Here is a 229,069-nt window from a genome sequence, read left to right on the forward strand (position 1 = left end):
GGAGTTATTCATACAGCTTTTATAAGAAGAGTAGCGATGAGCTACGACCGTTGCAGAGAATGGCGATAGGAAGAAACAGGGCAACCCGCTTCCGCTTGAGTACAATATAGTTGTATTCAAAATTCGCTGTATGAAATGTTGATGAGTATCAGCGTCAAGAAATACAAATTATTTGTATATCTTGAATTTCTTCCCCCTTAGTGGGGGATCAAAATGTATCCAAGAAATCCCGTCAAGGGGTAACGCTGTTAAAGCTAATCAGTACCTAATAAACGTATCGCTAAAGCAAAACTTAATATCCAATGAATTGATATTCGACTTTAATTGAACGCAGTGAGATTAAATCGAATGAAATTCCTGGTTCGCTTGTAAAGCGAGACAGTCAATATTCAATGAAAGTATCAGTTCAATTGGATATCGTAAGGATTGATAATTTCAATTTTTCTTTGTGAGCACGCCTTGCTATGAACTCTTCATTAATTAATGCTTGTGTTTAATGCAGTTACAATGACTCAGGAAACATTAGTACATAATAATGACACTTGTATGATACTCATTTTATAAACTTGCCATAGGCGTTTACAGAGCGTTTAAGCATGATTATTAAAGTTGCTAATGGATCGAACTTATTGAGTCATGTACTATAGTTAGAACTTCCACCTTTCACTACCTCGGGTAGGTTTGTTAACGGTGATTGGTGGAAGTACTAATTGTGCTAATTAACTTTGTTAACAATCATCACTACAGTACCAATGACATTGATGCTTTTCATATCTTCAAAAGCGACCGTGATTGATGGGTAATTGTCATTATCACTCAGTAAGCGTACTCCATCCATGAGTACCTGTACTCTCTTAAACAAATAATTCCCGCTCTGTTTTAATACTACAAGTTTGTTATCAGTTAAATCTGTATCGTTAGTATCAATGAGTAGCACTGCACCCGTGAGAAAAGTAGGAGTCATTACATCGGTACTGACCCTGATGGCACGCAGAGAGTGTAAACCCTTCACCTCAACCAGTTGAGCATCAAGTTTCAACATTTCATCGGCATGATCAATAAAAGGTACACATATGACATCTGAATCAGTGATGCCCATGCTCGATTGTTGGCCTGTAGCCAGCCACTCAATAGAGACATTGCCTGCTTTTGCCAAGAGTACCAAGTTATCCAGTGTAGGGCTTGATGAACCGTGCATGTAGTTGTGAACAGTACTATAGCCAATACCCGCACGTTTTGAGAACTCTCTACCCGTTGTTCCAAGTTCTGCTATGACGTGCTTTAAGCGTTCACTGAACTCTTTAGTACTCTGCTTTTTATTGTTCATTCTATCGCCATTCAACTTAAGGAATTGTATTCCTAATTCGATTTGACTTGTTCATTTTATTGATCAATCATGTTCATGATTAAGTAATGAGTGATCATAATGAAGAATCATAAACAAGAAGGATCTCAAAAAAAGGAATCAAATGCCAGTACTCGAAACTGGCATCGGGCCGATGTACTTGCAGCTATACGCAAGAAAGGTAGTTCGTTGGCTAAGTTGTCCCGAGACAACGGCTTACATGAACGAACGCTATACAACGCCCTTGAGAGGCATTGGCCAAAAGGTGAGCAGATCATTGCCGATTATATTGGGGTCACCCGAGAAGAAATCTGGCCCGAACGTTACAGCAATAGTGAGGAATAAATTGTGGCATACGCAACATATACAGTGGTTTGTCCGCATTGTGGATGTACTACGACAGTTAACACCGGAATAAAAAGCAGTGGTACAGGTGTAGGTTCGTGCGGAGCATGTAGAAAACTTGTCAGAGTAGAAGTTGACTCCCTCGGTAATATAAAACGAGTATTAAAATAACAAGGGAAAATAAAAATGAAGAAAATACAGTTTTTTGTTTATATGGGATTCGGTTTAATCATGGCGTCCATGGTTTATAGTTATTTTAGTACATTCAATGAACCAGGGATGTCATTTGCTACAGTATTACTTGCATTAGTTACTTTAGCATTTTGGAGTATGGTTATGATCATCTCATTTTGGTGGTCAATTATAGCCATTCCATCTATACAAGAAAACCACCCCGCATTAACGCAAAAATTTCCAAAGTTTTTTAATAACTTTCTTCTGCCTATCATCATTGTCATTTTATTATTAATAGCTGGGCAAGCTAATGTATATATGATGAACCTACAAGGAAAGAATCTTGGTTTTATGATCGAAGATCAATTCTCTGAAGCGAAGAGTGCCGGGATCTTTAACAGAGAAAAGTGGATTGAGGTTAAAGCTAAGCAAGATGAGTCAATAAAATTAGCCGATAAACATGCTGCCGCTGTAGCATTAGAAAAAAAGAACAAAGACTACATCGAAAGTAAGATTAATAGTCTCGACAAGAGTAGTGGTAAGTACTTAGTAGCTGAAAATATCTACAAACAACATGGTGTTTGGGTCGATGATTACATTGCTGTTCAAAAGAAGTCATGCTCACGTGAATTCAATCGACTGTTAGCTGCTAATGCAGCGTCTGAGCAAGCCATTGAGTACTGGAATGAAACCTCTGATTCTTTAACCCAGTCGGGTATTTCGCCATTTGCAGGGGGGAGGAGTCCTACAACCGATCCTGACATCCAGAGAGCCAACAACGATATTAGATTTGCCCGTTCTCAATTAGAAAACTGTGGTATAGCTCATCTTAACGAGATAGAACATCGTGTTACAGTACAAACTGATAATTGAAATGGATTCAGGATTATGTATTTTAAAGCGGTTGTTATAAGTTTAAGTTTGCTATTGTGTTTATCGGCCTCTGCTGATGAACTTAAGCAAAATATTGATAGCACATTACAAAAATGCAAGATGGATGCTGTTAGTACCATTGACTCACAGAATTGCTATATTAAAGCTACTACAGCGTGGGATACTGAGCTTGGGAATCAATATAAACTGCTAATGAAAGATCAGCCTGAAAATGTGCGTGCTGCCCTAAGAGATTCACAAAGGCAATGGATAAAATACAGAGATTCGTATAATAAAGGAATTGAGGCTTTTTATCAAAAAGAAGAGGGTACTATCTGGAGTTTGATTGCGGCTGAAAGCAAAATGAATATCATCCGCGATAAAACATTAGATCTTTATCGACTCAGGAATAGTACAAATCTTGGTGGCTGATGTTAAAAGGTAGCGTAGGCTACCTTTTTTATTGCCATCGATGAGTCAGGGCTGGTGGATAACCGCTATTAATAATTCTTAAAGTACTTTCATCACTCCATTCACACAGCAAAACGCCAAACATCACGTAATCTTCTGTTCCAGTATCAAAGTATTTGTGCATTAGGTCATGCAAAGTCTTTTCTGTTTGTGTGAAAGAAATCATTTGCTTAACTTAAGATGCCGCACAGTTCATTTCTTTCTTGATTCGGCTAATAGTGTTGGTACTTACACCGAAGTCAGCAGCTACAGAGCGAACACTTCCGCCAGATGCCAATGCCGCGAGGATTTCAGTACGCGGGATATGCCTACCATTTCCACGTCCAGCAATACGACCAGCAGCCTTAGCTGCTTCGTAACCCTCTCTTTGCCTGAGCAGCATCATTTCACGTTCCATTTGGCAAATTCCCGAAAGTAAAGTTAGAACCAGTTTACCAGTAGGTGAGTTATCTCCCGTCTTAATGCCTTCATGATGAAACTGGATCGCGACACCCCGTTTAGTCAAAGTATCTACAGTTGAGAGAAGGTCGGTTGTATTACGGGCAAGGCGGCTGATGTCATGCACATGCAAAGTATCGCCTTCGCGTAAGTACTCCATCATCGCTAAGAATGCTTCACGATTGGTATCTTTCGCACTTACTTTCTCAGTGAATACTTTTTCAAAGGTGATCCCCGTATCTGCTAATTGTCGCTCGCTGTTTTGTTGCAAGCTGGATACGCGAATATAAGCGATGTGTGCCATGTCAAAATCTCTATACTGTATCGATTTGTATGTTGCGATTTATTATAGAGTGTAGCGATGAAAAATCAAGGCAGATCGCTACGCTTAATCAGGCTTTAGGAGGATATGCGGTATGTAGCGATTAAGGATGCTTAATCGCTACATATGAATTATTTAACCCTTCAAATCATTTTTAATTCAATAGGTTTTTCCTATTGTTTTTTAATTAAAGAGTGGGGGTTCCTGATATTACAAAAGAGTGAGATTTGGTATACAAATTGCTTGGCTTTGTGGGTGAAATAGACGTTTACTGTGATGTAAGAATTGTTTAAAGTCTATTAGTACATCTACAATTTCAGATGCTGGTGCATAAGGAATAAGAATGAATACTATAGCTTCTGTTTATATCAAAGGCCTGTGGGGGCATCAAGATATAAACATATATATTAATAGCAAAACAAATTTTATAATAGGTGTTAATGGTACAGGGAAAACTACACTTATTAATCTACTTGCCGCGGCACTCACCTTTGATTATGAGAAGCTTTTAAGGATTGAATTTGATAGTATTTTAATTCGGCTTAAAGAAATTGGTGGTTCCCGTCGACCAAGCATTCGTGTTAGAAAAGAGCCATTGGCATCAGAAGAAAGTCTAATATATGAAATCAAAATGGCGGCGAAAGAGGAGCCTATAGTAATCCCTTTTGACCCTCGATTCGATCGAGTTTATATAGAAACGAAGGATGGAAACAGGATCGTAAGCAGAAGAAGGGGGACTAATCAGGAATCTCATTCTTTAAGTGAGATAAGTCTTGCCTTAAAAGAATTGATTAAGGTTTCATGGTTATCCGTAAACCGCTCAGATAATTTGTACTTTAGAGATGCCGACAAAAGAGCTTTAACGACTATTGACCATAAGATTATTGAATTGAACAATAATCTTGTCCGTTATTTTTCGGTACTATCTCAAAATTTTTCTGATCATACGATTGAATTTCAGAAAAAAAGCTTCCTTGCTCTGATTAATAATGAGGGAGCAGACCCCATATTTCAATTCTCAAGTTCGATCGACATCGATCAAGAACGTAAAACATTAGTAGAAGTTTTTGATGTTCTTGGTGTTGATAATAAGTATTATCTCAAAAAACTAAATGAACACTTTTCTCGATTAGAAAAAATTAAACAAAGAGCAAATTCCAAAGCTATTTCCGTAGATGATTTTTCGGTGATGTATAATTCTTGGCGTGCTCATACATTAGTTGCCGATTATGAAATTTTACAGACTAAAAAAGCCAGTATATTTAAACCCAGAGATAACTTTATTTCTTTACTTAATTCAATGTTTAATGGTCGTAAAAAGTTCTCTGTTTCTGATAAAAGCGAACTTGTAGTTATGACTAAAGATGGTCGATTAATTGAGTTGGAAGAATTATCATCAGGGGAAAAACAGTTACTTATTATTCTTGGTGAAACATTACTACAACAATCTCAGCATGTTATATATATCGCAGATGAACCTGAGTTATCATTGCATGTCATTTGGCAAGAACAACTGATTGGGGCTATTACGAAGCTAAATCCAAATGCACAAATTATTTTTGCTACTCACTCTCCTGATATTGTAGGTGTTGAGCAAGATGCTGTCATTGATATGGAGGATTTGGTTTCATGACTTTTTCAAGAACAGCGAGTGGATTAAGAAATTATAATATATTTTATAAAGTCGAAGCTGTTGTTTATATTGAGGGGAGACTTTTAGAAAAATCAACTACACAACAGAGTACCGATGATTCGAAAGTGTTTGATGTTATTTTTTATACCTCTTTGTTTAAAGTGTTTACTCCTCACCATAATGTTAAAATAAAGATTGTTGGTTGCAAGGATAATGTATTAGATTATCATGATAAAATAGTTAATGAGAAAATATCTAATTCTTTTGCAATTATAGATCGTGATTATGATGGAGTGTATTTCACAAGGACCAATTCAGAGAAGCTGATTGTTACTCACGGCTATAGCTGGGAAAATGATTTTTGGTCTCCTAATCTTTATTTCGAACTGGCAAGATTGCTTAGTTTAGATAGTGATCTTGCGTGCGATATTGTACAACAAAAATTAGTGCGTTCTATCCGGAGATTATGCTTAATTAATAGGGCTAACTTGGTCTCGAAATTCTTTGGTAATGGTATTTTCCCCATAGGAAAAAAAGGTGGGGATAAAGGGTTTAGGTATGATGTTAATTTAAAATATCCATTGCAATTATGTGAGGTAAAAAGGCTTTTTAATAAAATATCAGAGGATGTAAAAACAGATCCTGAACTCCATGAGTTAATTGTTGCAACTAAGCTTGATTTTAATAACCTTATCCAAGGTCATTTTTATGAGTATATGATTTTGCAAATTTTGTCTTATGCATATAAAATAACTTCTGGTATAACTCATAATATTGCTGATTTTAATTTAATAAAAAATGTAGCATTCAATAATTTTAAAATGAAACCCGATTACTACTTAGAACCTTCTACGCTGAGTCATTATGAACAGCAGTTCTCGAGAGTACTTCAAGCTGCATACTGAAGTATAAAGCCAGTCATTTTGACTGGCTTTATTATTATCAGTGTATAGCGATTAATTAACAACTCCATCGCTGACAAGCCCCTATTGATTTTATGTAAAACAGCCTTTTCAATACCAATTAACATCATAATTAGTATGGTATTATTTAACCATGTTTGGACTTTAATCATCATGGTCAGTTCAGTCATATTAAAATAAATTACTTAAGCTAAATAAAACCTACCAACTTGATCCCTTCTGTTCTCTGTCATATGGTCCAATACTCATAATCACCATCAAACCCGCACCAACACTGACATACTGCCCCAGTAAAGTGGATTCAAAATGGCTGTTTAACATAGTTTATCCGGCTTCTCGCCAGATCCTCAGAAGGGGAGTTGATACCATTCGTGTGAAAACACATTGAAAATCAGCTCGTAGCGTTGAGCCGATTATTTCAGCGGGTAGTATAGCGTAAAGAGATGTAAATCTGCCAGAGGTCACATTTTGACGAAGGTGGCCGGAAGGGGCGGCTAATGTGTGGTTGTTATATGATGAGACAACGCTGTCGTTTGCTTAAGTGCCACGCGGCTCGCGTGGCACTGGATCGGCAATCAGGCCAGCTGTGGCGGCAGGCATACGCCGATGCCCCCGATACCGCAGTAGCCGTACGGGTTTTTATGCAGATACTGCTGGTGATCGTCCTCGGCATAGTAGAACGGTTTCGCGGTGGCGATTTCCGTCGTTACCTCGCGCGTATCGCCCGCTTCACGCATGGCCTGCTGAAAACGCTCAAGGCTGGCGCGCGCGGCGGCATCCTGCTCAGGCGTGAGCGGATAAATGGCCGAGCGGTACTGGGTGCCGTGGTCGTTGCCCTGACGCATGCCCTGCGCCGGGTCGTGGTTTTCCCAGAAGACCTGCAGGAGCTGCTCGTAGCTAATCACCTCAGGGTCATAGACCACGCGTACCGCTTCCGCATGCCCGGTTTCGCCAGAGCAAACTTCGCGATAGGTAGGATTCGGCGTGTAACCGCCCGTGTAGCCAGCCGCGGTGCTGTAAACGCCGGGCAGCTGCCAGAAGAGGCGCTCAACGCCCCAGAAACAGCCCATGGCGAACAGGGCGATTTCCATTCCCTCCGGTACGTTGGTCATGGAATGGTTATTGACGGCGTGTAAGGTCGCCACAGGCATAGGAGTGTTGCGTCCCGGTAATGCATCGGTTTGTGAAACCAGGTGCTTTTTGTCGAATAAACTCACGATGGGGCCTCCCGGGGTGCGATGTTTCAGTTAAGGTTGTCACGAAGCGTTTAATTGAACACAATAAATGCGCTGAATGAGTCTAGATTTAATCATAAGAAATATTTGGGTGTTACACCTATTTTCAACCCGCGATTTGGGTTTTTGGCCAATAGGCCGTATTTTGCCGCGGAGCGGCACTTCATTTGCTTCCAGGGTGGAAACAGGGATATTCAGGAGAAAACGTGACAAAAATCCGCCAGTTATGTTTGGTCAGTGTGTTGCTGACAAGCGGGATTGCCAGCGCGGCGAATGTCCGTTTGCAGGTTGAGGGGTTATCCGGGGCGCTGGAAAAAAACGTGCGTGCGCAGCTATCGACCATCCAGAGTGATGAGGTGACGCCGGACCGACGTTTTCGCGCGCGCGTCGATGACGCCATCCGTGAAGGACTGAAAGCGCTGGGGTATTACGAACCCACCATTGATTTCGATCTCCGTCCGCCGCCAAAGAAGGGGCGTCAGGTTCTTATTGCCCGCGTTTCGCCGGGTGAGCCGGTACTGATTGGCGGCACGAACGTCATCCTGCGCGGCGGGGCGCGTACCGACCGGGATTATCTGGACCTGCTCAGCACGCGGCCGAAAGTCGGTACCGTGCTTAACCACGGCGACTACGACCATTTCAAAAAAGAGCTGACGAGCGTTTCCCTGCGTAAGGGCTACTTTGACAGCCAGTTCAATAAAAGCCAGCTGGGCATTGCGCTGGATCGACGTCAGGCCTTCTGGGATATCGACTACGACAGCGGGGAACGCTACCGCTTTGGCGATGTGACGTTTGAAGGTTCGCAAATTCGTGAAGAGTATCTGCAAAACCTCGTGCCGTTCAAAAAAGGGGATTACTACCAGTCGAGGGACCTGGCGGAACTGAACCGCCGTCTTTCTGCTACCGGCTGGTTTAACTCCGTGGTTGTCGCACCGGAATTTGATAAGTCTCGCAAAACCAAGGTGTTGCCGCTGCATGGCGTTGTCTCGCCGCGCACCGAGAACACCATTGAGACCGGTGTTGGCTACTCGACGGATGTCGGACCACGCGTGAAAACCTCGTGGAAAAAACCGTGGATGAACTCGTATGGTCACAGCCTGACCACCAGCCTGAGCCTCTCTGCGCCCGAGCAGCAGCTGGATTTCAGCTACAAAATGCCGCTGCTGAAAAATCCGCTTGAGCAATATTATCTTCTGCAGGGCGGTTTTAAGCGCACCGATTTGAACGACACAAAGCAGGACTCTACGACGCTTGCCGTCTCCCGCTTCTGGGATCTCTCCAGCGGCTGGCAGCGCGCCATTAACCTGCGCTGGAGCCTGGACCACTTTACGCAGGCCAACGTCACCAATACCACCATGCTGCTTTATCCGGGCGTGATGATCAGCCGTACCCGCTCGCGTGGGGGCCTGATGCCGACCTGGGGCGACTCGCAGCGCTACTCCATCGATTATTCCAACTCCGCCTGGGGCTCCGACGTGGATTTCTCCGTCATGCAGGCGCAAAACGTCTGGATCCGCACGCTGTATGACAAACACCGCTTTGTGATGCGCGGCAATCTCGGCTGGATTGAAACGGGAGACTTCGAGCGCGTTCCGCCGGATCTGCGCTTCTTCGCGGGGGGCGACCGCAGCATTCGTGGGTATAAGTACAAATCGATCTCACCTGAGAACGAAAAAGGTCAGCTAACCGGTGCGTCAAAACTGGCGACGGGATCGCTGGAGTATCAGTACAACGTCAGCGGAAAGTGGTGGGGCGCCATGTTTGTTGACGGCGGTGAAGCGGTGAACGATATCCGCCGCAGCGACTTTAAAACCGGCGCGGGCGTGGGCGTACGCTGGCAGTCACCCGTCGGGCCCATCAAGCTCGATTTCGCCGTGCCTGTCGGCGACAAAGAAGAACACGGATTACAGTTTTACATCGGTCTGGGGCCTGAATTATGAGTTTATGGAAGAAAATAAGCCTCGGGGTGCTGATTTTTATCGTGCTGCTGCTCGGTACGGTGGCGTTTCTGGTGGGAACGACGACCGGGCTTCATCTGCTGTTTAACGCCGCGAACCGCTGGGTGCCGGGGCTGGAGATTGGCCAGGTAACGGGCGGCTGGCGCGATCTGCGTCTGAAGAACATCCGCTATGAGCAGCCGGGCGTGGCGGTGAACGCCGGGGAGTTTCACCTGGCGGTGAAGCTGGGCTGTCTGCGTGACAGCAAGCTTTGCGTCAACGATCTGTCGCTCAAAGACGTCAACGTGGCGATAGATTCGAAAAAAATGCCGAAGTCTGCTCCGGTCGAGGAAGAGGACAGCGGCCCGCTGAATCTCTCCACGCCGTACCCGATCGCGCTCTATCGGGTGGCGCTCGATAACGTCAATATCAAAATCGACGACACCACCGTATCGGTGATGGATTTCACCTCCGGCCTGCGCTGGCAGGAGAAAAACCTGACCCTGACGCCAACGTCCCTGCAGGGCCTGCTGATCGCGCTGCCGAAAGTGGCCGACGTGGCGCAGGAAGAGATCGTCGAGCCGAAGATCCAGAACCCGCAGCCGGAAGAAAAGCCGCTGGGCGAAACGCTGAAAGACCTCTTCTCGAAGCCTGTCCTGCCGGAAATGACCGACGTTCATCTGCCGCTGAACCTCAACATTGAGGAGTTCAAAGGCGAGCAGCTGCGCCTGACCGGCGATACCGATCTGACGGTCTACACCATGCTGCTGAAGGTCAGCAGCATTGACGGCAACATGAAGCTCGACGCGCTGGATATCGACACCAACCAGGGCTCGGTGAATGCGTCAGGCAACGCCCTGCTGCGCGACAACTGGCCGGTAGATATCACCCTCAACAGCGCGCTTAACATTGACCCGCTGAAAGGCGAAAAGGTGAAGGTCAAAGTGGGCGGGGCGCTGCGCGATAAGCTGGATGTCGGGGTGAATCTCTCTGGCCCGGTGGACATGGTCCTGCGCGCGCAAACGCAGCTGGCGGAAGTCGGGCTGCCGCTCAATCTGGAGGTTATCAGCAAGCAGCTTTACTGGCCGTTCACCGGCGAAAAGCAGTTCCAGGCCGATGACCTGAAGCTGAAGCTGAGCGGCAAGATGACCGACTACACGCTCTCGTTCCGCACCGCGGTGAAGGGGCAGGGCGTTCCGCCCGCGAACATCACGCTGGATGCGAAGGGCAACGAACAGCAGGTCAACCTCGACAAGCTGACCGTCGCGGCGCTGGAAGGCAAAACCGAGCTGACCGCGCTGCTCGACTGGCAGCAGGCGATCAGCTGGCGCGGCGAGCTGAAGCTGACGGGCATTAACACCGCCAAAGAGGTGCCGGACTGGCCGTCGAAGCTGGATGGCCTGATTAAGACCCGCGGCAGCCTGTACGGCGGTACGTGGCAGATGGACGTGCCGGAGATCAAGCTAGCCGGGAACGTGAAGCAGAACAAGGTAAAAATTGAAGGCTCGCTGAAAGGCAACAGCTATCTGCAGTGGATTATCCCGGGGCTGCACGTGGCGCTGGGCCGCAACACGGCGGATATCAAAGGCGAGCTGGGGGTGAAAGATCTCAACCTTGACGCCACCATCGACGCGCCGAATCTGGATAACGCCCTGCCGGGGCTTGGCGGCACGGCGAAAGGTCTCGTGAAGGTGCGCGGTACGGTAGACGCGCCGCAGCTGCTGGCGGATATCACCGCCAATAGCCTGCGCTGGCAGGAGCTGAGCGTTGCCCGCGTCCGCGTGGAAGGGGATGTGAAATCCGCCGATCAGATCGGCGGTAAACTGAACCTGCGCGTGGAGCGCATTGTTCAGCCGGACGTGAACATTAGCCTTGTTACCCTGGACGCCAAAGGGAACGAGAAGCAGCACGACCTCCAGCTGCGCGTGCAGGGCGAGCCGGTCTCCGGCCAGCTTCACTTGACCGGCAGCTTCGACCGCAAGGAAGAACGCTGGAAAGGTCTGCTTGATAACACGCGTTTCAATACGCCGGTCGGGCCGCTGGCGCTGTCGCGCTCCATTGCCCTGGACTATCGCAACACCGAGCAGAAGATCAGCATTGGGCCGCACTGCTGGACCAACCCGAATGCGGAGCTTTGCGTGCCTCAGACCATTGATGCGGGCGCGGAAGGGCGGGCGCAGATCAACCTCAACCGCTTCGACCTGGCGATGCTGAAGCCGTTTATGCCGGACACGACGCAGGCCAGCGGCGTCTTCAGCGGTAAAGCCGATGTAGCCTGGGACACCACCAAAGAGGGGCTACCGCAGGGCAGCGTCACGCTGTCAGGGCGTAACGTGAAGGTGACGCAGGAAGTCAACAACGCGCCGCTGCCTGTGGCGTTCGACACCCTGAACCTGAGTGCCGATCTGCATAACAATCGCGCACAGCTGGGGTGGACGATTCGCCTGACCAATAACGGTCAGCTGGACGGGCAGGTCCAGATTACCGATCCGCAGGGACGGCGTAATCTGGGCGGCAACGTCAACATCCGTAACTTCAACCTGGCGATGGTGAACCCGATTTTCGCGCGCGGGGAAAAAGCGGAGGGCATGCTGAACGCTAACCTGCGCCTGGCAGGTAACGCGCAAAGCCCGCAGCTGTTCGGTCAGATGCGGCTCAGCGGCGTGGATATCGACGGCAACTTCATGCCGTTTGACATGCAGCCCAGCCAGATCGCGATGAACTTCAACGGCATGAGCTCGACGCTGAGCGGCTCGGTATTGACGCAGCAGGGGCAAATCAACCTGAGTGGCGACGCGGACTGGAGCCAGCTCGACAACTGGCGCGCCCGTATTGCCGCGAAGGGCAGTAAGGTGCGCATCACCGTACCGCCGATGGTGCGCCTGGACGTATCGCCTGATGTGGTCTTTGAAGCCACGCCAAGCCTCTTCACGCTTGACGGACGCGTCGACGTCCCGTGGGCGCGCATTGTGGTTCACGACGTGCCGGAAAGCGCGGTCGGCGTCTCAAGTGATGAAGTTATGCTCAATGAAAATCTGAAACCTGTCGAACAGAAGAGCGCGGGCATACCGATTAATAGTAACCTTATCGTGCACGTGGGGAATAACGTGCGGTTGGATGCGTTTGGGCTGAAGGCGAGGCTCACGGGCGACCTGAAGGTGGCGCAGGATAAACAAGGTCTTGGCCTGAACGGGCAAATTAATATTCCTGAAGGACGATTCCACGCCTATGGTCAGGATCTGATTGTCCGTAAAGGCGAGCTGCTGTTCTCCGGTCCACCGGATCAACCCCTGTTGAACATCGAAGCGATTCGTAACCCGGAAGCGACGGAAAACGACGTCATTGCTGGCGTACGCGTTACCGGCTCTGCCGACGAACCGAAGGCGGAGATCTTCTCTGACCCGGCGATGTCGCAGCAGGAAGCCCTCTCTTATCTGCTGCGTGGACAAGGTCTGGACAGCGGACAAAACGACAGTGCGGCGATGACCTCGATGTTAGTCGGTCTGGGGGTTGCACAAAGTGGGCAGGTTGTGGGTAAAATCGGCGAGACGTTCGGCGTAAGCAATCTGGCGCTGGACACCCAGGGCGTGGGTGACTCCTCGCAGGTGGTGGTCAGCGGCTATGTGCTGCCGGGTCTGCAGGTAAAATATGGTGTGGGGATCTTTGACTCACTGGCAACACTCACGCTACGCTATCGCCTGATGCCTAAGCTATATCTGGAAGCAGTGTCCGGCGTAGACCAGGCACTTGATCTGCTCTATCAGTTTGAGTTTTAGCAATGCGAATATTTGTCTACGGCAGTTTACGAACCAAGCAAGGCAACAGTCACTGGATGACCAATGCCCTGCTGTTGGGTAATTACAATATCGAGAACTACCAGTTGTACAGCCTGGGCCACTATCCAGGCGCGGTTCCGGGCGAAGGAACAGTACAGGGTGAAGTGTATCGTATTGATAATGCGACACTTGCCGAACTTGATGCCTTGCGCACCAGGGGCGGTGAATACGCACGCCAGTTGATCCAGACGCCGTACGGAAGTGCGTGGATGTATGTCTACCAGCGTCCGGTCGAAGGGTTAACGCGGATTGTAAGCGGTAACTGGTTAGACAGAGACCAGTACTGAAAAACGACAACGCCACCGTGAGGTGGCGTTGTTTTTTTGTTCCTTCAACTCTCTTCTGTATCCCGGCGCCGGGTTAAAAAAAGAGGAACGAACAGCATGATATAGGGGGCAATAAGCCATAATAAACACAGGGCGCGAGAACGGCCATAGTGGTTTATGCACCGCGTATTGCTTGAAATGACGGGCAGGAAAAACAGTAAAAACAGCAGAATCGCATAATCGCTACGATAAGGGATCCATAAGTAAAACAAAAACCAGGCAAGCTGGAATGTCATGATGCAGAGATACTGCCATTTGCTGTCTTTGCCGTAACAGTCAAACGCCTTTATGTAGCCCATCTTTATGCTTTGAAGAAAGAAACTTAGCATGTATAACGCTCACGATCGCGACGGTCAGGAGTGTGCTCGTCAGCAACGCCCCTAAAAAATAGCTGTGGGTGATATCAGTAGCACCCGAGCCTAAAGTATGTAATTTACTATATCCTCTATCTACTGCAACAAAAAGCGTATATAGACCGATGTTAATACAGAACTGAAGCAGACAAGAAGTGATAATATTTACTGGGATTCTTTTTAATAGAGTAAGTGACGCATAAATAATACTTGCAGATAGAGCGAAGTAAAGCCCGTTAAATAAACTGGATAGTAATGAGCTATTTATTTGACTGAAAATTAAATTATCGCTTCCATAGTACCATGAAAGATATTCAACATACGTACTTCTTCCAAATATAAAGGAGGCAATAATAAGAACGAATAGGCTCACAATATGGCTTTTCTTACTCATAATTTTGCTCCCTTAGATAGTAGTTCCTTCATCGTTTTACTGGCTTCTAGCTGATCTTTGATTATGGCAAGGTCACGAGTATTGTGGTTATATTTTGCAATAGCGGTTGGCGTACCTTTACCACCATTGTCCATAAAGAAGAACTTGTGGTATGGGATCCCGCCCATAACTCACCGCCTGCGGCAGGGAGTGGATAGACTCTGTCGTGAGGAACCGAGGAATATTTTCATGCTCAATATTACCTAAAGGCGTTGTGGCAACAAGAGATCCAATAAAATCGGTCGTATACACTAACGCATCTGTATCTTTGGTCGTTACTTTCGAGCCCGTAATATATTTTATCTGTTGCCAAAGGGTAATATCTTTAGGGGAAACCTTAACGCCATCCATAAACATATCTTGCTTGCGTTTTAGCTGAATGACAGTACGGTGCAGCTGAGTCAAAGAGGGGCTGATTTCCCCAATAGAAGGCATAAGGCCATCGCGGGAATAGAGCCGTTCAATGATAAAATAAATCCCAGTTGGGCGGGCAACATCAATGTTAATGGATAATATATGAATCCTATAATGAAGAGGGATTAATGTTCATCATGACAGTATGTTGTGAACAGCCAGGCTATTCAACCACTCCCACCATAAATGATAGGACGTCTTTTCTGTTTTTAATGTCCAAATCAAAAAGAATGGAATTTTTCTTAAATAACCCGTTTTTGCCGATTTTAACCAAATAAATAAAAAAGCCCCGACCAGCGGGGCTTTATCGATCGGCAGTAAGAATTACTTCTTAGCAGCGCGTTCGAAAGAGGCGATGATTTCTGCTTTCGCCGCTTCTGCGTTGTCCCAGCCGTCAACCTTAACCCACTTGCCTTTTTCGAGGTCTTTGTAGTGCTCGAAGAAGTGGCTGATCTGCGCTTTCAGCAGCTCTGGCAGGTCGTTCACATCTTTAATGTGATCGTATTCTTTGCTCAGCTTGGTGTGCGGTACCGCAACCAGTTTCGCATCTTCACCGGCTTCGTCGGTCATTTTCAGCACGCCAACTGGACGGCAGCGAATGACTGAGCCTGGCTGCAGTGGGTATGGCGTTGGGACCAGCACGTCAACCGGATCTCCGTCCAGAGACAGGGTGTTGTTGATGTAACCGTAGTTGCACGGGTAGAACATCGCGGTAGACATAAAGCGGTCAACGAACAGCGCACCAGTGTCTTTGTCGATTTCGTATTTGATCGGATCTGCGTTAGCCGGGATTTCGATAACTACGTAGATGTCTTCTGGCAGTTCTTTACCCGCAGGGACGTTGAGTAAGCTCATGTCGGTGTCCTTTAAAATGGATGGTAAACAAGTGGCAGGTATTATAGCCAACTCGCGCTGAATGTCTCCGCCTGTTTTCGCTTTCTCTCCCCGCTTTCACCACTTTTCAGACCGATTCCATGACAGGAAAATCCATAAACTCAGCCGCATTTTTCATGGCGAAATGAAAGCGATTACAAACTTGTGATTAACGTTTTATTCACTTTTCTGAAGTGTGATGTAACGCAATTCGTTACATATTTCATGGGCTATAGTCATTCCGCAGAACATCTTTTAACCAACAATAACTCACCCTACGAGGACGTTCATATGTGGAAGCGCTTACTCCTGGTCACAGCAGTTTCGGCAGCCATGTCGTCTATGGCGATGGCCGCTCCCTTAACCGTAGGTTTTTCGCAAGTCGGCTCTGAATCTGGCTGGCGAGCGGCAGAAACCAACGTTGCGAAAAGCGAGGCTCAGAAACGCGGCATTACCCTGAAAATCGCCGATGGTCAGCAAAAACAAGAGAATCAGATCAAAGCCGTGCGCTCCTTTATCGCCCAGGGCGTGGATGCCATCTTTATTGCACCCGTCGTGGCGACCGGCTGGGAACCCGTCCTGAAGGAAGCAAAAGACGCTGAGATCCCGGTCTTCCTGCTCGACCGTTCCATCGACGTCAAAGACAAATCCCTCTATATGACCACCGTGACGGCCAATAACGTTCTTGAAGGACAGTTAATTGGTGACTGGCTGGTGAAACAGGTCGACGGCAAGCCGTGTAACGTCGTTGAGCTGCAGGGCACCGTCGGCGCGAGCGTGGCCATCGACCGTAAAAAAGGCTTTGCTGAGGCCATAGCTAAAGCGCCAAACATCAAGATCATCCGCTCTCAGTCCGGCGACTTTACGCGCAGTAAAGGTAAAGAGGTCATGGAGAGCTTCATTAAGGCTGAAAACAACGGCAAGAACATCTGCATGGTTTACGCCCACAACGATGACATGGTGATCGGTGCGATTCAGGCAATTAAAGAAGCGGGCCTGAAGCCGGGCAAAGATATCCTCACCGGTTCTATCGACGGCGTGCCGGACATCTACAAAGCGATGATCGATGGCGAAGCCAACGCCAGCGTGGAGCTGACGCCAAACATGGCGGGCCCGGCATTCGACGCGCTGGAGAAATTCAAGAAAGACGGCACGATGCCTGAGAAGGTGACGGTCACCAGGTCCACGCTCTACCTGCCTGACACGGCGAAAGAAGAGTTAGAGAAGAAGAAAAATATGGGCTACTGATCCAGTGAAATTGCCGGGTGGCTCTGCGCTTACCCGGCCTACGGGAATGTGCCGGGGGAGTAAATATGAAAACTGAACAACACCAGGAAATCCTCCGCACAGAGGGCCTGAGTAAATTCTTTCCCGGCGTAAAGGCGCTGGATAGCGTTGATTTCAGCCTGCGGCGCGGTGAGATTATGGCGCTGCTGGGCGAGAACGGCGCGGGAAAATCGACGCTGATTAAATCCCTCACCGGCGTGTATCACGCCGATCGCGGCACCATCTGGCTGGAAGGCAACGCCATTTCGCCGAAAAACACCGCCCATGCCCAGCAGCTGGGGATCGGGACGGTGTACCAGGAAGTGAACCTGCTGCCGAATATGTCGGTGGCGGATAACCTGTTTATTGGCCGTGAGCCACGCCGCTTTGGCCTGCTGCGCCGCAAAGAGATGGAGGCGCGGGCCACGAAGCTGATGGAATCGTACGGCTTCTCCCTCGACGTTCGCGAGCCACTGAACCGCTTTTCCGTGGCGATGCAGCAGATCGTCGCCATCTGTCGCGCGATCGATCTCTCCGCGAAGGTACTCATCCTCGATGAACCCACCGCCAGCCTCGATACCCAGGAAGTGGAGATGCTCTTTACCCTGATGCGCCAGCTGCGCGATCAGGGCGTCAGCCTGATCTTCGTTACCCATTTCCTCGATCAGGTATATGAGGTAAGCGATCGTATCACGGTGCTGCGCAACGGAAGCTTTGTCGGCTGCCGCGAAACCCGCGATCTGCCGCAGATCGAGCTGGTGAAAATGATGCTGGGCCGCGAGCTGGAAACCAACGCCCTGCAGCGTGCAGGGCGCACGCTGCTGAGTGAGAAACCGGTCGCCGCGTTCAGCGATTACGGTAAAAAAGGGACGATCTCGCCGTTTAACCTTGAGGTGCGGCCAGGCGAAATCGTCGGGCTGGCGGGCCTGCTGGGCTCCGGCCGGACCGAAACCGCCGAGGTGATCTTCGGGATCAAACCGGCGGACAGCGGCACCGCGCTGATCAAGGGCAAACCGCAAACTCTGCGATCGCCGCATCAGGCCTCCTGCCTGGGCGTCGGCTTCTGCCCGGAAGACAGGAAAACGGACGGCATTATTGCCGCGGCCTCGGTGCGGGAAAATATCATCCTGGCGCTGCAGGCCCAGCGCTGCTGGCTGCGCCCGATCCCTAAGCGTGAGCAAAACGCCATTGCCGAGCGCTTTATTCGCCAGCTCGGCATCCGCACGCCGAGCGCGGAACAGCCCATCGAGTTCCTCTCCGGCGGCAACCAGCAGAAGGTTCTCCTCTCGCGCTGGCTGCTGACCAAACCGCAATTCCTGATCCTCGACGAACCGACCCGGGGCATTGACGTGGGGGCGCACGCCGAAATTATCCGGCTTATCGAAACCCTGTGTGCAGACGGTCTGGCCCTGCTGGTCATTTCGTCCGAGCTGGAAGAGCTGGTGGGCTATGCCGATCGCGTCATCATCATGCGCGATCGCAAACAGGTGGCTGAGATCCCGCTGGATAAGCTGTCCGTTCCGGCGATCATGAATGCCATCGCGGCATAAGGAGTGAATCGTGATGCCCCGTTCGCTTTCGCAAACCGGTGAGACAAAGCGCCGCTTCAGCTGGCCGACCGGCACGCCGCAAATCGCGGCGCTGCTGGTGGTACTGCTGGTGGATAGCCTGGTCGCGCCGCATTTCTTCCAGATTATCGTGCAGGATGGCCGCCTGTTTGGTAGCCCGATAGACATCCTGAACCGTGCCGCGCCCGTGGCGCTGCTGGCCATCGGGATGACGCTGGTCATCGCCACCGGTGGAATTGACCTCTCCGTCGGCGCGGTGATGGCTATCGCCGGGGCCACGGCCGCCTCCATGACCGTGGCCGGACACAGCCTGCCGGTGGTACTGCTGGCGGCCTTAGGCACCGGCGTGCTGGCCGGATTATGGAACGGCATTCTGGTGGCGGTGCTGAAAATTCAGCCCTTTGTCGCCACCCTTATCTTAATGGTAGCCGGGCGCGGCGTGGCGCAGCTGATTACCTCCGGACAGATCGTCACCTTTAACTCCCCGAGCCTGGCGTGGCTCGGTAGCGGCAACCTTCTGTTCTTCCCGACGCCGGTGATTATTGCCCTCGTGACGCTGGTTATCTTTTGGCTCTTTACCCGCAAAACGGCGCTCGGCATGTTTATTGAAGCGGTGGGGATCAACATCCGCGCCGCGCGCAACGCCGGGGTCAACACCCGCTTGATGGTGATGCTGACCTACGTGCTGAGCGGCGTCTGCGCCGCCATTGCCGGGGTCATCGTCGCGGCGGATATTCGCGGGGCCGATGCCAACAATGCGGGGCTCTGGCTGGAGCTGGATGCGATCCTCGCGGTGGTGATCGGCGGCGGGTCGCTGATGGGCGGGCGCTTTAACCTGCTGCTCTCGGTGATTGGCGCGCTGATCATTCAGGGCATGAACACCGGGATCCTGCTCTCCGGTTTTCAGCCAGAACTCAACCAGGTGGTGAAAGCGGTGGTCGTGCTCTGCGTGCTGATCGTCCAGTCGCCGCGCTTTGTCAGCGTCATTAAGGGGATCCGTGGCCATGATAAAACGTAATTTACCGTTGATGATCACGCTGGGCGTGTTTGTGCTGGGGTATCTCTACTGCCTCACCCAGTTCCCCGGTTTTGCGTCGACGCGGGTGATTTGCAATATCCTGACCGATAACGCCTTTTTAGGCATCATCGCCGTCGGAATGACCTTTGTGATCCTCTCCGGCGGGATCGATCTCTCCGTCGGCTCGGTGATTGCGTTTACGGGCGTGTTCCTCGCGAAGGCGATCGGCTTCTGGGGGATCTCTCCGCTGGTGGCGTTCCCGCTGGTGCTGGCGATGGGCTGCGCGTTTGGCGCCTTTATGGGGCTGCTGATCGACGCGCTGAAAATTCCGGCCTTTATCATCACCCTCGCCGGGATGTTCTTCCTGCGCGGCGTGAGCTATCTGGTGTCGGAGGAGTCGATCCCGATTAACCACCCGATCTACGACACGCTCTCCAGCCTGGCGTGGAAAATTCCCGGCGGCGGCCGCCTTAGCGCGATGGGGCTGCTGATGCTGGGCGTGGTAGTGATTGGCATCTTCCTCGCCCATCGTACCCGTTTTGGCAATCAGGTTTACGCCATCGGCGGTAACGCCACGTCGGCAAACCTGATGGGGATCTCCACCCGTAGCACCACCATCCGCATTTATATGCTCTCTACGGGGCTGGCGACGCTGGCGGGTATCGTCTTCTCGGTGTATACCCAGGCGGGCTATGCCCTTGCAGGGGTGGGCGTTGAGCTGGATGCGATTGCTTCTGTGGTTATCGGCGGCACGTTGCTCAGCGGCGGGGTGGGTACGGTGCTGGGGACGCTGTTCGGCGTGGCTATCCAGGGGCTGATACAAACCTATATCAACTTTGACGGCACGCTCAGCTCATGGTGGACGAAGATCGCCATCGGCATTCTGCTGTTTATTTTTATCGCCCTGCAGCGTGGCCTGACGGTGCTCTGGGAGAACCGTCAAAGCTCGCCTGTTACCCGCGTAAACACATCGGTAACAGAGCGATAACACGCTGAATTTGCTTAAAGTCTAAACATTTTCCGGTAGCGGCCGATACTCTTTTTTTATGCCCAGAAATATCTCGCTACCGGAAATAATATCATGCTTAAAACGCTATCGATTCGTACCGGCTTGCTCTCTTTACTGGCCGTTATGACCCTTCTGCTGCTGATTGTCAGCGGCATTGGCATTTATGCCCTCACACAGAGTTCTTCTTCACTGCAGCGTATTAATCACCTTCAGGGTGAGCAGATGGTGCAGCTTAATTCAGGCTATACGCTGATCCTGCGCGCGCGCAATGAGGCGGGCCAGGCCGTCCGCCTGATGGAAATCGGCATGCTGGACGATGCGGCCAAAGCGGTAAAAAACATCAATCAGGAAGTGGCCCTGGCCCAGAAAACGCTGAAAAGCGTGATCGACGGCGGCGTGGCTGACGAGCATGGGCAACAGCTGCTCGACAAAGTGGCGGCCAGCCTGGCGATGTATAATCAGCAGGGGATCGACCCGATGCTGAAAACCCTGAATGACCAGAGCGCGGACGGGTATTACGATCTGCTGGAGAAGTCGCTGATTCCGGTGGCGAAGCAGTTTGATAACGATATGCAGGCGTTTCAGAAATGGAGCGAAGCGCGCGGTCAGGCGGAAGTCAGCGCCGTCCAGGCGAGTAAAACCCGCGTACTGATCCTGATTATCGTCGCCGCGCTGCTGACGGCGGGCATTATCGTACTCGCCTGGCTGGTGCTGCGCCATATGCTGCTCAAGCCGCTCTCGGCATCGATTGTTCAACTGGAGAGCGTGGCGGCGGGTGATTTAACCCATACGCTGAATGCGCCCGCGAGCCAGGAGTTTAACCGCCTCAACGCGGTGATAGAGGAGATGCGACAGTCGCTGATGAACTCGGTTCTGAGGGTACGCGATGCCAGCTCGCAAATTGACACCGGTAGCCGCGAGCTGACGCTGGGGAATCGGGATCTTGCCGAGCGTACGGAATCCACCGCCACGTCTCTCGAGCAGACGGCGGCCAGCATGGAACAGATCACTGCGACGGTGAAGCTCAACGCCGATAATGCCGAGCAGGCGCACCAGCTGGCGAAGTCGGTGTCCGACACGGCCGATCACGGCAGCGAGATGGTCTGCTACGTGATTGAAAAAATGCGCGATATCTCCGGCAGCTCGGCGCGCATCGCCGACATCCTGAGCGTGATCGACGGTATTGCCTTCCAGACCAATATTCTGGCGCTTAACGCCTCCGTGGAAGCGGCGCGCGCGGGCGAGCAGGGGCGCGGGTTTGCCGTCGTCGCGGGCGAGGTGCGCAACCTTGCCAGCCGCAGCGCCGACGCGGCGAAGGAGATCCGATCGCTCATCAGTGATTCGCAGACCCACGTTAACGAGGGCAGCGAGCTGGCCCAGCAGGCTGGCGAAACGATGGATGAGATTGCAACAGAAGTGCTGCGCATGACCAAACTGATGCGCGAGATTGCAACCGCGTCTCAGGAGCAGAGTCGCGGTATCGAGCAGGTGAATATTGCGGTGAACCAGATGGACGAAACTGCGCAGCAGAATGCGGCTCTGGTTCAGCAATCCTCCGCCGCGACCCGCTCCCTTGAGGAGCAGTCGCGTCAGCTGATGGACGCTATGTCATCATTCAAAGTGACGACTCAGACCGCTGCATAATATTACCCAGCCCCGGTATGCTCTGTGCCGGGGTTTTATTTATCCCGGAGTTAACTGCCCCAATATTATCGTGAATTTCACCCATTAATGTTTCCAGCGAGCTGGTTAAGGCTAACGCTTTTTCCGTCGGTTCAAGATATAAACCTTTACGGAAAAATAGGGGTTCATCAAAGAGTTGATTAAAGCGCTTTAATGCCAGGCTTACCGCGGGGCGGGACATCTCCAGACGCAAAGAGGCCTTTGCCATGCTGCCGCAGCGGACGATTTCAATAAATACAGGGATAAGATTTAAATCAATGCCGGTATTAGCACGGGAATAATTTTTCATTGCGATTTTGCTCCACGAAATATTTTTCAAACTGTTATGGAAATAATGCAGGAGCAATGGTGAATATTAAAGCATGTTTTTTATAAACACTTATACGGTAAAATATATAAATGACCAGGGGAGCCGTACTGGCTCCCCTGAAGAGAGGTATTATGCGTCCGGGTACTCACGGATAAAACGTTCAACGTCTTCAACCATGTGGTTGTTGCCGACGAAGAATGAACGGCGCTGGTGAAGGCTTTCCGGCACGATATCCAGAATACGCTCTTTACCGTCGCTCGCCTTGCCGCCCGCCTGTTCGGCCAGGAACGCCATCGGGTTGCATTCGTACAGCAGACGCAGTTTCCCGTCCGGGTGGCTGGCGGTGCTTGGGTAGAGGTAGATACCGCCTTTCAGCAGGTTACGGTGGAAATCCGCGACCAGAGAGCCAATATAGCGGGACGTGTACGGGCGTTGGGTCGCTTTATCTTCTTCCTGGCAGAATTTGATGTACTTCTTCACGCCGTTCGGGAATCGGATGTAGTTGCCTTCGTTGATGGAGTAGGTGTTGCCCTTCTCCGGGAAGCGCATGCGTTCCTGGCTCAGACAGAAAACGCCCAGTGAAGGATCGTACGTAAAGGCATGAACCCCGCACCCGGTGGTGTACACCAGCATGGTGGAGGAACCATAAACGACGTAACCGGCAGCCACCTGATTAATGCCCGGCTGCAGGAAATCTTCTTCGGTCACCGGCGTACCAACGGGCGTGACGCGGCGGTAGATGGAGAAAATGGTACCGACAGAAACGTTAACGTCGATGTTTGAGGAACCGTCAAGCGGATCCATCAGGACAACGTATTTCGCGTGTTCGCACCCTTCGAAAACAACAATCTCATCTTCTTCTTCGGAGGCGATACCCGCAACGATGTCGCGCGCGCGCAGTGCAGCTTTCAATTTTTCATTTGCGAACAGATCGAGTTTCTGCTGAACCTCGCCCTGAACGTTCTCGGCACCGCTGGCACCCAGGATATCGACCAGACCGGCCTTGTTGATATCACGGTGGATGATCTTAGCGCCCAGCTTTATTGCCGACAGCAAAGCAGTGAGTTCACCGGTAGCATGAGAGAACTCGTGCTGCTTTTCGACAATAAATTCACCTAACGTTTTCATAACACTTTCCCTGCATCTTTGTGAGTAGAGCGATTGTATGTTCACTAAAACGACTAAAGCCCAACAATCTTAACAAATATTCAAATAGTAGCGCAGAGGTGAATCGCGCCAGCAGGATACGGATTTTCCTGAAATGCGTTTCACACCCGCTGACATGTGGGTAAAATGTGCGCCACATTGAAGAAGGATAGTGACGTATGCGCATTCATATATTGGGGATTTGTGGCACTTTCATGGGCGGACTGGCAATGCTGGCGCGCTCGCTGGGCCATGAGGTGACAGGTTCGGACGCCAATGTGTATCCGCCAATGAGCACACTTCTGGAGAAACAGGGCATCTCTTTAATTCAGGGTTACGATGCCAGCCAGCTGGATCCCGAGCCGGACCTGGTGATCATTGGCAACGCCATGACCCGCGGCAACCCGTGCGTCGAGGCGGTGCTGGAACGCAATATTCCGTTCATGTCCGGTCCGCAGTGGCTGCATGACTTCGTCCTGCGCGACCGCTGGGTGGTTGCCGTTGCCGGTACCCATGGCAAAACCACTACCGCGGGCATGGCAACCTGGATCCTCGAAGCCTGCGGCTACAAGCCGGGCTTTGTGATCGGCGGCGTACCGGGCAACTTTGACGTTTCTGCGCGCCTGGGCGATAGCCCGTTCTTTGTGATCGAAGCCGATGAATACGACTGCGCGTTCTTCGACAAACGCTCCAAGTTCGTGCATTACTGCCCGCGCACGCTGATCCTCAACAACCTTGAGTTCGACCACGCGGATATTTTTGACGACCTGAAAGCCATTCAGAAACAGTTCCACCACCTGGTGCGCATTGTTCCGGGCCAGGGACGCATCATCCTGCCGGAGAACGACATCAACCTGAAGCAGACGATGGCGATGGGCTGCTGGAGCGAGCAGGAGCTAGTGGGCGAGCAGGGTCACTGGCAGGCGAAGAAACTCAACGCCGATGCCTCCGAGTGGGAAGTGCTGCTCGACGGTGAAAAAGTGGGCGAGGTGAAGTGGGGCCTGGTAGGCGAGCACAACATGCACAACGGCCTGATGGCCATTGCTGCGGCGCGTCATGTGGGCGTTCTGCCTGCGGATGCGGCCAATGCGCTGGGCTCGTTTATCAATGCCCGTCGACGTCTGGAACTGCGCGGTGAAGCCCACGGCGTCACCGTGTATGACGATTTCGCGCACCACCCAACGGCCATTCTGGCAACGCTTGCCGCTCTGCGCGGTAAGGTCGGCGGCACAGCCCGCATTCTGGCGGTGCTGGAACCGCGCTCTAACACCATGAAGATGGGCATCTGCAAAGATGACCTCGCGCCGTCGTTAGGACGTGCCGATGAGGTCTTCCTGCTGCAGCCGCAGCATATTCCGTGGCAGGTGGCCGAAGTGGCCGATGCCTGCATTCAGCCTGCGCACTGGAGTGCGGATGTGGATGTGCTCGCGGATATGGTGGTGAAAGCCGCTCAGCCTGGCGACCACATTCTGGTGATGAGCAACGGCGGTTTTGGTGGGATCCATCAGAAGCTGCTGGACGGTCTGGCGAAGAAAGCGCAAGCGGCAGAGTAAGCCCCTAACCCCAGCCCTCTCCCCTTTGAGGAGAGGGTCAGGGGTGAGGAACAGATTACTCTTCGTTCTCAGACAGCTCGCGCAGATACTGGAAAATCAGGCGCGCAGACTTCGGCGGCTTATTCCCTTCTTTCTCTTTCTGCGCGTTGCGGATCAATGAACGCAGCTGCTGGCGGTCGGCATCCGGCCACAGGTTCAGCACTTCCGGTACGGCATCATCACCCTGTTCAATCAGGCGATCGCGGATCTGCTCAAGCTTATGGAAAAACGCAACCTGCTGGTTGTGGCGGTTTTTCAGCTTGTCCAGCGCCTGGCGGATCGGATCGACGTCGCGCTGACGCAGCATTTTCCCGATAAGCTGAAGCTGGCGACGACGGCCTTCTTTTTTGATTTTCTGTGCCAGTTCAATGGCATCACGCAGATCCTGGTCGAGCGGGATCTTATCCAGCGCGTTTTTACCCAGTTCTACCATTTCTGCGCCAAGCTGTTTTAACTCTTCGGCGTCACGTTTAATTTCACTTTTACTGACCCAGATGATCTCATCATCTTCGTCTTCGATGTCATCACCGGGAACGTCGTCGAGCCAGTCTTCGGGCTGCTTAGTCATGTCAGGCTCCTTAAAAAAAGAGGCTAATGTTACCAGTTAAGACGCGCACTGAAAAACGGTTCTCTGTTAGACTTCAGATAACTCTCTCTTACAGTATGGCATTTGCGATGAAAGTAACCTCACAAGTTGAAGCGCAGCGTAAGATTCTTGAAGAAGCCGTCTCCACCGCGCTGATGCTTGCTTCAGAAAAATCAGATGGCGCCGAAGTGGCGGTCAGCAAAACCACCGGCATCAGCGTGAGTACCCGCTATGGTGAAGTGGAGAATGTAGAATTTAACAGCGATGGCGCGCTTGGGATCACGGTGTATCACCAGAATCGCAAAGGCAGCGCATCATCCACCGATCTCAGCCCGGATGCCATTGCCCGTACGGTACAGGCGGCGCTGGATATCGCCCGTTATACCTCTCCGGATCCTTACGCTGGCGTGGCGGATAAAGAACTGCTGGCGTTTGACGCGCCGGATCTCGATCTTTTCCACCCGGCGGAAGTGACCCCCGACGAAGCGATCGAGCTGGCCGCGCGCGCCGAGCAGGCTTCCCTGCAGGCTGATAAGCGCATCACCAATACCGAAGGCGGCAGCTTCAATAGCCATTACGGCATCAAAGTCTTCGGCAACAGCCACGGCATGCTGCAGGGATACTGCTCCACCCGTCATTCACTCTCCAGCTGCGTCATCGCCGAAGAGAACGGTGACATGGAGCGCGACTACGCCTACACCATTGGCCGCGCGTTGGGGGATTTGCAGTCTCCTGAGTGGGTGGGTAAAGAGTGTGCCGAACGCACGCTGTCTCGCCTGTCGCCGCGTAAACTCTCCACCATGAAGGCCCCGGTCATTTTTGCTAACGAAGTGGCAACCGGTCTGTTTGGCCATCTGGTGGGCGCTATCGCAGGCGGCTCGGTTTATCGTAAATCGACCTTCCTCCTCGACTCGCTGGGCAAGCAGATCCTGCCGGAATGGCTGACCATCGAAGAGCATCCGCACCTGCTGAAAGGGCTGGCCTCCACGCCGTTCGACAGCGAAGGTGTGCGTACCGAACGTCGCGATATCGTTAAAGACGGTATTCTGACCCAGTGGCTGCTGACCAACTACTCCGCGCGCAAGCTGGGGCTGAAAAGCACCGGACACGCTGGCGGCATCCACAACTGGCGCATTGCCGGGCAGGGCCTCAACTTTGAGCAGATGCTGAAAGAGATGGGCACTGGCCTGGTCGTAACGGAACTGATGGGTCAGGGCGTAAGCGGCATCACCGGAGACTACTCGCGCGGTGCGGCGGGCTTCTGGGTGGAAAACGGCGAAATCCAGTATCCGGTGAGCGAAATTACTATCGCCGGCAACCTGAAGGACATGTGGCGCAATATCGTTACGGTCGGTAACGATATTGAAACACGTAGCAATATACAGTGTGGTTCTGTACTTCTGCCGGAAATGAAAATCGCCGGTCAGTAATACCCGTAAAGGCGTTTTAATAATAAAAAAGGAAGTGAGCAATGCGTAAACATCTGTTAGCGATCGTCGCGGCTTCAACGCTGGTTCTTGGCTCTTCTGCGTTTGCTGCCGATCTTGAAGACGATATGGGCATCCTCGGTCAAAACCTGAAGGTGGTGCAGAAAACGGACAATGCGGCTGAAATGAAAGACGCGCTGACCAAAATGCGTGAAGCGGCGCTGGACGCACAAAAAGCGACGCCTCCGAAGCTGGAAAGCAAAGCGGCAGACAGCGCAGAGATGAAAGACTATCGCCACGGCTTTGACGTGCTGGTCGGCCAGATCGACGGCGCGCTGAAGCTGGCTAACGAAGGCAAAGTGAAGGAAGCCCAGGCGGCGGCAGAACAGTTTGTGACCACGCGCAACACGTATCATAAAAAGTATCGTTAATTGGGTGCCTGAGCTGTACGTCCTTCCCCGTATGCGGAGGCGCATTACGCGCCTCCGCATCCTTGCTCCCTACTGGCCGGAGCGACACTCCATCCGCGCGGTCACTTCAAGCGAGCCGTTTCGAAAACGGATCTCGCACAGTGTTTTCCTCGTCACCAGCGTTAAGATGATTATCGTCAAAGAAATAATCATCAAAATCCCGATACTTGGGTTTCTGCGTTTCATGGATGCCTCCTTGCTGTAAAGCGGGCGAGGTAGCAAACATCACGTGGCTAGACGTGTCGTTTACAGCCCCGTCCTGATTTAAATTCAGGTAGGGGCTTTCCACTTTCCGTCCCAGGCCTGAGACGGTCAGTCTCAAGCACCCGCCGCCACTCTACCCATTCCCCATAAGAAAACCTTATCCACGTCACATTTCTACGAGCTTGCTCGGAATCTTTTCCACTCTGCTTACCCGTTCGTTACCGCTTAATAGCGTGATAATCATCACACGAATGCATCGATTAATTCAGATTCACCGCATTTATGTGGCACAGATCACTGCTGCGGCTCGCCTTTCCACTTCGAAGTGGAAAACAACTCGCTACAAACAATTCCCCCCCAACGTTAGTTTTATTCCAGAGCCATTAACGGGGTAAGACCAGTGATTAACGGAGCGGTAATGAACGACGTTGGGGAACAGGCGGAGCAAACAGAACAGCTCGCGAATACCATGCTGCAGCAGGTTTATGCCCTGCTGGCCCGGAACAACATCATCCCCAATGCGGTACAGGAGCAGATGCTCACTTCCCACGTGCGCGCAATGGCGCACCGGTCCGTGACCGGCGAGCCGCTGCCGGAGGTTGAAGCAGAGCTGTTTGACGAAATTTCACCGGATTCAATGCGGCTCGCCCGTGAAGTGGTCGCGCAGTTTGGCAATCTTCCTGATGAAGAAGCCTGGCTGCTCTCCGTTCACTTTGAAGTCGCGAAAGACAACCTTTAAGGAGTAACACATGGAACAGATTACAGTCGTGATTGGCGATCGCCTCGGTAAAGGTCAGAAAGTGGCTGCCGGTGTGGAGAAAGCAGGTGGACGCGCGGTGGTCGTGCCGGGCATGGCAGCGGACATGAAGCTCGGCGACGTGATGAAAGCGGAAAACGCCACCTTCGGCATCTCCTTCTGCGGCAGCGGCGGCGCGGGTGCCATCACAGCCCAAACTAAATATGGCTACAAGGCCAAATACGGCATGCGTTCCGTGGAAGAGGGCGTGACCGCCATCAACGAAGGCTGCAACGTGCTGGGCTTCGGCTTTATGGATAAAGAAGAGCTGGGCGAGCGTCTGGTGCAGGCGTGGCAGAAGAAATACGGCGCATAAGCATGAAAGAACAGTTCACAACCACGGTGAGAGTGAAGGGGAAAGGCGACGCCAAAGCGCGCGCCTTTGCCGACGCGCTCAACCACGTTCAGGCCGCGGTGATGAAAGCCTCACCGCATATCTTACTGCGTATTGAGCCACAGGATGTGCAGGTTGTTCAGGCGCAAGAAGCGGTGCGTAAAGAAGCGTTTCTGTTCTTCTTTCTGCGCCGGGAAAGACGCACCTACAGCGTGGAGCTGGATGTGACCGTCAACGTGACCGCTATCAATCTCGACCAGGTGGATTTCGTCACGCAACGCTGATTATTCATAAAAGGGCAGACTGATGTTCTTAATTATATTAATAAAATCGCTCATCATTGGCGGCCTGGTTGGCGTCGGTGTCGGAGCCGGTGCTGCACGCATGTTTCATGCGCCTACCACTCAGGGGATGGGCGCGTTTCGTACGTTGGGGGAACTGAACTCCTGTGAAGGGGATCCGGCGTCCCACTTCTCCTTTGGGTTAGGTTTCTTCTTTAATGCCTGGGCCTCTTCCGTGGCCGCAGGTGCCTTCACACAGGACGTTGACCACCGCATCATCCCGAACTGGGGTGCTGCTGCACTGATGATCAAAAACCGTAACGTCGGCGAAACGCTGCACGACCCGCGCAAAATGGCGATTGCCTGCGGCCTGATCGGCATGATTGTCGTGACTTTCCTCAACCTGACCGCCTCCTCCGTTCCGGCTGCGCTTCAGGTCACCGCCGTGAAGGTGCTGGTGCCGGCGGCAAACCTGCTGGTCAATACCGTGATGCCGGTGATCTTTTGGCTGGCGGCCATCGACGCGGGTAAAAAATCGGGCTTCTGGGCCACCATCTTTGGCGGCGCGGCGCAGCTGATCATGGGGAACGCCGTACCGGGCCTGGTGCTGGGGATCCTAATCGGTAAAGGCGTGGAAGAGAGCGGCTGGAACCACGTTACCAAAGTGATGATGGCGGCTATCGTCCTGCTGTTCGTGCTGAGCGGCTTCTTCCGCGGCTTCGACATGAAGATGATCGAATCCTTCCATCTGACCGTGCCGAACTGGCTCGACATGATCCACAACTCGCTCAGCGGTAAATAACAGGAGCCTCTACATGGAACAGAATAAAGGTTTTTGGTATGCCGACTGGTCGTTCCCGATCTTTGTTGGCCTGCTCTCCTCCGGCGTGTTTGCCGGGACGCACATGTACTACCTCTACGGCATCGGCGCGTTTAACGAAGTGGCCTTCGTGGCGATGCTGAAAGCGGGGATTGATACCGGCGTTTACGGCGCGGTGGCGGCGTTCGGCGCGAGCTTCCTGTTCGCCCGCATTATCGAAGGGTCGCTGGTCGGTATTCTTGACATCGGCGGTGCGATCCAGACCGGCGTGGGCCTGGGGGTTCCGGCGCTGCTGCTGGGCGCGGGCATCATGTTCCCGGTGACCAACTTCATTGCTGCACTGATTACCGGTCTGGTGATTGGCCTGGCGATTGGCTACGTCATCATCCTGGCGCGTAAGTTCACCATCAACCAGAGCAACTCCACCTACGGCGCAGACGTGATGATGGGGGCGGGCAACGCCTCCGGCCGCTTCCTCGGGCCGTTGATTATCCTCAGCGCCATGACCGCCTCCATTCCTATCGGCGTCGGTTCCCTGCTGGGTGCGCTGGTGTTCTACATCTGGCAGAAGCCGATTACCGGTGGCGCCATTCTTGGTGCAATGCTGTTGGGCTGGCTGTTCCCGGTCGCCCTTTAATACCTGCGGGCGCTCAGGCGCCCGCCTTATCAGGAGATCCTCATGTTTGATTTACTCCTGCGCCGTGCGCGCCTTGCCGACGATACCCTGACCGATATCGCCATTCAGGACGGGAAGATCGCGGCGCTGGGCGAGATTAACGCCCCTGCGCATAAAACGGTTGAGCTGAACGGCGACGTGTTCGTCAGCGCAGGCTGGATTGACTCCCACGTACACTGCTACCCGAACTCCCCGATTTACCACGACGAGCCGGACAGCGTGGGCATTGCCACCGGCGTCACCACCGTGGTGGACGCGGGCAGCACCGGGGCCGACGACGTGGACGATTTCTATAACATTACCCGCAAAGCTTCTACCGAGGTGTTTGCCCTGCTGAACATCTCCCGCGTGGGGCTGATTGCCCAAAACGAACTGGCCAACATGGCGAATATCGACGCCGATGCGGTGAAAGAGGCGGTGAAGCGCCACCCTGATTTTATCGTCGGCCTGAAGGCGCGCATGAGCAGCAGCGTGGTCGGTGAAAACGGCATTACGCCGCTGGAGCGGGCGAAAGCCATTCAGAAAGAGAACGGCGATCTGCCGCTGATGGTGCACATCGGCAACAACCCGCCAAACCTCGACGACATTGCCGAGCTGCTGAGCTCGGGCGACATCATTACCCACTGCTACAACGGCAAACCCAACCGCATTCTGACGCCCTCCGGCGAGCTACGCGCCTCTATCACCTCTGCCCTGAAGCGCGGCGTGCGTCTGGACGTCGGCCACGGTACGGCGAGCTTCAGCTTCGAAGTGGCGAAACGCGCCATCGCGATGGGCATTCTGCCGCACACCATCAGCTCGGATATCTACTGCCGCAACCGCATCAACGGCCCGGTGGGCTCGCTGGCAAGCGTAATGTCGAAATTCCTCGCCATCGGCATGTCATTGCCGCAGGTGATTGACTGCGTGACCGCCAACGCCGCAGACGGCCTGCGCCTGACGCGCAAGGGCCGCATTCAGCCGGGCCTCGACGCCGACCTGACGCTGTTCACGATTAAACGCCAGCCGACGGTGCTGACGGACGCTGAAAACGACAGCCTGCAGGCTGAACACATTCTGGTGCCGCTTGCCGCGATCCGCGCGGGCAAGGGCTACATGACCGAACAAGGGAGCACGGAACATGCCTTCGATTTATGAGAAGTACAACTTAAAGCAGGTTATCAACACCTCTGGCCGCATGACGGCGCTGGGCGTCTCCACGCCGCGCCCGGAAGTGGTGCAGGCGGCGATGGACGGCATGAATCACTATTTCGAGATGAAGGATCTGGTCAATAAAACCGGGGAATACATCGCGAAGCTGTTGGATGTGGAAGGCGCGACGGTGGTCTCCTGCGCGTCGGCGGGCATTGCCCAGTCCGTGGCGGCGGTGCTGGTCAAAGACAGCGACTGGCTGCTGGAAAACCTGCACGTGACCCCGATTGAGAACAACGAAATCGTTCTGCCGAAAGGCCACAACGTCAACTTTGGCGCGCCGGTGGGCGCCATGGTGGCGCTGGGCGGCGGCAGGCTGGTGGAAGCGGGCTACGCCAACGAATGCTCCGCCGATCAGCTGGCGGCGGCGATCGGCCCACGCACCGCGGCGATCATGTACATCAAATCTCACCACTGCGTGCAGAAAAGCATGCTCAGCGTCGAGCAGGCGGCGGTCGTGGCGCGCAAGCACGATCTCCCGCTGATCGTCGATGCGGCGGCGGAAGAAGATCTTCACGTGTACTACCGCTCCGGCGCGGACCTGGTGATCTACAGCGGCGCGAAGGCGATTGAAGGACCAACCAGCGGGCTGGTGATCGGCAAAACCCGGTACGTTGAGTGGGTGAAGCGTCAGACGGCGGGCATTGGCCGCGCGATGAAGGTGGGCAAAGAGGGCATTCTCGGCCTGACCTGCGCCATTGAACACTACCTGACGGCCACCAAAGAGAGCGGGGCTGAGATGGTGGCGAAGATGACGCCGTTTATTGACGCGCTCAACACCCTCAACGGCGTGACCGCGCGCGTGGTCTGGGACAGCGCCGGTCGCGATATCGCCCGCACCGAGATTAAGTTCGACGAAGCCGCAACCGGCGTCGGCACGGGCGATCTGGTGGCGAAGCTCAAGCAGGGGGAATACGCCATTTACTTCCGTGGCTACAAGGCCAACGAAGGGATTATCGAGGCGGACGTGCGCAGCGTTAATGCTGACCAACTGAACATCGTGTACCGCCGCATTAGCGAAGTGTTAGGCCAGGAGAAAAACGCATGAAACTGACCCCAAACTTTTACCGTGACCGCGTCTGCCTGAACGTGCTGGCAGGATCGAAAGCCAACGCCAGCGCCATCTACGAGGCGGCGGAAGGCCATGTGCTGGTGGGCGTGCTCTCCAAAAATTACCCGGACGTGGCGAGCGCCGTTGCCGATATGCGTGAATATGCCGCGCTGATCGATAACGCGCTCTCCGTGGGCCTCGGCGCGGGGGATCCGAATCAGTCGGCGATGGTGAGCGAGATCTCCCGTCGGGTGCAGCCGCAGCACGTAAACCAGGTGTTCACCGGCGTGGCCACCAGCCGCGCGCTGCTGGGGCAGAATGAGTCCGTGGTCAACGGTCTGGTCTCTCCGACCGGCACCGTGGGCATGGTGAAAATCTCCACCGGACCGCTGAGCAGCAACGCGCCGGACGGTATCGTACCGGTTGAAACCGCGATTGCCCTGCTGAAAGATTTCGGCGGCAGCTCCATCAAATACTTCCCGATGGGCGGCCTGAAGTGCCGTGATGAGTATAAAGCGGTGGCGGAAGCCTGCGCCCGTCACGACTTCTGGCTGGAGCCAACGGGCGGTATCGATCTGGAAAACTATGAGGAGATCCTGCAGATCGCCTTCGACGCAGGCGTGAGCAAAATCATCCCGCATATCTACAGCTCGATTATCGACAAAGCCAGCGGCGATACGCGCCCGGAAGACGTGCGCACCCTGCTTGCGATGACGAAGAAGCTGGTTAAGTAATATCTGCCCTCACCCTAACCCTCTCCCTTTGGGAGAGGGCCGGGGTGAGGGAAAACAAACCGCACACACCCGAAGGAGCCACCATGCACACCCGTACCCTGCTTGTTGCTTCACTCTCAATGTTCGCCACCGCCGCTATCGCCCAGACGCAATACGCCTGGGTGGGCACCTATAATCCCAACGGCGAAGGGCTGTACCGCTTTACCGTTGACCCGCAAAGCGGCGCGCTGGGGAATAAAACGCTGGTGAGCAAACTGCCGAACGCCGCGCAGCTGGCCGTCTCACGCGACGGCAAAACGCTGTATCTGGCAAGCGAAGTTGAGCAGGGCGTGGTGCAGGCGCTGCGGGTGGGAGATAACGGCGAGCTGAGCGAGCTGAATCAGGTGGCCTCCGGCGGGGCGGGGCCGGTGTACCTGTCGCTGACGCCGAACGGTCGCTATCTTCTGGTGGCGAACTACGTCAGCGGATCTATCGCAGTGCTGCCCGTTAACGCAGACGGCAGCCTGGGTGAGGCCACAGACACACATCAGGATCAGGGCGAACCGGGTGCGGCGAAGCCGGAAGCGGCAGCGGAGGGCAGCTTTGCCATCAGCGATCATAACGGCCCCCACGCGCACATGATCGCCGCCGATCCCAGGGGGAAATACGTGTTTTCCACCGATCTTGGGCTGGATCGCCTCTACCAGTACCGTTTTGACGATCGAACAGGGAAGCTGACGCCGAACGATCCGCCGTTTATCAGCGCCTCCTCAAAAGGCGCCGGGCCGCGCCACTTCGTCTTTACGCCAAAAGGCGATGCCCTGTGGCTGATTAACGAGGAGGCGTCGACGCTCACCCATTATACCGTGAGCGCTAACGGCACCTTAAAAGAGGGCAAAACGCTTTCAGCCCTGCCGGAGGGTTACAAAGGCACCAGCTTTGCTGCCGGGCTCGCATTAAGCGCCGACGGTAAACAGCTGTATGTGGCTAACCGTTTGCATAACAGCATCGGGCACTTTACCGTAACAGCGGAGGGCACGCTGACGCATCAGGACGACGTGTGGACGCGCGGCGACTACCCGCGCACCCTGACGCTCGATAAACAGGGACGCTGGCTGTACGTCATGAACCAGCGCAGCGACAACATTACCCGTTTCCGCGTCGGTCAGGACGGCAAGCTCAGCTTCGAACCGGACTACACGCCGGTCGGCAGCCCATCCCAGATGGTCATTTCACCTTAAGCCGTAAGAGGACAACCCCGTGCGATTTCCGAACCAACGTTTAGCGCAACTTTTCGATCTGTTGCAAAACGAGACGCTGCCGCAGGACGAGCTGGCGCAGCGGCTGTCGGTCTCCACGCGAACCGTCCGTGCCGATATTACCGCCCTGAACGCGCTGCTGGCGAGCCACGGCGCGCAGTTTATATTGAGCCGGGGCAACGGCTATCAGCTCAAAATTAATGATGTCGTGCGCTACCAGCAGCTGCAGGCATCCCACCCGCGCGCGCTGCGTATTCCCCGGACCGGGCCGGAACGCGTGCATTATCTGGTGGTGCGTTTTCTGACTTCGGCATTTTCCCTCAAGCTCGAGGATCTGGCGGAAGAGTGGTTTGTCAGCCGCGCCACGCTGCAAAGCGACATGGCGGAAGTCCGCGAGTGGTTCCATCGCTATAACCTGACGCTGGAAACGCGTCCGCGCCACGGCATGAAGCTGTTTGGCAGCGAGATGTCGACCCGCGCCTGCCTGACCGATCTGCTCTGGGAGCTGGCGCAGCAGGATAGCCTGAACCCGCTGGTGACCGACGTGGCGCTGAATGCAGGCGTGGCGGAGCAGATGGTGCCCGTGCTGCACGAGGCGCTGACGCGTCATCACATCCGTCTGACCGATGAAGGCGAGCTGTTCCTGCGCCTGTACTGTGCGGTGTCGGTGCGCCGCATCAGCGAGGGCTATCCGCTGCCGGAATTCCACGCCGAAGACGTGGAGGAGAACGTGCGAGAGGCGGCGAAGGATATCGCCGTCACTATCCAGCAGCTGGCGGGCAAAGCGCTTTCGCCGTCGGAGGAGAGCTGGCTCTGCGTGCACATTGCGGCGCGGCAGATTCAGGAGATAGCGCCGAGCGCCATTAACGCCGACGACGACGAAGCGCTGGTCAACTACATCCTGCGCTACATCAACACCCACTATAACTACAACCTGCTCAGCGACGAGCAGCTGCACGCGGACCTGCTCACGCACATCAAAACCATGATCACCCGCGTGCGGTATCAAATCATGATCCCCAATCCGCTGCTGGACAACATCAAGCAGCACTACCCGATGGCGTGGGATATGACCCTCGCGGCGGTGTCTAGCTGGGGTAAATACACGCCGTATGCGATCAGCGAAAACGAGATTGGCTTCCTGGTGCTGCATATCGGCGTCGGGCTGGAGCGCCATTACAACATCGGCTACCAGCGCCAGCCGCGCGTGCTGCTGGTGTGCGACGCCGGGAATGCTATGGTCCGCATGATTGAGGCGGTGCTGCAGCGTAAATACCCACAGATTGAGGTCACGCGCACGCTCACCCTGCGCGAGTACGAGCTGGCGGAAACCATTAGCGAAGACTTCGTGATTTCCACCGCTCGCGTCAGCGAAAAATCCAAACCGGTGGTGACGATCGCCCCGTTCCCGACAGACTATCAGTTAGAGCAGATCGGCAAGCTGGTACTGGTGGACCGCACCCGCCCGTGGATGCTGGATAAATACTTCGACGCGGCCCATTTCCGCATTATCGACAAGCCCGTTGACCAGCAAACGCTGTTTCGCGAGCTGTGCGCGCAGCTTGAAGGCGAGGGGTTTGTCGGCGCGGAGTTCCTGGATTCGGTCGTCGAGCGTGAAGCCATCGTCAGCACCATGCTCGGCGACGGCATCGCGCTGCCGCACTCTCTCGGCCTTTTAGCGCAGAAAACCGTGGTCTATACCGTGCTCGCCCCGCACGGCGTTCAGTGGGGCGACGAAACCGCGCACGTTATCTTCCTGCTCGCCATCAGCAAAAGCGAATACGAAGAGGCGATGGCGATTTACGATATTTTCGTCACCTTCCTGCGTGAACGGGCGATGTCGCGGCTCTGTAGCTGCGGAGATTTTGCCGGGTTTAAGGCGGTGGCGATGGAGAGTTTGAGCCGGTTTTGAGGTAAGGGCGGACGGATAACATCCGCCTTTGTTCAACGCAGATGATGCACTACCTGATTACTGCTGCCGCGCCAGATCAGCGCCGGGTCTTTTAAATCCTGCACGAACTTGCCGTCGACCAGGACGTTAATCAGATCCACCACTTCCATTTGCTGCGCGTTCAGCTCTTCCAGCCTGTAGCCTGTCCAGACCCAGATGTCCTTTCCCGCGCACTCGCGGCGAATACGCTTCACCAGCTTCAGGATATCCGGCACGTTTTGCGGGTGCAGGGGGTCGCCGCCGGAGAGCGAAATCCCCTGGCGTTTGATGCGGGTGTCGTTCAGGTCGTTGACGATCTTGTCTTCCATCTCAGCGGTAAACGGCATGCCGGAGTTCAGACGCCAGGTGCTTTTGTTGTAGCAGCCGGGGCATTCGTGAATGCACCCTGAAACAAACAGGGTGCAGCGGGTGCCGGGGCCGTTGACGATGTCGACGGGGTAGTATTGATGATAATTCATAGCCTTAACCTGATGCCCTCACCCCTCCCCCTCCCCCTTGAGGGAGAGGGGGAGAAACCTGCGCAGAACTTACCCAATCTGCCCGTTACCCAAATGCTTCACGCGACGCTTCACCTCTTCCTGCTTCCCGGCGTTAAACGGACGCGCGTCCGGGCTGCCGAGATAGCCGCACACGCGACGGGTCACGGAGACGCGAGCCGCGTCGTGGTTGCCGCATTTCGGGCAGGTAAAGCCTTTGCTCGTACACTCGAACTCGCCGGTAAAGCCGCACTCGTAGCACTCGTCGATTGGCGTGTTGGTCCCGTAATACGGCACGTGCTGATAGCTGTAATCCCACACGTCTTCCAGCGCCTTCAGGTTGTGCTGAATGTTCGGGTACTCGCCGTAGCAGATGAACCCGCCGCTGGCGATCGGTGGATACGCCGCTTCAAAGTCGATCTTGTCGTACGGGTTCACCTTTTTCTCCACGTCGAGGTGGAAGCTGTTGGTGTAATACCCTTTGTCGGTCACGCCTTCCACAATCCCGAACTCGGCGGTGTCCAGACGGCAGAAGCGGTCGCACAGGTTCTCGCTCGGCGTGCTGTAGAGGCTAAACCCGTAGCCGGTTTCCTCTTTCCACTGGTCAACCGCGTTGCGCAGGCGCTGAACGATGGCAATGCCTTTTTCGCGCAGGAGCTCGCTGTCGTACATATGCGTGTCGCCAAAGAGCGCGTTGATGGTTTCGTGAATGCCGATATAGCCCAGCGAAATCGACGCGCGACCGTTTTTGAAAATCTCAGACACGTCATCGTCCGCCTTCAGGCGCACGCCGCAGGCGCCTTCCATATAGAGGATCGGCGCGACGCGGGCTTTGACCCCTTCAAGACGCGCGATGCGGGTCATCAGCGCCTTACGCGCCAGCTGCAGGCGCTCGTCCAGCAGCGTCCAGAATTCAGCTTCATTGCCTTTGGCTTCCAGCGCGATGCGCGGCAGGTTCAGGCTGATGACGCCCAGGTTATTGCGCCCGTCGTGGATCTGCTCGCCGTTTTCATCTTCGTACACGCCGAGGAAGCTGCGGCAGCCCATAGGCGTTTTAAACGAGCCGGTCACTTTGACGACCTGATCGTAGTTCAGGATGTCCGGGTACATGCGCTTGCTCGCGCACTCCAGCGCCAGCTGTTTGATGTCGTAGTTCGGATCGCCAAACTTGTGGTTCAGGCCGTCGCGGATGGCGAACACCAGTTTCGGGAACACCGCCGTTTTGCGGTTTTTGCCGAGGCCGGAAATACGGTTGCGCAGGATGGACTGCTGGATCAGACGCGATTCCCAGCTGGTGCCCAGACCAAACCCGAAGGTCACAAACGGCGTCTGGCCGTTGGCGGTGTGCAGCGTGTTTACCTCATACTCCAGCGACTGGAAGGCGTCGTAGCACTCTTTCTCGGTGCGGGAGTGCGCGTAGCCGTCAGCGTCCGGGATCTGCCACTCTTCGGCAGTTTTACGATGCTTGTTGAAGCTTGCCGTCACGAACGGGGCCAGCACTTCATCAATGCGGTTAATCGTGGTACCGCCATAAATATGGCTGGCGACCTGGGCGATAATCTGCGCCGTGACGGCGGTGGCCGTAGAGATAGACTTAGGCGGTTCAATCTCGGCGTTACCCATTTTAAAACCGTGGGTCAGCATGCCTTTCAGGTCGATCAGCATGCAGTTGAACATCGGGAAGAACGGCGAATAGTCAAGATCGTGGTAGTGGATCTCACCGCGCTCGTGCGCCGAGACCACGTCGCGCGGCAGCAGGTGCTGGCGGGCATAGTGTTTGGCGACGATACCGGCCAGCAGGTCGCGCTGGGTCGGGATCACTTTGCTGTCTTTGTTGGCGTTTTCATTGAGCAGGGCGGAGTTGGTCTGCTCCACCAGGCCACGGATCTCCTGGTTCAGACGACCGCGCTTCTCACGCTGAACGTCACGATCGTGACGGTACTCAATGTAGGCGCGCGCCAGCTGCTTGTAAGGCCCCGCCATCAGCTGGTTCTCAACCGCGGTCTGGATCTCGTTGATATCGACCTGGCTGCGTTCGTTCATCTGGCTGCTAACGACTTCTGCGACGGTGGCGCAGTAATCTGCGTCATCGACTCCCGCTGCTTTAGCTGCACGCAGAATGGCTTCCTGGATGCGCTCTGATTTAAACGGCACTTTACAGCCATCACGTTTCATCACATGCGGTGTCATGATCACTCCATTTTTGAAAACAGGTTATCCACAGAGGTGGGGAAGTCATAACCGGGCGTATTCCCCGTCGGGCCAAAGACTTCCCGCGTTCCCAGCTCGTGTTATCCACAATTCCGGCCAGCGTAAGCGCCGTCTTGTTGTTGGAATAGTAGACGATAAATACAAGATGTTGGGTCGGCGTGCATTTTAAGTGCTACATATAGTGATTTGCATCAAACATGTTTGCGATTTATTTGATGCAGAACAAAGTAAAAAGACGAGAGTACAAACGACGGGCGCTTCAGCGATTGTAAAGGCGCGCGAGAAAAATCTGATTAATTATTCAACAAAAACAGTAAAGTAAGCCGGGTGCTGAGCCGCACCCGGCAGGGAAGGTTACTGTTGCAACCACCAGACGGCTTCAAATGGACGCAGCGACGTCGTTTGCGGTGCCGGGTAGTTACTCATCAGCGCCTGCGACCTATCGCTGAGAGCGTCTGTCTGCCATTCCTGAGGCGTATTGCTCAGGTTCGCCACCACCATCAGCGTCTGCCCCTGCCACTGACGGCGATAGCACCAAAGGGAAGGATGCTCCGGCAGGAGATCCTCATAATCCCCCCACGTCAGCACCGGCAGGGTTTTGCGCAGGCTAATCAGCGACTGGTAGGCGTAGAACACCGAATCCGGGTCGTCGAGCGCGGCGCGGGCGTTCACCGTCTCGTAATTGTCGCAGACCCCAATCCACGGCTCGCCCCCGGTAAAGCCCGCATTGTGCGAAGCGTCCCACTGCATTGGGGTTCGCCCGTTATCGCGTGACTTACTCGCCAGAATCGCCAGCAATTCCTCCGGTTCGCGGCCGTTCGCCCTCAGTTCGGAGAACATGTTCAGGCTCTCCACGTCGCGGTAATCGGTGATGCGGCTGAAGTGCGGGTTAGTCATTCCCAGCTCCTCGCCCTGGTAGATATACGGCGTACCCTGCATGCCGTGCAGCACCATGCCGAGCATCTTCGCGGCCTGTACGCGGTATTCCCCTTCGTCACCAAAGCGCGACACGATGCGCGGCTGATCGTGGTTACACCAGAACAGCGCGTTCCAGGCCCTGTTGTGCATCCCCTGCTGCCAGTGGCGGAAGAGGCTTTTCAGCGCCACGAAGTCCGGCTTCGCCTTCGTCCACTTTTCGCCGCCGGGATAGTCCACCTTCAGGTGGTGGAAGTTAAAGGTCATCGACAGCTCGCGTCCGTCGAGCGAGGCGTACTGCTGGCAGTTCTCCAGCGAGGTCGAGGACATCTCGCCCACCGTCATCAGGCTGCGCGGGGTGAAGACGTCGCGGCTCATCTCCTGCAGATATTCGTGAACGCGCGGCCCGTCGGTGTAGAAGCGGCGGCCGTCTCCGGCGTTGTCGTCCGGGAAATCCTGGTCTTTTGAAATCAGGTTAATCACGTCGAGACGCAAGCCGTCCACGCCGCGATCGGCCCAGAACTCGCACACCTTTTTCAGCTCGGCGCGCACTTCAGGGTTTTCCCAGTTGAGGTCCGCCTGCTCCGGGGCGAAAAGGTGCAGGTAATACTGCTCGCTCTCGGCGTGCCAGCGCCAGGCGTTGCCGCCAAACTTGGAGCGCCAGTTGTTGGGAAGCTGCTCCGGCGTGCCGTCGCGCCAGATGTAGAACTGGCGGTACGGGCTCTCTTTATTTAGTGATTCGCGGAACCAGGCGTGCTGCGTGGAGGTGTGGTTAAACACCATGTCCAGGACAATGCGGATGCCGCGCTCGTGCGCCTCGGCAACCAGCTCGTCGAAATCATCCAGCGTGCCGTAGGCCGGGTCGATGGCGGTGTAATTCGCCACGTCGTAGCCGTTATCCACCTGCGGGGAGATATAAAACGGCGTCAGCCAGATGGCGTCGATGCCAAGGGTTTTCAGGTAGTCCAGGCGCTGCGTCACGCCGCGCAGATCGCCGGTGCCGCTGCCGGTGGTGTCCTGGAAACTCTTTGGATAAATCTGATAGATGACGCCGTTCTGCCACCAGTGAGGAAGGGTATTCATAATGCGTTCCTGCAAATGCGAAGGGGCGCAACTGCGCCCCGAAAGAAGAAGTTAAACAATCTGCAGCGAGCCCTGACGGAACTTACGCTGGTAAACCACGGTGGTGAGCGCCATTGGGACGATGATCGCGATGGCCATCGCCAGGGCAAACACCTGCCAGTAAGCGGGCTGGATGGAGAGGATGCCCGGCAGGCCGCCGACGCCAATCCCGTTCGCCATCACGCCGTTCAGACCACACACCAGGCCAGCCAGACCGGAACCGATCATCGCGCAGAGCATCGGGAAGCGGTATTTCAGATTGATACCGTACATCGCCGGTTCGGTGACGCCGAGGTAGGCGGAGATGGCTGCCGGAACGGAGATCTCACGCTCGTTGTGCTTGCGGCTGACGATGATGATGCCGGTAACCGCCGACGCCTGTGCAATGTTAGACAGGGCGATAATCGGCCAGACCGGCGTGCCGCCGAGGCTCTGGATCATCTGCATGTCGATAGCCAGCGTGGTCTGGTGCACGCCGGTGATCACCAGCGGGGCGTACAGGAAGCCAAACAGCGCGGCACCAATCGGCGCGAAGCTGCCGGTCATCAGGTGACGGACCGCGAAGGCCACGCCGTCGCCGATCATGCGGCCAAACGGACCGATAAAGGCGTGCGCCAGGAATACCGCCAGGATCAGCGAGCAGACCGGCACCACCACCAGATAGAGGTAATCCGGCACGATGCGCTTCAGGCGCGTTTCAATAAAGCCCAGCGCCAGACCCGCCAGCAGGGCCGGAATAACCTGCGCCTGATAGCCCACTTTGGCGATGGTAAACAGGCCGAAGTTCCACACCTCAGGCACCTGCTGGCCAAGTAAGTAAGCGTTCATTAACTGTGGAGAGACCAGCGTAACGCCCAGCACGATACCGAGGATCGGCGTGCCGCCCATTTTGCGCACCGCGGACCAGCAAATCCCGACCGGCAGATAGAAGAAGATGGCTTCGCCAATCAGCCACAGGAAGTCGTAAACGGTTTTCAGCGCCGGATACATCTGCGCCAGGGTTTTGCCGTCGCTCATCGGCACATCGCCGATGACGTTACGGAAGCCTAAGATTAAGCCCCCGCTGATCAGCGCGGGCAGCAGCGGGAAGAAAATTTCCGCGAAGTGGGAAATCAGCTGCTCGTGCCACTTCATATTCTGGCGCGCGGCCTTCTTCGCCTGCTCTTTATCGGCGGAAGAGTGCCCGGTTGTCGCCAGCAGAGCCTGATAGTAATCGCCCACTTCGGTACCAATAACGACCTGGAACTGCCCGGCGTTGGTGAAGCAGCCTTTGACCATGGAAAGTTCTTCAATGGCCTTCGGGTTGGCTTTGGCCGGATCGTTCAGCACGAAGCGCAGGCGGGTAATGCAATGGCTGACGGTGGCGATGTTCTCGCGTCCGCCGACCAGGACGATCAGCCGATCGATATCTGCTTGTTTGACTTTACTCATCATGAAACCTCATGACAGATGGTGAGGGGTGTAATGACCTGAGCGCAAGCCTACTCCTTCAGCGTGACGGCGAAAATGGGAACGTTCCCGAAATCGGGCAAAGATCACAATAATCTGTGTTAGGGGGTTACGAAAGGTGGGCCGGAATAACGATCTGACGCGGCTCAGCGCGCCCGTTGATCTGCTCGATCAGCTGCGCGGCGGCCTGTCTGCCGGACTCGGCGTAGCCCGGATCGACGGTGATGATCTCCGGGTGCAGGAACTTCATCAGCGGCGTGCTGCCGACGCTCGCCACCTGCAGGCTTTCGATGCGCTGCTCCTGCAGATATTTGCTGGCACCCAGCGCCAGGGTATCCGTGGCGCACACCAGCGCGGTGGTCTGCGGCGTCAGAACGCTGGCGACCTGCTCGTAGCCCTGCTTCATGCCCAGCCCGGGCAGGGAGGCCACGGCGGAAAGATTGTGCTTTTTGCAAAAGGCCAGGTACGCCTCATGACGACGCTTGCCGGTGGTGACGTCCGCGTGCGGGACACCGAGGAAGCTGATGTGGCGATGGCCTTCGTCATACAGGCGCTGCATCAGGGTGATAATTGCGCCCTCGTCGTCATAGCAGACGGAGGCAAAGCCGTGGGCATCGCGCGCCAGCAGCACCAGCGATGGCTGCCAGGGTTTTAGCATCTCGTCCTTAATGCCGGTAAAACCGAACAGCACCACGCCATCAATGTTGCGCCTCTGGAGCATACCCAGATGCTCTTCAACCAGTTGCGACGAGAACTGGCTTTCCATCATGATCGGATCATACCCCTGCTCATAGAAGGCGGGGAGCATGGTCTGCACGGCGAGGTTTTCAGACAGAGAGTCCAGACGCGAGACAATGATGGCGACGACTTTGTCACTCTGCCCGCGCATGGCGCGCGCGGAGCGGGAAGGGGAAAATCCGTGCTGATTCATGACCGCCTCAACGCGCTCGCGGGTGCGTTCGCTGACGCCGCTCTCGTTGTTCAGCACGCGTGAGACGGTCGATTTCCCCACGCCGCTTAAACGCGCGATGTCTTTAATCGTAAGGCGGTTCTGCATGCTGTATTCCCTGTAACAACGACGATGTAGTGAATTGAGCCTAATGCTATAGCGCGATTTCGCTATGGGCAAAGTCTGGTTTACGTTCGGTTTATTTGCAGGGGGGTATAATACCGCCCGAATCGTCATAAAGGGTATGCCTAAATCCCTGGACTGCGCGGCGACACCCTACTTTTTACTTACCGGAGGCTTCATGGATCCCGATCCCACACCTCTCCTGAACGGGAGAATGCGTTCTTTCCGGTAAGCCAGCCTGTTGCTGACTCACCGGTGATGTGAGGCAGCAACGTCTTAAACGTTCCTGCTTGAAAAATTGAGTGCCTCTCAGGTACGGCTTTGCCACGCCTGAAGGAATTGCTGCGTCCGCCCCGGCGGATGCGGAGGAATGACTATGTTTAAAAATATCACCCGGCAGCTGCAGGCCCTGATGAGCCGCCACCTGCCACACCGTCTTGTTCAGCGCGACCCGCTGCCCAATGCCAAAAGCATGGCGGGCACCGCGATCCCCGCGTCCCTGACCGAACGCTGCCTGAACGTGGCGGCGATGGATGAAAACGAAGTCTGGCGCGCGTTCGGCGGGCACCCGGAAGGGCTGAACGCGGCAGAAGTGGAAAAAATCCGCGCCGTGCATGGCGATAACCTCATTCCGGCGCAAAAGCCGTCTCCGTGGTGGGTACACCTGTGGCTCTGCTACCGCAACCCGTTCAACCTGCTGCTGACCGTGCTCGGCCTCATCTCCTACGCGACGGAAGATCTGTTTGCCGCAGGGGTGATTGCCCTGATGGTGGGCATCTCCACGCTGCTGAACTTTATTCAGGAAGCGCGCTCCACCAAAGCGGCGGACGCCCTGAAGGCGATGGTCAGCAACACTGCGACCGTCTCGCGCGTGATTAACGATCTCGGCGCAAACGCCTGGGTGGAGCTGCCTATCGACCAGCTGGTGCCGGGCGATCTGGTGAAGCTGGCCGCGGGAGACATGATCCCGGCGGATTTACGCATCATCCAGGCGCGCGATCTGTTCGTCGCGCAGGCCTCCCTGACCGGGGAATCCCTGCCCGTTGAAAAGGTGGCGCGCAGCCGCGACCCGCAGCAGATGAACCCGCTCGAGTGCGACACCCTGTGCTTTATGGGCACCACGGTCGTCAGCGGTACGGCGCAGGCGATTGTCACCGCCACCGGGGGCAATACCTGGTTCGGCCAGCTTGCCGGGCGCGTCAGCGAGCAGGAGAGCGAGCCGAACGCCTTCCAGAAAGGGATTGGCCGCGTCAGCATGCTGCTGATCCGCTTTATGATGGTGATGACGCCAATTGTGCTGCTGATCAACGGCTATACCAAAGGCGACTGGTGGGAGGCGGCGCTGTTTGCGCTCTCCGTGGCCGTCGGCTTAACGCCGGAAATGCTGCCGATGATTGTCACCTCCACGCTGGCGCGCGGGGCGGTGAAGCTCTCTAAACAGAAAGTGATCGTTAAACACCTCGACGCCATTCAGAACTTTGGCGCGATGGACATTCTCTGCACCGATAAAACCGGCACCCTGACGCAGGATAAAATCGTGCTGGAGAACCACACCGATATTTCCGGCAAAACCAGCGAGCGCGTGCTGCACAGCGCGTGGCTGAACAGCCATTACCAGACCGGGCTGAAAAACCTGCTCGACGTCGCGGTGCTGGAAGGGGTGGATGAAGAGTCAGCCCGCACGCTCTCCGGGCGCTGGCAGAAGGTGGATGAGATCCCGTTCGACTTCGAGCGCCGCCGCATGTCGGTGGTGGTGAGCGAGCAGACTGATGTTCACCAGCTGATCTGCAAAGGCGCGCTGCAGGAGATCCTCAACGTGTCGACGCAGGTGCGCTATAACGGCGACATCGTGCCGCTGGACGACACCATGCTGCGCCGCATCAGGCGCGTCACCGACAACCTGAACCGTCAGGGGCTGCGCGTGGTAGCCGTCGCAAGCAAGTTCCTGCCCGCACGCGAGGGTGACTATCAGCGTATCGACGAATCCGATCTGATCCTCGAAGGTTACATCGCCTTCCTCGATCCGCCGAAAGAGACTACCGCGCCGGCGCTGAAGGCGCTGAAGGCGAGCGGTATTACCGTCAAAATTCTGACCGGCGACAGCGAGCTGGTGGCGGCCAAAGTGTGCCATGAAGTGGGGCTGGACGCGGGCGACGTGGTGGTGGGGAGCGATATTGAACATCTCTCAGATGACGAGCTGGCGCAGCTTGCTCTGCGCACCACGCTGTTTGCCCGCCTGACGCCGATGCACAAAGAGCGCATCGTCACCCTGCTCAAGCGCGAAGGGCACGTGGTGGGCTTTATGGGCGACGGCATCAACGACGCGCCCGCGCTGCGCGCTGCGGACATCGGTATCTCTGTTGACGGCGCGGTGGATATCGCCCGCGAAGCGGCGGATATCATCCTGCTGGAAAAGAGCCTGATGGTGCTGGAGGAGGGCGTGATCGAAGGTCGACGTACCTTCGCCAATATGCTCAAGTACATCAAAATGACCGCCAGCTCCAACTTCGGTAACGTCTTCAGCGTGCTGGTGGCGAGCGCGTTTCTGCCGTTCCTGCCGATGCTGCCGCTGCACCTGCTGATCCAGAACCTGATGTACGACGTGTCTCAGGTGGCGATCCCGTTTGATAACGTCGACGACGAGCAGATCCAGAAGCCGCAGCACTGGAACCCGGCGGATCTGGGGCGCTTTATGCTGTTCTTCGGCCCGATTAGCTCCATCTTCGACATCCTGACCTTCTGCCTGATGTGGTTTGTGTTCCACGCCAACACCCCGGAACATCAGACGCTGTTCCAGTCCGGCTGGTTCGTGGTAGGCCTGCTGTCGCAGACGCTGATTGTGCATATGATCCGCACTCGCCGCATTCCGTTTATCCAGAGCCGCGCTGCGTGGCCGCTGATTGTGATGACGGGCATTGTGATGGCGCTCGGCATCGCGCTGCCGTTCTCGCCGCTGGCAGGCTACCTGCAGCTGCAGGCGCTGCCGCTGAGCTACTTCCCGTGGCTGGTGGCGATCCTTGCGGGCTATATGGTGCTGACCCAGATGGTGAAAGGGTTCTATGCGCGCCGGTATGGGTGGCAGTAAAAACATACCCTCACCCTCAATTCAACAACCTGTGATCTCCGTCGGCGCATTCGCTTGACGACAAATTGAGCGCATGTTAACAGAATGTTTTGCCTTTATTTGGCCCGTCAGATAAGGAACATTCATGTTACGGTACAGTCTCTTAACCGCCGGGCTGATGCTCGGCGCCTCTGCCTTTGCCGCCCCGGCAGGGGATCTCCCTTTGATGCCCTGGCCTGCCAAAGTCGAACGCCCGACGACTCAGGGCGCGCTGGTGCTTAACGATAAAATCTCTGTCAGCGTCAGCGGCGACGATCTCGGTGACGCCGTTAACCGCCTGCGCCAGCGCATTGCCCTGCAAACCGGCTGGACGCTGCAGCCGCAGGCCGACAAGCCTGAAAAGCCGACCATCCGTATCGCGATTGCCAAAAAGGTAAAACCGCAGCCGCTGCCGGACAGCGATGAAAGCTATAGGCTCACGGTGGACGCCAGCGGCGTCGATATCTCCGCCAATACCCGCTTCGGCGCGCTGCGCGCCATGGAAACGCTGCTCCAGCTGATGCAGAACGGCGCGGAAAACACCTCGCTGCCGTGGGTCACCGTTGAAGATTCGCCGCGCTTCCCGTGGCGCGGGCTTCTGCTCGACTCGGCGCGTCACTTTATTCCGCTGCCGGATATCAAGCGCCAGATCGACGGCATGGCCGCGGCAAAGCTCAACGTCCTGCACTGGCACTTAACCGACGATCAGGGCTGGCGCTTCAGCTCGAAGCGCTACCCTAAGCTGACGCAGCTCGCCAGCGACGGGCTGTTCTACACGCCGGAACAGATGCGCGAGGTCGTGCGTTACGCAACCGAGCGCGGCATTCGCGTGGTGCCGGAGATCGACATGCCCGGCCACGCCTCGGCAATTGCCGTGGCCTATCCGGAGCTGATGAGCGCCCCGGGGCCGTACGCCATGGAACGCCACTGGGGCGTGCTGAAGCCAGTGATGGATCCCACAAAAGAGGCAACCTACGCCTTTGCTGACGCGATGGTCAGCGAACTGGCGGCGATCTTCCCCGATCCTTATCTGCATATCGGCGGCGACGAGGTGGACGACAGCCAGTGGAAAGCGAACGCCGCGATCCAGAACTTCATGCGCGACAACAGGCTGGCGGACAGCCACGCGCTGCAGGCGTATTTCAACCGCAGGCTGGAAACGATCCTCGAGAAGCATCACCGTCAGATGGTCGGCTGGGACGAGATCTATCACCCTGACTTACCAAAAAGCATCCTGATCCAGTCCTGGCAAGGGCAGGACGCGCTGGGGCAGGTGGTGCAGAACGGCTACAAGGGCATTCTCTCTACCGGTTTCTATCTCGACCAGCCCCAGTCCACCGCCTATCACTACCGCAACGAAATCGTTCCGCAGGGGCTAAACGGTGTGGATGTGATTGCAGACACCGACAGCGCCCAGAGCTGGGCCTTTTCCATGCCGCGCCTGAAGGGCAAGCCGGTGGAGGGGAGCTTCACGCTGGTGAAAGGGGACGCCGGCTGGCGCGGGTTTATTGATTTTGCCGGGAAATCCCGCCGCGCGGTGCAGAATATCGAATGGCGCGATGACAGCCAGGTCACGTTTACCGTCGACACGTGGATGGGCGAAACGCGCCCGGTCGTCACCGTCGATAACGACAAGCTCACCGGCTATTTCCTGGTGGGGAATACGCGCTACCCAATCAGCGGCACGCGTCTGGACGCGGTGCCAAAAGGCATTCCGCCCGTCGTGCCAGACGTGGCGAATCAGGCCAACCTACTCGGCGGGGAAGCCGCGCTGTGGGCGGAAAACGTGGTGGCGCCGGTGCTGGATATTCGCCTGTGGCCGCGTACGTTTGCGGTGGCGGAGCGGCTGTGGTCCGCGCAGGACGTCAACGACGTCGATAACATGTACACCCGCCTTCAGGCGATGGACAGCTGGTCGACGGTGTCGGTCGGGCTGCAGCAGCATACCCAGCAGCAGGTGCAGTTCACGCGCCTCGCCGGTAATGCTGACGCTCTGCCGCTGCAGATCCTCGCTCAGGCGCTTGAACCGGCTCAGTATTACACCCGTCAGCACCTGAAGTTCCAGGCGGGAAATTATCATCAGTTCGAACCGCTCAACCGCTTCGCCGATGCGCTGAACGCCGAAAGCGCCACCGTGCGCCAGATGAACAAATGGGCGGACCGCCTGGTGAGCGATGCGGAAGACGCGGAAAGCGCTGAGGCGCTGCGCCACGTCTTTAATCGCTGGCAGAGCAACACCAGCGACGCTCTCGCGTTAAGCGAAAACAGCTATCAGCTAAAGGCGATGAAGCCGGTGATTCAGGAGGTGGATAAGCTAGCCTCGATTGGCCTGCGGCTAACCGATCTGGTGGCGCGTCAGGGCACGCTGGACGATAAAGAGATAGCGTCGATTCAGAGCGAGCTGGATAACGCGGCGAAGGTCCAGGACGAGGTGGTGATTGCGGCGGTGTACCCGCTGGAGACGCTGCTCAGGGCGACGCGGAATCAGTAGCAAGCAACAAAAAAGGCAGCCCGGGCTGCCTTTTTTTATCGCCAAAGCGAATTAGCGACGTACCGCAATCGCTTCGATTTCAATTTTCACGTCTTTTGGCAGACGGGCCACTTCCACGCAGGAGCGCGCCGGGAAGGTGGCGTTGTGCTCGGTGAAGAACGCTTCGTAGGTGGCGTTAACGGTGGCGAAATCGTTCAGATCTTTCACGAAAACGGTAGTTTTCACGATATCGCCCACTTTCAGGCCTGCGGATTCCACGATAGCCTGCACGTTTTCCAGCGACTGACGCGCCTGTGCCGCCACGTCTTCCGGCACCGCGCCGGTTTTTGGGTTCACCGGGATCTGACCTGAAGTGATGATCATGCTGCCCAGATCAACGCCCTGAACGTAGGGGCCGATAGCCGCGGGTGCATTTTCCGTCGCGAGTACTTTGCTCATGTTTTCTCCAGAATTACAGCGTTAAGAATGTTCCCGGCCATTATAACAGCCGGGATTTCATTACCAACCTCAATTAGTTGGCCAGCACCACATAATGAGAAAACTCTTTTTCGCAGTATTTGCATTTGAGCGCGATGTCATCGGCGCGTTTTTTCACTGCAAAGCTGGAAGAAACCGGCTCAGCGTGGCTGATGCAGTTGCTGTTCGGGCAGACCAGCACGCTTTCGATGCGATCCGGCAGGCTCGGACGGGATTTGCCGACCACTTCATACTCGTCAATGCGGTTGACGGTGGCGTCCGGCGCGTACAGCGACAGCTGGTTGACCTGCTCGTCGGTCAGGAAGGTATTCTCGATTTTAATCAGATCCTTGCGGCCCATCTCGCCCGACGGCAGGTTCAGACCGATGGTGATGCGCTGGTCGGTTTCGGTCAGTTTGAACAGCGTCAGCAGCTTAAAGCCCACCTGCGCAGGGATGTGGTCAATCACGGTGCCGCGCTTGATGGCTTCAACCTGGAGTTTGTTATCGTGTGTCATGGTCGTTTCCCCTTACAGTGCCAATTCGCGATTCAGAACCAGTGCCAGTAACGCCTGGCGAGCGAAGATGCCGTTCCCGGCCTGCTGGAAGTACCAGGCGTGCGGCGTCTTATCCACGTCTGTTGTGATCTCATCGATGCGCGGCAGCGGGTGCAGCACCTTCATGTTGTCGCGTGCGCCCTCAAGATCGCTGGCGCGCAGCACGAACTGCGCCTTCACGTTGGCGTATTCGGACGGGTCCAGACGCTCTTTCTGCACGCGGGTCATGTACAGAATATCCACGTGGCTCATCACCTCTTCGATGCTGGCATGCAGGCTCCACTGAATGCCTTTTTCGTCCAGCATGTCGAGAATGTACTGCGGCATCGCCAGCGCGTCCGGGGCGATAAAGAAGAAGCGGTTGCCGTTAAATTTCGCCAGCGCCTGGGTCAGGGAGTGGACGGTGCGGCCGTATTTCAGGTCGCCGACCATGGCGATATTCAGGTTCTCGAGCTTGCCCTGCGTCTCCTGAATGGTGAACAGATCCAGCAGGGTCTGCGTCGGGTGCTGGTTGGCACCGTCACCGGCGTTCAGCACCGGAATGCCGCCGGAAAACTCGGTCGCCAGGCGCGCCGCGCCCTCCTGCGGGTGGCGCATCACAATCGCGTCGACGTAGGTGCTGATGACTGAAATGGTATCCGCCAGGGTTTCGCCTTTTTTACCCAGCGACGTGTTGCTGCTGTCCGAGAAGCCCACCACGCTCGCGCCCAGGCGGTGCATGGAGGTTTCAAAGGAGAGGCGGGTGCGGGTTGACGCTTCGAAGAAGCAGCTCGCAATCACCTTGTGCTTCAGCAGCTCCGGTTGCGGATTAGCCTTCAGTTTTGCCGCGGTTTCCAGAACCAGTTCCAGCTCTTCGCGGCTGAGGTCGTTTATGGAAATGATGTGTTTTTGATAAAGCGGATTCATGTTTATCTCCTGACGCCGGGCAAAAAAAAGCCCCTCAAATGAGGGGCTCTGGGAATAGGTTTAGCAACGGGAAGAAAAACGGCAGGCCAGCGTCTGATTTCAGACGCGGTAAGACGTTATGTCGTACACGCTTGACCATGCTTCCTCCCGGCAAATTGTCGGGCATTATACGCAGCTCGCTTTTCGGATCAAGCGATTTAATGCACGCTTTACTCAATGCAAACGGTTCTTTATGAATATTAATGCGTTCTGAGTAAATAATTAATTTGCTTATGCACCAGAGCGGTGCGCTTCACGACCCGGGGAGCGACCCAGACGATACTGCTGCCGGCCACCACGCCTAAAATTTCCGGTAGCTGGTGATAATCCAGAATACGCGCCACCGCGCGGCCATATCCGGCGACGGTATGAACAAGGATAAACTCGCTATTATGCTCGACGCTGACCACCATTTCGGACACGGTACGCGCGGCGTCCGGGGCAGGGAGCAGCTGGGGATTCAGCGAATAAATCTTTAGCCCTTTGGCATTTCGAATTTTTATAACACCGAGCAATTTAAGCAGACGTGAAACGGTGGACTGGCTGATGGTCTCAAAACCACGCTCCTGCAAATCCCGGCGGATCTCCTCCTGAGAGAGATAGCTCTTTTCTGCGATCAGGCGCTGGCAGACCGTCAGCTGTAGTTGCTCTTTGGGAGAGTACTCTTCGTAATCCATCATAGTTCCCATATCAGTTCCCGAAATAACCGGTGGCACCGCACCGATCCGTAGGCCGGATAAGCGCAGCGCCATCCGGCAAATCACAACAAGGCACCCAGACTTAACGCCACCATAATCACCACCGTTAATATCCCCAGCAGCGGCGCCACCCATTTCAGATAACGTACGTAGGGCACGCGGGCGATAGCCAGCCCGCCCATCACGACGGCAGAGGTGGGCGTGACGAGGTTAACGATGCCGGAGGCCGACTGGTAAGCCGTCACCACGAGGTCGCGGTTGACGTTAGCGAAATCGGCAAGCGGCGCCATGATCGGCATCGTCAGAACGGCCAGGCCGGATGAAGAAGGCACAAGAAACGACAGCACGACCTCCAGCCAGTACATCACGTTGATAAACGCTACCGTGGACAACCCGCTGACCAGCCCTTCCGCGCTGTGCAAAATGGTGTGAGTAATCATGCCCTTATCCATGATGACTACGATACCGCGCGCGATGCCGATAATCAGCGCGACGCCCAGCAAATCTCGCGCGCCGTTGATAAACGTCGACGTCAGCTCCTCTTCGCTCATGCGGGCGATAAGCCCCACGATGATGGCGCTGGCGAGAAACACCGCTGAGATCTCCGCCATCCACCAGCCCAGCACCGCCACGCCGTAGATCATCACCGCGAAGGCGAGGGCGAAAATCACCAGGATGATTTTGCGCACCGGGGTGAATTCCAGCGACCGTGCGCCCTTGTCGCCGAGGAAATGGGCGCGGTTCTCTTCCTGCTTATCCGCAACGATCGACAGCGACGGATCCTGGCGCACCTTACGGGCGTAACGCATCACCCACGCCACGCAGATGACCCAGCCGATGACCAGCAGCGCCACGCGTAGGGCGATGCCGTTAGTGAAGGGGATCCCGGCAGCGTTGGCGGCGATCACCGTGGCAAACGGGTTAATGGTAGAGCCGAGCGTGCCGATCCCCGCCCCGAGCAGCACGGTGGAGGCGGCGACAACAGGATCGAACCGGGCGGCCAGCATCACCGGCACCAGCAGGGTGTAGAACGGCAGCGACTCTTCGGCCATGCCGTAAATCGTGCCGCCTGCGGCAAACAGCGCCATCAGGATCGGGATCATCCACTCCTCGCGTCCGCGCAGCCGGGTGGTGACGCGTTCGATCCCGGCGTCAATCGCCCCGGTTTTGGTGACGATCCCGAGAAAGCCGCCGATGATCAGAATAAACAGCGCCACGTCGATCGCCCCGGCCTGGCCGGAAACCGGATCGTACAGCCCGGCGATGGGCGCCATCAGGACGGAAACCAGCCCCTGCGGATGCGCCGCCACGTGCGCGTACGTTCCGGCAATCGGGACTTCTTTACCGAGGGTGTCGTTCATCGCCATCTGGTACTGACCGGCGGGGACGACCCAGCTCAGCGCCGCCACAACGGCAATCAGAAAAAAGAGAATGGTGTAAGCGGAGGGAAACTTAAACTTGCCCATGATGTTCTCCTGAAGCCCGGCGCACCCCGCGGCGCGCCGGGCGGTGATTAGTCGCCGAGTGTCGCCACCATGACCGCTTTAATGGTGTGCATGCGGTTTTCTGCTTCATCAAAGACGATAGAGTTCGGTGATTCGAAGACCTCTTCCGTCACCTCCAGCCCCTTCAGCCCGTATGCCATCTCGATCTCGCGGCCCACTTTGGTGTGCTCGTTGTGGAACGCCGGCAGGCAGTGCATGAACTTGACGTTCGGGTTGCCGGTGGCCTTCATCACGTCCGCGTTGATTTGATACGGCTTCATCAGGCTGACGCGCTCGGCCCAGGCCTCCTTCGGCTCGCCCATAGAGACCCACACGTCGGTGTAGAGGAAATCGGTCCCCCGCACGCCTTCTTCCACGTCGTCGGTGAGGGTGATGCGCGCGCCCGTCTCTTTCGCGATGGCACGACACTGCTCAACAAGACCGGCTTCCGGCCAGAAGGATTTCGGCGCGATGAGGCGGATATCCATCCCCATCTTGGCCGCGCCGACCATCAGCGAGTTGCCCATGTTGTTGCGCGCGTCGCCCAGGTAGGCAAAGCTCAGCTCCGGCAGGGTTTTGCCCGGCGCGTGCTCCAGCATGGTCATCAGGTCGGCGAGGATCTGCGTTGGATGGAACTCGTCGGTCAGGCCGTTCCACACCGGCACGCCCGCGTATTCGCCCAGCTCCTCGACGATGGCCTGGCCGTAGCCGCGGTACTCGATGCCGTCATACATGCGGCCCAGCACGCGGGCGGTATCTTTCATCGACTCTTTATGGCCGATCTGCGATCCGCTTGGGCCGAGATAGGTCACCTGCGCGCCCTGATCGAACGCGCCCACTTCGAAGGCGCAGCGGGTGCGGGTGGAGGTCTTTTCAAAAATCAGGGCGATGTTTTTCCCGACCAGGGTTTGCTTTTCGCGCCCGGCTTTTTTGGCAGCCTTCAGCTCGATGGCGAGGTCGATCAGGTACTGGATCTCCGCCGGGGTGTAGTCCAGCAGTTTCAGGAAGTTGCGGTTTTTCAGGTTGATGGTCATGTGGGAAATCCTTTTTAAATTGTTAGCTGTCTGATGCCCTCACCCCGGCCCTCCCCTTTCGGAAGAGGGTTAGGGTGAGGGGGTTTTAGTTGCGAATCAACGTGCCTTTCTCGCCCGCCAGGATCTCCGCGCCGTCATTTAGCGCGCCGATCCCGGCAATGCCGTTGCAGGCTTCAACAAACTCGCGGCAGGCGGCCACTTTCGGCCCCATCGAGCCGGCGTCGAACTGCATGCCCCTGAGCAGCTCCGGCGTCACCTGCGCCAGCGGACGCTGGGTCGGCTTGCCCCAGTCGAGGTACACCGCGTCGGCATCGGTCAGGATCAGCAGGGCGTCGGCCTCGATCTGCCTCGCCAGCAGGGCGGCGGAGAGGTCTTTGTCGATCACTGCCTCAATGCCGCGATAGCCGTTAGCGTTCTCCACGACCGGCACGCCGCCGCCGCCGTTGCAGATCACCAGGTGATCGCGCTGGATCAGCGCCGTGATGGCGTCGCTCTCGACGATGCGCTTCGGCTGCGGCGACGGCACCACGCGGCGGACGTAGCTCCCGTCAGCCTTGAACACCCAGCCTTTTTCCGCCGCCAGGCTTTTCGCCTGAGCTTCGCTGTACACGGGACCGATGTATTTGGTCGGGTTGCTGAATGCCGGATCGGCGGCGTCCACTTCCACCTGGGTGAGCAGGACGCTCACCTCGCGCTGCGGCAGATTGTTTTTCAGCGCCTGCTGGAGCATGTAGCCGATCATTCCCTGGCTTTCAGCGCCGAGAACGTCCAGCGGGTAGGGTGTGACTTTGTCGTAGGCGCTGTTCTGCAGCGCCAGCAGCCCGACCTGCGGGCCGTTGCCATGCACCAGCACCACGCGCCACTGCGCCGTCAGCCCGGCGATGATGCGGGCGGCCTGCTCGATGTTCTGGCGCTGGATTTCGGCTTCCAGCGGCTCGCCGCGCTTGAGCAGCGCGTTGCCGCCCAGGGCCACAACCAGAGTGGGTTTTCGTTCCATGATGGCTCCTTTAAATTCCGTCGCGTTCAAGCGGGCAGCTCATGCAGCGCGCGCCGCCGCGTCCGCGTCCGAGTTCGTCGCCCGGGATGGGCAGCACGGTGATGCCCGCTTTGTCGTACTTCTCGTTGGTCCAGACGTTGCGCTCGTAGCCGATCACCACGCCCGGGCGGATGGTCAGGACGTTGTTGGCGTCGTTCCACTGCTCGCGTTCGGCTTCAAAGGCGTCGCCGCCGGTGGTGATCAGGCGCACCTGGCTAATGCCGAGGGCTTTCTCGATGGCGTGCAGCAGATCGGTTTCCTGAGTGCGCATAAGGCCGCCGCGTCCGTCCGGAGTAAGCGTCCAGCACTGGGCGTCTTTGCGCACCACTTCCGGGTAGACGGAGAAGGTGTCCACGTCGATGTGGGTCATGACGGTGTCGAGGTGCATGCAGGAGCGGTGTTTTGGCAGCTCAACGGCGATCACTCGCTCGGCCTGGCGGTGTTTGAACAGGCTGTTGGCGAGGAACTCCACGCCCTGCGGCGTCGTGCGCTCGGACATGCCGATCAATACCGCCCCACGACCAATAACCAGTACGTCGCCGCCTTCTAAGGTGGCGTGGTCGTAATTAATATTCTCGTCGCCGAAATACTTAATAAAATCCCCGTTGGCAAACGCCGGGTGCCAGCGATATATTGCCCGCAGGTTATTGGTTTCACGCTGACGCGCCGGTTTGGCCATTGGGTTAATAGAGACGCCGTTATAGATCCAGCACGAAGTATCGCGAGTAAATAAATGGTTCGGCAGCGGCTCCATAATAAAATCATTCGCCGTGTGGGTATCCACCACCATATTTTTAATGGCCGCCGGAATTTCGCCGTAGGTTAATCCGCCGCTCAATCTGCGCGCCAGTTCGCGGTGCGGCATATCCGCCAGCCAGCCGCGCACGTCGCCAGCAAAGGCTGGGCCGAGGCGGTAGTCAGAGATTTGGGTATCCAGCAGCCAGGCTTTTGCTTCTGCAATATCAAGGGTTTGTGTCAGAAGGTCGGTCAACAGCAGGACTTCCACACCCTGCTCGCGCAGCGTGTTTGCGAAGATGTCATGCTCCTCACCCGCCCGTTCAACCGAGAGCACGTCATCGAAAAGCAGCTCCTGACAATTCGATGGCGTTAAACGTTTCAGACTTAAATTTGGGCGGTGCAGCATAACGCTACGCAATTGACCAATTTCAGAACCGACGTAATGCTTTTCCATAATTATTCCTTTAACTGTTTTTCAGAATAAAAAGGGCATGCGCCATGTGATGTGTTTAATTTCATGGCGGCTAAGCTCAATTGATTTCGTGATTCATACTAGGCAGTTAAATAATCCGTATTGTGATATTGCTCACGCGAAATTGGATATTGAGGAGTTTGTTTTAATTTGCATGATTCGCATCAGATAATGATTAATTTCATATTATTGAGGGGTGAATAGCTAAGCAGGATCCGGTGGCATTATTTGAGGTTGTTATTATTTTGTAGATTTTAATCTTTAGGGATATGTTTTTATGTGACTGATTTTAAATGATAAATATCATCTATAAGAATGGCTATGCAATTAACGTAATTAACTATTTTTGACTTAATAAAAATCAATAAATAATTATGGTTTTTTAGAGCAAATTATCAAAACAGTAAAGTGTGAGGCGACAACGGGTTTTGTTAATTAGACAGCATGATCAAGAGGTTAGAACAGTCGTGAGATAAGCGTTGATTAAGGTTATGCATAACCCCTGCATAATTGCCTGGACCGGATTAACAGTGGGTTAACACATTTTCCGATAAACATGCGCTCGCGCAAACCTCTTCCAAAAAGGGCTGGTATGGCAGCCTTAACTCTCGTATAAAAGAAAAAATGAAACGTTGTTTTACATAGAGGTATTTCACATGATTATCGGCAACATCCACCATCTGCAGCCCTGGCTACCTGACGCGCTGCGCCAGGCCATTGAGCACGTCAAAGCCCACGTCACCGACGCTACGCCGCTCGGCAAGCACGACGTTAACGGCAACAGCCTGTTTTATCTGGTCTCGGAAGATATGACCCAGCCGTTCGGCGAGCGCCGCGCCGAGTACCATGCGCGCTATCTGGATATTCAGATCGTGATGAAGGGTCAGGAGGGGATGACCTTCAGCACCCTGCCGCACGGCGCGCCGGACACCGACTGGCTGGAGGATAGAGACATCGCGTTCCTGCCGGAAGGCGAGCAGGAGAAAACCGTGGTGCTGAGCGAAGGGGATTTTGTGGTGTTCTGGCCGGGCGAGGTGCATAAGCCGCTGTGCGCGGTGGGAGCACCGGCGCAGGTGCGCAAGGTTGTGGTGAAAATGCTGATCGGCTAAACGGGTTTACTCCCTCTCCCTGTGGGAGAGGGTTAGGGTGAGGGCACCAGCGCGCAGAGGACCAAATCACTCCCCAAGCGTCGCCACCATCACCGCCTTAATGGTATGCATCCGGTTTTCTGCCTGGTCGAACACGATGCTCGCCGCCGACTCAAACACCTCGTCCGTCACCTCCATCCCGCCGTGCAGGTCGAACTCCTTCGCCATCTGCTTGCCGAGCGTTGTCTGGTCGTCATGGAATGCCGGCAGACAGTGCAGGAACTTCACGTTCGGGTTGCCGGTCAGCGCCATCATCTGCGCATTCACCTGATACCCGCGCAGCAGCGCAATCCGCTCCGCCCACTTCTCTTTGGCCTCGCCCATCGACACCCACACGTCGGTATAGATAAAGTCCGCGCCCTTCACGCCCGCCGCCACGTCTTCCGTGAGAGTGATCTTCCCGCCGTGTTTTTCCGCCAGCGCGCTGCACTCTGCCACCAGGCTCTCTTCCGGCCAGCAGGCCTTCGGAGCCACCAGGCGCAGATCCAGCCCGGTCAGCGCCGCCGCTTCCAGCATCGAGTTGCCCATGTTGTTGCGCGCGTCGCCCGCGTAGACCAGCGTCATCTCGTTAAACGCCTTGCCCGGCAGGTGCTCCTGCATGGTCAGCAGGTCCGCCAGCAGCTGGGTCGGGTGGAACTCGTTGGTCAGCCCGTTCCACACCGGCACGCCCGCATACTGCGCCAGCGTCTCGACCACTTCCTGGCCGTGACCGCGATACTGAATGCCGTCGTACATCCGCCCGAGAACCCTTGCGGTGTCCTTAATTGACTCTTTATGCCCAATCTGGCTGCCGCTCGGCCCTAAATAGGTAACGCGCGCGCCCTGGTCAAATGCGGCAACTTCGAAAGAGCAACGGGTACGGGTCGAGTCTTTTTCGAAGATGAGCGCGATGTTTTTACCGGTAAGCTTCTGTACTTCCTTGCCATTTTTTTTATCGGCCTTGAGCTGTGCCGCAAGGGTCAGCAAAGAAGTGAACTGTGCAGGGGTAAAGTCGAGCAATTTCAGAAAGTGTTTCTTGTATAAATCGGACATTTTATCCTCGCATGGCGAACGCCACTTATTGAATTAAAATTCACTTTATATTTGTAATTATTCATTTGCAACCCCGTTTCATAAATCTTTCTTACAAAGGTGGAGGCAAACCCGTCCGTGTGTGAAAATAGAAGTATCTGCCGCACTTTAAAGAGGATTGAGCCATGGCAAACCCGGAACACCTGGAAGAGCAACGCGAAGAGACGCGTCTGATTATTGAAGAACTGCTGGAAGACGGTAGCGATCCGGACGCGCTGTACACCATCGAGCACCATTTCTCTGCGGATGATTTCGACGCGCTGGAAAAACTGGCCGTGGAAGCCTTCAAGCTGGGTTACGAAGTGACCGAGCCGGAAGAGCTGGAAGTGGAAGAGGGCGATACCGTCATCTGCTGCGACATCCTGAGCGAAGGCGCGCTGAAGGCGGAGCTTATCGACGCGCAGGTAGAACAGCTGATGAACCTGGCCGAAAAGTTTGACGTGGAATACGACGGCTGGGGAACCTACTTCGAAGATCCGAACGGTGAAGACGGCGAAGAAGGCGACGACGAAGATTACGTCGACGAAGACGACGACGGCGTGCGTCACTAAGCGTTTCAGGCGGTGGCGCGCGCCACCGCTTTTTCAAGGCAGAACCATGGATTACCCGCAGATACTCGCCCCCGTACTCAACTTCCTCCAGTGCCCGACCCCGCAAGCATGGATTGATAAAGCCCGCGACCCTGCGAACCTGCCGCTGCTGCTCACCGACCACATGGTGTGCGAGCTCAAGGCCGCCCAGACCGCGCTGCTGCTGGTGCGTAAATACGTCGCCGACGAAAGCGGTGCCGACGCGCTGCTCGACTGGCTCAAACCCTACGAACAATTCACCTTCCGCGACGGCCCGGAGCCGAACTTCATCGACCTGCACAGGCAGATTGGCAAAAGCGTGATGCCCAAAACCGACGACCCGTGGGGCCAGGCGCTTATCGACAGCATGGTGCTGCTGATTAAAGAGGAGCTGCACCACTTCTGGCAGGTGCGCGAGGCGATGCTGGCCCGCGACATTCCGTACGTCAAAATCACCGCCAGCCGCTACGCCAAAGGGATGCTGAAGGAAGTGCGCACCCACGAGCCGCTGACGCTGATCGATAAGCTCATCTGCGGCGCCTACATCGAAGCCCGCTCCTGCGAACGCTTCGCCGCGCTGGCCCCGTTCCTCGACGACGACCTGCAGAAGTTCTATCTCTCGCTGCTGCGCTCGGAAGCGCGCCACTATCAGGACTACCTGACGCTTGCCCGGCAGGTAAGCGACGACGATATCTCACCGCGCATACAGCTTTTTGGCGAAATTGAAGCCACACTTATCTCGACACCGGACCACGAGTTTCGCTTCCACAGCGGCGTGCCGGTGTAAACCGGCACAACTCAAGGATAAGGATGCGAGATGAATAAGACGTGGACCCGTACCGTGATGGTTGTTGTGGTGGCCGCCGCCGTCGCGTTCTGGGTGTTCTTCGACAAAAAGCAGCAGAGCCCGGAGCAGCAGTTAAATACCGCGCTGAACGAAATGCCCGCCTGGCAGGTGATTAAGGAGCAGGAGCCCGCGCTGCATCAGCGCATCCTCGACCAGATGGCCGCCCTGCAAAAAGCGGGCGAGCCGGAGCAGCAGATTATCGACACCATCCAGCCGCAGATCCTGCATCTGCAGATGTCGCGTCTGCAAAACGCCCCGGACGCCAACGTGGTGAACTACATGACCATCAACATGGAGCAGACCGCCGCCATCCAGAAGGTGAGCGACGATGCCTGCTTCCGCTTCCTCTACCCGACGGTGAAGGGCGGCGTGAACCCGATGCGCATGCTGGATAAAGACCTGATGGCGCGGCGCATGCAGGCCGACGCCGACATGATGCGCGCGGCCTACGGCAAAAACCGCCACACCGTGACCCAGGACGAACGCGAGGCGGCTGTCGAGGACGTGCGACCGATTATGAAGGCTCTTGCCGATAAGTACGGCGAGGACATCCAGCTATTGCAGATGCCGGAGAAGGCGGCGGGCAAAGAGAAGCTCTCCTGCGATATGGTGCAGGAGATGTGGGCGAAGGTGCTGGCGCTGCCGGAGCAAAAGGCGGCAGGGGTGATTCGGCTGGCGGTGTCTGAGCTGGAGTGATGAAGGACGCTGGTTTTTTGGGCACTTAGCGCGGGTTTAGCGCGTCGTCGCTTGCATGGCGGCGCGCGACAGGTATAATCCACAACGTTTCCGCATCCCCTTCAGTGCCGAAGTGGCGAAATCGGTAGACGCAGTTGATTCAAAATCAACCGTAGAAATACGTGCCGGTTCGAGTCCGGCCTTCGGCACCATTAGTACTTCCAAGACCATCCGAGAAAGTCCAATTATCCCTTAAAAATCAATGCTTTCAGCGATTTTTACGTCCTGAGTCGTCCGAGGTTGTCCGTTGAAATCCGGATGTCATTGGGGGCATAATTGGGGGCATCTTAACTTCGATTAGAAATGTGCCCCCAAATGAAGCTCAACGCCAGACAGGTCGAGACCGCAAAGCCAAAAGACAAAACCTACAAAATGGCCGATGGCGGCGGTTTGTATCTCGAGGTTTCGGCCAAGGGTTCTAAATACTGGCGCATGAAATACAGACGCCCCTCAGACAAAAAAGAGGATCGACTCGCTTTTGGTGTTTGGCCTACTGTGACGCTTGCTCAGGCAAGAGCAAAGCGCGACGAAGCTAAAAAGCTGTTAGTGCAGGGCATTGACCCAAAAGCCGAACTGAAAGAAGCTCAGGCCGAGAATTCGGGGGCATATACTTTCGAAACCATTGGCCGTGAATGGCATGCTAGTAACAAGCGCTGGAGTGAAGACCATCGATCACGCGTTCTTCGCTATCTTGAGCTTTATATCTTCCCTCATATCGGTTCATCCGACATTCGCCAGCTCAAAACCAGCCACCTGTTAGCCCCGATTAAAAAAGTTGATGCCAGTGGTAAGCATGACGTTGCGCAGCGTCTTCAGCAGCGTGTCACGGCTATTATGCGTTATGCCGTACAGAACGATTACATCGACTCAAATCCAGCCAGTGATATGGCCGGTGCGCTATCGACAACAAAAGCGCGGCACTATCCTGCTTTGCCCTCTAGCCGCTTCCCAGAGTTTCTTGCTCGTCTTGCTGCATATCGTGGCCGTGTAATGACACGGATCGCGGTCGAGCTTTCCTTACTCACTTTTGTACGTTCCAGTGAGTTACGTTTCGCGCGTTGGGATGAATTCGACTTCGATAAATCTCTTTGGCGTATACCGGCAAAACGAGAAGAAATTAAAGGCGTGCGTTACTCGTATCGTGGCATGAAAATGAAAGAGGAGCATATTGTTCCTCTCAGTCGGCAGGCGATGGTTTTATTAGAGCAGCTCAAGCAAATTAGTGGTGATAAAGAGCTGCTGTTCCCGGGAGATCATGACGCAACTAAGGTTATGAGTGAAAACACGGTAAACAGTGCATTGCGTGCAATGGGATATGACACGAAAACTGAGGTCTGTGGGCATGGGTTCAGAACGATGGCGCGTGGTGCGTTGGGGGAGTCAGGGCTATGGAGCGATGATGCGATCGAGCGCCAGTTGAGCCACTCGGAGCGTAATAATGTGCGTGCTGCTTATATTCATACTTCTGAGCATTTGGATGAGCGTCGTTTGATGGTGCAGTGGTGGGCAGATTTTCTATATTCCAATAAATCACGTTCTATATCTCCTTATGATTTTGCTAGAGAAGCATCATAAAATATGATACTTCTCTATGAGATATTTTGCGACTAATGTAAATGGAGTATAAACCCGCATTTATCGATTAAATTATCCCTTAATTTTGAAGTGATTTCTTGACTGGTTTTTTTTCTGCCACCAGATATAAAATCTCTATGATCTGATTGTGTTATTAATATCTCTTCTTTAGCTCTAGTAAACGCCACATACAGAACACACCGCTCTTCGAAGTTATCATCAGAATAATTCCAAAAAGCCTCGTCCTCGAAACCAATTAGTATCACGGTTTTATATTCAAGTCCTTTGCATTTATGTATGTTCATTATTTTTAGTGATCGCTTTCCACAGAAATTCATCACAATTGTTTCTCTGTCAATATTATTTGAATATATTTTTTGAAGTTGTTTGGCTAACTCTGTCCAAATGTATTTTGTATGTTCAACTGATTTATGTTGTGGCCATTTGCTCTTTATTAAATTGAGGCCTATGTGATCAATTATATTTGTTATAAAATCTAAAATAATCTGATAGTCGTTGAAAATTGTAGCTTTTTTAGTGGTTGAAAAATAATCAATAAACATTATTAACTTATTATTATCTGAGTCATTGTTCTCATCTATTATGTTCAGTTCTATATATAGATTTAACAACTCAGACCAAGCCTTAGGTGATTTTATCAATGCACATTCGAGGATTAAACTAAAGATAATTCCTAATGGATCTGCTATTGCATCCTGAAAAGTGTCATAAACAATATTACTGATGCCTTTGTTATTTAATCGATCACATAATTTAGCACTGTAGTTGCTTGATTTTTGTCGGGTGAGTATACATATGTCTTCAGGTGAAAATCCAGATGCAATTTTATTTAATACATAGTCAGTTATGAAGTTCGACTCAGTGATATCATCATTAAAATGATGAATTGTGCAGTTATTATTCTTCTGTGGGGTTGTCTGATTAAATACTCCTTTTTCGACAAAAGGTTGAAAGTGGCTTAGGAATTCTTTTATTTCAACGCCGGCTCTAAAATTACTAATTAGTAATTTTCTTTTAGGTTTGAAATCTGCCTCTACTTGTCGATATATTTCTGGATAAGCTTGAGCAAAAAGCATAATGCTTTGATTTAGATCTCCTACACAAATAATTTTTATTTGACTATTCAAGAATAATAATGAAATAAGCTCATACTGCTGCAATGTGGTATCTTGGAATTCATCAAGAAAAACATGAGTAAAACATTCCTGATATAAAATAGGAATTGTTCTATTGTTTTTTATTATTGCTAACGCATATTTAATTACATCACTAATATGAACTTTGTTTTTATCACTCTTACCTTTGAATATAATATCATATCCTGCATTAGGTCTTAAATTTTCATCAAGTGATAATCTGAATCTATCGACTATAGATTTTGCAAAGGAATGATAAGTTTTAGATAGAAATCTGTCATTTGCCTCAGGTGAGCGCTTTAATACTCTATCTTTGACATTTTTACTAGCTTCGTTTTTGAATGTTAGGAAAAGAATTTTCTTAGGCCAAGGGCAAATATCATGCTCTAAAAGATAAATGGTTTTTTGAGCAAGCATCTCAGTTTTACCAGCCCCAGGCCCTGCTAGTATTGATAATGAGTCTTGTTCATAAATAATACCTTCTAACTCATTAGTTTTAACAATGAATTCTTCTGGATTCCATTGTGGTAAAGAATTATCTACCATGGCTAATCTCTCCCACTCTTTCGACTAATTCTTTAAGAACGCTTGGCATCCTTTCGACAAGTGATCCCGTTATTTTATTAATAAGCCGTATGTGAGAGGCTGGTTTGCTTTTACTGCCAAGGAATCTATAATTATACCAAACAAATTTTGTTAAATAACCATTATCATGTTTATAGTTTTTATTTCCTTTGTTTCCGTCCTTAAGGACTTGTTTTATTATGTCATTTTCAATTATTTTTTCTTGCTTCAAAACCTCTGGCCCCCTTTCATTGTTTTCTGAATCTATTACACAATAAATTTCAGGAAATGAATTAATCATCATGTAGTCTATATCTAAAGGAGCAGAGAAAAATATATTATGTTTTTTTAATTCATCGACAATATTTACTTTTTTTCCATCATTGTAATCTATTGTAAAAGTTAATGGATCTTGCTCCGAGTCCCAATTCGGTAATAGGTCAAGAATCTCAGAATGTAAATAAGTTACTTTCCTATGAGATGATAATTGCTTTATGGCATATTTGATTCTTTCAAATCCTCCACCATTCCTTCCTAGATCGAGATCTAATAACGTTATGTAAGGTATTTTTAAAGACTCAAGTAAGCGCCAGAAATGATTTACATGCCTACCACCTAAAGGAGCAATTGCAATATTTTTACTATCTGCGTCAAAGTTATAAGATTCAAATATTTTGGGTAGTATTACCTGCTCACTATCACCCTCCACTAGAATTACAAGACTAGCAAAATATATTTCAGGATATGATTTGACTGCTTCGTTTATAAATTTAAATTTCTCATCGGATTTCAATGGTAGTTCTAATTTATTTATAATGCTACAAGTGTTTTTCAAGGAAAAATGTCGCACCTGTTCAGGTTCTATTCTTGACATTATAGAGGTTGAATGCGTAGACATTACCATTTGAAATGAATCTTTCTCGGCATAGTTGGAAAATAACTTTATTATCCTTCCGAGATATTGAGGTGATAAATGGTTTTCGGGTTCTTCTAATGAAATTAAGCTAAATATTGGGAGTCTTAATTTTGATTTATCAAAACTATATTCACCTTTAGCCGCGTGTTTTATTTTTATTTCCACGTTAAATAATGCGTTGATTATTGCAAGATACATCAGGGATCTTTGACCATCACTAAGTAATTCAGCCGATATAATTGCGCCTTGTTCATTTGGACTTAAGAATAAAGTAACTAACTTCATCAAGTCATCTATCGAGTTTAGTGGGAAGTCTAATTGGGCATTTGAAAGTACACTCTCTTTATAAAGTGTTGCCCATCCACTATTAATGGACTCTGATATTAAATTTATCTCTCTGTTTTTCTTCGCGATGGCAATCAGTTCTAATGCTTTCTCTTTATACTCGTCCCTGGCATTTTCATCCCAGTTAATCGCTTTCATTAACTTACCTAAAATCGCTGATGAGGAGTAAGTTAATTGTTTTAACGGATCTCTGGTCGCAGGTACGTAATGGATTTGAATTGAATTTCGAATCAATGGTGATAATTTTATTTTGCAATCATCGCTAGGAGTCTCTGAGATGTCTGTGATGATATAGATGTTTTCATCTATATCGCCAGCATCTGAAAATTCATAACTTAATGATGCTTCAAGTCGAACCCTAAAGATTACATCCTCTCCATCATCGAGTGTCATTTGTTCTATTAACGAGGGGATGCTTACATCATCTTTTATTTTGCTGAAACCAAATGTGACATCTATGAAGAGATTTTTAATTTGGGTTTGGTCATCTTCGTTTTCAACATGAAATTCAGAAGGAGATATGGTTCGGAATGAATTTGAAACACTGAATAATTTATTTAGTGCATCAAGAATTGCACTCTTTCCGGTTCCATTGTTACCTATAAATACTGTTCTGTCTTTTTCAAATGAAATTTTTTGTGGTTCGTTATATGAAAAACTTTTAAAACCACCGATAGTCATACTTTTTAAATGCATGGATTAAATCCTTATAATGTATTTGCACCGTAAAATAACTGCTTGGCTAAATTAATTAAAAGAAGGTTATTCAATGCTGTATCAGAACTACATCGTAGATGAAGCTATGTTAAACCTACTTTTGGTAGAAACTCAATATCAAACTACATAATTACAAAATCACTAACGTGCACTGCCCCGCCCGCCTGCCCGCTCCACTTAACAGGGTGGTTTTCATGCACCTCGTAAATCGCTTCAGGAGCCGCCACACAAGGGCTTTTGCGTCAAAAATAACGCATGACTGTCATGCGTTTTCATGCAGCATAGACATGCACTCAGGCTACAGACATCAAAAACCCGGCACAAGCCGGGCTTAAGTGAGCGGTTCTGTTCAGATCAAAACAGTTTTCTTTTTTTCATGTCATCATTTGAGCCTGATACCGGCGCTGAACCGGCCAGGCTCATCACGTCGTCCCGGAATCTCAGCGGCAATATTTCACTCGTCCATTTCAGCATGAAATTCAGGATAAATTCACGATACAGTGTATCTGCATCATTTGTTCCTTCAATAATCCCCGGGATATGTGCTGAGCTATCCCGTTCAAATTGTCTGTACTTCATCCTGAGCAGGCTACTCAATTCAGCACCGTTGAAAATAAAGAAGTCACGCAGAAGCTCATCAATACGCTCTTCCGTGATGCCATGATGGCAGTTTACGTAGGCGTTTGCCTTACGACCGGTCGCGTCAGCCAGTACCGGCAACTGCTCTTCTTTTTCAGCAATCAGACCGGCCAGCTCGGCGGCTGTTTCCTGTTGTTCCAGATACTCAGCCCGAAGAGCTTTCATCTCTGGAGTCACGATACCGCCGTTCTGGCTAAGCAATTCCCTGAACTGCATCCGATTGTCTTTGCTCGCCTGTTCAGTTTCGGCCTGATGCTGACGCAGAGCCCTGAGGTTCTCAATAGCTGCATCTTCGGCCTGTCTGGCCTCCACCCAGGCCTGCATTTTTTGGTAAAGATCAATTATCCTGGACTGCCAGTCAGAGGAAAGGCCTTTTGTCAGTGTTTCCGTCTGGCGGGCGATTTCATTTGCAGGCAACCGCATGAGCCAATCAGCATCCTGAAGTGGTTTCTTTGCCCTGGCGAGGAGTGTCACTACATGTCCGGTTGCGGCCTGAATCTGGTTTTCCGTCAATTGTTGTTCTGTCATATTATGGTTCCTCCCCATTTTATTGTGCATGACGGTCTTTAAGGGTACAGGCCGAACCATAGCGGCCCAGCGTCTGCGGCTTACGTGCGGGGGAATCATCCTGCGACTCAGGTTCAGGTGGCACGGATTTATGCGGCTTCATAATTATCGTGTCAACGCTTTCCAGCGCTGTAAATGTGCAGGAACATTCAAGATTCTGGCACTGATACCATGAGCGTTTAACCGAAGGTGCTTCATAGGAACTGGTTCTGGCATGGGCCATAGTGCCGCATTCAGGACATTTCAGCGCCATTACAAACCCTCCGATACACTGTTGTTTTTTTGCAGCAACATATGTTCCTGACGGATCTTCATCTTATGCAGGGATGCAGGGGTAGATATGTCAGGAGTTTGGTTATTGTTTTGTTCTGGGATAGTCATGTCAGCACCTTGTTGTTTGTCTTGGTGTCAATTGTGCTGTCATGGATACAAAGCTGCCATTGAACATCATTGTGCGAGCGATAAGACAAAGACTTCTTTTGGCTAGCCAGGAAAGGCCTCATTTAACTGAATCTGTTTCAGTTTTACTTTAACTATTCACTACTATTCACTTGAGTAAAAAAATAGATAATACAGTAAGTTAAAAGATGAAGGGTTGACAGGATAGTATTCATTGACTGTTCATAACTGTTCACATAAGTATGAAATTATTTATGGTATTTTTTCATAATGGATGGTTTTTTTATTCCTCATGACTATTTGTTTTTTGCTTCTCACCACTATTCATCCTTATTCAGGAGTATTCGACAGGCGGTGAAATATACTGCCTGTTATTGCCGGCAAATAACAGTTTCGCATCTGGGTATGGTGTTGCATTTCATACTTATTTTTATAAAACTAGAGCTACCCGGTTCTTTATGGATTCATTCGTATATGTTTTTAGAGTTAAGGTGAGGTTATTTAACATCAAGGTTTTTATGCAGGGCCAATGTTTATAAGTTGGATGCGAATCATAAATATGTCCGGAATTGTGGCCTGCAATGCAAGGCCTCGTGTAGAAGTTGTACAGCCTTGCTGTATTGGCGTTGGGGGCCAGCACGATCAGGTGCAATGACCCATAGGGTAGTAAACCCTAGATGAATGGTAGTTCCTATTAATGCTCCTGTATTCATAGCTCGCAGGTAAGATTTTTATTATGTCGTTTTATATGGTTTAACCGAGTTTTAAGTTCCATAAAATCAACATGTGACGCTAAATAAATAATGCGTGCGTAAGCGAAATATATACACATAATAAGGAACTACCTGAATCCAGATGAATTCATCCGGACTGTTGTGGAAATTAAAGAGGGTAGATAAATGCGTAATATTTCTGTGTCTGCGTCAGCTCCTGCTGCGCCATTATTTCCTGTTCCGAATCAGCATGAGCGATTTTTACGCCTGCCTGAGGTGATGCACTTATGCGGGTTGTCCCGTTCGACCGTTTACGACCTGATAAGCCGCGATGCGTTTCCGAAGCAGATCCCGCTTGGCGGTAAAAATGTCGCCTGGGCTCAGTCTGAGGTCAGCGCATGGATGGCGGAGCGTATCAACGCCCGTGGACAAGGATGTGATGCATGATGATACCTGAACACATTAAATACCTTTTTTCTGGCTTGCTTACTGCCGTCATTTCCAGGTATAGTTTTTCCGCTGTCGCAAAATCGGCAGCCGGAATTGGCGTTCCGCGAAACTCAATGGCGACACCAGACGCGCCAAGCGTCTTTTTTTTCGTCGTAGCTCAGGCACACCCATTTTCCGGGCTGTGGTGTTTATGCGTACACCGTGGTTCTTTCGAGATAATGGCAGTCCGGGCGGGGCAGCCTTCGGGCTGGCCGGTATCCATTGAGGCCGGTTACGCCAACCCCGTTCGGGCTGCCACCAGTGAAATTGGCGTTTCCGGTGGTAGCAATAACCGCTACTCAATGGAGGCTGCCATCATGGCTACAATCCTCAACCCGTCATACCCGCAATATGTCTTTGTGTTTGCAGCAATCCGCCGTGCTGACACTCAACCCCGCATCTGTATGCTTCGCACTGTCGCCTGCGATGAGCGTTCCGCACGTCTTTCGTTGGTCCGCGATTATGTACTCTCCCTTTCTGCACGCCTGCCTGCCGGGGAGGTGACACTATGAACCAGTTTGAGATCTCCTACGACGATGTTGTAAGGCTGAAACATTTACGCAATGTGGGTGAGTATGTAACTGGCATGGCAGCCCTGCAGGACTGTTATGAAAAGCCAGCAGGCCCCCAATGTGAACAACTAGTTTCCCTTATCTATCTGATGACAGAGCAACTGAATGGAGTAGTACAACGCTGCCATGACGACCTGATGAATGCGGAGGTGGTCTGATGAAATGCTGTGAATCTCATCTGGCACTTCGTGCCGCTATGTATCGCCGTGCCGTTGCCTGCGCCTGGCTGACTCTAAGCAGTCAGGAGGAACGTTATTCCGGCCTGACGCTCGCTGAACTTGAAGATGCCATAGCCCGCGAGCTGGAAGGATTCTATCTGCGCCAGCATGGGCAGCAAAGGGGACTGGAAATTGCCTGCGCGTTGCTTTCGGATCTGATGGAGTCGGGGCCGCTAAAGGCCTGTCCCGTTCTCTCATTACTCGGAATGACGGTAATGGATGAACTTTGCTCCCGCCACCTCAATAAACCAGCGTTGCATTAAGGAGGGCTGCACAATGTCAGGAATGAAAGTTAGCCATGCTGAGAAAGCAGCTCGTGGTCACTGGTCAAGAATTTTACCAGCGCTGGGCGTAAACGTACTGAAAAATCGACACCAGCCCTGTCCGGTCTGTGCCGGGAAAGACCGCTTTCGATTTGATGACCAGGAAGGGCGGGGAACGTGGTTCTGTAACCAGTGCGGTGCAGGTGATGGCCTGGCGCTTGTAAGTAAAGTACTGAATGTAGGCATCAGTGAAGCGGCAGAGAGAATAAATGGCATTACCGGAAATCTGACACCCGTACCTCAGGAAATGCTTGAGTCTAATTCTCTTGAAAAAGAGGCCGGGAAACAATCCGCAGCCGTGCTGGCTGCCCGTTTGTTTGAGAAATCTCGCCAGGCCACTGGCAATGCCTATCTGAAGGGTAAAGGGCTTTCTGCACTGCCTTGCCGGGAATTAACCGCCATGCAAAAAGTCGGTGGTATGACATTTCGCGCGGGAGATCTTATCGTTCCATTGTACGCAGATGGAGAGCTGGTAAATCTGCAGTTAATCAACGCTGATGGGGGTAAATGCTTCCTTAAAGGCGGTCAGGTTAAGAATGCCTTTTACCTGGTTGAAGGTACTGGCAAAGCGGCGAAACGGCTCTGGATAGCAGAAGGATATGCCACCGCACTCACTATCAACCAACTGACTGGCGATGCTGTCATGGTGGCCTTTTCGTCCGTCAATTTCCTTTCCCTGGCAAGCATTGCCTGCAGTCAGTACCCAACGCACCAGATAATTATTGCTGCTGATCGCGATCTCAACGGTGCGGGGCAAACAAGGGGCGTAGCTGCTGCCAAAGCCTGCAATTGCACAATGGCGCTCCCACCTGTGTTTGGTGACTGGAACGATGCATTCACGCAGGACGGCGAAGAAGCCACCCGGCAGGCAATTTATGAGGCCATAAAACCAGCCGTTGCCAGCCCGTTCAACACAATGAGCGAAGCTGAATTTAGCGCGCTGAGCGTCAGTGAAAAAGCGCAGAGGGTAGTGGATCACTATAAAAATGCACTGGCAGTAGACCCGAATGGGCAGCTCCTTTCACGCTATGAGGCGGGGGCCTGGAAAGTTATCTCTTACGCCGATTTTGCCCGTGATGTGGCTGCGCTGTTTCAGCGCCTTGGCGCACCTTTTTCATCCGGGAAAATTGCCTCTATCGTGGAAACCCTCAAACTGATTGTTCCGCAACAGCAGAATCCAGCGCGGCAGCTGATCGGGTTTCGCAACGGTGTGCTCGATACCCGGACAGGATTGTTCAGCCTGCACGATAAGAAGCACTGGTTACGTACGCTGTGCGAGGTGGATTACACGCAGCCTGTAGAGGGCGAGGCACTGGAAACTCATGCCCCGGCATTCTGGCGCTGGCTGGATCGCGCCGCAGGTTTCAAACCAGAAAAGCGGGACATTATCTTGGCGGCACTGTTTATGGTGCTGGCTAACCGTTATGACTGGCAGCTGTTTTTGGAGGTCACTGGCCCTGGCGGAAGCGGAAAGAGTATTCTGGCTGAAATAGCAACAATGCTGGCAGGTGAGGATAATGCTACCTCTGCAACCATTGAAATGCTTGAGTCACCACGAGAACGAGCCGCATTAATTGGTTTTTCACTGATTCGACTTCCCGACCAGGAAAAGTGGAGCGGTGACGGGGCCGGACTAAAAGCCATCACTGGCGGCGATGCGGTATCCGTTGATCCCAAATACCAGAACGCCTATTCAACCCACATTCCTGCAGTTATTCTGGCTGTGAACAATAACCCGATGCGTTTCACTGATCGTAGTGGTGGAGTTTCACGCCGAAGGGTGATCCTGCATTTCCCCGACCAGATAGCCCCGGAGGAACGCGATACCCAGCTCAAAGAGAAAATCGCCAGCGAGCTGTCGGTGATTGTTCGCCAGCTTATGCAACGTTTCAGCGACCCAATGAGTGCCAGGACATTACTTCAGTCGCAGCAGAACTCCGATGAAGCGCTCACCATCAAGCGTGATGCTGATTCAGCGTTTGATTTTTGCGGATACCTTGAAGTCTTACCTGACACCACGGGAATGTTTATGGGGAACGCTAACATTGTCCCACGTCAGCCTCGTACATACCTTTACCATGCCTATCTGGTCTACATGGAAGCCAACGGCTATAAAAATACGCTCAGTCTGACCATGTTTGGCAAGGGGCTGCCGTTAATGCTGAAAGAGTATGGGCTGCAGTACGAGAAGCGGCGGACCAATCAGGGAATGCAGACCAATCTGGCACTCAGAGAGGAAAGCAATGCTGACTGGCTGCCTAAGTGCGATGGCCCAGCAACCAATTAACGTATAACTGACCCGGCATACGCCGGGTTTTTTTCTTTTCAATGAATGTAGAGTTTACTGTTCACTCTACACCATATTGTTAACTTCTATTTTATTGATATTAAAGTTAATTATGTCGCAGTGAACAGTGTGCACGCTTTTCTAAAGAAAAAGTAATTTTGGGTGTTGAGGACTTTTGGTTTGGATCCGTTGTACGGAACCTAACCGGGGATATAAAAATTGTGCTTTGGTTACAAATGGCTAAAAACTCGTCTTTTTTACCGATGGTAATAAAAAAAAGTGGGGGCACAAATGGGGGCATAAATCTGTTTTAATTTTGAAAAATCTTTATTTAACATCGCGTTATGTATGTATTTGAGTCCGGCCTTCGCACCATAAGATGCAAATCAAAGTCGCTTAAGGGCGGCTTTTTTTGTGTCTGAAATTCCATATCCACCCAATTATTTTCCTTCATGAACAGCAAGCAGAATCCACATTACTCACTCTGCTGATAATCAGTTATTCAATATTATTGTTTATTTCTTTGCCCTGTATCGTTTGCGATAGCCTTTATAGCGGGTATTATTTTGCGCATTGCATTCCAAAACTGAATTTTTGCCTGTGCACATTTGCATTATGGCTGCGATCTCCCCGAGGGTTTCATGACTAACACTAACTTTTCTCAAACGGCTGCGTTTATCTGGTCGGTAGCTGATTTGCTGCGCGGTGATTTTAAACAGTCTCAGTACGGGCGCGTGATCCTTCCCTTTACGCTGCTGCGCCGCCTTGAATGTGTGTTGGCAGAGACCAAAGACGCGGTTGTGGCGAAATATGATGAATTAAAAACCAGCCCACTGCCGGAAGATGCCAAAGAGAAGTTTCTGCTGCGCGCCAGTACATTTTCCTTCTTCAATACCTCGAAGATGGATCTGGGGAAGATGGGGCAGAACGACATCAAAGCCAACCTGGAAAGCTACGTACAGGCGTTCTCCCCGGACGCGCGTGAGATCTTCGAACACTTCAAATTCAGCGAGTTTGTCGGACTGCTGGAAGACGCCAATCTGCTGTTCAAGGTGGTGAAGAAATTCGCCACCACCGATTTGAGCCCGAAAGCGATTTCCAACTATGAGATGGGCCTGGTGTTTGAAGAGCTTATTCGTCGTTTCGCGGAGAGTTCCAACGAGACCGCCGGTGAGCACTTCACCCCACGCGATATCGTGCGTCTTACCACCTCGCTGGTATTTATGGAAGATGATGAAGCCCTGACGCAGGACGGTATCATCCGTACCATTTACGACCCGACGGCCGGGACAGGCGGCTTCCTCTCTTCAGGCATGGAATATGTGCATGAGCTGAACCCTAACGCGGTGATGCGTGCCTTTGGTCAGGAGCTGAACCCGGAATCCTACGCAATCTGTAAAGCCGACATGCTGATCAAAGGTCAGGACGTCAGCCGTATTAAGCTGGGTAACACTCTTTCTAACGACCAGTTACCGCAGGACCAGTTCGACTACATGCTCTCTAACCCGCCGTTCGGCGTGGACTGGAAAAAGATTGAGGGCGAGATTAACGACGAACATACGCAGAAAGGCTTTAACGGTCGCTTTGGCCCGGGCCTGCCGCGCGTCTCCGACGGCTCGCTGCTGTTCCTGATGCACCTGATCAGCAAAATGCGCGACAACCACAATGTGGATGGCACAGTGAGTAACGGCGGGCGCATCGGGATTATCCTTAACGGTTCCCCACTATTTACCGGCGGGGCGGGCAGCGGTGAGAGCGAAATCCGCCGCTACATTCTGGAAGCCGATTTGCTGGAAGGCATCGTAGCGCTGCCAACGGACATGTTCTACAACACCGGCATTGCCACCTACGTCTGGATCCTTTCCAACAAGAAAGCGCCTGAACGTAAGGGTAAAGTCCAGCTGATTGATGGCACCAACCTGTGCGGTAAGATGCGTAAATCGCTGGGTTCCAAGCGTAACCTGATGGGCGAAGACGATATCAAGCTGATCACACAGACCTTCGGTGATTTTAAGGTGGTGGATGCCACAACCCTGGAAGAACTGGGTCTGGAGAAAGCCGCCGAGCAAAAATCCAGCCGCGGTCGTCAGCCTGCCACCGGCAAAACCGAAGCGCCGAAAACCTTCGCCAGCAAAATTTTTAACAGCACTGATTTTGGCTATCGCCGCCTGACCATTGAACGTCCGCTGCGGTTATCCGCTCAGGTGACGGATGAGGCGATTGCGACTCTGCGCTTTGCACCGAAGCCGTTTAACGCGCCGATGGAACGTCTGTATGAAGAGTTCGCGTCCCAGTGGCAGGAAGGCACCTACGGTGATTACTCCGAACTGGAAGCAGAAGCGCGCGCCATCATCAAAGCCGAATTTGCCGAGCTGAAAGAGAAGCAGATTAAAGACCTGCTCGACAGCAAGCTGTGGCTGGCACAACGCGCCTTGATGGAAAAAACGCAGCAGATTCAGGCTGCTCTGGGTACGCAGGCGGGTGGTAAAACGCTGGTGAGCAATGACTTCAACCAGTTCCAGCTGACCCTGAAAGGGGCTATCAAAACGGCTGGCGTGAAGCTGGATGCGAAAGAGAACAAGCAGTTTATCGACGCTATCACCACGAAAAACCCGGATGCCGAGCCGGTGGTGAAGAAGGTGCTGAAAGAAGCCGCTCAGCCGCTGTACGGTGCGTTTGAATACAAAGGCAAAGTGGTGGAGTTTGAGCAGGACGGCGAGCTGCGTGATAACGAGAACGTGCCGCTGAACCCAGCATTGTCCACCAGCGACCTGATTGAAAACTATTTCGAGTCTGAAGTACTACCGCACGTGAATGACGCGTGGATCAACGCCGATAAGCGCGATGCGAAAGATGGTGAAGTGGGGATTGTCGGTTATGAAATTCCGTTTAACCGCCATTTCTACGTCTATCAGCCGCCGCGCCCACTGGAAGAGATTGATGCCGATCTGGATGCAGTGAGCGCCGAGATTATGAAGCTGCTGCAGGAGGTGCATTCCTGATGGCTAATTATAAGGCGTATCCGGAGTATAAGGATTCTGGGATGGAGTGGTGCACTGCATTGCCACTTGGATGGAAACGGACAAATTTGAGGTGGTTATCCAGCATCTATGCAGGAGGTACCCCATCGAAAAATGTTATAGATTATTGGGAAAACGGCACAATTCCTTGGATCAATTCGGGGGCAGTGAATCAAAGTTATGTTACAGAACCATCTACATTTATTTCAAAAGCTGCCTTTGAAAATAGTAGTGCTAAGTGGATACCAAAAGGGGCGCTAGTTGTAGCTTTAGCTGGCCAAGGTAAAACTAAAGGCATGGTTGCTCAGCTTGGTATTAAGACCACGTGCAACCAGTCGATGGCGGCAATTGTATTTTATGAAATAAATCTTTCTCGGTATATCTACTGGTGGCTAACATCTAATTACCAAAATATACGCAATATGGCTGGTGGTGATTTAAGAGATGGATTGAATCTTGAGCTATTAGGCGATATACAATGCCCTCAACCTAATGATGGTGAGTGTATTCGAATTTCTGCTTTCCTCGATCACGAAACCGCAAAAATCGATAACCTGATCGAGAAGCAACAGCAACTGATTGAACTGCTGAAAGAAAAACGTCAGGCAGTGATTAGCCATGCCGTCACCAAAGGGCTAAACCCTGATGTGCCGATGAAAGATTCTGGTGTTGAGTGGTTGGGGGAAGTGCCTGAGCATTGGGATGTATGTGCTGTAAAACATATAGTTTCCACTCCAATAACAGATGGACCTCATGAAACCCCAGATTTTATTGATGATGGGATACCATTTATATCAGCTGAGGCAATATCGTCTGGAGTCATAGACTTTGATAAAAAACGAGCATGTATTTCATTAAAAGATCACAAAAGATTTAGCATGAAGTATTCACCTCAATATAATGATATTTATATGGTTAAGTCTGGTGCCACGACCGGAATCACAGCAATTGTTGAAACTCATGATGACTTTAATATTTGGTCACCTCTTGCTGTTATTAGATGTAATGAATACTCGAATCCTTATTTTGTTATTAACTTTATGCGATCGAAGCCCTTTCAAACTGCTATTGAATTGAATTGAATTGGAGTTATGGCACACAGCAGAATATTGGTATGGGTGTAATAGGTAATTTACATATAGCTCGCCCTCCAGTTAGTGAGGCAATTGATATTGCAACTTATTTAAGAGCTAAATGTTCCAAGTTTGATGAATTAATTGATATTGCTATGATGCAAATATCAATTATGCAAGAGCGCCGTACCGCCCTAATCTCCGCCGCCGTTACCGGAAAAATCGACGTCCGCGATTGGGTTGCCCCTGAGACGCAGGATGTAGAGGCATCACAGGAGGCCATCGCATGAGCATGGACAGCACCAAAGAGCTGATCTTCCAGGATGAAATGATCGCTCAGATGATCGATCGAGGTTGGGTTCGTGGCAAAACCGACGGTTACGATCGCGAACGTGCGCTGTATTCCCAGGATGCACTGACCTTTGTGCAAACCACGCAGCCGCAGGAGTGGGAGAAGTTTGCCAAAATTTACCCTAGCGATACCGAGCGTCATTTCCTCCATGCGCTGGTGGCTCAGCTGAAAAAAGCGGATATCAACGCTACCGATATGCTTTCGCGCACCTACGGTACGCTCGGTGTCTTGCGTCATGGCATCAAAAGCCATAATGCGCGTTTTTCGCTGTGCCAGTTTAAGCCGGAACATAACCTCAATCCGGAAACCCTGACGCGCTACAAACAGAATATCTGCCGCATCGTGCCTGAGCTGGTTTACAGCCCGCATGCATCGAACGCCGCATTCAAAGATACGGGTGTAAAAGCGAAGAAGTGGCGTATCGACCTGGTGTTGTTCGTCAATGGTCTGCCGGTAGCGACGCTGGAACTGAAGTCTGAATTTAAGCAGACGGTACAAAACGCCATTACGCAATATAAGAAAACGCGTTTGCCAAAGGACCCAGGCACTAATAAACCTGAGCCGCTACTGACCTTTAAACGCGGCGCGCTGGTGCACTTTGCCGTCAGCCAGTACGAAGTGTTTATGGCGACCAAACTTGATGGCGATAAAACCTTCTTCCTGCCGTTTAACAAAGGCACCCATGACGGCGGTGCGGGAAACGACATCCCGGAAGATGCCAATGACTACGCCACCAGCTACCTGTGGAATGAGGTGCTGCTGCCGGACAACCTGCTGAAAATTCTCGCCAGTTTTGTGCATCTGCAAATCGTAGAAAAAGAAAACGCTATTGGCCTGAAGTACAAAAGCGAGAGCCTGATTTTCCCACGCTATCACCAGTGGGACGTGGTGAACAAACTGATCACTGCCGCTACGGTGGAAGGCACCGGCAATAAATACCTGATTCAGCACAGCGCGGGGTCGGGCAAATCCAACTCTATCGCCTGGACGGCCCATCAGCTTTCCCGCCTGTACGATGAAAATGGCGAGAAGCAGTTCCACTCGGTGATTGTGGTGACGGACCGCACCGTGCTTGACGATCAGCTGCAGGACACCATCTATCAGTTTGAACATCAGGACGGCGTGGTCGGGCGTATCAATAACAAAGAGGGCGACGGTTCGAAATCGGAGAAGCTGGCCAGCGCGCTGGAAAACTCGCAGCCGATTATTATCGTCACCATTCAGACCTTCCCGTTTGTCCTGAAGGCGATTGAAAACAGCGTCAGCCTCAAGCAGCGCAAATACGCGGTGATTGCCGATGAAGCGCACTCCTCGCAGAGCGGTTCTACGGCGCGCCAGTTGAAAGAAGTGCTGATGACCGAAGAGGCGGATGACGAGGTGGAGATGTCTTCTGAAGATATTCTGGATGCCACCGTCGCCGCGCGTAAAGGCAGCAACAACCTCAACTATTACGCCTTCACCGCCACGCCGAAAGCCAAAACGCTGGAGCTGTTTGGCCGTCGTCCCAACCCGCAGGAACCGGCATCGAAAACGAACAAACCGGAAGCGTTCCACGTTTACTCCATGCGGCAGGCCATCGAAGAAGGCTTTATTCTTGATGTGCTGAAGAACTACACCAACTACAAGGTGGCGTACAAGCTGCTGCAAAAGCTAAACGATCCTGACCGGGAAGTGGACAGCAAGAAAGCGAAGATCAAACTGAACCAGTGGGTGTCGCTGCACGATCATAACGTGTCGCAGAAAGTGAAGGTGATTGTCGAGCACTTTCGCAAGCATGTGATGCACTTACTGGCCGGCCAGGCGAAAGCGATGGTGGTCACCAGTTCGCGTAAAGCGGCGGTGCGCTACAAGCTGGCGTTTGATAAATACATCGCCGAGCACAAGTACGACAAGATCAGCGCGATGGTGGCGTTCTCCGGGGAAGTGGAATTCCATGAGGATGACCACAACAGCCTTGCGCTGCTCAACCAGAAATTCACCGAGATCAATATGAATCCAGGCCTGAAAGGCCGGGATATGCGTAAATCCTTTGATACCGACGACTACCAGGTGATGCTGGTGGCCAACAAATTCCAGACCGGTTTTGATCAGCCCAAGCTGTGCGCTATGTATGTGGATAAAAAGCTGGGCGGCGTGGAATGTGTGCAGACGCTGTCGCGCCTGAACCGTACCTATCCTGGGAAGGCGCAGTCCGGCACCTTTGTGCTCGATTTCTACAACGAACCCGACGAGATTTTGGGGGCTTTCCAGCCGTACTACCAGACCGCAGAATTGACGGATGTCAGCGACCCGCAACAGGTCTTTGAACTGTATGAAAAGCTGCGCACCAGCGGCATTTTCCTGTGGAACGAAGTGGAGCAGTTCTGCGAAGCGTTCTTCAGCAAAAACAAATCCAACGCGGCCATTAGTAATATCTGCAAACCTGCGGTGCAGCGCTGGAAGCAGCGCTATACCTCGGCGATTGACGAGTATGTAAAGGCCAAAGCAATCTTCGAACGCACCAAGAAGACCGGCGATGTGGTGCTGATCACCAATGCGGAAAACAGCTTCAAAGAGTGCGAGAAAGAAAAAAGTAAGCTGGATATCTTCAAGAAAGATCTCGGCAGCTTTGTCCGCTTTTACGAGTTTATGTCGCAAATCGTCGATTACGATGACAAGGACTTGGAAAAACTGAGCCTGTTTGCCCGCCATCTGCGTCCGTTACTGCATGAGCAGCGCATCGAAGAAGACGAGATTGATTTAAGTAACGTGGAGATGAGCCATTACCGCCTTTCCAAACTCCACGAGCAGCACCTGAAGCTGCAGGAAGACGCTGAAGATTACAAAATCACACCGGGGAATGATGTCGGAACGGCGAAACCAAAGGACAAGAAAGAGGAGTTTCTTTCAAATATCCTGGCTCGTCTGAACGAGCTTTTTGTCACCGATAATCTGACCGATAAAGACATGATCAATTATGCTTTTGCGGTGCGCGACAAGCTGTCAGAAAACCAGGCGGTAATGACCCAGATCGCCAACAATACACGCGAACAAGCGATGCTGGGTGATTTCCCAAAAGCCATTGATGATGCCGTGATGGACAGCAACGAAGCCCAGCAGGAGATGATGGTGCAATATCTCTCTAATCCTGAACTTGCGAAGGGCTTTGCCCGCGTGGTGTTTGATATGTTGAAAGGGGCTTAAGGTTTCACTATCAGCCATAATAAGGGATGTTTTGTCAGACGTAAAAAATGACATTTCATCCCGCAACTTAAAATTCACTTTTGCTTTGAAAATCAATTATTACTTTATTTTAAATTTAATTTAATTTAATTTAATTTATATGACTGATTTTTTATAAATGGCCTTTTTTACAGGCCATTTATTTTTATAAAAAACTTGCATGTTGATGATTTTTTACATGCTATACCTTGCGTTCTCAGTAATTAAAGTAATCATAGTCAGGAACCCAAGTGTAATTTCTTAATTGATCTTTGTCATAGTCAACGAAAAAATGACATTGGTCACAATTGCGAATGCTTAATACAGGAGACTCAAATATTTCGCCGTCTTTTTTTCTCATAGTGGCAGTTAGTGTCATTGCCCCTGCTTTTTTTTGAGCTCGAAGCCAGACTTTTTGAAGCACTTCATTCCCTTTAATTTTTTCATTGCCGTCGAAAATAATTTCTGTATTTTCTGCTGGTTTGAACATAAATGTTGTTATCCAGTAACCTCGGTCTTGTAGTTGAAAAAATTGCGTTAATTTTAAAAGGCGATCAAGATTTAAAGATTCTTCTTTTGCAATGGAATCTATAAGTGCATTATTTTCAAATAATTTATCGGGCTCTCTGAAAGGAAATGTTATATCACCGAAGGAAAAGGATAATACAGGTTTTTTATCAAGGAAAGAAGATAATTCGATCCTTAAATTATCCTTCATTTTCTCTGATATGTAATTTGATAAGAACTCTTTATTATTATCATCCAACCCTTTTTTTATTCTTGCTAGAATCAATTCTCTATAGTCACTTGCGAATGTTTCTTTTTTTGTTATTTTTAATTCCGAGATTAAATTGTTGATTGATTTATTATCCATGCCATTCTCAATTAAAAAAACACCTAATTGAATTCTATTGCTAATATCTTTAAATTCAGTTATATTTCTTTCTGCAAATTTTATGGCTAACTCTTTATTAAAGTTTTTGACATTTTCAAATGCTTTCATTTGAAAATCCTCATGCATTTGAGGACTATTATCATTAATTACTGCTAATGCCCAAGGGAACAATGCGCGATCTTTACTTAGGTAATTTATTACATCTATTTTTTTACTATCACTAAATTCTTTGTTATCCAATATACTTGCAATTTTTTTTCCGATGTCATCTTCGTAATATCTTCCATAGAGTCCTCTGCTTATAGTTATTAAGCGTAAGGCATCCCTATAATTTTGTTCATCCGTTTCGGGGTTTAAAATTAATGACATCAGACGCAGTCTTTCCTCTGTATTCAAATTAATATTATTTATCGGACCTGAGTTGACTTTTTCTCTTTCATATTTCAATGTTAAGGAATCGAGCAAGGCCTCAGTTCTCAAATCATTGAGAACTCGGCTTCCCCCACTTTCTGGGCTATCGAAGCGTAACCAATGATGCACAGTGTTTATATAATAATCTGTAATTTCCTTATTAACGCTCTTATAACCTATAACCTATAAACCCTGCAATGCCTATGAATATAGCAAAAAAACTAGAGCCATAGATTAACCAGAGTCGTGTCTTTTCTAGGATTGACATCGTCTTATCTATTGCGCTTTCTGTTATTTCTACTTTCGCATTTTCTATCTTGTCTCTTATTTGTTGCATTAGATTTAAATTTTCATCACGAAGCTTTTCAAGCTCCATCTTATGTTTAATAGCATCTCGCTCAGCTAAGATTATTGTAAGATCTCTTTCCATAAGAACCTCATTGGTTTATATAACATTAATGTGGCTAAAAGTATAATATTTAACCTAATGCTATATCAATATATTTTTTGCGATTTATGAAGTGAAAGTGCTCAGCTATTTGAGTTTATATTGATTGTAATTTTTTTTCTGTAAACTAATAATCCTAATGAATTATATAGTTAATTACTTCAGAGTGGCAGAACACTTGTACAAGGATCCTGTGTTTGTTTTGTTTCCTTAAACACTATTCTCCGAGTTTACTCAACAGCCCTTCCCTTGAAAATTATCTATTACAAACGATGGAGCATCGTTCTCATTTATGGGGGCTAAGCTATGAAAATACTTTCAAAAGTCCTGAAGTGGTGTGTACTCTCGGTCGCCACAGTCTTTATCCTCGGATGGCTGTTTGTCTGGCTCGTGGCATCGGTTTGGATGAAACGACGAATTACACTGAAAATGACTTTTGCATTACCACACGCTGACTGGCAAGGATATTGAAAACGCCCCGCGTGTAACGGACGATTACTATTTCGAGGCGCATCCCGGTGATGGTTATGCCCCTTCAAATAGCAAGGAGCTACCGGTGCTGCACCATTGCGTATGTATCTCGAAACGCTGGGATACACGAAGGAAAAGCGTCGCCTCGGCGAAAAGGAAATCTGGTCAAAACCCGATCAGGTAAACGGGGACATTTTCTATCTGTACTTTAACGCCGCTACGGGTGAAGTTGAGCTGACCAAAGTGATGAATTACTGAGTTAACTTGCTCTGTGCCGATTCATTTTCTTTTTGTGCTTTGGTCATCAAGACCTTCAATTCCTCAATAGTAAGTGAGGGTTTTTGCCTGTGGATCATTGCATTGCAATTGGGACAGACAGGGCGAAGATCATTTACAGGATCGAGTTTGTAGCGCTCTCCAATCTCAGAGAGAGGGGTGATATGGTGGACGTGGATATAGTCCTTGCCGGTTTCACCATATGTTTTCTCAAAGTCCATATTGCACACACTACATTGACAGCCGTAATGGTCTATACATTTGTCTCTTGCTGTTTTGCTACGTTCGTACTTGTTAACTTTGATCTGTTTTACGGCCCCTTCATAAAAAGTTTCCGGGACATCATCTGGATAATCGATATCTAACTTGGTAGAAAGCGATTCTGCTTTTTTGATGCCCTCATGAGTGAGTTTCCAGATGCCAAGGCCTGATTCTTTGGCATTATGAAGATACTTGTAATCAACAAGCTTTTTTCGCGCCCATTGGACCATGTTGTTCCATTGGGGACGGTTGCTATCATCAGGAAGTAAGATGCTCATTTCTTCATCGGTAAGGCCGAATTCCCTCCCCAACGGTTCATAACATGAGGAAGAACTAACTTCTCCTCCTCGGTTATAAATATTTAAAAGTAAGGGAATCTCAATCTCTTTATAACTCGGGAATGCCATGTTTATCACCATCAAAATGAATAAGTTACTTTCTGAAAATTTCGCGTATATGCCACTCTATATAATTAACCTGCGGATAATTTTCTTTCTGTAGTGGGAGGTGAATTTGCGCTCCTGCGAAGTCCCAAAAAAATCTGGATACAACGTTGTTGCCATTTACAGCGGAAGATATTTGAACGCGCATGTTTGCATCCACTCCAAGAGAGCCTTTATCAAAGGCTCTATGATGGATTGAGCAGAGAGCTAAACCATTCGCGATCTCACATGGTCCTCCATGTTGCTTCCATTTGATATGAGCGGCTTCAAGTGCGACAGAGGTATTATCATGTCGCATATTGAAACCGCAAACGGCGCACTGATAGTTATAGGCTCGCAATACCTGCTGTCGAAATAAGGGATCGCGCTGTTTGCGAATTTGCAGGAGATCGAATCCCAACTCGTCGGCGAGTTCTTCCTGGATGCTTTCGGTAAAGTGTGCTTCGAGGATTTGCTGAGCTATAGAGTTAATCAGATTCTTACTGTTTATCAAACGAGTGTAATGCGGGTTGTCAAAACCGCCTGCAACATGATTTTCAACCAGCTCTCCCGCAGGAGGTTGTTTGCTGGTACCTGATGTGGAACAGCGCTCCGCATTGCGTAGTTCCCAAAAGCCATCACCTTGTAAACGCCAGAACGGCATATCAGGACGGTACTGTGCACGCTGTGGTCCAAAACGTTCCAGCAGGCTGTGCAGCTGCTCGCGTACTTCAGTACCGTAATCAAACAGTCGCGCATGCCCCTGCTGATAGTTCGCCAGCACGTACAGAAGCAATAAAGGCTTATGCGGCGCACGCTGTTCGCCTTTGCGCCAGATAGTGATGTCGGCAATTGCCTGTTCGAGAGTTTTGCTGGAAGCCATCGCGTTACGGAAGAAGGTAAATAATTGCGATGATGCTCGCAAAACCCAGACCAATCAACCCGCAATCAACAAAAACATGAGCTTACCGCACACAACCTTATTTCCTGAATCCCCCTCGCAAATTCCAAATTTCCCCCACCCAAAACCGCTGTATTTATATTCAGCCCTGTATAATGAGCACCAGAAAATACGCCGAACGGCAAAGGAAATATCAAAGAGAATTTAACGAAGAATTCGCGATATGAAGGTGCTGCAACACCCCCATACCGCTAACCACAACCAACTATAGAGGAGTTGAAAATGGCTGCGACGAATTTTAAGCCAGAGTTTACTGTTTGCAAAACAGGATCAGATGCTTTCACCGGCATGATTGAAAACCGCGAGCTGGTACGCAAAAACAGCGCCCGCCGCCTTCACGGCAACCCGCCTAACGCGGCGCCCGTCCATCCCCGCGCGGAAACGCAGCAGGACAGTGCCGCCTGCTGCGAACTCTATGCTCGCATAGACATGAAATATCTTCTTCTGGGCGGTGACTGGCTAACCCGTGCAGGTTTTATCAACGGCATGCCAGTGAAAATCCGCGCCATGAAAGACTGCATTGTGATTACGCCGCAGCATACAAGAGAATTATGGGGCTGTCTGGAAGGGATGAGCGTGGTGGATATAAATAAACAGAAAGTCGCGCAGTGGTTAAAAACGTTTCCGGGGACGTTGAATGATACGGGAGATATACCTATGGTGAAGCGCGGGAATGGTCTGGCAGAATAATATCTAAAGTCTCCCTTCGTTAATCATGTAAAAGGATAAATCAATACGGGCATGAATACGCATGTCCGTATTTTTTGTTTTTCACATGAATTATCTCTCTCCGCTGGTGCACTCAATAAATCGGTTGTAACATTCTCCGCAAAGCGACAGGGAGGATTGCTATGCAGATTTGTAGGATGGACTACAACGATGTCTCCGCCGATGGAAGAAGACTGAAACTACACGTTTATGGCGTTGGGACGTTTCCCGTTTTTTCAGGGATAGAACCCGTAACCAATATCGCAGAGTGCGCCTTTATCAGGAATGCAGCATTACCTGTGGGTACGTACTGGATCGTTGATGCACCGGAAGGCAGTATTGCTAATCGGGTCGAGCGTTTTGTAAAAGACTTCAAGAACGGGACCGATCATTCTGAATGGTTCGGCTTGTTTAATGCTTCGACCATGGCCGATAACGTATTTGTGAATGGGGTCGACAGAGGACCATTTCGACTTCATCCATTGAGGCCGAATGGTGAGGGAGAGTCGTGGGGATGCATAACGTTCTATAATATCCCTGATTTTCAGCTGGTCAGAAAATCTTTGCTTGCACGTAAGAAGATTCGTGTTCCTGGTGGTAAAGGGTTGATGGCATATGGACGTATTGATGTGACAGGAAGGGCTGATTATGCTTCATGCAAAGATAAAAAATAATATCCTGATTGGCCTGGCGTGCCTCATTGCTTCCTTCTTTATCGTCCTGTTTCCTCTGGGAGGCTTGCTCGATTACTTATCTCAAGCCAGCAATGATTTTTTAAATCGCACCGGTTTGGGGTTTGCTGATGGTGAAGCAGACCCCTCATTCCTGTGGGTGTTGGGGGGGATGATGGTCGTCGTTACCGCGCTACTGATGATCATCATCCGAAAAATATGCAACCTGAAGCAGGGATGAAATATTTCATTGCCGCTTTCTAAAACAATTAAGCGGCTTCATGCCAATCCCACACTCCGCCGCCCAACCTCAATCAACTCACTTCATCAAAACACCGGCACCCCCAGCCCAACCTTCACCTCCCTCAACGTCTCCTGCGTCACCCCCTGCGCCCGTTCCGTGCCGTGCTTCAGCATCGCCATCAGCTCGCCTTTATCCTGCATATACATCGCCCGACGCTCCCGCATCGGTGCAATCAGCTCCTGCAAACAACCCTCCAGTTCATTCTTACATACCCGGTCACCCAGCCCACCCGCCTGATAGTGCACCTTCATCGCCGCCACTTTCTCCTTGTCCGGATGAAACGCGTCGAGGTACGTAAACACCACGTTCCCCTCAATTTGCCCCGGGTCGCTCACCTTCAGGTGGTTCGGGTCGGTGTACATGGCGCTCACCGCACGGTGAATGGTCTCTTCGCTAGCCGAAAGGTGCAGCGTGTTGCCCAGCGATTTCGACATCTTGGCGCTGCCGTCGATGCCGGGCAGACGGCTGGTGTCGCTCAGCATCGCCCTGCAGTGGCGCAGCACCGGGGCGGGCAGCAGGCTGTTCATCTTGTGCACAATCTCGTTGGTCTGCTCAATCATCGGCAGCTGGTCGTCGCCGACGGGCACGCACTCGGCCTTAAACGCGGTGATGTCCGCCGCCTGGCTGATGGGATAGGCCATAAAACCGACCGGCAGCGAGCGGGCGAAGCCCTTCTGCGCAATCTCGTTTTTCACCGTCGGGTTACGCTCCACGCGGGCGAAGGTGACGATGTTCATATACAGCATCGTCAGCTCGGCGAGGGCGGGCAGGGCGGACTGCAGGCAGATTGTAGTCAGGTTCGGGTCGATGCCCGCAGCCAGGTAGTCGGCCAGCACTTCGGGGATGTTATCGCGGATCTTCTGCGGGTTGCTGCCGTTGTCGGTCAGCCCCTGCAGGTCGGCGATCAGCACAAACTGGCTGTGCGTCTGCTGGAGCGCCACGCGCTGGCGCAGCGATCCGACGAAGTGGCCGAGGTGCAGCGGGCCGGTTGGGCGATCGCCGGTGAGGATGGTGGGTGCGTTCATAAAGACTCCTTAATGTGCAGCTGCCGAAAGGGGTCTTAGAAATGTGAAAGCCGCCTTTCGGCGGCTATCTGAAAATGGGGAAAACAACTCCGTGCCGCCTTTAAGAAGGCAGCCACCAGCGGTTTACGGTGAGCACGGGGTGGTTTATGTTCATCTCTTTACCGTACCACGTCCGGCGCGAAAAACAAAAGGACACGTCATGCTGCAATCTCTCAACCATCTGACCTTCGCGGTTAGCGACCTGCAAAAAAGCGTTACCTTCTGGCACGAGCTGCTGGGGCTTGCGCTGCACGCCCGCTGGAATACCGGGGCCTATCTCACCTGCGGCGACCTGTGGGTCTGCCTGTCGTACGACGAGGCGCGCCAGTACGTGCCGCCGCAGGAGAGCGACTACACCCACTACGCGTTTACCGTTGCGGAAGAGGATTTTGAACCGTTCTCGCAAAGGCTTGAGCAGGCGGGCGTCACCGTCTGGAAGCAGAACAAAAGCGAGGGGGCGTCGTTCTATTTTCTCGACCCGGACGGGCACAAGCTGGAGCTGCACGTGGGCAGCCTCGCCGCGCGGCTGGCGGCGTGTCGGAAGAAGCCCTACGCGGGCATGGTGTTTACCTCAGACGAGGCTTGAGGCGCGCACCTTCAGCCTGCAGGTCCTGTCTCAGCAATCACTGGCTACGTGACGCTGGCGGAGCGAAAGCGCCGGGTGGCGGCTGCGCCTTACCCGGCCTGGAAAAAATTACAGCGACTTCACAAACGCCAGCAGATCTTCGTTGAGCTGGTCCTGGTGGGTCAGCGCGAAGCCGTGCGGCGCGTTGTCGTACACCTTCAGCGTGGCGTTGTTGATCATCTCTGCCGCCAGCCTGCCGGTGCTTTCAAACGGCACGATCTGGTCGTTGCTGCCGTGGATCACCAGCGTCGGCACGTCGATCTTCGCCATATCCGGGCGGAAGTCGGTTTCGCCGAACGCGGTCACGCAGTCGATGGTGCCCTTCAGCGACGCCAGCAGGGCGATGTTCAGCGTCTGGGTCAGCGCACCGGCAGAGACGGTCTGCCCGGCGTTGATGCCGTAGAACGGCGTCGCGAAGTCGCTGATGAACTGGGCGCGGTCTTTACGCAGTCCGTCGCGAATGCCGTCGAACACGCTCTGATCCACACCCTGAGGGAAGGTGTCGGATTTGCCGAATATCGGCGTCACCGCGCCCAGCAGCGCCAGGCCGGCCACGCGAGCGCTGCCGTAGTTGTTGATGTAGCGGGTCACGTCGCCGCCGCCCATGGAGAAGCCCACCAGCGTCACGTCCTGCAGGTCCAGGGTGACGATCAGGTCGTTAATGTCGGACGCAAAGGTGTCGTAGTCGTAACCGTTCCACGGCTGATCCGAGCGGCCAAAGCCGCGGCGGTCAAAGGCGATGGCGCGGAAGCCGCGCTCCGCCAGGTAGTTCAGCTGGCTGTCCCACATGTCGCCGTCCAGCGGCCAGCCGTGGCTGAAGAGAACCGGTTTGCCCGCGCCGCCTTCTTTGTAGTAAATCTGCGTGCCGTCTTTTGCCTTAAACGTTGCCATAGTGTGTTCCTGTGCAGGTGATGGTTATGGTTATACCGGCGCGACCAGATAACGAATTGCCGGTGATGTTGTGCCCTGATGAAAAGCCAGAACGCGGCTTTGCAGCAGGAGGTCATTCATGGTGTGGCGCTCCTGCTGGCGCAGATGCTCAATCCAGGAGCCCATCAGGAAGGTCTCGATAAACAGACCGGGGCGCTCAATATCCTCGTACACCGCCCAGCTCATCGCCCCGGCGCGGCGGCGCACCCGGCGCAGCTCGTGAACCGCCTCCAGGAAGGCCTTCGTATTCTGCGGGTCGATGATGTACTCGTGCGACACCAGCACCGGGCCGCGCTCGTTCGGCAGGTCGATCTCCACGCCGTCCAGCGGCTGGCCGCTCAGGTCGAGGTTTAAATCAGGATCTTTCTCCAGCTTCCAGCGGAACACGGTGGCGCTTGCCAGCACCATCCCCAGCGTGGCGACCACCAGCGAGGTCGGGGTGCCAAACTGCGAAGCGATCTGCCCCCAGATGGCGCTGCCCGTGGTCATCGAGCCGAAGAACACCGTCAGGTACACCGCCAGCGCGCGGGCCTTCACCCAGCGGGCGGCGCTGCGCTGCGCGCCGAGGTTCAGCGTCGAGAGCACCGCAATCCACGCGAAGCCGGTGAAAAACTCGAACAGGTTGAGCAGCCAGACGTGGCGCACAAACGCCAGCGCCAGCATGGTCAGAGCAAAGGTCAGGCTGGCGGCCACCATCAGCCGATCGGCGTTCAGCCGCTGGCGCAGGCGCGGCAGCAGGATCGCCCCGGCAATCGCCCCCAGGCCAATGCACGCCAGCATTACGCCGTAGCCCGCCGGGCCTAAGCCCAGCTCGCGGCGCGCCACCAGCGGCAGCAGCGCCCAGCCCGCGCTGCCGAAGACGAAGAAGGCCACGGTGCGCACCAGCACGTTGCGCAGCACCGGCGCGGCGTGCACGTAGCGAATTCCGGATCGCACCGCCGAGAAGAAATGCTCCGGCGGCAGACGCTGCACGGTCGGTGCCGGACGCCAGCGCCACAGCACCCACGCGACACCGACCACGGACAGCGCGTTCAGGGCAAACACCATCCACGGCCCGGCGAGCGACAGCAGAAAACCACCCAGCGCGGGGCCAATCGCCCGGCTGATGTTCACCCCGAGCGAGTTCAGCGCCACGGCGGCGCCCAGCTCCGGCTTGGTCACCAGATCGGGCACCACGGCCTGGAACGGCGGCGAGCTCATCGCCGCGCCCACGCTCAGCAGAAACGTCGCCACCAGCAGAACGGTGGGGGTAACGTGTCCGGTGAAGGAGAGCACCGTCAGCCCGGCGGCGGCGATGAACACCCACAGCTGGGAGAAGAGCAGGTATTTACGTCGGTCAACGATGTCCGCCATCACCCCGGACGGCAGGGCGAAGAGGAACATCGGCAGGCTGCTGGCCGCCTGCACCAGCGCGATGTCCAGCGGGTCGGCGCTCAGGGTCAGCATGCTCCAGTTGATGCCGACGTCGCTCATCCATGAGCCGACGTTAGAGACCACCGTGGCGATCCACAGCATGCGGAACACCGGCTGGCTCAGCGGCTGCCAGGGCGAAACCGTTGATGCGGGCGTCGTCTCGACGTGTGCGTCGCGAACGTCGTTAACCTGGGTCATGCGAACCTCTCCGCTGCCTTACGCTGCAGCCGCCACTGGCCCGGCCCGGTGAGGGCAAGGGTGGTGAAGATAATCAGCAGCAGCCAGCCAAACTGCCCTTCGGCAATCGACCAGTTCGGGTGCACCGCCAGCATCGCCACCAGCAGCACGGCGATGATCGGCAGGCACGCCAGGCGGGTGTAAACGCCCGCAATGATAAACAGCGGGCAGATCGCCTCGGCGACGATGGCCGGGATCAGGCTGGCGTACGGCCCAAAGCCGAACGGATCTTCGATGCGCGTCAGCTCTTCGCTGAAGTGCAGCACCTTTGGCAGGCCGTGCACGTAAAGCAGCAGCAGGCTGCCGGTCAGGCGCAGGAAGAACAGCCCCAGGTCGACCCGGGGCGGCATAGTGGTGTTTTTCATCAGAATGCAAAGCAGCTGCAGCCCAGCGCCCCCCAGAAAGCGTTATCGTCGGACACCGGCATCTCTGACGTACGGGCAAAATCATGCTGGTGGCTGTGAACCCCGCACGGTCCGCTGCAGTGGTGAACGGCGCTCATGCCCACGCGGGCGGCCTGCGGCGGCGCGCTGCGGTAGTGGCCCGGCACCTTGACCACCGGAGACCAGTCGGGCAGAACCGGAATGGCCGGCGGCGCGAGCGGGCCAAAGCTGCCCGCCGCGTAAACGATGTCGCCGTTGACCACCGTCAGGACGGACTCGATGCCCTTGATCTCCTCTTCCGGCACGCGGAAGTAGTCTTTGCTGAGCACGGCCAGGTCGGCGAGCTGGCCCGCTTTGATCTGCCCCTTCTGATTCTGCTCGCTGGAGAACCACGCGCTGCCCTGGGTCCAGAGCATCAGGGCGGTATCGCGATCCAGACGGGCGCTGTGGTCGTACATCTGCATCCCGCCGACGGTACGGCCAGACACCAGCCAGTAAAGCGCGGTCCACGGGTTATAGCTCGCCACGCGGGTCGCATCGGTGCCTAAGCCCACCGGCACGCCGGTCTCGAGCATTTTTGCCACCGGCGGCGTGTGGCGTGTAGCTTCGATGCCGTAGCGCTCGGCAAAGTACTCGCCCTGGAAGGCCATGCGGTGCTGCACGGCAATGCCGCCGCCCAGCGCTTTGATGCGGTCGATGTTGGCCTGGGTAACGGTTTCCGCATGGTCGAAGAACCAGTGCAGGCCGTTGAACGGAATGTCGCGGTTCACCTTCTCGAAGACGTCCAGCATGCGGCTAATGGATTCGTTATAGGTGGCGTGCAGGCGGAACGGCCAGCGGTGCTCCACCAGATGGCGCACCACGCGCTCCAGCTCGTCCTCCATGCCCGGCGCGAGGTCCGGGCGCGGTTCGAGGAAGTCTTCAAAATCGGCGGCGGAGAAGACCAGCATCTCGCCCGCGCCGTTGTGGCGGAAGAAGTCGTTGCCCTGGCCCGGCGTGAGCATGTCGGTCCATTTTTCAAAGTCTTCCAGCTCGTGGCCCGGACGCTGGGTAAACAGGTTGTAGGCGATGCGGATGGTCATCTGCTTTTTCTCGTGCAGCTCGGCGATCACCTCGTAATCTTCCGGGTAGTTCTGGAAGCCGCCGCCCGCGTCGATGGCGCTGGTCAGCCCCAGGCGGTTCAGCTCGCGCATGAACTGGCGCGTGGAGTTAACCTGCTGCTCCAGCGGCAGCTTCGGCCCTTTGGCGAGCGTGGCGTAGAGGATCATGGCGTTCGGACGGGCAATCAGCATCCCGGTCGGGTTGCCGTTGGCGTCACGCTGGATCTCGCCGCCCGGCGGGTTCGGCGTGTCTTTGGTGTAGCCGACCACCTTCAGCGCGGCGCGGTTGAGCAGGGCGCGGTCGTACAGGTGCAGGATGAAGACCGGGGTGTCCGGCGCGGCGGCGTTGATCTCGTCGAGGGTCGGCATGCGGCGCTCGGCGAACTGGAACTCGGTCCAGCCGCCCACCACGCGCACCCACTGGGGCGACGGCGTGCGCAGGGCCTGCTCTTTCAGCATCCGCAGGGCGTCGGCCAGCGACGGCACGCCTTCCCAGCGCAGCTCGAGGTTGTAGTTCAGCCCGCCGCGAATGAGGTGCAGGTGCGAATCGTTCAGGCCGGGGATGGCGGTGTGGCCTTTCAGGTCCACCACCTTAGTGCCGTCACAGTGGTGCTGCATCACCTCGGCGACGGTACCCACTTCCAGAAATTTTCCATCGCGCACGGCAACGGCTTCCGCGATGGGGTTCTCGCGATCGACGGTATGAAACTGGCCGTTAACCAGAATGAGATCGGCTTTACCGAGGGTAACCATAACTGCTCCTGACTGAGAGGGGAATGGTCAGGATTATGGGAACCGGTTTCGGCAAAGATCCAGTTATACAATAGGATAGGTATACCAAAGTATAACTATACCTAAGGTTAACTATACGAAGAGATAATTACGCCCAGGGGCGATAAACCGCAGGATGAGGGTGACTTTATCGCCGTGGTGCTCGCGGCGATTTCCACCCTTAACCACTGGAAAATGCTATGACCTCTTCAAAGCTTGAAGTGTTAACCCCTGCGAACTGTCAGGTAATCTTTATCGATCACCAGCCTCAGATGGCGTTTGGCGTGCAGTCTATTGACCGCCAGGTGCTGAAAAACAACACCGTGGCGCTGGCGAAAGCGGCTAAGGTGTTCAACATCCCGACCATCATCACCACCGTTGAGACCGAAAGCTTCTCCGGTAACACCTACCCGGAGCTGCTGGACGTGTTCCCGGGCCAGGACATTCTGGAGCGTACCTCCATGAACTCCTGGGACGACCAGAAGGTGCGCGACGCGCTGCAGGCCAACGGCAAGAAGAAGGTGGTGGTTGCCGGCCTGTGGACCGAAGTGTGCAACAACAGCTTTGCCCTGTGCGCGATGCTGGAAGGCGACTATGAAATCTATATGGTGGCGGACGCGTCCGGCGGCACCTCCAAAGAAGCCCACGACTACGCGATGCAGCGCATGATCCAGGCGGGCGTGATCCCGGTCACCTGGCAGCAGGTGATGCTGGAGTGGCAGCGCGACTGGGCGCGTAAAGAGACCTACACCGCGGTGATGGATATCGTGCGCGAGCACTCCGGCGCGTACGGCATGGGCGTCGATTACGCCTACACCATGGTGCACAAAGCGCCGTCTCGCCAGAAGAGCGAGCACCGCACCTTAGCGCCGGTCCCGGCTCGCTAAGTTCCGCTGGCGGGCTGGTCCCTCATCCGGCTCGCCGCTGCCTCTTTCTCTGGAGTTCACAATGAGTACTGGGCTGATATCCCTTGCCGCAGGCGTGTTGATTGGCCTGATGTATGCCGTGCTGAGGGTGCGCTCCCCCGCGCCGCCCGCGCTGGCGCTGATTGGCCTGCTGGGGATGCTGGCGGGTGAACAGGCGACGCGCCATCTGTTATCCCGCGACGGCGCGCCGCCGCCTCAGGTGACCGTTCCGCAGGCCAAATCGCAGACGGGAGCGTCGTCATGAAAGCATGGATAATTTCGCTGGTGTGCGGCGTGGCTGCTGGGGTACTTTACGCCCTGCTCAACGTGCATTCCCCGGCGCCGCCGGTTGTCGCCCTGCTTGGCCTGTTTGGCATGCTGGTGGGCGAACAGCTCATCCCGGTGGGACGGCGTTTACTGAGTCGCGAACCGCTTACCCTCGCCTGGTTTCGTCACGAATGCGTACCGAAAATCAGCGGCACGGCACCCCCTGCGCCCGCGAAGGACGATCGCGACGTTTAATGATTTACCAGAGGAAAGAGAGCATGACGCTGCCGTGGCGCATTGCCATCATTGATGACGAACGTTCCGTCCGCAGCGGGCTGAGTAATCTCCTGGAGTCGGAAGGCTATTCGACCGATACGTTTGATTCGGCAGAGGTGTTTCTGAGCCATCCGCTTGCCCTGTCAGGCGCGGCGCTGGTAATCGCCGACATCAAGCTGCGGGGCATGAGCGGCCTGGAGCTGTTTGAAAAGCTGCGGCTGCTGGCCGTACCGCCTCCGCCCGTGCTCTTTATCTCCGGTCATGCTGATGAAAATATGCAGCGGTACGCTCTCAGTCTGGGCGCCGCTGCATTTTTGCGTAAGCCGATTAACATCGATATTCTGCTGGATCATATTCAGCGGGAGCTGGCCCGCCGACAATAAGGATCGCGGATGAACGAACACGAGCAGCCTGCATTCTGGCCCGCCCAGGGGAATCTCCACCAGGGGCGGGTTTTTGTCCTTAAAGAGGATGTGATTTTTACCGTGCTGGCGCAGGAGGGCGGTATCGCCTGGATGCACGCGCGACATCCTCATTCCGGCGGCGCGTTCATTATCGCCACCGCGGTGAGCGACGAAGAGGAAGAGCGGGCCACCCGGCTGCTGAAAAACGAGTTTGCGCTGCGCGACGTGCTGCAGGACCGCTGGGCCATCCGCGCCGTCGCGTCCACCCAGTACCGGGGGCGCTTCGCGCTGGTGTATGCCCCGTTTTCGTTTGAACTGCTGGCGCGGCGCGCGGGCAGGGCGATCTCGGGCATCATGCGCTTTCTCGAGATGGCGATCCAGATCTGCGTCCCTCTGCGCCAGATGCATCTGCAAAACCTGATCCACGGCGATATCAAGCCCGGCAGTATTTTTGTTCATCACGACGCCACCTGCCGTCTGGGCAGCTTTGGCCTTTCCAGCAGTCTCTCCGATGCCATCACCCAGACCCGGCTTGCCGTTTCAGGCGGTACGCCTGCGTATATGTCGCCGGAGCACACCACCCGCACCCGGCGCCCCGTTGACGGCCGCAGCGATCTCTACAGCCTCGGTATGGTGCTGTATGAACTCCTGACCGGACGCCTGCCGTTTGAGCTCGGGGAGGACGATCGGGCCAACTGGGCGCACTACCATATTGCCTCGGCGCCGCTGGCCCCGGACGCGATCCGCCCGGACGTGCCGGGAATGCTCTCGACCATCATCCTGAAGCTGCTGGAAAAGCACCCCGATAACCGCTACCAGACGGTGGACGGGCTGATTGCCGACCTGCGACGCTGCCAGGCGACGTTGACCGGTGAGGGCGAGATCGTCGCCTTTACGCCCGGCCAGCAGGACCGCACCCCGGCGATCCATCTGGCTGACTCCCTTTTCGCGACGCATCCGCAGGCGAATGACGTTATTGCCGCGTTTGAGCGGGTGGGGCAGAGCCTGGTGCCGGAGCTGGTGACGATCGGCGGGCCGTCGGGGATCGGCAAATCTTCGATCATCGCGACGGCGCTTAAAACGCTGCAGCAGCGTACGGTGCTGCTGGCGGTAGGCAAAGTGGACCAGTTTTCGCCGTCGTTGCCCTACGGCGTATTAAGCTCCGCGTTCCGCACCCTGACGCTGCACCTGCTGGGGCTGCCCGCAGACGAGGTGGCGAAGTGGAAAATCCGCCTGTCTCGCGCCCTGGAGGGGCACGAGGCGCTGGCCGTTAGCCTGGTGCCCGAGCTGGGCCTGCTGCTGGAGAGCAAGCCGCGCTTCTCGGCCGATACGTTTTCCATAGATGCCCGGGCGCGCTTCAGCCATATGGTGCTGGCGCTGGTAAAAACCTTTGCCTCGCAGGGTTGCCCGCTGGTACTGGTACTCGACGATCTCCAGTGGAGCGACGCCGCCAGCCTGCACACGCTTAAATATCTGCTGATGAACTGCGGCGCTGTTCCGCTGCTGGTGGTCGCGGCCCACCGGGATTCCGTGCCCGACGCCGCCCTGCAGGCGCTGCTGGCGAGCCTGCCGGAAGCGGCGCAAAACGCGAGCGATATTGTCCCGCAGGCGCTCTCGGTTAAAGCGGTGGCGCGCTGGCTGGCGACGCTGTTTCGCACCCGCAGCGCGGCGACGACCGACCTCGCCACGCTGATCCACGAGAAGACGGGCGGCAACCCGCTCTTTGTGCACGAGTTTTTCCGCCGCATCGTTGATGACGGCCTGGTGGTGCACAACAAATATCAGGACAAGTGGCACTACGACCTGCAGGCGATCCGCGCCAGGCATTACACCGAAAACGTCGTCACCCTGGTGCTGGAGCAGCTTGAAGATCTGCCCGACGAGACGCGCCGCCTGCTGGGCAGCATCGCCTGCCTCGGCGGCACGGGCGAGATGGAGATGATATGCCGCGTTGTCGGCATGTCGATGGCGGAAATGCGCTATGCGCTGCACCCGGCGGTGATGGCCCAGCTCATCGTGCTGACGGAAAAAAAGTACGCCTTCACCCACGACCGGGTGCAGGAGGCCGCCTTTGCGCTGCTGGATCCGCATGAGAAAAGTCATATTCACCTGACCACCGCCAGCCTGCTGGCCGACGCCGCGCGTCAGGCGGCGGGAAACGAGCTGCTTTTTCGCGCCGTTCACCACGTCACGGCCGCGCTGGACAGCATCCAGCCAGCTCCGCAGCGGCAGATGTTCCGCGAGCTGAGCCTGCTGGCCGCGAGACGCGCGAAACGCACGGGCGATTATCTTTCGGCACTGAGCTACATCCAGACGGCGAGAGCGCTGGGCAACGCCGGGGTGGTGTCAGACGTTGTGCTGGATATTGAAGAGGCGGGCTGCGAGTTTGCGCTGGGGCATCTGGAGCGCACCCGCGAGCTGTGCGATGCAATCCTCGGCTGCCCCGGCGGGCTGACCGAAAAGGCGCTGGCGGCCAACCTGCTGGTGGAGGTGTACATTCGCCAGTCGGACAGCCGTCTGGCGCTCGAGGCGGCGCTCTGCTGGCTGGGTATTTTCGGTATCCAGATTAGCCGCTATCCGGAAGATGCCGACTGCGACGAGGCCTGGGCGCTCTTTTGCAACCGCACGGCCGACGCGCCGCAAAACCTGTTTGCCCGGCTGTCGCGGATGGATAACCCGGAAACCGAAGCGGTGATGAACCTGCTCTACAGCGCCAGCATTTGCGCCAGCTTCATCTGCCCGCGCCTGCACTTTTTGCTGCTCTGCCGCATGATGCACCTGACCCTCGATCACGGCATTACCGGCGCGTCCACCACGGCGATGGCCTGGTTTGGCGTGCTGATCGGCCACCGCTACGCCGAGTATCGCCTCGGGTTCCAGTACGGCACGCTGGCCCGCGAGCTGGTCAATCGCCACGGCTACGATACCTATGAAGCGAAAACCCTGCTGCCGCTCGATCAGCTCAGCGTCTGGACCCAGCCGCTGTCGTTCACCATCGAGTGCGCGAAGGCCTGCTTCACCGCGGCGGTGACCCACGGTGATATGACGATGGCCTGCTTCGCGGCCTGCCACCAGGTCATTAATTTCCTCTCGCGGGGCGATCACCTGGACGGGGTGCTGACCAGCATCGATCGCGGCCTGGCGTTCGTGCGTAAAACCCACTTCCAGGACGTGGAAACCATTCTGATGGTCCAGCGCGGCTACGTTGAGTTCCTGCGCACGCCGGTCATCGGCACATGGACCGCGTCGCAGGTGCTGCCGGAGGCGCTGCTTCCCGCGTCGCCGGAGCAGGCGCCGGAGAAGAATTCCACCATGCTGTTCTGGTACTGGCTCTACCGCGGCATGGCGCACTTTACCTGCGGCGAATATGCCGACGCGCAGGCGGATTTCGAGATGGCGGGCTGGTTCGCGTGGTCTGCGCCGGGGCACATCCATCTGCTGGATTACCATCTCTACAGCGCCCTGGCGCTCTCCCGTCAACTGACGCCTGAGACCTTCTCGGCGAATCACCGCCGCAGCATTCACGCCCACTACGACAAAATCGCCCTCTGGGCGCGCATTAATCCGGGCACGTTCGCGGATAAAGAGGCGCTAATTTATGCCGAAATCGTGCGTCTGGACGGGATGAACAGCATTGCGCTTGAGCAGTATGAGAAGGCCGTCCGGCTGTCACGCGAGGGCGGCTTTAACCCGATTAACGCCCTGGCCCACGAGCTGGCGGGGCGCTTTGCGCTGGCCTGCGGCTACCCGACCGCCTCGGACGCGCACTTCCGCGGCTCGATTGCCGCCTGGGGCCGTGCCGGAGCACAGGCTAAGGTGTGCCAGCTGGAGCAGGATTTCCCGCATCTGCTGGCCTCCGGGCAGGCCAGCGCCTACGACACGGTGGCGTTCGCCCAGAACGAGACGATCCGCGATCTGCAAAGCGTCATCAAAGCCTCACGCGCGCTGTCGGAAGAGATCAACCTTGAGCGGCTCATCGAAAACCTGATGACGCTGCTGCTCGAACGCGCCGGGGCGCAGCGCGGCCTGCTGCTGCGCGTGAGCGAGAGCCTCATCCCGGAGATCGAGGCCAGCGCCTGGACCAGCACCGAGGGCGTACGGGTGCGGATCCTGAAGGACGTGCCGACGGCGACCGACCTGCCGCTGTCGGTGCTGGCGGCGGTGATCCGCACCGGACAGGAGATTCGCACCGGTAAACCGGAGGAGTTTCATCCCTTCAGCCAGGATCCCTATCTGGTGACCTCGGGGGCGGCGGTCATGTGCGTCCCGATGTTCAAACAGGCGCGGCTGGTGGGGGTGCTCTATCTGGAAAACCGCCTGATGCCGGAGGTCTTTACCGCCGAGCACTCGCGCGTGGTGAGCCTGCTGGGCGCGCAGGCTGCGGTATCCCTGGAGACGGCGCGGCTGTACGCCGAGCTGCTGGCGGAGAACATCCAGCGCCGACGGGTGGAGAAAGAGCTGCGATCCAGCCAGACCTCGCTGATGCTGGGCGAGCAGATCAGCCATACCGGCAGCTGGCGCTGGGAGCTGGAGCAGGATCTGATGTTTGTCTCGGACGAGTACGCCCGCATTCTCGGCCTGCCCGAGCAGCAAAAGACGATCTCCATGGCGGAGTTTTTAACTTTCGTCCATGAGGACGATTACGCCCGCATCAGCGCCATCGTCACCCGGAGCGTGCGCGACGGGCTCTCCATGCGCGCGGAGTTTCGCGTTAAGCGTACCGACGGCTCAACGCGCTACATCCTCGGGATTGGCGATCCGGTGGGTGTGGGCAGCGAGGTGAACGAGTATTACGGCATTATCACCGACATCACCAGCCAGCGCGCCGCGGAGGATGCCATGCGGGTCGCGCAGGCGGATCTGGCGCGGGTATCGCGTGCCACCACCGTCGGTCAGCTGACCTCCTCCATCGCCCACGAGATCAACCAGCCGCTGATGTCGATCGTCTCGAACGCCGGGGCGAGCCTGCGCTGGCTTAACCGCGAGCCCGCCCGGCTGGATAAAGTGCGGGAAGGGCTGGAGGAGATCGCCGCGGAGGGCGCGCGGGCGGGGGAGATCATTCGCAGCATTCAGTCCCTGACGCGCAAGCAGGATCCGACCTTCGTGCGTATCGATCTCCACTACCTGATCCACCACATTATTACCCTTTCCCGCAGCGAGCTGGAGCAGAGACACGTCAGCGTGGATTATCTGTTAAACGCCAGCGACAGCTTTATTACCGGCGATAGCGTGCAGATCCAGCAGGTGCTGCTGAATCTGGTGATGAACGCCGTTGAGGCGATGGCCGAGGTGAAGGATCGCGCCAGCATCATTACCCTGAGCACCGCCAACGCTGACGGGAAAGCGATCGTCGAGATCGCCGATACCGGGAGCGGCATTGAGCCCGAGCGGCTGGAGCAGATTTTTGACTCGTTCTACTCCACCAAGCCGCAGGGGATGGGGATGGGATTGACCATCAGTGCCAGCATCATCGAGCGTCACTGCGGGAAGCTGAGCGCGCGCCGCCGCGAGCCGTTCGGCACGGTGTTTGCGTTTGCGCTGCCGCTGGCGGCGCAGGAAGGGTAAAGGTTACTCTGCAGGCTGGCTGTTGGTCAGGCGCTCAACGGCCCTGACCAGCTCCGCCACGGAGCGCACCTGCATTTTTTCCATTACGCGACGGCGATGCACTTTCACTGTGATCTCGCTGACGCCAAGCTCGGCGGCAATTTGCTTGTTCAGCATGCCGCTTATCGCCAGCGTCAGCACCTCGTGTTCCCGTGGCGTAAGTGACATGTGGCGCTGCTTCAGGGCGTAGTGCTCTTTATTGCGCACGGCATTGTGTTCCGCCAGCTGAAGCGCGGACTCAATAGCGTCGATAAGCGCGGTGGATTCGACGGGTTTGGTGAGAAATTCGTACGCGCCGCCTTTAATGGCGCGCACCGACATCGGGATAGTACCGTGGCCGGTAAGAAAGATAATCGGGATCTCGCGCCCGCTCTCTTTGAGCGCGTCAGCCACCTCAAAGCCCGAGATGGCGGGCATTTGCATATCAAGGACCACGCACGACGGTAGCTCTTCAAAACGGTGTTGAAGAAACGCTTCTGCCGATGAAAAGCCGACGGCGTTGAGGTCCGCCGATTCCAGCAGCCCGATCACGGACTGCCTGACTGCGTCATCGTCATCAACCACATACACAATGTGTTCCATTCACCGCCCCGGTGCTGATTTACATGTCGAGGATGCAAACAATCCCGCCGGTTACGTAAGGGACTGTTTATGCTGACTTTCATCTTAACATATTAACTATCATTATCATTTAACAATATGATAACCGTATGAAGATGAAGTATAGCGATCCGTAGCGGGGGCGGTGAAGGAACGAAACTCGTGCGACATGGGCAATATTCATAAGCTCCCTCGCTATTTGTCTGTGAGGACTTTGATTGGTAAAACAGGCTACACTCTGGTTTTGAGCGCGACATGCTGAGGAAATAACAATGCACTACACACTGAAAGAAAGCGACAAGGATAAAGCGGAAGGGTCAAACGGCGCGGGCGCTCTGCAGCAAAAACTGCTGGAGTCCCGTTCGATTGTTATCTCCGGTGAGATCAACCAGGAGCTGGCGCAGAAGGTCATCACCCAGATGATCCTGCTGCAAAGCGTCAGCAACGATCCGATCAAGCTGTACATCAACAGCCAGGGCGGCCACGTGGAAGCGGGCGATACCATCCACGACTTCATCAAGTTCATCCGCCCGGAAGTGCACGTCATCGGCACCGGCTGGGTGGCGAGCGCCGGGATCACCATCTTCCTGGCGGCGAAAAAAGAGCACCGCTACTCGCTGCCAAATACCCGCTTTATGATCCACCAGCCGCTGGGCGGCGTGCGCGGTCAGGCAACGGATATTGAGATCGAAGCGCGCGAGATCATCCGCATGCTGGATCGCGTGAACAAGCTGATCGCCGACGCCACCGGCCAGCCGCTGGAAAAAGTGAAAAAAGACACCGATCGCAACTTCTGGATGTCTCCGGCAGAAGCGCTGGACTACGGCATCGTGGGCAAGCTGATTACCCATTATGACGAGCTGAAGCTGGATTAAGTTTTCGCGGCGTGTTTGAGTCGGGTGGCGGCTTTGCCTTACCCGACCTACACGCCCTCGTTTGACCCATGACAAGTTCCCCCTCTGCCTTCTTGCCTATAATCGCGCCTGTTTCCCCTCTCACTGGTGCTACCCATGGCGTATCAACTGAACCTGAACTGGCCGGAATTTCTTGAGAAATACTGGCAAAAACAACCCGTAGTGCTGAAAAATGCCTTCCCGAATTTTGTCGATCCGATTACCCCGGACGAGCTGGCAGGGCTGGCGATGGAGCCGGAAGTCGATAGCCGTCTGGTGAGCCATTTCAACGGCAAATGGCAGGCCAGCAATGGTCCGTTTGAGCACTTTGACGATCTGGGCGAAACCGGCTGGTCGCTGCTGGCGCAGGCGGTGAACCACTGGCATATGCCCGCCGCAGAGCTGGTGCGTCCGTTCCGCGTCCTGCCGGACTGGCGTCTCGATGACCTGATGATCTCCTTCTCCGTGCCGGGCGGCGGCGTGGGTCCGCATATCGATCAGTACGACGTGTTTATCATTCAGGGAATGGGCAGCCGCCGCTGGCGCGTGGGTGACAAGCTGCCGATGCGTCAGTTCTGCCCACATCCGGCGCTGCTGCATGTCGATCCGTTCGAGCCGATCATCGACGAAGATCTGGCCCCGGGCGATATCCTCTACATCCCGCCTGGATTCCCGCACGACGGCTTTACCCATGAAACGGCGCTCAACTACTCCGTCGGCTTCCGCGGGCCGAACGGCCGCGATCTGATCAGCAGCTTCGCCGATTACGCGCTGGAAAACGATCTGGGCGGCGAGCACTACAGCGATCCGGATCTGACCTGTCGCGAACACCCGGGCCGCGTGGAGCAGTACGAGCTCGATCGCATTCGTCAGATGATGATCGATATGATCGGCAAGCCGGAAGATTTCACAAAATGGTTCGGCAGCTTTGTCTCGACGCCGCGCCACGAGCTGGATATCGCCGCCGCCGAGCCGCCGTATGCGCCGGAAGAGGTGCTGGACGCGCTGCAGGGAGGCGAAACGCTGTCTCGCCTGAGCGGCCTGCGCGTGCTGAACGTCAACGGCAGCTTCTTCATCAACAGCGAACAGCTGGAGACGGTAGACGCGAAGGCGGCGGATGCGCTTTGCCGCTACACCGAACTCGGCCAGGCCGAGCTGGGCGATGCGCTGAATAACCCGGCGTTTGTTGAAGAGCTCACCGGGCTGATTAACCAGGGATACTGGTACTTCGACGAGTAATCATGACCTTCTCCCTCTCCCTGTGGGAGAGGGCACCAGGCCGCACTAGCCCTCCTCCATCGCAATCACAATCGCCTCGCCCATCTTCTTCAACGCTTCGCGATGCTTATCCGTCGGCGGCAGCGCCACGTTGATCCGCAGACAGTTGCGGTACTTCCCGGAAGCTGAAAACAGCGACCCGGCCGCGGCCTGGATCTTCAGCCGACACAGCTGCTTGCTGACGCACACCATGTCGACCTTCTCCGGCAGCTCAATCCACAGCAGGAAGCTTCCCTGCGGGCGCGTGACGCAAATCTCTGCCGGAAAATACTGCCGCACCCAGCAGGTGTAGGTTTCCATATTCTGCTGATAAATCTGGCGCATACGGCGCACGTGGCGATGATAATGCCCGTCGCGAATAAACGCTGCCACCGCCATCTGCGTACCCGGCACGTTAAACCCGCCCGCGGCGTATTTCATGTGCATCACCCGGTCGTAATAGCGCCCCGGCACAATCCAGCCGACGCGCAGGCCCGGCGCCACGGTTTTGGTAAACGAACTGCAGAGGATCACGCGGCCGTCGATATCCATCGAGTGGATGGTGCGCGGGCGCGGGTACTCCGCCGCCAGCTCGCCGTAAATGTCATCCTCCACGATCACGATATCGTGCCGCTGGGCCAGGGCTAACACCTGCTTTTTCCGCGCTTCCGGCATGATAAACCCGAGCGGGTTATTGCAGTTGGGCACCAGGATCACCGCCTTGATCGGCCACTGCTCCAGCGCGAGCTCTAACGCCTCGATGCTGATCCCGGTCTCGGGATCGGTAGGAATTTCAATCGCCTTGATGTCAAACCCGCGCAGCATCTGCATGGTGCCGTGAAACGACGGCGACTCCACCGCCACGATGTCCCCCGGTTTACATATCGAGAGCAGGGCGATCGACAGCGCGCCGTGACAGCCGTTGGTGATGACAATCTCGTTCGCCGCCACGGTGGAGCCGCCGTCCAGCATCAGGCGGGCGATCTGCTCGCGCAGCTCCAGGCGCCCGTCGAGCACGTCATAGCTCAGCATCTCGCCCGGATTATGCTGCGCGATGCGGCTCATCTCGCGCCACAGCGGCTTCAGGCTCGGCTGGTTAATGTCCGGCGAGCCGCCGCCAAAGGAGATCATCTCTTTGTCGGCGCGGGCGTCCAGCAGCATCATCACCTCATCCCACTGGGTGACGTCCACGGGGCGCTGTACCGGGCGCGTCATGGCCGGAACCGGCGGCTGGGCCTTGCGCTGCGAAACAAAATAGCCGGAGCGCGGCTGCGGGGTGATCAGCTGGAGATTTTCGAGGATCTGATAGGCCTGCTGTATGGTGCTGATGCTCACGCCGTGCTCCTGGCTCAGCGTGCGTACCGACGGCAGACGTTCGCCGCTGCGATACAGCCCTTGTTCAATGCGTTCCGCCAGAAGGTTGGCGAGATGTTGATAGCGCGTCATGCTGTATCCTTTATTTTCACCATACAGATTGTAAAACCAGTACAGATTGCCGTAAAAAATGGCATGCAGATACTGTTTTAGCGGATCTGTATGGTAAACAAAAGTAGTTTTTGAATCTGTATTGTAGAGGCCGTTTTCCGTGATGATAAGCCCACTGGCACAGCGAGGTGATCATCATGGAATTCTACGAGAATCGTTCAAAACGTCCGTTTATTGTGTTCGTCTGGATCGGCAAAACGATCTGCAACTGGTATCGCATCAACCGCACCCGGCGCATCCTGAGCCAGATGAGCGACGAGCAGCTGAAGGACGTTGGTTTATCCCGCAATGATATTTAAACCCCGGGCCGGGTCAGGCGAAGCCGCCACCCGGCGATTTCAGCGCAACAGCTCAAGTGTCTGCCGTTTCGGCCTTTCCAGCAAATCCAGCGCCTCCTGATACGACCGCACGTTGTTATAGCCCATCACCAGCCCGTAGCGTTTCCCCGACCCGCGATACCACTCCGAAAGCGCATTGACCTGCAGCTGCTGTTCCTGCCAGCAGCGCGCCACTTCCCGGTCACCGCTGCCTTTGGTCAGGAACGCCACGATATGCATCCCGCCGTCGTTTTGCTCGGTGAAAAACAGATCGCCATACACCTCGCGCAGGGCGGCAATCATCCAGTCGCGGCGGGTCTGATACAGCGCGCGCATCTTTTTCAGGTGACGAAAAAAATGCCCTTCGTTGAGAAACGCGGTGAGGATCTTTTGCGTCAGCACCGGCTGGCCGCTGGTGGTAATGTCCGCGCAGTCGGTAAAGGCTCCGACGGTGCTGGCGGGCATCACCACGTAGCCCATGCGCAGCGACGGCATGATGGTTTTACTGAAGGTGCCCATAAAAATCACCCGGTCGTGCTGGTCGAGGCTTTTCAGCGACGGCAGCACCTTGCGGGTGTAGTGAAACTCCCCGTCGTAATCGTCTTCGATAATCCACGCCTCGTTCTGGCTGGCCCAGTCGAGCAATTGCTGCTTACGCGGCAGTGAGAGCGTGACCGCCAGCGGGCTCTGGTGCGACGGGGTGACGATGGCAAAACGGGCGTCGCGATGGTAACGGAGCAGGTATTCCGTATCGATGCCGCAGCGATCGACCGGCACCGTGTGCAGGCGCGGTACGATTCGCTTGAGCAGCTGCTGGCCCATAAAGTAGCCCGGATCTTCAAACACCACCTTGTCGCTGCGGCTGGCAAGCGTGTCGAGGATCAGCCGCAGGCTGCCGCTGTAGCCGCTGGTGATCAGCACCTGTTCGGCGCTGCAGGACAGCCCGCGTGAAATATTAAGATAGCTGGCGATGGCCTGGCGCAGCGGATACCAGCCCAGAACGGGCGGATTGAGCATCTCCTCCTGACGCATGGCGCGCGTCGCCTGTCCCGCCAGCAGCAGCCATTTTTTATACGGAAAGCTGTCGAGGGCGGGAATGCCGGGGCGCAGAAACCCCGCCCGCTCGCGCTGGCTGATGAGCGATGCCGGAAGCGTACCGGTGGGCTGTTCCGCAGGGGCACTCTTACCCGGTAACAGCAGATCCGGGTTGACCCGCGTGCCGCGCGCGCCCTGGCTCACCAGATACCCTTCCCCCGTCAGAATGGCATAGGCCGTTTCGACGGTTTTACGCGCCACCTTCAGCTCTTCCGCCAGCACGCGGATGGCAGGCACTTTATCGCCCGGCTTCAGCACGCCCCGCGTGATGTTATCGCGATAGCGGGAATAAATCTCGTGATAGCCCGGCTTCATGTCCTACCTCATTTGGCGCTTTTTGTATCTTTTTACTATGTCATGAACGGCGTAGATTTGCCTCATCGCATGAAACATGCCGCACAAAAAAAGAGGAAAGACCATGAGCACTCGCGTCAACCACCACAAAGTCACACCTGCCCTCGCTAACGCGCTGTCCGCCCTGAGCATGGAGGTGGCAAAAACCTCCATCGACCCGGCGCTGAAGCACCTGATCGACATTCGCGTGTCGCAGCTGAACGGCTGTACCTTCTGCCTGGATATGCACTCGAAAGAGGCCAAAATCGCCGGCGAGCGCGAGCTGCGCCTGTACCATCTGGCGGCCTGGCGCGAGTCTCCGCTGTTCAGCGCCCGCGAAAAAGCGGCGCTGGCCTTCACCGAAGCGCTTACCCAGATTGGCGTTCACGGCGTGAGCGATGCGCTTTACCGCAGCGTGGCGGAGCACTTCTCGGACGTGGAGATTTCAGAGCTGAACTTCGCCATCGTGGCGATCAACGCCTGGAACCGTCTGGGTATTACCTCCCGCATGGCGCCCGGTTCGCTGGACGCGGCTTACGGTCTGAATAAGGCTAACCTGGAATAATTCCGCGCTCGCGGATCGTTGCCACCAGCGCCCGCAACCCCGGCGGGACGTGGCGATGGCCAGGGTAATACAGGCGCAGCCCGGCAAAGGGCTGCGCCCAGTCGTTTAAGACGCTCACCAGTTCTCCGCGCTCAAGCTCTTCACGGATATACAGTTCCGGCAAAAATCCCACCCCTAATCCCGCTTTTACCGCACGGATCGACGCAAAAAGATCGGACGTCGCAAAGCGCGGCGGCACGGCAAGCGCGTACGTTTCACCCCGACGCGCCAGCTCCCAGCGGTAGATCCCGCCGTGGGCCATGCGCATACCGATCCCCTGGTGTTGCAGCAGATCGTCCGGCGTCTGCGGAATGCCGTGACGGGCAAAATACTCCGGCGTGGCGGTGACCAGCTGGCGGATCTCCCCGGTCAGCGGCACGGCAATCATGTCCTGAGGCACGGACTCTTCAAGGCGGATCCCCGCGTCATAGCCTTCCGCGACGATGTCGATCATTCGCGCTTCGCTGGCGGTCTCTACGCGCATCTTCGGGTAGCGGATCATAAAGTCGATCAGCAGCTGGTCCAGAAACAGGGTGCCGATATGGTTCGGCACGTTCAGGCGCAGCGTACCGGCGGGTTCCCCGGTGTCGCTGTGGATCTCCTCGCCGGCGAGACGGATCTCCTGCAGCGCCGGGCCGATACGCGCCACGTAGCGCTGTCCGGCGTCGGTGAGCGCCACGCTGCGGGTGGTGCGGTTAAAGAGGCGGGTATCAAGGCGGCTCTCCAGCCCGGCGATGGCGTTGCTTACCGCCGTGGCGGACATGCCCAGCTCCTGCGCCGCGGCGCGAAAGCTGCCGCGCCGCACGACGGCCATCACGACTTCCAGCTCTGTCAGACCTGAACGATGCATAGATTATCCTGAAAATCGAAACAACCCTTGCAGCATAGCGTGGATTATCGCAACGGAGAAGCCGTGACAGACTGTGCTGACACAGCCTGAGGAGGTTTATATGCACACCATCGAACAGATCTTTATTAACGGCGAATTTGTTACCCCGCACGGCACCGAATGGTTTGATTTGTACAACCCGGCGACGGCGCAGGCCATCGGCCAGGTTCGTCTGGCGGATGAAGTTGACGCAGAGTGCGCCGTTGCGGCGGCGAAAGCGGCGTTTCCGGCGTGGTCGCAGACCACAAAGCAGGAACGCATCGCGGCGCTAAAACGTATGCACGCCGCCGTGGCCGCCCGCCACGACGATCTGCTGGAAGCGGTCATTGAAGAGTACGGCGCGCCCGCCTCGCGCTCGGCGTGGATGGCCAGCTATCCGGCGGAGGTGATTGCCCAGGCCATTGAGGCGCTGGAGGCGTTTGCATTCGTCGCCCCGGCAGGAGCAGCAACGGTGCAGATGACGCCGCTTGGCGTGGCCGGGCTTATCACGCCGTGGAACAGTGACGCCGGGTTTATCTGCGGCAAGCTGGCGGCCGCGCTGGCTGCGGGCTGTACGGCCGTCATCAAGCCGAGCGAAATGAGCGCCCTGCAAACGCACATCATCACCGAAGCGCTGCGCGATGCCGGATTACCGCCGGGCGTGTTTAATATCGTCACCGGCCGCGGCGAGACCGTCGGTGAAACCATCAGCCGTCATCCGGACGTGGCAAAAATCTCGTTTACCGGCTCCACGCATACCGGCAAGGCGATCCTGCGCAACGCGGCGGAGAGCTTTAAGCGCGTTACCCTGGAGCTAGGCGGTAAATCGCCGACGATCCTGCTGGATGATGTGGATCTGACTCAGGCGATCCCGCTGGCGATCCAGGCCGGGTTTATGAACAGCGGGCAGGCGTGCGTGGCCGGGACGCGCATTCTGGTGCCCCGGTCGCGCCAGGCAGAAATTGAAGCCGCGCTGGCACAGGCCGTGGCGGCGGTGAAATCCGGCGACCCGCGCGATAAATCAACGGACGTCGGCCCGCTGGTCAGCGAGAAGCAGTGGCTGCGGGTGCAGGGGTATATCCGCAAAGGGATCGAAGAGGGGGCGCGCCTGCTGGCGGGTGGTGAAGGGAGACCGGACGGGACGCGAGGCGGCTGGTTTGTGCGCCCGACGCTGTTTGTAGACGTTAACAATCAGATGACGGTTGCCCGCGACGAGATTTTTGGCCCGGTGCTGTGCGTGATCCCCTATCGTGACGAGGCGGAGGCTGTCGCCATTGCCAATGATACCGACTACGGACTGAGCGCTATGGTGCTGGGCGGCGATGCGGACCGCGCGCGCCGCGTGGCGCAGCAGATTGCTTCCGGTCGCGTGCTGGTTAACACCCTGGCCCATGAACCGAAAGCGCCCTTCGGTGGCTTCAAACACTCCGGTTTGGGGCGCGAGATGGGCGAGTGGGGGATCCGGGCGTTTATGGAGCCGAGGTCGATTGTGGGTTAAGACCGCTGAAGGTAAAGCACGCCCCGCGAGTCGGGGCGCTACGTGCAGTATCACTCTTCAAACACGCTCTCAAAGGTTTTAGTCGGTAAGAACAGCGTGAATTCATTCTCGGCCAGGAGCGGTATGAACCCCATTTTGAGGTAAAACTCTTTGGCTTTATGGTTGAGTGCTTCAACAAACAGGCCGTGAATGCCGACGGCAAAGGAGGCCAAATAAACGGTCTTCATGGCATGAATGACGAGTAATTCTCCATAGCCTTGCCCCTGAATACGTTTATCAATCGCCAGACGGCCAAGGGTGACGCTCGGCACATTTTTATAAGGAATACGTTTTTGCTGAGTTTTTGAGGGCAGGTAAGCCTTTTCAAAACAGCTTCCGGAGAGCGTGTAATAGCCCAGAATACGCGGTTTTGGCTCTCGTGTGGTGAGGACATAACCCCGCAAAAACTTTCCACGATGCTGGCGTTTCAGGTGCTCCGCCAGAAAGGTATTAAGGCTCTCTTCTCCGCAGTCGAACTGGCTTAGGTCGTACTCAACGTCTTCTGAAAAAATCCCTATCTTCACGTCGTTCACGTTTTACTCCATATCCAGGAGACGCTTAGCCGCTCGCTTCAGGCGGTCATTTGGCGCAGGCGGATTGCTGATGGCATCCATCACCGTATTCCAGGATGCTTCGCTAAGGACCAGGCGGCGGTGCTGGTCAATTACCTCTGCTGCGCGTTCAGAGGCTGTGCTGACCATGAATTGTGAAATCGACTGGTTTGTCATTGCCGCCGCTTCTTCGATCATGTTTTTGTCATCTTCGGTTAACCGGAGATCGATGCGCTGTTTCTTCAGTGCTGACATGGTTTCATTCTCAATCTTTATCCTGGCTTAACGCCTTGTTTTACAGGTAAAACTTATGTACGGTGTTTATCCGTACATTAATCATAGGTGTGTCCTCACCGGAAATCAACGAGTAGTTGAGCGCAGCGCCATCCGGCACAACGCTTCGCTCCTTACCGAAGCATTGTTCTTTTTCTTCCTGCATTCTCTCCTCATCCTTACAACGGAGAGAAAACCATCATCGCAGTCATTTTCGAAGCCAAAGCCGCATTACCCCGCCAGAAGCTACCGCGCCGAAAGCCATGCGCGAAGCCCGAGCCTGCTACGACCATCTTGCCGGAACGGCTGCGGTGCAGATCTATGATTTTATGCAGGCGGAAGGCTGACTGGAGGCTGACGGTTCAGCGCTCACGCTGTAGCTTCGGCGATTTTTAGCCGGACCAGGACATCGCTGTAAGGCATTTATTTTCCTGAATCACATTCACCGCTTCAGGTTAAAAAATGACTGGGGATCCTTCACCCCACAGGTAAAGGAAGAACATCCTTTTCGCAATTCCTGCGCTTTTACCTCTCGTTTCTTGATACTTATCCTGATAACTATTATCTTGACCGCGTGTGACGAGAGGTTTTCCCATGAGTGAAGAAGAACTGTTCTGCCGCAGGCCGATGGGCATGCGGATGGCGATGATCGTGCGCCAGTGGCGTGCGGTGATCGACGATGCCATTCTCGATACCGGGTTAACCCAGTCGAGCTGGACGGTGATGATGCAGCTTCACCAGCTTGGGGATAACGTCTCCATGAGTGAGCTGGCGGAGGTGCAGGGTATTGAACTGCCGCCGCTGATGCGCACCCTGACACAGCTGGAAAAGCAGGGTTACCTGCTGCGCGCCGTATCGCCGTATGACAAGCGCATCCGGCTTCTGACGCTGACGCCTGATGGAAAAGCCATATTAAAACGGCTCACTCAGGTGATTGAGACCTATCAGGCGCGCGTATCGCAAAATATCGCGCCGGAACATATCGACATTTTCAGCGCCACGTTGAATCAAATCGCCTGCAATTTGCGGACAATCCGCGAAGAAGATAATAAGACCGAAAAATAATGACCCCTGAACAAAAGTTTGCCCGCTGGGTAAGGGTGAGTATTGCCTCTTTCCTGCTGATGTTTGTCTACTTTATCGTCGCGGATATCTGGATCCCGCTGACGCCGGACTCCACCGTGATGCGCGTGGTGACGCCGGTTTCTCCGCGCGTCTCCGGCTATGTGGCGGCGGTACATGTCCACAACAACAGCCAGGTGAAGAAAGGCGATCTGCTGTTTGAGCTCGACGACACGCCGTTTCGCAATAAGGTGGAAGCGGCGCAAATCGCGCTTGAGCAGGCACGCCTGTCCAACGAACAGCTGGATGCGCAGATCGCCGCCGCGCAGGCCAGCCTGAAAACCGCCGTGCTGACCGCGCGTAACGACAAAGTGACCTTCGATCGCTACCAGAAGCTGAGCACGCTGCAGAACGTCTCGCAGGCGGATCTGGATAAGGTTCGCACCACCTGGCAGAGCAGCGAGCAGTCCGTCAGCTCCATTCAGGCCAACATCCATAACCTGCGCATTCAGCGCGGCGAGCGGGACGAGCACCGCAACGTGACGCTGCAAAAATACCGTAACGCGCTGGATGAAGCGGAACTCAACCTCGGCTGGACGAAGGTCTACGCCCAGGCGGACGGCACCGTCAGTAACCTGCAGTTAAGTCCCGGTTTTTATGCTTCATCCGGTTCCGCCGCGCTGGCGCTGGTGAACAACCAGACCGATATCGTGGCCGATTTTCGTGAAAAAAGCCTGCGCCATACCCATCAGGGCACCGACGCCGCCGTGGTGTTTGACGCCTTCCCGGGGCACGTTTTCCGCGCCCACGTGACCAGCAGCGACGCGGGGATCCTTGCAGGTCAGGAGGCCGTTAACGGCCAGCTCTCCGAGCCGGAAACCTCCAACCGCTGGGTGCGCGACGCCCAGCGCATGCGCATTCACGTGACGCTGGATGAGCCGCTGCCGAAGCATCTGCCGACCGGCGCGCGTGCAACCGTGCAGCTCTACAACAGCGAAGGGCCGTTTGCGCGCTTTTTCTCCGGGATGCAGATCCACCTGGTGAGCCTGCTTCACTATGTCTATTAGCACCCTGGCGCGGGTATTTACCCCGCACGGCAACATCGTCTATACGGCAAACGACTTTCGCCAGACCCTGCGCATCGTCTTTGCCGGGATGATTGCGCTGAGCATCTCCAGCTTCTACAACACCAGCTACGGCGTGTTTTTCGTGGTTTACCCGATCATGCTGCTCTCGCTGGTACCGGTGTTTAATCGCCACGTGGCGAAGCAGTTTATCTTCAGCGCATCGCTGAACTGCGTCGAAATGGTGATTATCATCGGCTATCTGTCGCAGTGGCCGGTCATTATGACGCTGGTGGTGTTTGCTCTGTACGTGATGCGTTTTCGCTTTATGAGCAAGGGGCCGCTGTTCCTGTTTGGCTCAATGGGCGTGGTGTGCCAGAGCGTGATGCTCAACTTTATGAGCTACCCCACCACCAACTGGCACACGCTGCTGTTTTCCAACATCGAAGCGAGCATCATGGCGGTGTGCCTGAGCGCGCTGATGAACTATCTCCTGCCGGACGTGGAGCCCCGCAAGCCGCCGCCGCTGATTGAGAAAGACGATGCCCGCGTGCGCCACGAGTCGCTGCTCTCCGGCACCGTAGCGACGCTGATATTCGTGGTGTTTCAGATTAGCGACTTAAGCGATTCGCTTTCGGCGCTGATGGCGGGTATTTTGATTCTGTTCCCCATGAACTACAGCGGTTCGGTGATGAGCTCCATCTGGCGCGTGGTCGGGGTGGTGCTGGGCTGTCTCTATATTCTGGTGGTGCAGCTGATCCTCTACGATCACAGCAGCCATATGCTGTTGATGATGCCGCTGATCGGCCTCGGGCTGGCGTTTGGCGCGCGCCTGCACGTGATGGAAAAGGTGGGCGCAGGCGTGGGGTTCTCCAGCATTACCACCATCGGGATTATGTTCGGGCAGAACATGCACCCGGACACTGACCTGGTGTTCAGCGATCTCTATCGCATCACCTCCGTCACCTTTTCGCTGGTCGCAACGCTGACGATGGTCTTCCTGGTGCACCTGATCCTGAACCGCTTCGAGGCGACGCGCTACGTCATCGCGCCGTCCAAACCAGGTTAATGCCCCAGCACTGCCGGCAGCTGCGAGAGTAAAAACAGAATCAGGCCAATCGTTCCGCCCACCAGCGTGCCGTTGACGCGGATAAACTGCAGATCCTTGCCAATATTCAGCTCAATCTGGCGGGACATGTCTTTGGCGTCCCAGCTTTTGACCGTGTCGCTGATGTGGCGGGTCAGAAACGCGGCGAAATCCGGGGCGAGGCGGTGCGCGGCCTGCTCCAGATGCTCGTTCAGCGACGCCTGCAGGCTGGCGTCATTAGACAGCGTTTCGCCAAACCACAGCCCGGCGTTGGCGATGCGTTGCTTCACGCGCGAATCCTCGCTTTGCATATCCGCCTTCAGCCACTGGCGCAGATCGGCCCACATCTCGCCCAGATAGCGGTTAAACGCCTCATCGTTTTTCAGGTAGTGCTTGATGTTGTCGGCTTTCGCCGCCATTTCCGGATCGTTTTTCAGGTTGTCGATAAGCTTCAGCGTGGCGCGGTCAAACGCCTGGCGGATCTGGTGCGTGCGGTCGTGGCTGATATCGTCCAGCAGCGTGTTCACCGCGTTCGACACCATCTCCGCGCTTTGATCGCCCAGCCACTCGGTGGGTAACACCATCGCCTTGCGCGGGTGTTCGGTCTTCAGCCAGTGGACAATCTGGTCGGCAATAAATTCCCGCGTGCTTTCCCGCTGAATCAGGGTAATCAGCCGGTTGATAATGGCGTCCAGCAGCACCTGGTGGCGGTTGTTTTTGGTCATGCTCTCCAGCATCACGGCGCTGGTTTCGGTGAAATCGACCTTGTCGATGGCCTTATGCACCGCGCGTTTGAGCAGCCGCTGAATGCGCCCGTCGTCCGTGAGTTCGAGAAAACCGCTCATTACCTGCATCAAATGCAGACCGACGCGCTGGGCGTTGTCCGGCTGGCTGAACCAGGCACCAATCATTTGCGCGGGCTCATAGCGGCGGATCAAATCGACCAGCGACTGGGTATCCAGAAACTTCTCCTGCACGAACTGGCCGAGATTGTCGCCGATTCGGTCTTTATTGCGCGGGATAATCGCCGTATGGCGCGAGATAAAAGGAATGGGCACCCGGCGGAACAGCGCAACCACGGCAAACCAGTCCGCCAGCGCGCCGACCATCGCCGCCTCGGCAATGGCCTTCACGCCGCGCACCCAGAAGTTCTGCGGCAGGAACAGGGTGGTGATAAACGCCGCGGCGGCAACCAGCAGCAGCGACAGCGCCAGCAGCTTGGCGCGTTTGAGTTCAGCTATTTTTTCCATGGGTTAAGGATAGAGGGTTGTGGGGAGGAAGTGCAAAAACCGCCACAGCACCCACCCTCCAAATCCCATCAGCACCACCCCCGCCGTGCGCTCAATCCACCACAGCGAACGGCTGAGCTTCTGTTGAACCGCCGATAGCCCCATCATCGATACCAGCGCCAGATCCCACGCCAGCACCACCATCACCATCCAGACGCCGCACGTTGCCTGCTGAAGCAGCGTCATGTCCGGCCCGAGTAATGCCGTCATCAGCGCCAGGTAGAACAGCGCATTTTTCGGATTTAACAGCGCCGACCCCAGCCCCAGCAGGATCTGCTTCATCAGAGAAGGACACCGCTGTCGGGTTTCTGCAAGCGCCAGCGCCTGAGGCCGGCTGCGCACCAGATGCGAGCCGATCCACAGCAGGTACAGCGCCCCGCAAAGCTCGATAAGCGTAAACAGCCACGTAAACTGGCGCAGCGCGCTCCAGCCGATAATCACCAGAAGAATATAAAGCGCGTTACCCGCGGCGATGCCGAGGCACAATCCTGCGCTGCCGTGCAGCCGATAGCGCGCGGCGTAGCCTACCAGCAGGAAGAAATCCGGGCCCGGGCTTAGCAGGGCAACAAAGTGCGCCAGCGCCAGGGCGAGAAAAGCGGAAGGGAATAACAGTTCCATAGCGACCTCAGTTAACAATCCGAGGTCAGAATACGGCGCTGCAGAACCTATTTATTGTCTGATATTGATCGGCCCGTGGCGTACTGGCGCGGCGTGGCGGCGGTATAGCTCACGAAGGTCTTATGAAAATGGCTCTGGTCGGCAAAGCCGCTCTGGTAGCCGACGTCGGCGATGTCGTCTCCGGCACGCAGCCGCGCCTTGGCGTACTCCACGCGGGAGATGTTGAGGAAGCTGCCCGGCGTCAGGCCGGTGTCCTGCCTGAAGGTGCGGATCAGGGTCTCCTTGCGCAGCGAGAATCGTTGGGCAAGCTCGTCGAGCGAAGGGGGGGCGGCCAGGTCAGTAAGAAACGCCTGCTGAACCTGCTGGCTGGTTGAGCGAAGCGCAGCACTCTTATCCGCGCAGCGGGGAAGGGCATAAAGCAGCGTCTCCACGGATGCAGGCGACATCGTCTCAACAATATCAAGGTAATACTTAAACAGCGTAGGGTCGCGAATTATCTGGAACGCCAGAGGAAGCTCTGTGTCGAGGTAGAGCATATGGTAGCTGCGCGGTTGCCCGACGACGGGGTTGCAGCTGTGCGGCGCGTAAGCAGGGATGACAATGAGATCCCCTGGAGCCAGGATAAACTCTTTGCCATCACTGACGCAGCAGGTCTGGCCTTCCACAATCGCGCCGATGGAGAGTTGCGGGTGGCAATGACGTTTATACGTCTGCGTGCTCTGCCACGTGCTGCGCAGCTCAAGGCCTGAGGCGCGGTGAAATGTCTGCCGGACGTGTCGGGTATCGGTCATGGGAACTCCTTCTGGACGATTTTTATACCACGTCAGCAAACTTTCTGGCAGCGCTTCATTAAGAACCTTCCGGATATACCCAACTTTACGTCCACGACCAGTCATGTTGACTACCCTTAATACCCTAAGCGGTAAAACAAGGAGATTCGACATGGCCTATAAGACAGTAAATCCTGCCACTAACCAGCTCATCAAAGAATACCCCTCACATACCGACGCGGATATCGAGGCGGCGCTGAAGGCCGCCGATGCGCTCTACCATTCGGAATGGGCGAAAGGCGACATCAGCCAGCGCCTGCCGGTGCTGCATAAGCTTGCCGACCTGATCGACGAGCGCACCGAGGAGCTGGCGAAAATCGCCAGCCAGGAGATGGGTAAGCTCATCGAACAGAGCCGCGGCGAGGTGAAGCTGTGCGCGCAGATCGCCCGCTACTACGCCGACAACGCGAAGCAGTTCCTGGCCCCGGTGAAGTATCAATCCGAACTTGGGGAAGCATGGGTGGAGCATCATCCCATCGGCGTGCTGATGGCCGTCGAGCCCTGGAACTTCCCGTATTACCAGCTGATGCGCGTCCTGGCGCCAAACCTTGCGGCGGGTAACCCGGTGATCGCCAAACATGCCAGCATCGTGCCGCACTGCGCCGAGACCTTTGCGCATCTGGTGCGCGAGGCGGGCGCGCCGGAAGGGGCATGGACCAACCTGTTCATTTCGTCCGAGCAGGTGGCGAACATCATTGCCGACGATCGCGTGCAGGGCGCAGCATTAACCGGCTCCGAAAAGGCAGGCAGCGTGGTGGCCGCGCAGGCGGCGAAGCACATTAAGAAATCCACCCTTGAACTTGGCGGTAACGACGTGTTCGTGGTGCTGGACGATGCGGACCTGGATAAAGCCGTGAAGATTGGCGTGAATGCGCGGCTCAACAACGCCGGGCAGGTCTGTACCGCGGCGAAGCGCTTTATCCTGCATGAAAAGATCGCCGACGCCTTCCTGAGCAAATTCACCGAGGCATTTAAGCAGGTGAAGATTGGCGATCCGCTGGACGAAAGCACCACGCTGGGGCCGCTGTCGTCTAAAGATGCTCTGGAAACATTGACTAAACAGGTCAACGAGGCGGTGAAAAACGGCGCGACGCTGCACTATGGCGGCAAGCCCGTTCAGCGCGACGGGAGCTTCTTCGAACCGACCATCCTGACCAATATCTCGCGCGACAACCCGGCGTACTTCGAAGAGTTCTTCGGCCCGGTGGCGCAGGTTTACGTGGTGAAAAACGACGATGAGGCGGTCGCCCTGGCGAACGACTCTCACTACGGTCTGGGCGGCGCGGTGTTCAGCCAGGATATCGAGCGGGCGAAGAAAATGGCGTCACGTATTGAGACCGGGATGGTGTATATCAACTGGCTTACCGATACCGCGCCAGAGCTGCCGTTCGGCGGCGTGAAGCGCTCCGGTTACGGACGCGAGCTGTCGGATCTGGGGATCAAAGAGTTTGTGAACCAGAAGCTGGTGGTGGTGCACAGGTAATACCCGAGACAAAAAAAAACCTGCCGCATGGCAGGTTTTTTTGCTTGTTCGTCGGCTTAGAAGCTCACGCCGCCGCCCACGTATGCGCCGTCGATCAGCGTGTGGTTTGGACGACCGTCTTTGCCGTCAACGCTCACGTGGCGGTAACCCACTTTCAGGGTCACAGGTTTGATTGGGGTCCAGCTGACGCCGCCGTTCGCTTCCACGTAGTTTTTGACGCTGTTGTTCAGCCCGTCTGGCGCAACGTAACCTTCGCCGAATACCTTGATGCTGTCGGTCAGGGCAACGTTCACGCCGCCACCGATTGGGAACGCTACGCCGTTATCGCCTTTTTTCGGGCCAACGTAGAGGGCCTTAGCGCCTGCGTTCAACATCACCGGACCGACTTCGAAGTTGTATCCTGCACCTACGCCACCGGTCGTGGTGCCGTCATCGGTATTTTTCAGCCAGCTACCTTCGGTGTACAGACCGGAGGTCGATTTACCCATTTCCACATTCAGGTTGGTAAAGTTTTTACCCTGCTCAATGCTGCCGCCCATCGCCAGTGCGGAGCCCGAGACAGCGGTCAGAGCGGAAAGGATGAGAACGTTAAGCTTTTTCATGAGTGTTTCCTCGTCATCAAATTAATCTGAGGGCACCTTAACAAGTGATGTTTATGACTGCAAATGTGATGCATGTCGTGGTTTTATGCTGATTTTGTTAGCTATTTAGCTTATGTCTGTTGCCGAACTGTTTCTTTGGCGAGCCGTCAACGGTAATTAAATTCGCGTTTAGGAAAAGTTTAAATAGTTTACTAAACGACGTTTGAACGAGGAGAAAAAAGCCCTTTGAGATGAATTAATTGGGTTTCTAATAATTTCCAAAAATGTTTCAGTTGTCATAGATAAAGACGTAAGTTTACATTTCTGAAGAGGGATATACGTGCCGCTGCGTTGGTCAGCCTTCGTTCTGTGTCATTTTTCTGACACGTTTATTCTTTACGTTGTTGGCTTCACTCTACGGATGCTAACAATATGAAAAGAAAAATTATTCCTGTGCTAATTGGTTGTGCGCTCTCTTTCTCTGGCCTGGCGGCGCAGCCCACTGCTGAGCGCTATGTCGTCAGCTTCCCTGAAGGCTCACACGTGAGCTACAGCGGCGCGTTTGCCAGCGCGTTTCCGAACGGACTGCCCGTGGGAATCGGTTCTGGCCTGCTGTTTACCGGCAAACAGGGCGACGCCCTGACCTTTGCGACCGTGACCGATCGCGGTCCAAACGCCGATGCGCCAAAAATGGGTAAAAACGAAGCCAAAATATTTGTCACGCCAGATTTCGCGCCGCTGCTGATGACCATCCGCGTTGAGAACGGCAAAGCAGAGGCAACGGATGCCCGACCGCTGCATGATGATAAAGGCGAGATTAACGGTCTGCCGCTGCAAAGCGGCGTGATTGGCTCCACCAATGAAGTGGCGTTCAGCGATACCCTCAAAATTCTGAAAGGTGACAACCGCGGGCTGGACACGGAAGGCATCACGCCGGACGGGAAAGGCGGCTACTGGCTGTGCGACGAGTATGGCCCGTTCCTTATTAACGTCGACAGCAAAGGCAAGATCCTGACGATCCACGGGCCGCAGGCGGCGGAAGGTGAGACGTCCATCGCGGGCGGTCTGCCAAATATTATCAAATGGCGTCAGGCAAACCGTGGCTTTGAAGGCCTGACCCGGATGCCGGACGGGCGGATTATCGCCGCCGTGCAAAGCACGCTGGATATCGACGGAAAGAGCAAAAAGCAGGCGCTGTTTACGCGTCTGGTGAGCTTCGATCCGGCGACCGGAAAAACCGCGATGTACGGCTACCCTATCGACAGCGCGGCCTACGGTAAAAACAGCGACGCCAAAATCGGCGACATCGTGGCGCTCGATGACCAGCATATCCTGCTGATTGAGCAGGGAAGCGATAAAAACGACGGGATGCGCAACCTGATTTACAAGGTGGATCTCAGCAAGGCGAGCGACCTTTCCGCCTTTGACAAGCCGGGCGAATACCCGGAGTTCGATGATGAGAAAACCCTGGCGCAGCGCGGCATAACGCTTGCTGCAAAAACGCAGGTTGTCGACCTGCGCGCGCTGGGCTGGCAGCAGGAGAAGGCCGAAGGGCTGGCGCTGATCGACAGCAAACGGCTTGCGGTGGCGAACGATAACGACTTTGGCGTGAAGGTGGCGATGCAAAACCCGGTCGAGGGCAAGAAGCTCAAGAATTATCGGGTGAACGCGGAAGGCAAGCTGACGCTGGATGATAAGCCGGTTGAAACCACGCTCAGCGTGAAGCCGCTGAAGAAGCCGGAGTCGGACAGCGAGCTGTGGATTGTGACGCTGCCGGAGGCGGTGAAATAATTTTACCCCTCACCCTAACCCTCTCCCGCAGGGAGAGGGGATTATTCGGGGCGCTTATTTTTTCAGCCCCGCAAACGCCGCCCGAATTTCTTGTTCCGGGAGCTGGATACCGATAAACACCATCACGCTGTGCGGCGCTTCATCGCCCCAGGGTCTGTCCCAGTCGGCGCTGTACAGGCGCTGTACGCCCTGGAACAGCAGGCGGTTCGGCTCGCCGTCAATCCACAGCATCCCCTTGTAGCGCAGCAGCTTGTCGGCAAACGACAGCAGCAGGTTTTCCATCACGCGCGAAACCTCGCTGATATCCACCGGGTAGTCCAGCTCCACCACAATCGACGCCACGTCGTTTTGCCTGTCTCCCATAAAGTGGAAGCGCGGTTTCGCGGTGACGTTCTCCTCCAGCATAAAGCCGTTGGTGTTGAACAGCTGAGACAGGTCGATGTCGCCGTGCGTCACCGTGTAAATCGGCGCGCGTGAGTTAATGCGGGTCAGGCGCTCGCGCAGTTTTTCGCTTCCGCCCGCCACGTCGGTTTTGGTCAGCAGGATGCGGTCGGCGTAACCCACCTGAGACTGGGCGATGGTGAACTGGTTCATCTGCTCGTCGGCGTGGACCGCGTCGACCAGGGCAATCACGCCGTCCAGCAGATAGCGCTGGCAGAGTATCTCGTGAGAGAAAAAGGTCTGAATAATCGGGCCGGGATCGGCCATGCCGGTGCACTCGATCACCAGACGGTCAAAGTCGATCTCGCCGCGATCGCGGCTGTCGAGCAGGTCCAGCAGGGCATCTTCTAATTCGTTAGAGCGGGTGCAGCAGATGCAGCCGTTGGTCAGGGTTTTGATCTGGGTGGCGCGATCGCCGATCAACTGATCGTCTACCGAGACCTCACCGAATTCGTTTTCAATAACGGCGATTTTGAAGCCGTGCTGCTCATTCAGGATGTGGCGCAGCAGGGTGGTTTTACCGGCGCCGAGGAAACCGGTCAGCAGGGTAACGGCAATCGGGGTCATGGTCTCTCCTTTAGCAGCAGCGGACGCCGCCTTCTCCACTTCCGCCGTAGCGCGCTTCCTGACGCTCGCGGAAGAATTCGGTGTAGGTCATGTACGGCTTATCCGGATGGTTGGTCTTCATATGCTCAACGTAGTTGTCATAGTCCGGAATGCCAATCAGCATTTTCGCCGCCTGACCGAGGTATTTTTTTGCTTCGCCTAAGTTACCAAACATTGTGGGCTCCAGACAGAAAAAGCCCGGCGATGTGACTCCGCTGGGCTTGTGTTCCCCTCACCCCAGCCCTCTCCCAAGAGAGAGGGGGAGGATCGCGGATTAATGGTGTGAAGAGGTCTTCACGCCGCCTTCCGGCACCGGCACGTACGGGGTTTCTTTATCCGTACGGCCGTCGGCGTTACGCACTTTCAGCCAGGTTTTGATGCCATAGAAGATGATGCTGTACACCACCACCAGGAACAGAATGCTCAGACCCGCGTTGGTGTAGTTGTTCACCACGATATGGTTCATGTTGGCAATCTGCTGCGCGGTCAGATCCGCGCCGCCTGCGGCAATCTTCTCTTTGTACTGATTAGCCATGAAGAAGAAGCCTTCCAGCTGCGGGTTGGCGCTGAACAGCTTCAGGCCAAGCGCCCAGGTGGTGCAGAGCAGCAGCCACAGCGCAGGCACCACGGTGACCCAGATGTATTTGGTGCGCTTCATCTTCACGAGGACCACGGTGCCGAGCACCAGCGCCACGGCGGCCAGCATCTGGTTAGAGATACCGAACAGCGGCCACAGGCTCTTCACGCCGCCGAGCGGGTCGACAACGCCCTGATACAACAGGTAGCCCCACAGACCGACGCAGCCCGCCGTACCCAGAATACCCGCCACCAGAGAGTCGGTTTTCTTCAGGAACGGTACGAAGTTACCGAGCAGATCCTGCAGCATGAAGCGGCCCGCACGGGTACCGGCGTCCAGCGCGGTCAGGATGAACAGCGCTTCGAACAGAATACCGAAGTGGTACCAGAAGCCCATGTCCGCCCACGGCAGCACTTTGTGGAACACGTGTGCGATACCGACGGCCAGCGTAGGCGCACCACCGGCGCGGTTCAGCACGGACGGTTCGCCAATGTCTTTCGCCGTCTGCATGATCTGCTCAGGCGAAATCACGAAGCCCCAGGAGCTGACGGTCGCCGCCGCGTGTGCGCTCGCGTCTTTCAGCTGCGCCATAATCAGCGCCGCGTTGTCACCGCCCATTTCGTGCAGGTTTGGCATGGTAATGCCGAGGCCAGCAGGCGGGGTGTTCATCGCGAAGTACAGACCCGGTTCGATAATGGAGGCTGCAACCAGCGCCATGATCGCCACGAAGGACTCCATCAGCATCGCGCCGTAGCCGATCAGACGCGCGTCTTTCTCGTTCGCCAGCAGCTTAGGCGTGGTACCGGAGGAGATCAGGGCGTGGAATCCGGAGACCGCACCGCAGGCGATAGTGATGAACAGGAACGGGAACAGTGCGCCTTTCCACAGCGGGCCGGTACCGTCGATGTACTGGGTCACTGCCGGCATTTTCAGATCCGGGTTAATCACCAGGATGCCGATCGCCAGACCGACGATAACGCCGATTTTCAGGAAGGTGGCCAGGTAGTCACGCGGGGCCAGAATCAGCCAGACCGGCAGCAGCGCGGAGATAAACGCATAGCCAATCAGCGCGAAGGTGATGGTGGTGTCCTTGAAGGTCAGCGCCGGGCCCCAGTACGGGTCGTGCGCAATCACGCCGCCGAAGTAGATGGAGGCGACCAGCAGCACGATACCAATCACCGACACTTCACCCACGCGTCCCGGTCTCAGGAAGCGCATGTAGATCCCCATGAACAGCGCAATCGGCACGGTTGAGCAGACGGTGAAGACGCCCCACGGGCTTTCGGCCAGCGCTTTCACCACGATCAGGGCCAGCACCGCGAGGATGATGATCATAATCAGGAAGCAGCCGAACAGGGCGATGGTCCCCGGCACGCGGCCCATCTCTTCTTTGACCATCTCACCCAGCGAGGCGCCGTTACGGCGAGAAGAGATAAACAGCACCATAAAGTCCTGCACCGCACCCGCCAGCACCACGCCGGCGAGCAGCCACAGGGTACCCGGCAGGTAGCCCATCTGCGCGGCCAGCACCGGGCCGACCAGCGGGCCTGCACCGGCGATAGCGGCAAAGTGGTGACCAAACAGCACGTAGCGGTTGGTTGGCACGTAGTTCAGGCCGTCATTGTTAATGACCGCCGGAGTGGCGCGCGTCGGGTCGAGCTTCATGACCTTCTGCGCGATGTACAAGCTGTAGTAGCGATAAGCCACAAGATAGACGGAAACGGACGCGACCACGATCCACAGGGCGCTTACGTGTTCGCCCCGGCGTAATGCGACAACCGCCAGACAAAAAGCGCCGAGGATCCCGAGTAAGGCCCAGGGCACGTGCTTCAGTAGTTTTTTAGTATCCATAGTAAGACCTGGTTTTTTATGTAAAGAAAAAAGGGTCAGGGTTCGTTGTGAGGAGGTATTGATTAATGCTGGAGCGATCGTGCCAGATCTACGCGCGTGTAAAGGACGGTAAATGAATGAGTGGTTAAAAGAACCAGGTGAGCGGTCAAAGGGGGCGGCGAGCGGTTCCGGCTCGCCGCCTCGGGGCGAAATTATGTGATTGAGATCACTTGATTATTCGGGTTGTGTTCCACGGCCAGATAGCCCTCCAGCGTCCTGATGAGTTTCTCCTTCAGCCAGGTCGGTTCCAGAATCTGAATATTGGGCAGCCAGTAGAACAGCAGCGGCAGGATCTGGTTCTCGTGCGCCGCCCGGCAGCGCAGCGTGACGCCGCCCTGTTGCTCCTCCAGAAGCTCTTGTTCCGGCAGAAGATTGCGGCGCAGGAAGTAATGTGAAATATTATCCTTGATGAATATTTTCACCGAGAAAGTATTTTCGGAGACCCAGGGGTCGAGGCTTTTTTCCAGCAGCTCAAGGACATTTTCTTCCGGGGTGAAGGTCGTTTTTTGAATATCAAACCAGCTAATCTGGCTCAATGAGAAGGATTTCAGATGGCTATTTTCGGTGGCTTGTAAATACCATATGTTTTTATTGTTAATGAGTTTATAGGGATTAATCAGACGGGTTTTCCCCTTATAAGCAATCTGGCAAACATTATGGTTTTTAATCGCTTTCTCGATTTTCGTTAAATGACGACGAATATCGCGTTGGACCGTGTGTTCGGCTTCATTAGCAAGAATAAGAATATGGTTTTCGTCAACGCGCGTTTCAAGATTCTGCCAGAATTCCGTATTTCTTTCAGGGAAAAAGCTGTCAGCATTCAGGAAGTTAGCAAGGGTATGATGTAAGCCTTGTCCACCGGGCGATTGTGCAGAATGGATCAGCCGATATAGTCCGTTACCGGTATGTTCAACAATAGGAGAGAGTGCATTTAAATCCCGGTAGACGGTGCGCTCGGTAATTCTAAATTTCTCCATTAGCGCACTGCGGTTTACCACACCGTTTAAATGTAGCTCAAGGAGAATATCGACCAGACGTTCAGCCGAGCGGCTCCGCGTCGTTTTAGCCATAAGGTCATCCTGTATATTTAGGTATGCGCTGAATGATGCGGGTGCACTGACGCGCGGTGTCAGTATTCAGGCACAGAAAATTTCTCTTACGGGTATATAACGGCGTGATTTAGCGGAAACCTTAGGAGTTTTTGTAGAAAGCGGCGCTGGCCGAAGAAAAAGGCCAGCGCGAGGGGAGATCACACGGCGGCTTCCGCCTCCAGCATGACCGGGTGGAAACGGCGTCTGAAGTAGATCAGGCCATGTCCCGCGTCGCTCAGAATGATGTTTTTAACTTCAACAAGGTAGACAAGATGCGTGCCGATGGTTTGCACCTGGCTTATCTTGCCTTCAAGGCTGGCGAGCGCGCCCTTGAGCACCGGCTGCGCCAGCGGGCCTTTTTGCCAGCAGGTGAGGGCAAAGCGCTCCTCCATCGTCATACCGGTCATCCCGGCGAAATGGCGAGCCATGATCTCCTGCTCGTGGTTCAGCACGTTTACGCACAGCCTGCCGTTGCCCTGAAATACCGGGTTCATGGCGCTGTTGGCGTTGATGCACACCATGACCGACGGCGGGGTGTCAGTCACCGAACAGACGGCGGTGGCGGTAATGCCGCAGCGGCCCGCCTCGCCCTCGGTGGTGACTACATTGACCGCGGCCGACAGGCTGGCCATGGCGTCGCGAAAACGCAGGCGTTGTTCTGATTGCATGAAAACCTCCCGCTGCATTATTTCAGCAGCTTATCCAGCATGTTGATATCGCTGTTGTTGTGCAGGTGCGGCACCGTCCAGCCGTGTTGGTCGTACTCGGACATGCAGCGGTCGACCATCGCCATCATTTTGTCCATGTTGCCGGAGCTCTGCGCCTGGCGCAGACACTGCAGGCGGATTTCATCCTGGCTGCCGGAGTAGTTGATCTCATACAGCTCGTGGCGGCCGCCAAACTCGCTGCCGATGGCATCCCACATCAGCTTCAAAATCTTGATGCGTTCGACGTGATCCATGCCGTTGGAGCCGCGCACGTATTTCGCCAGATACTGGTCGATCTGCGGGTTGTTCAGATCCCGGGCGCTGGACGGCAGGTAGATCAGTCCGGACGTCACGTTACGCTCGATGATGTTCTTGATCTTCGCGTAGGCCATCGGCGCCATCACGCGGTAGGTCTGCAGCGCGGCATGATCCGGCAGATACGCACCGTTGACCCACGGGGTCGCTTCCGAACACATGGAGTCGCTCAGCGCCCAGAACATGTTGCGCCAGGCCACCACTTCGCCGAGATCCGCCTGCACGCCGCGGAACTCCAGGGTACCGGTGCATTCCAGGGATTTCTTCAGCAGGGCGGTGATGAAGTCGAGCTTCACCGCCAGACGCACGCAGGCCTGCAGCGGGTACATGCGGGCGAAACCGCCCTCCATCGTCCAGCGACGGCAGCGGTCGAAATCGCGGTAGATCAGCACGTTTTCCCACGGGATCAGCACGTGATCCATCACCAGGATCGCGTCGTTCTCGTCGAAGCGGCTGGAGAGCGGGTAGTCGTAAGGGGAGCCGGTTGCGCCTGCCACCATCTCGTAAGAGGCGCGGGAGATCAGCTTCACGCCTTCGGCATCCATCGGCGCGACGAACATCAGCGCGAAGTCCGGGTTTTCGCCCATCACCTGCGCGGAGCCAAAGCCGATCATGTTGTAGTGGGTCAGCGCCGAGTTGGTTGCCACCACTTTCGCGCCGCTGACGATGATCCCGGCGTCGGTCTCTTTCTCTAGCTTGATGTAGACGTCCTTGACCTCGTCCGCCGGCTTGTGGCGGTCGATCGGCGGGTTAACGATGGCGTGGTTGAAGTACAGGCCGGTTTCCTGAATGCGCGTGTACCAGCTGCGGGCGTTCTGCTCGAACTGGCCGTAGAACGCCGGGTTGGCGCCGAGCGCGCAGCCGAACGCGGCTTTGTAGTCCGGCGTACGGCCCATCCAGCCGTAGCTCAGGCGCGACCACTCGGCGATAGCGTCGCGCTGCTGACGCAGGTCGTCGGCGCTTTTCGCCACGCGGAAGAACTTATGGGTATAGCCGCCGCTGCCGGTGTCGGTGCCCCAGCAGAGGGTATCCTGCATGTCCGGCTTGTGCAGCGCGTCGTACATCTGCGCGATGGAGGCCGCCGCGTTGCGAAACGCCGGATGGGTGGTTACGTCTTTGACGCGCTCGCCGTAGATGTAAATCTCACGACCGTCCTGCAGGCTTTTTAAATACTCTTCGCCGGTTAACGGACGTTTGGCATCAGCGCGGAAATCTTCAGGCTTCATAGGGACCTCGTATCGGAATAGGATTGTTAAATTTATGTTTTGTTTTTGTTGTTTAATTGAAGCCTGAGAGGGGCGTAACGTGAAGGGACGATTGGGACAACGGCGGGTACTTTTCGGGTGAGATGTGGTTTTGTGATCGGTGTGGCTTTTCGGCGGGTGGCGATGCGCTTACCCGCCCTACGAACCGTGATGCGTTCAGGAAACCGGTACTTTCTGCGCCCGATACGCGCTTGGCGAGCACCCCACTAAACGGTTAAAAAAGCGGGCAAAATAGGCCGGATCTTTAAACCCCAGCAGCCAGGCAATTTCGCTCACTGTACTGTCGGAAAACAGCAGCAGCCGCCTGGCTTCCCGCAGCTGGCGGTCGAAGATCAGCCGCTTCGGCGGGCGGTTGGCGAAGCGGCGGCAGATGTCGGTCAGGCGGGATTCGGTCAGGTGCAGCTCGCTGGCGTATTCCGGCACCGTCCAGTGCTCATGGTAATGAACGTCAATCAGCTGGGTAAAGCGCTGGAACAGCTTCAGCTCGCCGCGCATGCCGCCTGAAGCGTGGTCGTCGAGCTTCGCGTTGCGCAGCAGCAGGGTAAACACCGCCTGCGCCAGCAGAACCAGGGTGTGCTCGCGCCCGGGCAGCTGCTCCGTGGATTCCCGGGCAATCAGCTGCCAGTAGTGCTTCAGCGCCGCCAGCTCGTCCGGCCTGTCGGCAAGCGACAGGCAGATCCCAGGCAGGCCAAACGCTTCTCGCGTGCCGGGGTAGAGCACCTCCAGCAGCGGCCAGATCAGATCCTCGCGCACCGTCAGCACGTGCCCGTCGCTGTCGGATTCGGTGATAAACGCGTGCGGCACCGACGGCGGCGTGAGGACGAACAGCGGGGCCTGCACCGAGTAGCGGTGATCGTCGAGCTGGAGTTCAATCTGTCCGGTATCGAGAAAGTGCATCTGGAAATACTGGTCGTGACGATGCGCCTGCATGTCGCGGCCAAAAAAGGCCGCCATGCGGGCGAACGACTGGTAGTGCACATCGTCGGTGCCCAGACTTTCGTCGTACTCCTTGCTGATGTCAATGTTGGCGATAGGGCTCTGGCACATGATCGTTCCTCTGTTGATCCCGCTGCGTCATCGGGATGCGCGTCAGCACCAGCGCGCCGACCACCAGCAGCCCGGCCACAAACCACAGCCCCGAGCTGAAGCTGCCGGTCGCGTCGCGCAGGATCCCAATCAGCAGCGGGCTGACGGCGGATCCGACGTTGCCGATGGCGTTGATCACCGCCAGCGCCACCGCGCGGGACTGCAGGCTAATAACCCGATCCGGCGTGGTCCAGAATATCGCCATGGCGGTAAAGGATCCGGTTGAGGCCATGATGATGCCAAGCAGCTGGATCAGGCTGTGATCCGTCGCGGAGGCCAGCATCCATCCCGCCGCGGCGAACAGGTACGGCAGGATGGTGTGCTTTTTTCGCTCTTTCAGCCTGTCGGAGCGGCGGCTCCACCAGATCATCCCGAGGATGGTACAAAACTGCGGGATCGCCGCCAGCAGGCCGATGACGATATTGCTGCTCCCCGTGTTGAAGCTTTGCAGGATCTGCGGCGTCCAGATGTTGATGGCACTGAGCGTGTTGGTCAGGCAGAAGTAGGCCAGCGTGTAGAGCAGCACCGCCGGGGTCAGCACTTCGCGCAGCGTCGATCGCGGCGTGACGGATTGGGCAATGGCGACCTCCTGCTCGCGGGCGATCATCGTTTTTAGCGCCTGCTTTTCGTCGTCGTCCAGCCAGGTGGCCTGATCCGGCGTGTCGTTGAGGTAAAACCAGGTCACCACGCCGAGCACTACCGACGGCAGCCCTTCCAGCAGGAACAGCCACTGCCAGCCCTTCAGGTTCCACAGCCCGTCCATCGCCAGAATGTACCCGGAGAGGATCGAGCCGAGCATCATGGTCACCGGCATGGCGATCATAAACAGCGCGTTGGCGCGGGCGCGGTGATACGCCGGAAACCACCAGGTGAGATAGACCAGGATCCCCGGCAGGAAGCCGGCTTCGGCAATGCCCACCAGCATGCGCAGGACGTAGAGCGTTTCAGGGCTGGTGGCGAACATGGTGCAGGTGGAGGCGATGCCCCACACCACCATGATCCCGGCGATCCAGCGCCGCGCGCCGATCTTCGCCAGCATGATGTTGCTCGGGATGCCGCACAGCACGTAGGTGACGTAAAACAGCGTCGCGGCCAGGCCAAACATGGTCGACGTGAGGCCCAGATCTTTGCCCATCGTCAGCCCGGCAAAGCCGATGTTGATGCGATCGAGAAACGAAAAGACAAACAGGATAAAGAGAAAGACGATCAGGCGTCGGAACAGCTTGTTAATGGCGCGATGTTCAACAGCTTTATTATCATGAGCTTGCAGGGTTGAGGTCGTCATGGTGCGCTCCAGATCTTACGTTTAGTAGACGGATTTATTGTTATTAACTGACGTAACCGGTTGTTCGATAAAACGAGCCGCCAGCGCCTCCGCGCCTCGGGCGAGCAGGGTGGTGTCGACGCCGACGGCGACAAATAGCGCGCCAAGCTCGAGGTAGCGTTTCGCCAGCGCCTCGTTGGCCATCAGGATGCCGGGGGCTTTATCGGCCGCACGGATCTGCGCGATCGCCTGCTCGATGGCGGCCTGCACTTCCGGGTGCTGCGGGTTGCCGGCAAAGCCCATGTCGGCGCTCAGATCCGCCGGGCCGATAAACACGCCGTCGACCCCTTCCACGTCCAGGATCTGCGGCAGGTTTTTCAGCGCCTCGCGGGTTTCGATCTGCACCAGCACGCACATGGCGTCGTTGGCATGCTGCAGATAATCCGGAATGCGGTTCCAGCGCGAGGCGCGCGCCAGGGCGCTGCCGACGCCGCGAATGCCCGCGGGCGGATAGCGGGTGGAACGCACCGCCAGCCGCGCTTCGTCGGCGTTTTGCACCATCGGCACCAGCAGGGTTTGCGCACCCACGTCCAGCAGCTGTTTGATCTGCACCGGGTCGTTCCACGACGGGCGGACCACCGGCTGGCTGGGATAAGGCGCGATGGCCTGCAGCTGGGTTAACACGGTCTGCACGCTGTTCGGCGCGTGCTCGCCGTCGATCAGCAGCCAGTCGAAGCCTGCCCCGGCCAGCAGCTCGGCGCTGTAGCTGCTGGTGAGCCCCAGCCATAAGCCGATTTGCGGACGGCCCGCCTGCAGCGCCGCTTTGAATGCGTTTTGCATGGTCCTCTCCTAAACAAAGCGGCAGCTGATGGAGCCCATGTTGCCGTAGTCGACGTGGAAGGTGTCGCCTCTGCTGGCGGGCACCGGGCGGGTAAAGGAGCCGCCGAGAACGATCTGGCCGGGCTCAAGCTGCACGTCGTACGGCGCAAGCTTGTTCGCCAGCCACGCCACGCCGTTCGCCGGGTGGTTCAACACGCCAGCGGCCACGCCGGTCTCTTCGATCACGCCGTTGCGGTAGAGCAGGGCGGAGATCCAGCGCAGGTCCAGCTCGTCGGGCTTAATCGGACGGCCGCCGAGGATGACGCCCGCGTTGGCGGCGTTATCGGAGATGGTGTCGAACACCTTGCGCGGGCGCTGGGTGTCCGGGTCGACGTTGTGGCAGCGGGCGTCGATCAGCTCAAGCGCGGGGATGACGTAATCCGTGGCGTTGTAGACGTCGAAGATCGTGCAGTTCGGGCCGCGCAGCGGTTTCGCCAGCACGAAGGCCAGCTCTACTTCGATGCGCGGGACGATGAAGCGATCGACGGGAATGTCGCTGCCGTCGTGGAAGAACATGTCGTCCAGCAGCGCACCGTAGTCCGGCTCGCCGATCTGCGAGCTGGCCTGCATCGCTTTCGAGGTAAGGCCGATCTTGTGGCCCTTCAGCACGCGGCCTTCGGCGATCTTCAGGCTGACCCATTCGCGCTGGACGGCGTAGGCGTCGTCGATGGTGATCGTCGGGTAGTCCAGCGAGATCTGGCGGATCTGCTCCCGGGACTGCTCCGCCTGATGCAGGCGGTGGGCGATCAGGGTGTGGGTGTGTTTGTCGAGCATGGCGATATCCTGTTTTATATTTGTTTTCCCCCTCTCCCTGTGGGAGAGGGGACAGACCGCGCGGTATTACTTAAACAATGCGTGCACGTTGTTTTGTTTGTAATTGAGCGTCGGATGCAGCTCGTCGAGCTCGAACGACAGCGCCAGATAGCGGCTCGCCATCAGCTCCGCGAAGTGCGTTTTGATCAGCGCAAACAGCATCTCCCCCACGGCTTCCCGGCTTTCCAGACTGCGCCCGGCACCAATCTTCAGCGTCATATGCACAAAGGCGTAATCGTGCCTGCCGTCGGCCATCTGCCAGGTATCCAGCCAGTGGGCGCGGCTGCGGATACCGCCGAGCGGGAAGATGCCCGTGGCGGCGAGCGCCTCGTTCACTTTGGCGAACAGCCCCGGCAGGTCGGCCTGCTCGCGGATGTTGTCGGTACATTCAGCAATAAAGTGCGGCATGGTGGCTCCTTACGCGGGAAGCGGGAAAACGGCGTTAACCTGGCCGGTGCCGGAGCTGGCGAACAGCTCGGTGAGGAACTCCACCTTGCCGTCGTATTTGTCCCAGCCGAGCATGCCCAGCAGCATCACCGTGTCGTGCATGTTGCCCTCGCCGTAACAGTAGTCGGCGTACTCCGGCAGCATGCTGCAAAACTCCTTAAACTGGCCCTCGCGCCATAGCTTCACCACGCGCTCGTCCATCTGACGGTCGAACTCGCGGGTGTAGCTGTTCATCCCTTCCTCCGCGCGCTGGTCGTCGATAAAGCGGTGCGACAGCGAGCCGCTGGCGAGCACCGCCACGGTGCCGTCGTATTTTTCGATAGCGCTGACGATGGCCTCGCCCAGGCGGCGGCTGTCGGCGAAGTCGTGAACCGTGCAGAACGCCGAGATGGAGACCACTTTGAAGTGCTTATCCGCGTTCATGTAGCGCATCGGCACCAGCGTGCCGTACTCCAGCTTGAGGCTCGGGATGTTGTGCGCTTTGGCGCGCACGCCGAGCTTCACCGCCTCGTCGGCGATAAGCTGGCCCAGCTCAGGGTTGCCGTCGTAGTCGTAGGTCATGTCGCGGATAAAGTGCGGCAGCTCGTTGCTGGTGTAGACGCCCGCAAAGTGGTCCGCACAGTTGATGTGATACGCGCTGTTTACCAGCCAGTGGGTGTCGAACACGATGATGGTGTCCACGCCCAGCTCCCGGCAGCGCTTGCTAATTTCTTTGTGTCCTTCGATGGCGCCCTGGCGGCAGCCGTGGTTTTTCCCCGGCAGCTCCGAGAGGTACATCGACGGCACGTGGGTGATTTTTGCCGCTAACGCTAATTTACCCATGGTCAGATCCCCCATTTTGGAATCGGATGGTCGCCCATTGAGATGCAGACGTTCTTCATCTCCGCGAACACCTCGAAGCTGTACTCGCCGCCCTCGCGGCCGGTGCCGGAGGCCTTGACGCCGCCAAACGGCTGGCGCAGGTCGCGCACGTTCTGGGTGTTGACGAACACCATGCCCGCCTCGATGCTGCGCGCCAGGCGCAGCACCTTGCTGACGTCCTGGGTCCAGATGTACGACGCCAGGCCGTACTCCACGTCGTTCGCCAGGCGCAGGCCTTCCGCTTCGTCCTTAAACGGCAGCAGGCAGGCCACCGGCCCGAAGATCTCCTCCTGCGCCACGCGCATGCGGTTGTCGACGTCCGCCAGCACGGTCGGGCGCAGGAAGTTGCCGTCCTTCAGGTGCGCAGGCAGATCGGTCGGTTTGTCCGGCCCGCCCGCCAGCAGGGTTGCGCCCTCTTCAATGCCGAGGCGGATATAGCCGGAGACCTTCTCCCAGTGCTGCTTGCTGATGAGTGCGCCAATCTGGGTGTTCGGATCGGTCGGGTCACCCACGCGCAGGCGGTTGGCGCGCTCGGCAAAGCGCTTGACGAATTCCGGGTAGATGCTCTGCTGGATAAAGATGCGCGAGCCCGCGGTGCAGCGCTCGCCGTTGATCGAGAAGATGGTGAACAGGGCGGCGTCCAGCGCGCGCTCGATGTCGGCATCTTCAAAAATCAGCACCGGGGATTTGCCGCCCAGCTCCATGGAGTATTTCTTCAGCCCGGCGTTTTTCATGATGTTGCGACCGGTGGCTGTGCCGCCGGTGAAGGAGACGGCGCGCACGTCGTGATGGCGCACCAGCGCGTCGCCTGCCGTCGCGCCGTAGCCCTGCACCACGTTCAGCACGCCCGCCGGAATGCCCGCCTCCAGCGCCAGCTCGCCCAGGCGGTCAGCGGTCAGCGGGGAGAGTTCAGACATCTTCAGCACCGCGGTGTTTCCGAGTGCCAGGCACGGCGCAACCTTCCAGGTGGCGGTCATAAACGGCACGTTCCACGGCGATACCAGCGCGCAGACGCCCACCGGCTGCACCAGGGTGTAGTTGAGCATCTTGTCGTCGACCGGGTAGGTTTTGCCGTTCATTTGCTGGCACACCTCGGCGAAGAACTCGAAGTTGTGCGAGGCGCGCGGGATCAGCACGTTTTTGGTCTGGTGGATCGGCAGGCCGGTGTCGGCAGTTTCCATGGCGGCGATCTCGGGCACGTTCTGGTCGATAAGATCGCCCAGACGACGCATCAGGCGCGCGCGCTCCTTCATCGGCAGGTTCGCCCACTTCGGGAACGCCTCCCTGGCGGCGGCGACGGCCTGGTGAATTTCAGCTTCACCGCCGGAGGCGACTTCTGCCAGCACCTCGCCGGAGGCCGGATTGGTGGTGTGGAAGTAGTCGCTGCCCGCGACGTTTTTACCGTTGATCCAGTGGTTAATCTTTTTCATTTTGCAGTCTCCTCGCTGACAATCCGGTTCACCAGGCGCCCCACGCCTTCTACTTCCACCACTACCTCATCGCCCGGCACCACGTCGGACAGCCCTTTCGGCGTGCCGGTGGCAATCATGTCGCCCGGCTGGAGGGTCATAAAATCGCTCAGGTACGCAATCAGGTACGGGATGCTGAAGATCAGATCCGCCGTGGTGCCTTCCTGGCGCAGCTCGCCGTTGACGAAGGTGCGCAGGGCAAGGTTGTGCGGGTCGGGAATCGCCGCTTTCGGCACGATGTGGGGGGAAATGGGCGTCAGCCCGTCGCGGCTTTTGACCCGCAGATTCGGGCGGTAGTAGTTTTCCAGGTAGTCGCGGATGGCGTAGTCGTTGCAGACCGTATAGCCCGCAACATAGTCCATCGCCTCGGCTTCACTGACCTTACGCGCGGTTTTGCCGATGACCACCACCAGCTCCGCTTCGTAATGCATGTATTCGATATTGTTTGGTCGCACCGACGTCTGGCCGTCGCCGTTGAAGGTGTTCGGCGCTTTGATAAATACCAGCGGCTCGGTGGGCGGCTTGAAGTCCAGCTCGCTGGCGTGATCGGCATAGTTCAGGCCGAGGGCAAACAGCGTGGCGTGCGGTGGCGTGCTCTGAACGACAGGGACGTCGCGTTCATTCACCACCGGGTTTTCCAGCGGCGGAAAACCTTCTGCCAGAATACGCACCCGATCGCCCGGGCGGATCTCAACGCGGCTTTGCGGGGTGCCGAGCAGGATCGCATCGCCGGGATTGAGGGTGGCAAACTCGCTCAGGGCGCTCAGCAGTTCGGCGGCGTTACGCTGAAGATCGGCCGTGTTCCAGTGGTCCGCTTCGCGGCCGTTGATCTCGGTGATGATGGTCAGGTTATCCACGTTATCAGCGGCGACAAGTTCGCCGAGCGGGCAAAATCCGTCCCGGCATTTGGCCTTGATGGCCGGGCGGTAGAAGCTCTCTTCCGGCAGGCTCACCTCGTTGGCGAGCGCATATCCGGCGATGAACTCCGCGGCGTCCTCCGCGCGCACCCTGCTGGCGGTTTTGCCCACCACCAGCGCCACCGTCGCACCGCTCAGCACCGTTTCCCCCTGCGGGAAGGGGATCGGCTCGCCCGTGCGAATCACCGTGTTATGCGGTTTGATAAACCACACCGCCGTTTTCGGCGGCGTGTTGTAGGGAGCTTTTTCAAAGGCCTCACGCCAGGCTTCCCGCTGGCTTTGATGGTTGAGGGCGACGGCAAAAACGGTACCTTTCATTCATATACTCCTCACCCCGGTGGTCCGGGTTGTGATTTCATTAATATGTTAATGATCTGGTTTTATGCTTTTGCTGTTTATTTCGCAATCAGAAGTGAAATATTTGTGATGGGAATAACAATAAATTTACATATTGGATTTTATTAATAATTAAATCATATGCTTAATAAAATTGACGGGTTTCTGTTAGACTTTTTGACGGAAAACGTGTTGTTTATAAAAACATCTTTTAGTGATTGTTTACTTGTTAATGATGTCAAGGGGAGAGGCTATGCATGATTCATTAACCATTGCGCTGCTGCAGGCGCGGGAAGCGGCGATGTCGTACTTCCGACCGATCGTGAAGCGCCATAACCTGACCGAGCAGCAGTGGCGCATTGTGCGCGTGCTGGCTGAACATCCGTCGATGGATTTTCACGATCTGGCGTTTCGCACCTGCATCCTGCGCCCGAGCCTGACGGGCATTCTGACGCGGATGGAGCGCGACGGCCTGGTGCTGCGCTTAAAGCCGGTGAACGACCAGCGCAAGCTGTACGTATCGCTGACCAAAGAGGGGAATGCGCTGTATGAACACGCCCAGGCGCAGGTCGAAGAGGCGTATCAGCAGATCGAGGCGGAATATACGCCGGAGAAGATGAAGCAGCTGACTGCGCTGCTGGAAGAGTTTATTGAACTCGGAAACCGGCATAACGCAGCGCGGGAAGAAGAGTAAAAACCACAAATTCCAGGATGATTTTCGTAAAGTTTTCCCTTTCCAGGCCGAAAATTCTGTATCTGTCTGAGGAAAGAGAAAACATGTTAAACCGTATCAAGATTGTCACCAGCTTAATGCTGGTTTTAGCTATATTTGGCCTTTTACAACTCACATCCGGTGGTCTTTTCTTTAATGCTCTTAAGAATGACAAAGAGAATTTCACCGTCCTTCAAACCATTCGCCAGCAACAATCCACGCTGAACGCCAGCTGGGTCGCGTTGCTGCAAACCCGTAATACCCTGAACCGTGCGGGTATCCGCTACATGATGGATCAGAGCAATATCGGCAGCGGCGCGACCGTTAACGATTTGATGCAAATCGCGTCTACGTCTCTGAAACAGGCGGAAAAAAACTGGGCTGCCTACGAAGCCCTGCCGCGCGATCCGCGTCAAAGCGATGCGGATGCCATGGAGATCAAGCGTAACTATGATATTTACCACGGCGCGCTGGCGGAGCTGATTCAGCTGCTGGGGGCAGGCAAAATCAACGCCTTCTTCGACCAGCCGACCCAGAGCTATCAGGACGGTTTTGAGAAGCAGTACGTGAGCTACCTGCAGCAGAACGACAAGCTGTACGAAACGGCGGTCAAAGACAGTAACAGCTCTTACGCTCAGGCTATCTGGGTGCTGATCAGCGTCCTGATTGCCGTGCTGGTGGTGATCGTGGCCGTCTGGCTCAACATCAAGCAGACGCTGATCTCTCCGCTGAATCGTCTGATCGACAACATTCGCCATATCGCCAGCGGCGACCTGGTGAAGCGCATTGAGGTTCAGGGCACCAACGAGATGGGTGAACTGGCCGACTCGCTGCGCCATATGCAGGGCGAGCTGGTGCGTACCGTCGGCGACGTGCGTAACGGCGCGAACGCTATCTACAGCGGCGCGAGCGAAATCGCGATGGGCAATAACGACCTCTCCTCCCGTACTGAACAGCAGGCCGCTTCCCTGGAAGAGACCGCTGCCAGCATGGAGCAGCTGACGGCAACCGTTAAGCAGAACGCCGAAAACGCTCGTCAGGCTAGCCATCTTGCGCTGAGCGCCTCTGAAACCGCGCAGAAAGGCGGTAAAGTGGTGGATAACGTGGTCCAGACCATGCGCGATATCGCGGGCAGTTCGCAGAAAATTGCCGATATTATCAGCGTGATCGACGGTATTGCCTTCCAGACCAACATTCTGGCACTGAACGCGGCGGTAGAAGCGGCGCGTGCGGGCGAGCAGGGCCGTGGTTTTGCGGTGGTGGCAGGTGAAGTACGTAATCTGGCCCAGCGCAGCGCCCAGGCAGCTCGTGAAATCAAGAGCCTGATTGAAGACTCCGTGGGCCGCGTGGAAGTGGGTTCAACGCTGGTAGAAAGCGCCGGTGAAACCATGGGTGAGATTGTGAATGCGGTGACCCGCGTGACGGACATCATGGGCGAAATCGCCTCTGCCTCTGATGAGCAGAGCCGCGGCATTGACCAGGTCGGCCTGGCGGTCGCGGAGATGGATCGCGTGACCCAGCAGAACGCCTCGCTGGTGGAAGAGTCTGCCGCGGCTGCAGCGGCACTGGAAGAGCAGGCAAGCCGTCTGACCCAGGCCGTGGCGGTGTTCCGCATTCAGCAGGAGCAGATGAAAGCGCGCGAATTCGCTGCGGCTAAAGCGGTTTCCACGCCGGTGATGGCGCGTAAAACCGCGACTGCCGATTCAGGCGATAACTGGGAAACGTTTTAATTAAATAAGTGGCAGGCGCATGGCGCAGCGTGCTTCATACGCTAAGCCGTGCGCTGCCTCTTCTTCCCTTTTCTGACGCAGTTCAGGCGTGAGTTCAGTTACGCGTTCAAACCCCAGCCGCGCATAGAACGGCGCATTCCACGGTACGTCCCTGAACGTCGTCAACGTCAGCGATGTCAGCCCCTTTTTGCGGGCATGGTCTGCCAGGCAGGCGATAAGCTGCCTGCCTGTTCCTTTTCCCTGCCAGTCCAGATCAACCGAGAGCTCGACAATAAACAGTGATGACGGATGGGCTTCGGCAAGGATAAACCCGACGGGCTGGCCGTTCGCCAGCGCCAGCCAGCTTAGCCCACGTTCGGTATACTCAAGGTGCTGCTCAGCGGAAATGACCTCGCCGTCGGCAAGCCAGGCGAGCTCCGGGATATCGCGGAAGCGCCCGGCCGCCGCGCGTTCAATGGCGGGCAGGGCGGTAACGTCGCTGAGGGTGGTGGGGCGAATGCGAATAGTCATGGCGGCAAGTATAGCCTGACCCGTCGACATTATTCCGAGCAGATCAGCACCGGCGAGTAAAAATTGCTTATCACCAGCGCGTCTTCCGGCGTGCGCTCTATCGTCAGGAGCCTTTTATTGCCCAGCGTCAGGCCCGCGACGTACTTTTCAAAGACTCCTGGCGGCATGGCATCGTGGCTAAAACGCTCCACTTTTTGAATGACAATTTCATACAGTTCGCCCTCCACGTGACGCCATTTAAACATCTCCTGGCGGGAAACCTCCCAGCTGCGCGGGGCATTCACCACGCTGCCGTTAACCGTGATGTACCCCGTGTTGTCAGGGTGAAAGCGCATAATGACCTCACCGTCAAAGGTGAAATTGTGGCTGTCGCGCTGGTCGGTGAACGTCAGGTTTCCTTCGCATGCCACCGACAGCGGGGGCGTGTGAAAGTACCACGCCAGCACAGCGCCCAGCAGCAGCAGGTTGAGGATCAGGATTAGCCAAACTTTTTTGTGTTTCATATCACCACTCGTAATAGTAAAGCGTACGACAGGCGCTGGCTTTACCCTGCGTGAGGGAACACTGGGAGAGCACCAGCCGCCCTTCGTGGCCGTAGAAAAGCGTTCTCTGAATGTGCATGTAGAAAATCGAATTTTTCAGGCACGGAAGATGGCCGTCCTTCTGAAGCGTTTGCGCCAGCGTAATCGCCTTCCCGTGAAACACGTCCGCCAGCGGCGTAAAGGTATAGACCGGGCAGGTGCCGATATGCGTCAGCAGATGGATCTCCCGCTGCGGGTTTTCTGGCTTGATGAGCGCGATCCAGATGCATAGCGCAACGACGACCAGCGTGAGCGCGCCGCAGAACAGCCATTCCGGGCGAACGCGCCATGCCGGTTTCGCCGTTTCTGCGGTCGGTGGGGCCTCCTCCAGCGGAGTGACCGTGACGTCCGCGCTGAGCATAAAGCCTGTTTTCGGTACGGTAACGATAAAGTGCTCGTCGGGAAGCAGGGTCGACAGCATCTTGCGCAGAATGCTGATGTACTGGTTTAAGGAGTTATTAGACCCCTGGAGCCCTCGCCGATCCCAGACTTCCTGAAGAAAGGTTTCCCGTTCGACCACGTTCCCATGATGCTGAACCAGCAGCCTCATGATGGTATTGGCCGTACAGGTGAGGAGCTGCGCATCTTCATCCGGCGCATTGGTAAGAGAAACAGAACCGTCCTCGTCGTTATAGACGATGGCGTCAGCAAGCAGGTATTTCATAAGTCGTTGTAATAAAAACAGAGATAACGAATAAAAAGAGAAGGCTTACGCCTTCCGGGCAGCACTGCTGGCTATTTTAACGCCACTGTTACCGATAACATTGATCCAGACAGGATTTTGGGTAGTTTAATAAGTCAGCGTGATAATCACGTCATCAATAAATTCCCCGGTACCGGTTAGCGGCTGTGCCGGGACCTCGCCGTAAACGGTGTACTTCTGGGTGCCGCCTGCAGGGTTGGTGACCTGCAGCGCATCGCCGCTGCTTTGATCCCCCCAGCGATGCGTGGCCGCCTCATCCTGCCAGAGCCCGTAGCGCAGGCACTGGCCCTCGCTGTTGCAGAGCTGCCGCTGATTACCGCTGGCATGGTTGCCTTTGCCCATGGCAAGGGTGAACGCGATTCCGGCCGGACAGCGCGTGGTGACGGTGGCGGTGGATCGCGTCGGGCGCAGGGTTGCGGCGCTGGTCAGGGTGCCGAAGTTAAGCGGGGTTACGCGCTCGATGTAGCATCCCTGGCTGATTTCGGCCTGCGCGTTGGTGCCGCCCTGCACCTGCTCCCCCTCTGCTGAACCGTCCGAGCAGTTTTGCAGCGCATCCTGACGCATGGCGCTGTGCCAGGCGATGCGCAGATTCATGTTGTAATTGTAATAGTGGTAGGCCGGAAGCTGGCTTTGCCCTGCCGGAATGGTGGCGATAAGCGGAAAGGTACCGCTGACGTTGGCATTGCTTTCCGCGGCGAGGGTTTGCTGAATCAGGTTCCCGCTGCTGGCCGGCCCCAGCTCCTGAGAGCGCGCTGCGCCGTTAAGCAGGCGGAAGAGGAGGGTGTACTGTTTCCCCTCCTGGTCCCCCGGCGAGATCATCTCAAAGGGCGGGGCGTCTACGCTGCTCAGGCAGACATTGATATATTCCGTTCTGCCCTCGTTGTCGGCCTGGCAGCTAAATTTTACCTCGGTGTTGACGGAGGTGGTATTGCCCGCCACGACGTTGCCAAAGTTAATGGCGGGCGCGGAGGTTATCCAGCAGGCGGCCGCCATCGCCTTCACGGACAGGACGAGCAACAATAATAACGGCGCTCTTAATGACACAGTTGTTCTCCGATATTCTGTATAGATGACGCGGTACGGGGCGCCGGAAGCGTGACCCGGCACTCCCCCTCATCGGTCTTCACCACCAGTTCACCGGGCAGGGGCGGATCTTCAAGCCAGATAAAGCCGTCGCGTCCTACGATAGTGGCACCCTGCGGCGTTGACACGACGCTGCCCAGCGGGAGCGGCCTGCGGCGGCTGTCGACCAGTCGGGCCTGAACCGTGACGGCGTGATGGACGTTAAAATCGACTTTTACCGCGCTGCTGTTGCCCGGTCTGGCATGCATGTCGGTTACAGGGGCGATCACATCGGCAGGCAGATCGAGCGGGTTAATGCTGACTTTGCTGTTGTGGTAGCGCGGCAGGTCGGTCAGCAGGAGATAACCGTCTTCATCCGTTTCACCGGCCGGGCGGTTTTCCAGCATTACCGGTACGTGCCCAATGCCGTGCGTGGACACCAGCGCCATGCCCTGCTGGATGTAGCGCAGCGGGTACAGGCTGCCGTCCAGCAGCGTCAGGCTGCCTTCGGCGGAGGCGTACTGGTTGCCCTGGCTGGCACCTTGCTGCAGCCCAACGTGCCATTCGCCCGCTCGGCCCAGGTAGCCGACGTCCGCATATCTTTCACGTCGTTCGCCAAAGCCCTGGCCCAGCTCCCATGACCAGCCGCCGGCCTCATCGTCCGGCTGGTGGCGGTAATCCATGCGCGGCGTATCCCGGCTGGCCTGAGCGGAGAGCGTGTCCTCGCGACCCAATGGGACGGAAAGCAGCAGCTGAACGTGACTGGATGAATCCGTAAACGAGCGGGTATAGCTCAGCGTGGTGGAGATGTGTGCTGGCAGCGACAGCGACCAGGAGGCGTTGAGGTAACGCTGTGTATTGCCCTGAATGTTCTGCTGTACCCAGCCCGCGCCCACGGTTCCGAAGTGGGGGACGGACTGGCTTACCCAAACGCTGTCGCTGCGTCTGACGGGCACGGCACCGCTCATGCGGGCGTTGTCGGCGAATCCAGCCCCGGTACGGACGGTGCTGGCAGAAATGCCCGTTCCTCTGCCGTTCCACTGCCAGCCAAGGCCCCACTGAACGCCCTGCCCGTAAGGGCTGTCGCTCACGGCAACGTGCTGGCTGAGCACCCCCACGGCGGGAGAGACCAGCCAGTCAGCGCCCGTGCCCACGTTGTGCAGCCTGCGCTGCTGTTCCGTGTGCAGCGCCAGCGTCAGGTGATTATTCACCCCATAGCGCCAGCCCGCGTCCAGCAGAGGCGAGTCGGCATAGTCGTCGGAGTGCTGGGCGTAGTTTTCCCGCATCCAGCCGATGTCCAGCGAGCCGCTGCTGAGCCCTTCCGCCAGCATGCCCGGCGCGCCGTAGAGATCGAGCTGTACGGCGCGACGCTGACCGTTGATATCGGTAATGACCACCTCCGCCTGTCCGCTTCCGGTGAAGGAGGGCAGGGTATCCAGCAGAAAGTCTCCCGGCGTGACGCGCTGGCTGCTCTGCTTAAGGCCGTCGATATACAGATCGACCGTGGAAGGCAGCACGGCCGTGTCGCTGTAGCGGCTGCGCGGTTCGGTATTGAGCTGGGGATTGAGCTCAAAGTTACGTGCCCAGTGCAGCCCGCCAAAGCGCACCTGTCGGCTCCAGCCGGTGCCGGTGGTGACGCTGTCGCCCAGCGCCAGCGTGGTCAGCGAGTCGGTGTTGTCCCACTGCCAGCGGGTTTCGAGACGGGTGTGGGTAGGCCGACCTGCGCTGTTTTCCTCCCCGACATGGCTTGAAAAACTGCTGCTGAACGTTCCGGGTAGCCCACCGGACGCGGTCAGCATGGTCTGGGCGTTAAGCTGGCGCTTCCCCTGCACGTCGCTGGCGTAGAGCGCGTATCCGAGCGTATAGGCGTTGACGGGCTGCGCATCAGGATAGCGGTACATCGGCGTGGGCCTTGATACGGTCAGATGCTGCTGGCCCTCGAGCGCGTCTGCCTCTGCGGTAATCGACACCTGCTGGGACAGCACGTCGAAATTGACCTTCAGGCCCGGCAGGGAGGTCAGCTCAACCCACTCTGCGCGATCGCCCGGGGCGTGAAGCCCCAGCTTTTTCATGTCGCTGCGGCTTATCCATAGCGCATTATCCACCACCCGGCAGGCCCAGAGCTCGCCTCGCGGAGCGTGGTTCACGGTAATGGCCAGCCATTGTACGGTGTCGGCGGGTTCAGTCCGGGCTGACAGCATGAGCGGTAGCCAAAACAGGAGCGCGAGAAGCGAGCGGGCGCAGGGGTATCTGGCTGGCATGGTGGTCATCATTGAGATAGACGCGCAGCGTGCTGAGCGCGTGCCGTGAAGCCTGCTTAAGCGGTAAAAGGGCGGTTTGTCCCGGGAGCACATAGCCCGCCAGGCCTTTTATCGACCCTACAACCTGCCCATCGGCCGTCAGGGCCTCAAGGTGGCTAAGGCGGATGTGGCGGTTTCCGGCGTTAAAGCAGCGGAGGGTGGCCGGCATTTCTGCCTGCTCACAGCTCAGGGCATCGTGGCTGACGGGCGCGTTCTGGTTCCCGGCAATAAACACCGGAATCGAGTAGCGCAGCAGGAAGTGCACCGCGTTGGGATTGGCGGCACGGGACGTGGCGTCCGGCAGTTCGTCGATGACCAGTCGGTAACTTTGCTCCTGTGCACGGATGCCAGGCTGCATGACGATAATGCGCACCAGCTGCTGCTGGCCCGGCGCCAGTGATGTCATCGCCGGGCTGCTGACCACCTCATCGGTGGCCACCAGAACATCTTTACCGTTTTTTTGCGTCCATTCGTACACCCGAATCTGCGCATGGATAGCCGCTTTCCCACTGTTAGTGAGATAGACCGCCGCTGCCCGCTGGTCGCTCTGCAGGTCGAGCGTTACCGGGGCCACCTGAAGCGTGGCGGCCAGCGCGTAGCGCGACAGCAGCGCCAGCATCATGAGCCACAGAATGAAGCAGGGAAGGTAGCGACGCACGTTCAGTACTCCAGTTTTAACGTAATATCGTCGCTGTAGGCACCTGCCTGGGCGGTTGTCAGCGCCCCGGCGTCAATGACGCCATACAGCGTTTCCTCCTGTTCCGCACCGTTGCCGGTATCGTCCAGGCCATTCCTGCTGGTGATTTGCGTCTGTTTGCCTTCGTCGGCAAAGAGTTTCCACGCAATCTTCTGCGCGCCCGTTTCGCCGTTTTCCGGCTTCAGCCAGAAGGTACCGTTTTCGCCGTCGTTGCTGGTGGCTGTGAGGGTGAATGGCGTGCCGTTGGTACAAACGATATCGACCTGCGTTTTGGCCTGGATTTCGCTCGACTCATCGGAGCCGTGACGCGAGAAGTTGAGGTCGTTGGCTTTGAGGGTGCACGACTTCACGACTTCAAGTGATACGTGCATCGTCGCGCTTGCGGTACTGTCTGCGGCGATCGCCGCAGCAGGAAGCAGGAGAACGGAACAACATATAATGGTGGGAATAATTTTCATGATCTTATTTCCTGACGTGAGTAACAGTGCAATTACAAAGCGAATGACTGAGCGTCCAGCAGGCAGAGTTTGCGATGGAATTCCGCCAGGCTGTGGCAGCAAAATTTGTTCATCGCGTTACGCTTGTGGGTGTAGATCGTTTTAGGGGACTTATTCATGATTTTTGCGATGCGAACCGGACTGAATCCCTTATGGAGCAACATGCAAACCCGCCTCTCCTGATGCGAGAGCGTGGCGGCGTTTTCGAAGGTGAATGTCGTGTCGCTAAAACAGTGGCTTAGCTGCGCAAATGAGAGGTTGTCCGCGACCACTCGGACCCGCTCGTTGCGCAGGCATGCGTGAACGTCGCAGACCCGCGCGGCATCCGTAAATACCAGCCAGTTCTCTCCGGCGTGCGTATTGAGCAGCCGTTCCTGCAGGTGCAAAAGCCCTTCCGGATTAACGTCATGGATCCAATACATCTCCGGGCGAGGGGTAACGGCCGTCGAGATCATCGAAGTGAGGCCAAGCCATAAAAACGTATTCCCGCTCAGAACGATAACCTGATAACCAGCATTCGGAATGAAAGGGGTCATTTTCTACCCCACAGATAGCCCTGGCCGTAATCGGCCGCGCTGGCGCGGGCCAGCGCGAAATCACCCGCGGTTTCGATGCCTTCGATCAGCACCTTGCTGGCGACGCGCTTGCACTGGCGGGTGAGATGCAGAAACTTTGCCTGCTCGCTCCGTCCGTTCCAGAAGGTATGTTTGTCAATTTTGATGCCGCAGAAGCGTATCTGGCTGGTTAGAATATCGGGAAGAAGGTCTTCGCAGACATCGTCTGCCCACACTTCTATCCCCCACTGATGGAGCGTCGCGATGCATTTCCGCAGCGCCCGGCTTTGCGTATCCTCGAGTTGGACCATCGTATGGAGATCGGTGATCTCGATAGCAAGTCTCTCCGGGCAGGGTGTCTCTTCTTTTATCCTGTCGAGGAAGTCCGTTTCCAGCAGTAAATCCGATGTCGCATTGAGATAATACTTGTCGCCATCCTTGCAAAACATGGCATGACGAAGCTGCGCAAAGAAGTACGCTTTAAGCTGCGTCGCGGGCATCGAGCCAAAGTAATCTTCAAGATTGACGTGGGGCTTTGCCGTAGACAATACCTCCCAGGCAACCACATTTTCACTGCGCAGTGCCCGGATGGATTCGAACTTATAGCCGGTTAGCATGATAAACGTGCGTAACGCTCCGTGGTGATTTCAGGAGCTTGGAATTTTACGGATCTGGATTTTGGCGGGATATTTATAGATAAAAATGGCTGATATAAAGTGTTTTTATCTAATTTATAAGAATATTATAGGATTATTTATTTTCATAAGCGCCCGGCAGAACGCCGGGCGCGACGCGTCTTAACCCGCTTTGTTGACGATTTTGATTTCGACCATGCCGATCCCGAGCTCGCGCGGTGAATGGCCGAGAATATTCCCTTCATTGGTGGACTGCGGGTCCGGCGGCACGATCACCAGGGTATTGCTGCGCGATGGGTTCTCAAAGTGCAGCGTGTGCGTGCTCACGTCGTTCCCGAGCGTCAGCGTCTGCTCCCGATCGCCCACGCGCACGGGGACGGGCTTGTTAGCGTTGGGGCCATACGCTCTGGCGGTGATCACCAGGTCGAACTGTTCCGGCAGGGGATGGGTATACTCAATTTTCACTTCGTTGCCCAGCTGCGCGTTTGACCAGCGTCCCCAGGACTCCGGGCGCGAGATGCCGCTAAACTGCTTCACTTCTTCCGGCGCGCCGGCCACGTTAAAGATAAAGCTGTCCGCTTTGTAGCGAATATCGTTATCGCTGATTTTCAGCATGTCGACGTTACGCTGATAGCGCGCGGTATCAATCACCGTATCGTTGAACGCGGTTTTGCCTTTCCACTGGGCTTTATCCACGTGCTGTACGATTTGCTCCCCGCCGAGCTGGCCCTGAGAGACGCACCAGTCGGTAGAAAGCGCCAGCGGCTGCGACCAGAGCTGGCCCATTTTGTAACACCTGTCGACCCAGACGAAATTATCGCGTGGCGCAAAATCGGCCAGCTGATAGCGCAGCGGCGCGGAATATTCGCTTTCCGGCAGCGGCTCGACGCGCCCCTGCGACACCCGCACCAGCAGCGGCAGACGGAAGCTGCTGCCCGAGAAGGCAATCGTGTTTTTATCCCGATCGACGTTGAAGTCCTTCATTTCTTTCGGGAAGTTCCACAGGCGGATAATGTCTGGCTTCCAGGCGAGGATTTTTTCCTTCATGTTGAGGAAGACTTCCGACAGGGATTGCCCCGACAGCGTGCTGCGCCCAAGGCCAATAAAGTTGTCGCCGCCCAGAATGTCCAGCACGGTTGCGCCGTTATCCATGGAGTTACGTTTGGTGGCGATGACCTCCTGCTGCGGCTGGTCGCCGCGCAGGACGAAGAACAGATTGCTGCGATCCTGCTTGTTGAGCCGATCCCAGGCGCTGTTTTTCATCGCCAGATGGTCAGACGACACGACGATGACGGTGTTTTTAAACCAGGGCGAGGCTTTGATTTTCTCGACCAGCGCGGCAATGTGCTCCTGGCTGCAGGTAACGGCACTGAAAGACTTGTTGTTTTTGCCGTCTACGTCATAGCTTCTGCGTTTGCAGCTGCGCGAAACGAACCCGTCCGGATGGTGGGTGTCCACCGTCAGCGCAAAAAGGGAGAAACGCTTGCCCGCGCGGGAAAGCTCCTCGAATTTTTTCCAGGTTTCGTCGAGTACCGTATCGTCATAGAAACCCCAGTCGTTACGGTAGCTCGGATCGGCAACCGTCGTTTTTAACTCTTCTGAGCCATACAGGTGGTCAAAACCGTGGGATTTCAGGAACACGTCTTTTCCGGCAAAGCGCAGGTTTGCTCCCTGCACAAAATAGTTTTCGTAGCCGGAGTTTTTCAGGATGTCGCCGAGGCAAATATTCTGTGGGAAGAACGTCGACATGGAGGCCGAGGCGTTACCCTCAAAAGGCGCGAACAGCGGGATACCGCACTGGGAGGCAACCATCCCGGCAATCGTATAATCCGTACCCGGCAACTGCATGGTGTGGCTGAAGTCGAGACCTTCGTTTTTCAGCGCGCCCAGGTCCGGCGTCAGGTTCGGGAAGGCATCGTTATCAAAGTACGTGCGTTCCAGGCTTTCACCGTAGATGTAAACCAGGTTGAGTTTCGGGTTGGCGATCGTTTTCGACGGTTCTTTGTAGTAAGCCACGAAATCAGGATCGCCGTCGCGGGACTGGGATTTCACCAGCTCGGTTATCTGATGGAACGCCGGGCTGGCGTCGACGGAGGCCAGCGCCAGGAATAGCGCCAGCAGGCTGTAGCCATGATGATGCGGATGATGGCGACGTCGACGCAACACCCAGGCCAGCGCGCCAAAAATTGTCACCAGCGCGACGATAAGGCCGAGCCCCGGAAGAATGTACTTGCCCACACCCGCGCCCGTCAGGCTGTTCGTCAGGGTGTAGAGCACGGCATCGTTAATACCGTCACCGGTAAAGTAGTCGCTGGCGTAAAGGGTAATGTTTAAAATAATAAAAATGCCGAGTACCACCAGCGTGGCGATAAACCACCAGGTGTTGCGGCCGGCTTTGCAGGCATAGACGCCGACAGAAGCCAGAAAAAGGATAAGAGACATGAATTCTGACAACAGCATATCCTCATGACGCCAGGTGCTTCGCTGGCTAACTGTTTATTTTTTGGGTCATACAATGTAATTGCGATGTCGTTAAGCTGCAATTTTAGTGTCACGAAAGTGTGCTGTTGTTAGGATTTGGTTTAGAAAATCGTTTTTATGAAGAAGGTCGCATCCTGACAAACGGACGCTGAGGCGATGGCAACCAGGAAAAACGCTCATTTAGCGCCGCGTTGCAAGACTATCGCATTAAACGCGGCGTGTTGTGGCAAAAATGGGATGGATCAGGAGAGGAAATTAACGCCTTGTTTCAGCACCAGATCGCAGGCTTTGGTTTTCACCTGTTTTGCCAGAGAAGAGTTGCCGAGGGTGCTCAGGTTAAGCTGCTGCCCGTTTTGCGCGTTAAGCAGGCCCTGAATGCCGTCCATATAGTTGGTGTCCGCTTTTTGCTCCTGGGTATCCAGGCCCAGTTTACCCAGTACCTGATTTTTCACGTTTTGCGCGTCGGTCACGGAGGCCAGCTTTTGCTTCGCGCAATATTCCAGAATCCCCGCCGCGTTGTTCATCGTGCCCGCGCTAAGGCTCTGAGAGCTGTTGCCCAGCAGGCTGGTGAGGGAAGAGGCGGAGAGTCCACCCTGAGAGCTGCTGCTCTCTTTGGTCAGCTCATTTGCTGCGCTTGACAGAGACTCCTGCCAGGACGCCGCTTGCGCTGCGCCGGTCACCAGCAGCGCGCCTAAAAAGGTGCTGATTAGAATCTGTTTTTTCATCATGGCTCTCTCAAAAAGGTCCGTTTTGGGCCGAAGGGGTACCAGTATATACCTGGGACCTGTCGGCGATTTCTGGAACTGTCTTAATACTCTTTGCCGGTAACGCGGCTGCGGTAACTTTCCCAGTCGAAGATGACATAAAGACTGTTACCCAGCTTCATGCGGTCCATAACGCGTTCCCCCAACAGGCGGGTCATCTCGTCGATATTGTGGTTCGTCAGCATGCCGGTGGGGCGCTTGGACGAGGAGCGGCGATCGACTATCTGGTTGATGATCACTTTTTCATAGCGGGATTCGGTCTGAACGCCAATCTCGTCGATGACCAGTAGGTCGACATTGCTCAGATCGTTAAGCAGCTGTTCTTCGCTGGTTTCGCGGTTGCTGAAGGTGTCTTTCATCGCGGACATGATATCGGCCACGGTGATGATAAGAACCGATTTACCCCGCAGAAGCAGCTCGTTGCAGATAGCGGCTGCAAGGTGGTTTTTTCCGGTGCCCGGCTTGCCGCTAAAGATGAAGCTGGCGATATTGCCGTCGAATTCATTTACGTACTGACGGGCGGCGGCAAGGGCGTTCATCTGCCCGTTGGTTTCGATTTTATAGTTATCGAACGAGCAGTTCTGGTGCAGGGGACGGATACCGGAACGGTTAAAGGTGCGCTGCATTTTCATGGCCCGGTTTTCCCGGGCGAGCGCGGCGGCACGGATCTCTCCTTGCTCTTTTTGCCAGGCCAGTAGCTCTTCACCCGTGGTGAACGCGGGCTTCACATTGGCAGGCATCATTTTTTGCAGACGTTTCATCAGGTCGCCGACGTTCTTCATTTCGCACCTCGGAATCCGCTGGGGATCTGTTTATCCGGTTCTGAAAACGCGTTGATATCGCGTTTTGGCTGCCCATTGTTGCCGGCGCGGGTGATTTGAAGATGACGCGCGAGCTTTTGCTGCCACTGAATATGGGTGAAGACTTTACCTTCCGCCTGCCACCAGGCGGTAAAAGCGGCGAGCTCTTCCGCGGTGGCCGGCTGGGTTAGCGCAATGCCCCATAGCGCGGCCTGCCGCTGAAAATCCGCATCCGGTTGCCAGCCCGCGTACAGGGCAAATTTTCCCATCGGAACGGTCACGGGGACATTAACCGGTTCATCAAAGAACTGGTTGTCCAGCGTGACATCGCTCGCCGGGCGCGACAGCTGCGCTTCGATCTCCAGAAGCTGTGCCAGGCGTTCCGGTGTAATTGCGTAAAACGCCGGAGCGTTGTCGGCAAAAACTGCAACCGTGCCGCCTTCGGCGTGGGTCAACACACCGCGTGGGTCGCGCATAAAGGCATCAATGCCAGCAATGCTGGTGGTCAGGATTCTGGAGGACATAACGCTTACTCTACTGATTACTACGGGCGAGATATGGGCTTATGGTAGCACAGAGAGGGGGAAAGGATGGAGGAGGAAAGTGTGGGGTTCTGACCCTCTCCCACAGAGAGAGGGTCAGAAACGGTTACGCGATGATATTCAGGGTCACGTCGATGTTGCCGCGGGTCGCGTTAGAGTATGGGCAAACAATGTGCGCCGCATCGACCAGCTTTTTGGCTTCCGCGGGATCCATTCCCTCAACGTGGATGTTCAGTTTTGCTTCGATACCAAAGCCGGTTGGCAGCGGGCCAATACCCACTTCGCCTTCAATAAAGGCATCTTTTGGCAGGGTAAACTTGTCGCGTGCGGCCACGAACTTCATCGCGCCCAGGAAGCATGCAGAGTAGCCCGCAGCAAACAGCTGTTCAGGGTTAGTCACTTCTCCACCCATGCCGCCCATCTCTTTTGGCACGCCCAGTTTTACGTCCAGTACGCCATCGGAAGAGGTCGCGCGACCGTCACGGCCACCGGTTGCTTTTGCTTTGGCGGTATAAACAACTTTTTCTAAAGACATGGCAGGTTCCTCATCTTGCTTTAATGTATGCTATTAAATAGCGTGCGATATATATGGGTGATTATCACGCGTAAAGTATAGCTTTACGCGCGGTGTAGCTGTTGGCGCAAAAGTTCGAGCTGCTGTTTGAGTGCCAGCAAAGTATCGGTATCACACTGCGCTGCGCAACCCACCGCATGGGGAATTCCCAATGCCTGCTGCTGCAGTTCACGTCCTGCTTCGCTCAGGGTGACGGCAACCTGACGTTCGTCTTTGCGGGAACGGTGACGGTTGATTAACCCGGCACTTTCCAGCCGCTTCAACAGCGGCGTCAGGGTCGCTGAGTCCAGAAACAGCCGTTCGCCGATGTCCGACACCGTCATATCATCCTGCTCCCACAGCACCAGCATCACCAGGTATTGCGGGTAAGTCAGGTTCAGCGGTGCCAGCAGCTGCCGGTACAGCTTATTAAGCGCCAGATTTGCCGAATAGAGGGCAAAGCAGAGCTGGTTATCCAGCTTGAGCGCAGCGGTTGCGTCGTTCGTTTTAGCGTTCATGAAATGAATATAGATAGCGCACGATTTAATTGCAAGCAATTTTATGGGCAGGTGTAGCGGAGCGCTACCTGAACGGCCATTTTGCGGTAGTGCTGGCGCTGAGCCTGTTCGTCCGCACCGTCTTCAAACAGGAGCGTGAAGGTGTAGCTGTTGGCAACGTAGTGAAAGCTGAAGCTGCTTATCAGGCGGTGAAGATCGCGGGCGTCAACCGTCTGGCTGAAGAGTTGTTTTTCTTTGCCCCGGTGCAGGATGCCCTCCAGCAGGTCGAGCGCGCTGCGGTTGACCTGGCGAAGATAGCTCGACTGCTGCATGAAGCGGCCGCGCTGCATGTTTTCCATGCAGATAATCCGGATGTAGTCTGGATGGTCTGCATGATAGTCAAAGGTGGCTTCAACCAGGTTGACCAGCGCTTCGACGGGGGGCATTCCCGCCAGGCTTAGCGCTTTTTCACTGGCGCGGATCTGGGTGTAAACATGTTCCAGTACCAGGAGATAGAGATTCTCTTTGTTCTTAAAATGGTAAACCACCATGCGTTTGGTGGTGCCCGCTTTCTCCGCGATCTGCTCCATGCGTGCACCGTTCAATCCATATTCGGCAAAAAGCGCTATAGCGCTCTGAAAAATTTTCTCTTTCAGGCTGGATTCTTCACTGTGCTCGGGGTGTTCGCTGCCGGGGTTAGCCACATCCTTTCCTTATTTTCACCAAATGGATCAGAAAGATTATCTCCACGGCAGCGAAATAACACAAATATCAAACGCGAGGGCGTTTACGGTACAGCCACAGCCCGGGGATAGACAGCCCGATGGACAGCGCGCCGACGATGGACGATGCCTTAAGAAAGTTGCTCAGGAGGAGGATCATCTGAGGCTCGGTGTAGCCAAAATGACTGATTTTCACCGCGGAAATCATCGCCGTATACGCAGATATGCCCGGGAACATCGGGATAACGGCGGCGACGGTGAACACTTTGGGATGCGCCAGATACCAGCGCGACCACTGGATGCCGATACTGCCAACTACCATGGAAGCCATAAATGTTGACCATTCGATGTTAAAACCCGCGGTCATCATCACCATGCGCGAGCCATGGCCAATCGCGCCCAGTAGTGCACACCACGGCAGCGCACGTTGCGGAACGTTAAATACCATCGCAAAGCCGACGGCAGGAATGGCGGCCAGAAGCATGTCCTGCGCCAGCGCCATCAGAAAATCGATCACGCCCATCCGCGTAACCCCCAGAGCGTCATGGCCATGACCACGCCGATGCAGGTCGCAAGCGTCAGAAGGCTGGCAATAGCCCAGCGTGCCAGACCGGTATTGATGTGACCTTTAAACATGTCGGCGACGGCGTTGATCAATGGGAAGCCCGGAACCAGCAGCAGCACGCTGGCGGCCATGGCAATCGTAGGGGTAGTGGCAAACTGCGGCAGGCGCAACAGCAGGCCGGAAACCGTGGTGGCGACAAACGCGGTAATGCAGAAATTAATTTGCGGATGCAGCTGTCTGTGCGTCAGCAGCTGGCGAACATACATGGCGATGCTGCTGGCGAAAAAGGTGACGATCGCACCGTCCCAGCCGCCCTTATTAAGCTTACAAAAGCAGGCGCACGACAGCCCTACCATCAACACGACAAGCCAGCGCGGATAACGTAATGGCTTAATTTGGCTGAACCGTTTTTCAATCTCCCGAAGATCGAGAAGCTTATGTTCAGCAAGGATGACGATGTGCTGCACTTCGGTCACGACGTGCATGTTAATGCCGCGGTCATGGTTTTTGCGGGTGGAGGTCAGGCACTGACCGTCTTTGATCGTGGTTAGCACGATGGCGTTGGATGAAATAGCGCTTTCAACGCTATCCATACCCAGCGCCAGTCCCAGGCGGGTGGAAAGCTCCTCAACCAGCGCGCTTTCCGCGCCGTGCTGGAGCAGAAAAAGACCGCACTGAATACATAGCCGCGTGATAGCACGCTGCGTTGACCGATCTGCCTGCATGTATTGTCCTGAAGACGGTGGAAAGTTACCGGTTGACCCATAGCGATTACTTTTAGCACAAAGTGCAGTGCCTCTTGCTGTGGGCCAGATCAAGGTTTATGCAAAGAGTTGCTGCCTATGAGCGCATAAGGGGATGGGATTAATTCATCATTTTGGTGAATCATTAATATTAAAAGATAAGTTATTTATATTTAGTTATTCTAATTTTATATTGTAGTTATTTTAATGACACTGCAATTAAATTTAATTTCGCTTTGTGAGATATTACTGCTGTTTAGGCATTTCTTAAACTAAGAATACATCTCATCTTCTGCTTGTATTAACCTGCTTCACACTCAGGGACGAAAAATACTCATACGTTGATGCGTTTTAACATTACTCATCAAATGAAGAAATGGACACGGAGGGTCTATGTTGTCTTTGCACGGTAAGCATTGCGTTATCATTAGCCGGATACCGGTCATGCAAAACGGGTTAGGGGGCGTTATGACTCGCCATTTTCCCGATTTTCAATTGACCTATTGCAGCTCATTACAGGAGTTAACTCTGCTCCAGTTACGCCGCGCTGATGTCATCATTGCCGATATCTCAGGCGAATACTGGAATCCTCGGGGCGCGCTCGAAGAGTATTTCAGTTTATTGAATCAATACCGGAACATTCACTGGATCTTTTTAGTTTCGCGGCCGCTTAACCCTATTGCCGTTGAGTTACTTGTGTGCCCGGAAAGTACGTTGCTTTCTGATATGGAACCCATTGAAGGCCTGGTTAACGCTATTCGGGCAGGCAGCGAACGCGCAGAGCGGGTAAGCCAGACGTTGTTAGCCCCTGAACCTCAAAGTACGGAGGATGAAGGCGAACATGTCATCGCGCTCACGCATTCGGAACGCAAAGTATTGCGACTGTTAGGTAAAGGATGGGGGATTAACCAAATCGCCACATTGCTCAAGAAGAGCAATAAAACCATCAGTGCGCAGAAAAATAGTGCGATGCGACGGCTGTCATTACGCAGTAATGCCGATATGTACGCCTGGATAAACAGTACACAGGGAATGCGAGAGCTGAGTTTGATGTCAGCCTATGGAGAGTTCGAGGAATGGAAAAAACCGATTCAACAAGACATATCGCCATCGTCGAAAATTGCACGATGAGTGCTGTTGGGCTACAGCATCTTTTTGCGATGCCCGGCCTGAATCATTATCAGCTGCATCTGTTTAGTGAATTTGACAGCTTTAAGAAAGCACTTCAGCACATCAATTTTTTCTCGCTGATCTATTCATATTCCGATGCACGAGAAGAGCGTCGTAGCTGCCTTGCGCACCTGCGGGATTTTGCGTTTACGCATGGCCATATCCAGCGCATTATCCTGGTCGCTGATGAGATGGAAGCAAGATTAATTAGCCATCTTTCCCCGTCACGCCTTCACGGTGTGGTCAGCAAATCGCTGACGCTTGAGCAGCTGCAGAATGAATTCATGGTGTTGTTGAGTGAAACCCTGCGCATCAATGACAATATGATGAATCAGTGGTACCGGAGTCAAAGCAGAATGTTAAGCCCAACGGAACGGGCAATATTGCGTTATATGTCTTGCGGCTATTCCATTCCTCAAATCGCTGCACAGCTCGAACGCAATATTAAGACTATCCGGGCGCATAAGTTTAATGCGATGGTGAAGCTGGGGGTGAACTCTGACGTAGGGTTACTCGATGCGGCAGATATTATTACCCACCTTTCGGCAAGAGAACCGCGAAGTTCGACACTCAGCAAGCCGACCTTTTTATAACCTGCCTCCTGCGCGCCAGACAGGCTCTGGCGCATCAATCAGATGCAAACATCAACCCATTTTGCGGAAGTCAGCTCTGCCATTCTGTCAGGTGAGATACGCACGGCACTATGAATTGCGCCTGCGGCGGGAAGGACTTCGGCGTACTGCTTTAACGAGATATCGCAGTAAACCGCGAGCGGGTTTTCCAGGCCGAAAGGGCACACGCCGCCAACGGGGTGACCGGTGATGGTCACCACCTCATCACTGCTGAGCATGCGCGCTTTTGCACCAAAGGTGTCTTTTAGTTTTTTGTTATCCAGGCGTGCATCGCCTTTTGCTACCACCAGAATCACCTCATTTTTCACCTTTAATGACAAGGTCTTGGCGATTTGTCCCGGTTCAACACGGTGGGCGGCAGCAGCCAACGCAACGGTAGCGGTACTCTGGCTAAGTTCAATGATGTCTATATCCGGCGCGTTGTCGGCAAAAAACTGCTGTACAGACTGCAAACTCATTGTTTCCTCCTGACAAATATCCTGCGTAATCTGTCATAAGAATTTATGATCTGTAAATATCTCTTAAGTAACAAATATCCCGAACGGCTGATTTCTGGATCCTCTTCACAATCACAGAAACCGGTTACAGTAACCGGTTGCAGAGCGTGAGGCGTCGATTAATACTGAGTACGTTACGTCCCCTGTATCCAATAATAAGAGCAAATTATGAAACCATTCCGTCTGAGCAGTACCACTGGTACACAAGCCAGCAAGGTTGTGAAGGTGATTTATGGAACAACGTGCGGCGCAAATGTGCCTGTAATAAACGTCTGACAGGAGATCTGCCATGTCTGCCAACCATGCTGCGTTTAACCTGATATTCCGTTTTGTTGAAAATTACGTCAGCCCGATTGCCGGGCGGATCTCTTCCCAGCGTCATGTCATGGCTATCCGTGATGGATTCATCTCTGCGATGCCATTTATGATTGTGGGTTCATTTTTGCTGGTGTTCGCATATCCGCCGTTTTCTCCGGATACCACCTGGGGTTTCGCCCGAGCCTGGCTGGATATGGCGAAGCAGCTTGAAGGCCAGATCCTGACGCCGTTTGATATGACGATGGGCATTATGTCCATTTATATCTGTGCGGCCATTGCCTATAACCTTGGCAAGCACTATGTCAAATCGCACCAGTTAGACCCGTTCATGTGTGCCATGCTGTCGCTGATGGCGTTTCTGCTGGTCGCGGCACCGAAAACCAATGGCACGCTGCCAGTCGATAGCCTGGGCGGGACGGGGATTTTTACCGCGATTCTGGTGGCGATCTACTGCGTTGAGATGATGCGTTTCCTCAAAGCCCATAACATCGGTATTCGCCTGCCAGACCAGGTTCCTCCGATGATCAAAAACTCTTTTGATCTGCTGATTCCGGTACTGGTGGTGGTGTTAACGCTCTATCCTCTGAGCCTGGTCATTCAGTCTCAGTTTGGCATGCTGATCCCGCAGGCCATTATGTCGGTCTTTAAACCTTTGGTTTCCGCAGCGGATTCCCTGCCTGCGATCCTGCTGGCAGTGTTGATTGGCCATCTGCTGTGGTTCGCCGGGATCCACGGAGCCGCCATCGTCTCCGGGATGCTGCAGATGTTCTGGCTGACTAACCTGGGCGCTAACCAGACCGCGCTGGCCGCCAGCCAGCCTCTGCCGCATATTTTCATGGAGGCATTCTGGACGTTCTTTATCGTGATTGGCGGGTCGGGCGCCACGATGGGGCTGGTGATTTGCTATCTGCGTAGCCGTTCAGCGCATTTACGTTCTATCGGGCGTTTGAGCGTGGTCCCCAGCTTCTTTAACATAAATGAACCCGTCATTTTCGGTACGCCGATTGTGATGAACCCGGTGTTCTTTATTCCGTTCCTGCTGGCACCGATGGTAAATGCCGTGCTGGCCTGGGCGGCGATGACGTTTGACCTGATTGGCCGCGTCATCTCAGTGGTCCCCTGGACAGCACCGGCGCCGATAGGCGCAGCGTGGGCTCTGGGCTGGGATTTCCGCGCGGCTATTCTGGTTGTGGTTCTGGCCTGCGTATCGGCAATCATCTACTACCCGTTCTTCAAAGTGTACGAGAAGCAGCTGCTGGAGCAGGAAGCGGAAGAAGCGCAGCGTAACGCGGAAGAGGACAATCAGCAGGTAGCCTAGGTAAAAAGCAAAACGGCAACTCAGGTTGCCGTTTTTAGTGTTTGTTCCCTCTCCCTGTGGGAGAGGAGCAGGATGAGGGCATCAGGCCGGGCCCGACTACTTCAGCGTGCAATCCCCGCACTCCTTAACGTCCGGCAGGCGGTAGCGCTGGCAGCAGGTGCGGCGAACCAGTAGCCCATCACGGAGCACGACGGTACGAAATAACGGGTTGTCGCGGCCATCGGAAAGCTGTTTTGCAAAGAAACAGGACTGACGCAGGGCGTCAACATTCTCATCACCAAGCAGAGGCTTCATTTCCGTTAAATACCAGTGGATTAAATAGCCCGTATTGCTCCAGATAAGCTTCCCATTAATCTCTCCCGTCGCTTCAAGCGCTTCTACCACCGGGATCAGGGCCTGGGTGATAAGCTGCTCCATACGTTCCTGAGCCGTCAGGCATTCCGCGTTCTGGTCTTCGCGAAGATCAATCCAGAAGCAGGCTGCACGTCCGGTTTCGTGAAACTCGACGTGGAAATTATCCGGCGAGAGTTCCAGCATGCTCTTTTGCGTTAACAGCGCCAGCATGAGGGGAGGCACCATTAGCCCGATATACCACTGCGCCCAGAGTGAGAGCAGCGGTTTATTTTCCCGCGTAAGGGTGGGCTGATTGCGATAGATATGGTCGGAATAGGTGGCCAGCAGCGACTGCAGTTTTGTCGGTTGACGCCACTCTGAAAGCGTCATGGCGTGGTTCGGGTGCGCTTCATCAAGCCGGATAAAGTCCAGCAGGTGGGCGCGCGTCTCCGCAATCTTATCCCGTATGGCATCCGCAAGCGAAGCATTCCCGCTGGTGAGGGGCGCTCGCCAGAGGAGGGGTTCGACAATGTGTGCGGTATGCGTGGCCATAGTATAGATAGAAATCTAAATGATAATGATTGCCAATCCTAACTATTGCTCATACCAATGGCAAGACTTTTGTCCTGATGATATCGCCGCGATGTTTACGCCGTCTGCAACTCTTCACTCAACAGAATGTTATTGCGCCCCATATGTTTTGCTTCGTAGAGGGCTTTGTCCGCTTTTTCCAGCGCGCCTTCCACGTCTTCATCCTCGAAAATGGCAATACCAATGCTGATGGTGACGTTTGTAGCGACGCTCTCGTTAAACAGATGCGGGATTTTCAAATCGTAGACTTTCTGGCGGATCCGTTCGGCCGTCAGGCGAGCATGTTCGAGTGAAATATTGGTCAGCAGCACCATAAACTCTTCCCCGCCAAAACGCGCCACAATATCGCGAGAACGCACGGCGTCGCGGATTGCCGCAGAGACGCGCTTCAGCGCCTGGTCGCCCATCATATGGCCATAATGATCGTTATAGGCTTTGAAATGGTCGATATCCATCAGCAGGACAAAGTGCTCGCCATTCTCTACCGCAGGCAGGTTCTCCAGACGGCTTTGCAGACCGCGACGATTATAGAGCCCGGTAAGCGGGTCCATCATGCTGAGATCGGTAAGGGTTTCTCGCTCTTCCAACAGGCGAGAGAGCAATTCCTGAGCGAAACGATCGTTACGTCTTTGCAAAATGTTATGAATAGCGATTGCCACCACAGGAAGTGCGAAAGAATAGGTCATTCTCAGCCATATATCGTGATCGCTTAGCCACAGGCAGACAATAAAGGTGGGCAATGAGTGCAGAGTAAATGCTTTGATATTACTGGCGAATGCCAGCGTTCCGATAAAAAGCACCGTTAATAGGGCGATTAACAAATACGTCGCGTGGTCGTGGGTAATTAAGGCGAATTTAGACACAATTTGCCAGGCCCACAAAATACCGAAGATCCCTGAAACAAGGGGAATATTGATCTTCCGCGCGCGCTTTCTCCAGTGCCAGACGAACAGGCCGGTGCTGATGAAGAAAATAGCAATAAGTGGGGCAGATAACAGGCGTACAGAATTGAGCGGATTTGTTACCGAGAACACTGCCGAGGTTGCGTTCAGAAATAAAAATAAACGTAACGACAATTGATATTTTCTGTGAACCAAAGACCGCCAGGAGTGTGATGTCATAGTCGTGCGTTTTTATTAAAATCTAATTAAAACAAATAAGTGGGTGCCGTTTCGCAATAAAACATGCAAAAAACTCAAAGAGTAATTATCAGAAAATCTTTAGATGTAGTTAACAGGTGTGCAATTTATCACCTTAGGCAATTCCTGTCATTACGGGAAAGGTAAAGGTCGATGGATTTTGATTCATTCAGCTGACAAATGATAACGTGTGTCATATGATATTGGTTATCATTATCGTTGTGAGAGGGTGAATCATGTTGAACAGGGCGCTTGGCAGTGGTTGGGGGGTATTGCTACCGGGAGCCATTCTCGGCGGGTTGATGTTTGCCGATCTCTCCCTTGATACCTGGAAAGCAATCATTGTGTCAGGACTGTTAGTCACGTCAGGCATGATCTGGCATAAGCAGCTGCGCCACTTCGTTTTATTGCCGTCATGCGTAGCACTGGTCAGTGGAATTTTGGTGATACTGATGAGTTTGAAATAACAGGGAAAAACAAGGTGAACTTCAGAAGGGATGTAAGATAATTGGTGCGAGGGGGGGGACTCGAACCCCCACATCCTAAGGACACTAACACCTGAAGCTAGCGCGTCTACCAATTCCGCCACCTTCGCACAGTCATCTTACTATTATTGATATCGCCTCGTTGGTGCGAGGGGGGGGACTCGAACCCCCACATCCGTAAGGACACTAACACCTGAAGCTAGCGCGTCTACCAATTCCGCCACCTTCGCCCAGTGCGAGCAATATCATTGTGATTTATGGTGCGAGGGGGGGGACTCGAACCCCCACATCCAAAGGACACTAACACCTGAAGCTAGCGCGTCTACCAATTCCGCCACCTTCGCATACCATCGATACTGTAAAAGTATCGTAACCACGGAGGCGCATTCTAGATGTTTTCAGCTTTACGTCAACAGAAAAGTGCGCGCCTTTTATTGATTGCTGCAAAAATGGCCGGAACTGAGACGCCTGCTTGCAGGATGGCGCTGGCGCTTATCCGGCAAGCATTGCTTGGCAAATTATTTCTTTGCCTGACGCGTCATCACGGTGCGGTAGACCTTAAAGCGGCCGGTCTGGGCGATCACTTCATGGAAGCCGAAGGTTTCGTCCAGTACTTTCGGGTACGCCAGGAAGGCGTTCGCAACGATACGCAGCTCGCCGCCGCTGTTCAGGTGACGAACGGCGCCACGGATCAGCGTTTGTGCCGCCTCCAGGCTGGTTTCCATACCGTCGTGGAACGGCGGGTTGGAGATGATCATGTCGAAGCGACCGGTGACGTCAGAGAAGACGTTGCTGGCAATCACCTCGCCTTCAATGCCGTTTGCGGCAAGCGTTGCGCGGCTGGCTTCAACCGCCGGGGCGCTCACGTCACACAGGGTTAAACGGACTTTTGGTGAATGGCTGGCGAGCACGGTAGAAAGCACGCCCGCGCCGCAGCCCACGTCCAGCACTTTGCCTTTAGTGTGCGGCGTCAGGGTGGAGAGCAGTAGCTTGCTGCCCGTATCCAGCGCGTCACGGCTGAACACGCCCGGCAGGGTTTTGATGGTCAGGCCGTCAAGCTGGTACTCGTCCCAGTATGCCTGTGCATCAAACGTTGTCTGTTTTTCCAGACGGCCATGGTACAGACCACAGCGGCGAGCGCTGTCGACTTTATTCAGCGGCGCGTAGCCTTCCAGCATCTGTTCAGCGCTACGCACGCCGCTGCGGTTCTCACCCACCACGAAAATATCGCAGCCGACCGGCAGCAGAGAGAGCAGGTTCATCAGCTGGAACTGGGCTTCCGGCTTGTTCTTCGGCCAGTAGTAAATCAGCGTATCGCAGTGGGCGATATCGCTCTGTTCCGCCACCAGGCTAAAGCGCGCGCGCTCACCCATCTGGCGGCTCAGCACCTGCCAGTGGTGGTAGTATTGGGTGTGGGCACGGCTTTCAGCACAGTCGAAACGCGCAGGCAGGTCATCCTGCATATCTCCGGCAAACAGAATACGGCTTTCTTCGAAATCATCACTGTGACGCAGCAAGACTTCACTTGCCGGGGTAAATGCAGACATGAATTGTTCCTCAATAAACTCAGGCGGGGATTATAGTAGGTAGATGGCGCACTTTCGACACATTTGCTATATTTGCGCGCCTGAGAGACAGGAGTTTTCCCTATGACATCCCGACGAGACTGGCAGTTGCAGCAGCTGGGCATTACCCAGTGGGCTTTGCGTCGCCCGACGGCGTTGCAGGGCGAAATCGCCATTTCCATCCCTGCACACGTACGCCTGGTGATGGTGGCGGAAGAACTGCCTGCCCTGAACGAACCCCTGATCGATGATGTCCTTCGCAGCCTGAAGATGACGGCCGACCAGGTTTTACAGCTGACGCCAGAGCGTGTTGCGATGCTTCCTCCTGATAGCCGCTGTAACAGCTGGCGTATCGGAGAGACAAACGAGATCCTCCTCCAGGGGAGTCAGATCTGCACGCCAGCGCTGGACGAACTGAAAGCCAACCCAAAAGCGCGCAGCGCGCTATGGCAACAAATCTGCGAATATGAACACGATTTCTTCCCTCACGACGCCTGACCTGACCACAGCGTTTGCGATTGAAACACGCGCCCACGCGTTTCCGTGGAGCGAAAAAACCTTCGCCAGCAATCAGGGCGAACGGTATCTGAACTACCGTCTGGACGTTGACGGCACCATGGCCGCCTTCGCCATCACGCAGGTTGTTCTTGATGAGGCGACGCTGTTTAATATCGCAGTTGATCCCGCGTTTCAGCGCCGTGGGCTGGGAAGAGAGCTGCTTGAGCACCTCATTCGTGAGCTCGAAACCCGTGACGTTTTCACCCTGTGGCTGGAGGTGCGCGCGTCGAATGTCGCCGCCATCGCGCTCTATGAAAGCTTAGGCTTTAACGAGGCGACAATCCGCCGTAACTACTACCCCACCGCAGAGGGACGTGAAGACGCCATCATAATGGCTCTGCCGATTGGATAATAAAAAATAAGGTTGTAACGATGAAATGGGACTGGATTTTCTTTGATGCCGACGAAACGCTGTTTACGTTTGATTCGTTCGGCGGCCTGCAGCGGATGTTTCTCGACTATAGCGTGACCTTCACCGCTGAAGATTTTCAGGACTACCAGGCGGTGAACAAGCCGCTGTGGGTGGATTACCAGAACGGTGCCATCACCGCGTTACAACTTCAGCACCAGCGCTTTGACGTCTGGGCGGAACGTTTAAAGGTCAGCCCGGGGACGCTTAACGAGGCCTTCCTGAACGCGATGGCCGATATCTGTGCGCCACTGCCGGGCGCGGTTTCCCTGCTGAATGCGTTGAAAGGCAAGGTGAAACTGGGGATCATCACCAACGGTTTTACCGCCCTGCAGCAGATCCGCCTCGAGCGCACCGGCCTGCGCGATCATTTCGACGCGCTGGTGATCTCGGAAGAGGTGGGTGTACCTAAACCGGATCCGCGTATTTTCGATTATGCACTGTCGCAGGCCGGGAATCCTGACCGCGATCGTGTACTGATGGTGGGAGACACGGCAGAGTCCGATATTCTGGGCGGTATGAATGCCGGTCTGTCGACCGTCTGGCTCAATGCGCATGGCCGCGTGAAGCCTGAAGGCATCGAGCCGACCTGGACCGTCACGTCGTTGAACGAACTGGAGCAACTCCTGTGTAAACAATGATTGCCTGCCCCCCATTGATGGGTAAAATAGCCGCAATTTTGTATTCCATGACGCGTGGCGTGCTGCCGCGCTTATAAAAGAAGATTTAATTATGACGTTGTCTCCTTATCTGCAAGAGGTGGCCAAGCGCCGTACTTTTGCCATTATCTCGCACCCGGATGCCGGTAAAACGACCATCACTGAGAAGGTGTTACTGTTCGGACAGGCGATCCAGACTGCGGGTACCGTTAAAGGCCGTGGCTCCAGCCAGCACGCAAAATCTGACTGGATGGAGATGGAAAAGCAGCGTGGTATTTCGATTACCACCTCCGTGATGCAGTTCCCGTATCACGACTGCCTGGTGAACCTGCTGGACACCCCGGGCCACGAAGACTTCTCCGAAGATACCTACCGTACCCTGACGGCAGTGGACTGCTGTCTGATGGTGATCGACGCCGCGAAAGGTGTAGAAGATCGTACCCGTAAGCTGATGGAAGTCACCCGTCTGCGCGATACGCCGATCCTCACCTTTATGAACAAACTCGACCGTGACATCCGCGATCCGATGGAGCTGATGGATGAAGTGGAAAACGAGCTGAAGATCGCCTGTGCGCCAATCACCTGGCCAATTGGCTGCGGTAAGCTGTTCAAAGGGGTTTATCACCTCTATAAAGACGAAACTTACCTGTATCAGACAGGTAAAGGCCACACCATTCAGGAAGTGCGCATCGTGAAAGGTCTGGACAACCCGGAGCTGGACGCGGCGGTCGGCGAAGAGCTGGCCGCGCAGCTGCGCGACGAGCTGGAGCTGGTGAAGGGCGCGTCTCACGAATTCGACAAAGAGCTGTTCCTGAGCGGTGAAATCACCCCGGTCTTCTTCGGTACCGCGCTGGGTAACTTTGGCGTGGACCATATGCTCGACGGCCTGGTGGAGTGGGCGCCGCAGCCGATGCCGCGTAAAACCGACACCCGTGAAGTGGAAGCAAAAGAAGAGAAGTTCACCGGCTTCGTGTTTAAGATTCAGGCCAACATGGACCCGAAACACCGTGACCGCGTGGCTTTTATGCGCGTGGTGTCCGGTAAATATGAAAAAGGCATGAAGCTGCGCCAGGTGCGTATCGGGAAAGACGTTGTCATCTCCGACGCGCTGACCTTTATGGCGGGTGACCGTTCGCACGTTGAAGAGGCCTATCCGGGCGACATCATCGGTTTGCACAACCACGGCACTATTCAGATCGGCGATACCTTCACCCAGGGTGAAATGATGAAGTTCACCGGTATTCCGAACTTCGCACCGGAGCTGTTCCGTCGTATCCGTCTGCGCGATCCGCTGAAGCAGAAACAGCTGCTGAAAGGCCTGGTCCAGCTTTCCGAAGAGGGCGCCGTGCAGGTGTTCCGTCCAATCGCGAACAACGACCTGATCGTTGGTGCGGTCGGTGTGCTGCAGTTCGACGTGGTTGTCGCGCGTCTGAAGAGCGAGTACAACGTGGAAGCGATTTACGAATCGGTAAACGTCGCGACTGCGCGCTGGGTTGAGTGTTCTGACGTGAAGAAATTCGAAGAATTTAAGCGTAAGAACGAAATTCAGCTGGCGCTGGATGGCGGCGATAACCTGACCTATATTGCCCCAACGATGGTGAACCTCAACCTGACGCAGGAACGTTATCCTGACGTTCAGTTCCGTAAAACACGCGAGCACTAATCCCCTCTCAGAGCACGGCTGCCGCCGTGCTCTTCTTTAATTCCTGTCTTATTAATCCCTTGCGGAATGTTCTTAATTCAACGCAATTTCACGCTATTCGAGCATTTTTTACCCAATTCTGAAAGCGGCTCTGTGAGAGTGATCTATATTTAACTCAGTGTTTAACACCGGGCGTGGATAAATTAACTGTTCAATGCATGGCTTTAGGTTATCCATTTTGCCCGTGTGTTTATTCGCAATATATATAACTACTAAGGAAGTATGTAGCCCAAATAACGGGTCAACACAGGAATAGATCGATGAATATGACAAGACTGAAGATTTCTAAAACTCTGCTGGCTGTGACTCTGGGTAGCGTTCTGGTGAGCGGCTCTGCTCTGGCGGAAAGCAGCACGATGGATAAAGCACAGTCCACGGCCGATAGCGCAGGGCAAAAAATCGATAGCTCTATGAATAAAGTCGGCAATTTCATGGACGACAGTTCAATCACAGCAAAAGTGAAAGCCGCACTGGTGGATGATGAAGCCATCAAGAGCACCGATATTTCCGTTAAGACCGACAAGAAAGTGGTCACGCTGAGCGGCTTTGTTGAAAGCCAGGCTCAGGCCGAACAGGCGGTGAAAGTGGCGAAGGGCGTTGAAGGTGTTGCCTCCGTCAGCGATAAGCTGCACGTACGTGACAGCAAAAACGCGTCGGTGAAAGGTTATGCCGGTGATGCAGCCACCACCAGCGAAATCAAAGCTAAACTTTTAGCTGATGACATCGTGCCGTCCCGTAAGGTTAAAGTGGAAACCACCGATGGTGTGGTTCAGCTCTCCGGTACGGTAGATTCGCAGGCGCAAAGTGAACGTGCCGAGTCCATCGCGAAAGCGATTGACGGTGTGAAAAGCGTTAAAAACGATCTGAAAACGAAGTAAATCTGCACCATTCGCCCGTCAGGCTAAAACCTGCGGGCGATATAAGAACGACTCTGGAAAAACGCCGGTGAGTGACCTGAGCGCTCACGTTTAGCGGCCGACATTAACTATGGTAAAGGAGAAGCTTATGTTTCGTTGGGGCATTATATTTCTGGTTATCGCGTTAATTGCCGCCGCATTGGGCTTTGGTGGACTGGCAGGTACAGCGGCATGGGCAGCTAAAATTGTCTTCGTTGTAGGTATTATTCTGTTCCTGGTCAGCCTGTTTACGGGTCGTAGACGTCCGTAGCAAACGCAATATTCCTTCAACAAAAAAAAGCCAGTCACTGTGACTGGCTTTTTCTTATTTGCGTAACAGGTCGGGTGCGTTACTGTGGTGTTATAAAATAATCAAAACAGGAAAGCAGAGGTGGGGCAACGAATTCCCGTTACGCTCGGCAATATTGCGCCGCTGACGTTAAAACCGTTTCGCGCAGGTCAACTCGCGCTGGTGTGCGAGGGGGGAGGACAGCGCGGCATTTTCACCGCCGGCGTGCTGGATGAATTTATGCGCGCGCAGTTCAATCCGTTTGACCTTTACTTCGGCACCTCTGCCGGGGCGCAGAACCTTTCAGCCTATGTCTGCAACCAGCCTGGCTACGCGCGAAAAGTGATCATGCGTTACACCACGGCAAAAGAGTTTTTCAACCCGGTGCGCTTTGTGCGCGGCGGTAACCTGATCGATCTCGACTGGCTGCTGGAGTCGACCTCCAGCCAGATGCCGCTGGCTATGGATACCGCCGCCCGTCTGTTTGATAGCGGCAAAGAATTCTGGATGTGCGCCAGCCGGGGCGATGATTATTCGCCGGGCTATTTTTCTCCTCAGAAGGAGAACTGGCTGGACATTATCCGCGCCTCCAGCGCGATCCCCGGCTTTTATCGTACCGGTGCCCTCCTGGATGGCATTAGCTATCTGGACGGCGGGATCAGTGACGCGGTGCCCGTGCAGGAAGCCGCCCGGCGCGGGGCGAAAACCATTGTGGTGATCCGTACCGTGCCGTCGCAAATGTATTACACCCCGCAGTGGTTTAAGCGGATGGAGCGCTGGTTGGGTGACAGCAGCCTACAGCCGCTGGTGAACATCGCGAAGCAGCATGAAACCACCTACGGCGCGATGCAGCGCTTTATTGAAAAACCGCCGGGTAAGCTGCGTATTTTTGAAATCTATCCGCCTAAGCCGCTGCTGAGCATGGCCCTGGGCAGCCGCGTTCCTGCGCTGCGCATGGATTACAAAACGGGCCGGATGTGCGGGCGCTACTTCCTGGCGACGGTGGGGAAAATGCTGGCGGAGCAGCCGCCGCTTCATCGGCATAAACGCATTATTACGCCGCCTGCGATTGTCGCCAACGACGCCCTGACGATGCCGCTGGTGGATATTCCGCAGGCGAATGACGCTTTACTGGATAACGAGGATCTGGCGTGACGCACCGCTTTGTCGATACCCACTGCCACTTTGATTTCCCTCCGTTTACGGGGGATGAAGCGCAAAGCATTGCGAAAGCTGCCGAGGCAGGCGTTCAGGCCATCATTGTGCCGTCAGTGGAAGCGGCCTATTTTTCCCGGGTGCTGGATCTTTCCATACGACACTCCGCGCTCTATGCCGCGCTCGGCCTGCATCCGATTGTGATTGAGCGGCATCTTGATGAACACATTGAGAGGCTTGATGAGGTACTGCAGACTGCAGGAGACAAGCTTGTCGCCATCGGTGAGATCGGCCTCGATCTTTATCGCGAGGATCCGCAGTTTGAGCGTCAGCAGACGATCCTCGACGCGCAGCTCAGGCTGGCGAAGCGTCACGATCTGCCGGTGATCCTCCATTCAAGACGCACGCACGATAAGCTGGCTATGCATCTGAAACGCATCGATCTCCCGCGCAGGGGCGTAGTGCATGGTTTCTCCGGCAGCCTGCAGCAGGCGCAGCGTTTTTTTGACCTGGGCTATAAAATCGGCGTCGGCGGCACCATCACCTATCCGCGTGCCAGTAAAACCCGGGACGTGATGGCACAGCTGCCGCTGTCGGCGCTCCTGCTGGAAACCGACGCGCCGGATATGCCGCTAAATGGTTTTCAGGGGCAGCCCAATCGCCCGGAACAGGCGGCGCGCGTGTTTACCACCCTGTGTGAACTGCGAAAAGAGCCAGAAGAGGTGATTGCTGAAGCGCTGCTGGAAAATACCCGTTCGGTATTTGGCATCACGCTATAGGTAAAGAGAAGGGCGAATCACAGTAATCTTCTGTTTTTCCAGCGCCCGCGCCAGCGGTTCAACGTCCTCGGGCGTGGCGTTGCGCCACGACGCAGCCTCACCGTAAACGCCATGCGCGTGAAACGCGTTGATGCGCACCGGAATATTTCCAAGCCCGTGGATAAAGGTCGTTAGCGGTTTCAGGTGCTCCAGATAATCACACTGCCCCGGAATAACCAGCAGGCGGAGCTCCGTCAAGCGGTGACGATCTGCCAGCCAGCGGATGCTCTGCTTGATCAGCGGATTGTCGCGCCCGGTCAGGAAGCGATGATGCTCGTTCCCCCACGCCTTCAGATCCAGCATCGCGCCATCCATTACCGGCAGCAGCTTTTGCCAGCCCGTTTCGCTTAACAGACCGTTGCTGTCTACCAGACAGGTCAGGTGACGCAGGGCAGGATCGGCTTTGATCGCTGAGAATAGCGTCACTAAAAACGGCAGTTGCGTTGTGGCTTCGCCGCCGCTCACGGTGATCCCTTCGATAAAGGGTGCGGATTTGCGGACCTGAGTGAGGATCTCTTCCAGGCTGAAGCGGTGCGCCATAGGCGTTGCCTGCTGCCGGCACAGGTGCAGGCAGGTGTCGCACTGCTGGCAGTCACTCTCCTGCCACCAGACGCGTCCGGCCTGAATAGTCAGCGCGTCGTGCGGGCAGTGGGGCACGCAGTCCCCGCAGTCGTTGCAGCGGCCTATCGTCCACGGGTTGTGGCAGGTTTTACAGCGCAGGTTGCAGCCCTGCAGGAACAGGGCAAGGCGGCTACCCGGCCCGTCCACGCAGGAAAAAGGAATGACCTGACTAACTAAAGCGCATCTGCTGTTCATGGCTTATCACGCGAGGCTGACGTTCCAGAATACGGGTATTGCGTGCGGCTTCTTCCCCCAGCCATGTAGTGTTGGTTCTTGACCCCGCGTCCCGGTATTTCTCCAGATCCGATAGCCGCACCATATACCCGGTGACGCGCACCAGATCGTTACCCGCTACGTTGGCGGTAAACTCGCGCATACCCGTCCTGAACGCGCCCAGGCACAGCTGGAACACAGCCTGCGGGTTGCGTTTAATCGTCTCATCCAGCGTTAAAATATCGCTTATCCCGGAAGCGTAGTGCTTGTGATGGGGGGCCACTGCCAGCAGATGGCTGATGGGATCCGGCTCGTCGCCGTAGGGCAGGCGCGCGCCCGGCGTGGTGCCCGAGTCGGAGCTGATCCCCGACTGCGCGTGAAGCATCGCGCGATGCTTCCAGCCGTGTTTCACCGGCGTGCTTTCAACGAACGCCGCAAGCTGCTCGCTGATGCGGTAGCCCAGCGCGTTGGCCTGCTCGTCTTTTCCGTAACGACCTTCAATGCCCTCCTTTTCACAGAGCGTATTCACCGCTTCCGCCAGGCCGTACATGCCAAACATCGGCACAAACCGATCGGCATCAATCAGCCCCTCTTTTACCAGGAAGCTATTCTCAAAGAAGCCCGATTGTTGATACAGGAAATCGCAGCGGGCATCGATGATGGTCATTTGCTGCTGGCAGTAGTGCGGGAGCGTGCTGGTGAAGAAGTCTTCAATGGATGTGCTGTATTCAGCAATGGCTTTGAGGTTAAGGCGCACCAGGGTGCTGCCACCGCCAGCCAGCAGCAGGGAGTTGTAACAGCTCACCACGCCAAAACGGCCTTTTGTGAAAATTTTATCATTCATCGGGCCATTAGAAATGTGCGGTTTGCTGCATTCACATATGTTTTTTGCCACCTCAAGCAGCAAATCGTCTGGGGTGATATCTGGATCGTAGATAAAGGTCAGGTTAGGTGCGACCTGCTTCAGCTCTGCGTCGGCACGCAGAATAGCACGGGTGATGGGGCCGTCAGCAGGCCCGATGTTTGCGTGCATAAACGCGTCGGGCAGCGTACGGTCAAGATAGCGCCAGAAACGTTTTATTCGGCTATCGATCTCTTCTTGTGTTAGAATTCTAACATATGGAGTTAATATCGCATCAAGCTGACCGAGATAGACCGGCATCGATGTGACGGACGGAACATGATGGTAGAGGATGGTTAACAGCGAGAGGGCGTCGTCGAGATCTTTCGCCCCTTCCAGCTCCAGCCATTCTGAACCGTCAGCCAGAAATTTTGCGTAATCCGGCAGAACGTAACGGGGTTTGTAAGGCGCGTGGCCTTCGAACATGTCGCAGATAACCCCCTCGTCCAGTGCGGCTCGCGCGGCATCAGGAAGTGCCGGATAAGGCAGGTTGTTTTCCGCTTCCAGCGCCAGAAAATGACGTTTTTGTTCCGGGGTTAACACCGGGCTTGTCACAATGTGCTGGCAACGTTGTTGCAGGGCGTCGGGGCTGGAGTGGGGCATATTCGCTTCCTTGAGTGTTGTTCTGCGGATGATGAACGAATTTTAGAAAGCCAGCCTGTCGGGGCTTTTGATCCGACAGGGGGTATCGCTGCTTTAGTCGACAATTTACGCGCTAAAGTTTGAAGAATATCTCATTACGGTAATGCAAATTTGTACGCAGTTTTCATTAACTGTGATGAATGTCGAAGTGTGGATGCGGGTGAATGTTAGAATACTCACAGACCCGCAAGGTAAAATTTATACGGCACTGCCGTTGGAGAATGTTATGACCGATTTAAATGCAAGCAGCCTGCGCGCGTTGAAACTGATGGACCTGACCACCCTGAACGATGACGACACCAATGAAAAAGTCATCGCCCTGTGCCATCAGGCGAAAACGCCGGTGGGTAACACCGCAGCCATCTGTATCTACCCGCGCTTTATCCCGATTGCCCGTAAGACTCTGAAAGAGCAGGGTACGCCGGACGTGCGCATTGCAACCGTAACTAACTTCCCGCATGGCAACGATGATATCGAGATTGCGCTGGCAGAAACCCGCGCGGCGATTGCTTACGGCGCAGACGAAGTTGACGTGGTGTTCCCGTACCGCGCGCTGATCGGCGGCAACGAGCAGGTCGGTTTTGACCTGGTGAAAGCCTGTAAAGACGCGTGCGCGGCGGCAAACGTGCTGCTGAAAGTGATCATCGAAACCGGCGAGCTGAAAGAAGAGGCGCTGATTCGTAAAGCATCTGAAATCTCCATCAAAGCCGGTGCGGATTTCATTAAAACCTCTACCGGTAAAGTGCCGGTGAATGCGACCCCGGAAAGCGCGCGCATCATGATGGAAGTCATCCGCGACATGGGCGTATCCAAAACCGTTGGTTTCAAACCCGCGGGCGGCGTGCGTACCGCTGAAGACGCCCAGCAGTTCCTGGCGATTGCGGACGAGCTGTTTGGCGCCGACTGGGCGGACTCCCGCCACTACCGCTTCGGTGCGTCCAGCCTTCTGGCCAGCCTGCTGAAAGCGCTGGGTCACGGCGACGGTAAGAGCGCAAGCAGCTACTGATTGCCAGACAATGCCGGATGACGCTTCTTTGCTTATCCGGCCTACAGGATCGTAGGGCGGGTAAGCGTAGCGCCACCCGCCACAACTCCCCCGATTCCGCATGGAGGTTACCGTGTTTCTCGCACAAGAAATTATTCGTAAAAAACGTGATGGTCATGCATTAAGCGACGAAGAGATCCGCTTCTTCATCAACGGCATTCGTGATAACACCGTCTCAGAAGGGCAGATTGCGGCTCTGGCGATGACCATTTTCTTCCACGATATGTCGATGCCTGAGCGCGTGTCGCTGACCATGGCGATGCGAGATTCAGGAACCGTTCTGGACTGGAAAAGCCTCAACCTTAACGGCCCGATTGTGGATAAACACTCCACCGGCGGCGTGGGCGACGTGACGTCTCTGATGCTCGGCCCAATGGTGGCAGCCTGCGGCGGTTACATCCCGATGATCTCCGGACGCGGCCTGGGCCACACCGGCGGTACGCTCGACAAACTGGAAGCCATTCCGGGCTTCGATATCTTCCCGGACGACAACCGCTTCCGCGACATTATTAAAGACGTTGGTGTGGCGATTATCGGCCAGACCAGCTCTCTTGCTCCGGCAGACAAGCGTTTCTACGCAACCCGCGACATCACCGCGACCGTTGACTCCATCCCGCTGATCACCGCCTCTATCCTGGCGAAGAAACTGGCGGAAGGGCTGGACGCGCTGGTGATGGACGTAAAAGTGGGTAGCGGCGCGTTTATGCCGACCTATGAACTTTCTGCTGCGCTGGCTGAAGCGATCGTTGGCGTTTCCAACGGCGCGGGCGTGCGCACCACCGCGCTGCTCACCGACATGAACCAGGTGCTGGCGTCCAGCGCCGGTAACGCTGTCGAAGTGCGCGAAGCGGTGCAGTTCCTGACCGGTGAATACCGTAACCCGCGCCTGTTCGACGTTACCATGGCGCTGTGCGTTGAGATGTTAATCTCCGGCAGGCTGGCCAAAGACGACGCAGAAGCGCGCGTGAAGCTTCAGGCGGTGCTGGATAATGGCAAAGCGGCGGACATCTTCGGCCGTATGGTCGCGGCGCAGAAAGGCCCGACCGATTTCGTCGAAAACTACGCGAAATACCTGCCAACCGCGACGCTCAGCAAAGCGGTGTATGCCGATAGCGAAGGGTTTGTCTCTGCAATGGACACCCGTGAGCTGGGTATGGCGGTGGTCTCGATGGGTGGCGGCCGCCGTCAGGCCTCCGACACCATTGATTACAGCGTCGGCTTTACCGATATGGCCCGTCTGGGCGACAGCGTTGACGGTCAACGTCCGCTGGCGGTGATCCACGCGAAAGACGAAGCCAGCTGGCAGGAAGCGGCAAAAGCGGTGAAAGCGGCTATTACGCTTGACGATAAAGCGCCGGAAACCACACCGACTGTCTATCGCCGTATCACCGAATAGCGGTATACTGATCTGATCAATCATTTTTAAGCACTACGTACGGAGAACAATTATGAAACGTGCATTTATTATGGTGCTGGACTCATTCGGCATCGGCGCAACCGAAGATGCAGAACGTTTTGGTGACGTGGGTTCCGATACCATGGGCCACATCGCGGAAGCCTGTGCAAAAGGCGAAGCGGACAACGGTCGTAAAGGCCCTCTTACTCTACCTAACCTGACCCGCCTCGGTCTGGTGAAAGCGCATGAAGGTTCTACCGGTAAAATCGCTGCCGGTATGGATGGCAACGCGGAAGTAGTGGGCGCCTACGCCTGGGCGCACGAGCTCTCCTCCGGTAAAGACACCCCTTCTGGCCACTGGGAAATCGCCGGTGTACCGGTGCTGTTCGACTGGGGTTATTTCTCCGATCACGAGAACAGCTTCCCGCAGGAGCTGCTCGATAAGCTGGTGAAGCGTGCCAACCTGCCGGGTTACCTCGGCAACTGTCACTCTTCCGGTACCGTGATTCTGGATGAACTTGGCGAAGAGCACATGAAAACCGGCAAGCCGATTTTCTACACCTCTGCTGACTCCGTGTTCCAGATTGCGTGCCATGAAGAGACGTTTGGCCTGGATAAACTCTACGAGCTGTGTGAAATCGCCCGTGAAGAGCTGACCGAAGGCGGCTATAACATTGGCCGCGTGATCGCACGTCCGTTTATCGGCGACAAAGCGGGTAACTTCCAGCGTACCGGTAACCGTCACGACCTGGCCGTTGAGCCACCGGCGCCAACCGTGCTGCAGAAGCTGGTTGAAGAGAAAGACGGCCACGTGGTTTCCGTGGGTAAAATCGCGGATATCTACGCCAACTGCGGCATCACCAAAAAAGTGAAAGCCACCGGTCTGGATGCGCTGTTCGATGCCACCATCAAAGAGATGAAAGAAGCGGGCGACAAGACCATCGTCTTCACCAACTTCGTGGACTTCGACTCCTCCTGGGGCCACCGTCGCGACGTAGCAGGCTATGCGGCCGGTCTGGAACTTTTCGACCGCCGTCTGCCGGAGCTAATGGAGCTGGTGGGAGAAGATGACATTCTGATCCTGACCGCGGACCACGGCTGTGACCCAACCTGGACCGGTACCGATCACACTCGTGAACACATTCCGGTGCTGGTGTATGGCCCGAAAGTGAAGCCGGGCTCGCTCGGTCACCGTGAAACCTTCGCGGACATCGGCCAGACTATCGCGAAATACTTTGGTACGTCTGACATGGAATATGGCAAGGCTATGTTCTGAATCATGTTGGGGGCGGTCTGATGCCCTCACCCCAGCCCTCTCCCACAGGGAGAGGGTGAAAAGAATAAACAATTTAAAAGGAACTGAAGATGGCAACTCCTCACATTAATGCAGAAATGGGTGATTTCGCTGACGTCGTATTGATGCCGGGCGACCCGCTGCGCGCGAAGCACATTGCAGAAACTTTCCTGGAAGACGTGCGTGAAGTGAACAACGTTCGCGGCATGCTGGGCTTCACCGGTACCTATAAAGGCCGCAAAATCTCCGTCATGGGTCACGGTATGGGTATCCCATCCTGCTCTATCTATACCAAAGAGTTGATCACCGACTTCGGCGTGAAGAAAATCATCCGCGTTGGCTCCTGCGGCGCGGTGCGCATGGACGTTAAGCTGCGCGACATCGTTATCGGTATGGGTGCCTGCACCGATTCCAAAGTTAACCGTATGCGTTTCAAAGATCATGACTTCGCGGCGATTGCTGACTTCGGCATGGTGCGTGACGCGGTTGACGCGGCCAAAGCGCTGGGGGTTGAAGCGCGAGTGGGTAACATCTTCTCTGCTGACCTGTTCTATGCACCGGACGGCGGCGAGATGTTCGACGTGATGGAGAAATACGGCATTCTGGGCGTGGAAATGGAAGCGGCGGGCATCTACGGCGTTGCGGCTGAGTTTGGTGCAAAAGCGCTGACCATCTGCACCGTGTCTGACCATATTCGTACCCACGAGCAGACCACTGCGGCCGAGCGTCAGACTACCTTCAACGACATGATCAAAATCGCGCTGGAATCTGTTCTGCTGGGCGATAAAGAGTAATTCTGTCTCTTCCCTCCCTCTCCCTGTGGGAGAGGGCCGGGATGAGGGCACCAAACCGTACCTAGCGTACCGCCTGTGCAATCCACGCCGACAGCTCCCGCAGCTCTTTTTCCTGCTCCGGGAAATCCCCCATCAACGCATCGCATTCCTGCTGCAGCATATCCGCCCGGTACAAACAGCCCTGCAGACGTGCCGCCAGCGCCTCTAGCGGTGCCGGATTCAGGCTATCGGTAAACACCTGCGTGCGGGTGATATGGCCTTTCTCCACGTCAAAATGCAGCTCCACGCCGCCCCAGGTGAAACGCTCGTCCAGCAGATGGGAAAACGCAGGAGCCTGACCGAAGTTCCACTCCCAGCTGCTCTGGCGGGCGAAGGTTTCGGCGAAGTTGGGCAGGTCCGGGATTTTGTCAGGAGAGATCACTTCCGCTTCCACGCGCTCGCCGTAGTGTTCAAAGAAAGCGTCACGGATCGCATCGCAAATCTGCTCGTGAGTAACGCCCGGCAGCAGCTCCACCAGATTTGCCACGCGTCCGCGCACGGAAGTAATCCCTTTAGCCTGGAGCTTTTTCTTATCAGGATTTAGGTAGTTAGCCAGACGGCTGAGATCGGCGTTCAGCAACAGGGTGCCGTGGTGGAAGCCGCGATCCATCGTTTCGCGGTAGGCGGAGCCGGAGACCTTCCGGTCGCCCTCCGGGGTTTTCACCACCAGATCGTTACGCCCGGAGGCTTCCGCCGTCACGCCAAGTGAATTCAGCGCGTTGAGGACAATTGAGGTGGAGATAGTTTTGTCGTATTCCGGTTTGCCCGCCATAAAGGTAAAACAGGTATTGCCCAGATCGTGAAACACCGCACCGCCGCCGCTGCTGCGGCGCGCGAGGCGGACGTTGTCCTCTTCCATACGCCGCGTATTGCACTCTTTCCACGGGTTTTGCGCGCGGCCGATGACCACCGTATCGGCATTACGCCAGAGGAACAGTACGCGCTGGGTAGCCGGCATCTGGCGGAAGATGCACTCTTCCACCGCGAGATTAAACCAGGGATCGTAAGAGTCAGAGATAAGCAGGCGTAACGTCGTCATGGCAGAGTTCCTTTTCCGAATCGTTCGCCTATTTTATCACTATTCTTTCTTCTCGCTCTCTTCGTCTTCGGGGACCGATCGGCTGGCGGTCAGCAGGAACGGGGATTGCTGCCAGCGCGAGCGCTTGCCGCGAAGCAGGGTACGCGCCAGCACAACGCCGATGGCGAGTGAAAGCAGCAGCATCAGGCGCAGAATATTGGTGGTATTATCGACCTGTTTGGCTTCAGTAGGCAGGGTGTGGGTATCAAGGGTCAGGCGCAGATAGCCCAGCGGGCCATTCTTCCCCTGAATAGGTTCAACGATCTGCTGGTTAAAGTAGCCCCCGGCCTTTTTCCCGTCCAGCGCCAGCCTGTCGCGCACGTCGACGTGCTCGCCCGCGCGGGCAATCAGGTTGCCTTGCTCATCATAGACGCCGGCATCAAGAATGCGGCTATTCTCCGTGAGCAGGCGTAAAACCTGGCCTATCCGCTTATCGTCCGGCGTATCGGTACGCATGGACGGCGCGACGTTGAGCGTCACCTGACGTGCCAGCGTGCGGGCCAGCTCTTCAAATTGCGGGTTGCGTTGCCGTTGATGGTTCTGGCTAAACCACGATGCCCCTTGCATCAGCACCACTAATAGTGCGAGACAGAAAAGGACAATCACGGCGCGATGGAGCCGGAATTTCAGTTTTGCGCGAGCCATATTCCACCTGCTGAAAATTTACGGCTTAATGTTGCCAGAAGTGATGGTTACAGGGTAGCCTCATGCGTTATTTTCCCTCTGCAACCTTCCGGCGCGAACGAAATTACAGGAGCTTTAATGCCGAACATTACCTGGTGTGACCTGCCAACGGATGTCTCTTTATGGCCAGGATTGCCGCTCTCTTTAAGTGGCGATGAGGTGATGCCTCTGGATTACCACGCCGGTCGTAGCGGCTGGCTCCTCTACGGACGCGGTCTGGATAAGCAACGCCTGACCCAGTATCAAAGCAAGCTGGGTGCGGCGATGGTCATCGTCGCCGCCTGGTGCGTGGAAGACTACCAGGTCATTCGCCTGGCGGGATCCCTGACGCAGCGCGCAACGCGTCTGGCGCATGACGCCGGGCTGGACGTCGCGCCGCTGGGTAAAATTCCGCACCTGAAAACCCCGGGGCTGCTGGTGATGGACATGGACTCTACCGCCATTCAGATCGAGTGTATCGACGAGATTGCAAAGCTGGCGGGCAGCGGCGAGCTGGTGGCGGAAGTCACCGAGCGTGCGATGCGCGGCGAGCTGGACTTCACCGCCAGCCTGCGGCAGCGCGTGGCGACCCTGAAAGGGGCTGATGCCAACATTCTGCGCCAGGTGCGCGACGTGCTGCCGCTGATGCCTGGGCTGACGCAGCTGGTCCTGAAGCTGCAGTCCCTCGGCTGGAAGGTGGCGATCGCTTCCGGTGGCTTCACCTTCTTCGCGGATTACCTGCGGGAAAAACTGCATCTGACCACCGTGGTGGCCAATGAGCTGGAGATCATGGACGGCAAGCTGACCGGCCAGGTGATCGGCGATATCGTAGATGCCCAGTACAAAGCCAATACGCTGACGCGTCTGGCGGAAAAATATGAAATTCCGGTTGTCCAGACCGTCGCCATTGGCGATGGCGCGAACGACCTGCCGATGATTAAAGCGGCTGGGCTTGGCATTGCCTACCATGCCAAGCCAAAAGTGAATGAAAAGACGGAAGTGACTATCCGTCACGCTGACCTGATGGGGGTGTTCTGCATTCTCTCCGGCAGCCTTAATCAGAAATAACGAGGTAAACCGTGGCGAAAGCTCCAAAACGCGCATTTGTCTGTAATGAATGTGGTGCGGATTATCCGCGCTGGCAGGGGCAATGCAGCGCCTGTCATGCCTGGAACACCATCACCGAAGTGCGTGGTGTGGCGGCTTCGCCGAGCGTGGCCCGCAATGAGCGCCTGAGCGGCTATGCCGGTAACGCGGGCGTGGCGAAGGTGCAAAAACTCTCGGACATCAGCCTCGAAGAGCTGCCACGCTTTTCCACCGGGTTCAAAGAGTTTGACCGCGTGCTCGGCGGCGGCGTGGTGCCGGGGAGTGCGATTCTGATCGGCGGTAACCCGGGCGCGGGTAAATCGACCCTGCTGCTGCAAACGCTCTGCAAGCTCGCCGAACAGATGAAAACCCTGTACGTCACGGGCGAAGAGTCTCTTCAACAGGTGGCGATGCGCGCTCACCGCCTGGGCCTGCCGACCGGCAACCTGAACATGCTGTCGGAAACCAGCATCGAGCAGATCTGCATGATTGCCGAAGAAGAGCAGCCGAAGCTGATGGTGATCGACTCCATCCAGGTGATGCACATGGCGGACATTCAGTCCTCGCCGGGCAGCGTCGCGCAGGTGCGTGAAACCGCGGCTTACCTGACGCGCTTTGCCAAAACGCGCGGCGTGGCGATTGTGATGGTCGGCCACGTGACCAAAGACGGTTCGCTGGCCGGGCCGAAGGTGCTTGAACACTGTATCGACTGCTCCGTGATGCTCGACGGCGACGCGGATTCCCGTTTCCGTACCCTGCGCAGCCATAAAAACCGCTTTGGCGCGGTGAACGAACTGGGCGTGTTTGCTATGACCGAGCAGGGGCTGCGCGAGGTCAGCAACCCGTCGGCCATCTTCCTGAGTCGTGGCGATGAGATCACCTCCGGCAGCTCGGTGATGGTGTTGTGGGAAGGGACGCGCCCGCTGCTTGTCGAAATTCAGGCGCTGGTGGACGTGTCGATGATGGGCAACCCGCGGCGCGTGGCGGTCGGTCTGGAACAGAACCGTCTGGCGATCCTGCTGGCGGTGCTGCACCGTCACGGTGGGCTGCAGATGGCGGATCAGGACGTCTTCGTTAACGTGGTCGGCGGCGTCAAAGTCACTGAGACCAGCGCAGACCTGGCGCTGCTGCTGGCGATGGTCTCCAGCCTGCGTGACCGACCGCTGCCGCAGGATCTGGTCGTCTTCGGCGAAGTGGGCCTCGCCGGGGAAATCCGTCCGGTACCCAGTGGCCAGGAGCGTATCTCCGAGGCGGCAAAACACGGCTTCCGCCGGGCGATCGTTCCCGCTGCCAACGTGCCGAAAAAAATCCCGGAAGGGATGCAGGTATTTGGCGTGAAAAAACTCGCAGATGCGTTAAATGTCTTTGACGACTTATAATTACGTAAATTTGATTTTGCAGGAGGCACCGTAATTTATGTCATCATTTGACTATATCAAGACCGCAATCCGCCAGAAGGGCTGCACGCTGCAGCAGGTGGCGGACGCCAGCGGCATGACCAAAGGCTACCTGAGCCAGTTGCTGAACGCCAAAATCAAAAGCCCCAGCGCGCAGAAGCTGGAAGCGCTGCACCGCTTTCTGGGGCTTGAATTCCCGCGTATGCAAAAGAACATCGGCGTGGTGTTCGGCAAGTTTTATCCGCTGCATACCGGGCATATTTATCTGATCCAGCGCGCCTGTAGCCAGGTGGACGAGCTGCACATCATCATGGGCTACGACGAAACCCGCGACCGCCAGCTGTTTGAAGACAGCGCCATGTCGCAGCAGCCCACCGTGCCGGACCGCCTGCGCTGGCTGCTCCAGACCTTTAAGTACCAGAAAAACATTCGTATCCATGCCTTTAATGAAGAGGGCATGGAGCCGTATCCACACGGCTGGGACGTGTGGAGCAACGGTATCAAAGCGTTTATGGAAGAGAAGGGTATTGCGCCGAACTGGATCTACACCTCTGAAGAATCCGACGCGCCGCAGTTCCGCGAGCATCTGGGTATCGAGACGGTGCTGATCGATCCTAAGCGTACCTTTATGAACATCAGCGGGGCGCAGATCCGCGAAAACCCGTTCCGCTACTGGGATTACATTCCGACCGAAGTGAAGCCGTTCTTCGTGCGCACGGTAGCTATTCTGGGGGGCGAGTCGAGCGGCAAATCAACGCTGGTCAATAAGCTGGCGAATATCTTCAACACCACCAGCGCGTGGGAGTATGGCCGCGATTATGTCTTCTCGCACCTCGGTGGCGACGAGATGGCACTGCAATATTCCGACTATGACAAAATTGCGCTCGGACACGCCCAGTACATTGATTTTGCGGTGAAATATGCCAACAAAGTGGCGTTTATCGACACCGATTTTGTCACCACGCAGGCGTTCTGTAAAAAATACGAAGGGCGCGAGCATCCGTTCGTGCAGGCGCTCATTGACGAATACCGCTTTGATCTGGTGATCCTGCTGGAAAACAACACCCCGTGGGTGGCTGACGGCATGCGCAGCCTCGGTAGCTCCGTGGACAGGCGGGAATTCCAGACCATGCTGGTGGATATGCTCAACGAAAACAACGTTGAGTTTGTGCATGTGGAAGAGTCGGACTACGACTCCCGTTTCCTGCGCTGCGTCGAGCTGGTGAAGGAGATGATGGGGGAGCAGGGGTAAGCGTTAACCACCCTCTCCCTTTGGGAGAGGGTCGGGGTGAGGGCATCAAGCCACTCAGAACTCAACCACCACTTTCCCGCGCATATGCCCGTCCAGCACTTTACGGTGCGCTTCGGTAATGCTTTCCACGCTCAATCCATGAAGCGTTTCGCTCAGCGAACTTTCCACCACGCCGTTATCCACCATCCTGGCCACCTCATTGAGGATCTCACCCTGACGCGCCATATCCGCGGTCTGGTACATGCTGCGGGTGTACATAAATTCCCAGTGCAGGGCGGCGGATTTGGACTTCAGCTTGTCCTGGTTCAGCGGACGTTCATTCTCAACGATGGAACAGATATGCCCCTGAGGCGCAATCAGTTCGCTGACCGCATCCCAGTGCCCGTCGGTGTCGTTGAGGATGAAAATGTAATCGACAAAGGTGAGCCCGTGTTTCGCCAGTTCGCCTTTCAGGTCGCGATAGTTCACTACTACATCAGCCCCGCGCTCGCGGCACCACCGGGCGGAATCTTCACGGGACGCGGTTGCGACGATCTTCACCTTGCTGTTGTGCTTCGCAAACGGGATCGCCAGCGATCCTACGCCGCCCGCGCCGCCAATAATCAGCAGCGTCTTATCCGCGCCGGCATCCTGAATGTTCAGCCGCTCAAACAGACCTTCCCACGCGGTGAGCGCGGTTAAGGGCAGCGCAGCGGCTGCCGCCCAGCCGAGGCTGGCAGGCTTGTGCCCGACAATGCGCGCATCAATCAGCTGGTGTGTCGTATTGCTGCCCGGGCGGGTGATGTCGCCCGCGTACCACACCTCGTCTCCCGGTTTGAAGCCGGTCACGCCAGCCCCAACGGCTTTGACGATGCCGCTGGCGTCCCACCCGAGAATGCGCGGGTCTTCAAGCCCGGTCTTAGCAATGCCCGCGTGGACTTTGGTATCGACCGGGTTAACGGAGACGGCCTTCACCTCCACCAGCAGATCGTGCTCGCCAGCCTGCGGCATCGGCGGGGTGATTTCAATGAAGGTGGACGGGTTTTCAGGGTTAACGGCAATGGCTTTAACTGACATGGTGTGCTCCTCAATGGCATGCGTTTTGTTGAGGCTAGTCTATTAAGTGGCCAGCTGCATGATAAGATGGACAATTAAGAACTCAGCGTTCGTACAGGATGAACAATCATGTTTAAACAGCTGCAGGATATGGCGCTTTTCGCGCTGGTGGCGGAGATGGGCAGCTTTACCGCTGCCGCTCAGAAAGCCGAACTGCCGAAATCCAGCGTAAGCCAGCGAATTAGCCAGCTGGAGCAGCAGGTGGGCATCCGTCTGCTAAACCGCACCACGCGCAGGATCAGCCTGACGTTTGCGGGCGAGCACTATCTGGTGCACTGTCGCGAAATGCTGGCGGCCAGCGAGCGGGCGGAGTACGCCATTCAGAGGCTGCGAGAAAACCCCAGCGGGCGACTGCGGATCACCTGTCCGGCGGGGATTGGGGCAACATTGCTGGCGCACATGAATGCCGAGTTCCAGCTTCGCTATCCTGACGTTTCGCTGGATGTGTCGATCTCTGATGACGTGGTGGATCTGGTCGAGGCCGGTTTTGACGTGGCGCTGCGTACCGGTAGGCCGCAGGACTCCTCCCTGATTGGCCGGATGATCGGGCACTGCCCGCGTTACATGCTGGCCTCGCCGGACTATCTGGCGCGTCGGGAGCCGTTAATTCATCCCCGTCAGCTGGTGGAGCACCGCTGCATTACGCACCGGGCGTGGTCGGAGTGGCTTCTGCGAAGCGAGGGCGAGGATTACCGCTACCTGCCGGATAACGCGCATATGACCGATAATCTGGTATACGCCCGCGAGTGTGCAATTGCCGGTGCGGGCATCACGCTCTTACCCGCATTTCTGCTGGAAGATAAGATCGAAAAGGGTGCGTTGGTTCAGGTGCTGCCGGAATGGAATGTTGAAGGTAACGATCTCTGGCTGGCGTATCCAAGCCGCAAGCTGAATTCGCCCGCGCTGATGAGCTATATCGAGTTTGCGATGCAGTTTGACGAGGTGAAGCGGTATTACGTGGGTGGGTGATTTTGTGCGGCCTGATGCGTTTGCCCTGGCGGTACAAACATAAAAAACGGCAACCGAGGTTGCCGTTTTGCTTTTATTTCGCGATACGTTTGTACTTGATGCGCTTTGGCTCCAGCGCGTCGGCGCCCAGCGTGCGTTTCTTGTACTCTTCGTATTCGGTGAAGTTACCTTCGAAGAACTCCACCTTACCTTCGTCCTGGTAGTCCAGGATGTGGGTCGCGATACGGTCCAGGAACCAGCGGTCGTGCGAGATAACCATCGCGCAGCCCGGGAACTCCAGCAGGGCGTTTTCCAGCGCGCGCAGTGTTTCGATATCCAGGTCGTTGGTTGGTTCATCGAGCAGCAGAACGTTACCGCCCACCTGCAGCAGCTTCGCCAGGTGCAGACGACCGCGCTCGCCGCCGGACAGCTCGCCCACGCGTTTGCCCTGGTCGGTGCCTTTGAAGTTGAAGCGGCCAACATAGGCGCGGCTTGGCATCTCGGTGTTGCCAATGCGCATGATATCCAGACCGCCGGACACTTCTTCCCAAACGGTTTTGCTGTTATCCATCGCGTCACGGAACTGGTCAACGGAGGCCAGCTTCACGGTTTCACCCAGGGTGATAGAACCGCTGTCAGGCTGTTCCTGACCGGACATCATGCGGAACAGGGTCGATTTACCCGCGCCGTTCGGACCGATGATCCCGACGATAGCGCCTTTCGGTACGGAGAAGGTCAGGTCGTCGATCAGCAGACGGTCGCCGTAGGACTTACGCAGGTTGGTAACTTCAACCACTTTATCCCCCAGACGTGCTCCAGGTGGGATAAACAGTTCGTTGGTTTCGTTACGTTTCTGGTATTCGGTGTTGTTCAGCTCTTCGAAGCGTGCCAGACGAGCTTTGCCCTTAGACTGACGGCCTTTCGCGCCTTGACGAACCCACTCCAGCTCTTTCTCGATAGACTTACGACGCGCCGCTTCCTGAGAAGCTTCCTGCGCCAGACGCTGATCTTTCTGCTCCAGCCAGGAGGAGTAGTTGCCTTCCCACGGAATACCTTCGCCGCGGTCCAGCTCCAGGATCCAGCCAGCGACGTTGTCGAGGAAGTAACGGTCGTGGGTAATCGCCACAACGGTGCCTTCGAAGTCGTGCAGGAAGCGCTCCAGCCACGCCACGGATTCCGCATCCAGGTGGTTAGTTGGTTCGTCGAGCAGCAGCATGTCTGGTTTTTCCAGCAGCAGGCGGCACAGCGCCACGCGGCGGCGTTCACCCCCGGAGAGGTTCGCGATTTTCGCATCCCAGTCCGGCAGACGCAGGGCATCAGCCGCGCGCTCCAGCTGCACGTTCAGGTTGTGGCCGTCGTGCGCCTGGATGATCTCTTCATACTTGCCCTGCTGCGCGGCCAGCTTGTCGAAGTCCGCATCCGGCTCGGCGTATTTGGCATACACTTCATCCAGACCTTTCAGCGCGTTAACCACTTCGGATACCGCTTCTTCAACGGATTCGCGAACGGTATGTTCCGGGTTCAGTTGAGGTTCCTGCGGCAGGTAACCAATCTTGATTCCAGGCTGCGGACGGGCTTCACCTTCGATGTCTGTATCAATCCCGGCCATGATGCGCAGCAGGGTGGACTTACCGGCACCGTTGAGACCCAGAACACCGATTTTTGCGCCCGGGAAGAAGCTCAGCGAGATATTTTTAAGAATATGACGTTTCGGCGGGACAACTTTGCCGACACGATGCATGGTATAAACGAATTGAGCCACGTTGGACTTCGCCTCTTTTATCGTAATGAGAAGGAATTTCAGCCTCGAAGTGTAGCCTTTTTCACGTCCTAATCCCAGCCAGGAACGTCGGGAGTGTTAAAACGCGCAAGAAAGGTAAAAAAGTGTCCATGACGTGGCGCGTTGAAGGATGCCTGGTTAGCATAAGTTAATTAGACTTTGACGTGGCAAGACGCTGCAATTGACGAAAAAACAATGAGGAAGAGCTTGTGGAAAAAGCCAAACGGGTGGTCTGGCGTCTGCTGGCTGCCAGCGTATGCGTAATGGCGGTAAGCCAGGCGGTGCATGCCGATTCACTGGATGAACAACGTAATCGCTACGCTCAGATTAAGCAGGCGTGGGACAACAAGCAGATGGATACCGTGCAGGCGCTGATGCCGACGCTAAAGGATTATCCGCTGTATCCGTATCTGGAGTATCGCCAGATCACGGACGATCTAATGAACCAGCCTACCGTCACCGTGAATAACTTCATTCAGGCGAACCCGACCCTGCCGCCAGCCCGAAATCTCCAGTCTCGTTTTGTGAATGAGCTGGCGCGTCGCGAAGACTGGCGCGGACTGCTGGCGTTTAGCCCTGAAAAGCCGAATACCACCGAAGCCCAGTGTAACTATTACTACGCGAAATGGGCGACCGGCCAGCAGGAAGAGGCCTGGGCCGGGGCGAAAGAGCTCTGGCTGACCGGGAAAAGCCAGCCGAACGCCTGTGATTCCCTGTTTGGCGCATGGCGTGCTTCCGGCAAGCAGGACCCGCTGTCCTACCTTGAGCGCATCCGTCTGGCGATGAAAGCAGGTAACACGCGTCTGGTGACCACGCTGGCGGGGCAGATGCCGTCCGATTACCAGACGATCTCCACCGCGGTTATCTCGCTGGCTAACGATCCGAACAGCGTGCTGACCTTTGCCCGCAGTACGGGCGCGACCGATTTTACCCGCCAGATGGCGGCGGTGGCCTTTGCCAGCGTGGCGCGTGACGATGTGGAAAACGCGCGGCTGATGATCCCGCAGCTGGTGCAGGCACAGCAGCTCAATGAGGAGCAAACCCAGGAGCTGCGCGACATTGTGGCGTGGCGACTGATGGGCACCGATGTGACCGATGAACAGGCGCGCTGGCGTGACGATGCCATTATGCGTTCGAACTCCACGTCGCTGGTGGAACGCCGCGTGCGCATGGCGCTGGGCACGGGCGATCGTCGCGGGCTGAATACCTGGCTCGCGCGTTTGCCAATGGAGGCCAAAGAGAAAGACGAATGGCGCTACTGGCAGGCCGATCTGCTGATGGAGCGTGGTCGCGATGATGAAGCCAAAGAGATCCTCCATACGCTGATGCAGCAGCGCGGGTTTTACCCGATGGCAGCCGCGCAGCGTCTGGGCGAGGAGTATACCTTCCGCATTGATAAAGCGCCTGCCAACGCGAACCCGGCGCTGACGCAGGGGCCAGAAATGGCGCGCGTTCGCGAGCTGATGTACTGGAATATGGATAACACCGCGCGCAGCGAGTGGGCGAATCTGGTGACCAGCCGCACCACCGACGAGAAAGCCCAGCTTGCCCGCTATGCCTTTGATAATCACTGGTGGGATCTCAGCGTGCAGGCGACGATCGCCGGCAAGCTCTGGGATCATCTGGAGGAGCGTTTCCCGCTGGCGTATAAAGATCTTTTCGATCGCTATACCAGCGGCAAGGATATCCCGCAAAGCTACGCGATGGCGATTGCCCGTCAGGAGAGCGCATGGAACCCGAAAGTCCGTTCCCCGGTGGGCGCCAGCGGCCTGATGCAGATCATGCCGGGCACGGCGACGCACACGGTGAAGATGTTTAATATTCCTGGCTACAGCAGCCCGTCACAGCTCCTGGATCCGGATACCAACATCAACATCGGTACCAGCTATCTCCAGTATGTGTATCAGCAGTTCGGCAATAACCGCATCTTCTCTTCGGCGGCGTATAACGCAGGGCCGGGACGCGTTCGCACCTGGCTTGGCAACAGCGCCGGACGCATCGATGCGGTAGCGTTTGTCGAGAGCATTCCGTTCTCGGAAACGCGCGGATACGTGAAAAACGTGCTGGCCTATGACGCCTACTATCGCTACTTCATGGGGCAGAAAGATACCCTGATGAGCGATGCCGAGTGGCAGAGACGTTACTGATCGGCGTGGGTTGTGTTATGCTGTACTCGCTAAAGAGTACAAGAGGCAGCATAACATGACCCAGCATTCCCCGTATTCCTCGGCAATGGCCGAACAACGTCATCAGGAGTGGCTTCGTTTTGTGGAGTTGCTTCGCCAGTCTTATGAGCAGGATTTGCACTTACCCCTTATGCAGCTGATGCTCACGCCGGACGAGCGTGAAGCGTTGGGCACACGCGTGCGGATCATTGAAGAGTTGCTGCGCGGTGAAATGAGCCAGCGCGAGCTGAAAAATGAGCTTGGCGCGGGCATTGCAACGATCACCCGCGGCTCAAACAGCCTGAAATCGGCACCGGTTGAGCTGCGCCAGTGGCTGGAAGCGGTGTTGTTGAAAAATGCCTAACGATAAATCGCGTTATGGAACGGGCTTAACGCCAAAATCACGGCCTGGTGATAAACGCCTGAACGCGTCAGCGCGCCTGCGGTAAAGACGCCAATCGCCCCTTCCTTACGGCCAATCTCATCGATGCCGGTGTACTGCGACATTACCGGCCCGAGCGCTTCACCCGCACGGACTTTTTCCAGAATGATCTCCGGCAGCGGCAGAGTGGCCGAGCGCGCTTCACCGCGCTGCTCGCGGCTTTCGATCACCACCCAGCTAAAGGTTGCGCCTTCGTCGATACCCGCTTCAATCGCTACCCAAAAGTCAGCATTCGGTGCCGCGGCCTTAGCGTTTGCCACGCGGTTTCGTGCGCCAGCGCGCGTTTCCTCGCTGCCAAACGGCTGTTCAGGAACGCCGCTCTCGACGCCGATGGCCTCAATATGGCAGGATCCTGCGCCGAAGATCTCGTCAAATGCCCTTAGAATTGCCTGAATTTTGGCAGGATTAGTGGTAGCAGAGACAACATGGTGCATAATTAAGCTCGATTCAAAAAAAACTCATCGCAGTATAACGGAAAAAAAGCATGTTACAGGTATACCTTGTTCGCCACGGTGAAACGCAGTGGAACGCCGAGCGACGTATTCAAGGCCAGTCGGACAGTCCTCTCACCGAGAAGGGCGTGCAGCAAGCGTGGCAGGTGGCGGAACGTGCCAGAACGCTGGGCATAACCCACATTATCACCAGCGATTTAGGTCGCACACAGCAGACGGCGCGCATTATCGCAGATGCCTGCGGCTGTGACGTCATGATTGAGCCGCGCCTGCGCGAGCTGGATATGGGCGTGCTGGAAAAACGCCATATTGATACGTTGACGGAAACGGAAGAGGGCTGGCGCCGCACGCTCGTGAACGGTACCGAAGATGGGCGTATCCCTGAGGGCGAATCTATGCAGGAGCTCAGCGTACGTATGCATGCCGCACTGGCGGAATGCCTGAAGCTTCCAGCGGGAAGCCGTCCGCTGCTGGTGAGTCATGGGATTGCGTTGGGATGCCTGGTGAGCACCATTCTGGGATTACCGGCTTATGCTGAGCGCCGCCTGCGTCTGCGCAACTGCTCCATTTCCCGTATTGATTATCAGGAAAGCGCGTGGCTGGCGTCGGGCTGGGTAGTGGAGATGGCAGGGGACATTTCGCATCTCGATGCCCCTGCGCTTGACGAACTGCAGCGTTAACGACGTATCGGAATCAAGAATTCCATACGCAGATTGATTGGGCCTTCTTCCGGTTTGGCATCCTGCGCCGGGTAGTAGCGCTCAATGTCCTGACCTTTACGGCGATTCAGATTCAGCATCGGCATGCAGGTTCCGTAAACGGTCAGGATAAACTCCTGAACCCCCGTTCCCAGCCCTTCATAGGCGAACATCACGTATTCGCCGCCTTTCAGCACGACAGGTTTCGACCCCTGAATGTAGCCATTGGCCATCTCTGGCGTCAGCGCGGTGGTGTAGAACACCTCCTGCTCGTCGTCTTTTTCCTGGCTTGGGTGCGTTTCGTTGAGGCCATAAAGGATCGGCGGGATCGCCGGCGCGTGGCTCAGGAAGTCGCGCCAGAACTGGACGCGCATCTGATGACGGAACTCGGTAATCTGCTCCAGAGAACAGGAGTAGCTCTGCGTCGTGCCGATCAGATGGGTTTCCGGCAGGGTAATAATTTCATACCTGGGCATCGCGAACTCGCCCAGACGCAGCGGCGGACGCATGCCAAACGAGCTCCAGTCAGGCGAGCGACGATATAGCGCTGGCGTCAACGAAAACTGTTTCTTAAAGGCGCGGGTGAAGGTCTGCTGCGAATCGAAACGATATTGCAGGGCAATATCCAGAATCGGCCGCGCGGTCAGGCGCAATGCCACAGCAGATTTCGATAAACGACGTGCGCGAATATAGGCCCCGATAGCATGACCGGTGACATCCTTGAACATCCTTTGCAGATGCCACTTGGAATAGCCTGCTTTAGCCGCCACATTATCCAGTGACAAAGGCTGGTCGAGATGACCTTCCAGCCAGGTGAGCAGGTCGCGAATAATTCCAGCCTGATCCATATACTATCCTCATCCTTAAAACAGCAGGTGCCTGATAACAGGTTAGCGGATAATAGCATTTTTTGATGTTTTAGCATTCAGTGTTTTTTTTGCGCATTCATGCTTTTTCGAGCACATTATGGGCAAATATATTCTAATCCTGTGATCTTGCTACATTTTTGTCTAAAGTGTTGAATTATCGCTCAGTGTAATATTAAAGAATGGTAACAATATGAAATACAAGACTTTGATCTTCACCGCGTTGATGCTGATGGTCGGACGCGTCGCGCAGGCAGAACAGATTGGTTCCGTAGATACCGTGTTCAAAATGTTTGGCCCGGACCACAAAATCGTGGTGGAGGCATTTGACGATCCGGATGTGAAAAACGTCACCTGCTACGTCAGCCGTGCGAAAACGGGCGGTATCAAAGGCGGGCTGGGGCTAGCGGAAGACACTTCTGACGCGGCCATTTCGTGTCAGCAGGTGGGGCCGGTTGAGCTGAGCGATAAAATCAAAAACGGTAAAGCGCAGGGCGACGTGGTATTCCAGAAACGAACCTCGCTGGTGTTCAAGAAGCTGCAGGTGGTGCGTTTTTATGATGCGAAACGCAATACGCTGGCTTACCTGGCCTATTCCGACAAAGTGGTGGAAGGCTCACCAAAAAACGCGATCAGCGCGGTGCCGATTATGCCGTGGCGTTAATTCAGGGATGAATCATGCAACAACCTGTGGTCTGGCTGGTTGAAGATGAAACCAGTATCGCCGATACGCTGATCTACATGCTTCAGCAGGAAGGATTCGCGGTAAAGGCATTTGAACGCGGTTTACCTGTGCTGGAGGAGGCGCGGCGGCAGGTTCCGGTGCTTGCCATTCTGGATGTCGGGCTGCCGGATATCAGTGGATTTGAGCTTTGCCGCCGGCTGCTGGCGCAGCATCCCTCACTGCCTGTGCTGTTTCTGACGGCGCGCAGTGATGAGGTCGACAAGCTGCTTGGCCTGGAAATAGGCGCGGATGACTACGTTGCGAAACCTTTTTCCCCCCGTGAAGTCTGTGCACGGGTGCGGACTATTTTACGCCGCATGCAAAAATCCGCCGCACCAACAGAGACGGTGCGTATCGGGCAGTTCGAACTGAACGAGCCTGCCGCGCGAATTAGCTGGTGCGGTGAAGCACTCCCCCTGACCCGCTACGAATTCTTGCTGCTCAAAACCTTGTTACAGGCGCCCGGGCGGGTATTTTCTCGTCAGCGGCTAATGGACAAGGTATGGGGTGAAGATGGAGACAGTTTCGATCGTACCGTGGACACCCACATCAAAACCCTGCGCGCCAAGCTGCGGGCGGTGAACGAGGAACTGTCACCCATCAGCACCCATCGCGGTATGGGCTACAGTCTGGGCCTTTACTGATGCGCATCGGGATGCGGTTGTTGCTGGGATATTTTCTGATCGTGGGCATCGCCGCGTGGTTTGTGCTGTCGATCTTTGTTCAGGAAGTGAAGCCCGGCGTGCGCAGGGCAACCGAGGGGACGTTGATCGATACCGCGACCTTGCTTGCTGAAGTCGGGCGTGACGATCTTCTTTCGGGGAATGCACGGCAGGGCAAACTGGCGCAGGCCTTTTCACAGCTCCATCAGCGGCCTTTCCGCGCCAACATCGGCGGCATCCATAAGGTGCGTAACGAGTATCACGTTTATATGACCGATGCGCAGGGCAGAGTGGTGTTTGATTCCGCCGGTCTGGCCGTGGGGCAAGATTACTCGCGCTGGAACGATGTCTGGCTGACGCTTCGTGGCGAATACGGCGCGCGCAGTACTCAGAGTAATCCAGACGATCCGGAAAGTACGGTGATGTATGTTGCCGCGCCGGTTGTGGAGCAGGACAAGATCATCGGCGTGCTGTCGGTCGGGAAACCTAACAGCGCGATGGCACCGGTTATCCATCGCAGCGAACGGCGCATCCTATGGGCAGGCGGGGCGCTGCTCGGCATTGCCCTGCTGATTGGCCTTGTTGTGGCGTGGTGGATCAATCGATCTATCGGTACGTTATCGCGCTACGCCGACTCGGTGACCACCGATACGCCTCTCCCGCTGCCTAATCCCGGCAGTAGCGAACTGCACAAGCTGGCCCAGGCGCTTGAGAATATGCGCATTCGTCTCGAAGGGAAAAACTACATTGAACACTATGTCCATGCGCTGACCCACGAGCTGAAAAGCCCAATCGCCGCCATACGCGGCGCGGCAGAAATTCTCTCCGAGCAGCCGCCGCCGCAGGTGGCCGCACGGTTTATCGATAATATTCTGGTGCAAAACGCGCGTATGCAGTCGCTGGTTGAAAAACTGCTCACTCAGGCGCGGCTTGAAAATCGGGTCGAGATTACGCCTGAAACCGTCCGTGTCGACCTGCTGTTTACGCGACTTGCCGACGCGCGCACGGCGCTCCTTGCGGCTAAAGAGATTGTGCTGACCCTCCAGCCCGTTTCACTTCATGTTGAAGGCGATCCCGACCTGCTTGAACAGGCGATCGGCAACTTGCTGGATAACGCTATCGATTTTACGCCGCAGGGCGGCGCCATTGAACTGGCGGCCCGGGAAGAGCAGGGGCAGATTCAGCTGATCGTCACCGACAGCGGAAGCGGGATCCCGGATTACGCGCTGGAGCGTATTTTTGAGCGCTTTTATTCCCTGCCGCGCGAGAACGGGTTGAAGAGCAGCGGGCTCGGGCTGGCGTTTGTTCAGGAGGTGGCGCGTCTGCATCAGGGCGAGGTTAAATTGCGTAATCGTGATGAAGGTGGCGTGATGGCAATGCTGATACTTCACCGTGCCTTCACATAACTTCAAACTGACCCCACACAGCATGGTTACGCTCTCCTCATCACAAAGGAGACGTAATGATGAAATCCCCCCTGTTCTGGAAAGTAAGCACCCTGCTGGGTTGCATCCTGCTGCTTTTAGTCCCGCTGTTTATGGTGAGTAACCTCATTTCAGAGCGTGAAAGCTACCGTAATGATGTCGAAAATACGCTTCGCCAGAGCACCAGCGGACCGCAAAAACTGGTCGGCCCGCTGATTGCGATTCCGGTGACGGAGATCTTTTACAAGTTAGAGGATGAGAAGAAGGTCGAGTACAAGAAAAGCTATATGCATTTTATCCTGCCTGAGTCTCTGCTTGTTGAGGGTAACCAGCACGTTGAGTCCCGGAATATCGGGATCTACGACGGACAGATCTGGAACACCGATCTCAGGGTAAAAGCACGGTTCAACACCGAAAAAATGGCGCAGCTTAAAGGGGAAACGATGACCCTGGGGCAGCCGTTTATCGTTGTCGGCGTGGGGGATGCACGCGGCATTGGCACGGTGAAAATCTCCAGTATCAACGGCGAGACGCTGAGCGTAGAGCCTGGATCGGGCGTGTATGGCGCGCTTTCCGGTATTCATATCCCGCTGACTGAAAAAGCGCTGGAGACAAAAACGTTTGCCATGGAGATGTCTCTGAATCTGGCGGGGACGGGAAGTTTTGCCGTGGTGCCCGTGGGACGTAACAGCGAAATGACGCTTAACAGCAACTGGCCGCATCCGGGCTTCATGGGCAACTATCTGCCGGTAAAACACAAAATTGGTGATTCTGGTTTTCAGGCGAACTGGCAGAGCAGCTGGTTTGCGAACAACCTTGAGAGCTGGTTCAACGGGAGTGAGTCTCCTTCATGGGAGTCGATTCCCGCCTTTAGCGTCACGGTCACGACACCCGCCGATCAGTATCAACTGACTGACCGTGCAATCAAGTATGCCATTTTGCTGATTGCGCTGACGTTTATGGCCTTCTTTGTCTTCGAAACCTTAACCGGATTACGTCTTCACCCGATGCAGTATCTGCTGGTGGGGCTGTCGCTAGTCCTGTTCTATCTGGTGTTGCTGGCGCTGTCTGAACACGTCGGGTTTACGCCCGCCTGGGTTGTTGCAAGCCTGGTTGGTGCTGCGATGAACGGGATGTACCTGCAGGCGGTGCTGAAAAGCTGGAAGCGCAGCGGGCTGTTTGTGCTGGCACTACTCGGGCTGGATGTCGTGATGTGGTTCCTGCTGCGTTCGGAGGATAGCGCGCTGCTGTTAGGCTCTGCGGTTCTCGCCCTGGCGCTGTTCGCCGTGATGTACCTGACCCGGCATTTCGACTGGTACTCGCTCTCTCAGCCAAAGCGGGCTGAATCTCCAGCAGAGCCAGACGACGACACGATGCGGATCTGGAAATAAAAAAAACGGCGCAAATGCGCCGTTTTTTACTGCATTTACTGCCGGATTACTCCTGCAGATCGCCGCAGAAACGGTACCCTTCGCCGTGGATCGTGGCGATGATTTCCGGCGTATCTGGCGTTGATTCGAAATGCTTACGAATACGACGGATGGTGACGTCTACGGTACGGTCGTGCGGTTTCAGCTCACGGCCGGTCATTTTCTTCAGCAGCTCTGCACGGGACTGAATTTTTCCCGGGTTTTCGCAGAAGTGCAGCATCGCGCGGAATTCACTGCGCGGCAGTTTATACTGCTCACCGTTCGGGCTAATCAGAGAACGGCTATTGATATCAAGTTCCCAGCCGTTGAATTTGTAACTATCAACGCTACGGCGCTCTTCGCTGACCGTACCCAGGTTCATGGTGCGGGACAGCAGGTTGCGTGCACGAATGGTTAACTCGCGAGGGTTGAACGGCTTGGTGATGTAGTCATCCGCACCGATTTCCAGGCCAAGAATTTTATCAACTTCGTTATCACGGCCCGTAAGGAACATTAACGCGACGTTCGCCTGCTCGCGGAGTTCGCGCGCCAGAAGAAGACCGTTTTTGCCCGGCAGGTTAATATCCATGATCACCAGGTTGATATCATTTTCAGAAAGGATCTGATGCATCTCTGCGCCATCGGTCGCTTCAAAGACATCGTAGCCTTCTGCTTCGAAAATGCTCTTTAACGTGTTGCGTGTTACCAACTCGTCTTCAACGATAAGAATGTGCGGGGTCTGCATGTTTGCTACCTAAATTGCCAACTAAATCGAAACAGGAAGTACAAAAGTCCCTGACCTGCCTGATGCATGTCGAAAATTAACATGATCGGCTTAACGTGACTAAAGTACGTAATTGCGTTCTTGATGCACTTTCCATCAACGTCAACAACATCATTAGCTTGGTCTTGGGTACTTTCCCTTTGGACCCGACAGTGTCAAAAACGGCTGTCATCCTAACCATTTTAACAGCAACATAACAGGCTAAGTGACACCAGACACCCAATAAAACTACGCTTCGTTGACATATATCAAGTTCAATTGTAGCACGTTAACAGTTTGATGAAATCATCGTAGCCGAATGCTAGCCTTTGTCACAATTTTTCAATAAACCAACTAGTTGCGGACATTGATTTATAAACGAAGCGAATCCAATCAGAATAGGGTATTCATGCCGCTATTATCATTATAAAACATAGGGATAATAGTGTTCTGTTAACATTCTAACTGATTGTTCAGACACAGAATAGTTTAGCGTTTTTAATTTGTTATGAAACGCTATTTCGGTGATTTGTGTTGCAATTTTGTAAATTCGCGCTGCGTAATATGTTGAAGTGCATCACATTTTTACCGGCTAACTGATTAAAAAGAGAGCATAAATGCATCTGTCGATTGTACTGGTTGCCCCAGCCAGAGCAGAAAATATAGGCGCTGCCGCGCGTGCCATGAAGACCATGGGTTTTACCGATTTACGTATTGTGGACAGCACGGCTCATCTGGAGCCTGCGGCACGTTGGGTGGCACATGGCTCAGGCGATATTCTCGATAATATAACAACTTACGCGACGCTTGCTGATGCGCTGTACGACATCTCTTTTACCGTTGCGACCACCGCGCGCAGCCGGGCGAAGTTCCATTACTATGCCACTCCAGCGGAGCTGGTGCCGATGCTGAGTGAGAAAAGCCAGTGGCTGGATAAAGCCGCACTGGTGTTTGGTCGCGAGGATTCCGGATTAACCAACGAAGAGCTGGAACTGGCGGACGTTCTTACCGGTGCGCCGATGGTAGCCGATTATCCCTCCCTGAATTTGGGCCAGGCGGTCATGGTCTACTGCTATCAATTAGCCTCCTTAATACAAATCCCCCAACCTCAGGCAGAAGGAGCAAATGAAAATCAGCTGGCTGCGCTGCGGGCACGCGTTGAGCAACTGTTGTCTCAGCTGGGAGTGGCGGACGATCAAAAAATGGCTGACTGGCTGCAGCAGCGTTTGGGGCGTCTTGAGCAGCGGGACACCGCCATGCTGCACCGTTTGCTGCATGATATTGAAAAAAAATTGGCCGAGTAAAATACTGTCATAAGTTTTTACTATGGCAGATAAGTCTGTTGCAAAGGGTTGCACCTGGGGGATTCGGATGAAAATAAATCTGCACGCAGCGGGACGTGAGAGTCCCCCAAAATGTGATCAAATTAAAAATCCATTGACTTAAGGGGCCCGATCCTTTAACCCTAAAAGAATACAGCACAGACAGATAATAATGACAGAGTACACAACATCCATGAAACGCATCAGCATCACCACCATTACCACAACCATCATCATTACCACAGGTAACGATGCGGGCTGACGCGTACAGGAAAAACAAAAAAAAGCCCGCACCTGAACAGTGCGGGCTTTTTTTTCGGCTAAAGGAAACGAGGTAGAACCATGCGAGTGTTGAAGTTCGGCGGTACATCAGTGGCAAATGCAGAACGTTTTCTGCGTGTTGCCGATATCCTGGAGAGCAACGCCAGGCAGGGGCAGGTTGCAACCGTGCTCTCTGCCCCGGCAAAAATCACTAACCATCTGGTGGCGATGATTGAAAAGACCATCGGTGGCCAGGATGCACTCCCGAACATCAGCGACGCCGAGCGTATCTTCGCAGAGCTGCTGCAGGGCCTGGCAGAGGCGCTGCCTGGCTTCCCGCACGCTCAGCTGAAGTCCTTCGTTGAGCAGGAATTTGCGCAAATCAAACACGTTCTGCACGGCATCAGCCTCCTTGGCCAGTGCCCGGACAGCATCAACGCGGCGCTGATCTGCCGGGGCGAAAAACTCTCAATCGCCATCATGGCGGGCGTGCTGGAAGCGCGCGGCCATAGCGTGACCGTAATTGACCCGGTTGAAAAACTACTGGCGGTGGGCCACTACCTCGAATCCACCGTTGATATTGCCGAATCTACCCGCCGTATCGCCGCCAGCAAAATTCCGTCTGACCACATGATCCTGATGGCAGGTTTTACCGCCGGTAACGAGAAGGGCGAGCTGGTGGTGCTGGGCCGTAATGGCTCCGACTACTCCGCCGCCGTGCTGGCCGCCTGCTTACGCGCGGACTGTTGTGAGATCTGGACTGACGTCGACGGCGTTTATACCTGCGACCCGCGTCAGGTACCCGATGCCAGACTGCTGAAGTCGATGTCGTACCAGGAAGCGATGGAGCTTTCCTACTTCGGCGCTAAAGTGCTTCACCCGCGTACCATCTCCCCGATTGCCCAGTTCCAGATCCCTTGCCTGATTAAAAACACCGGTAACCCGCAGGCGCCGGGTACGCTGATTGGCGCGAGTACCGACGAGGACGGTCTGCCGGTGAAAGGCATCTCCAACCTCAACAACATGGCGATGTTCAGCGTCTCCGGTCCGGGAATGAAAGGGATGGTCGGCATGGCGGCGCGCGTCTTTGCCGCTATGTCCCGCAACGGCATCTCGGTGGTACTGATTACCCAGTCTTCTTCCGAATACAGCATCAGCTTCTGCGTGCCACAGGCTGACTGCCTGCGCGCTCGTCGTGCGCTGGAGGAAGAGTTCTATCTGGAGCTGAAAGAAGAGCTGCTGGAGCCGCTCGCTATTCAGGAGCGTCTGGCGATTATCTCTGTAGTCGGCGACGGCATGCGCACGCTGCGCGGTATCTCCGCCAAGTTCTTTGCCGCGCTGGCGCGCGCCAATATCAATATCGTGGCGATTGCCCAGGGCTCGTCAGAGCGTTCAATTTCTGTAGTTGTGGACAACGATGACGCCACTACCGGCGTACGCGTGGTTCACCAGATGCTGTTCAACACGGATCAGGTTATCGAGCTGTTCCTGATTGGCGTCGGCGGGGTGGGCGGTGCGTTACTGGAGCAGGTGAAGCGCCAGCAGGAGTGGCTGAAGAAGAAACATATCGATCTGCGCGTCTGCGGGATTGCCAACTCCAGAGCGCTGCTGACCAATGTGCATGGCCTAAGCCTGGAAAACTGGCAGGCCGAGATGAACGAGGCGAAAGAGCCGTTCAACCTGGGCCGCCTGATCCGTCTGGTGAAAGAGTATCACCTGCTTAACCCGGTGATCGTCGACTGTACCTCGAACCAGGCGGTGGCCGACCAGTACGCCGACTTCCTGCGCGAAGGTTTCCACGTGGTGACGCCGAACAAAAAGGCCAACACCTCGTCTATGGATTACTATCACCAGCTGCGTCTGGCGGCGAGCAAGTCGCGCCGCAAGTTCCTGTACGACACCAACGTGGGCGCGGGGCTGCCGGTTATCGAGAACCTGCAAAACCTGCTGAACGCGGGCGACGAACTGCAGCGTTTCTCCGGCATTCTCTCCGGTTCGCTGTCGTTTATCTTCGGCAAGCTGGATGAAGGGATGAGCCTGTCGGAAGCGACCCGCGCCGCGCGTGAGCTGGGCTATACCGAGCCGGATCCGCGTGACGACCTTTCCGGTATGGACGTGGCGCGCAAGCTGCTGATCCTCGCGCGTGAAACGGGCCGTGAGCTTGAGCTTTCCGATATCGTGATTGAGCCGGTACTGCCGGCAGAATTTGACAGCAGCGGTGATGTCGCTGCCTTTATGGCCAGTTTGCCGCAGCTTGACGACGCTTTTGCCGCTCGCGTTGCGAAAGCCCGTGATGAAGGTAAGGTATTGCGCTATGTTGGCAACATTGAAGAAGATGGCGTGTGCCGGGTGAAGATTGCCGAAGTGGATGGCAACGACCCGCTGTACAAAGTCAAAAACGGCGAAAACGCCCTCGCGTTTTACAGCCACTATTATCAGCCACTGCCGCTGGTGCTTCGCGGCTATGGCGCAGGGAACGATGTTACGGCGGCGGGTGTGTTTGCCGATCTGCTGCGTACCCTGTCATGGAAGTTAGGAGTTTAACATGGTCAAAGTTTATGCCCCGGCTTCCAGCGCTAATATGAGCGTCGGATTTGACGTGCTGGGTGCGGCGGTGACGCCGGTGGATGGTTCGCTGCTGGGCGATACGGTCACGGTAGAAGCGGCAGACAGCTTCAGCCTGAATAACGTGGGCCGCTTCGCCAGCAAACTGCCGTCCGACCCGCGCGAGAATATCGTCTATCAGTGCTGGGAACGCTTCTGTCAGGAGATCGGTAAAAACGTGCCGGTCGCCATGACGCTGGAAAAAAGCATGCCGATTGGCTCGGGACTGGGTTCCAGCGCCTGCTCGGTGGTCGCCGCGCTGGTGGCGATGAACGAGCACTGCGGCAAGCCGCTGAACAACAACCGCCTGCTGGGGTTAATGGGCGAGCTTGAAGGGCGCATCTCCGGCAGCATTCACTATGACAACGTCGCGCCGTGCTTCCTCGGCGGCATGCAGCTGATGATCGAAGAAAATGGCATCATCAGCCAGCAGGTGCCAGGGTTTGATGAGTGGCTGTGGGTGCTGGCCTATCCGGGCATTAAGGTCTCTACCGCGGAAGCGCGTGCGATCCTGCCCGCGCAGTATCGTCGTCAGGACTGCATTGCCCACGGGCGTCATCTGGCGGGCTTTATTCACGCCTGTTACACCCGTCAGCCGCAGCTGGCGGAGAAGCTGATGAAGGACGTCATTGCCGAGCCGTACCGCACGAAGCTGCTGCCCGGCTTTAACGAGGCGCGACAGGCATCCATGGATATCGGCGCGCAGGCGTGCGGCATCTCCGGCTCCGGCCCGACGCTGTTCGCCCTGTGCGACAAGCCAGACACCGCGCAGCGCGTGGCGGACTGGCTCTCTAAACACTACCTGCAAAATCAGGAAGGCTTTGTTCATATTTGCCGTCTGGACACGGCTGGCGCACGAGTACTGGGATAATTAATGAAACTCTATAACCTTAAAGATCATAACGAGCAGGTCAGCTTCGCGCAGGCGGTAACTCAGGGGCTGGGCAAAAACCAGGGGCTGTTCTTCCCGCATGACCTGCCGGAATTCCAGCTGACCGACATCGACGAGCTGCTGAAGCAGGACTTTGTCACCCGCAGCACCAAAATTCTGTCTGCGTTCATCGGCGACGAAATCCCGCAGGAGCTGCTGGAAGAGCGCGTGCGTGCGGCGTTCGCTTTTCCGGCGCCGGTGAAGCAGGTTGAGCCTGACGTTGGCTGCCTCGAGTTGTTCCACGGCCCGACCCTGGCGTTTAAAGACTTCGGCGGCCGCTTTATGGCGCAGATGCTGACCCACATCAGCGGCGACAAACCGGTGACTATCCTCACCGCGACCTCCGGGGATACCGGTGCGGCGGTGGCGCATGCCTTCTACGGCCTGAAAAACGTCCGCGTGGTGATCCTCTATCCGAAAGGCAAAATTAGCCCGCTGCAGGAAAAACTGTTCTGTACGCTCGGCGGCAACATTGAAACCGTGGCGATCGACGGCGATTTTGATGCCTGCCAGGCGCTGGTCAAGCAGGCCTTCGACGACGAAGAGCTGAAGGTGGCTCTGGGTCTGAACTCTGCCAACTCCATCAACATCAGCCGTCTGCTGGCGCAGATCTGCTACTACTTCGAAGCGGTGGCGCAGCTGCCGCAGGAAGCGCGCAACCAGCTGGTGATCTCCGTGCCGAGCGGTAACTTCGGTGACCTGACTGCTGGCCTGCTGGCGAAATCCCTGGGTCTGCCGGTGAAACGCTTTATCGCGGCGACCAACGCCAACGACACCGTGCCGCGCTTCCTGAAAGACGGGAAGTGGGCGCCGAACGCTACGCAGGCAACGCTCTCCAACGCAATGGATGTTTCACAGCCGAACAACTGGCCGCGCGTGGAAGAGCTGTTCCGCCGTAAGATCTGGCGTCTGGGTGACCTGGGCTACGCCTCGGTGACGGATGAAACCACCAAAGCGACCATGCGCGAGCTGAAGACGGTGGGGTATACCTCTGAACCGCACGCGGCGATTGCGTATCGCGCGCTGCGCGACCAGCTTAATCCGGGTGAATATGGCCTGTTCCTGGGCACCGCGCATCCGGCGAAGTTCAAAGAGAGCGTGGAAGCGATCCTGGGCGAAACGCTGCCGCTGCCGAAAGAGCTGGCCGAGCGCGCCGACCTGCCGCTGCTGTCACATGAGCTGCCGGCGGACTTTGCCGCGCTGCGTAAGCTGATGATGACCCGCGCGTGATTGTGTTGCCCGGTGGCGGCTTCGCCTTACCGGGCCTACAATGACGAACTAATTACAGGCCGGGTAAACGCAGCGACACCCGGCTTTTTTTGTGGAGAAATTAAGGAGAGAAAAAGCAGGAAAAAAGCAGAAATTCCCAATAAATGCGGTCACTTAGCGTTTAGGATTGCAGAGAATAACATCCCCCGTTCCCCTCGCGTACTCTCCTTACATCGGCCCACGTTGGGCAAGAAGAATAAGGAGTCACCTGTGTCTACACTGAAACCTGCACTCATCGCGCTTTCACTGGTGTTGGTCGCCCCCATGGCGGTTCAGGCATCTGAAATTACCCTCGTACCTGCGGTAAAACTGCAGATTGGTGACCAGGATAACAACGGGCATTACTGGGACGGCGGCCGCTGGCGCGACCATGACTGGTGGAAAGCGCATTATGACTGGCGTGATAACCACTGGCGTCCACATGATGAGCATCGTAAACACGACGATCGTCACGATGACCATCACCACGATGATCACCGCGACGATCGCGGCCCGGACTGGAAACACCACTAGTGCAAAACCCCGCCAGCTGGCGGGGTTTGTTTTTACTGCTCGTGGCGCTTAAACACCAGCTCGCCTTTCCCTGACGACGCTTCGTCAAAGAAATAGCCTTCGCTGTTAAATTTGGTTAACTGCTCCGGCTTCGTCAGGCGGTTCTGGATGATGTAGCGGCTCATCAGGCCGCGCGCTTTCTTGGCGTAGAAGCTGATCACTTTGAACTTACCGTTCTTCTCATCGAGGAAAACCGGCTTGATGATTTCGGCATCCAGCTTTTTCGGCTTCACAGACTTGTAGTATTCATCGGACGCCAGGTTAATCACTACGTTATCACCCTGTGCGTGCAGCGCCGCATTAAGCTTGTCGGTGATGATATCGCCCCAGAAATGGTACAGGTCTTTGCCTTTGGCATTTTCCAGGCGAATCCCCATCTCCAGACGATACGGCTGCATCAGATCCAGCGGGCGCAGCACGCCGTACAGACCAGACAGCATGCGCAGATGCTGCTGGGCAAAATCGAAATCGGCTTCGCTAAAATCTTCCGCCTGCAGGCCGGTATAGACGTCACCTTTAAACGCCAGAATCGCCTGGCGAGCGTTAGCCGGGGTGAAATCCGGGTGCCACTCGTGAAAGCGGGTCGCGTTAAGATCGGCCAGCTTGTCGCTGATGCTCATCAGCGAGGCGATTTGCGGCGCAGAGAGCTTACGCGCTTCGCGGATCAGCTGCTGCGAGTAGTCCAGCAGTTCAGGCTGGGTATAGCGCTCGGTGGCGAGCGGGCTCTGGTAGTCGAGCGTTTTTGCAGGTGAAATCAGAATCAGCATATCCAGTCCTTGCAGGAAATTTAGAGCGACTTTAGCAAAAAATCGCTCTGAATTGATCGATGGCTGTTATTGCCGCGGCAAATCATCCCACGTGCCGGGAGCAAGTTGCGCCTCAACGTCGGGATAGCGTGCGGGATCAAATACCGGCGGAACCCCCAGCTTGCGCTGACGAAGGTAATCTCTGGCAATCAGGGTAACAACCGGCGAGAGCAGCAGGATCGCCGTGAGGTTAGTGATCGCCATTAGCGCCATAATGATATCAGCCAGCTGCCAGACCAGCGGCATACTGAGGAAGGAGCCAGCGATGATCATCAGTATTACCGCCAGACGCAGGGTTCCGATTGCGGCGCGGGAGTCGAGCTTCAGGAAAATAAGGTTATTTTCGGCGTAGAGGTAATTCACCACAATCGAGCTAAAGGCAAACAACACCAGGATGAGCGAGACAAATCCTGCTCCCCAGCCGCCGGTCAGGTTCACCAGCGCCTGCTGGAGAAGCTGTATCCCGGCGGTTCCTGAGGAATGCGGTACGGAGTCTGCCAGCAGTACAATCATGGCGCTGGCGGAACAGATGATAATGGTATCGGTAAAGACGCCAATCATCTGCACAATGCCTTGTGCGGCCGGGTGCGGTGGCCAGGAGGAGGCGGCGGCTGCCGCGTTGGGGGTTGACCCCATACCGGCTTCATTGGAGAACATTCCTCGCTGAAAACCCGCCATCAGCGCCTGGCTGAAGGTGTACCCCAGCGCCCCGGAGGCCACTTCGCGCCAGCCAAAAGCGCTTTTGACGATGGTTGCAATCACGCCCGGCACCTGGTCGATATGCAGTGCGGCGACGAACAGGCTCGCGACAACCCAAAGCAGCGCCATAACGGGAACCAGCCACTGCATCAGGCGAGCGATGCCCCTGAGACCGGCAGAAATGGTGAGCAGAACGATAAGGGCTAACACGATACCGGTAATCCACTCCGGGCAGGAGAAGGCATAGCGCAGGGCATCGGCGACAGAATTTGCCTGGACGGTATTAAAAATAAGACCGTACGCGAGCAATAAAAAAAGTGAGAACAGAACGCCCATCCAGCGCATCCCTAAGCCACGCGCCATATACCAGGCAGGACCGCCGCGAAACTGGCCGTTTTTATCTTTCTCTTTATAAAGCTGGGCGAGCGAACTTTCGGCAAAGGAGGTGGCCATCCCGAGTAGCGCCGTCACCCACATCCAGAAGACCGCGCCTGGCCCGCCAGCACCGATCGCCAGCGCAACGCCCGCCAGATTCCCGCTGCCGAGGCGTGCCGCCAGGCTGGTACAGAGTGCCTGGAACGACGTTAATCCGCCCGGCTGGGGCGTAACGCTGTTTTTCAGACTTCTGCCAAACTTGCGAATATAACGAAACTGGATAAACCCACTGCGTAGCGTAAACCAAATACCTGCTCCCAGAAGCAGGTAAATCATTATCGAACCCCACAGGACTTCGTTAATAAAGAAAAAGAAATCAGGCATTAACGTCCCTCTTGTTGATGCCAAAGTGAATATGTAAGCGCTACCACTGATTGGGCATGCTGTTGCTTAGCAGCCTGTTAATCTTTCGAGTTTACCATACTCTACCTAAGCGCACTGTCTGCGGTTGCGCTACCCCTCCGTCGTGTTATCATCAGGGCAGACCGGTTACATCCCCCTAACAAGTAAACCTGTCATTTTTCCGCTGCAGGCATGCTGTCGGTAGCGTGAATTATCCAGGGCACGTTAAAAGAGAAACACTATCATGACGGATAAATTGACCTCCCTTCGTCAGTTCACCACTGTCGTAGCTGACACCGGAGATATCGCGGCAATGAAGCTGTACCAGCCGCAGGATGCCACAACTAACCCTTCTCTCATCCTTAACGCCGCACAGATCCCTGAGTATCGCAAACTGATTGACGACGCAGTGACCTGGGCGAAAGCACAGAGCAACGACCGCGCGCAGCAGGTTGTGGATGCCACCGACAAACTGGCAGTGAACATCGGTCTGGAAATCCTGAAACTGGTGCCTGGCCGTATCTCTACCGAAGTGGATGCACGTCTCTCCTACGACACCGAAGCGTCTATCGCCAAAGCGAAACGTCTGATCAAAATGTACAACGACGCTGGCATTAGCAACGACCGTATCCTGATTAAACTGGCTTCTACCTGGCAGGGTATCCGCGCGGCAGAGCAGCTGGAAAAAGACGGTATCAACTGTAACCTGACCCTGCTGTTCTCCTTCGCGCAGGCGCGTGCATGTGCAGAAGCAGGCGTATACCTGATTTCTCCGTTCGTGGGCCGTATTCTGGACTGGTACAAAGCTAACACCGATAAGAAAGAATACGCACCGGCTGAAGATCCAGGCGTGGTTTCTGTTACTGAAATCTACGAATATTACAAGCAGCACGGCTATGAGACCGTGGTTATGGGCGCAAGCTTCCGTAACGTCGGTGAAATCATCGAGCTGGCTGGCTGTGACCGCCTGACCATCGCCCCTGCGCTGCTGAAAGAGCTGGCAGAAAGCGAAGGTACCCTGGAGCGTAAACTGTCCTACACCGGTGAAGTGAAAGCACGCCCAGAGCGCATCACTGAATCCGAGTTCCTGTGGCAGCACAACCAGGATCCAATGGCGGTAGACAAACTGGCGGACGGTATCCGTAAGTTTGCTGTTGACCAGGGCAAACTGGAAAAAATGATCGGCGACCTGCTGTAATCATTCTGCGTGACCGGGCTCCCGGTCACGCGACTTCTTTCGTACCCTGTCTGAATCCCCTCTCTGCGTGTATCATTCCCTTTAATCAGTATTTTTTGAATGGAATGGATATGAATACCTTACGCATCGGCCTGGTGTCGATTTCTGACCGCGCCTCCAGCGGTGTTTACCAGGATAAAGGCATCCCTGCTCTCGAAGCGTGGCTGGGCGCTGCGCTGACAACTCCTTTTGAAATTCAAACCCGTCTGATCCCCGATGAACAGCCGATCATCGAGCAGACCCTGTGTGAACTGGTGGATGAAATGAGCTGCCACCTTGTTCTGACGACGGGCGGAACCGGCCCCGCGCGCCGTGACGTGACGCCGGACGCAACGCTGGCGATTGCCGATCGCGAAATGCCGGGCTTTGGCGAGCAAATGCGGCAGATCAGCCTACACTTTGTTCCGACGGCCATTCTTTCCCGCCAGGTGGGAGTGATCCGCAAGCAGGCGTTGATCCTGAACCTGCCGGGCCAGCCGAAGTCGATTAAAGAGACGCTGGAAGGGCTGAAAGCAGAAGATGGTAGCGTCATTGTTCACGGCATCTTTGCAAGTGTACCGTATTGTATACAGCTGCTTGACGGTCCCTATGTGGAAACCGATGAGAAAGTAGTAGCAGCTTTTCGTCCGAAAAACGCACGTCGCGAAACAATCTCCTGAAATTAATCAATATGTGACATTAGCTGAAGCGGCGTTAGCGTGGTAAAGCTTTTACGGTATAGTAATATTTTCTTTACGATTGCTGTAAAAATAAATCCACAACACACGCATAATGGTTCGCTATGTCACATAACACCCGACCTCTGAATCGACAGGACTACAAAACTCTCACGCTCGCGGCCTTAGGCGGCGCGCTGGAGTTTTACGACTTTATCATCTTCGTCTTCTTCGCCGCCGTGGTGGGAGAACTCTTCTTCCCGACGGATATCCCGGATTGGCTGCGTCAGGTGCAAACCTTCGGCATTTTTGCCGCCGGGTATCTGGCACGTCCGCTGGGCGGCATCATTATGGCCCACTTTGGCGATCTGGTCGGGCGCAAGAAGATGTTTACCCTTAGCATCCTGCTGATGGCCGTACCCACGTTGGCCATTGGTCTGCTGCCCACTTATGCCTCGATGGGCATCCTTGCTCCGTTGCTGCTGTTGCTGATGCGCGTTCTTCAGGGTGCGGCGATTGGCGGTGAAGTGCCGGGCGCGTGGGTGTTCGTCGCGGAGCATGTTCCGGCGCGCCGCATTGGTATTGCCTGCGGAACCTTAACGGCGGGTTTAACGGTAGGGATTTTGCTCGGCTCGGTGGTCGCAACGATTGTGAATACCAGCATGACGCAGCAGGCCGTGCACGACTGGGGCTGGCGTATTCCGTTCCTGCTGGGCGGGGCGTTTGGTCTGGTGGCGATGTACCTGCGCCGCTGGTTGCAGGAGACGCCGATTTTCCTCGAGATGCAGCAGCGCAAAGCGCTGGCGCAGGAGCTGCCGGTGAAGGCGGTCGTGGTACGCCATAAAAAAGCGGTGGTAGTGTCGATGCTGCTCACCTGGCTGCTCTCAGCGGGCATTGTGGTAGTGATATTGATGTCCCCGGTGTGGCTGCAAAAGCAGTACGGTTTCGCCCCTGCCGTGACGCTACAGGCGAACAGTATCGCGACAATCATGCTCTGCTTTGGCTGTCTGGCCGCCGGGCTGGCGGCAGATCGTTTCGGTGCCAGCGTTACTTTTATCGTCGGCAGCCTGTTACTGGCCGCATCAAGCTGGGCGTTTTACCATCTGGCGGGCAGCCATCCTGAACAGCTGTTCCTGCTGTACGGCTTGGTAGGGTTGTGCGTGGGCGTAGTGGGTGCTGTGCCTTACGTCATGGTGCGAGCTTTTCCGCCGGAAGTTCGTTTCACCGGGATCTCGTTCTCTTACAACGTCTCATATGCCATTTTCGGCGGGCTGACGCCAGTTGCCGTCACCGTGCTGATGGGCGTGTCGCCGATGGCGCCAGCCTGGTATGTACTCGCGCTCTCGCTGATGGGGCTGGTATTAGGATTTTGGCTTCGTCAGGCGGGGGGATGTCGTGCCCGCGGGGCGGGCACGACAGAGGGATCAGTGTTTTTCACCAATCGGTAGAACGGTGCGGTCAAACTGCTCGTTCAGCACTTCACCCATTGCGAGGTAGATAGCGCTTGCGCCGCAAACCAGACCAATCCAGCCGGCAACATGAACGATGCCTTCGTTATCCACCAGGTGACCAATCGCCAGCAGGGCGAACAGTACGGTCAGGCTCAGGAAAACGAACTGCAGCATGCGGTTACTTTTCAGGGTACCGAAGAACATGAACAGGGTGAAGACGCCCCACAGGCCCAGGTAAACGCCAAGGAAGTGGGCGTTTGCCGCGTCCGCCATGCCCATTTTAGGCAGCAGCAGAATGGCAACCAGGGTCAGCCAGAAAGAACCGTAAGAGGTGAAGGCGGTTAAGCCGAAGGTATTGCCTTTCTTATATTCCAGCAGGCCCGCGAAGATTTGCGCGATACCGCCGTAAAAAATGCCCATCGCCAGGATGATGCCATCCATCGGGAACATCCCGATATTGTGCAGGTTCAGCAGGATAGTGGTCATGCCAAAACCCATCAGGCCCAGCGGAGCCGGATTAGCCAACTTAGTGTTGCCCATAAGTCCTCAAAAAAATCATCATTAATATGGTGAAATGGTTAAACCCGCGTCAGTTCTCCCTGACTGGGCGCGGCATCATAATGGGCGCAATTGATGACGTCTATGATCTCATCAGGGTGAAATTAAAATTTTTTTTATGCTTGCCCCTTGATGGATGCCGCCGCGACCCCATCTTGTAGTCAACCGCAGTGTGTGGACCTGAAAAAAATCAAATCTGGGCAGTTGAAAAAGCACGTTCTGCCCTTATTACAGGTACACAACCACATGTTGACTGAATTTTTAGTGGAGACGTTTAGATGGGTAAAATTATTGGTATCGACCTGGGTACTACCAACTCTTGTGTAGCGATTATGGATGGCACTACTGCACGCGTGCTGGAGAACGCCGAGGGCGATCGCACCACGCCTTCTATCATTGCTTATACCCAGGATGGTGAAACTCTGGTTGGTCAGCCGGCTAAACGTCAGGCAGTGACAAACCCGCAAAACACCCTGTTTGCGATTAAACGCCTGATCGGTCGCCGCTTCCAGGACGAAGAAGTTCAGCGTGACGTTTCCATCATGCCTTACAAAATCATCGCGGCAGATAACGGCGATGCATGGCTTGATGTGAAAGGCACCAAAACTGCACCACCGCAGATTTCCGCTGAAGTGCTGAAAAAAATGAAGAAAACCGCTGAAGATTACCTGGGTGAGCCGGTAACTGAAGCTGTTATCACCGTACCTGCCTACTTCAACGATGCTCAGCGTCAGGCAACCAAAGATGCTGGCCGTATCGCAGGTCTGGAAGTAAAACGTATCATCAACGAACCAACCGCTGCTGCACTGGCTTACGGTCTGGATAAAGAAGTCGGCAACCGTACTATCGCGGTTTACGACCTTGGTGGTGGTACCTTCGATATCTCTATTATCGAAATCGACGAAGTTGACGGCGAAAAAACCTTCGAAGTTCTGGCAACCAACGGTGATACCCACCTGGGTGGTGAAGACTTCGATACCCGTCTGATTAACTACCTCGTAGACGAGTTCAAGAAAGATCAGGGCATTGACCTGCGTAACGACCCGCTGGCTATGCAGCGCCTGAAAGAAGCCGCTGAGAAAGCGAAGATCGAGCTGTCTTCCGCTCAGCAGACCGACGTGAACCTGCCGTACATCACTGCAGACGCGACCGGTCCTAAACACATGAACATCAAAGTGACCCGTGCGAAACTGGAAAGCCTGGTAGAAGACCTGGTGAACCGTTCCATCGAGCCGCTGAAAGTTGCCCTGCAGGACGCTGGCCTGTCCGTATCCGATATCCAGGACGTTATCCTGGTCGGTGGTCAGACGCGTATGCCAATGGTTCAGAAGAAAGTGGCTGAGTTCTTTGGTAAAGAGCCACGTAAAGACGTTAACCCGGACGAAGCAGTCGCAATTGGTGCTGCGGTTCAGGGTGGCGTACTGACCGGTGAAGTTAAAGACGTACTGCTGCTGGACGTTACCCCGCTGTCTCTGGGTATCGAAACCATGGGCGGTGTGATGACTGCGCTCATCAACAAAAACACCACCATCCCAACGAAACACAGCCAGGTGTTCTCTACCGCTGAAGACAACCAGTCTGCGGTAACCATCCATGTGATTCAGGGTGAGCGTAAGCGTGCGGCGGATAACAAATCTCTGGGTCAGTTCAACCTGGACGGTATTAACCCGGCACCGCGCGGCATGCCACAGATCGAAGTGACCTTCGACATCGATGCTGACGGTATCCTGCACGTGTCTGCGAAAGACAAAAACAGCGGTAAAGAGCAGAAGATCACCATCAAGGCATCTTCTGGCCTGAACGAAGCGGAAATCGAAAAAATGGTTCGCGATGCCGAAGCTAACGCGGAATCCGACCGTAAGTTCGAAGAGCTGGTTCAGACCCGCAACCAGGGTGACCATCTGCTGCACAGCACCCGTAAGCAGGTTGAAGAAGCAGGCGATAAACTGCCAGCGGAAGACAAGACTGCTATCGAAGCTGCACTGAGTGCGCTGGAATCCTCACTGAAAAGTGAAGACAAAGCGGACATCGAAGCGAAGATGCAGGAACTGGCGCAGGCTTCTCAGAAGCTGATGGAAATCGCTCAGCAGCAGCACGCTCAACAGCAGGCGGGCGCTGACGCTTCAGCGAACAACGCGAAAGACGACGACGTTGTCGACGCTGAGTTCGAAGAAGTTAAAGATAAAAAATAATCGCCCTGATGCAGGGTAATTAATCGGCACGGGCGTAGGAGAACTCTCCACGCCCGTGCTCGCATGTTAAGGGGCTTAAAAAAACCAATGGCAAAGCAAGACTATTACGAGATTTTAGGCGTTCCGAAAACTGCGGAAGAGCGTGAAATCAAAAAGGCGTATAAGCGCCTGGCCATGAAATTCCACCCGGACCGTAACCAGGGTGACAAAGAGGCTGAAGCCAAATTTAAAGAGATCAAAGAAGCCTACGAAGTCCTGACCGATGCACAAAAACGTGCGGCCTATGACCAGTACGGTCACGCAGCCTTTGAGCAGGGCGGCATGGGCGGCGGTGGATTCGGTGGCGGCGGCTTTGGCGGCGGCGCTGACTTCAGCGATATCTTTGGCGATGTGTTTGGCGACATCTTCGGCGGCGGCCGTGGTCGTCAGCGCGCGGCGCGCGGCGCGGACCTGCGCTACAACATGGAGCTGACTCTGGAAGAGGCCGTTCGCGGCGTAACCAAAGAGATCCGTATCCCGACGCTGGAAGAGTGTGACGTTTGCCACGGCAGCGGCGCGAAAGCGGGTACGCAGCCTCAGACCTGTCCAACCTGTCACGGCTCTGGTCAGGTTCAGATGCGTCAGGGCTTCTTCGCGGTACAGCAGGCCTGTCCTCACTGTCACGGTCGCGGTACGCTGATTAAAGATCCGTGCACCAAATGCCACGGGCACGGTCGCGTTGAGAAAACCAAAACGCTGTCCGTTAAGATCCCGGCTGGCGTCGATACGGGCGACCGCATCCGTCTGGCGGGTGAAGGTGAAGCAGGGGAGCACGGCGCACCGGCAGGCGATCTGTACGTTCAGGTGCAGGTGAAACAGCACGCTATCTTCGAGCGTGAAGGTAATAATCTGTACTGCGAAGTACCGATCAACTTCGCGATGGCGGCACTCGGTGGCGAAATCGAAGTGCCAACGCTGGACGGTCGTGTGAACCTGAAAGTGCCTGGGGAAACCCAGACCGGCAAGCTGTTCCGCATGCGCGGAAAAGGCGTCAAATCCGTTCGCGGTGGTGCCCAGGGCGACCTGCTGTGCCGCGTCGTCGTGGAAACGCCGGTTGGCCTGAACGACAAGCAGAAACAGCTGCTGAAAGAACTGCAGGAAAGCTTTGGCGGTCCGACGGGTGAGAAAAACAGCCCGCGTTCCAAAAGCTTCTTCGATGGCGTCAAAAAATTCTTCGATGATTTGACTCGCTAATTCGTTAGCTGGTTTTCATCTTCTAAAAGCCCGGAAGCGATTCCGGGCTTTTTTATTTGCGCGTATAGCTCGGTTAAACTGAGTCTACACTCAACATTAATCTGTTTTTGCCGAGCTATTTGGCTTGGTATTATGGTTTTATCGAGGTATTGTTGTAAAAGAGAGAACTTAAATGAAATTACTACACCGTTTCTTTAGCAGTGAAGCGTCCGGTGGCGTGATCCTGATTATTGCCGCAGCGGCCGCGATGGTGCTGGCTAACCTTGGCATCACGCAGGAACTCTACCATGCATTTCTGGAAACGCCGGTTGAGCTGAAGGTCGGGGCACTGGAAATTAATAAGAACATGCTGCTGTGGATCAACGATGCGCTGATGGCGGTGTTCTTCCTGCTCGTTGGGCTTGAGGTTAAGCGTGAGCTGGTACTGGGCTCTCTTGCCAGCCGCCAGCGCGCGGCGTTTCCGGTGATTGCCGCGCTCGGTGGGATGGTGGTGCCGGCGCTGCTCTTCCTGGCGTTCACCTGGCAGGATCCGATCGCGCGTCACGGCTGGGCGATCCCGGCTGCGACGGATATCGCCTTTGCGCTCGGGGTGCTGGCATTGCTGGGAAGCCGCGTGCCGGTGGCCCTGAAAATCTTCCTCATGGCGCTGGCGATCATCGATGACCTGGGCGCCATTGTAATTATCGCGCTGTTCTACACCAGCGATCTGTCTATCCTGTCCCTGAGCGTCGCCGCCGGGGCGATTGCGGTGCTGGCGCTGCTGAATATCTTCAATGTTCGCCGCATCGGTATTTATATCCTGGTGGGAATGGTGCTGTGGACGGCGGTGCTGAAATCGGGCGTGCACGCTACGCTGGCAGGCGTGATTGTGGGCTTCTTCGTGCCGCTTAAGCCGCAGGAGGGCAAGTCGCCTGCCAAACAGCTGGAGCATGTGCTGCACCCGTGGGTCGCCTTTATGATCCTGCCGCTGTTTGCGTTTGCTAACGCGGGGGTTTCGCTGGGCGGCGTGACGCTGGATGGGCTGACTTCCGTGCTGCCGCTGGGCATCATTGCCGGGCTGTTTATCGGTAAGCCGCTGGGCATTAGCCTCTTCTGCTGGCTTGCGACGAAGCTGAAGCTGGCGTCATTGCCGCACGGCACCACGTTTACGCAGATTATGGCCGTCGGCGTGCTGTGTGGCATCGGGTTTACGATGTCGATCTTTATCTCGACGCTGGCGTTTGGTGCGCATGCGCCTGAGCTTATCGTCTGGGCTAAACTCGGCATCCTCATCGGGTCATTACTGGCCGCGGTAATCGGTTATACCTTGTTGAAGGTGAAATTGTCCGGACAGGCCGTCCAGGCATAACGGAACACCGGGAGGAGGCGAGCCTTCTCCCGATACACACTCAGGGAGAGAAGAAGCAATGTCTCATTTAAATTACAACCATCTGTACTACTTCTGGCACGTCTATAAACAGGGCTCGGTGGTGGGGGCGGCAGAGGCGCTCTACCTGACGCCGCAAACCATCACCGGGCAAATCAAGGCCCTGGAAGAGCGTCTGCAGGGCAAGCTGTTCAAGCGTAAAGGGCGTGGGATTGAACCGAGCGAACTGGGCGAGCTGGTTTTCCGCTATGCGGACAAAATGTTCACCCTGAGCCAGGAGATGCTGGATATTGTTAACTACCGCAAAGAGTCGAACCTGCTCTTTGACGTGGGCGTGGCGGATGCGCTGTCCAAGCGGCTGGTGAGCGGCGTGCTGGATGCGGCGGTAGTTGAAGACGAGCAAATCCACCTGCGCTGCTTTGAATCCACCCACGAAATGCTGCTGGAACAGCTGAGCCAGCACAAGCTGGACATGATTATCTCGGATTGCCCGATTGACTCCACCCAGCAGGAAGGGCTGTTCTCAGTGAAAATTGGTGAATGCGGCGTCAGCTTCTGGTGCATTAACCCGCCGCCGGAAAAACCGTTTCCCGCGTGCCTTGAAGAACGCCGCCTGCTGGTGCCGGGAAGACGTTCCATGCTCGGACGCAAGCTGCTGAACTGGTTTAACTCGCAGGGGCTAAAGGTAGAAATCCTCGGTGAGTTCGACGATGCGGCGCTGATGAAAGCCTTTGGAGAGGCGCATAATGCGATCTTCGTTGCGCCGACGCTGTACGCGCACGATCTCTATTCGGACGACAAGATTACGGAGATAGGCAGAGTGGATAACGTTATGGAGGAGTATCACGCCATATTTGCGGAGAGGATGATTCAGCACCCGGCGGTGCAGCGAATCTGCAACCGCGACTACTCGGCGCTTTTTACGCCACCGGCAATCTGAAGGCATAAAAAAACCCGCGTTAAGCGGGTTCTTTAAACAAGCAACAGCAAGTAGCGATTAAGCCAGTTTGCTGATCTGCGCGGTCAGGTTTGCTTTATGACGCGCTGCTTTGTTTTTGTGGATCAGACCTTTAGCAGCCTGACGATCCACGATTGGTTGCATTTCGTTAAATGCGTTCTGCGCTGCAGCTTTGTCGCCTGCTTCGATTGCTGCGTATACTTTCTTGATGAAAGTACGCATCATAGAGCGACGGCTTGCGTTGTGCTTACGAGCCTTTTCAGACTGAACGGCACGTTTCTTAGCTGATTTGATATTAGCCAAGTCCAACTCCCAAATATGTTCTATGTGGACAATTCAAAGGCCGAGGAATATGCCCTCTTTGCCTTCTTTTGTCAATGGATTTGTGCAAATAAGCGCCGTTAGTTAGCGACGCTACGTTACGTAGTGATGGCGCAGGATTCTACCAGCTTGTCTTTCGTGAATACAGCCTTTCGGCATAAAAATCGCAGTTCACGAGCAGATTTTTTCGCTGCGAAAGGTCAGCCTGATGAAATCATTACGGCTTTCTGTTTTGCGCGAACAATCGCCGGTTAACCTTAACCGCTGTACAAGGTATACTTTGGCGATTTTCACTGTTTTGAGCCAGACATGAAGCTGATACGCGGCATACATAATCTCAGCAGCGCGCCACACGGGTGCGTGCTGACCATTGGTAATTTCGACGGCGTGCATCGTGGTCATCAGGCGCTGTTGCAGGGATTGCGTAAAGAAGGGGAGGCCCGTGGCCTGCCCGTTGTAGTGATGATTTTCGAGCCGCAGCCGCTGGAGCTGTTTGCGGGCGATAAATCTCCCGCTCGCCTCACTCGCCTGCGCGAGAAATTGCGCTATCTGGCGGAGTCCGGCGTTGACTATGTATTGTGTGTACGTTTCGATCGCCGCTTTGCCGCGCTGACAGCACAAAATTTCGTCAGCGACCTGCTGGTTAAGCGTCTTGGCGTGCAGTTTCTCGCCGTGGGCGATGATTTCCGCTTTGGCGCTGGTCGTCAGGGCGATTTCTTGCTATTACAGAAGGCTGGTCTGGAGTACGGATTTGACATCACCAGCGCGATGACCTTCTGCGAAGGCGGCGTGCGCGTCAGCAGCACGGCGGTGCGTCAGGCGCTGGCTAATGATGAACTAGACACGGCGGAAACCCTGCTGGGACATCCGTTTACTATCTCTGGCCGCGTGGTCCATGGCGATGCGCTGGGCCGCACGATAGGCTTCCCGACGGCGAATATACCGCTGCGTCGTCAGGTTTCCCCGGTTAAAGGGGTTTATGCGGTGGAAGTGGCAGGACTGGGCGATAAACCGTTCTATGGCGTCGCCAACATTGGCACGCGTCCGACCGTCGCCGGTGTCCGTCAACAGCTAGAAGTGCACCTGCTGGACGTTGTAATGGACCTCTATGGTCGCCATATAGATGTGATACTGCGTAAAAAAATACGCAACGAGCAGCGATTTGGTTCGCTGGATGAACTAAAAGCGCAAATTGCGCGAGATGAATTGACGGCCCGCGAGTTTTTTGGGCTTTGAACCCGGCTTAACTGCCTACGTGATAAATACGGAACCGAGAATCTGATGAGTGACTATAAATCAACCCTGAATTTGCCGGAAACAGGGTTCCCGATGCGCGGCGATCTCGCCAAGCGCGAACCGGGAATGCTGGCGCGTTGGACCGATGATGACCTGTACGGCATCATTCGTGCAGCCAAAAAAGGCAAAAAAACCTTCATTCTGCATGATGGCCCTCCATATGCGAATGGCAGCATTCATATTGGTCACTCGGTTAACAAAATTCTGAAAGACATTATCGTGAAGTCCAAAGGCCTCACGGGATATGACTCGCCTTACGTTCCGGGCTGGGACTGCCACGGTCTACCAATCGAGCTGAAAGTCGAGCAAGAGTTTGGCAAGCCGGGTGAGAAGTTCACCGCCGCCGAGTTCCGTGCGAAGTGCCGCGAATACGCCGCTACGCAGGTTGACGGTCAGCGCGCTGACTTTATCCGTCTGGGCGTGCTGGGCGACTGGTCGCACCCGTACCTGACCATGGACTTCAAAACTGAAGCCAACATCATTCGTGCGCTGGGTAAAATCATCGGTAACGGCCACCTGCACAAAGGCGCTAAGCCGGTGCACTGGTGCGTTGACTGCCGCTCTGCGCTGGCAGAAGCGGAAGTTGAGTACTACGACAAAACCTCTCCATCTATCGACGTGGCGTTCAACGCTGTCGATCAGGATGCAGTGAAAGCTAAATTTGGTGTGTCGTCCGTGAATGGCCCGATCTCTCTGGTGATCTGGACTACCACTCCGTGGACTCTGCCAGCGAACCGTGCGATCTCCCTGTCCGGTGAGTTTGAGTACGCGCTGGTGCAGATTGACGGTCAGGCGGTTATCCTGGCGAAAGATCTGGTTGAAAGCGTGCTGAAACGCGCGAACATCACCGATTACACCGTGCTGGGCACCGTGAAAGGTGACGCGCTGGAACTAATGCGCTTCAAACACCCGTTCCTGGACTTCGACGTTCCGGCGATCCTGGGCGAACACGTGACGCTGGAAGCGGGTACCGGTGCGGTTCATACCGCCGGTGGCCACGGTCCAGACGACTACAACATCAGCCTGAAGTACGGTCTGGAAATCGCTAACCCGGTTGGACCGGACGGATCTTACCTGCCTGGCACCTATCCGGCGCTGGACGGTATCAACGTATTTAAAGCTAACGACATCATCGTCGACATGCTGCGCACCAGCGGCGCGCTGCTGCACGTTGAAAAAATGCAGCACAGCTATCCGTGCTGCTGGCGTCACAAGACCCCGATCATCTTCCGTGCGACCCCGCAGTGGTTCGTCAGCATGGATCAAAAAGGCCTGCGCGAGCAGTCTCTGAAAGAGATCAAGGGCGTGCAGTGGATCCCTGACTGGGGCCAGGCGCGTATCGAATCCATGGTGGCTAACCGTCCTGACTGGTGTATCTCCCGTCAGCGTACCTGGGGCGTGCCGATGTCTCTGTTCGTACATAAAGAGACGCAGGAGCTGCACCCGAACACCCTGGAACTGATGGAAGAAGTGGCGAAGCGCGTCGAAGTTGACGGCATTCAGGCGTGGTGGGATCTCGACGCCCACGACATCCTGGGCGCTGACGCAGATAACTACGAGAAAGTGCCGGATACCCTGGACGTGTGGTTCGACTCCGGGTCTACCCACTCCTCCGTGGTTGACGTGCGTCCGGAATTTGCCGGCCACGCTGCCGATATGTATCTGGAAGGGTCTGACCAACACCGCGGCTGGTTCATGTCATCTCTGATGATTTCTACCGCCATGAAGGGGAAAGCACCTTACCGTCAGGTACTGACTCACGGCTTCACCGTGGATGGTCAGGGCCGTAAGATGTCCAAATCTATCGGTAACACCGTTTCTCCGCAGGATGTGATGAACAAGCTGGGCGCAGATATTCTGCGTCTGTGGGTGGCCTCTACCGATTACACCGGCGAAATGGCGGTGTCTGACGAGATCCTGAAACGTGCTGCCGACAGCTATCGTCGTATCCGTAACACCGCGCGCTTCCTGCTGGCGAACCTGAACGGGTTCGATCCGGCAAAAGACATGGTGAAACCGGAAGAGATGGTGGTGCTGGATCGCTGGGCGGTAGGCTGCGCGAAAGCGGCGCAGGAAGATATCCTGAAAGCCTATGAGTCTTACGACTTCCACGAAGTGGTGCAGCGCCTGATGCGCTTCTGCTCCATCGAGATGGGCTCGTTCTACCTCGACATCATCAAAGACCGCCAGTACACCGCGAAAGCGGACAGCGTGGCGCGTCGTAGCTGTCAGACCGCGCTGTTCCACATCGCAGAAGCGCTGGTGCGCTGGATGGCGCCGATCATGTCCTTCACCGCGGATGAAATCTGGGGCTACCTGCCGGGCGACCGTGAGAAGTATGTGTTCACGGGCGAGTGGTACGAAGGTCTGTTCGATCTCTCCAGCACCGAAGCGATGAACGATGCCTTCTGGGACGAGCTGCTGAAAGTGCGTGGCGAAGTGAACAAGGTTATCGAGCAGGCGCGTGCAGACAAGAAAGTCGGCGGCTCTCTGGAAGCGGCAGTCACGCTGTACGCCGAACCGGAACTGGCTGCGAAGCTGACGGCGCTGGGCGATGAATTACGATTTGTCCTGTTGACCTCCGGTGCGAAAGTTGCGGATTATGCCGATGCTTCTGCTGATGCTCAGCAGAGCGAACTGCTCAAAGGACTGAAAGTCGCGCTGAGCAAAGCCGACGGTGAGAAATGCCCGCGTTGCTGGCATTACACTACCGATGTCGGTCAGGTGGCGGAACACGCAGACATCTGCGGACGCTGTGTAAGCAACGTCGCCGGTGACGGCGAAAAACGTAAGTTTGCCTGATGAGTAAAACTCTCTGTTCAACAGGACTGCGCTGGCTGTGGCTGGTTGTGGTGGTGCTGATTATCGATCTGGGCAGCAAGTTCCTGATCCTCCAGAATTTTGCTCTGGGGGAGACGGTTCCGCTGTTCCCATCGCTTAACCTGCACTACGCGCGTAACTACGGCGCAGCGTTTAGTTTCCTTGCCGACAGCGGTGGCTGGCAGCGCTGGTTCTTTGCGGGTATCGCTCTCGGTATCTGCGTGATCCTGGCTGTGCTGATGTACCGCTCGAAGGCCACGCAAAAGCTGAATAACATCCCCTACGCGCTGATCATTGGCGGCGCGCTGGGCAACCTGTTTGACCGCCTGTGGCACGGCTTTGTGGTCGATATGATCGACTTCTACGTCGGCGACTGGCACTTCGCGACCTTTAACCTGGCCGATACGGCAATTTGTATCGGTGCGGCGTTAATCGTGCTGGAAGGCTTCTTGCCTAAACCGGCCGCGAAAGAGCAGGCGTAACACACTCGCCCGGTGGCGTAATGCTACCGGGCAAAACAAGCGAGCAATTTGCATGTCTAAATCCGTACAGAGCAACAGCGCGGTTCTCGTTCACTTCACGCTGAAGCTGGATGACGGCTCCACGGCCGAATCCACCCGCAATAACGGCAAACCGGCCCTGTTTCGTCTTGGCGATACCTCCCTGTCTGAAGGTCTTGAGCAGCAGCTTCTGGGCCTGAAAGAGGGTGAGAAAAAAGCCTTTTCGCTGGAGCCGGATGCCGCGTTTGGCGTGCCGAGTCCCGACCTTATCCAGTATTTCTCGCGCCGCGAGTTTATGGACGCAGGTGAACCGGAGATCGGAGCGATTATGCTCTTTACCGCTATGGACGGCAGCGAAATGCCTGGCGTGATCCGCGAAATCAACGGCGACTCTATTACCGTTGACTTCAACCATCCGCTTGCCGGGCGTACCGTTCATTTTGATGTTGAAGTGCTGGAAATCGATCCTGCACTGGAGGCCTGAAATGCAGATCCTGTTGGCTAACCCGCGCGGCTTCTGCGCCGGTGTAGACCGCGCTATCAGCATTGTTGAAAACGCGCTGGAGATTTACGGCGCGCCAATTTATGTGCGTCACGAAGTGGTGCACAACCGCTACGTGGTGGACAGCCTGCGCGAGCGTGGTGCCATCTTTATCGAGCAGATTAGTGAGGTGCCGGACGGTGCGATCCTGATTTTCTCCGCGCACGGCGTCTCGCAGGCGGTACGTAACGAAGCAAAAAGCCGCGATCTGACCGTATTCGATGCCACCTGTCCGTTGGTGACAAAAGTGCATATGGAAGTGGCGCGCGCCAGCCGTCGTGGTGAAGAGTCGATTCTGATTGGCCATGCCGGTCATCCGGAAGTCGAAGGCACCATGGGCCAGTACAGCAACCCGGAAGGGGGGATGTATCTGGTCGAGTCGCCTGAAGATGTCTTTACGCTGAACGTGAAAAACGAAGCGCGTCTGTCGTTTATGACCCAGACGACGCTCTCTGTAGACGATACTTCAGACGTGATTGACGCCCTGCGTCAGCGCTTCCCGAAAATCGTCGGTCCGCGTAAGGATGATATCTGCTACGCGACCACTAACCGTCAGGAAGCTGTGCGCGCACTGGCTGAACAGGCGGATGTGGTTCTGGTGGTCGGCTCCAAAAACTCCTCTAACTCCAACCGCCTGGCCGAACTGGCGCAGCGTATGGGGAAAGCGGCTTTCCTGATTGACGACGCGACGGATATTCAGGAAGCGTGGGTCAAAAATGCGGCCTGCGTGGGCGTGACCGCAGGCGCTTCCGCGCCGGACATCCTGGTGCAGAACGTTATTGCCCGCCTGCAGGAGCTGGGCGGCGGCGAAGCGGTGCCGCTGGAAGGACGTGAAGAGAACATCGTTTTCGAAGTCCCGAAAGAACTGCGTATCGACGCCCGCGAAGTCGAATAGTTTTCTCTCTGCCTTGAAAATGCCGGTGGCGAAATCTACCGGCATTTTTGTTTCTGGTTAACTGTGATTCACCATCAAGAATGGTGCCTTCATCGGCAGGTTAATCGTTTAATCTGATAGGCTGATGTTGCTGTTCTCCTTGGGCCGGAGATGACTATGAAACCAGAAATTATTCTGCCACCTCAGGTGGCATGGGCGACTGGCGCGCTCGCCAGAGGCCCGCTTGTTCGCAAGACAACCTGCCTTGCCGACCTTCCCTGCATCTTCGCTAACCGCGAGGAGTGGAAGTGTCGCGATCCCCAACAAAGCGTATACGACGTTGAGGTCCTGGAATCCCCCATGGCTGAGGGGGCGCTCTACGTTGGCGTCACTCACCTTCATGCAGGTAAAGTTGGTGATGAGTTCTTTATGACACGCGGTCATTTTCATGAGCGCCGTGAACAGGGGGAAGTCTATTTTGGCCTGCGTGGCAGCGGCTTACTGTTGTTGCAAACGGAGGCGGGCGTTGCGCGAGTTGAGCAGGTAGTAACAGGGTCGGTACACATTATTCCTCCTTTTACGGCGCACCGTTTGATCAACACCGGTAATGAGACGCTCTCCTCGCTGGCCGTCTGGTCAAGCGTCGCGGGGCACGACTACGCGGCGCTGGCAGAGGGTTTCGCTCTGCGAGTCTTTGCCACCGGGCAAGGTTTCGAGGTGCGTCATGTCTGACTATGGCCTTGATATGACCATTACCCATCAGCCGCTGGGTTTTAGCTATGGTGATGATGTCACCGGGCCGATGCCGGAAATCCGCACTCTGGATCAGATCCGCCCGTCACTGCGCGATCCTGACTGTCAGGGGCCGGATCAGGTGTACGCTATCGCCATGGATGTCGCGCGACTGATGGATAGACCGGAGCTGGAAAAACGGATGTTGCTCTTTGGTGTGGTTACCTACGCCGCAGGTACGCTCGGCGATGAGCCAATTCGCAGCCAGGGGCATGTCCACCGCATCAGCCAGCATAGCGGATGGTCACCACCAGAGCTTTATGAGATCTGGCAAGGTAAAGCGATTATTTACATGCAGGAGTACGTCGAGGACGATCCCGGACGCTGTTTTGCCGTTTTAGCGGGGCCAGGATAAAAGGTGCTGGTGCCTCCGGGTTGGGGTCATGCGACCATTTCGGCCTCGCCCGATACTCCGCTGACTTTTGGTGCCTGGTGCGATCGTGAGTACGGCTTTGAATATGACGCGGTTCGCGCGCACAAGGGGCTGGCCTGGTATCCGCTGGTTCAGGGAAAAAACATTATCTGGCAGCATAATAGCCACTATATGGCAGGGAGGTTACAGATGATCACACCGCGTCGTTACAGTGAGTTTGGTATTACGGATGCGCCTATTTATCAGCAGTTTATTGACGATCCGGCTCGGTTCCAGTTTATCTCGCGCCCGGACAGAACGGCAGAGCTGTGGCACCATTTCCATCCATAGCAAAAGCCGGGGCAGAGCCCCGGCTTTTTTATCCTGCAAACACCCCGGATGCCACGCCAAGCGCGGCGAGTACCAGCAGTAAAACCATGGCTTTGACTGGCGACACGCCGCGTTTTGCCATCAGGTACCAGGTACCTAGCACCACTATCAGTGGAAGCAGTTGCGGGAAAATACCGTCCAGCATCTGCTGCACGTGAATGTTAACGCCGTCGCGCGTGATGAACTCCAGCCCGGTACCGAGCTTCACATAGCTGGCCGCCACGCCGCCCATGACGAATACGCCCAGCAGGGAGAGCGCTTCCCGTAGCCGGGTGGATTTGCTGCTGACCAGCATCTCCACAGAGCCTGATCCCATCTGGTAGCCTTTAAGAAACAGGAACCATGAGCCCGGAATAATAATGGCCAGCCAGGCAACGGTATAAAACAGCGGGCCAAGTATGTTCCCGCCTGCCGCCAGCGCCATCCCGATGCTGAGGAGGATGGGGATTAGCATTCCGGGGATCATCGAATCGCCGATCCCTGCTATCGGCCCCATCAGGCCCACCTTCAGAGTGTTGATGGTTTCACCATCAATCGGCTCGCCGTTGGCTTTCTTCTCTTCCAGACCCAGCGCCATACCGTTAACAATCGCGCCAATTTGCGGCTCCGTGTTGTAGAACGACGCGTGGCGACGCAGCATCTCGGTGCGTTGTGCTGCATCGGGATAGAGTTTTTTTGCCACCGGCAGCATGCTCAGGCAGAAGCCGAAGGATTCCAGCCGTTCAAAGCTCATTGAAGAGAGGTTGTGCATCATCCACGCCCGCCAGCAGCGGCGCAGATCTTTGCGGGTCAGTTTACGTTCTTCCATCAGAATTCATCCTCGTCGTCAGGGACAGGTGCTGAAGCCACGGCCTGCGGCGTCTCAGGTTTGTAGTTATAATGAATCAGCGCCAGCAGGGCGCCCACGATCACCAGCGCAACCATATTGAGTTTCAGGAAAACGATGCAGACGAAGCCCACCAGAAAATAGATGATCATGGTGTAGCTTTTGATGATCTGCTTAAGCAGGATGGCAATACCGACGGCAGGCAAAATACCGCCCAGCACGTTCATGGTCGAGAGCACGATCTGCGGCAGGCTGTCCATAAAGCTGCTAATGTATTGCGCGCCAAAAAAGACGGCGATAAACGTGGGGACAAAGCGCAGCACAAAATTCATCACCTGCGGCCATATGGCGCTGTTGAGGTAGATTCCTCGCTCATCGCCATTTTCCAGCGCGACATCCGCCCGATGATTCCAGAACGAATTGAGCACCATCATCGCATTGAAGAGAATGGTTCCGGCGATACCGATAGTTGCTGCCAGTGCGACGGCAACCTCAGGTCCTTTGCCGGAAAGGATCCCCAGCGCAATGGCCGGATAAGCCACAAAGTTTAAATCTGCGGGCATCGAGCCACCGGGGGTCACCATCGCGATATACACCGCCTGCACCGCTACGCCAATCATAATCCCGGTTTTGATATCGCCCAGGATCAGGCCAACCAACATCCCGGAAATAAGCGGTCGGGAGATGAGATACCAACCGCCAGTCAACCCTAAAAGCCACGGACTGCTGAGTGCACCCAGATAACACAGGAGGCCAATTAAAGACGCTTCGATAAACATGGTCCGCTCCTTATTTCAGCTTTTGTCTGGCGTCATGCCAGGTATAAAAACTGGCATCGGGAACCAGGCGGAATTCAATCGCGTGTCCCTGGACAGTTAGCCACTCGAAAGCCGCCGCTTCATCTTTCGTGACCGATTGATTCGGGCCGATGGTGATCGTGTTAGCGCGAGCGCTCATCGGCCCCACGTTGATTTTCCCGTTGCTGTTTTTCAGGCTAATGCCTGCCTGTTCAATGCGCTGCAGCGTAAGCGGCGATTTGCCTATCACAAAATACCGCTTCTCGCTGGCAATCACTTTGGGCAGTTTTTCAATCGCCGTTGCGGTATCGAACAGCCACACTTTGGTGTCAGAGACGGCGCCTTTCATGACCGACGACAGCAGTGGATCGGCCGCAACGGCATCATCAATGGCAACGATGCCGTCACAGGGCAGCTCTTTGGCCCAGCGTGTGATGAGCTGCCCATGGATCACGCGATCGTCGATGCGAACAAAAGAAATACTCATATGCAGCTCCTTAAAAATCGTCTGTCGGTTCAGAATCTATCTGTTTCGCCTGTACCAGCGTCGGCAGAGTGAGTTGGATTATTTGCGCGGCAGCATGATGAACATCGCGTGCCATCATCACCTCGTCGGTTTGCAGCAGCATCGGGAAGTTGACCCCCGCGACCACGGCGACAGGCGGCTGCGTACGCGGATTAAACGCGGCCTCGCAGGCCACGTTCCACGGCGTGCCGCTTTGCATATCGCATAGCACCAGCACGCCATCAGCATTTATGCTTGCTGCTTCCAGCGTGGCGCAAAAGTCACGGCGGAAGCCCTCTATCCCTGCCTGTTCGGTCAGACAAACGGCATGCACGCCGGGCAGCTCGCCATAAACCATCCGGCCGCTCTCCAGCAGAGCGCTGGCAAGTGGGCCGTGGGTGGCGACAATAAAATGAATCATCGTTAACTCCTTACCCAGGCTTTGATAGTCGCCAGTGGTCGGCTGGAGGAATGGGCGGGCGGAGAAATGCGATATTCACCGACGCTTGCCGGAATGATGAAGGTTTCGGCGTAATGGACGGTAAAAGGCGCAAACGCTCCGGTTGGGCTATCGACAATGGCTTCGTCTCCCTCCACGAGATTCAGCACATTCACACCGCCACCGGTGTGATGCAACACGGGTTCGCTAAACCAGTGACGACGGGTTTCGATAAATTCTCGCTCGTGCAGCCCCGTTCGTTCTTCGCGCCAGTAATTTCCTTCTGCGATAGGTTCAAACTGATTCACCAGATGCTGATGCACCCACTGCGTGTCGCGCTGCCAGTCGATCACCTTTTCACCGTGATCCAGGTGTACCGGGCGCGGCTGACCGTCCAGCCCAAGGCGGCCCCAGTCCCATAGTTTGAAGGTGAAGATATACGGCGTAGCGCTGATCTCCAGTACCATAGTCCCCGCGCCGGAGCAGTGCACTGTGCCTGCAGGGATCAGGAAATGGTCGTGTTTTTTGGCCGGGATTTGATTAACGAAACGGGCATCATCAAACGGTTTTTCACCGCGCCCCGCACGCCTGAGATCGTCCATCATGTCCTTAGCATCTATACCGGTTTTGGTGCCCAGATAAACAACGGCATCCGGCCTGGCGTCCAGGATGTAATAGCTCTCATCCTGCGTGTAATGCATCCCGAACTGCTGCTGGATGTACTCGGTAACGGGGTGGACCTGGAAGCTCAGGTTTTGGCCACCAATGGTATCGAGAAAGTCAAAGCGAATCGGGAACTCCGCGCCGAAACGTGCGTGAACTTTCTCACCCAGCAGAGCGCGAGGCTCAAGCAGAACCAGATCCTGAGAGGGGATCTCGATCCGCACTGCGCCAAAACGCAGTAACAGGCTGTTTTCCTCGGGCACACAGTCAAAACACCATGCGTAATTGGGTGCAGAGGGATCGAGATCGAATTGTTGTTTCATCCACTGGCCGCCCCAGATTCCGGGGTCGAAAAAGGGGACTACGCGGAAAGGCTGCGAGGTCGTTTGTTCAAGCCCGGCACGCAGGGCCTCGCCGCTGGCCATCGCGGGCTGGTTTGCCCGGGTTGTATCCAGTAAAAAATCGGCGCGTTTGAGAAGTGGCGTTTTGTGACGATCGAAGACTCGCCATTCGATAAAAAAGGCGCGTTTGTAGCGACGAAGTATATCTTCATGCTGATTCTCTACGCCCCAGTTCCCCATCTCACCGCTGCGCATACGCTGCTGGATCTCCCATCGCGGAAGATCGGCATACACCAGCACATCACCCGGATGGACGAGCGCCGCACCGGGGCCATAAATCACAATCAGCCCTTCAGAGCACTGGCTCACCTGAGCCTGCAATGTTTCCAGACGAGTGGGATCGAAAAACTCAACGAGCTGGTGGCAGGAGAGTACGCCAAAGACGCGATCGTCGGTGAGGTTGCGTGCCAGCATTTCATGAATGGCGCGCTCATCCCGTCGCGCTTGTTCGACATTGATTGTGAGTGTCGGACGCAATTGCTGCAGCAAAACGTTCTCAAGTTCGGTCATGCGCACGCCTGGATAGCAATCAATCACCAGTACGGTGCGGCTGCACTGTCGGATTTTTGCATCAAGGCTGCTGATAATCGGCTCCCAACCTTGCCAGGCGCTGTCGTCATAACCCTGAATCGCCACCGTGGGGAATTTGTCGTAAGTGGTCATTGTATCCTCCGTATTCTTTATTTAAGGTTATTCGATTAACCGAATTTGAGAAGAGTGGTTAACGCGATTAACCCGCCATAAATACGAATGTAATCCTGATTGGTAGCCGTAATGTGAAGAGACTCACAGGGAAAAATGCAAAAAATAGGTTATTCGATTAATCTATAGTGGTGACTAAGGAGACAACATGACGGGAATTACTCTGGCCGATGTCGCGAAACGCGCCGGCGTGTCAACGGCGACGGTCTCTATGGTGCTTTGCAACAAAGGCCGTATTTCGCAAAGCACGCGTGAACGCGTGCTCAGGGCGCTGGACGAGTCGGGCTATGTCTACAACCAGACGGCGGCCAATTTGCGCAACCGCAGCAGTAACCAGGTGGGGTTGCTGTTGCATGACATCACCAACCCTTTCTACGGCGAGATGACCGCCGGCTTAAGCCATGAGATGGAGCGCCATGAGCTGATGCTGTTTTTGGCAAATAGCGAAGAATCCGCCGAGCGACAGCAAAAGTTTGTTGATTCGCTGATGCGTAACAACGTGGGTGGCATGGTGCTCTGTGCCGCCCGCGAAACGCCACAATCTTTTTTTGATAGCCTGAAGCGACGCAATATTCCGGCGATTATGGTAGTACGACCGCTTAGCGATCCGGGGTTCGATTTTGTTGGAACAGATAACTTTCTTGGCACCCAAATGGCGACCGAACATCTTTTAAAAATGGGACACCGGCAGATCGCATTTATCGGCGGTAGCCAGAATTCGGGGTCACGGGCGCAGCGTATTGGCGGATTTACCAGTAAACTTCTGGAATACGGTATTACGCCGAATGCGGCCTGGATTGTGACTTCACAGGCCAGCCAAAGCGACGGTGCGCGGGTGGCAGAGAGTTTGCTGACCGATAATCCGGAAATCACCGCCGCGATTTGTTATCAGGATATTGTGGCCCTCGGGGTTATGCAGTGTTTACGCAAATTGAACCGGGAACCCGGACGTGATTTTGCCCTGGTGGGATTCGATGACATCACCGAAGCGGCGCTGGTTCAGCCTGCACTAACGACGGTATCTGTCGCCGCGAAAGAGATTGGGCGCAAGGCAGGAGAGTTGCTGTATAGCCGCATGCAAGGAAATGATGAACCGGCAAAACGGATTATCCTTCCCCCCGCCCTCGTAGTGCGGGAATCCTGCGGTTTTCGCTGATCGTTATGCTTTTTACTGATATTTCTTCCTGTTTATCATTAAATTCTAATTATTGGTGTTTTCAGTGGCAGCCACCGCGAAGGCTGGTTAATCTGAAAACGGTTTACATCATTTTAACGTAAGAGAATAACTATGCATGATGCACAGATCCGTGTCGCGATTGCGGGCGCGGGTGGACGTATGGGCCGTCAGCTGATTCAGGCGGCACTACAGATGGATGGCGTCGCGCTTGGCGCGGCCCTGGAGCGAGAAGGTTCTTCACTTCTGGGGACCGATGCCGGTGAGCTGGCGGGCGCAGGCCACACGGGCGTTACCGTGCAAAGCAGCCTGGAGGCGGTAAAAGAGGACTTCGATGTATTCATCGATTTTACCCGTCCGGAAGGGACGCTCACGCACCTTGCGTTTTGTCGCCAGCACGGCAAGGGGATGGTGATCGGCACCACCGGTTTTGACGATGCGGGTAAGCAGGCTATCCAGGATGCATCAAAAGATATTGCGATTGTCTTCGCCGCAAACTTCAGCGTGGGCGTTAACGTCATGCTGAAGCTGCTGGAGAAGGCCGCGAAGGTGATGGGCAACTATACCGATATCGAGATCGTAGAAGCTCACCACCGCTACAAAGTTGATGCGCCATCAGGTACGGCGCTGGCGATGGGCGAAGCGATTGCTCATGCACTTGATAAAGATTTAAAAGACTGCGCGGTTTACACCCGCGAAGGTTACACCGGCGAACGCGTGCCGGGCACCATTGGTTTTGCAACCGTGCGGGCGGGTGACATCGTCGGCGAACACACGGCGATGTTCGCCGATATTGGTGAGCGCGTCGAAATTACGCATAAAGCCTCCAGCCGTATGACGTTCGCCAACGGTGCGGTACGTTCCGCTTTGTGGCTAAAAAGCAAGAAAGATGGCCTTTTTGATATGCGAGATGTGCTGGATCTCAACAATTTGTAAGCATTATTACCCATCGTGATGTGGTTATTGCAGTCGTAATCTATTGATTGCATAGGGCAATATTTTATTGCCCTTTTATTTTTCCTGTTTCATCGTGAATTTTACTTTAAATCCATGAATATCTATATATTCTTGCGTTTTTACGTTACTGAAATGTAAATTTTGACCATTTGGTCCACTTTTTTATGCTCAATCGCGTATTTTTTTATTAAACCAGGCGCGCAAGCGTTTTCTGCAGTGATTTACCTGATCTTTTTGTCGCTTAAGCGGCATTCCTCTCACCAGGCCTGCAAAAGACTAAACAAAATATCCGTTTTAAGTTGACTTTTACCCACCAAATCCCCAGAATGCCGCCGTTTGCCAAAAATCCGCTGGCAACACATTTGCATTGATTCGTGACATGGTTATGAATTAATATGCAAATAAAGTGAGTGAATATTCTCTGGAGGGTGTTTTGATTAAGTCAGCGCTATTGGTTCTGGAAGACGGAACCCAGTTTATCGGTCGGGCCATAGGGGCAACGGGTTCGGCGGTTGGGGAAGTCGTTTTCAATACTTCAATGACCGGTTATCAAGAAATCCTCACTGATCCTTCCTATTCTCGCCAAATCGTTACTCTTACTTATCCTCATATCGGCAATGTCGGCACCAATTCGGCTGACGAAGAATCTTCTCAGGTACATGCGCAAGGCCTGGTCATCCGCGACCTGCCGCTGATTGCCAGCAACTTCCGCAATACCGAAGACCTATCTTCTTACCTGAAGCGCCATAACATCGTGGCGATTGCCGATATTGATACCCGTAAGTTAACGCGTTTGCTGCGCGAGAAGGGTGCCCAGAACGGCTGCATCATCGCAGGTGATAACCTCGATGCGACGCTGGCGCTGGAAAAAGCGAAAGCCTTCCCGGGCCTGAACGGCATGGACCTGGCGAAAGAAGTGACTACCGCGGAAGCCTACAGCTGGACGCAGGGTAGCTGGACGCTGGAAGGCGACCTGCCGGAAGCGAAAAAAGAGAGCGAGCTGCCGTTCCACGTGGTGGCCTACGATTTCGGCGCCAAGCGCAACATCCTGCGCATGCTGGTTGACCGCGGCTGCCGCCTGACGGTGGTACCGGCACAAACGTCCGCCGAAGACGTGCTGAAGATGAATCCGGACGGTATTTTCCTGTCTAACGGTCCTGGCGACCCGGCACCGTGCGATTACGCCATCGCTGCCATCAAGTCCTTCCTGGAAACCGACATTCCGGTATTCGGCATCTGCCTCGGCCATCAGCTGCTGGCGCTGGCGAGCGGTGCGAACACCGTTAAGATGAAGTTCGGCCACCACGGTGGTAACCACCCGGTGAAAGACATCGATAACAACACGGTGATGATCACCGCGCAGAACCACGGCTTTGCCGTCGATGAAGCCTCGATGCCGGCTAACCTGCGCGTGACCCATAAGTCGCTGTTCGATGGCACCCTGCAGGGGATTCATCGCACCGATAAGCCAGCGTTCAGCTTCCAGGGCCACCCGGAAGCCAGCCCGGGCCCACACGACGCCGCGCCGCTGTTCGATCACTTCATCGAACTTATCGAGCAATACCGTAAGACCGCTAAATAATCAGGAGCCGAGAAGACAATGCCAAAACGTACAGACATAAAAAGCATCCTGATCCTTGGCGCTGGCCCGATCGTGATCGGGCAGGCCTGCGAATTCGACTACTCCGGCGCGCAGGCGTGTAAAGCCCTGCGTGAAGAGGGTTACCGCGTAATCCTGGTCAACTCCAACCCGGCGACCATCATGACCGACCCGGAAATGGCTGATGCAACCTACATCGAGCCGATTCACTGGGAAGTGGTGCGTAAAATCATCGAGAAAGAGCGTCCGGACGCGGTGCTGCCAACCATGGGCGGCCAGACGGCGCTGAACTGTGCGCTGGAGCTGGAGCGTCAGGGCGTGCTGGAAGAGTTCGGCGTGACCATGATTGGTGCAACCGCCGACGCGATTGATAAAGCAGAAGACCGTCGCCGCTTCGACGTGGCGATGAAGAAAATCGGCCTCGACACTGCGCGTTCTGGTATCGCGCACAATATGGAAGAAGCGCTGGCCGTCGCGGCTGACGTGGGCTATCCGTGCATCATCCGTCCATCGTTCACCATGGGCGGCACCGGCGGCGGTATCGCCTACAACCGCGAAGAGTTCGAAGAGATTTGCGAACGCGGTCTGGATCTCTCCCCAACCAAAGAGCTGCTGATTGATGAATCGCTGATTGGCTGGAAAGAGTACGAGATGGAAGTGGTGCGTGATAAAAACGACAACTGCATCATCGTCTGCTCCATCGAAAACTTCGATGCGATGGGTATCCACACCGGCGACTCCATCACCGTTGCCCCGGCTCAGACCCTGACCGACAAAGAGTATCAAATCA

218 protein-coding genes, 4 tRNA genes, 4 pseudogenes and 1 other annotated feature (1 of these 227 cut by a window edge) are annotated in these 229,069 nt (G+C 55.3%); of the genes and pseudogenes, 120 read left to right on the forward strand and 106 right to left on the reverse strand.

Features of this window, described 5'->3' with window-relative positions; translation table 11 throughout:
* Positions 1-715: 715 nt before the first annotated feature.
* A complete protein-coding gene (locus tag KGP24_RS02465) occupies positions 716-1,327 on the reverse strand; it encodes a LexA family transcriptional regulator (protein ID WP_223562255.1) in 612 nt (203 codons plus the stop codon).
* A gap of 99 nt (positions 1,328-1,426) precedes the next feature.
* On the opposite strand from KGP24_RS02465, the gene KGP24_RS02470 reads away from it, so the two are divergent.
* The 3 genes from KGP24_RS02470 to KGP24_RS02480 all read left to right on the forward strand — a co-directional run bounded on the left by KGP24_RS02470 (position 1,427) and on the right by KGP24_RS02480 (position 3,169).
* The gene (locus tag KGP24_RS02470) at positions 1,427-1,690 is read left to right on the forward strand and encodes a helix-turn-helix transcriptional regulator (protein ID WP_084833159.1); all 264 of its coding nucleotides are present in this window, start codon (positions 1,427-1,429) and stop codon (positions 1,688-1,690) included.
* 186 nt (positions 1,691-1,876) lie between these two features.
* The gene (locus tag KGP24_RS02475; RefSeq protein ID WP_223562256.1) at positions 1,877-2,737 is read left to right on the forward strand and encodes a hypothetical protein; all 861 of its coding nucleotides are present in this window, start codon (positions 1,877-1,879) and stop codon (positions 2,735-2,737) included.
* A 15-nt stretch (positions 2,738-2,752) separates the two neighbouring features.
* Positions 2,753-3,169, forward strand: a complete 417-nt coding sequence (locus tag KGP24_RS02480; protein ID WP_029882383.1) for a lysozyme inhibitor LprI family protein — start codon at positions 2,753-2,755, stop codon at positions 3,167-3,169.
* A 214-nt stretch (positions 3,170-3,383) separates the two neighbouring features.
* On the opposite strand, the gene KGP24_RS02485 is transcribed toward KGP24_RS02480, so the two are convergent.
* A complete protein-coding gene (locus KGP24_RS02485) occupies positions 3,384-3,950 on the reverse strand; it encodes a recombinase family protein (protein WP_059306504.1) in 567 nt (188 codons plus the stop codon).
* A gap of 361 nt (positions 3,951-4,311) precedes the next feature.
* On the opposite strand from KGP24_RS02485, the gene KGP24_RS02490 reads away from it, so the two are divergent.
* The gene (locus tag KGP24_RS02490; RefSeq protein WP_199557225.1) at positions 4,312-5,601 is read left to right on the forward strand and encodes an AAA family ATPase; all 1,290 of its coding nucleotides are present in this window, start codon (positions 4,312-4,314) and stop codon (positions 5,599-5,601) included.
* The gene (locus tag KGP24_RS02495; RefSeq protein ID WP_223562257.1) at positions 5,598-6,506 is read left to right on the forward strand and encodes a DUF4435 domain-containing protein; all 909 of its coding nucleotides are present in this window, start codon (positions 5,598-5,600) and stop codon (positions 6,504-6,506) included. Before KGP24_RS02490 ends, KGP24_RS02495 begins: the two co-directional genes overlap by 4 nt.
* A gap of 593 nt (positions 6,507-7,099) precedes the next feature.
* On the opposite strand, the gene msrA is transcribed toward KGP24_RS02495, so the two are convergent.
* Positions 7,100-7,741 carry a peptide-methionine (S)-S-oxide reductase MsrA gene (gene msrA, locus KGP24_RS02500; RefSeq protein WP_148244376.1) on the reverse strand — a complete coding sequence of 214 codons (642 nt, stop codon included), beginning with the start codon at positions 7,739-7,741 and terminating at the stop codon, positions 7,100-7,102.
* Positions 7,742-7,965: 224 nt separating this feature from the next.
* Between msrA and tamA the strand changes: the two genes are divergently transcribed.
* Genes tamA through KGP24_RS02515 form a run of 3 tightly spaced genes read left to right on the forward strand, consistent with a single transcriptional unit; the run spans position 7,966 to position 13,819 of the window.
* Positions 7,966-9,699, forward strand: coding sequence for an autotransporter assembly complex protein TamA (gene tamA / locus KGP24_RS02505; RefSeq protein WP_223562258.1), 1,734 nt, complete (start codon positions 7,966-7,968; stop codon positions 9,697-9,699).
* A complete protein-coding gene (tamB, locus tag KGP24_RS02510; protein ID WP_223562259.1) occupies positions 9,696-13,472 on the forward strand; it encodes an autotransporter assembly complex protein TamB in 3,777 nt (1,258 codons plus the stop codon). Before tamA ends, tamB begins: the two co-directional genes overlap by 4 nt.
* Before the next feature lie 2 nt (positions 13,473-13,474).
* Entirely contained in the window at positions 13,475-13,819 is a 345-nt protein-coding gene (locus KGP24_RS02515; protein WP_014830431.1) for a gamma-glutamylcyclotransferase, read from the forward strand.
* Between the two features lie 315 nt (positions 13,820-14,134).
* On the opposite strand, the gene KGP24_RS02520 is transcribed toward KGP24_RS02515, so the two are convergent.
* The 3 genes from KGP24_RS02520 to ppa form a co-directional block, all read right to left on the reverse strand.
* Positions 14,135-14,605, reverse strand: coding sequence for a hypothetical protein (locus tag KGP24_RS02520; RefSeq protein WP_223562260.1), 471 nt, complete (start codon positions 14,603-14,605; stop codon positions 14,135-14,137).
* Between the two features lie 117 nt (positions 14,606-14,722).
* Positions 14,723-15,079, reverse strand: a complete 357-nt coding sequence (locus KGP24_RS02525) for a hypothetical protein (RefSeq protein ID WP_223562261.1) — start codon at positions 15,077-15,079, stop codon at positions 14,723-14,725.
* 303 nt (positions 15,080-15,382) lie between these two features.
* Positions 15,383-15,913 (reverse strand): inorganic diphosphatase, encoded by a 531-nt coding sequence (gene ppa / locus KGP24_RS02530; protein ID WP_020684412.1) that lies wholly within the window; start codon positions 15,911-15,913, stop codon positions 15,383-15,385.
* A 309-nt stretch (positions 15,914-16,222) separates the two neighbouring features.
* Between ppa and ytfQ the strand changes: the two genes are divergently transcribed.
* The 5 genes from ytfQ to KGP24_RS02555 all read left to right on the forward strand — a co-directional run bounded on the left by ytfQ (position 16,223) and on the right by KGP24_RS02555 (position 22,436).
* Positions 16,223-17,179: a galactofuranose ABC transporter substrate-binding protein YtfQ gene (gene ytfQ / locus KGP24_RS02535; protein WP_148244380.1), complete on the forward strand. Its 957-nt coding sequence runs from the start codon at positions 16,223-16,225 to the stop codon at positions 17,177-17,179.
* Positions 17,180-17,244: 65 nt separating this feature from the next.
* Positions 17,245-18,747, forward strand: a complete 1,503-nt coding sequence (gene ytfR, locus KGP24_RS02540) for a galactofuranose ABC transporter, ATP-binding protein YtfR (RefSeq protein ID WP_223562262.1) — start codon at positions 17,245-17,247, stop codon at positions 18,745-18,747.
* 10 nt (positions 18,748-18,757) lie between these two features.
* Complete coding sequence (ytfT, locus tag KGP24_RS02545; protein WP_223562263.1) at positions 18,758-19,783, forward strand: galactofuranose ABC transporter, ATP-binding protein YtfT; 1,026 nt, start codon at positions 18,758-18,760, stop codon at positions 19,781-19,783.
* Positions 19,770-20,771 (forward strand): galactofuranose ABC transporter, permease protein YjfF, encoded by a 1,002-nt coding sequence (yjfF, locus tag KGP24_RS02550; protein ID WP_023334296.1) that lies wholly within the window; start codon positions 19,770-19,772, stop codon positions 20,769-20,771. Before ytfT ends, yjfF begins: the two co-directional genes overlap by 14 nt.
* Positions 20,772-20,864: 93 nt before the next feature.
* Positions 20,865-22,436, forward strand: a complete 1,572-nt coding sequence (locus KGP24_RS02555; protein ID WP_223562264.1) for a methyl-accepting chemotaxis protein — start codon at positions 20,865-20,867, stop codon at positions 22,434-22,436.
* Here KGP24_RS02555 and KGP24_RS02560 read toward each other — a convergent pair.
* Both KGP24_RS02560 and fbp read right to left on the reverse strand, forming a co-directional pair.
* Positions 22,408-22,764, reverse strand: a complete 357-nt coding sequence (locus KGP24_RS02560) for a LysR family transcriptional regulator (protein WP_223562265.1) — start codon at positions 22,762-22,764, stop codon at positions 22,408-22,410. The genes KGP24_RS02555 and KGP24_RS02560 overlap by 29 nt on opposite strands.
* A 150-nt stretch (positions 22,765-22,914) precedes the next feature.
* On the reverse strand, positions 22,915-23,913 hold the full coding sequence (gene fbp / locus KGP24_RS02565) for a class 1 fructose-bisphosphatase (RefSeq protein WP_023310178.1): 999 nt from the start codon (positions 23,911-23,913) through the stop codon (positions 22,915-22,917).
* A gap of 197 nt (positions 23,914-24,110) precedes the next feature.
* On the opposite strand from fbp, the gene mpl reads away from it, so the two are divergent.
* Positions 24,111-25,484: a UDP-N-acetylmuramate:L-alanyl-gamma-D-glutamyl-meso-diaminopimelate ligase gene (mpl, locus tag KGP24_RS02570; protein ID WP_223562266.1), complete on the forward strand. Its 1,374-nt coding sequence runs from the start codon at positions 24,111-24,113 to the stop codon at positions 25,482-25,484.
* 55 nt (positions 25,485-25,539) lie between these two features.
* On the opposite strand, the gene yjgA is transcribed toward mpl, so the two are convergent.
* A complete protein-coding gene (yjgA, locus tag KGP24_RS02575) occupies positions 25,540-26,091 on the reverse strand; it encodes a ribosome biogenesis factor YjgA (protein WP_029739257.1) in 552 nt (183 codons plus the stop codon).
* Between the two features lie 95 nt (positions 26,092-26,186).
* Between yjgA and pmbA the strand changes: the two genes are divergently transcribed.
* Both pmbA and cybC read left to right on the forward strand, forming a co-directional pair.
* Positions 26,187-27,539: a metalloprotease PmbA gene (gene pmbA / locus KGP24_RS02580; protein ID WP_023336694.1), complete on the forward strand. Its 1,353-nt coding sequence runs from the start codon at positions 26,187-26,189 to the stop codon at positions 27,537-27,539.
* Positions 27,540-27,580: 41 nt separating this feature from the next.
* The gene (gene cybC / locus KGP24_RS02585; RefSeq protein ID WP_008501412.1) at positions 27,581-27,967 is read left to right on the forward strand and encodes a cytochrome b562; all 387 of its coding nucleotides are present in this window, start codon (positions 27,581-27,583) and stop codon (positions 27,965-27,967) included.
* 69 nt (positions 27,968-28,036) lie between these two features.
* Here the strand turns inward: cybC and KGP24_RS02590 are convergent, their stop codons facing one another.
* The gene (locus KGP24_RS02590; RefSeq protein ID WP_223562267.1) at positions 28,037-28,192 is read right to left on the reverse strand and encodes a Hok/Gef family protein; all 156 of its coding nucleotides are present in this window, start codon (positions 28,190-28,192) and stop codon (positions 28,037-28,039) included.
* 418 nt (positions 28,193-28,610) lie between these two features.
* Between KGP24_RS02590 and KGP24_RS02595 the strand changes: the two genes are divergently transcribed.
* The 10 genes from KGP24_RS02595 to KGP24_RS02640 all read left to right on the forward strand — a co-directional run bounded on the left by KGP24_RS02595 (position 28,611) and on the right by KGP24_RS02640 (position 37,243).
* Complete coding sequence (locus KGP24_RS02595) at positions 28,611-28,949, forward strand: glycine dehydrogenase (RefSeq protein WP_025911967.1); 339 nt, start codon at positions 28,611-28,613, stop codon at positions 28,947-28,949.
* 10 nt (positions 28,950-28,959) lie between these two features.
* Entirely contained in the window at positions 28,960-29,322 is a 363-nt protein-coding gene (locus KGP24_RS02600; protein ID WP_023293430.1) for an SFCGS family glycine-rich protein, read from the forward strand.
* Between the two features lie 2 nt (positions 29,323-29,324).
* On the forward strand, positions 29,325-29,624 hold the full coding sequence (locus tag KGP24_RS02605; protein ID WP_006810338.1) for a DUF4312 family protein: 300 nt from the start codon (positions 29,325-29,327) through the stop codon (positions 29,622-29,624).
* 22 nt (positions 29,625-29,646) lie between these two features.
* Positions 29,647-30,423 (forward strand): DUF4311 domain-containing protein, encoded by a 777-nt coding sequence (locus tag KGP24_RS02610; RefSeq protein ID WP_024907277.1) that lies wholly within the window; start codon positions 29,647-29,649, stop codon positions 30,421-30,423.
* Between the two features lie 13 nt (positions 30,424-30,436).
* Positions 30,437-31,078, forward strand: a complete 642-nt coding sequence (locus KGP24_RS02615) for a DUF4310 family protein (RefSeq protein WP_023310183.1) — start codon at positions 30,437-30,439, stop codon at positions 31,076-31,078.
* Between the two features lie 42 nt (positions 31,079-31,120).
* Positions 31,121-32,254 (forward strand): amidohydrolase/deacetylase family metallohydrolase, encoded by a 1,134-nt coding sequence (locus KGP24_RS02620; protein WP_223562268.1) that lies wholly within the window; start codon positions 31,121-31,123, stop codon positions 32,252-32,254.
* Positions 32,238-33,356, forward strand: coding sequence for a DgaE family pyridoxal phosphate-dependent ammonia lyase (locus KGP24_RS02625; RefSeq protein WP_223562269.1), 1,119 nt, complete (start codon positions 32,238-32,240; stop codon positions 33,354-33,356). Before KGP24_RS02620 ends, KGP24_RS02625 begins: the two co-directional genes overlap by 17 nt.
* Positions 33,353-34,093 carry a KDGP aldolase family protein gene (locus KGP24_RS02630; RefSeq protein ID WP_223562270.1) on the forward strand — a complete coding sequence of 247 codons (741 nt, stop codon included), beginning with the start codon at positions 33,353-33,355 and terminating at the stop codon, positions 34,091-34,093. Before KGP24_RS02625 ends, KGP24_RS02630 begins: the two co-directional genes overlap by 4 nt.
* Positions 34,094-34,176: 83 nt before the next feature.
* The gene (locus tag KGP24_RS02635; protein WP_223562271.1) at positions 34,177-35,313 is read left to right on the forward strand and encodes a lactonase family protein; all 1,137 of its coding nucleotides are present in this window, start codon (positions 34,177-34,179) and stop codon (positions 35,311-35,313) included.
* Between the two features lie 19 nt (positions 35,314-35,332).
* The gene (locus KGP24_RS02640; RefSeq protein WP_223562272.1) at positions 35,333-37,243 is read left to right on the forward strand and encodes a PRD domain-containing protein; all 1,911 of its coding nucleotides are present in this window, start codon (positions 35,333-35,335) and stop codon (positions 37,241-37,243) included.
* A gap of 32 nt (positions 37,244-37,275) precedes the next feature.
* Here the strand turns inward: KGP24_RS02640 and nrdG are convergent, their stop codons facing one another.
* The 5 genes from nrdG to treR form a co-directional block, all read right to left on the reverse strand.
* The gene (gene nrdG / locus KGP24_RS02645) at positions 37,276-37,740 is read right to left on the reverse strand and encodes an anaerobic ribonucleoside-triphosphate reductase-activating protein (RefSeq protein WP_223562273.1); all 465 of its coding nucleotides are present in this window, start codon (positions 37,738-37,740) and stop codon (positions 37,276-37,278) included.
* 69 nt (positions 37,741-37,809) lie between these two features.
* Positions 37,810-39,948 (reverse strand): anaerobic ribonucleoside-triphosphate reductase, encoded by a 2,139-nt coding sequence (nrdD, locus tag KGP24_RS02650; RefSeq protein ID WP_223562274.1) that lies wholly within the window; start codon positions 39,946-39,948, stop codon positions 37,810-37,812.
* A gap of 375 nt (positions 39,949-40,323) precedes the next feature.
* Positions 40,324-41,967: an alpha,alpha-phosphotrehalase gene (gene treC / locus KGP24_RS02655; RefSeq protein WP_223562275.1), complete on the reverse strand. Its 1,644-nt coding sequence runs from the start codon at positions 41,965-41,967 to the stop codon at positions 40,324-40,326.
* Positions 41,968-42,018: 51 nt separating this feature from the next.
* Complete coding sequence (gene treB / locus KGP24_RS02660) at positions 42,019-43,437, reverse strand: PTS trehalose transporter subunit IIBC (RefSeq protein WP_029739268.1); 1,419 nt, start codon at positions 43,435-43,437, stop codon at positions 42,019-42,021.
* Between the two features lie 127 nt (positions 43,438-43,564).
* Positions 43,565-44,512: a trehalose operon repressor TreR gene (treR, locus tag KGP24_RS02665; protein WP_223562276.1), complete on the reverse strand. Its 948-nt coding sequence runs from the start codon at positions 44,510-44,512 to the stop codon at positions 43,565-43,567.
* A gap of 391 nt (positions 44,513-44,903) precedes the next feature.
* On the opposite strand from treR, the gene mgtA reads away from it, so the two are divergent.
* Positions 44,904-47,612 carry a magnesium-translocating P-type ATPase gene (gene mgtA, locus KGP24_RS02670; protein WP_223562277.1) on the forward strand — a complete coding sequence of 903 codons (2,709 nt, stop codon included), beginning with the start codon at positions 44,904-44,906 and terminating at the stop codon, positions 47,610-47,612.
* 124 nt (positions 47,613-47,736) lie between these two features.
* On the forward strand, positions 47,737-50,121 hold the full coding sequence (locus KGP24_RS02675; protein ID WP_223562278.1) for a family 20 glycosylhydrolase: 2,385 nt from the start codon (positions 47,737-47,739) through the stop codon (positions 50,119-50,121).
* Between the two features lie 51 nt (positions 50,122-50,172).
* Here KGP24_RS02675 and ridA read toward each other — a convergent pair whose 3' ends face one another.
* The 4 genes from ridA to KGP24_RS02695 form a co-directional block, all read right to left on the reverse strand.
* Positions 50,173-50,559 (reverse strand): 2-iminobutanoate/2-iminopropanoate deaminase, encoded by a 387-nt coding sequence (gene ridA, locus KGP24_RS02680; protein WP_008501391.1) that lies wholly within the window; start codon positions 50,557-50,559, stop codon positions 50,173-50,175.
* A 73-nt stretch (positions 50,560-50,632) separates the two neighbouring features.
* Positions 50,633-51,094: an aspartate carbamoyltransferase regulatory subunit gene (gene pyrI, locus KGP24_RS02685; protein ID WP_023310197.1), complete on the reverse strand. Its 462-nt coding sequence runs from the start codon at positions 51,092-51,094 to the stop codon at positions 50,633-50,635.
* Between the two features lie 12 nt (positions 51,095-51,106).
* Complete coding sequence (gene pyrB / locus KGP24_RS02690; protein ID WP_023310198.1) at positions 51,107-52,039, reverse strand: aspartate carbamoyltransferase; 933 nt, start codon at positions 52,037-52,039, stop codon at positions 51,107-51,109.
* 34 nt (positions 52,040-52,073) lie between these two features.
* Complete coding sequence (locus KGP24_RS02695; RefSeq protein ID WP_022646880.1) at positions 52,074-52,178, reverse strand: pyrBI operon leader peptide; 105 nt, start codon at positions 52,176-52,178, stop codon at positions 52,074-52,076.
* On the opposite strand from KGP24_RS02695, the pseudogene KGP24_RS02700 reads away from it, so the two are divergent.
* A pseudogene (locus KGP24_RS02700) lies at positions 52,158-52,282 on the forward strand (hypothetical protein). The gene KGP24_RS02695 and the pseudogene KGP24_RS02700 overlap by 21 nt on opposite strands.
* Here the strand turns inward: KGP24_RS02700 and KGP24_RS02705 are convergent.
* The 5 genes from KGP24_RS02705 to arcA (KGP24_RS02725) form a co-directional block, all read right to left on the reverse strand.
* A complete protein-coding gene (locus tag KGP24_RS02705) occupies positions 52,279-52,758 on the reverse strand; it encodes an ArgR family transcriptional regulator (RefSeq protein ID WP_223563443.1) in 480 nt (159 codons plus the stop codon). The pseudogene KGP24_RS02700 and the gene KGP24_RS02705 overlap by 4 nt on opposite strands.
* Positions 52,759-52,838: 80 nt before the next feature.
* Positions 52,839-54,242: a YfcC family protein gene (locus KGP24_RS02710; RefSeq protein ID WP_223562279.1), complete on the reverse strand. Its 1,404-nt coding sequence runs from the start codon at positions 54,240-54,242 to the stop codon at positions 52,839-52,841.
* Positions 54,243-54,289: 47 nt separating this feature from the next.
* Positions 54,290-55,294 carry an ornithine carbamoyltransferase gene (gene argF / locus KGP24_RS02715; protein ID WP_223562280.1) on the reverse strand — a complete coding sequence of 335 codons (1,005 nt, stop codon included), beginning with the start codon at positions 55,292-55,294 and terminating at the stop codon, positions 54,290-54,292.
* Positions 55,295-55,379: 85 nt separating this feature from the next.
* Positions 55,380-56,291: a carbamate kinase gene (arcC, locus tag KGP24_RS02720; RefSeq protein ID WP_223562281.1), complete on the reverse strand. Its 912-nt coding sequence runs from the start codon at positions 56,289-56,291 to the stop codon at positions 55,380-55,382.
* A gap of 10 nt (positions 56,292-56,301) precedes the next feature.
* Entirely contained in the window at positions 56,302-57,522 is a 1,221-nt protein-coding gene (gene arcA, locus KGP24_RS02725) for an arginine deiminase (RefSeq protein ID WP_223562282.1), read from the reverse strand.
* A 674-nt stretch (positions 57,523-58,196) separates the two neighbouring features.
* Between arcA (KGP24_RS02725) and KGP24_RS02730 the strand changes: the two genes are divergently transcribed.
* Entirely contained in the window at positions 58,197-58,649 is a 453-nt protein-coding gene (locus KGP24_RS02730; protein ID WP_223562283.1) for a YhcH/YjgK/YiaL family protein, read from the forward strand.
* Between the two features lie 66 nt (positions 58,650-58,715).
* Here the strand turns inward: KGP24_RS02730 and argF (KGP24_RS02735) are convergent, their stop codons facing one another.
* A complete protein-coding gene (argF, locus tag KGP24_RS02735; protein ID WP_023299201.1) occupies positions 58,716-59,720 on the reverse strand; it encodes an ornithine carbamoyltransferase in 1,005 nt (334 codons plus the stop codon).
* Positions 59,690-59,785, reverse strand: coding sequence for a hypothetical protein (locus tag KGP24_RS02740; protein ID WP_223562284.1), 96 nt, complete (start codon positions 59,783-59,785; stop codon positions 59,690-59,692). Before KGP24_RS02740 ends, argF (KGP24_RS02735) begins: the two co-directional genes overlap by 31 nt.
* 99 nt (positions 59,786-59,884) lie before the next feature.
* On the opposite strand from KGP24_RS02740, the gene rraB reads away from it, so the two are divergent.
* The 5 genes from rraB (at position 59,885) to KGP24_RS02765 (ending at position 63,485) form a co-directional block, all read left to right on the forward strand.
* Entirely contained in the window at positions 59,885-60,310 is a 426-nt protein-coding gene (gene rraB / locus KGP24_RS02745) for a ribonuclease E inhibitor RraB (protein WP_023334329.1), read from the forward strand.
* Positions 60,311-60,356: 46 nt separating this feature from the next.
* Complete coding sequence (gene miaE, locus KGP24_RS02750) at positions 60,357-61,115, forward strand: tRNA isopentenyl-2-thiomethyl-A-37 hydroxylase MiaE (RefSeq protein ID WP_223562285.1); 759 nt, start codon at positions 60,357-60,359, stop codon at positions 61,113-61,115.
* 30 nt (positions 61,116-61,145) lie between these two features.
* Positions 61,146-61,871, forward strand: a complete 726-nt coding sequence (locus KGP24_RS02755) for a topoisomerase II (protein ID WP_223562286.1) — start codon at positions 61,146-61,148, stop codon at positions 61,869-61,871.
* A gap of 106 nt (positions 61,872-61,977) precedes the next feature.
* Positions 61,978-62,062 (forward strand) — tRNA-Leu (locus tag KGP24_RS02760).
* Positions 62,063-62,225: 163 nt separating this feature from the next.
* On the forward strand, positions 62,226-63,485 hold the full coding sequence (locus KGP24_RS02765; RefSeq protein WP_205916058.1) for an integrase arm-type DNA-binding domain-containing protein: 1,260 nt from the start codon (positions 62,226-62,228) through the stop codon (positions 63,483-63,485).
* A 32-nt stretch (positions 63,486-63,517) separates the two neighbouring features.
* On the opposite strand, the gene KGP24_RS02770 is transcribed toward KGP24_RS02765, so the two are convergent.
* The 4 genes from KGP24_RS02770 to KGP24_RS02785 all read right to left on the reverse strand — a co-directional run bounded on the left by KGP24_RS02770 (position 63,518) and on the right by KGP24_RS02785 (position 68,643).
* Complete coding sequence (locus KGP24_RS02770) at positions 63,518-65,188, reverse strand: ATP-dependent helicase (RefSeq protein ID WP_223562287.1); 1,671 nt, start codon at positions 65,186-65,188, stop codon at positions 63,518-63,520.
* A complete protein-coding gene (locus KGP24_RS02775; protein ID WP_205916056.1) occupies positions 65,178-67,163 on the reverse strand; it encodes an AAA family ATPase in 1,986 nt (661 codons plus the stop codon). The genes KGP24_RS02770 and KGP24_RS02775 overlap by 11 nt, the downstream gene beginning before the upstream one ends.
* A 375-nt stretch (positions 67,164-67,538) precedes the next feature.
* The gene (locus tag KGP24_RS02780) at positions 67,539-68,351 is read right to left on the reverse strand and encodes a hypothetical protein (RefSeq protein WP_205916055.1); all 813 of its coding nucleotides are present in this window, start codon (positions 68,349-68,351) and stop codon (positions 67,539-67,541) included.
* 19 nt (positions 68,352-68,370) lie between these two features.
* Positions 68,371-68,643, reverse strand: coding sequence for an ogr/Delta-like zinc finger family protein (locus KGP24_RS02785; protein ID WP_097475939.1), 273 nt, complete (start codon positions 68,641-68,643; stop codon positions 68,371-68,373).
* A 1,045-nt stretch (positions 68,644-69,688) separates the two neighbouring features.
* On the opposite strand from KGP24_RS02785, the gene KGP24_RS02790 reads away from it, so the two are divergent.
* The 9 genes from KGP24_RS02790 to KGP24_RS02830 all read left to right on the forward strand — a co-directional run bounded on the left by KGP24_RS02790 (position 69,689) and on the right by KGP24_RS02830 (position 81,019).
* Positions 69,689-69,949 carry an AlpA family transcriptional regulator gene (locus tag KGP24_RS02790; RefSeq protein WP_097475941.1) on the forward strand — a complete coding sequence of 87 codons (261 nt, stop codon included), beginning with the start codon at positions 69,689-69,691 and terminating at the stop codon, positions 69,947-69,949.
* Positions 69,946-70,503: a host cell division inhibitor Icd-like protein gene (locus KGP24_RS02795; protein WP_223562288.1), complete on the forward strand. Its 558-nt coding sequence runs from the start codon at positions 69,946-69,948 to the stop codon at positions 70,501-70,503. The genes KGP24_RS02790 and KGP24_RS02795 overlap by 4 nt, the downstream gene beginning before the upstream one ends.
* Positions 70,500-70,721 carry a hypothetical protein gene (locus tag KGP24_RS02800; protein WP_223562289.1) on the forward strand — a complete coding sequence of 74 codons (222 nt, stop codon included), beginning with the start codon at positions 70,500-70,502 and terminating at the stop codon, positions 70,719-70,721. Before KGP24_RS02795 ends, KGP24_RS02800 begins: the two co-directional genes overlap by 4 nt.
* Complete coding sequence (locus tag KGP24_RS02805; protein ID WP_223562290.1) at positions 70,721-71,044, forward strand: DUF5375 family protein; 324 nt, start codon at positions 70,721-70,723, stop codon at positions 71,042-71,044. Before KGP24_RS02800 ends, KGP24_RS02805 begins: the two co-directional genes overlap by 1 nt.
* A gap of 13 nt (positions 71,045-71,057) precedes the next feature.
* Complete coding sequence (locus tag KGP24_RS02810) at positions 71,058-73,391, forward strand: primase-helicase zinc-binding domain-containing protein (RefSeq protein WP_223562291.1); 2,334 nt, start codon at positions 71,058-71,060, stop codon at positions 73,389-73,391.
* 641 nt (positions 73,392-74,032) lie between these two features.
* Positions 74,033-76,393, forward strand: coding sequence for a class I SAM-dependent DNA methyltransferase (locus tag KGP24_RS02815; RefSeq protein WP_223562292.1), 2,361 nt, complete (start codon positions 74,033-74,035; stop codon positions 76,391-76,393).
* Positions 76,393-77,493 (forward strand): restriction endonuclease subunit S, encoded by a 1,101-nt coding sequence (locus KGP24_RS02820; RefSeq protein ID WP_223562293.1) that lies wholly within the window; start codon positions 76,393-76,395, stop codon positions 77,491-77,493. Before KGP24_RS02815 ends, KGP24_RS02820 begins: the two co-directional genes overlap by 1 nt.
* Before the next feature lie 32 nt (positions 77,494-77,525).
* Positions 77,526-77,774 (forward strand): hypothetical protein, encoded by a 249-nt coding sequence (locus KGP24_RS02825; protein WP_223562294.1) that lies wholly within the window; start codon positions 77,526-77,528, stop codon positions 77,772-77,774.
* Complete coding sequence (locus tag KGP24_RS02830; RefSeq protein WP_223562295.1) at positions 77,771-81,019, forward strand: DEAD/DEAH box helicase family protein; 3,249 nt, start codon at positions 77,771-77,773, stop codon at positions 81,017-81,019. The genes KGP24_RS02825 and KGP24_RS02830 overlap by 4 nt, the downstream gene beginning before the upstream one ends.
* Before the next feature lie 235 nt (positions 81,020-81,254).
* Here the strand turns inward: KGP24_RS02830 and KGP24_RS02835 are convergent, their stop codons facing one another.
* A complete protein-coding gene (locus KGP24_RS02835; protein WP_223562296.1) occupies positions 81,255-82,301 on the reverse strand; it encodes a hypothetical protein in 1,047 nt (348 codons plus the stop codon).
* Positions 82,302-82,512: 211 nt separating this feature from the next.
* Entirely contained in the window at positions 82,513-82,773 is a 261-nt protein-coding gene (locus KGP24_RS02840; RefSeq protein ID WP_223562297.1) for a hypothetical protein, read from the reverse strand.
* A gap of 585 nt (positions 82,774-83,358) precedes the next feature.
* On the opposite strand from KGP24_RS02840, the gene KGP24_RS02845 reads away from it, so the two are divergent.
* Positions 83,359-83,520 carry a hypothetical protein gene (locus KGP24_RS02845; RefSeq protein WP_223562298.1) on the forward strand — a complete coding sequence of 54 codons (162 nt, stop codon included), beginning with the start codon at positions 83,359-83,361 and terminating at the stop codon, positions 83,518-83,520.
* Here KGP24_RS02845 and KGP24_RS02850 read toward each other — a convergent pair.
* A complete protein-coding gene (locus KGP24_RS02850; RefSeq protein ID WP_223562299.1) occupies positions 83,514-84,206 on the reverse strand; it encodes a winged helix-turn-helix domain-containing protein in 693 nt (230 codons plus the stop codon). The two genes, KGP24_RS02845 and KGP24_RS02850, sit on opposite strands and share 7 nt — an antisense overlap.
* A gap of 25 nt (positions 84,207-84,231) precedes the next feature.
* Entirely contained in the window at positions 84,232-85,104 is an 873-nt protein-coding gene (locus KGP24_RS02855) for a phosphorothioated DNA-binding restriction endonuclease (RefSeq protein ID WP_223562300.1), read from the reverse strand.
* Between the two features lie 300 nt (positions 85,105-85,404).
* Here KGP24_RS02855 and KGP24_RS02860 point away from each other — a divergent pair, with 300 nt between their 5' ends.
* The 3 genes from KGP24_RS02860 (at position 85,405) to KGP24_RS02870 (ending at position 86,802) form a co-directional block, all read left to right on the forward strand.
* The gene (locus KGP24_RS02860; RefSeq protein WP_223562301.1) at positions 85,405-85,872 is read left to right on the forward strand and encodes a SymE family type I addiction module toxin; all 468 of its coding nucleotides are present in this window, start codon (positions 85,405-85,407) and stop codon (positions 85,870-85,872) included.
* A 161-nt stretch (positions 85,873-86,033) separates the two neighbouring features.
* Positions 86,034-86,564 carry a DUF2778 domain-containing protein gene (locus tag KGP24_RS02865; protein ID WP_223562302.1) on the forward strand — a complete coding sequence of 177 codons (531 nt, stop codon included), beginning with the start codon at positions 86,034-86,036 and terminating at the stop codon, positions 86,562-86,564.
* A complete protein-coding gene (locus KGP24_RS02870) occupies positions 86,539-86,802 on the forward strand; it encodes a hypothetical protein (protein ID WP_223562303.1) in 264 nt (87 codons plus the stop codon). Before KGP24_RS02865 ends, KGP24_RS02870 begins: the two co-directional genes overlap by 26 nt.
* Positions 86,803-86,888: 86 nt before the next feature.
* Here KGP24_RS02870 and trpS read toward each other — a convergent pair whose 3' ends face one another.
* A complete protein-coding gene (gene trpS, locus KGP24_RS02875; RefSeq protein WP_223562304.1) occupies positions 86,889-87,890 on the reverse strand; it encodes a tryptophan--tRNA ligase in 1,002 nt (333 codons plus the stop codon).
* Positions 87,891-88,089: 199 nt separating this feature from the next.
* On the opposite strand from trpS, the gene fosA reads away from it, so the two are divergent.
* Entirely contained in the window at positions 88,090-88,515 is a 426-nt protein-coding gene (gene fosA, locus KGP24_RS02880; RefSeq protein ID WP_223562305.1) for a FosA/FosA2 family fosfomycin resistance glutathione transferase, read from the forward strand.
* Between the two features lie 108 nt (positions 88,516-88,623).
* On the opposite strand, the gene KGP24_RS02885 is transcribed toward fosA, so the two are convergent.
* From KGP24_RS02885 to KGP24_RS02900, 4 genes are read right to left on the reverse strand one after another with little or no spacing between them, the layout of a single operon-like run.
* The gene (locus tag KGP24_RS02885; RefSeq protein WP_223562306.1) at positions 88,624-89,445 is read right to left on the reverse strand and encodes an alpha/beta hydrolase; all 822 of its coding nucleotides are present in this window, start codon (positions 89,443-89,445) and stop codon (positions 88,624-88,626) included.
* A 30-nt stretch (positions 89,446-89,475) separates the two neighbouring features.
* Entirely contained in the window at positions 89,476-91,095 is a 1,620-nt protein-coding gene (locus KGP24_RS02890; protein WP_223562307.1) for an MFS transporter, read from the reverse strand.
* Positions 91,092-91,499: a DoxX family protein gene (locus KGP24_RS02895; RefSeq protein ID WP_223562308.1), complete on the reverse strand. Its 408-nt coding sequence runs from the start codon at positions 91,497-91,499 to the stop codon at positions 91,092-91,094. Before KGP24_RS02895 ends, KGP24_RS02890 begins: the two co-directional genes overlap by 4 nt.
* Entirely contained in the window at positions 91,499-93,370 is a 1,872-nt protein-coding gene (locus KGP24_RS02900) for an amidohydrolase (protein WP_223562309.1), read from the reverse strand. Before KGP24_RS02900 ends, KGP24_RS02895 begins: the two co-directional genes overlap by 1 nt.
* A 218-nt stretch (positions 93,371-93,588) precedes the next feature.
* Between KGP24_RS02900 and KGP24_RS02905 the strand changes: the two genes are divergently transcribed.
* The 5 genes from KGP24_RS02905 to KGP24_RS02925 all read left to right on the forward strand — a co-directional run bounded on the left by KGP24_RS02905 (position 93,589) and on the right by KGP24_RS02925 (position 100,805).
* On the forward strand, positions 93,589-94,275 hold the full coding sequence (locus tag KGP24_RS02905; RefSeq protein ID WP_023334356.1) for a hydrolase: 687 nt from the start codon (positions 93,589-93,591) through the stop codon (positions 94,273-94,275).
* A 61-nt stretch (positions 94,276-94,336) separates the two neighbouring features.
* Positions 94,337-94,558, forward strand: a complete 222-nt coding sequence (locus KGP24_RS02910) for a DUF1427 family protein (protein ID WP_223562310.1) — start codon at positions 94,337-94,339, stop codon at positions 94,556-94,558.
* Positions 94,555-94,815, forward strand: coding sequence for a XapX domain-containing protein (locus KGP24_RS02915; RefSeq protein WP_223562311.1), 261 nt, complete (start codon positions 94,555-94,557; stop codon positions 94,813-94,815). The genes KGP24_RS02910 and KGP24_RS02915 overlap by 4 nt, the downstream gene beginning before the upstream one ends.
* Before the next feature lie 23 nt (positions 94,816-94,838).
* Positions 94,839-95,219 (forward strand): response regulator, encoded by a 381-nt coding sequence (locus KGP24_RS02920; protein ID WP_223562312.1) that lies wholly within the window; start codon positions 94,839-94,841, stop codon positions 95,217-95,219.
* Between the two features lie 9 nt (positions 95,220-95,228).
* Positions 95,229-100,805 carry an AAA family ATPase gene (locus KGP24_RS02925; protein ID WP_223562313.1) on the forward strand — a complete coding sequence of 1,859 codons (5,577 nt, stop codon included), beginning with the start codon at positions 95,229-95,231 and terminating at the stop codon, positions 100,803-100,805.
* A gap of 3 nt (positions 100,806-100,808) precedes the next feature.
* Here the strand turns inward: KGP24_RS02925 and KGP24_RS02930 are convergent, their stop codons facing one another.
* Complete coding sequence (locus KGP24_RS02930) at positions 100,809-101,426, reverse strand: response regulator (RefSeq protein WP_223562314.1); 618 nt, start codon at positions 101,424-101,426, stop codon at positions 100,809-100,811.
* Between the two features lie 290 nt (positions 101,427-101,716).
* Here KGP24_RS02930 and KGP24_RS02935 point away from each other — a divergent pair, with 290 nt between their 5' ends.
* Entirely contained in the window at positions 101,717-102,319 is a 603-nt protein-coding gene (locus KGP24_RS02935; RefSeq protein WP_008501342.1) for an ATP-dependent Clp protease proteolytic subunit, read from the forward strand.
* Positions 102,320-102,454: 135 nt separating this feature from the next.
* A complete protein-coding gene (locus KGP24_RS02940; RefSeq protein WP_108417193.1) occupies positions 102,455-103,576 on the forward strand; it encodes a cupin domain-containing protein in 1,122 nt (373 codons plus the stop codon).
* A 45-nt stretch (positions 103,577-103,621) separates the two neighbouring features.
* Here KGP24_RS02940 and KGP24_RS02945 read toward each other — a convergent pair whose 3' ends face one another.
* Complete coding sequence (locus tag KGP24_RS02945) at positions 103,622-105,040, reverse strand: PLP-dependent aminotransferase family protein (RefSeq protein ID WP_223562315.1); 1,419 nt, start codon at positions 105,038-105,040, stop codon at positions 103,622-103,624.
* A 176-nt stretch (positions 105,041-105,216) separates the two neighbouring features.
* Between KGP24_RS02945 and KGP24_RS02950 the strand changes: the two genes are divergently transcribed.
* Complete coding sequence (locus KGP24_RS02950) at positions 105,217-105,378, forward strand: DUF1127 domain-containing protein (RefSeq protein WP_032645487.1); 162 nt, start codon at positions 105,217-105,219, stop codon at positions 105,376-105,378.
* Between the two features lie 39 nt (positions 105,379-105,417).
* On the opposite strand, the gene KGP24_RS02955 is transcribed toward KGP24_RS02950, so the two are convergent.
* Positions 105,418-106,806 carry a PLP-dependent aminotransferase family protein gene (locus KGP24_RS02955; RefSeq protein ID WP_223562316.1) on the reverse strand — a complete coding sequence of 463 codons (1,389 nt, stop codon included), beginning with the start codon at positions 106,804-106,806 and terminating at the stop codon, positions 105,418-105,420.
* A gap of 103 nt (positions 106,807-106,909) precedes the next feature.
* Here KGP24_RS02955 and KGP24_RS02960 point away from each other — a divergent pair, with 103 nt between their 5' ends.
* The gene (locus KGP24_RS02960; RefSeq protein ID WP_014882392.1) at positions 106,910-107,389 is read left to right on the forward strand and encodes a carboxymuconolactone decarboxylase family protein; all 480 of its coding nucleotides are present in this window, start codon (positions 106,910-106,912) and stop codon (positions 107,387-107,389) included.
* Here KGP24_RS02960 and KGP24_RS02965 read toward each other — a convergent pair.
* Positions 107,376-108,278, reverse strand: coding sequence for a LysR family transcriptional regulator (locus KGP24_RS02965; protein WP_223562317.1), 903 nt, complete (start codon positions 108,276-108,278; stop codon positions 107,376-107,378). The genes KGP24_RS02960 and KGP24_RS02965 overlap by 14 nt on opposite strands.
* Before the next feature lie 100 nt (positions 108,279-108,378).
* On the opposite strand from KGP24_RS02965, the gene KGP24_RS02970 reads away from it, so the two are divergent.
* Positions 108,379-109,794, forward strand: coding sequence for an aldehyde dehydrogenase family protein (locus KGP24_RS02970; RefSeq protein WP_223562318.1), 1,416 nt, complete (start codon positions 108,379-108,381; stop codon positions 109,792-109,794).
* A 50-nt stretch (positions 109,795-109,844) separates the two neighbouring features.
* On the opposite strand, the gene KGP24_RS02975 is transcribed toward KGP24_RS02970, so the two are convergent.
* Both KGP24_RS02975 and KGP24_RS02980 read right to left on the reverse strand, forming a co-directional pair.
* A complete protein-coding gene (locus tag KGP24_RS02975) occupies positions 109,845-110,366 on the reverse strand; it encodes a GNAT family N-acetyltransferase (RefSeq protein ID WP_194400898.1) in 522 nt (173 codons plus the stop codon).
* A 3-nt stretch (positions 110,367-110,369) separates the two neighbouring features.
* A complete protein-coding gene (locus KGP24_RS02980; RefSeq protein WP_063143245.1) occupies positions 110,370-110,639 on the reverse strand; it encodes a DUF1778 domain-containing protein in 270 nt (89 codons plus the stop codon).
* A gap of 242 nt (positions 110,640-110,881) precedes the next feature.
* Between KGP24_RS02980 and KGP24_RS02985 the strand changes: the two are divergent.
* The 4 genes and pseudogenes from KGP24_RS02985 to KGP24_RS03000 form a co-directional block, all read left to right on the forward strand.
* Positions 110,882-111,001 (forward strand): annotated as a pseudogene (locus tag KGP24_RS02985) (transcriptional regulator); the annotation flags it as partial.
* Positions 111,002-111,251: 250 nt separating this feature from the next.
* The gene (locus tag KGP24_RS02990; RefSeq protein ID WP_194400897.1) at positions 111,252-111,722 is read left to right on the forward strand and encodes a MarR family transcriptional regulator; all 471 of its coding nucleotides are present in this window, start codon (positions 111,252-111,254) and stop codon (positions 111,720-111,722) included.
* On the forward strand, positions 111,719-112,786 hold the full coding sequence (locus tag KGP24_RS02995) for an HlyD family secretion protein (RefSeq protein ID WP_223563444.1): 1,068 nt from the start codon (positions 111,719-111,721) through the stop codon (positions 112,784-112,786). The genes KGP24_RS02990 and KGP24_RS02995 overlap by 4 nt, the downstream gene beginning before the upstream one ends.
* On the forward strand, positions 112,776-113,852 hold the full coding sequence (locus KGP24_RS03000; RefSeq protein ID WP_223562319.1) for a DUF2955 domain-containing protein: 1,077 nt from the start codon (positions 112,776-112,778) through the stop codon (positions 113,850-113,852). The genes KGP24_RS02995 and KGP24_RS03000 overlap by 11 nt, the downstream gene beginning before the upstream one ends.
* On the opposite strand, the gene KGP24_RS03005 is transcribed toward KGP24_RS03000, so the two are convergent.
* Genes KGP24_RS03005 through KGP24_RS03015 form a run of 3 tightly spaced genes read right to left on the reverse strand, consistent with a single transcriptional unit; the run spans position 113,849 to position 116,568 of the window.
* Positions 113,849-115,120, reverse strand: a complete 1,272-nt coding sequence (locus tag KGP24_RS03005; RefSeq protein ID WP_223562320.1) for a DUF445 domain-containing protein — start codon at positions 115,118-115,120, stop codon at positions 113,849-113,851. The two genes, KGP24_RS03000 and KGP24_RS03005, sit on opposite strands and share 4 nt — an antisense overlap.
* A gap of 3 nt (positions 115,121-115,123) precedes the next feature.
* A complete protein-coding gene (locus tag KGP24_RS03010) occupies positions 115,124-115,777 on the reverse strand; it encodes a LysE family translocator (RefSeq protein ID WP_223562321.1) in 654 nt (217 codons plus the stop codon).
* Between the two features lie 47 nt (positions 115,778-115,824).
* Positions 115,825-116,568 (reverse strand): AraC family transcriptional regulator, encoded by a 744-nt coding sequence (locus tag KGP24_RS03015; protein ID WP_223562322.1) that lies wholly within the window; start codon positions 116,566-116,568, stop codon positions 115,825-115,827.
* A 151-nt stretch (positions 116,569-116,719) separates the two neighbouring features.
* Between KGP24_RS03015 and KGP24_RS03020 the strand changes: the two genes are divergently transcribed.
* The gene (locus KGP24_RS03020; RefSeq protein ID WP_223562323.1) at positions 116,720-118,090 is read left to right on the forward strand and encodes an NAD-dependent succinate-semialdehyde dehydrogenase; all 1,371 of its coding nucleotides are present in this window, start codon (positions 116,720-116,722) and stop codon (positions 118,088-118,090) included.
* A 56-nt stretch (positions 118,091-118,146) separates the two neighbouring features.
* Here KGP24_RS03020 and KGP24_RS03025 read toward each other — a convergent pair whose 3' ends face one another.
* Positions 118,147-118,692 (reverse strand): YfaZ family outer membrane protein, encoded by a 546-nt coding sequence (locus KGP24_RS03025; RefSeq protein ID WP_120159648.1) that lies wholly within the window; start codon positions 118,690-118,692, stop codon positions 118,147-118,149.
* A gap of 411 nt (positions 118,693-119,103) precedes the next feature.
* On the opposite strand from KGP24_RS03025, the gene KGP24_RS03030 reads away from it, so the two are divergent.
* Positions 119,104-120,462 carry an esterase-like activity of phytase family protein gene (locus KGP24_RS03030; protein ID WP_223562324.1) on the forward strand — a complete coding sequence of 453 codons (1,359 nt, stop codon included), beginning with the start codon at positions 119,104-119,106 and terminating at the stop codon, positions 120,460-120,462.
* 54 nt (positions 120,463-120,516) lie between these two features.
* Here the strand turns inward: KGP24_RS03030 and yjiA are convergent, their stop codons facing one another.
* The 14 genes from yjiA to hpaG form a co-directional block, all read right to left on the reverse strand.
* Entirely contained in the window at positions 120,517-121,470 is a 954-nt protein-coding gene (gene yjiA / locus KGP24_RS03035) for a GTPase (RefSeq protein WP_223562325.1), read from the reverse strand.
* A 10-nt stretch (positions 121,471-121,480) separates the two neighbouring features.
* Positions 121,481-121,684 (reverse strand): YbdD/YjiX family protein, encoded by a 204-nt coding sequence (locus KGP24_RS03040; RefSeq protein ID WP_003856610.1) that lies wholly within the window; start codon positions 121,682-121,684, stop codon positions 121,481-121,483.
* Between the two features lie 99 nt (positions 121,685-121,783).
* A complete protein-coding gene (locus KGP24_RS03045; protein ID WP_194400879.1) occupies positions 121,784-123,937 on the reverse strand; it encodes a carbon starvation CstA family protein in 2,154 nt (717 codons plus the stop codon).
* 191 nt (positions 123,938-124,128) lie between these two features.
* The gene (locus tag KGP24_RS03050) at positions 124,129-125,046 is read right to left on the reverse strand and encodes a WYL domain-containing protein (RefSeq protein ID WP_223562326.1); all 918 of its coding nucleotides are present in this window, start codon (positions 125,044-125,046) and stop codon (positions 124,129-124,131) included.
* Positions 125,047-125,225: 179 nt separating this feature from the next.
* Complete coding sequence (locus KGP24_RS03055) at positions 125,226-125,735, reverse strand: 4-hydroxyphenylacetate 3-monooxygenase reductase subunit (protein WP_223562327.1); 510 nt, start codon at positions 125,733-125,735, stop codon at positions 125,226-125,228.
* A 17-nt stretch (positions 125,736-125,752) separates the two neighbouring features.
* Positions 125,753-127,315, reverse strand: coding sequence for a 4-hydroxyphenylacetate 3-monooxygenase, oxygenase component (gene hpaB / locus KGP24_RS03060; protein ID WP_023334387.1), 1,563 nt, complete (start codon positions 127,313-127,315; stop codon positions 125,753-125,755).
* A gap of 195 nt (positions 127,316-127,510) precedes the next feature.
* Entirely contained in the window at positions 127,511-128,401 is an 891-nt protein-coding gene (gene hpaA, locus KGP24_RS03065) for a 4-hydroxyphenylacetate catabolism regulatory protein HpaA (RefSeq protein ID WP_223562328.1), read from the reverse strand.
* Positions 128,373-129,725: a 4-hydroxyphenylacetate permease gene (gene hpaX / locus KGP24_RS03070; RefSeq protein WP_214577104.1), complete on the reverse strand. Its 1,353-nt coding sequence runs from the start codon at positions 129,723-129,725 to the stop codon at positions 128,373-128,375. Before hpaX ends, hpaA begins: the two co-directional genes overlap by 29 nt.
* A 21-nt stretch (positions 129,726-129,746) precedes the next feature.
* Complete coding sequence (hpaI, locus tag KGP24_RS03075; protein ID WP_223562329.1) at positions 129,747-130,544, reverse strand: 4-hydroxy-2-oxoheptanedioate aldolase; 798 nt, start codon at positions 130,542-130,544, stop codon at positions 129,747-129,749.
* 9 nt (positions 130,545-130,553) lie between these two features.
* The gene (hpaH, locus tag KGP24_RS03080; RefSeq protein WP_223562330.1) at positions 130,554-131,357 is read right to left on the reverse strand and encodes a 2-oxo-hept-4-ene-1,7-dioate hydratase; all 804 of its coding nucleotides are present in this window, start codon (positions 131,355-131,357) and stop codon (positions 130,554-130,556) included.
* A gap of 66 nt (positions 131,358-131,423) precedes the next feature.
* The gene (locus tag KGP24_RS03085; RefSeq protein ID WP_223562331.1) at positions 131,424-131,804 is read right to left on the reverse strand and encodes a 5-carboxymethyl-2-hydroxymuconate Delta-isomerase; all 381 of its coding nucleotides are present in this window, start codon (positions 131,802-131,804) and stop codon (positions 131,424-131,426) included.
* A 9-nt stretch (positions 131,805-131,813) separates the two neighbouring features.
* Positions 131,814-132,665 carry a 3,4-dihydroxyphenylacetate 2,3-dioxygenase gene (gene hpaD, locus KGP24_RS03090; RefSeq protein WP_223562332.1) on the reverse strand — a complete coding sequence of 284 codons (852 nt, stop codon included), beginning with the start codon at positions 132,663-132,665 and terminating at the stop codon, positions 131,814-131,816.
* 2 nt (positions 132,666-132,667) lie between these two features.
* Positions 132,668-134,134, reverse strand: a complete 1,467-nt coding sequence (hpaE, locus tag KGP24_RS03095; RefSeq protein WP_223562333.1) for a 5-carboxymethyl-2-hydroxymuconate semialdehyde dehydrogenase — start codon at positions 134,132-134,134, stop codon at positions 132,668-132,670.
* A complete protein-coding gene (gene hpaG / locus KGP24_RS03100) occupies positions 134,131-135,408 on the reverse strand; it encodes a 4-hydroxyphenylacetate degradation bifunctional isomerase/decarboxylase (protein ID WP_223562334.1) in 1,278 nt (425 codons plus the stop codon). Before hpaG ends, hpaE begins: the two co-directional genes overlap by 4 nt.
* Before the next feature lie 271 nt (positions 135,409-135,679).
* Here hpaG and hpaR point away from each other — a divergent pair, with 271 nt between their 5' ends.
* Together hpaR and tsr are read left to right on the forward strand one after the other, a co-directional pair.
* Entirely contained in the window at positions 135,680-136,120 is a 441-nt protein-coding gene (gene hpaR / locus KGP24_RS03105; RefSeq protein ID WP_023334396.1) for a homoprotocatechuate degradation operon regulator HpaR, read from the forward strand.
* Positions 136,121-136,203: 83 nt separating this feature from the next.
* Positions 136,204-137,868, forward strand: coding sequence for a methyl-accepting chemotaxis protein (tsr, locus tag KGP24_RS03110; protein WP_223562335.1), 1,665 nt, complete (start codon positions 136,204-136,206; stop codon positions 137,866-137,868).
* Here the strand turns inward: tsr and KGP24_RS03115 are convergent, their stop codons facing one another.
* From KGP24_RS03115 to KGP24_RS03200, 18 genes are all read right to left on the reverse strand, one after another.
* Complete coding sequence (locus KGP24_RS03115; RefSeq protein WP_223562336.1) at positions 137,869-138,378, reverse strand: GNAT family N-acetyltransferase; 510 nt, start codon at positions 138,376-138,378, stop codon at positions 137,869-137,871.
* Positions 138,379-138,407: 29 nt separating this feature from the next.
* Positions 138,408-138,881 (reverse strand): hypothetical protein, encoded by a 474-nt coding sequence (locus KGP24_RS03120; protein WP_223562337.1) that lies wholly within the window; start codon positions 138,879-138,881, stop codon positions 138,408-138,410.
* A 1-nt stretch (position 138,882) separates the two neighbouring features.
* Positions 138,883-139,623, reverse strand: coding sequence for a winged helix-turn-helix domain-containing protein (locus tag KGP24_RS03125; protein WP_223562338.1), 741 nt, complete (start codon positions 139,621-139,623; stop codon positions 138,883-138,885).
* A gap of 126 nt (positions 139,624-139,749) precedes the next feature.
* Positions 139,750-140,706 carry a spore coat U domain-containing protein gene (locus tag KGP24_RS03130; RefSeq protein WP_223562339.1) on the reverse strand — a complete coding sequence of 319 codons (957 nt, stop codon included), beginning with the start codon at positions 140,704-140,706 and terminating at the stop codon, positions 139,750-139,752.
* The gene (locus KGP24_RS03135; RefSeq protein ID WP_223562340.1) at positions 140,697-142,985 is read right to left on the reverse strand and encodes a fimbria/pilus outer membrane usher protein; all 2,289 of its coding nucleotides are present in this window, start codon (positions 142,983-142,985) and stop codon (positions 140,697-140,699) included. The genes KGP24_RS03130 and KGP24_RS03135 overlap by 10 nt, the downstream gene beginning before the upstream one ends.
* Entirely contained in the window at positions 142,906-143,682 is a 777-nt protein-coding gene (locus KGP24_RS03140; RefSeq protein ID WP_223562341.1) for a molecular chaperone, read from the reverse strand. Before KGP24_RS03140 ends, KGP24_RS03135 begins: the two co-directional genes overlap by 80 nt.
* 2 nt (positions 143,683-143,684) lie before the next feature.
* Positions 143,685-144,179 carry a spore coat protein U domain-containing protein gene (locus tag KGP24_RS03145; RefSeq protein WP_223562342.1) on the reverse strand — a complete coding sequence of 165 codons (495 nt, stop codon included), beginning with the start codon at positions 144,177-144,179 and terminating at the stop codon, positions 143,685-143,687.
* A 32-nt stretch (positions 144,180-144,211) separates the two neighbouring features.
* Positions 144,212-144,754: a helix-turn-helix transcriptional regulator gene (locus KGP24_RS03150; RefSeq protein ID WP_223562343.1), complete on the reverse strand. Its 543-nt coding sequence runs from the start codon at positions 144,752-144,754 to the stop codon at positions 144,212-144,214.
* Positions 144,751-145,389, reverse strand: coding sequence for an EAL domain-containing protein (locus KGP24_RS03155; RefSeq protein ID WP_223562344.1), 639 nt, complete (start codon positions 145,387-145,389; stop codon positions 144,751-144,753). The genes KGP24_RS03150 and KGP24_RS03155 overlap by 4 nt, the downstream gene beginning before the upstream one ends.
* Positions 145,390-145,569: 180 nt before the next feature.
* Positions 145,570-147,861 (reverse strand): phosphatidylglycerol--membrane-oligosaccharide glycerophosphotransferase, encoded by a 2,292-nt coding sequence (gene opgB, locus KGP24_RS03160; protein ID WP_223562345.1) that lies wholly within the window; start codon positions 147,859-147,861, stop codon positions 145,570-145,572.
* A 269-nt stretch (positions 147,862-148,130) separates the two neighbouring features.
* Positions 148,131-148,613: a DUF2501 domain-containing protein gene (locus KGP24_RS03165; RefSeq protein ID WP_121425077.1), complete on the reverse strand. Its 483-nt coding sequence runs from the start codon at positions 148,611-148,613 to the stop codon at positions 148,131-148,133.
* 83 nt (positions 148,614-148,696) lie between these two features.
* Positions 148,697-149,434 (reverse strand): DNA replication protein DnaC, encoded by a 738-nt coding sequence (gene dnaC / locus KGP24_RS03170; RefSeq protein WP_223562346.1) that lies wholly within the window; start codon positions 149,432-149,434, stop codon positions 148,697-148,699.
* Entirely contained in the window at positions 149,431-149,976 is a 546-nt protein-coding gene (gene dnaT / locus KGP24_RS03175; RefSeq protein WP_048225551.1) for a primosomal protein DnaT, read from the reverse strand. Before dnaT ends, dnaC begins: the two co-directional genes overlap by 4 nt.
* Positions 149,977-150,100: 124 nt before the next feature.
* A complete protein-coding gene (locus tag KGP24_RS03180) occupies positions 150,101-150,529 on the reverse strand; it encodes an organic hydroperoxide resistance protein (RefSeq protein WP_023310299.1) in 429 nt (142 codons plus the stop codon).
* Positions 150,530-150,612: 83 nt separating this feature from the next.
* Entirely contained in the window at positions 150,613-151,065 is a 453-nt protein-coding gene (locus KGP24_RS03185) for a MarR family transcriptional regulator (RefSeq protein ID WP_023293337.1), read from the reverse strand.
* 41 nt (positions 151,066-151,106) lie between these two features.
* Positions 151,107-151,748 carry a TetR family transcriptional regulator gene (locus KGP24_RS03190; protein ID WP_023310301.1) on the reverse strand — a complete coding sequence of 214 codons (642 nt, stop codon included), beginning with the start codon at positions 151,746-151,748 and terminating at the stop codon, positions 151,107-151,109.
* 67 nt (positions 151,749-151,815) lie between these two features.
* A complete protein-coding gene (locus KGP24_RS03195; RefSeq protein WP_223562347.1) occupies positions 151,816-152,289 on the reverse strand; it encodes a threonine/serine exporter in 474 nt (157 codons plus the stop codon).
* Positions 152,280-153,056 carry a threonine/serine exporter ThrE family protein gene (locus tag KGP24_RS03200; protein WP_223562348.1) on the reverse strand — a complete coding sequence of 259 codons (777 nt, stop codon included), beginning with the start codon at positions 153,054-153,056 and terminating at the stop codon, positions 152,280-152,282. The genes KGP24_RS03195 and KGP24_RS03200 overlap by 10 nt, the downstream gene beginning before the upstream one ends.
* Positions 153,057-153,467: 411 nt before the next feature.
* Here KGP24_RS03200 and KGP24_RS03205 point away from each other — a divergent pair, with 411 nt between their 5' ends.
* Positions 153,468-154,205, forward strand: a complete 738-nt coding sequence (locus KGP24_RS03205; protein WP_223562349.1) for a response regulator transcription factor — start codon at positions 153,468-153,470, stop codon at positions 154,203-154,205.
* Positions 154,202-154,837: a DNA-binding transcriptional activator BglJ gene (gene bglJ / locus KGP24_RS03210; protein ID WP_223563445.1), complete on the forward strand. Its 636-nt coding sequence runs from the start codon at positions 154,202-154,204 to the stop codon at positions 154,835-154,837. The genes KGP24_RS03205 and bglJ overlap by 4 nt, the downstream gene beginning before the upstream one ends.
* Positions 154,838-154,875: 38 nt before the next feature.
* Here the strand turns inward: bglJ and KGP24_RS03215 are convergent, their stop codons facing one another.
* Positions 154,876-155,334, reverse strand: coding sequence for a YbaK/EbsC family protein (locus KGP24_RS03215; protein WP_047957704.1), 459 nt, complete (start codon positions 155,332-155,334; stop codon positions 154,876-154,878).
* A gap of 328 nt (positions 155,335-155,662) precedes the next feature.
* Here KGP24_RS03215 and KGP24_RS03220 point away from each other — a divergent pair, with 328 nt between their 5' ends.
* Positions 155,663-157,009, forward strand: coding sequence for a PTS sugar transporter subunit IIC (locus KGP24_RS03220; RefSeq protein ID WP_223562350.1), 1,347 nt, complete (start codon positions 155,663-155,665; stop codon positions 157,007-157,009).
* A gap of 96 nt (positions 157,010-157,105) precedes the next feature.
* On the opposite strand, the gene fhuF is transcribed toward KGP24_RS03220, so the two are convergent.
* On the reverse strand, positions 157,106-157,894 hold the full coding sequence (fhuF, locus tag KGP24_RS03225; RefSeq protein WP_223562351.1) for a siderophore-iron reductase FhuF: 789 nt from the start codon (positions 157,892-157,894) through the stop codon (positions 157,106-157,108).
* 95 nt (positions 157,895-157,989) lie between these two features.
* On the reverse strand, positions 157,990-159,054 hold the full coding sequence (locus tag KGP24_RS03230; protein ID WP_223562352.1) for a GGDEF domain-containing protein: 1,065 nt from the start codon (positions 159,052-159,054) through the stop codon (positions 157,990-157,992).
* A 254-nt stretch (positions 159,055-159,308) separates the two neighbouring features.
* Here KGP24_RS03230 and KGP24_RS03235 point away from each other — a divergent pair, with 254 nt between their 5' ends.
* Complete coding sequence (locus KGP24_RS03235) at positions 159,309-159,539, forward strand: DUF1435 domain-containing protein (protein WP_023310309.1); 231 nt, start codon at positions 159,309-159,311, stop codon at positions 159,537-159,539.
* A 42-nt stretch (positions 159,540-159,581) separates the two neighbouring features.
* On the opposite strand, the gene KGP24_RS03240 is transcribed toward KGP24_RS03235, so the two are convergent.
* The 4 genes from KGP24_RS03240 to rsmC all read right to left on the reverse strand — a co-directional run bounded on the left by KGP24_RS03240 (position 159,582) and on the right by rsmC (position 161,104).
* A tRNA-Leu gene (locus KGP24_RS03240) sits at positions 159,582-159,667 on the reverse strand.
* A gap of 33 nt (positions 159,668-159,700) precedes the next feature.
* Positions 159,701-159,787 (reverse strand) — tRNA-Leu (locus KGP24_RS03245).
* Positions 159,788-159,815: 28 nt separating this feature from the next.
* A tRNA-Leu gene (locus KGP24_RS03250) sits at positions 159,816-159,901 on the reverse strand.
* A gap of 174 nt (positions 159,902-160,075) precedes the next feature.
* Positions 160,076-161,104: a 16S rRNA (guanine(1207)-N(2))-methyltransferase RsmC gene (gene rsmC / locus KGP24_RS03255; protein WP_223562353.1), complete on the reverse strand. Its 1,029-nt coding sequence runs from the start codon at positions 161,102-161,104 to the stop codon at positions 160,076-160,078.
* A 102-nt stretch (positions 161,105-161,206) separates the two neighbouring features.
* On the opposite strand from rsmC, the gene KGP24_RS03260 reads away from it, so the two are divergent.
* The 8 genes from KGP24_RS03260 (at position 161,207) to KGP24_RS03295 (ending at position 167,569) form a co-directional block, all read left to right on the forward strand.
* Positions 161,207-161,620, forward strand: coding sequence for a DNA polymerase III subunit psi (locus KGP24_RS03260; RefSeq protein ID WP_223562354.1), 414 nt, complete (start codon positions 161,207-161,209; stop codon positions 161,618-161,620).
* A complete protein-coding gene (gene rimI / locus KGP24_RS03265) occupies positions 161,589-162,032 on the forward strand; it encodes a ribosomal protein S18-alanine N-acetyltransferase (RefSeq protein WP_023334424.1) in 444 nt (147 codons plus the stop codon). The genes KGP24_RS03260 and rimI overlap by 32 nt, the downstream gene beginning before the upstream one ends.
* 20 nt (positions 162,033-162,052) lie before the next feature.
* Positions 162,053-162,730: a pyrimidine 5'-nucleotidase gene (gene yjjG / locus KGP24_RS03270; RefSeq protein WP_032660825.1), complete on the forward strand. Its 678-nt coding sequence runs from the start codon at positions 162,053-162,055 to the stop codon at positions 162,728-162,730.
* Positions 162,731-162,821: 91 nt separating this feature from the next.
* On the forward strand, positions 162,822-164,411 hold the full coding sequence (prfC, locus tag KGP24_RS03275) for a peptide chain release factor 3 (protein WP_223562355.1): 1,590 nt from the start codon (positions 162,822-162,824) through the stop codon (positions 164,409-164,411).
* A gap of 299 nt (positions 164,412-164,710) precedes the next feature.
* Positions 164,711-165,328, forward strand: a complete 618-nt coding sequence (osmY, locus tag KGP24_RS03280) for a molecular chaperone OsmY (protein WP_223562356.1) — start codon at positions 164,711-164,713, stop codon at positions 165,326-165,328.
* A gap of 127 nt (positions 165,329-165,455) precedes the next feature.
* Complete coding sequence (locus KGP24_RS03285; protein WP_003856556.1) at positions 165,456-165,617, forward strand: DUF1328 domain-containing protein; 162 nt, start codon at positions 165,456-165,458, stop codon at positions 165,615-165,617.
* A 120-nt stretch (positions 165,618-165,737) separates the two neighbouring features.
* On the forward strand, positions 165,738-166,790 hold the full coding sequence (locus tag KGP24_RS03290) for a patatin family protein (protein ID WP_223562357.1): 1,053 nt from the start codon (positions 165,738-165,740) through the stop codon (positions 166,788-166,790).
* Entirely contained in the window at positions 166,787-167,569 is a 783-nt protein-coding gene (locus KGP24_RS03295) for a TatD family hydrolase (RefSeq protein ID WP_223562358.1), read from the forward strand. The genes KGP24_RS03290 and KGP24_RS03295 overlap by 4 nt, the downstream gene beginning before the upstream one ends.
* Here the strand turns inward: KGP24_RS03295 and KGP24_RS03300 are convergent.
* The gene (locus KGP24_RS03300) at positions 167,564-168,424 is read right to left on the reverse strand and encodes a YjjW family glycine radical enzyme activase (RefSeq protein ID WP_223562359.1); all 861 of its coding nucleotides are present in this window, start codon (positions 168,422-168,424) and stop codon (positions 167,564-167,566) included. The genes KGP24_RS03295 and KGP24_RS03300 overlap by 6 nt on opposite strands.
* Positions 168,399-169,946, reverse strand: a complete 1,548-nt coding sequence (locus KGP24_RS03305) for a YjjI family glycine radical enzyme (RefSeq protein ID WP_223562360.1) — start codon at positions 169,944-169,946, stop codon at positions 168,399-168,401. The genes KGP24_RS03300 and KGP24_RS03305 overlap by 26 nt, the downstream gene beginning before the upstream one ends.
* 265 nt (positions 169,947-170,211) lie before the next feature.
* Between KGP24_RS03305 and deoC the strand changes: the two genes are divergently transcribed.
* From deoC to deoD, 4 genes are all read left to right on the forward strand, one after another.
* Positions 170,212-170,991, forward strand: coding sequence for a deoxyribose-phosphate aldolase (gene deoC / locus KGP24_RS03310; protein WP_223562361.1), 780 nt, complete (start codon positions 170,212-170,214; stop codon positions 170,989-170,991).
* Between the two features lie 112 nt (positions 170,992-171,103).
* Positions 171,104-172,426, forward strand: coding sequence for a thymidine phosphorylase (deoA, locus tag KGP24_RS03315; RefSeq protein ID WP_223562362.1), 1,323 nt, complete (start codon positions 171,104-171,106; stop codon positions 172,424-172,426).
* Between the two features lie 52 nt (positions 172,427-172,478).
* A complete protein-coding gene (gene deoB, locus KGP24_RS03320) occupies positions 172,479-173,702 on the forward strand; it encodes a phosphopentomutase (protein ID WP_223562363.1) in 1,224 nt (407 codons plus the stop codon).
* Positions 173,703-173,791: 89 nt separating this feature from the next.
* Positions 173,792-174,514 carry a purine-nucleoside phosphorylase gene (deoD, locus tag KGP24_RS03325; RefSeq protein WP_010427122.1) on the forward strand — a complete coding sequence of 241 codons (723 nt, stop codon included), beginning with the start codon at positions 173,792-173,794 and terminating at the stop codon, positions 174,512-174,514.
* A 61-nt stretch (positions 174,515-174,575) separates the two neighbouring features.
* Here the strand turns inward: deoD and lplA are convergent, their stop codons facing one another.
* Positions 174,576-175,592, reverse strand: coding sequence for a lipoate--protein ligase LplA (gene lplA, locus KGP24_RS03330; RefSeq protein ID WP_223562364.1), 1,017 nt, complete (start codon positions 175,590-175,592; stop codon positions 174,576-174,578).
* 39 nt (positions 175,593-175,631) lie between these two features.
* A complete protein-coding gene (locus tag KGP24_RS03335) occupies positions 175,632-176,276 on the reverse strand; it encodes a YtjB family periplasmic protein (RefSeq protein ID WP_223562365.1) in 645 nt (214 codons plus the stop codon).
* A gap of 117 nt (positions 176,277-176,393) precedes the next feature.
* Between KGP24_RS03335 and serB the strand changes: the two genes are divergently transcribed.
* The 3 genes from serB to nadR are packed head-to-tail and all read left to right on the forward strand — an operon-like array spanning position 176,394 to position 180,029.
* The gene (serB, locus tag KGP24_RS03340) at positions 176,394-177,362 is read left to right on the forward strand and encodes a phosphoserine phosphatase (RefSeq protein ID WP_025757501.1); all 969 of its coding nucleotides are present in this window, start codon (positions 176,394-176,396) and stop codon (positions 177,360-177,362) included.
* Positions 177,363-177,373: 11 nt separating this feature from the next.
* Positions 177,374-178,759, forward strand: coding sequence for a DNA repair protein RadA (gene radA / locus KGP24_RS03345; protein ID WP_014068810.1), 1,386 nt, complete (start codon positions 177,374-177,376; stop codon positions 178,757-178,759).
* A gap of 37 nt (positions 178,760-178,796) precedes the next feature.
* Positions 178,797-180,029: a multifunctional transcriptional regulator/nicotinamide-nucleotide adenylyltransferase/ribosylnicotinamide kinase NadR gene (nadR, locus tag KGP24_RS03350; protein WP_032643997.1), complete on the forward strand. Its 1,233-nt coding sequence runs from the start codon at positions 178,797-178,799 to the stop codon at positions 180,027-180,029.
* 54 nt (positions 180,030-180,083) lie between these two features.
* Here nadR and KGP24_RS03355 read toward each other — a convergent pair whose 3' ends face one another.
* On the reverse strand, positions 180,084-181,085 hold the full coding sequence (locus KGP24_RS03355) for a zinc-binding alcohol dehydrogenase family protein (protein WP_223562366.1): 1,002 nt from the start codon (positions 181,083-181,085) through the stop codon (positions 180,084-180,086).
* Between the two features lie 108 nt (positions 181,086-181,193).
* On the opposite strand from KGP24_RS03355, the gene KGP24_RS03360 reads away from it, so the two are divergent.
* Complete coding sequence (locus KGP24_RS03360) at positions 181,194-182,093, forward strand: LysR family transcriptional regulator (protein ID WP_223562367.1); 900 nt, start codon at positions 181,194-181,196, stop codon at positions 182,091-182,093.
* A gap of 73 nt (positions 182,094-182,166) precedes the next feature.
* Here the strand turns inward: KGP24_RS03360 and ettA are convergent, their stop codons facing one another.
* Positions 182,167-183,834 (reverse strand): energy-dependent translational throttle protein EttA, encoded by a 1,668-nt coding sequence (gene ettA / locus KGP24_RS03365; protein ID WP_006810191.1) that lies wholly within the window; start codon positions 183,832-183,834, stop codon positions 182,167-182,169.
* 227 nt (positions 183,835-184,061) lie between these two features.
* Between ettA and sltY the strand changes: the two genes are divergently transcribed.
* On the forward strand, positions 184,062-185,999 hold the full coding sequence (gene sltY / locus KGP24_RS03370) for a murein transglycosylase (protein ID WP_223562368.1): 1,938 nt from the start codon (positions 184,062-184,064) through the stop codon (positions 185,997-185,999).
* A gap of 55 nt (positions 186,000-186,054) precedes the next feature.
* The gene (gene trpR, locus KGP24_RS03375) at positions 186,055-186,381 is read left to right on the forward strand and encodes a trp operon repressor (protein WP_021240574.1); all 327 of its coding nucleotides are present in this window, start codon (positions 186,055-186,057) and stop codon (positions 186,379-186,381) included.
* On the opposite strand, the gene yjjX is transcribed toward trpR, so the two are convergent.
* The gene (gene yjjX / locus KGP24_RS03380; protein WP_023334447.1) at positions 186,378-186,893 is read right to left on the reverse strand and encodes an inosine/xanthosine triphosphatase; all 516 of its coding nucleotides are present in this window, start codon (positions 186,891-186,893) and stop codon (positions 186,378-186,380) included. The genes trpR and yjjX overlap by 4 nt on opposite strands.
* Positions 186,894-186,943: 50 nt before the next feature.
* Here yjjX and gpmB point away from each other — a divergent pair, with 50 nt between their 5' ends.
* Positions 186,944-187,591, forward strand: coding sequence for a 2,3-diphosphoglycerate-dependent phosphoglycerate mutase GpmB (gene gpmB, locus KGP24_RS03385; protein WP_223562369.1), 648 nt, complete (start codon positions 186,944-186,946; stop codon positions 187,589-187,591).
* Here gpmB and robA read toward each other — a convergent pair.
* The gene (gene robA, locus KGP24_RS03390) at positions 187,588-188,457 is read right to left on the reverse strand and encodes an MDR efflux pump AcrAB transcriptional activator RobA (RefSeq protein WP_223562370.1); all 870 of its coding nucleotides are present in this window, start codon (positions 188,455-188,457) and stop codon (positions 187,588-187,590) included. The genes gpmB and robA overlap by 4 nt on opposite strands.
* Before the next feature lie 211 nt (positions 188,458-188,668).
* Here robA and creA point away from each other — a divergent pair, with 211 nt between their 5' ends.
* The 4 genes from creA to creD are packed head-to-tail and all read left to right on the forward strand — an operon-like array spanning position 188,669 to position 192,676.
* Entirely contained in the window at positions 188,669-189,139 is a 471-nt protein-coding gene (gene creA, locus KGP24_RS03395) for a protein CreA (RefSeq protein ID WP_028016612.1), read from the forward strand.
* Positions 189,140-189,153: 14 nt separating this feature from the next.
* Complete coding sequence (gene creB, locus KGP24_RS03400; RefSeq protein ID WP_223562371.1) at positions 189,154-189,843, forward strand: two-component system response regulator CreB; 690 nt, start codon at positions 189,154-189,156, stop codon at positions 189,841-189,843.
* Positions 189,843-191,267 carry a two-component system sensor histidine kinase CreC gene (gene creC / locus KGP24_RS03405; protein WP_223562372.1) on the forward strand — a complete coding sequence of 475 codons (1,425 nt, stop codon included), beginning with the start codon at positions 189,843-189,845 and terminating at the stop codon, positions 191,265-191,267. Before creB ends, creC begins: the two co-directional genes overlap by 1 nt.
* 56 nt (positions 191,268-191,323) lie before the next feature.
* Positions 191,324-192,676, forward strand: a complete 1,353-nt coding sequence (gene creD, locus KGP24_RS03410) for a cell envelope integrity protein CreD (protein WP_223562373.1) — start codon at positions 191,324-191,326, stop codon at positions 192,674-192,676.
* Between the two features lie 46 nt (positions 192,677-192,722).
* Here the strand turns inward: creD and arcA (KGP24_RS03415) are convergent, their stop codons facing one another.
* On the reverse strand, positions 192,723-193,439 hold the full coding sequence (gene arcA, locus KGP24_RS03415) for a two-component system response regulator ArcA (RefSeq protein ID WP_003856501.1): 717 nt from the start codon (positions 193,437-193,439) through the stop codon (positions 192,723-192,725).
* 95 nt (positions 193,440-193,534) lie between these two features.
* Between arcA (KGP24_RS03415) and yjjY the strand changes: the two genes are divergently transcribed.
* From yjjY to KGP24_RS03450, 7 genes are all read left to right on the forward strand, one after another.
* Positions 193,535-193,675, forward strand: coding sequence for a protein YjjY (gene yjjY / locus KGP24_RS03420; protein ID WP_085928893.1), 141 nt, complete (start codon positions 193,535-193,537; stop codon positions 193,673-193,675).
* 399 nt (positions 193,676-194,074) lie between these two features.
* Entirely contained in the window at positions 194,075-194,761 is a 687-nt protein-coding gene (locus tag KGP24_RS03425) for a tRNA/rRNA methyltransferase (RefSeq protein WP_223562374.1), read from the forward strand.
* Between the two features lie 211 nt (positions 194,762-194,972).
* A complete protein-coding gene (gene thrL, locus KGP24_RS03430) occupies positions 194,973-195,041 on the forward strand; it encodes a thr operon leader peptide (protein ID WP_015572623.1) in 69 nt (22 codons plus the stop codon).
* Positions 194,980-195,097: a sequence feature (Thr leader region), on the forward strand. (Overlaps the previous gene by 62 nt.)
* A gap of 24 nt (positions 195,098-195,121) precedes the next feature.
* Positions 195,122-197,584: a bifunctional aspartate kinase/homoserine dehydrogenase I gene (thrA, locus tag KGP24_RS03435; protein WP_223562375.1), complete on the forward strand. Its 2,463-nt coding sequence runs from the start codon at positions 195,122-195,124 to the stop codon at positions 197,582-197,584.
* Between the two features lies 1 nt (position 197,585).
* Positions 197,586-198,515 (forward strand): homoserine kinase, encoded by a 930-nt coding sequence (gene thrB, locus KGP24_RS03440; RefSeq protein ID WP_223562376.1) that lies wholly within the window; start codon positions 197,586-197,588, stop codon positions 198,513-198,515.
* A 3-nt stretch (positions 198,516-198,518) separates the two neighbouring features.
* Entirely contained in the window at positions 198,519-199,805 is a 1,287-nt protein-coding gene (gene thrC, locus KGP24_RS03445) for a threonine synthase (protein WP_223562377.1), read from the forward strand.
* A gap of 249 nt (positions 199,806-200,054) precedes the next feature.
* Entirely contained in the window at positions 200,055-200,357 is a 303-nt protein-coding gene (locus KGP24_RS03450; protein WP_223562378.1) for a DUF2502 domain-containing protein, read from the forward strand.
* Between the two features lie 32 nt (positions 200,358-200,389).
* Here KGP24_RS03450 and yaaA read toward each other — a convergent pair whose 3' ends face one another.
* Together yaaA and KGP24_RS03460 are read right to left on the reverse strand one after the other, a co-directional pair.
* Entirely contained in the window at positions 200,390-201,163 is a 774-nt protein-coding gene (yaaA, locus tag KGP24_RS03455) for a peroxide stress protein YaaA (RefSeq protein WP_039260860.1), read from the reverse strand.
* Positions 201,164-201,229: 66 nt separating this feature from the next.
* Positions 201,230-202,660, reverse strand: a complete 1,431-nt coding sequence (locus KGP24_RS03460) for a sodium:alanine symporter family protein (protein ID WP_223562379.1) — start codon at positions 202,658-202,660, stop codon at positions 201,230-201,232.
* A gap of 262 nt (positions 202,661-202,922) precedes the next feature.
* Between KGP24_RS03460 and tal the strand changes: the two genes are divergently transcribed.
* From tal to KGP24_RS03475, 3 genes are all read left to right on the forward strand, one after another.
* Entirely contained in the window at positions 202,923-203,876 is a 954-nt protein-coding gene (tal, locus tag KGP24_RS03465; protein ID WP_023334458.1) for a transaldolase, read from the forward strand.
* Positions 203,877-203,986: 110 nt separating this feature from the next.
* Positions 203,987-204,574, forward strand: a complete 588-nt coding sequence (mog, locus tag KGP24_RS03470; RefSeq protein WP_223562380.1) for a molybdopterin adenylyltransferase — start codon at positions 203,987-203,989, stop codon at positions 204,572-204,574.
* Positions 204,575-204,696: 122 nt separating this feature from the next.
* Positions 204,697-206,019: an MFS transporter gene (locus tag KGP24_RS03475; RefSeq protein ID WP_223562381.1), complete on the forward strand. Its 1,323-nt coding sequence runs from the start codon at positions 204,697-204,699 to the stop codon at positions 206,017-206,019.
* Here KGP24_RS03475 and satP read toward each other — a convergent pair.
* A complete protein-coding gene (satP, locus tag KGP24_RS03480; RefSeq protein ID WP_129343649.1) occupies positions 205,996-206,562 on the reverse strand; it encodes an acetate uptake transporter in 567 nt (188 codons plus the stop codon). The two genes, KGP24_RS03475 and satP, sit on opposite strands and share 24 nt — an antisense overlap.
* 296 nt (positions 206,563-206,858) lie before the next feature.
* On the opposite strand from satP, the gene dnaK reads away from it, so the two are divergent.
* From dnaK to nhaR, 4 genes are all read left to right on the forward strand, one after another.
* Complete coding sequence (gene dnaK, locus KGP24_RS03485) at positions 206,859-208,772, forward strand: molecular chaperone DnaK (RefSeq protein WP_223562382.1); 1,914 nt, start codon at positions 206,859-206,861, stop codon at positions 208,770-208,772.
* 87 nt (positions 208,773-208,859) lie between these two features.
* Positions 208,860-210,005, forward strand: coding sequence for a molecular chaperone DnaJ (dnaJ, locus tag KGP24_RS03490; RefSeq protein WP_023310347.1), 1,146 nt, complete (start codon positions 208,860-208,862; stop codon positions 210,003-210,005).
* Between the two features lie 172 nt (positions 210,006-210,177).
* Positions 210,178-211,353, forward strand: a complete 1,176-nt coding sequence (nhaA, locus tag KGP24_RS03495) for a Na+/H+ antiporter NhaA (RefSeq protein ID WP_223562383.1) — start codon at positions 210,178-210,180, stop codon at positions 211,351-211,353.
* A gap of 58 nt (positions 211,354-211,411) precedes the next feature.
* Entirely contained in the window at positions 211,412-212,311 is a 900-nt protein-coding gene (gene nhaR / locus KGP24_RS03500) for a transcriptional activator NhaR (RefSeq protein ID WP_032660752.1), read from the forward strand.
* Positions 212,312-212,368: 57 nt separating this feature from the next.
* Here nhaR and rpsT read toward each other — a convergent pair whose 3' ends face one another.
* Positions 212,369-212,632: a 30S ribosomal protein S20 gene (rpsT, locus tag KGP24_RS03505; protein WP_012015991.1), complete on the reverse strand. Its 264-nt coding sequence runs from the start codon at positions 212,630-212,632 to the stop codon at positions 212,369-212,371.
* Positions 212,633-212,745: 113 nt separating this feature from the next.
* Here rpsT and KGP24_RS03510 point away from each other — a divergent pair.
* The 8 genes and pseudogenes from KGP24_RS03510 to KGP24_RS03545 all read left to right on the forward strand — a co-directional run.
* A pseudogene (locus KGP24_RS03510) lies at positions 212,746-212,952 on the forward strand (DUF2575 domain-containing protein); the annotation flags it as partial.
* 7 nt (positions 212,953-212,959) lie between these two features.
* Positions 212,960-213,886 carry a bifunctional riboflavin kinase/FAD synthetase gene (gene ribF / locus KGP24_RS03515; protein WP_223562384.1) on the forward strand — a complete coding sequence of 309 codons (927 nt, stop codon included), beginning with the start codon at positions 212,960-212,962 and terminating at the stop codon, positions 213,884-213,886.
* 45 nt (positions 213,887-213,931) lie between these two features.
* Positions 213,932-216,748 (forward strand): isoleucine--tRNA ligase, encoded by a 2,817-nt coding sequence (ileS, locus tag KGP24_RS03520; RefSeq protein ID WP_223562385.1) that lies wholly within the window; start codon positions 213,932-213,934, stop codon positions 216,746-216,748.
* A complete protein-coding gene (gene lspA / locus KGP24_RS03525) occupies positions 216,748-217,248 on the forward strand; it encodes a signal peptidase II (RefSeq protein WP_223562386.1) in 501 nt (166 codons plus the stop codon). Before ileS ends, lspA begins: the two co-directional genes overlap by 1 nt.
* Positions 217,249-217,300: 52 nt before the next feature.
* Positions 217,301-217,750, forward strand: coding sequence for an FKBP-type peptidyl-prolyl cis-trans isomerase (fkpB, locus tag KGP24_RS03530; protein WP_003856450.1), 450 nt, complete (start codon positions 217,301-217,303; stop codon positions 217,748-217,750).
* A gap of 1 nt (position 217,751) precedes the next feature.
* Entirely contained in the window at positions 217,752-218,702 is a 951-nt protein-coding gene (gene ispH, locus KGP24_RS03535) for a 4-hydroxy-3-methylbut-2-enyl diphosphate reductase (RefSeq protein ID WP_022647010.1), read from the forward strand.
* Positions 218,703-218,858: 156 nt separating this feature from the next.
* Positions 218,859-219,413 (forward strand): glucose-6-phosphate isomerase family protein, encoded by a 555-nt coding sequence (locus tag KGP24_RS03540; protein WP_223562387.1) that lies wholly within the window; start codon positions 218,859-218,861, stop codon positions 219,411-219,413.
* Positions 219,406-220,176, forward strand: a pseudogene (locus tag KGP24_RS03545) (glucose-6-phosphate isomerase family protein). Before KGP24_RS03540 ends, KGP24_RS03545 begins: the two are co-directional and overlap by 8 nt.
* Before the next feature lie 28 nt (positions 220,177-220,204).
* Here KGP24_RS03545 and KGP24_RS03550 read toward each other — a convergent pair.
* The 5 genes from KGP24_RS03550 to KGP24_RS03570 are packed head-to-tail and all read right to left on the reverse strand — an operon-like array spanning position 220,205 to position 224,509.
* Positions 220,205-221,023: a PTS system mannose/fructose/sorbose family transporter subunit IID gene (locus KGP24_RS03550; RefSeq protein ID WP_223562388.1), complete on the reverse strand. Its 819-nt coding sequence runs from the start codon at positions 221,021-221,023 to the stop codon at positions 220,205-220,207.
* The gene (locus tag KGP24_RS03555; protein WP_223562389.1) at positions 221,023-221,820 is read right to left on the reverse strand and encodes a PTS sugar transporter subunit IIC; all 798 of its coding nucleotides are present in this window, start codon (positions 221,818-221,820) and stop codon (positions 221,023-221,025) included. Before KGP24_RS03555 ends, KGP24_RS03550 begins: the two co-directional genes overlap by 1 nt.
* A 10-nt stretch (positions 221,821-221,830) precedes the next feature.
* Positions 221,831-222,325 carry a PTS sugar transporter subunit IIB gene (locus KGP24_RS03560; protein WP_223562390.1) on the reverse strand — a complete coding sequence of 165 codons (495 nt, stop codon included), beginning with the start codon at positions 222,323-222,325 and terminating at the stop codon, positions 221,831-221,833.
* Between the two features lie 10 nt (positions 222,326-222,335).
* The gene (locus KGP24_RS03565) at positions 222,336-222,764 is read right to left on the reverse strand and encodes a PTS sugar transporter subunit IIA (RefSeq protein WP_223562391.1); all 429 of its coding nucleotides are present in this window, start codon (positions 222,762-222,764) and stop codon (positions 222,336-222,338) included.
* A gap of 2 nt (positions 222,765-222,766) precedes the next feature.
* Entirely contained in the window at positions 222,767-224,509 is a 1,743-nt protein-coding gene (locus tag KGP24_RS03570) for a class I mannose-6-phosphate isomerase (protein WP_223562392.1), read from the reverse strand.
* A gap of 187 nt (positions 224,510-224,696) precedes the next feature.
* Here KGP24_RS03570 and KGP24_RS03575 point away from each other — a divergent pair, with 187 nt between their 5' ends.
* From KGP24_RS03575 to carB, 4 genes are all read left to right on the forward strand, one after another.
* The gene (locus KGP24_RS03575) at positions 224,697-225,704 is read left to right on the forward strand and encodes a LacI family DNA-binding transcriptional regulator (RefSeq protein ID WP_223562393.1); all 1,008 of its coding nucleotides are present in this window, start codon (positions 224,697-224,699) and stop codon (positions 225,702-225,704) included.
* Positions 225,705-225,836: 132 nt separating this feature from the next.
* Positions 225,837-226,658 (forward strand): 4-hydroxy-tetrahydrodipicolinate reductase, encoded by an 822-nt coding sequence (gene dapB / locus KGP24_RS03580; RefSeq protein WP_223562394.1) that lies wholly within the window; start codon positions 225,837-225,839, stop codon positions 226,656-226,658.
* Positions 226,659-227,112: 454 nt separating this feature from the next.
* Positions 227,113-228,261, forward strand: a complete 1,149-nt coding sequence (carA, locus tag KGP24_RS03585; RefSeq protein WP_223562395.1) for a glutamine-hydrolyzing carbamoyl-phosphate synthase small subunit — start codon at positions 227,113-227,115, stop codon at positions 228,259-228,261.
* 18 nt (positions 228,262-228,279) lie between these two features.
* A protein-coding gene (gene carB / locus KGP24_RS03590; RefSeq protein ID WP_023310356.1) for a carbamoyl-phosphate synthase large subunit crosses the window boundary here: on the forward strand, positions 228,280-229,069 show its start. 2,435 nt of this gene lie beyond the right edge of the window; 790 of the gene's 3,225 nt are visible here — the first part of the coding sequence; it begins with the start codon at positions 228,280-228,282; its stop codon lies beyond the right edge, outside the window.

This window comes from Enterobacter sp. JBIWA008 (assembly GCF_019968765.1).
GTDB lineage: Bacteria > Pseudomonadota > Gammaproteobacteria > Enterobacterales > Enterobacteriaceae > Enterobacter.

Excerpts from the sequence above, each read along its gene's own strand:
- KGP24_RS02885 (WP_223562306.1), bottom strand. The coding sequence starts at position 89,445 with ATGGCAACGTTTAAGGCAAAAGACGGCACGCAGATTTACTACAAAGAA.
- KGP24_RS03305 (WP_223562360.1), bottom strand. The coding sequence starts at position 169,946 with ATGCCCCACTCCAGCCCCGACGCCCTGCAACAACGTTGCCAGCACATT.
- KGP24_RS03195 (WP_223562347.1), bottom strand. The coding sequence starts at position 152,289 with ATGGGCGTGATCGATTTTCTGATGGCGCTGGCGCAGGACATGCTTCTG.
- KGP24_RS02635 (WP_223562271.1), top strand. The coding sequence starts at position 34,177 with ATGCACACCCGTACCCTGCTTGTTGCTTCACTCTCAATGTTCGCCACC.
- KGP24_RS02485 (WP_059306504.1), bottom strand. The coding sequence starts at position 3,950 with ATGGCACACATCGCTTATATTCGCGTATCCAGCTTGCAACAAAACAGC.
- KGP24_RS02555 (WP_223562264.1), top strand. The coding sequence starts at position 20,865 with ATGCTTAAAACGCTATCGATTCGTACCGGCTTGCTCTCTTTACTGGCC.
- KGP24_RS03045 (WP_194400879.1), bottom strand. The coding sequence starts at position 123,937 with ATGGATACTAAAAAACTACTGAAGCACGTGCCCTGGGCCTTACTCGGG.
- KGP24_RS03575 (WP_223562393.1), top strand. The coding sequence starts at position 224,697 with ATGACGGGAATTACTCTGGCCGATGTCGCGAAACGCGCCGGCGTGTCA.
- deoC (WP_223562361.1), top strand. The coding sequence starts at position 170,212 with ATGACCGATTTAAATGCAAGCAGCCTGCGCGCGTTGAAACTGATGGAC.
- KGP24_RS02990 (WP_194400897.1), top strand. The coding sequence starts at position 111,252 with ATGAGTGAAGAAGAACTGTTCTGCCGCAGGCCGATGGGCATGCGGATG.
- pyrI (WP_023310197.1), bottom strand. The coding sequence starts at position 51,094 with ATGACACACGATAACAAACTCCAGGTTGAAGCCATCAAGCGCGGCACC.
- nadR (WP_032643997.1), top strand. The coding sequence starts at position 178,797 with ATGTCATCATTTGACTATATCAAGACCGCAATCCGCCAGAAGGGCTGC.
- KGP24_RS02940 (WP_108417193.1), top strand. The coding sequence starts at position 102,455 with ATGGCGTATCAACTGAACCTGAACTGGCCGGAATTTCTTGAGAAATAC.
- KGP24_RS03050 (WP_223562326.1), bottom strand. The coding sequence starts at position 125,046 with ATGGCTAAAACGACGCGGAGCCGCTCGGCTGAACGTCTGGTCGATATT.
- arcC (WP_223562281.1), bottom strand. The coding sequence starts at position 56,291 with ATGGAACGAAAACCCACTCTGGTTGTGGCCCTGGGCGGCAACGCGCTG.
- KGP24_RS02755 (WP_223562286.1), top strand. The coding sequence starts at position 61,146 with ATGAATAAGACGTGGACCCGTACCGTGATGGTTGTTGTGGTGGCCGCC.
- hpaE (WP_223562333.1), bottom strand. The coding sequence starts at position 134,134 with ATGAAAAAGATTAACCACTGGATCAACGGTAAAAACGTCGCGGGCAGC.
- rraB (WP_023334329.1), top strand. The coding sequence starts at position 59,885 with ATGGCAAACCCGGAACACCTGGAAGAGCAACGCGAAGAGACGCGTCTG.
- serB (WP_025757501.1), top strand. The coding sequence starts at position 176,394 with ATGCCGAACATTACCTGGTGTGACCTGCCAACGGATGTCTCTTTATGG.
- KGP24_RS03115 (WP_223562336.1), bottom strand. The coding sequence starts at position 138,378 with ATGACTATTCGCATTCGCCCCACCACCCTCAGCGACGTTACCGCCCTG.
- yjjG (WP_032660825.1), top strand. The coding sequence starts at position 162,053 with ATGAAATGGGACTGGATTTTCTTTGATGCCGACGAAACGCTGTTTACG.
- KGP24_RS03205 (WP_223562349.1), top strand. The coding sequence starts at position 153,468 with ATGTTGTCTTTGCACGGTAAGCATTGCGTTATCATTAGCCGGATACCG.
- KGP24_RS02730 (WP_223562283.1), top strand. The coding sequence starts at position 58,197 with ATGATTATCGGCAACATCCACCATCTGCAGCCCTGGCTACCTGACGCG.
- KGP24_RS02950 (WP_032645487.1), top strand. The coding sequence starts at position 105,217 with ATGGAATTCTACGAGAATCGTTCAAAACGTCCGTTTATTGTGTTCGTC.
- dnaC (WP_223562346.1), bottom strand. The coding sequence starts at position 149,434 with ATGAAGAACGTCGGCGACCTGATGAAACGTCTGCAAAAAATGATGCCT.
- KGP24_RS02870 (WP_223562303.1), top strand. The coding sequence starts at position 86,539 with ATGCTTCATGCAAAGATAAAAAATAATATCCTGATTGGCCTGGCGTGC.
- KGP24_RS02925 (WP_223562313.1), top strand. The coding sequence starts at position 95,229 with ATGAACGAACACGAGCAGCCTGCATTCTGGCCCGCCCAGGGGAATCTC.
- thrA (WP_223562375.1), top strand. The coding sequence starts at position 195,122 with ATGCGAGTGTTGAAGTTCGGCGGTACATCAGTGGCAAATGCAGAACGT.
- creD (WP_223562373.1), top strand. The coding sequence starts at position 191,324 with ATGATGAAATCCCCCCTGTTCTGGAAAGTAAGCACCCTGCTGGGTTGC.
- nhaR (WP_032660752.1), top strand. The coding sequence starts at position 211,412 with ATGTCTCATTTAAATTACAACCATCTGTACTACTTCTGGCACGTCTAT.
- arcA (WP_223562282.1), bottom strand. The coding sequence starts at position 57,522 with ATGGAAAAGCATTACGTCGGTTCTGAAATTGGTCAATTGCGTAGCGTT.
- KGP24_RS03460 (WP_223562379.1), bottom strand. The coding sequence starts at position 202,660 with ATGCCTGATTTCTTTTTCTTTATTAACGAAGTCCTGTGGGGTTCGATA.
- cybC (WP_008501412.1), top strand. The coding sequence starts at position 27,581 with ATGCGTAAACATCTGTTAGCGATCGTCGCGGCTTCAACGCTGGTTCTT.
- hpaA (WP_223562328.1), bottom strand. The coding sequence starts at position 128,401 with ATGTGCCAGAGCCCTATCGCCAACATTGACATCAGCAAGGAGTACGAC.
- KGP24_RS02770 (WP_223562287.1), bottom strand. The coding sequence starts at position 65,188 with ATGGTAGATAATTCTTTACCACAATGGAATCCAGAAGAATTCATTGTT.
- KGP24_RS03085 (WP_223562331.1), bottom strand. The coding sequence starts at position 131,804 with ATGCCGCACTTTATTGCTGAATGTACCGACAACATCCGCGAGCAGGCC.
- ridA (WP_008501391.1), bottom strand. The coding sequence starts at position 50,559 with ATGAGCAAAGTACTCGCGACGGAAAATGCACCCGCGGCTATCGGCCCC.
- KGP24_RS02825 (WP_223562294.1), top strand. The coding sequence starts at position 77,526 with ATGGGTGTAATAGGTAATTTACATATAGCTCGCCCTCCAGTTAGTGAG.
- pyrB (WP_023310198.1), bottom strand. The coding sequence starts at position 52,039 with ATGAATCCGCTTTATCAAAAACACATCATTTCCATAAACGACCTCAGC.
- KGP24_RS02465 (WP_223562255.1), bottom strand. The coding sequence starts at position 1,327 with ATGAACAATAAAAAGCAGAGTACTAAAGAGTTCAGTGAACGCTTAAAG.
- KGP24_RS02930 (WP_223562314.1), bottom strand. The coding sequence starts at position 101,426 with ATGGAACACATTGTGTATGTGGTTGATGACGATGACGCAGTCAGGCAG.
- nrdD (WP_223562274.1), bottom strand. The coding sequence starts at position 39,948 with ATGACACCGCATGTGATGAAACGTGATGGCTGTAAAGTGCCGTTTAAA.
- thrC (WP_223562377.1), top strand. The coding sequence starts at position 198,519 with ATGAAACTCTATAACCTTAAAGATCATAACGAGCAGGTCAGCTTCGCG.
- KGP24_RS03475 (WP_223562381.1), top strand. The coding sequence starts at position 204,697 with ATGTCACATAACACCCGACCTCTGAATCGACAGGACTACAAAACTCTC.
- robA (WP_223562370.1), bottom strand. The coding sequence starts at position 188,457 with ATGGATCAGGCTGGAATTATTCGCGACCTGCTCACCTGGCTGGAAGGT.
- KGP24_RS02600 (WP_023293430.1), top strand. The coding sequence starts at position 28,960 with ATGGAACAGATTACAGTCGTGATTGGCGATCGCCTCGGTAAAGGTCAG.
- nhaA (WP_223562383.1), top strand. The coding sequence starts at position 210,178 with ATGAAATTACTACACCGTTTCTTTAGCAGTGAAGCGTCCGGTGGCGTG.
- KGP24_RS03040 (WP_003856610.1), bottom strand. The coding sequence starts at position 121,684 with ATGTTTGGTAACTTAGGCGAAGCAAAAAAATACCTCGGTCAGGCGGCG.
- KGP24_RS02525 (WP_223562261.1), bottom strand. The coding sequence starts at position 15,079 with ATGCCTTCTATTGGGGAAATCAGCCCCTCTTTGACTCAGCTGCACCGT.
- KGP24_RS03355 (WP_223562366.1), bottom strand. The coding sequence starts at position 181,085 with ATGTCAGTTAAAGCCATTGCCGTTAACCCTGAAAACCCGTCCACCTTC.
- ispH (WP_022647010.1), top strand. The coding sequence starts at position 217,752 with ATGCAGATCCTGTTGGCTAACCCGCGCGGCTTCTGCGCCGGTGTAGAC.
- KGP24_RS03015 (WP_223562322.1), bottom strand. The coding sequence starts at position 116,568 with ATGACCGATACCCGACACGTCCGGCAGACATTTCACCGCGCCTCAGGC.
- KGP24_RS03220 (WP_223562350.1), top strand. The coding sequence starts at position 155,663 with ATGTCTGCCAACCATGCTGCGTTTAACCTGATATTCCGTTTTGTTGAA.
- yjgA (WP_029739257.1), bottom strand. The coding sequence starts at position 26,091 with ATGACTAAGCAGCCCGAAGACTGGCTCGACGACGTTCCCGGTGATGAC.
- argF (WP_223562280.1), bottom strand. The coding sequence starts at position 55,294 with ATGACCATCAACCTGAAAAACCGCAACTTCCTGAAACTGCTGGACTAC.
- dapB (WP_223562394.1), top strand. The coding sequence starts at position 225,837 with ATGCATGATGCACAGATCCGTGTCGCGATTGCGGGCGCGGGTGGACGT.
- KGP24_RS03005 (WP_223562320.1), bottom strand. The coding sequence starts at position 115,120 with ATGGAAAAAATAGCTGAACTCAAACGCGCCAAGCTGCTGGCGCTGTCG.
- KGP24_RS02740 (WP_223562284.1), bottom strand. The coding sequence starts at position 59,785 with ATGAATAATTACAAATATAAAGTGAATTTTAATTCAATAAGTGGCGTT.
- gpmB (WP_223562369.1), top strand. The coding sequence starts at position 186,944 with ATGTTACAGGTATACCTTGTTCGCCACGGTGAAACGCAGTGGAACGCC.
- KGP24_RS02590 (WP_223562267.1), bottom strand. The coding sequence starts at position 28,192 with ATGAAACGCAGAAACCCAAGTATCGGGATTTTGATGATTATTTCTTTG.
- KGP24_RS03200 (WP_223562348.1), bottom strand. The coding sequence starts at position 153,056 with ATGCAGGCAGATCGGTCAACGCAGCGTGCTATCACGCGGCTATGTATT.
- hpaR (WP_023334396.1), top strand. The coding sequence starts at position 135,680 with ATGCATGATTCATTAACCATTGCGCTGCTGCAGGCGCGGGAAGCGGCG.
- fbp (WP_023310178.1), bottom strand. The coding sequence starts at position 23,913 with ATGAAAACGTTAGGTGAATTTATTGTCGAAAAGCAGCACGAGTTCTCT.
- treC (WP_223562275.1), bottom strand. The coding sequence starts at position 41,967 with ATGAATACCCTTCCTCACTGGTGGCAGAACGGCGTCATCTATCAGATT.
- KGP24_RS03145 (WP_223562342.1), bottom strand. The coding sequence starts at position 144,179 with ATGAAAATTATTCCCACCATTATATGTTGTTCCGTTCTCCTGCTTCCT.
- KGP24_RS02515 (WP_014830431.1), top strand. The coding sequence starts at position 13,475 with ATGCGAATATTTGTCTACGGCAGTTTACGAACCAAGCAAGGCAACAGT.
- rimI (WP_023334424.1), top strand. The coding sequence starts at position 161,589 with ATGAACACGATTTCTTCCCTCACGACGCCTGACCTGACCACAGCGTTT.
- KGP24_RS02785 (WP_097475939.1), bottom strand. The coding sequence starts at position 68,643 with ATGGCGCTGAAATGTCCTGAATGCGGCACTATGGCCCATGCCAGAACC.
- hpaH (WP_223562330.1), bottom strand. The coding sequence starts at position 131,357 with ATGCTCGACAAACACACCCACACCCTGATCGCCCACCGCCTGCATCAG.
- KGP24_RS03260 (WP_223562354.1), top strand. The coding sequence starts at position 161,207 with ATGACATCCCGACGAGACTGGCAGTTGCAGCAGCTGGGCATTACCCAG.
- KGP24_RS02495 (WP_223562257.1), top strand. The coding sequence starts at position 5,598 with ATGACTTTTTCAAGAACAGCGAGTGGATTAAGAAATTATAATATATTT.
- dnaT (WP_048225551.1), bottom strand. The coding sequence starts at position 149,976 with ATGTCCTCCAGAATCCTGACCACCAGCATTGCTGGCATTGATGCCTTT.
- KGP24_RS02710 (WP_223562279.1), bottom strand. The coding sequence starts at position 54,242 with ATGGGCAAGTTTAAGTTTCCCTCCGCTTACACCATTCTCTTTTTTCTG.
- treB (WP_029739268.1), bottom strand. The coding sequence starts at position 43,437 with ATGAGTAAAGTCAAACAAGCAGATATCGATCGGCTGATCGTCCTGGTC.
- pmbA (WP_023336694.1), top strand. The coding sequence starts at position 26,187 with ATGGCATTTGCGATGAAAGTAACCTCACAAGTTGAAGCGCAGCGTAAG.
- KGP24_RS02935 (WP_008501342.1), top strand. The coding sequence starts at position 101,717 with ATGCACTACACACTGAAAGAAAGCGACAAGGATAAAGCGGAAGGGTCA.
- KGP24_RS02605 (WP_006810338.1), top strand. The coding sequence starts at position 29,325 with ATGAAAGAACAGTTCACAACCACGGTGAGAGTGAAGGGGAAAGGCGAC.
- KGP24_RS02905 (WP_023334356.1), top strand. The coding sequence starts at position 93,589 with ATGACCTCTTCAAAGCTTGAAGTGTTAACCCCTGCGAACTGTCAGGTA.
- KGP24_RS02915 (WP_223562311.1), top strand. The coding sequence starts at position 94,555 with ATGAAAGCATGGATAATTTCGCTGGTGTGCGGCGTGGCTGCTGGGGTA.
- KGP24_RS03055 (WP_223562327.1), bottom strand. The coding sequence starts at position 125,735 with ATGCAATCAGAACAACGCCTGCGTTTTCGCGACGCCATGGCCAGCCTG.
- KGP24_RS02470 (WP_084833159.1), top strand. The coding sequence starts at position 1,427 with ATGAAGAATCATAAACAAGAAGGATCTCAAAAAAAGGAATCAAATGCC.
- KGP24_RS02630 (WP_223562270.1), top strand. The coding sequence starts at position 33,353 with ATGAAACTGACCCCAAACTTTTACCGTGACCGCGTCTGCCTGAACGTG.
- tamB (WP_223562259.1), top strand. The coding sequence starts at position 9,696 with ATGAGTTTATGGAAGAAAATAAGCCTCGGGGTGCTGATTTTTATCGTG.
- KGP24_RS03155 (WP_223562344.1), bottom strand. The coding sequence starts at position 145,389 with ATGCTAACCGGCTATAAGTTCGAATCCATCCGGGCACTGCGCAGTGAA.
- KGP24_RS02520 (WP_223562260.1), bottom strand. The coding sequence starts at position 14,605 with ATGAGTAAGAAAAGCCATATTGTGAGCCTATTCGTTCTTATTATTGCC.
- KGP24_RS02965 (WP_223562317.1), bottom strand. The coding sequence starts at position 108,278 with ATGCATCGTTCAGGTCTGACAGAGCTGGAAGTCGTGATGGCCGTCGTG.
- argF (WP_023299201.1), bottom strand. The coding sequence starts at position 59,720 with ATGTCCGATTTATACAAGAAACACTTTCTGAAATTGCTCGACTTTACC.
- KGP24_RS02835 (WP_223562296.1), bottom strand. The coding sequence starts at position 82,301 with ATGTCATTAATTTTAAACCCCGAAACGGATGAACAAAATTATAGGGAT.
- KGP24_RS03425 (WP_223562374.1), top strand. The coding sequence starts at position 194,075 with ATGCATCTGTCGATTGTACTGGTTGCCCCAGCCAGAGCAGAAAATATA.
- trpR (WP_021240574.1), top strand. The coding sequence starts at position 186,055 with ATGACCCAGCATTCCCCGTATTCCTCGGCAATGGCCGAACAACGTCAT.
- KGP24_RS03555 (WP_223562389.1), bottom strand. The coding sequence starts at position 221,820 with ATGTTTATCGAAGCGTCTTTAATTGGCCTCCTGTGTTATCTGGGTGCA.
- KGP24_RS02855 (WP_223562300.1), bottom strand. The coding sequence starts at position 85,104 with ATGGCTTCCAGCAAAACTCTCGAACAGGCAATTGCCGACATCACTATC.
- dnaJ (WP_023310347.1), top strand. The coding sequence starts at position 208,860 with ATGGCAAAGCAAGACTATTACGAGATTTTAGGCGTTCCGAAAACTGCG.
- arcA (WP_003856501.1), bottom strand. The coding sequence starts at position 193,439 with ATGCAGACCCCGCACATTCTTATCGTTGAAGACGAGTTGGTAACACGC.
- KGP24_RS03025 (WP_120159648.1), bottom strand. The coding sequence starts at position 118,692 with ATGAAAAAGCTTAACGTTCTCATCCTTTCCGCTCTGACCGCTGTCTCG.
- KGP24_RS03360 (WP_223562367.1), top strand. The coding sequence starts at position 181,194 with ATGTTTAAACAGCTGCAGGATATGGCGCTTTTCGCGCTGGTGGCGGAG.
- ileS (WP_223562385.1), top strand. The coding sequence starts at position 213,932 with ATGAGTGACTATAAATCAACCCTGAATTTGCCGGAAACAGGGTTCCCG.
- KGP24_RS02795 (WP_223562288.1), top strand. The coding sequence starts at position 69,946 with ATGATGATACCTGAACACATTAAATACCTTTTTTCTGGCTTGCTTACT.
- KGP24_RS03165 (WP_121425077.1), bottom strand. The coding sequence starts at position 148,613 with ATGAAAAAACAGATTCTAATCAGCACCTTTTTAGGCGCGCTGCTGGTG.
- KGP24_RS02625 (WP_223562269.1), top strand. The coding sequence starts at position 32,238 with ATGCCTTCGATTTATGAGAAGTACAACTTAAAGCAGGTTATCAACACC.
- KGP24_RS02910 (WP_223562310.1), top strand. The coding sequence starts at position 94,337 with ATGAGTACTGGGCTGATATCCCTTGCCGCAGGCGTGTTGATTGGCCTG.
- KGP24_RS03335 (WP_223562365.1), bottom strand. The coding sequence starts at position 176,276 with ATGGCTCGCGCAAAACTGAAATTCCGGCTCCATCGCGCCGTGATTGTC.
- osmY (WP_223562356.1), top strand. The coding sequence starts at position 164,711 with ATGAATATGACAAGACTGAAGATTTCTAAAACTCTGCTGGCTGTGACT.
- KGP24_RS02815 (WP_223562292.1), top strand. The coding sequence starts at position 74,033 with ATGACTAACACTAACTTTTCTCAAACGGCTGCGTTTATCTGGTCGGTA.
- fhuF (WP_223562351.1), bottom strand. The coding sequence starts at position 157,894 with ATGGCCACGCATACCGCACACATTGTCGAACCCCTCCTCTGGCGAGCG.
- mpl (WP_223562266.1), top strand. The coding sequence starts at position 24,111 with ATGCGCATTCATATATTGGGGATTTGTGGCACTTTCATGGGCGGACTG.
- KGP24_RS02890 (WP_223562307.1), bottom strand. The coding sequence starts at position 91,095 with ATGACCCAGGTTAACGACGTTCGCGACGCACACGTCGAGACGACGCCC.
- miaE (WP_223562285.1), top strand. The coding sequence starts at position 60,357 with ATGGATTACCCGCAGATACTCGCCCCCGTACTCAACTTCCTCCAGTGC.
- yjjX (WP_023334447.1), bottom strand. The coding sequence starts at position 186,893 with ATGCACCATGTTGTCTCTGCTACCACTAATCCTGCCAAAATTCAGGCA.
- KGP24_RS03030 (WP_223562324.1), top strand. The coding sequence starts at position 119,104 with ATGAAAAGAAAAATTATTCCTGTGCTAATTGGTTGTGCGCTCTCTTTC.
- tal (WP_023334458.1), top strand. The coding sequence starts at position 202,923 with ATGACGGATAAATTGACCTCCCTTCGTCAGTTCACCACTGTCGTAGCT.
- KGP24_RS02860 (WP_223562301.1), top strand. The coding sequence starts at position 85,405 with ATGGCTGCGACGAATTTTAAGCCAGAGTTTACTGTTTGCAAAACAGGA.
- yjfF (WP_023334296.1), top strand. The coding sequence starts at position 19,770 with ATGATAAAACGTAATTTACCGTTGATGATCACGCTGGGCGTGTTTGTG.
- KGP24_RS03285 (WP_003856556.1), top strand. The coding sequence starts at position 165,456 with ATGTTTCGTTGGGGCATTATATTTCTGGTTATCGCGTTAATTGCCGCC.
- KGP24_RS02675 (WP_223562278.1), top strand. The coding sequence starts at position 47,737 with ATGTTACGGTACAGTCTCTTAACCGCCGGGCTGATGCTCGGCGCCTCT.
- KGP24_RS02480 (WP_029882383.1), top strand. The coding sequence starts at position 2,753 with ATGTATTTTAAAGCGGTTGTTATAAGTTTAAGTTTGCTATTGTGTTTA.
- trpS (WP_223562304.1), bottom strand. The coding sequence starts at position 87,890 with ATGAACGCACCCACCATCCTCACCGGCGATCGCCCAACCGGCCCGCTG.
- KGP24_RS02800 (WP_223562289.1), top strand. The coding sequence starts at position 70,500 with ATGAACCAGTTTGAGATCTCCTACGACGATGTTGTAAGGCTGAAACAT.
- prfC (WP_223562355.1), top strand. The coding sequence starts at position 162,822 with ATGACGTTGTCTCCTTATCTGCAAGAGGTGGCCAAGCGCCGTACTTTT.
- KGP24_RS03570 (WP_223562392.1), bottom strand. The coding sequence starts at position 224,509 with ATGACCACTTACGACAAATTCCCCACGGTGGCGATTCAGGGTTATGAC.
- ytfR (WP_223562262.1), top strand. The coding sequence starts at position 17,245 with ATGAAAACTGAACAACACCAGGAAATCCTCCGCACAGAGGGCCTGAGT.
- KGP24_RS02920 (WP_223562312.1), top strand. The coding sequence starts at position 94,839 with ATGACGCTGCCGTGGCGCATTGCCATCATTGATGACGAACGTTCCGTC.
- hpaX (WP_214577104.1), bottom strand. The coding sequence starts at position 129,725 with ATGACGACCTCAACCCTGCAAGCTCATGATAATAAAGCTGTTGAACAT.
- KGP24_RS03215 (WP_047957704.1), bottom strand. The coding sequence starts at position 155,334 with ATGAGTTTGCAGTCTGTACAGCAGTTTTTTGCCGACAACGCGCCGGAT.
- KGP24_RS02970 (WP_223562318.1), top strand. The coding sequence starts at position 108,379 with ATGCACACCATCGAACAGATCTTTATTAACGGCGAATTTGTTACCCCG.
- KGP24_RS02775 (WP_205916056.1), bottom strand. The coding sequence starts at position 67,163 with ATGCATTTAAAAAGTATGACTATCGGTGGTTTTAAAAGTTTTTCATAT.
- deoB (WP_223562363.1), top strand. The coding sequence starts at position 172,479 with ATGAAACGTGCATTTATTATGGTGCTGGACTCATTCGGCATCGGCGCA.
- yjiA (WP_223562325.1), bottom strand. The coding sequence starts at position 121,470 with ATGACCCCGATTGCCGTTACCCTGCTGACCGGTTTCCTCGGCGCCGGT.
- ytfQ (WP_148244380.1), top strand. The coding sequence starts at position 16,223 with ATGTGGAAGCGCTTACTCCTGGTCACAGCAGTTTCGGCAGCCATGTCG.
- dnaK (WP_223562382.1), top strand. The coding sequence starts at position 206,859 with ATGGGTAAAATTATTGGTATCGACCTGGGTACTACCAACTCTTGTGTA.
- lplA (WP_223562364.1), bottom strand. The coding sequence starts at position 175,592 with ATGACGACGTTACGCCTGCTTATCTCTGACTCTTACGATCCCTGGTTT.
- KGP24_RS02805 (WP_223562290.1), top strand. The coding sequence starts at position 70,721 with ATGAAATGCTGTGAATCTCATCTGGCACTTCGTGCCGCTATGTATCGC.
- KGP24_RS03180 (WP_023310299.1), bottom strand. The coding sequence starts at position 150,529 with ATGTCTTTAGAAAAAGTTGTTTATACCGCCAAAGCAAAAGCAACCGGT.
- KGP24_RS02840 (WP_223562297.1), bottom strand. The coding sequence starts at position 82,773 with ATGGAAAGAGATCTTACAATAATCTTAGCTGAGCGAGATGCTATTAAA.
- creB (WP_223562371.1), top strand. The coding sequence starts at position 189,154 with ATGCAACAACCTGTGGTCTGGCTGGTTGAAGATGAAACCAGTATCGCC.
- KGP24_RS02960 (WP_014882392.1), top strand. The coding sequence starts at position 106,910 with ATGAGCACTCGCGTCAACCACCACAAAGTCACACCTGCCCTCGCTAAC.
- yaaA (WP_039260860.1), bottom strand. The coding sequence starts at position 201,163 with ATGCTGATTCTGATTTCACCTGCAAAAACGCTCGACTACCAGAGCCCG.
- ppa (WP_020684412.1), bottom strand. The coding sequence starts at position 15,913 with ATGAGCTTACTCAACGTCCCTGCGGGTAAAGAACTGCCAGAAGACATC.
- KGP24_RS03185 (WP_023293337.1), bottom strand. The coding sequence starts at position 151,065 with ATGAACGCTAAAACGAACGACGCAACCGCTGCGCTCAAGCTGGATAAC.
- KGP24_RS02560 (WP_223562265.1), bottom strand. The coding sequence starts at position 22,764 with ATGAAAAATTATTCCCGTGCTAATACCGGCATTGATTTAAATCTTATC.
- KGP24_RS03120 (WP_223562337.1), bottom strand. The coding sequence starts at position 138,881 with ATGAAACACAAAAAAGTTTGGCTAATCCTGATCCTCAACCTGCTGCTG.
- satP (WP_129343649.1), bottom strand. The coding sequence starts at position 206,562 with ATGGGCAACACTAAGTTGGCTAATCCGGCTCCGCTGGGCCTGATGGGT.
- mog (WP_223562380.1), top strand. The coding sequence starts at position 203,987 with ATGAATACCTTACGCATCGGCCTGGTGTCGATTTCTGACCGCGCCTCC.
- treR (WP_223562276.1), bottom strand. The coding sequence starts at position 44,512 with ATGCAGAACCGCCTTACGATTAAAGACATCGCGCGTTTAAGCGGCGTG.
- KGP24_RS02830 (WP_223562295.1), top strand. The coding sequence starts at position 77,771 with ATGAGCATGGACAGCACCAAAGAGCTGATCTTCCAGGATGAAATGATC.
- lspA (WP_223562386.1), top strand. The coding sequence starts at position 216,748 with ATGAGTAAAACTCTCTGTTCAACAGGACTGCGCTGGCTGTGGCTGGTT.
- KGP24_RS02780 (WP_205916055.1), bottom strand. The coding sequence starts at position 68,351 with ATGACAGAACAACAATTGACGGAAAACCAGATTCAGGCCGCAACCGGA.
- KGP24_RS02900 (WP_223562309.1), bottom strand. The coding sequence starts at position 93,370 with ATGGTTACCCTCGGTAAAGCCGATCTCATTCTGGTTAACGGCCAGTTT.
- ribF (WP_223562384.1), top strand. The coding sequence starts at position 212,960 with ATGAAGCTGATACGCGGCATACATAATCTCAGCAGCGCGCCACACGGG.
- KGP24_RS03565 (WP_223562391.1), bottom strand. The coding sequence starts at position 222,764 with ATGATTCATTTTATTGTCGCCACCCACGGCCCACTTGCCAGCGCTCTG.
- KGP24_RS03125 (WP_223562338.1), bottom strand. The coding sequence starts at position 139,623 with ATGAAATACCTGCTTGCTGACGCCATCGTCTATAACGACGAGGACGGT.
- KGP24_RS03010 (WP_223562321.1), bottom strand. The coding sequence starts at position 115,777 with ATGGAACTGTTATTCCCTTCCGCTTTTCTCGCCCTGGCGCTGGCGCAC.
- KGP24_RS02620 (WP_223562268.1), top strand. The coding sequence starts at position 31,121 with ATGTTTGATTTACTCCTGCGCCGTGCGCGCCTTGCCGACGATACCCTG.
- KGP24_RS03135 (WP_223562340.1), bottom strand. The coding sequence starts at position 142,985 with ATGCCAGCCAGATACCCCTGCGCCCGCTCGCTTCTCGCGCTCCTGTTT.
- KGP24_RS03235 (WP_023310309.1), top strand. The coding sequence starts at position 159,309 with ATGTTGAACAGGGCGCTTGGCAGTGGTTGGGGGGTATTGCTACCGGGA.
- KGP24_RS02955 (WP_223562316.1), bottom strand. The coding sequence starts at position 106,806 with ATGAAGCCGGGCTATCACGAGATTTATTCCCGCTATCGCGATAACATC.
- KGP24_RS02695 (WP_022646880.1), bottom strand. The coding sequence starts at position 52,178 with ATGGTCAAGCGTGTACGACATAACGTCTTACCGCGTCTGAAATCAGAC.
- KGP24_RS02475 (WP_223562256.1), top strand. The coding sequence starts at position 1,877 with ATGAAGAAAATACAGTTTTTTGTTTATATGGGATTCGGTTTAATCATG.
- KGP24_RS02850 (WP_223562299.1), bottom strand. The coding sequence starts at position 84,206 with ATGGCATTCCCGAGTTATAAAGAGATTGAGATTCCCTTACTTTTAAAT.
- hpaI (WP_223562329.1), bottom strand. The coding sequence starts at position 130,544 with ATGCAAAACGCATTCAAAGCGGCGCTGCAGGCGGGCCGTCCGCAAATC.
- creC (WP_223562372.1), top strand. The coding sequence starts at position 189,843 with ATGCGCATCGGGATGCGGTTGTTGCTGGGATATTTTCTGATCGTGGGC.
- KGP24_RS03560 (WP_223562390.1), bottom strand. The coding sequence starts at position 222,325 with ATGAGTATTTCTTTTGTTCGCATCGACGATCGCGTGATCCATGGGCAG.
- hpaD (WP_223562332.1), bottom strand. The coding sequence starts at position 132,665 with ATGGGTAAATTAGCGTTAGCGGCAAAAATCACCCACGTGCCGTCGATG.
- KGP24_RS03540 (WP_223562387.1), top strand. The coding sequence starts at position 218,859 with ATGAAACCAGAAATTATTCTGCCACCTCAGGTGGCATGGGCGACTGGC.
- KGP24_RS02865 (WP_223562302.1), top strand. The coding sequence starts at position 86,034 with ATGCAGATTTGTAGGATGGACTACAACGATGTCTCCGCCGATGGAAGA.
- mgtA (WP_223562277.1), top strand. The coding sequence starts at position 44,904 with ATGTTTAAAAATATCACCCGGCAGCTGCAGGCCCTGATGAGCCGCCAC.
- KGP24_RS02820 (WP_223562293.1), top strand. The coding sequence starts at position 76,393 with ATGGCTAATTATAAGGCGTATCCGGAGTATAAGGATTCTGGGATGGAG.
- KGP24_RS02705 (WP_223563443.1), bottom strand. The coding sequence starts at position 52,758 with ATGATGGATTACGAAGAGTACTCTCCCAAAGAGCAACTACAGCTGACG.
- hpaG (WP_223562334.1), bottom strand. The coding sequence starts at position 135,408 with ATGAAAGGTACCGTTTTTGCCGTCGCCCTCAACCATCAAAGCCAGCGG.
- KGP24_RS02810 (WP_223562291.1), top strand. The coding sequence starts at position 71,058 with ATGTCAGGAATGAAAGTTAGCCATGCTGAGAAAGCAGCTCGTGGTCAC.
- KGP24_RS03550 (WP_223562388.1), bottom strand. The coding sequence starts at position 221,023 with ATGGAAGAACGTAAACTGACCCGCAAAGATCTGCGCCGCTGCTGGCGG.
- tsr (WP_223562335.1), top strand. The coding sequence starts at position 136,204 with ATGTTAAACCGTATCAAGATTGTCACCAGCTTAATGCTGGTTTTAGCT.
- KGP24_RS03300 (WP_223562359.1), bottom strand. The coding sequence starts at position 168,424 with ATGAACAGCAGATGCGCTTTAGTTAGTCAGGTCATTCCTTTTTCCTGC.
- KGP24_RS02490 (WP_199557225.1), top strand. The coding sequence starts at position 4,312 with ATGAATACTATAGCTTCTGTTTATATCAAAGGCCTGTGGGGGCATCAA.
- fosA (WP_223562305.1), top strand. The coding sequence starts at position 88,090 with ATGCTGCAATCTCTCAACCATCTGACCTTCGCGGTTAGCGACCTGCAA.
- KGP24_RS03150 (WP_223562343.1), bottom strand. The coding sequence starts at position 144,754 with ATGACCCCTTTCATTCCGAATGCTGGTTATCAGGTTATCGTTCTGAGC.
- creA (WP_028016612.1), top strand. The coding sequence starts at position 188,669 with ATGAAATACAAGACTTTGATCTTCACCGCGTTGATGCTGATGGTCGGA.
- KGP24_RS03020 (WP_223562323.1), top strand. The coding sequence starts at position 116,720 with ATGGCCTATAAGACAGTAAATCCTGCCACTAACCAGCTCATCAAAGAA.
- KGP24_RS02945 (WP_223562315.1), bottom strand. The coding sequence starts at position 105,040 with ATGACGCGCTATCAACATCTCGCCAACCTTCTGGCGGAACGCATTGAA.
- rsmC (WP_223562353.1), bottom strand. The coding sequence starts at position 161,104 with ATGTCTGCATTTACCCCGGCAAGTGAAGTCTTGCTGCGTCACAGTGAT.
- KGP24_RS02895 (WP_223562308.1), bottom strand. The coding sequence starts at position 91,499 with ATGAAAAACACCACTATGCCGCCCCGGGTCGACCTGGGGCTGTTCTTC.
- KGP24_RS03230 (WP_223562352.1), bottom strand. The coding sequence starts at position 159,054 with ATGACATCACACTCCTGGCGGTCTTTGGTTCACAGAAAATATCAATTG.
- KGP24_RS02615 (WP_023310183.1), top strand. The coding sequence starts at position 30,437 with ATGGAACAGAATAAAGGTTTTTGGTATGCCGACTGGTCGTTCCCGATC.
- KGP24_RS02765 (WP_205916058.1), top strand. The coding sequence starts at position 62,226 with ATGAAGCTCAACGCCAGACAGGTCGAGACCGCAAAGCCAAAAGACAAA.
- bglJ (WP_223563445.1), top strand. The coding sequence starts at position 154,202 with ATGAGTGCTGTTGGGCTACAGCATCTTTTTGCGATGCCCGGCCTGAAT.
- fkpB (WP_003856450.1), top strand. The coding sequence starts at position 217,301 with ATGTCTAAATCCGTACAGAGCAACAGCGCGGTTCTCGTTCACTTCACG.
- nrdG (WP_223562273.1), bottom strand. The coding sequence starts at position 37,740 with ATGAATTATCATCAATACTACCCCGTCGACATCGTCAACGGCCCCGGC.
- KGP24_RS03000 (WP_223562319.1), top strand. The coding sequence starts at position 112,776 with ATGTCTATTAGCACCCTGGCGCGGGTATTTACCCCGCACGGCAACATC.
- deoD (WP_010427122.1), top strand. The coding sequence starts at position 173,792 with ATGGCAACTCCTCACATTAATGCAGAAATGGGTGATTTCGCTGACGTC.
- KGP24_RS02610 (WP_024907277.1), top strand. The coding sequence starts at position 29,647 with ATGTTCTTAATTATATTAATAAAATCGCTCATCATTGGCGGCCTGGTT.
- hpaB (WP_023334387.1), bottom strand. The coding sequence starts at position 127,315 with ATGAAGCCTGAAGATTTCCGCGCTGATGCCAAACGTCCGTTAACCGGC.
- KGP24_RS02980 (WP_063143245.1), bottom strand. The coding sequence starts at position 110,639 with ATGTCAGCACTGAAGAAACAGCGCATCGATCTCCGGTTAACCGAAGAT.
- KGP24_RS02790 (WP_097475941.1), top strand. The coding sequence starts at position 69,689 with ATGCGTAATATTTCTGTGTCTGCGTCAGCTCCTGCTGCGCCATTATTT.
- thrB (WP_223562376.1), top strand. The coding sequence starts at position 197,586 with ATGGTCAAAGTTTATGCCCCGGCTTCCAGCGCTAATATGAGCGTCGGA.